Source organism: Serratia sp. CY40230, assembly GCF_052168835.1.
GTDB classification, from domain to species: domain Bacteria; phylum Pseudomonadota; class Gammaproteobacteria; order Enterobacterales; family Enterobacteriaceae; genus Serratia; species Serratia nematodiphila.
Window position 1 is genome coordinate 55,727 of the sequence record NZ_JBJNLX010000006.1, and the last position, 229,028, is coordinate 284,754.

Genomic DNA, 229,028 nt, shown 5'->3' on the forward strand with positions numbered 1-229,028 from the left:
GCGTGTTGTTCGCCACCGAGAAACTGGTGGTCGACGCGCAGTCCGACATCAGCCTGCGGATCCAGGACGCGGTCGCCCAGGCCGGCTTTACCCTGCTCGGCGCTCAGACCGCCAAAACCGCCGCGCCCAAAACCTCACGCTTCGGCGAATTCGCGCCGCTGCTGCTGTTAACCACCCTGATGGTGGTCAGTTGGGTGCTGGATCGGGTTAACCCGGAGCTGGGCCGCATCGCCTTTATCGCCACCACGCTGGTCGGGTTGGCGCCGGTCGCCGCCAAGGCGCTGCGTTTGATTCGTTCCGGCACGCCGTTTGCCATCGAAACGTTGATGAGCGTGGCGGCCATCGGCGCGCTGTTCATCGGCGCCACCGCCGAAGCGGCGATGGTGCTGCTGCTGTTTATGGTCGGTGAACTGCTGGAATCCTACGCCGCCAACCGCGCACGGCGCGGGGTGAAGGCGCTGATGGAGCTGGTGCCGGAAGATGCGCTGCTGCTGCAAGGCACGGAACGCAAACGCGTGCCGGTCGCCAGCCTGCGCCCCGGCGACGTGATTGAAATCGCGCCCGGTGGGCGCCTGCCGGCCGACGCCGAGCTGCTCAATCCGTTCGCCAGCTTCGATGAAAGCGCCCTGACCGGCGAATCGGTGCCGGTCGAGCGCCAACAGGGGGAGAAAGTGGCCGCCGGCAGCCTATCCGTCGATCAGGCGGCGCAGATGAAGGTGATCTCCGAGCCCGGCAAAAACGCCATCGACCGCATCCTGCAGCTGATTGAAGAGGCCGAAGAGCGCCGCGCGCCGATCGAACGCTTCCTCGATCGCTTCAGCCGCTATTACACCCCGGCCATTATGCTGCTGGCCGTCGCGGTGATCCTGGTGCCACCGCTGCTGTTCTCGCAGCCGTGGGATACCTGGATCTATCGCGGCCTGACGCTGCTGCTGATCGGCTGCCCATGTGCGCTGGTGATCTCAACGCCGGCGGCCATCACATCCGGACTGGCGGCCGCCACGCGGCGCGGCGCGCTGATTAAAGGCGGCGCGGCGCTGGAGCAACTGGGCCAGATTCAAACCATCGCCTTCGATAAGACCGGCACCCTGACCGAAGGCAAGCCGACGGTCACCGACGTGCTGCCTATCGGTGCGCTCACCGAACAACGGCTGTTGCAGCTTGCCGCCGCGGTGGAAGCCGGTTCACATCACCCGCTGGCGCAGGCGATCATCAACCGCGCTGCCGCAAGCGGGGCTAAGTTGCCGCTGGCGCAGGCGCGCCGCGCGCTGGCCGGCGTCGGCGTGGAAGGGATCGTGGACGGCAAGACCGTGCTGATCAGCGCGCCGGGCAAACTGGCGCCGGGCCTGCTCGGCACCCAATGGCAGAGCCAGGTAGACAAGCTGGAAAACGCCGGCAAAACGGCGGTGGTGGTGCTGGAAGACGGCGCGCCTATCGGCTTGCTGGCGCTGCGCGATACGCTGCGCGGCGACGCCAAACAGGCGATAGCCGAACTGAACGCGCTGGGCATTCGCGGCGTGATGCTGACCGGCGACAACCCGCGCGCCGCCGCGGCGATCGCCGGCGAACTGGGCCTCGACTATCGCGCCGGTCTGCTGCCGGAAGATAAGGTCAAAGCGGTCACCGAACTGAGCGAACTGCGCCCGACGGCGATGATCGGCGACGGCATCAACGACGCCCCGGCGATGAAAGCCTCCAACATCGGCATCGCCATGGGCAGCGGCACCGACGTGGCGCTGGAAACCGCCGACGCCGCCCTGACCCACAACCGGCTGCTGGGCGTCGCGGAGATGATCCGCATCTCACGCGCCACCCACGCCAATATCCGGCAAAACATCACCATCGCATTGGGGTTGAAGGGGGTCTTCCTGATCACCAGCCTGCTGGGGCTGACCGGTTTGTGGCTGGCGGTACTGGCTGACTCCGGCGCCACCGCGCTGGTCACCGCCAACGCGCTGCGGCTATTGAGAAAGCGCAGCTAAGCTCTGAAACAAACACGGGCGCGGCATACCGCGCCCGTTGTCATTTGGGGGAGGGAACTTTTAACTCGGCCGCGCCGCCGTTAGACGCCTTTACGTAACAGATAACGGTATGGCGCCTGCTCGGTCTCCTGCGCCACCAGCGTATGCTCCATAAAGCGGCAGAACCCCGGGATATCGCGGGTGGTGGCCGGATCGTCGGCGATAATCAGCAGCGTTTCGCCGTTGTCCATATGGCGCACGGTTTTGCGCACCATCATCACCGGTTCCGGACAGCGCAGCCCCAGCGCGTCGAGCGTCTGGTCTGCCTGGGCAAATAAGTCAGTCATGCAATTTTTCTCGTTCAAAAACGATCGGCGAACGCTCGCCGCATCTCATTAGCGCCTAGTTTACGCCGGTAGTTTTTCTGCGCAAGATGCGTTAACGTTTGCGTTAAATTTAACCATTGCATTGGTTGCGCAAACGCGTATCATGCCGCCGCGCAGCGTTTTTTGCTGTTTTGACAAGACACACTGGGTTCCCTCACCCCACTGCTAAAAAGGCTACAACATGTATTCGTTTACCGCACAGCAGCGCTTTACCGCGTTGGTCTGGCTTTCGCTGTTTCATATCGCCATCATTACCTCCAGCAACTACCTGGTGCAGCTGCCGATCACCGTTTTCGGCTTCCATACCACCTGGGGCGCCTTTACTTTCCCGTTTATCTTCCTGGCGACCGATCTGACCGTGCGCATCTTCGGCGCGCCGCTGGCGCGGCGCATCATCCTGGCGGTGATGGTGCCGGCGCTGTTCATCTCTTATGTGATCTCCACCGTCACCTATCAGGGAGAATGGCAGGGCTTTGCGGCGCTGAACAGTTTTAACCTGTTCGTGGCGCGCATCGCCGTCGCCAGCTTTATGGCCTATGTGCTCGGCCAGATCCTCGACGTACACGTCTTCAACCGCCTGCGTCAACGCAGCGCCTGGTGGGTGGCGCCGGCGGCGGCGATGTTCCTCGGCAACATCAGCGATACGCTGGCGTTCTTCTTCATCGCCTTTTATAAGAGCAGCGATCCCTTCATGGCCAACAACTGGGTGGAGATCGCGCTGGTGGATTACAGCTTCAAGGTGATGATCTGCCTGCTGTTCTTCCTGCCGATGTACGGCGTGTTGCTGAACATGCTGCTCAAACGCATCGCGGCGCGCAGCGGCGGCCTGCAGCCGGGCTGAGTCGTGTTATTCTGGGCGGCCCTATCCTTTGGAGGCCGCTCATGACCCCAATCGTCCGCACCGCCACGCTTGAAGACATCCACCGCCTTTATCAACGCATCCCCGAATTCGGCGGCCTGCATAGCCTGGCCGATCTGCAGCGGCGCATCGGCGCCGCCCCCGCCAGCCTGTTGATCGCCGAGATAGCCGGGCAACCGGCCGGTTTCAAACTCGGTTATCAACGGCAGGAAACGGTGTTTTACAGCTGGCTGGGCGGCGTGCTGCCGGCATTTCGTCGCCACGGTGTGGCACAAGCCTTGTTGGCTGAACAGGAACGCTGGGCGCGGGCGCAGGGCTATCGCCAACTGACGGTCAAAACCCGTAACCGGTTCCGCGCCATGCTGACGATGCTGTTCGCCCACCACTATCAGATTGTTCAGCTGGAAAAGAAAGGCGAAGTGGCTGATTATCGGCTATTACTGGAAAAAAACTTGTGACAACATCTGCCTTGCATTTCAACCTGGAATAGGTTGCGATACGACAGTGAATCCCTACCGGAAAGGAAGAAGGAAGCCCGATGCGTAAAGTAGCGAAATTGATGGGTATCAGCCTGCTGGCGCTTGGCCTCGCGGCCTGCGACGGCGAAACCAAAGACACCAAGGCGGCAACGGACGGCACGGCGGCCAGCGCGCCGGCCGGGCAGCAGGTGAGCCTGCTGGACGGTAAACTGGCGTTCACCCTGCCTGTCGGCATGGCGGATCAGAGCGGCAAGCTGGGCAACCAGGCCAACAACATGCATGTTTACGCAGACAGCACCGGCCAGCGCGCGGTGATCGTGATCCTGGGTGACAAGACCGCCGACAGCCTGGAGACCCTGGCCAAGCGCCTGGAGAATACCCAACGCGCGCGTGACGCCAACCTGCAGGTGATCACCAACAAAGCGCTCGACGTCAACGGTGTGCCGCTGCGTCAGCTGGACAGCATCATCACCAGCGGCGGCGAGAAAGCCTATTCTTCCGTCCTGATCGGCTCGCTGAACAACAACATGCTGACCATTCAGGTAACGCTGCCGGCGGACAATCAGCAGCAGGCGCAGACCGAAGCCGAAGGTATCATCTCCACCCTGAAGCTGAAGCAGTAATCCCACAAAGGGCCGGCTTGCCGGCCCTTTCGCTTTATGCCAGCGCCTGCGCCAGCAGGGTGATCGGATGTTCGCAGCGTTTGCTGGTGGACATTTCTATCTGCCATTTGCAGGTCTCGCAGTCGGTCACCACCAGATCCCCCCCGCTCTCTTCTATCTGCCGGAACAGCGGCGCGCCGATGCCCTGCGACGTGGCGTAGTTCTCCGATTTGAACCCGTAGGTGCCGGCGATGCCGCAGCACTGCGAATCCAGCACCACCAGCTCCAGCCCCGGTATCTGCCGCAGCAGCTCCAGGGTGTAGGCGATCCAGCCCATCTTCTCCATATGGCAAGGCGTGTGATAAGCCACCCGCAGCGGCGTGCGCTTGAGCGGCAGGCTGCGCCCCTGATTGATCAGACGATAGAGATAGCGCGTCGCCAGCTCCACCCGATCGCGCACCGGAGTGGTGTCTACGTCCAGCAGATGAGGGTATTCGTCACGCAGGGTGAAGGTGCAGCTCGATGAAGTGGCCACCACCGGAATGCCGCGCTCCAGCACCGTTTCATGCAGCGATTCGGCATTGACCCTGGCCTGCTTTTTGGCCTGCTCGATAAACCCGTTGGCGATCAGCGGCACGCCGCAGCATTTCTCACGTTTCAGCAGCTGCACGCCGATATCCAGCGCGTTGAACACCCGGACCAAATCCTTGCCCAGCTGCGGGTGGTTATAGTTGACGAAGCAGCCGTGGAAGAACGCCACCTGCTCGGCGTAACGCTGCTGCGCCTGCGCCTGTTGCCGGTACCAGCGGCGGAAGGTGCCGAACGAGTATTTCGGCAGTTCACGACGGTGATCGATCTTCAACGCCTTGTCCAGCAGCTTGCGCACCGGTTTCAGCCCGGTGGCGGCGTTGACGATCGGCGCGAACGGCGTCGACAGCGATCCCATGATATCGGTGTGGCTGAGGATGGCGTCACGCAGCGTCGGCTTGCTCTGGGCAAAGTCGGCGCGGGCGCGCTGAATGATGTCGCCGATTTTGACGTCGGACGGGCAGGCCACTTCACAACGCTTGCAGTTGGTGCAATATTTCAACGCCTCGTCGTACAGCGCCGGGTCTTTCAGCCGCAGCCGCTCGCCGTCCGGCCCCGCCTGTTTCGGCCCCGGGTAGAGCGGGTTCACTTTGGCGACCGGGCAGTAGGTGGTGCAGACGGTGCATTTGATGCAGCTTTCAAAGCTGTGATCCTGATGCAGACTCATGCGTTTTCCTCCGCGGCGATCTGCTGCGCAACGTGCAGCGCACCGATCAATGACACGCCGGCGCTGCAGCCCTGCTGCAGCGGATCGTAGCCGCCGGCGACCGCACCGATGGCATACAGATTGTCGAACGGCATTCCCTGCTTCATCGCCCGCAGCCTGCCGTCGGTACGCACGCCAAACTGCAGATAAGGCTGTGGGGCGAACAGCTCGCGCCGGCTCCAGTCGGCTCGAGCGGCGCGGCTGTGCACGTCCAGCCCGAAGATCGGCTCACGCACTTCATCGAAATCCGCCACCAGCCCGTTGCTGAAGAAGCTGCCGCTGGCCAGCACCACCTGCTGCGCCCGCAGCGGAATATCGCCGTGGTTGCGGGTATACAGGCCGGTGACGCGGCCGGCTTCACACTCGGCGCGCAGCACGCTGTCGCCCGGCATGAAAACGCCGCCCAGCTGCTGGAAACGCCGCCGCAGCGCCTGATGCAAGCGCATGCCGGGCACCGAAGGCGGCAGCGTCGGCAGCAGCCGGACCGGCTTGCCGACCGCATCCTGCAGCACCGCCAGCGACGCGTCGTCCTCCAGGCCCAGACAGGCCGGCAGGAAGAGCGCTTCGGCCTCACCCGCCAGCCGCCGCAGCTCTTCGGCCATCGGCGGCAGGCTTTCCATCAAATCCAGTACCCGGGCGATGTTCACCGCACGGAACTCGCTGGGGTTATTGCGCAATCTGTCCAGCGCCGGCATGTGCAGATAGGCCACATCCGCCTCTACGCCGAGCTCCCGGCTCAGAGAGTCGGCGGCCATCTGCGGTTGGAAATCGAGGAACCCTTCGATGCCGATCACCGCAATGCGCCGCCAGGGCAGTTGGCCGGTCAGCGGCAGCGTCGGGATCGCCTGCGGGCTGAGCCAGGTAGCGCGGCGCGTGCCGAGCGGCGTGATGCGCAGATGGTTGTTCACCCCCTCGCCCTGCAGATTCAGCCCGCAGCGTTCCAGCAGCCGCTGCGCGGCGGCGGACAGCGCCGCCACCCGGCCGGGGCCAATCAGAGAATACGGATGCTGCGGCGCCTGTTGCGCCAGCTGCGGCAGCGCCGCCAGCGGCATCTCGACCGGCGTGCCGTCCGGCAATCTCGCCAGCAGATCGAGCGAGCCGGAGGAGAAGTAGAGCGCGCTCTGGCCGGAACTGACCACCGCACAGCGTTTGCCCTGTTCGGCCACGGCAATGGCGCAGCTCAGGCCCGCCAGGCCGCCGCCAATCACCACTACGTCAAATCGCATCATCCGCCTCCTGCTCTTTGTCTGCCTGGGCCTCAAGCCCGCATAACCCTTGGTAAACCCAACTGGTAAATTCGCTCTCGCGCAGCGCATCGCCCCAGGCGATCGGCCGCACGCCTTTCCAGCGTTCGTTGAGGAACTGCGACAGCTGCGCGATGGATTGCTGCGGCGTGCTGACCTTGAAGCGCGTCAGCAGTCCGGCGGCGCGGCAGGCGCAGAGTTCACCCTGGCAGGTGCCCATGCCGACGCGGGTGCGGCGGCGCAGATCCACCAGGTTATTGACGGTCAGCGAATTGACCGCATAGCGCACTTCCCCGGCGGTCACCGCCTCGCACTCGCACACCAGGCTGGTGTCGAGCCGATCGGCCGCCGGCACCTGGCTGGCGCGATCGCCGTGCCGGTAAATCGCCGAGCCGCGAATGCTGGCGGGCAGAGAAACCACGCTGCGCACCGTTTCCTCCGCCGACTGACGGGATCCGGGCAACGCGTCCTGCGCGGTGGTGCACGGGCGGTTTACCCCGAGCTTTTCGCACACCTTGTCGGTGGCCCACTCCGCCATCAGACGGTAGGTCATCAGCTTGCCGCCGGTGATGGTGATAAACCCTTCCAGCCCGTCGCGGGCGGCGTGATCGAGCAGCACGATGCCGCGGCTGACATTGCGCCCGCTGGGATCGTCGTCGCTGGCCACCAGCGGCCGCACCCCGGCATAGGCGCGCAGAATGCGGGTCTGCGCCAGGGTGGGCGCCAGCAGCGCCCCCTCGCGGATCAGAATGTCCACCTCCTGCGGGGTCACCAGCATGTTGTCAATTTGGTCGTAGTCGATATGGGTCGAGGTGGTGCCGATCAGCGAGATGGTGTCGCCCGGCACCAGGATGTCGGCGTCCGCCGGTTTGCGGCAACGGTTGATCACCATGTTGTTGATGCGGTGACCGAGGATCAGCAGCGCTCCCTTGGCCGGGAACATGCGGATACGCAAATCGGCGTATTCGGCGATCTGCTGGCCCCAGATGCCGGCGGCGTTGACCACCACCGCTGCGTGCAGCTCATAGCGCCGCTGATTCTGATGGTCGTAAACGCGCACGCCCGTCACCCGGTCGCCGCTGCGCAACAATCCGACCACCTGGTGGTAAGTCAGGATCTGCGCGCCGTGTTCGCGCGCATCCAGCATGTTGGCGGCGGTCAGCCGGAAAGGATCGACGGTGCCGTCCGGCACCCGCACCGCGCCAATCAGCGCCGGATTAGCCGCCGGCTCCAGCCGCAGCGCCAGCTGCGGGTCGATCGCTTCGGCGTCGATGTCGGCCTGGCGACAGGCGGCGATAAACTGTTGCTGATACTCCAGCGAGTCCTGCGGCAGGGTGATGAACAGCCCATCGGTGCGCTCGATACAGTGATGCGCGATGCGTTTCAGGATGCGGTTCTCTTCGATGCACTCGCGCGCCGACTCCCCGTCGGTCACCGCATAGCGCGCGCCGCTATGCAGCAAGCCGTGGTTGCGGCCGGTGGCGCCGGTGGCGATGTCGTGACGCTCCAGCAAAATGCAGCGCAAGCCGCGCCGCGCACAATCGCGGGCAATGCCTGCGCCGGTGGCGCCGCCGCCGATGATGATCACATCCGTTTCGCCGCCGTCAAAATAGCTGCTCATGTCGCTCCCTCAGGATCGGTAGTTATGAGCCTATTGAGCCACGGTTATTAGGGTCTTTGTTTGATAAGGAACAAGAACGAACATGAAACGAAATAAAAATGTCCACAAAAAACCATCAATGTGATCATAATCACGATTTTTGGACGTTTTTCTATTTCATAACGTTAACGAATCGCTCAAAATCCGCCGTGGTTTCATGAAAGTGTAACAATTGCGCCATTCGTCACAGCGACACCAGGCGTATTTGTCGACAATGGCGCTCGTTATGGAACACAAAAACACCACATTCGATATCCGCTCAATCATCAAATGAACGTAAAAGGTCATATTGATGTGATAACAGATAAAGCCATCGGAGGCGCTCATGTTGAGTATTTTTAAGCCGGCCGCACACATCGCCCGTGTGCCGAGCGATAAGGTAGACCCGCTCTACCGTAAGCTGCGCTGGCAAATTTTCCTGGGGATCTTCTTCGGTTACGCCGCTTACTATCTGGTGCGTAAGAACTTCACCCTGGCCATGCCTTACCTGATCGAACAAGGCTTCAGCCGCGGCGACCTCGGCTTCGCGCTGTCGGGCATCTCCATCGCCTACGGCTTCTCCAAATTCATCATGGGTTCGGTCTCCGACCGTTCCAACCCGCGAGTGTTCCTGCCTGCCGGCCTGATCCTGGCGGCGGCGGTGATGTTGTTCATGGGCTTCGTGCCGTGGGCCACCTCCAGCATCGCCATCATGTTCGTCCTGCTGTTCCTGTGCGGCTGGTTCCAGGGCATGGGTTGGCCGCCGTGCGGCCGTACCATGGTGCACTGGTGGTCGCAGAAAGAACGCGGCGGCATCGTTTCCATCTGGAACTGCGCCCACAACGTGGGTGGCGGCCTGCCGCCGCTGCTGTTCCTGCTGGGCATGGCCTGGTTCAACGACTGGCACGCGGCGCTGTACATGCCGGCCTTCGGCGCCATCCTGGTGGCCTTGATCGCCTTCGCCCTGATGCGCGACACCCCGCAATCCTGCGGCCTGCCGCCGATTGAAGAGTACAAAAACGACTATCCGGACGACTACAGCGAAAAAGACGAAGAAGAACTGACCGCCAAGCAGATCTTCATGCAGTACATCCTGCCGAACAAGCTGCTGTGGTACATCGCGGTCGCCAACGTGTTCGTCTACCTGCTGCGTTACGGCATTCTGGACTGGTCGCCGACCTACCTGAAAGAAGTGAAGCACTTCGCGCTGGACAAGTCTTCCTGGGCCTACTTCCTGTATGAATACGCCGGTATCCCGGGCACTCTGCTGTGCGGCTGGATGTCGGACAAAGTGTTCAAAGGCAACCGCGGCGCCACCGGCGTGTTCTTCATGACGCTGGTGACCATCGCCACCGTGGTGTTCTGGATGAACCCAGCCGGCAACCCGACCGTGGACATGATCTGTATGCTGGTCATCGGCTTCCTGATCTACGGCCCGGTGATGCTGATCGGCCTGCACGCGCTGGAGCTGGCGCCGAAGAAAGCCGCCGGCACCGCCGCGGGCTTCACCGGCCTGTTCGGCTACCTGGGCGGCTCGGTCGCGGCCAGCGCCATCGTCGGCTACACCGTAGACTTCTTCGGTTGGGACGGCGGCTTCATGGTGATGATCGGCGGCGGCGTGCTGGCGGTTATCCTGCTGCTGCTGACCATGCTGAACGAGAAGAAACACCACGCGGAAATCGCAGCCGGCAAACGCGGCTAAGCGTCACACGACTTTTGCATGATTTAAAGGCCGCCCTGCGGCCTTTTTACTACCCTGCCCCCAACAACACGGAGAAAACGGAATGCGGACTCAAGTCAAAGCCCTGCTGACAGGGATCATTCTCGCCACCTCAATGGTCAGCGCCGCGCAGGCGGCGGACAAAGTGGTGATCGCCCACCGCGGCGCCAGCGGCTACCTGCCGGAACACACTCTGCCGGCGAAGGCGATGGCCTACGCGCAGGGCGCTGACTACCTCGAGCAAGATCTGGTGATGACCAAAGACAACGAGCTGGTGGTGCTGCACGACCATTACCTCGATCGCGTCACCGACGTCGCCGAACGCTTCCCGGACCGCGCGCGTAAAGACGGCCGTTATTACGCCATCGACTTTACGCTGGCGGAGATCAAATCGCTGAAGTTCACCGAAGGCTTTGAAATCGAAAACGGCAAGAAGGTGCAGGGCTACCCTGGCCGCTTCCCGATGGGCAAATCCGACTTCCGCGTGCACACCTTCCAGGAAGAGATCGAGTTCGTGCAGGGTCTGAACCATTCGACCGGCAAGAACATCGGCATCTACCCTGAAATCAAGGCGCCGTGGTTCCACAAACAGGAAGGCAAAGACATCTCCAGTAAAGTGCTGGCGGTGCTCAAGCAGTACGGCTACACCGGCAAAAACGACAACGTCTACCTGCAGTGCTTCGACGCCAACGAGCTCAAGCGCATCAAGAACGAGCTGGAGCCGAAGCTGGGCATGGATCTGAAGCTGGTGCAGCTGATCGCCTACAACGACTGGCAGGAAACCTACGAGCAGAAAGCCGACGGCAAGTGGGTGGAATACGACTACGACTGGATGTTCAAACCGGGCGCGATGAAGAAAATCGCTCAGTATGCCGACGGCATCGGGCCGGACTACCACATGCTGGTGGTGGCGGATCAATCCAAGCCGGGCCACATCGTGCTGACCGACATGGTGAAAGAAGCGCACGCCAGCAAGCTGGCGGTGCATCCGTTCACCATCCGCGCCGATGCGCTGCCGAAGTACGTGACCGACGTGAACCAGCTGTATGACGTGATTTACAACCAGGCCGGCGTCGACGGCGTGTTCACCGACTTCCCGGACAAGGGCGTGCAGTTCCTGCAGAAGCAGGGCCAGCACAAGTAATGCCAAGGGCGCCGCGAGGCGCCCTTATTATTTAATGGTTATTTCAGAGGAACATCTTGCGCAAGTAGTGCGGCACCGCGTTATCGACGTTGGAGCCGATCACTTCCAGCTCCGGCAGCATGTCCTTCAGGCGCTGATGCGCGTCGCGCATGATGCAGCCCTTGCCGGCCATCGACAACATCTCCAGATCGTTCATGCCGTCGCCGAAGGCGATGCACTCTTGCAGCGTATAGCCGATGATCTTGGCCACTTCTTCCAGCGCATGCCCTTTCGACACGCCGCCCGCCATCACTTCCAGGCAGGTCGGGAACGAGAAGCTGACGTTGACCCGATCGCCCCAGCGCGCGTTGATGGCGTCTTCCACCTGCAGCAACCGCTCGTGATCTTCACAGGTGAAGTAAACCTTGCAGACGCCGTCGGTTTCCAGCAGGCCCGGCTCAAACAGCTGATATTTGAACACCGACTCCTGGAAGAACTCTTCCTGCTCCGGGCTTTCGCGGTTGGTAAACCAATCGTCGTTACGGTAGACGTTGGTGGTGATATCCGGATCGTCGTGCAGCATGCCGTACAGATCGCGGGCGATATCCCCGTCCAGGTTGTGGCTGAAAATCAGTTCGCCGGCGGTGTTGTGCACCCGTGCGCCGTTGGAGGTGATCATAAAGGCGCTGATCTCCAGGCTGTCGCGGATCTGCGCCACGTCGATATGGTGGCGGCCGGTGGCGAACACGAAATGCACGCCGCGCTGAGTCAGCAACTTCAGCGTTTCTTTAGCGTACGGCGACAGGGTATGGTCGGGAGACAGCAGCGTGCCATCTAAATCGGAAGCGACGACGTGATACATAGCGTTATGTTCTAACCTCTGATGGAGTTGTCGGCGGCAGCGCGCCGCCTAAGTGTTGAGCAAAGAAGCGCAGAATTGCGTTCAGTGCTTCGGCGCGCAGCGCGTCCCGCTCGAACAGGATCTCATGGCGTGCGCCGTTGATAACCCACGGGAGCCCCCCTTCGCAAGGGCGCCCCGCGTATGACAGAGCCTGACAAAAAGCCTGGTGCGAACGGTTGTCGACTACCCGTTCTTCACCGGCCTGCAAAAGCAACAGCGGCGTGGTGATCTTCCCGGCCTGCGCGATAATCTGCCGGCCGGCGCGGATGCTCTCCCGCACCCAATGGTAGGTCGGCCCGCCCACCTGCAGCTCGGGGTAATCGGCATAATAACGCAGGCTGCGCCGGTAACGCTCGCGGCTATGGGTCAACACGTTGACCACATAGGGCAGCGGACGCCACTGGCCGGTGCCCACCGCGTAATAGTCGCGGATCGCCGGGCGGGTCTCCGCCCAGTCGAGAATGCGATCGGCCAGCCAACCCGGCATCGGCAACCGGATGCCGAACATCGGCGCGCAAAACGCCGCCGCGTCGAACGCCTGCGGCCGACGCTGCAGGAACTGCGCCAGGATCGCGCCGCCCATCGAATGCGCCAGCGCGAAGCGCTGCCGATAACCGTGCGATTCGACCTCGCGCAGCCACAGCTGTTCGAAATCATCCACGTAGTCGGCGAAGTTTACCACATGACCGCGGTGCGTATCCGCCAGTAAACGCCCGGAGCGCCCCTGGCCGCGATGATCGACGATCACCACGTCGTAGCCGCAGTGGAACAGATCGTAGGCCACCTCGGGGTATTTCACGTAGCTTTCGATGCGGCCGGGGCTGACCACCACCACCCGCTGATGCCGCGCAGAACTGAAGCGCACAAAGCGGATCGGCACGCCGTCCACGCCGCTGAATTCGCCTTCTTCGCGCTGCCGCCAGAAATCCAACAGCGGCCCGGTGGCGAAGGCAGCGAACTGCGTTTCACGCGTTAACCAGTCATCGGAGCTGAGAGTGAACGAGGTCATCGAGAGCGTTTTCCCTGTGGGGCCGGCGGAAAATGTGACCGCTGGCACAAGAAATCATACTAGCGTATTGTGATTCAATTCTGACAAAAACGGCGCCGCCTCGGCGCATTGTGGCACAAAACGACACTTTCAGGGAGCCGAAGCACCATGACCTTGGACTGGTGGTTAACCTATCTGCTGACCACGCTTATCCTGAGCCTTTCCCCCGGCTCAGGCGCCATCAATACCATGAGCACCGGCATCAGCCACGGCTATCGCGGCGCCGCCGCCTCGATAGCCGGGCTGCAGGTCGGGCTGAGCGCGCACATCGTGCTGGTGGGCATCGGTCTCGGCGCGCTGATATCGCAATCGCTGCTGGCGTTCGAACTGTTGAAATGGCTGGGCGCCGCCTACCTGGTGTGGCTCGGCATCCAGCAGTGGCGCGCCGCCGGCGCGCTGGATCTGCATGCGCTGGCGGGCAGCATGCCGCGCCGCCGTCTGTTCCGCCGCGCGGTGCTGGTCAACCTGACCAACCCGAAAAGCATCGTGTTTCTCGCCGCGCTGTTCCCGCAGTTCATCTTGCCTAATCAGCCGCAGGCCGAGCAGTATCTGGTGCTCGGCGTCACCACCGTGGTGGTGGATATTCTGGTGATGATCGGTTACGCCACTTTGGCGACGCGCATCGCCGGCTGGCTGAGAACGCCGCGCCAGATGCAGTTGCTCAACCGACTGTTCGGTTCGCTGTTCATTCTGGTGGCGGGGCTGCTGGCGACTGCCCGCAAAGCCTGACAAAAAAGGCCGGGCATCGCTGCTCGGCCTTGGGCATGTCACCGCCGATCAGCGGGTAAAGATCAGGTGTAACCCGAAGCCGGTGAACAGCACGCCCGCCACCCCGTCTATCCACTTGGCCAACCGCTGATAACCGCGGCGCATCGCCGGCAGCGCGAACACCACCGCCACCAGGCTGAACCAGACGAAGGTCTCGGCGACGATCAGCAAGAACAGCCCCCAGCGCGCTCCGGCGCCAACGCTGTCGCCGACGAACAGCGAGAACACGCTGCCGAAATAGATCACCGCTTTCGGGTTGGACAGATTGGTCAGGAAGCCGCGAATAAAGCTGCGCCCGGCCTTGGGCAACGCCACCTGGGCCTCCGCTGCCGGCTGGGCTTGCTGCGCCCGCGCGGAACGCAGCAGTTGCCACCCCATCCAGCACAGGTACATCCCGCCGCCGACCATGATGATCTGATGCAGCCAGGCCATCTTCTGCAGGATCAGGTGCAGCCCCATCAACGCCACGCCGGCCCACACCACGATGCCGAGCGAAATGCCGACCACGCCCATCATCGCCTCGCGGCGCGAACGGCTGGCGGCGGTTTGCGACACGAAAAAGAAGTCCGGCCCCGGGCTCATCAGCGCAATCAGATGCACCAGCGCCACGGTGAGAAACAGCATTAGCATGATTTATCGCCCTCAGTCTTCATCATTGTCGAGATGGTCGCGGATCATCGCCATAAAGGGCGCGCCGAAACGCTCCAGTTTGCGCTGGCCGACGCCGTTGACGCTCAGCAGATCGCCGGCCTTGATCGGCATCTGTTCGGCCATTTCCAGCAGTGTGGCGTCGTTGAACACCACGTAGGGAGGAATGTTTTCTTCGTCGGCGATCGATTTGCGCAGTTTGCGCAGCTTGGCAAACAGCTTGCGATCGTAATTGCCGCCGTAGGATTTCTGGTTGGCGCTGCTGCGCGACTTCAGGCTCTGAATGCGCGGCACCGCCAGCTGCAGCGCCACCTCGCCGCGCAACACCGGGCGCGCCGCCTCGGTCAATTGCAGCGCCGAGTGCATGGCGATGTTCTGGGTGATAAAACCCAGGTGGATCAGCTGACGCAGCACGCTGGTCCAGTGTTCGGTGGTCTGATCGCGGCCGATGCCGTACACCGGCAGCTTGTCGTGGCCATATTCGCGGATACGCTGGTTGTTGGCGCCGCGCAGCACTTCCACGATGTACCCGAGGCCAAAGCGCTGACCGACGCGATACACGCAGGACAGCGCCTTGCGCGCGTCCTCCAGCCCGTCGTAGCGCTTGGGCGGATCGAGGCAGATATCGCAGTTGCCGCAGTTCTCGTGCTTGCCTTCGCCGAAGTAGTTGAGCAGCACCAGACGACGACAGGTTTGCGCCTCGGCGAACGCGCCCATGGCGTTCAGCTTGTGGCGCTCGATGTCCAGCTGTTGCCCGGCGGGTTTCTCCTCCAAGCAGCGGCGCAGCCAGGCCATATCGGCCGGATCGTACAGCAGGATGGCTTCGGCCGGCAGGCCGTCGCGCCCGGCGCGGCCGGTCTCCTGATAATAGGATTCGATATTGCGCGGGATGTCGAAATGCACCACGAAACGCACGTTGGGTTTGTTGATGCCCATGCCGAAGGCGACGGTGGCCACCACCACCTGCAGATCGTCACGCTGGAACGCTTCCTGCACCTGGGCGCGGCGATCGTTGTCCAGCCCGGCGTGATAAGCGCCGACGCTCAGCCCTCGGCTTTGCAGGCGCGCGGCGGTGTCTTCCACCTTGGCGCGGCTGTTGCAATAGATAATGCCGCTCTTGCCGCGCTGATCCTGCACGAAGCGCCACAGCTGATCGAGCGGTTTGAATTTTTCCACCAGCGTGTAGCGGATGTTCGGCCGGTCGAAGCTGCTGACCTGCACCAGCGGGTCCTGCAGCGACAGCAGGCGCACGATATCGCCGCGGGTGGCCTCGTCGGCGGTGGCGGTCAGCGCGATCACCGGCATCGACGGGAAGCGCTGTTTCAGCTGACCCAGCGCGCGGTATTCCGGCCGGAAGTCGTGGCCCCACTGCGAGATGCAGTGCGCCTCATCCACCGCCAGCATCGCCGGCGGGCAGTGATCGAGCAGGTTGAGGAAGCTTTCCATCATCAGCCGCTCCGGCGCGATGTACAGCATCTTGATGGTGCCGTTGCGGCAACCGGCCATAACGTCCAGCTGCTCCTCGCGGGTTTGCGTCGAGTTGTAGCAGGCGGCGGAAACGCCGTAGGCCAACAGTTGGTCGACCTGGTCCTTCATCAGCGAGATCAACGGGGAAACGACCAGCGTCAGGCCGTCCATCACCAGCGCCGGGATTTGGTAACACAGCGACTTGCCGCCGCCGGTCGGCATCACCACCAGGCAATCCTGCCCGCCGATCGCGGCGTTGATAATCGTTTGTTGGCCCGGGCGGAATTGCTGGTAGCCAAAGGTATCGCGCAATACCTGCTCGGCCAGCAACTCTCTGTTAATCACTGCTGCGGTTGACACACACTTCCCCATTTTTTCATCGGTACACACCCACCGGGTATGATTACATAATATCGTTCAGCATGACACCAACGCCCACCCGTGTCTGCCGGAAGTTGTAGTCGATCAGCGATTCGCCGTAGCCGCTGAACACCTGGGTATAGAAACGCACGTTGCGGGTGATCGGGTAACTCCAGCCCAGTTCCGCGCCGCCGTAGCCGCTGTTCCAGTTGTAGTGGCTGTCGACGCTGAACACGCTGTCGCCCCAGGCGTAACCGACCTTCAACCGGTAGTATCCCATGTATTTGGTGATGTCCGGGTTGTCGTCGTTGCTCGAGCTCTCCGAGAAGCGGAACCAGGGCTTGAGATCCACCTGCCAGTTGCCATTTTGCGCCATCAGCCGCGCATAGCCGCGATTCCAGCTGCGCGACGTCGGATCCGAGCGGCCGTTAGACTGATGGTTAACGCCGATTTCAACATCGCGCAGCGTCCAGCCGGCAAAGCGGTAATCGGTCGCCCACCCCACGAACAGCTGCGGTTCGTAGTTGGTCTCGCGGAACGGCGAAGACTCGCCGCGGTTGGACAATTGCCACCAGGAGCGCTGAGTATAAGACGCGCCGAGCACCGAGTTGTCGCCGGCAATGCCCCGCCATAGCGGAAACGCCAGGCTAAGCTGGTATTTCACCTCGTCCTTGCGCGCCTTGTCGGCCCAGTTGTACGTCTTGATGGCTTCTTTGTTGATATCGCTGGTGTCGGTGTACAGCAGGTAATTGGGATCGTAAGGATACAGCGTGAATGGATTATCGTGCTCCTGCAGCAGGTTGGCGATAATGCTGCCGCGCACCGCCGGCTTATCGTGAATCTGCTGCTCTTTGGCTTCCTCAGCCAATGCCAGCGCCGGCATCAGCAGCGTGGCGGAAACGATCCCTGACAAAATGCGCATAACCTCTCCTTACTCCAACGAAAAAGGGCAAGCCCGGAAAAAATCAGGCCATTTTACACACAAAGGAGGATTTACCGCAGCGCGGTCCGGTTTTATTGGAATAGTCTGGAAAGCAACAAAGGTTAAGCATAAAATCAACATTCCATTAACCTGGACTGACCAGTTAGCTCCCTTAAAACGCAAAAGAAAAACGGAAACCCGCTATGTCGACCACTGCTCTGACCCTGGAAGCCGCCCGCCGCAAGATCGGCGAAATCTTTGTCTACCACATGCCGTTCAACCGCGAGCTTGGCCTGGAGCTGCGCCGCTTCGACGATGACTACGTCGAGCTGAGCTTCACCAACCAGCGCAAGCTGGTGGGCAACGCCGCGCAGGAAATTCTGCACGGCGGCGTGATCGCCGCGGTGCTCGACGTCGCCGCCGGGCTGGCTTGCGCCGGCGGCGTGCTGACGCGCATGGAACCGCTGATCGAAGAAGAGATCGCCGCCAAACTGTCGCGCATGGGCACCATCGATCTGCGCGTCGACTATCTGCGCCCCGGCCGCGGCGAACACTTCGTCGCCTCCGCCAGCGTGCTGCGCAGCGGCAACAAGGTCGCCGTCGCGCGCGTAGAACTGCATAACCACGACGGCCTGCATATCGCCACCGCTACCGCCACCTATCTGGTCGGCTGATGATTGTGTGCGGTGAGCGACTTCAGTACACTCACCGCATCTTACGTTCCCCACCAGAGTGACGTCATGGACGCAAAGCAAACGCGTCAGGGCATTTTCTTCGCCCTGGCCGCCTATTTTATGTGGGGCATCGCCCCGGCCTATTTCAAACTGATCCAGCAAGTATCCGCGGACGAGATCCTCACCCACCGGATCATCTGGTCGTTTTTCTTCATGCTGGCGCTGATCACGCTGGGCCGCAGCTGGCCGAAAGTGCGCGCCGCCTGCCAAAACCGCAAACGGCTGCTGTTGCTGGCGGTCACCGCGCTGTTGATCGGCGGCAACTGGCTGCTGTTCATCTGGGCGGTGAACAACCACCATATGCTGGAAGCCAGCCTGGGCTACTTCATCAACCCGCTGGTTAACGTGCTGTTGGGGATGCTGTTTCTCGGCGAACGTTTCCGCCGCATGCAGTGGGTGGCGGTGGCGCTGGCGTTCACCGGGGTGCTGGTGCAGCTCTGGCAGTTCGGCTCATTGCCGATCATCGGTCTGGGCCTGGCGTTCAGCTTTGCCTTCTACGGCCTGCTGCGCAAGAAAATCGCCATCGACGCGCAGACCGGCATGCTGATTGAAACGCTGTGGCTGCTGCCGGTGGCGGCGGGCTACCTGTTCCTGTTCGCCGACAGCCCCACCAGCCACCTGAGCGCCAACCCGTGGTCGCTGAACCTGCTGCTGGTCGCCGCCGGCATCGTCACCACCGTGCCGCTGCTGTGCTTCACCGCGGCGGCTACCCGGCTGCGCCTGTCGACGCTCGGTTTCTTCCAGTATCTCGGCCCGACGCTGATGTTCCTGCTGGCGGTCACCTTCTACGGCGAGACCGTCGGCCAGGACAAGCTGGTGACCTTCGGCTTTATCTGGGCGGCGCTGATCCTGTTCACCCTCGACGCGCTCTATACCCAGCGCAAGCTGCGCTGAGCCCGGCGCCGCCGGGTTACAGCCAGTTCTTGCGCTTGAAGTACAGGTAAGGGGCCAGACCCGCCAGGATCATCAAGGTGATGGCCCCCGGGTAGCCGAACGACCATTTCAGTTCCGGCATGAATTCAAAGTTCATGCCGTAGCTGGAGGCCACCAGCGTAGGCGGCAGGAACACCACCGACACCACCGAGAAGATCTTGATGATGCGGTTCTGTTCGATGTTGATGAAGCCCATCGCCGCCTGCATCAGGAAGTTCACCTTCTGGAACAGCGATTCGTTGTGCGGCAGCAGGGATTCGATGTCGCGCAGCACTTCACGCGCCTGCTCCAGCTGGCCGGTCGGCAAACGCGCCTTGCGCACCAGGAAGTTGAGCGCGCGCTGGGTATCCATCAGACACAAACGCACCTTCCAGCCGATATCTTCCAGCTCCGCCAGCGTCGACAGCGCGGCGTCGTATTCGTCGCCCTGATGCCCTTCCATGATCACCCGGCTGAGCTGTTCCAGATCGCTGTAGATGTTCTCTATCTCGTCCGCCAGCTGTTCAATCTTGGTTTCGAACAAATCCAGCAGCAGTTCGTAGGCGTTGCCTTCGAGCATGGTCTGGTTGCGGGCGCGCATGCGGTACAGGCGAAACGCCGGCAGTTCGCGCTCGCGCAGGGTATACAGGCGGCCGTCGCGGATGGTGAACGCCACCGTGGAGTTGCCGGCGTGATCTTCCGCATCTTCAAAGTAGAAGAAGGAGTGGATATGCAGCCCGTCTTCGTCTTCGAAGAAACGGGCGGAGGCTTCGATGTCGTCCAGTTCGGGACGCGTCGCCAGGCTTTGTCCCAGCTCATTCTGCACGCGCTCACGCTCGCCCTCTTCCGGCTCGACCAGATCAACCCACAGCGATGACGTGAGATCATCCGAGTCGTCCAGTTCCAGACGGGACAAGCGGCGGTTATCTAATTTAAAAGCGCTCAGCATGTGCCAAAACTCCGTGAAGGTAACGGGTGCGGACAACGCGTTGAAGCACAGAAACAGAGGGGATGCGTATCACCGATTTGTTTCAGACCATGAAGAGATCTGACTCATAGCGACGCTTTGCGGGGTCGCCGACAACCACGAAGGCTATCAGCAAAAACGGAGAGCCTTAGAAGTTATACCTGCGGCGCAGGTCAGTGAGCCAGTATCTACTGGGTGTGTCCAAGGCGTCTGTCCTCAATGATAATAGTGCGCGCATGTTACGCCGAGAAGAAAAAGCCTGTCAACACGTTAGGCGGGATAATTGCGCAACAAATCATCACGATGATCAATGGCAGAAATGGCGCTTAAACCGTACTGAAAAAGTCGCGGCGATCGCTTACCACCTCCCAGAATGTTGCTAAGATGACATCACCCTAATGGTACGACAAGCATGCGGATTTTAACGATGAAACAGATTACCGCCCATGAACTGACCGCGATGAGCGAACAGGCCGCCAGCGTGGCCCGCCTGCGCGCGCACCGCACCCTACATGAAGAGCTGAGCGACCCGGTGCAACGCCTGGCGATCGCCATGGAACCCGGCACCTATATCCGCCCGCACCGCCACCCGCAAACCTGGGAGCTGCTGACGCCGCTGCGCGGCCGTTTTGTCGTGTTACAGTTCAACGATGACGGCGTCGTGACGCAGCGCACCCTGCTCGGCGAAGAAACCAAAGTGCTGGAGATGCCGGCCTTTACCTGGCATGCGGTGCTGTCGGTCGATGCCGGCGGCGTGGTGTTCGAAGTGAAGCAGGGACCGTATCAGGCGCTGACCGAAGAAGACTGCATGCCGTGGGCGCCGCAGGAAGGCGGCGAAGGTACCGAAGCAGTGATGCGCTGGTACGCCACCGCACAGGTCGGCGACCGCTACCCTCACTGATCGTGAACGATTGCAGGGGCTTGCCCCTGCAACGCCTCTCTCGTTAGACCGTTTCCAAACGCGCGTAGGCCGCCACCAGCCATTTGATGCCTTCACCCGGGAAGGCGATCTGCAGCCGGCTGTGCTCGCCGCTGCCCTCCAGATTGACGATGGTGCCTTCGCCAAACTTGGGATGGCGCACGCGCTGGCCCAGCTTATAGCCGGTATCGTTCTCGCTGATCGGCGTGCCCATGCGGCGGTGATTGACCGGGCGCGATACGCTGGCGCGCAGGCGCACTTCTTCCACGCACTCCTCCGGCAGTTCGCCGATAAAGCGCGACGGCCGGTGATAAACCTCTTTGCCGTACAGACGGCGCGTTTCGGCATAGGTCAGCGTCAGCTTCTGCATGGCGCGCGTTACGCCCACATAGGCCAGACGGCGCTCCTCCTCCAGACGGCCGCCTTCATCCAGCGACATCTGGCTCGGGAACATGCCCTCTTCCATGCCGACGATAAACACCAGCGGGAACTCCAGCCCCTTGGCCGAGTGCAGAGTCATCAGCTGCACCGCGTCCTGATAGGCGTCGGCCTGGCCTTCGCCCGCTTCCAGCGCCGCATGCGACAGGAACGCCTGCAGCGGCATCAGATCCTGATCTTCGTCCTGATAGCTGAACTGGCGCGTCGCCGTCACCAGTTCCTCGAGGTTTTCGATACGCGCCTGCCCCTTCTCGCCCTTCTCCTGTTCATACATGATGAACAGCCCGGAGTCGCGGATCACCCGGTCGGTCTGCACATGCAGCGGCATATCGGCGGTTTCATGGGCCAACGATTCCACCAGTTCGATGAAACGCTGCAGCGCCGACGCGGCGCGGCCGGCCAACACCTTGTCCTGCATCAGCTCGCGCGTCGCCTGCCACAGCGTCAGCTGGCGATCGCGCGCCGCCTGGCGCACCACGTCGAGGGTGCGATCGCCGATGCCGCGCGTCGGGGTGTTGACCACACGCTCGAAGGCTGCGTCGTCGTTGCGGTTGGAAATGAGACGCAGGTAAGCCAGCGCATCCTTGATTTCCTGGCGTTCGAAGAAGCGCTGGCCGCCGTAGATGCGGTACGGCATCGCCGTCTGCAGCAGCGCCTCTTCCAGCACGCGCGACTGGGCGTTGCTGCGGTACAGGATAGCGCAGTCGTTCAGCGCCCCGCCGTTGTCCTGCCAGGTCTTGATGCGGTTGACCACGAAGCGCGCTTCGTCGAGTTCGTTGAAGGCACAGTAGATGGAGATCGGTTCACCTTCGCCGCCTTCGGTCCACAGGTTTTTGCCCATGCGCCCGTCGTTGTTGGCGATCAGGGTGTTGGCCGCTTTCAGGATGTTGCTGGTGGAACGGTAGTTCTGCTCCAAGCGGATGGTTTCCGCGCCGGGGAAATCTTTCAGGAAGCGCTGGATGTTTTCCACCTGCGCGCCGCGCCAGCCGTAGATCGACTGGTCATCGTCACCGACGATCATCACGCTGCTGTTGCCGCCCGCCAGCAAACGGATCCAGGCGTACTGGATGCTGTTGGTATCCTGGAATTCATCCACCAGCACGTTGGTGAAACGCTCGCGGTAGTGGTTGAGGATATGCGGCTTGTTCAGCCACAGCTCGTGCGCGCGCAGCAGCAGCTCGGCGAAATCCACCAGCCCCGCGCGATCGCAGGCTTCCTGATAGGCCTGGTAGATGCGCAGCCAGGTGGCCTCCACCGGGTTGTTGTAGGTTTCGACGTGCTGCGGGCGCAGGCCCTCATCTTTCTTGCCGTTGATGTACCACATCGCCTGACGCGGCGGCCACTGCTTCTCGTCGACGTTCAGCGCCTTGATGATGCGCTTGAGCAACCGCAGCTGGTCATCGCTGTCGAGGATCTGGAAATCCTGCGGCAGGTTGGCTTCCAGGTGGTGGGCGCGCAACAGACGATGCGCCAGGCCGTGGAAGGTGCCGATCCACATGCCGCCCTGGCTGGTGCCGATCAGATGTTCGATTCGGTGACGCATTTCCGCCGCCGCCTTGTTGGTGAAGGTCACCGCCATGATCGAATACGGCGAGCAGTTCTCCACCGACAGCAGCCAGGCGATGCGATGCACCAGCACCCGCGTCTTGCCGCTGCCCGCTCCGGCCAGAACCAACAGGTTGCTGCGCGGCGCCGCCACGGCTTCACGTTGTTTTTCATTCAGGCTGTCGAGCAGATCGGAGACGTCCATAGGCACCACTAATGGTTAAGGGAAAACCCGCCGGTGACGGGTTTTTCACTGGAAATTTATACAGAGTTCTGGCAGGGATTATAACAATGCTGTCAGCGATGCCAACTGCGAAATCTCAATATGCGGCAGCAGGCGGCTGTCGGCGGCCTGCATCAGGCAGCGTTGCCGATCGTTGATCCAACAGGCCTGCAGCCCCGCGCGCAGTGCGCCGGCGACGTCGGTAGTCAGATCGTCGCCTACGTGCAGGATCTGCCCGGGCGCCACGCCCAGCCGTTCGACGGCCAGGTGATACATGTCTTGGTACGGTTTGGCGCGCCCGTCCGGCCCGGAGCGCAATACGAACTGGAAGTAGCCGTCCAGGCCACACTGCGCCGGATCGGCGTTGCCGTTGGTGATCGCCACCAGCGGATAGCGCGCGGCCAGCGCCTTCAGCGTGGCGTGGGTCGCTTCCGGTACCTCGATGCGGCTGCGCCACAGCGCGAAGTTCTGCATCGCCGCATCGGCCCCGACCGCCGCCTCGGCATCGCGCAGCCCCTGCCGGCTCAGCGCCAGATGAATGGCGCGCCAGCGCCACTGGGTGACGTCGTGGTAGATCTCCGGATCCTGCTCGCGCAGCTCCTGGCGCAGGCGGTGGAAATCCGCCGACTGGAAGCCGTTCAGACCGGGATGGTAGCTCTGCAGGAAGGCCACCGACTGCTGCTCGGTTTGCCGGATCACCGGACGGTTGTCATACAGCGTGTCGTCCAGATCGAAAGTCAGCGCCGCCAGTGGGCGCAGCGGGCGATAAAAATGCATCAGGATTTCCCCCGTTTGGCGCGCGGATGCGCGGCATCGTACACGTTCGCCAGATGTTGAAAGTCGAGGTGGGTATAAATTTGCGTGGTGGTCAGGTTGGCGTGGCCGAGCAGCTCCTGCACCGCGCGAAGATCGCCACTCGACTCCAGCATGTGGGTAGCGAAGGAGTGACGCAGTTTGTGCGGGTGAATATGGCTGTTGACGCCCTGCTTCACGCCCCATTCGGCGAAGCGCTTTTGCACGTTGCGCGTCGAGATGCGTCGCCCCTGATTGGACAGAAACATCGCGTCATCCTGCGGTCCAAACAGATCGCGCATCGCCAGCCAGTGTTCCAGCCAGGTGACGGCGGTGCGCCCAATCGGCAGTTTGCGTTCTTTGCTGCCTTTCCCCATCACCCACACCTCGCCGGCCGCCATATCGACATGGCGGCAATCCAGCCCCACCAGCTCGGAGAGGCGCAGGCCGGCGCCATACATCACCTCCAGCATGGCGCGATCGCGCACCGCCAGCGGATCGTTGAGATCGATCTCCAGCAGCTGGTTCATTTCATCGACGTCGATATTTTTCGGCAGATGGCGACCGCTGCGCGGCGTGCGGATGCCTTTGGCGGGGTTGGCGTGCAGCACGCCCTGGCTGACCAGCCAGTCGAGGAAACTGCGCAATGAAGAGAGCCGCAGCGCCAGGCTGGCGGACTGCAGACCGGCACGTTTGCTGCGCGCCGCCAGCATGCGCACCCGGGCGGCGTCCAGCGTCGTCCAGTCGGTGACGCCGATCTCCTGCGCCAGGCGCATCAGCGCCGTCAGCTGGCGTGAATAGCTGAGCTGCGTCAGCGGGCTGAGTTGCCGTTCTACCTTGAGATAACGCAGAAAAGCGTCCACCGGCTGCTGCAGGCTGGGCGCAATCGGCGTCATGCGCGTTCGATCCAGCGTTCCAGCAGTTCCGGCAGCATGCGCGCCAGTTGATTGAGCATTACCGTGCCCATGCCCTGCTGATAGTGTTGCGTATCGCGACTGCTGAAGATCACCATGCCCAGCTCGCCATCGTCGCCCAGCATCGACAGCGCTACCGAACCAATCTGGCCGATCTGTTTGGCCTGCGGCAACAGCAGCAGCAGTTCGGGGCCGTTCAGGCCGCCGAGGTAGTGTTGTTCGCTGCCCAGCCGCTGGATGCGGAACGGCTCGAACGCCGAACGCGTCAGCGCCAGATGGGTGAAATCGGAAGGCGCGCCGATATTCCAGCGCTCGGCGAACAGGCGCACCGTGGCGCCGGCCAAACCGAAGCCGCGCGCCCAGCGCTGCAGCCGGTTGAGCATGTCCTGCAAGCTGTCGGCGGTGGCCAGATCGGCCTGCAGGTGCAGCAGCCTGGCGAACAGCCCTTCGTTGGCGCTGGCCTGCTCCATCAGCAGCGTGATCTCTTCTTCCAGCCGTTCGATATGATTGCGCTGGCGGGCCAGATGCCATTCCACCAGCGAAACGGTGCCGCGCACCGGGTGAGGCACGCGCATCTGCTCAACCTGGCGCGCGTTGCGAATAAAGAAATCCGGGTTCTGCAGCAGGTACTGCATCACGGTGTCGTCATCCAGCGCCAGGCCGGCGACGCTCTGTTCTTCTACGCTTTTCATAGATGAATAAATCCGTCATAGACATGGGTTGCCGGACCGGTCATAAACAGCGGGTTGCCCGGCCCTTTCCAGCGAATATGCAGGCTGCCGCCCGGCAGCTCTACATGCACTTCTTCTGACAGCAATTCCTGTTGGATCCCCACCGCCACCGCCGCACAGGCGCCGCTGCCGCAGGCCTGCGTTTCACCGGCGCCGCGCTCATAAACGCGCAGCTTGATATGATCGCGGCTGACCACCTGCATAAAGCCGATGTTGGCCCGTTCCGGGAAGCGTTCATGCCCTTCCAGCACCGGCCCGAGCAGCTCCACCTTGGCGGTTTTTACGTCGTCCACCTGCAAAACACAATGCGGGTTGCCCATCGACACCACGCCGCACAGCACAGTATGTTCCGCCGCGCGCATGATGTAGGTCTTTTCAGCCTTGGCGGCGCGGAACGGCACCGCCTGCGGGTCGAAATTCGGCTCACCCATGTTGACGCACACCAGATCGTCGTCGGTGACACTGAGCACCATGCGCCCGGTTTGGGTGCTGACGCGGATGTCGCGTTTGTTGGTCAGCCCTTTCAGCCGCACGAAACGCGCGAAGCAACGCGCGCCGTTGCCGCACTGCGCCACTTCGCTGCCGTCGGCGTTAAAAATTCGGTAGTGAAAATCCAGTTCGGGATCGTAAGGCGGTTCTACCACCAGCATCTGGTCAAAGCCGACGCCCAGGTGCCGATCGGCCAGCCGGCGGATCAGCTCAGGTGAAAAATAGACATTCTGTGTAACGGCATCGACCACCATAAAGTCGTTGCCCAGACCGTGCATTTTGGAGAACTGCATATCATACTCCGCTATCTGGACGCGCTATCCGTCTTGATTTTACGGCGGCGCTCGCCACCGCAAACAGGGTGTTACTGGTCAACCATCGACGGTTTTTGCTGAGAGCCAGACTGCTCCTGCTGGTTCTTTTGCACCTGATCGCCCGTTTGCACCGGCGGCTTGGCCGGTTTCTGGCTGGCGGGGTCGGCAGGTGGGAAGTAAAGCGGGCCTTTCAGACCACAGCCGGCGAGGCCGGTAACCAGAACTGCCATCAGCGCATAGCGTAGTTGTTTTTTCATTTGCATTAATGCCTGTAATTCATGCGTCCAAGGTCTCTATAATCGCAGGTGGATCATGAAAAGCAATAGGAATTGAATATGAACGACAGCGAGTTTCACCAGTTGGCCGACCAGCTGATGCTGAATATTGAAGAGACACTGGACGATTTTGACGGCGATGCGGACATCGATTACGAAACCAATGGCGGCGTGATGACGCTGAGCTTCGAAAACGGCACCAAAATCGTCATCAACCGCCAGGAACCGCTGCACCAGGTGTGGCTCGCCACCAAGGCCGGCGGCTACCACTTCAACTACCGCGACGGCGTCTGGTTATGCGATCGCAGCGGGCAGCCGTTTTATCAGCTGCTCAGCGAAGCGGCCAGCGCGCAGGCCGGTGAGGAACTGCATTTTTCCTGAGGCAATGCGGGGCTCGGCCACCGAGCCCTTGCGGCGTCAATGCAGCTGGAACTGCTGCTTCAGCGGCTGAGCGGCGCCGTCGGCCACCGTCACGCACAAGCTGGACAGCACGTTGCTGCGGAACGGGATCACCTGCGTGCGCCCGTCGAGCTGCACGATTTGATAGAACTGCGGCAGGTTGAAGTTGATGAAGCTGGAGCCGTAGGTAAAACGATCGTGCGATGAAGAGTAGAAGCGGCTGACGTCGCGCACCAGCTCCTCTTTGCTGCCCTCGCAGTGGTGATACACCTCCACCCGATTCGACTCGTCCAGAATATAGATGTTGAAACCCTTGTCATCCGAGGTGTCTTCGAAGAAGAACTGGATGATCCCCTCGCTGGCGAAGCCATCCACCACCGGCGGCAGATGCACCTGATCGGTTTCCACCTTGATAGACAGGCCGTGCAGCTTGTTGTTGGAGATGGCGCCGTAAAACTCCACCGCATTCTCCAGCTTTTGCACCGACACGCTCAGGCGCTCGAAGAACAGCCCCCAGGTCTGCCCGGCGACGCGCACCGCCTTGAAGCGGCCGGGTTCCAGCCGGGTGCTGGACAGGCGCAGCTCGATGCACTCCGACACCAGTTGCTGAATGCGGGTGCGGATCAGGCCGCGCAGGTGCTGGCTGTAGCAGAACACTTCCACCGACTCCGGCGGTGCGGCGTCCTGATGCATTTTGCCGAGAATGGTTTTCAGCGCTTCCAGCACCGACTGCTCGCCGCTGAAATGCAGGGTGCGCACCTCGTTCCAGGAGTTGCGGTACAGCAGATCGATGCTGCCCACCAGACACTGCTGCTGCTGGCCGAAGCTGAACACGTCCAGTTTGCGGAAATCGAAGTGCACCACCTGATTGCGGAAGGCGGCGGTCGGATCGTTTTCCAGATTGACGATGATCGCCAGATGGCGAATTTCGCACGGGCTGTACAGCGCTTTCGGCGTCGGTGCCGGCAGGCGCAGCGGGAAGTGATGGGAAACGTCGGCCACCAGCTCCTGCAGCTTGGCGGTGTCGCACAGGTTGCCGCTCTTGATGTGCAGGCGGGTCTGCGGCGTCAGCAGGCCGTTGAAATAGGCCCAGGCCACCAGCTTGTTCAGGTAGCGGTTATATTCCAGCGGCTGATGGCTGACGATCGAATCCATAGCCGGCGCCTGATTGTACAGGTACCAGCCGGTGCGGTTGGCGCGGCCAACCGGCACGTGAATAAAGGTTAAATCGTTTTCCGACAGGTCCGGCGAAATCTGCGGGTTCACCAGCGTCACCTTGCCGGGCAGCGCTTCGAACGCCGCATACAGTTTGCGGGTCAGCACGCCGATATCCTGCGGGCTGGCGCTGACGCTGAGGTTATTGCGGCGGGCGAAACGGATCAGGTTGCGGTAGCTCTGCATCATCGCATCGAGCAACTCGTTATGCGCTTCGCGCACCCGCTCGATCTTCCAGTTGGCGCGATTGTCCAGCATCGCCAGACGCTCGTCGCTCCAGCCCCACTCACTGACCAACTGGCTGAGGATCTCGCGCCGCCAGCCGACGCAGGCCTTGGCCAGCGACAGCTTTTCACACACTTTCAGGTAGAAACAGCGGCGGGCCAGATCGAGGCGGGTGGTGTCGTTGATGTCGGTCAGATAGCGAGTGACGCGCTCAAGCATCATGCAGTAGGCGTCGAGCCCGAAGCTGACGATCTCGCCCTGATGCAGGCGATGTTTGATGTCCGTCGCCAGCAGCTGGGTATTGGGGTATTCCCAGGAATAGGCTTCCAGCAGCAGGGTCTTCAGCACCGCCTTGTAAGGCGAATCGATGCTCTTGTACAGCTGCCACAGGCTGGCGCCGAAGTACTCTTCCGCCGACAGCGAACTCAGGCCGCCGAGATCCAGCCACTCGTTCGGCGTCAGCGCGCCCTGCGCGTACAGCGACAGCACGTATTCATCGTAGTGCGCTTCTTCTTCGCCCGGCACCATGTTCCACAGGATGCGTTTGCCGGCCAGGCGCACCGCGGTGCGGTAGAACTCGTCCAGCAACAGGATGTGCTGCGTCGAGCCGCAGTCTTCGCCGCCCAGGCTGCCGCTTTCATTATGGCGGAAACGGTTTTCGTCGATCAGGAAGAAGCTGACTTCCACCCCCATCGAGGCGGCCCACTTCTCAAGCAGGCTGCATTTTTGCTGCAGGCGGGTGCGTTCTTCGTTGTCCAGCCAAGACTGGTGGCAGACCCAGATGTCGAGATCCGAGCTGCAGCTTTGGCCGATAGACGAGGTGCTGCCCATCGAATAGACGCCGGTGATCGGCAGCTCGCCGCTGGCCGGCTTATCAAACGGGCTGCCCCATTTGTCTTCTAAATCGTTCAGGTATTCTTGTTGAGTTTCATCAGGCGTGTAGAGGCAAATGCCGTGGGGAACGTTACCGTTCAGGTAACCCGGCATCAGCGGGTGGTGGTGGTGCAGTAAGGTGGGCAGCAGACTGTATACCCGTTGAAACGCGGGCTTCATAGCCGCCAGGGCGCGATCGACGCGTAGCTGATTGATCGCATCCAGTCTCTGCTTCAATGTCTCGATGTAGAGGTACAAGACGTCTCGCCTGATTATCCCGGTGTTTAGAAAAAAACCCGTATTCCATAAGCGCCGTTAGTGTAAGAAGAATATTTGGCGACTTATTGCTGGAAACGTGATCAATTTAACACCTTGCTGATTGACCGTAAAGGAGGTAACGCTTCACAATTATTGTAGCGCTTCCCTAAACGATTTACCCGCAGTGTTAACTGCCCCAAAGCACATCACACGTCCCTTTGATTCCGTTGTCCTTTTTCCGCCTCCGGCTTCTTGCACTGACAGTATTGGCTCTCAGTGGTAGGATGGATGGCGAAATATAAAAACGGTAACAAGCATGTTAGACAAAATTATTCGAATTGCCACCCGACAAAGCCCGCTTGCACTTTGGCAAGCACATTATGTGCAGCAACGTCTGATGGCCTGCCATCCCGGCCTGCAGGTCGAGTTGGTGCCGATGGTCACTCGCGGCGACGTTATTCTGGATACGCCGTTGGCGAAAGTCGGCGGTAAAGGCCTGTTTGTTAAAGAACTCGAGCTGGCGCTGCTGGAAGGCCGCGCCGATATCGCCGTGCATTCGATGAAAGACGTGCCGGTCGATTTCCCTGCCGGGCTCGGTTTGACCACCATTTGCGAACGCGAAGATCCGCGCGACGCTTTTGTTTCCAATCGTTTCGCCTCGCTCGATCAGCTGCCGCAGGGCAGCGTGGTCGGCACCTCCAGCCTACGCCGCCAGTGCCAGCTGCGTGAACGCCGCCCAGATCTGATCGTGCGCGACCTACGCGGCAACGTCGGCACTCGCCTGGCCAAGCTGGACAACGGCGACTACGACGCGATTATCCTGGCGGTGGCCGGCCTGAAGCGTTTAGGTCTGGAGCAACGCATCCGCAGCCCGCTGAGCGCCGAAGAGTGTCTGCCGGCGGTCGGCCAGGGTGCGGTCGGCATTGAATGCCGTCTCGACGACAGCGTCACCCGCGCGCTGCTGGCGCCGCTGAACCATGTGGCCACCGAAACCCGCGTGCGCGCCGAACGGGCGATGAACACCCGCCTGGAAGGCGGCTGCCAGGTGCCGATCGGCAGCTATGCCGAACTGGATGGCGACAGCCTGTGGCTGCGCGCCCTGGTCGGCGCGCCGGACGGCAGCCAGATGGTGCGCGGCGAACGCCGCGGCCCGGCCGCCGAGGCCGAACGGATGGGCGTTGAGCTGGCGGAAGAGCTGCTGGCGCGCGGCGCGCGCGAGATCCTGCGCGAGGTTTATCAGGGAAATCCGCCGGCATGACGATCCTGGTAACCCGCCCATCGCCTTCGGGGGAGCTGTTAGTGAGCCGGCTGCGCGCACTCGGCCGGGTTGCCTATCATGCACCGCTGATCGACTTTGCGCCGGGCGGCGATCTGCCGAAGCTGCCGCAGGCGTTGCAGCAGCTTAGCGCCGGCGATCTGGTCTTCGTGCTGTCGCAACATTCGGTGAGTTATGCCGATTCAGTTATCGGCCGCGCCGGGCTGAGCTGGCCCGCTCACCTGGCTTATTACGCCATCGGCCGCACCACCGGGCTGGCGCTGCACCGCATCAGCAGTTTGCCGGTGGAATACCCGCGCGAACGCGAGATCAGCGAAACGCTGCTGCTGCTGCCGGCGCTGCAAAAATTGGCGGGCAAACGCGCGCTGATTTTACGCGGCAACGGCGGCCGCGAACTGTTGGGGTCGACGCTGAGCGAGCGCGGCGCCGAGGTCAGCTATTATGAATGTTATCAACGCAGCCCGGTGCACTACGACGGCAGCGAGCAAAGCGCCCACTGGCAGCGCGCCGGTGTGGATACGCTGGTGGTGACCAGCGGTGAAATGTTACAACAGCTCTATACTTTAGTTCCTGATTACTATCGTTCTTCATGGCTGCTGCGTTGCCGCCTGGTAGTAGTGAGCGAACGCCTGGCTACCCTCGCCCGGGAATTGGGCTGGCGTACGATTCGGGTAGCTGACAACGCCGATAATGACGCGCTGATCCGCGCGCTACAATAATCTGACTATGGGATGTGCCACTATGACGGAACAAAATACCCCATCCGCCCCGGTTGAAGAGCCAACCACCGCGGTTGAGAGCTCCCAGCAGCCAGCCGCTGCCAGCCGCAAAGGCAAGAATACCGGCCCGGTGCTCGGCGCGATCGCTATCGTGCTGGTCATCGCCCTCGGCGCGGGCGGCTATTACCACACGCACAAGCAGGCGCAACAGCTGATCGCCGCCAATCAGGCGCTGCAGCAGCAGCTCGAAGGCGTGAAGCAGAGCCAGCAGCAGGAAAGAAACGCGCTGGAAGGCCTGCTGCAGCAGCAGGGTAAAACCCTGGACGCCGCCGATCGCGAGCAGGCGAACCTGGCGCGCCAGCTGAGCGAGCTACAGGAAAAAGTGGCGACCATCTCCGGCAGCGACGCCAAAACCTGGCTGCTGGCTCAGGCCGATTTCCTGGTGAAAATGGCCGGCCGCAAGCTGTGGAGCGATCAGGACGTCACCAGCGCCGCCGCGCTGCTAAAAAGCGCCGACGCCAGCCTGGCGGACATGAACGATCCGAGCCTGCTCGACGTGCGTCGCGCCATTACCGAAGACATCAGCACGCTTTCCACGCTGACCCAGGTCGATTACGACGGCATCATCCTCAAGGTCAATCAGCTGTCCAATCAGGTGGATAACCTGCGCCTGGCGGACAACGACACCGACGAAGCGCCGATGGATCAAAACAGCAGCGAGCTCTCCGGCTCGATCGGCGAATGGCGGCAGAACCTGGCCAAGAGCTGGCGCAATTTCATGGCCGACTTCATCACCATCCGCCGCCGCGACACCAGCGCCGAACCGCTGCTGGCGCCGAACCAGGACATCTACCTGCGCGAGAACATCCGTTCGCGCCTGCTGGTGGCGGCACAGGCCATTCCGCGCCATCAGAACGAGACCTACAAGCAGTCGCTGGAAACCGTCTCCACCTGGGTGCGCGCCTATTTCGACACCACCGATCCGGCGACCAAGGCCTTCCTGGAAGAGCTGGACAGCCTGAGCCAACAGTCGATCTCGATGGATGTGCCGGATCAGCTGAAGAGCCAGCCGCTGCTGGAAAAAGTGATGCAGACCCGGGTGCGCAACCTGATGACCCAGTCCCCTGCCGCTCACCAGGAGGGTTAAGCCATGTTACGCGTGCTATTTCTGTTCCTGGTGGTGATCGCCAGCGTGGTGCTCGGGCCGATGTTGGCCGGGCATCAGGGCTATGTGCTGATCCAGACCGATAACTACAATATTGAAACCAGTGTCACCGGCCTGGTGATCATGCTGGTGCTGCTGTTCGTGGTGCTGCTGGCGATCGAGTGGATCCTGCGCCGTATCTTCCGTACCGGCGCCCGCACGCGCGGCTGGTTTATCGGCCGCAAGCGCACCCGCGCACGCCAGCAAACCAAAGCCGCGCTGATCAAACTGGCGGAAGGCGACTACAAGCAGGTTGAAAAGCTGATGACGCGCAACGCCGATCACGCCGAACAGCCGGTGGTGAACTACCTGCTGGCCGCCGAGGCCGCGCAGCAACGCGGCGATGACTTCCGTACCAATCAGTATCTGGAGCGGGCCGCCGAAGCCGCCGATACCGATCAGCTGCCGGTGGATATCACCCGGGTTCGCATCCAGCTGGCGCAGGGCGAGAACCATGCCGCGCGCCACGGCGTCGATCGCCTGCTGAACCAGGCGCCGCGCCATCCGGAAGTGTTGCGCCTGGCGGAACAAGCCTATCTGCGCACCGGCGCCTATGCGTCGCTGCTGGAAGTACTGCCGTCGATGCGTAAAATCGAACTGCACAGCGAAGAGCAGCTGCAGGCGTTGCAGCAACAGGCTTACATCGGGCTGATGAATCAGGCGATGGCGGACGAAGGCAGCGAAGGCCTGAAGCGCTGGTGGAAAGATCAGAGCCGCAAGACGCGTCACGAAGTGCCGCTGCAAATCGCGATGGTGGAGCACCTGATCGAATGCAACGACCACGAACTGGCGCAGGAGATTGTGCTCGATAGCCTGAAGCGCCAATATGACGAGCGCCTGGTGCTGTTGCTGCCGCGGCTGAAGTCCGGCAACCCCGAGCAGCTTGAGAAAGCGCTGCGTCAGCAGATGAAGCAACACGGCGCGACGCCGCTGCTGAACAGCACGCTGGGGCAACTGCTGATGAAGCACGGCGAGTGGCAGCAAGCGGCCGACGCCTTCCGCGAAGCGTTGAAACAGCGCCCGGATGCTTACGACTACGCCTGGTTGGCCGATACGCTGGAAAAACTGCATCGTTCGGATGAAGCGGCGCAGATGCGACGTGAGGGACTGATGTTGACGCTGAAACAGAACGGCGGCGAATAACGCCCTGCCCAAGTGAGAAAAGCGTGGCTCCGATGCCGCGCTTTTTTTTGCCCAGGGTTTTCTGTGGCGCAAAAAAAAACACTTGCCGTATGGCAAGTGTATAAAGAAGCAATCAGGTCTAGGACAACAGGGGCGGTGCCTCACTCAACGTTTTGCCCTGAGCGTGATGACGGGTTAGTCATCGTTCTCGTGGGCGATAGGCACCCTAAATCGGCTCTGCGTCATTCCCAGGGTTTATGAAGCCTAAGGCGAACATAAGAGGTGGAATGAGCATCTACGCTATAGATATTGCATTTGACGTGCCAACTTTCAGAACCAGGAAAGTCGCCATAAAAAATAGCATTCAATTTATTGAAAATATTGAATTTTTATTTACCCCCTAACTTTCTCTCAGCATGCCGTCCCCTGTCGTTCTTTACCCACGGCCGATCTGATGCTGTCGCCGCAAAACGACGACTTAAGCCAAAGCCACTTTTAATGTTTAAAATCAATGGATTATTTGTCTCAAACTGGCGACAACGTCGAACCACATTGTCGCTGAAAACCTACACACGTGCCGGTTGAGACAAAATGCCAATGTTCAGATACGCAAAAACCCGTGCAATACCGCACGGGTTGGTCGCTATGCGTTTCCTCGCGGCGGCAAGGACTTACCCTCATAAACGGCGGACGTAAAAAAACCGACTTACGTCGGTTTCTTTGAAACTGGTCAGCGAGAGAAAGATTACGCGCATCCTGGATACGCGCCCTGCGGGCCGTTGCTAAAGCAACGTCGTTTCGCTTCGCGAGGCTCGAACCTCCTGCGGAGGGGCTCATCCTCATAAACTGCAGGCGAAAAAAAACCTGCTTTAAAAAGCAGGTTTTTCGAATGTGGTCGGCGAGAGAGGATTCGAACCTCCGACCCACTGGTCCCAAACCAGTTGCGCTACCAAGCTGCGCTACTCGCCGATTTGTGTTGCTCATACTACTCGATTTATCAGACCGTTGTCCATATAAATCTTATATTTATCAGATATTTTGCGTGGTGCGAAGAGAGGGACTTGAACCCTCACGTCCGTAAGAACACTAACACCTGAAGCTAGCGCGTCTACCAATTCCGCCACCTTCGCACTGTCACAAAATACTGCTAAATCTTCACTTCATCAGGAAGTGGGGTGGCTAATGGGACTCGAACCCACGACAACTGGAATCACAATCCAGGGCTCTACCAACTGAGCTATAGCCACCATTACTACTTCTTCTTACTCACGCGGTAATATTACCACCGCAGCTCCTGCGCACAAACTTAATGGCGCGCCCGACAGGATTCGAACCTGAGACCTCTGCCTCCGGAGGGCAGCGCTCTATCCAGCTGAGCTACGGGCGCGTAGCGCCGTTGCGGGAGGGGATACTACGGATTTACGCCAATCCTGTCTAGTGCTTTTTCGCAGAAATGTTGCGTTTGATTACGCTTTGCTCACTCCTGCGCAGGAAAGCGCACTCCGTAGCCCCTTTTCACCGTTTATTGCCGCGTTTCTACCCGATTTTCAGCCGGATGATGTTTCTTATGCATGCCGAAAGCGAAGTAGCACAGGCTGACGCCCGCTAAGAAAATCGCCCCGACCAGCAGGGAAATCCGCGTATCCGGGTTGATTCCCATGCCGACCAGTACGCACACCAGAAAAGCGATGGTCAGATAGTTCACATACGGGAACATGATCGACTTAAAGCTGTGGTTTTTGATCGCTTCCTTATGGGCGCGGCGGAAATAGAGCTGGCTTATCAGCACCACGAACCACGGCACCATGCCCGGCAGCACGCTGGCGCTGTAGACATAGACGAACACCTGCTCCGGATTCGGGATAATGTAGTTCAGCGCAGATCCCACCAGCAGGCAGCCGATGGTGACGGCGATGCAATTCACCGGCACGCCGCTGGCGGAAAGCTTGGTCAACGCCGCCGGCAGTTGGCGATTCTTGGCCAGGGCGTACAGCATGCGGCCGCCGCTGTACATGCCGCTGTTGCAGCCGGAGAGCGCGGCGGTCAAGACCACGAAGTTGATGATGCCGGCGGCGGCAACGATGCCGATCTTGGCGAAGGTCAGCACGAACGGGCTGCCGGTAGTGCCGATGCCGTTCCAAGGGAAAATGGTGACGATGACGAAGATCGCGCCGACATAGAAGATCAGGATGCGCCACAGGATATTGTTGATCGCGCGTTTTAGCGTCACCTGCGGGTTCTTGGCTTCCCCGGCGGTGATGCCCACCAGCTCAACCCCCTGATAGGACGCCACCACGATGCACAGCGCAAACAGGAAGCCTTTCCAGCCGCCGGCAAAGAAACCGCCGTGCGCCGTCAAATTGGCGAAACCGATAGGTTCACCGCCGTTGCCGAAGCCGAAGAAGATCACCCCCAGCCCCACCAGAATCATCACGATGATGGTGGTGACCTTGATCATGGCGAACCAGAACTCCAGCTCCCCATACAGGCGCACCGCCGCCAGGTTGGCCAGCGCCACCATCGCCACGGCAATCAACGCCGGCACCCACTGCGGTATTTCCGGGAACCAGAACTGCACATACACCCCGATGGCGGTGATCTCAGAAATGCCGACGGCAATCCACATAAACCAGTAGCCCCAGGCGGTCAGATAACCGAAGTAGGGATTCATGTACTTATGCGCGTAAACGGCAAACGACCCGGCGACCGGCTCAAGGAACAGCATTTCTCCCATCGAACGCATAATGAAGAATACGAACAGCCCGGCGATGATGTAAGCCAGCAGCACCGATGGCCCGGCCCACTTCAGCGTACTGGCCGAGCCCATAAACAGGCCGACGCCGATGGTGCCCCCCAGAGCGATAAGCTCGATGTGCCGGGCCTCAAGCCCCCGGTGTAGCCCTTGCGGTTTCTCTTTGTGTGCCATAAATCCTCAATAATTTTTCTCGGGTTGTGTTTGCCTGCCGGCCGCTGCCGGTCGTTATTGTCATTATTAAAAGAATAAATCATCCCCTGCCGATCGGACTGGCATCAACGGGTAGTCGGAGCGAAGTTACCGTGAGAAGGACATCGTTCAGCGCTGTCGCATCAGGCTTCAGCGGCCAGGGATAATTTCCGGGCGGTATCGTTTCGCATTTCGCCGCTATAAGCAAACCGCAATTTAAAACTTTATGGAATAAACGCAGCGACGTTTAGGGCCGAGGGTTATAGATATGCGGGAGAAACGCGCAAAAGCAGATTATTGGTACAGCAGTCCGGAGCGGAACAGCACTTTCCACCCCGGATGAGAGGTTACATCTTGCCGCTGTAGTAGTAGCCGACAAACTTCAACAGCTTCAACTGCCGGCCGATGCGGCTGGGTTGGCTGAGCAGGCGGTAGAGCCATTCCAGACCAAGGTTCTGCCACACCTTGGGCGCACGCTTCACATGCCCGGTAAAAACGTCGTAGGTGCCGCCCACGCCCATATACAGCGCCTGCGGATGCACCTTGCGGCAGTCGCGCATCAGGATCTCCTGCTTCGGCGATCCCATCGCCACCGTCACGATAGCGGCGCCGCTGGCACGAATACGCTCGAACAGCGCCTCTCGCTGATCCGGTTTGAAATAGCCGTCCTGGCTGCCCACCAGGTTGACATTCCACTGGCTGCGCAGCTTTTGCTCGGTTTCCGCCAAGACTTCCGGCTTGCCGCCAACCAAGAAGACCGGCGTGCCTTCGCGGCCGGCGCGCTGCATCAACGCTTCCCACAGATCGGCGCCCGCGACGCGCGACACATCCGCCGCCGGGTATTTGCGGCGGATTGAGCGCACCATACTGATGCCGTCGGCGTACTTGTACTCCGCTTCATCCAGCAACGCATGCAGCGCCGGGTCCTCTTCCGCCTTCAGGATCTTTTCCGCATTCATCGCCACCAGCGTGCCCTGTTTGACCCGGCCGCCGTCGAACAGAAAGTCCATGCAGTGCGCCATATCGCGAAAGCCCCACAGGCTGAAACCGCGCAGCTCATACTGCGGCACCGAAATCTTTGTTTCCATCGTTCTCATTACCCTTACAAAAGACCGTTGGCCCGAGGCGGAGACGCCAGCGCGCGGGCACGCGTCACTCTGGCCTTGATCAGCCCGGCGGTATCGAACAGCCAATACAGCAACTTCGCCAGCACCAGACAGGCGCCGAAAATAATGCAGAAGAACACCACGCGCGACACGAATGAGTCCACCCCTTCACGCGCCAATACGATCATGTTGAACACCGCGCCGAAGCAGAACCCCTGCAGAATGGCCGCCTTATAACGGTTCGGCTCTGTTTTGCCCAGCTCATACAGCCAGTCGAACCACTTGATGATCATGCCCACCAGAATCGCGCCGAGCGGGATAAACAGCGCGCCGCCCATCACCACCAGCGAACCGATCAGCGTCGGGGATATCGCCAGCCCGGAGTGGTTGTTCAGCACTTCCCAGGTGAAATAGTTGGCCGAGTTCAGCACCACGTCCGGCCGGCCCGGCCATAGCCAGGTTGGGATAAAGACGTAGAAATCACGCAAGATCGGCGCTAGGCCCTGGAAATCGATCTTGTCGTAATTTTGCAGCAGCAGCGCCAGGTTTTCCCACGGCGAGAAGGTATCGCGGGTCAGGTAGAGGAAGGTATAAAACGCTTCCGCGCCGCTGACGTCCAGGCTATAGCGCTTCAACGCCAGCCAGAACATGCCGACCACGCCGAATATGCCCGCCGCCGCCAGCATCCACAGCGTGATCCAGCCGCGCACGATGCCGATAAACAGGAACAGCGCGAAAGCGATGATGATATTGGCACGGGTGCCGCCGACGATCACGTAGGTCAGAATACCGAACGCCACCGTCGCCACCAGGAACAAAAACCAGGCGCGCAGATCCTGCCGCAGGAAATAGACCACCAGCATCGCCGGAATGAAGAAGTAGAAGAACCGCTTGAGCGCTACGCCGGACACATCGCTGGAGAAGATCTGACTGTAGGAATTGAGCTTGAACAGCAGGAAGCCGTTCTGCATGAAGAAGATCCCAACGGTCCCGATCGCCACCAGCGCCAGCAGCACCCAGGTCATATGAGTCTCTACCCGGTTCATGGTAAACAGCGCCGCGCGCGGCTGAGTGCGGCGCTTGCGCAGCCGGGTCTTGTAGGTGACGTAATAGATGGCGTAAAACGCCGTCGCCGACAGCAGGGCGTACAGCAGAAACTCCACCGGCACCACCTCGACGTCAAACTGAAACACCAGCAGGCAGGTTAACGGGAAGCCGAAATAGAACGTCAGCAAATACAGCAGCGAGAAGAAGACGTTGAAGTTAAAGCGCACGCGCCGAAACTCCTGGTAGGTCAGCGTCAGGATAAACGTCAGGCTGACCAGATAGACGACAAACAGGCCGCCGAATTGCGCCAACGTCATGAATGTTCTCCCGCCGCCAACGCCAGGGCTTGCTGCCAGCCGTCAACATAGTTCGGATTGAAGAAGGCGATCGCCTGTTTATCCACCGCCGCCAGCTGACGCTGCGCTTCGCGCACCACCGCCTCGTCCAGCGAATCGCCGTAGAACAGCACCGGCAGGTGCTGTTCCGCCAAATCCTGCCAGAACGGGTTTTGCCGGCTGAGCACAAAAGGCACGCCGAACTGAATCAGCAGGCACAGGGTGCCAATCCCCTGCTGGCGATTGAAAATGAAATAGCCCAGATCGCAGGCGCGCAGGATGTTGAGGTAGTCCTCAAACGCTACCTGCTGCGTGAGCAGCTGCAGGTTTTTCTCGCCGAACAGCGGCAACCCGGCGGCGCGCACCTGCTCGATGTAAGCATCGTTGTTGGCCGGATAACCCATCGGCAGGATCACGCGCACGTCGGCGCCGAACTGCTGATGTATCGCCTGCAGCGCTTCGATATGCCGGTTGCTGCGATCGCCGGAGTTGCCCACCAGAATCGTCATCGGCCCGGCCAGGTTTTTCTCGACGTGAACGTCGGTCAGCGCCGGATCCATGCGGGTCGGGAAGTACAGCAGCGAGGCCGGCACCCGCGCATGGCGCTGCTGGTAGTGAATCACGTCGCCGCGAGTAGCAAACACATTCCCTACCCGCCCCTGCGCAATGCGGCGCAGCAGATAGAACAGCCGGAATTTCCAGCTGGTGGCGTCCTCATACAGATCGGCGCCCCAAATATGCCAACTGACCTGACGCGCCTTGATCTTGCCGCTCAGCAGCGCCAGCCACAGCCCCGGATTGAACTGGCCGTGCAGGAAGAAGCGCGCATCGCGATCGGCCTGGGCGCGCGCGATCACCGCCGCCGCCAGGCTTTTCTTGTCCGCGTAGGGCTCAATGTTCAGGGCGGGGAAATCTCCCAGTGCCGCCACATCCTTGGCCGCCACCATAAAATGCCGCGTCTGCTCAGCCGGCAGACGCGGCGCCAGCACGTCGTTGAAGAAGCGCAGCACCGTCTGGTTATGATGCGGGATATCGGATCCCAGAACGTGAATCAGTGTGGTCATACTCGTCTACGATAGATAAGAAACACGCAGCTACAGAGCGTGAAATACACGATGTAGGTTGCCATATAGGCCTGAGCCGCCCCCAGCGCGCCGTGCAGCGGGATCAGCCAGTGAGAGAACAGCGTCAGCAGCAGAAACTGGCTGACTTCCGTCAGGATATAAAAGCGCAGCGACGCTTTGGCGATCACCAAATAGCCGAACACATAGGCCCCGACTTTCAGCACGTCGCCCACCAACTGCCAGGCAAACAGATCGCGCATGGCGACGAATTTGTCCGAGAACAACAGCCAGATGGCGAAATCACGCAGCAGCCATACCGTAAAGCTCGCCGCCGCTACCGCCGGCAGCACGAATTTCAGCGAGCGCACGATCTCCCGCGAGATGGCGCCCTTGTCCGTCAGCCGCGACAGCGTCGGCAGCAGATAGACGGTAAACGAGGCGGTGATGAACTGCAGATAGGCATCGGAAATGCTGCTGACGCCCTGCCAAATCCCCACCTCATCCCAACCGTAATGCGCAGCCAGCAGGTTACGCATCATCACGTAAGCCACCGGCAGCGTCACTGAGGTGATCAACGCCATGAGGGTGAATTTGCCAAGGTTGCCGGCCACGAGTTTGTCCCAACGCGGCGCTAGATAGCGCAGCGGCAGCGTTTTGCGCCGCCACAGCATCAGCCCGGCCGGCAACACCACCAACGCCGGCACCAGCGCCAGCCCCGCCAGCGCGCCTTCATAGCCCCCCAGCTTGAAGCACAGGTAATAAGCCACCACGCCAATCAGGCTGCCGCCGATCACCGCCAGCGCATTGCCCATCGCGTCGCGATAGCCTTTCAGCACCGCCATGAACAGGTTGGCGTAGGCGATGCCCATCTGAATGAAAGCGACGGCGCGCACCACATCGACGTAATCGGCATGCCCGAACAACCCGATACTGATCGGTTCGGCGGCGAACAAAAACACCAGCGCCAGCAAGGTCGAAAAACCCAGCACGATGCTCGACGCAGTGCCCACCGCCAGGCGTAAACGCTGCGGATCCTGGTGGTACTCCGCCACGTATTTGGTGATACCGTTAAAAATGCCCGCGCCGGACAGCACGCCCAACACGGTGATCAACTGGCGGAAGTTACCCGCCTGCCCCACCCCGCTGGGGCCAAACGCCACCGCCAGCAGTTTCACCACCAACAGCCCCACGCCGATTTTGATCAGCGTGGAGCCGGCGGTCCATATCGATGCTTTTGCCAACGACATATCAGGCAAAGAAGCTCAGGATGGTATTGATTACCGTACGCTGATTGACATCAGACATATTGTAAAACAGCGGCAAGCGCACCAGACGCGCGCTTTCCTGCGTGGTGTAACGATCTTCGCCGGCAAAGCGGCCAAAGCGTTCACCGGCCGGGCAGTCATGCAGCGGGATATAATGGAACACCGCCATGATTTCGGCTTCCTTCAGGTAGTCGATAAAGGCCGTGCGCTCTTCAATATCACGCAGCTTGATATAGAACATGTGCGCGTTATGCACGCAGTCGGCCGGGATTACCGGCAGTTCGATGCGGCCTGACCGGGCCAACGGCAGGAAGCTGTCGTAGTACTTCTGCCACAGAGTCAAACGGCGCTGGTTGATGCGTTCCGCCACTTCCAGTTGGCCCCACAGGTAGGCGGCCTGCAGGTCAGACATCAGATAGCTGGAACCGATGTCGCGCCAGGTATATTTGTCGACCTGGCCACGGAAGAACTGACTGCGGTTAGTGCCCTTCTCGCGGATGACTTCCGCCCGATCGACCAGGGCCGGATCGTTCACCAGCGTCGCACCGCCTTCGCCGCCGGCGGTGTAGTTTTTGGTTTCATGGAAGCTGAAGCAGCCGATATGGCCGATGGTGCCCAATGCCTTGCCTTTGTAGGTCGACATCACGCCCTGCGCGGCGTCTTCCACCACGAACAGGTTATATTTCTTCGCCAGCGCCATGATGGTATCCATCTCGCAGGCAACGCCGGCATAGTGCACCGGTACAATCGCGCGGGTTTTATCGGTGATCGCCGCTTCGATTTTGGTTTCGTCGATGTTCATGGTGTCCGGACGCAGGTCGACGAACACCACTTTGGCACCGCGCAGCACAAAGGCGTTGGCGGTGGAAACGAAGGTAAAGCTCGGCATGATCACTTCGTCACCCGGCTGGATATCCAGCAGGATGGCGGCCATTTCCAACGACGCGGTGCAGGAAGGCGTCAACAACACTTTCGCGCTGCCGAAACGCTGTTCCATCCACTGCTGGCAGCGACGGGTGAAACCGCCATCGCCGCACAATTTGCCGCTGCCCATGGCAGCCTGCATATATTCCAGTTCAGTGCCAACAACCGGTGGAGCGTTAAATGGAATCATGTCTACCTCTGTATAGCCAGTACGCGGTGCTTTCAATCACGGCACCCTGTCGTTGATAGAGTCGTAATGCGGCGATATTGCCTATCTGGGTCGCGACCCGCAGGCGCTGCATCTCTTGCCGTCGACACTCGGCGATCGCCGCCGTCATCAGCCTGGCGCCCACGCCCCGGCCGGATGCGCCGGGGAAAGCCGCCAACAGGCCGATGCGCGTTTCCTGGCCGCCAATGTCACGCAGGCTGACAAATCCCTCTGGCCGCCCCTGTTCGTCCAGCGCCAACAGGCACTGATGATCGAAAGTGCCCAAAACGGCCTTTTCGATCCACAAAGCATAAAACCGGCCGCTGTCATCAGGTTGATACCAGGGCGTACGAAAGCGGCTGACGGTGAACGCCTGAGCCGCCGCGGCACGCAATGCCGGGATATCGGCCTTTGTCGCCAGGCGGGAAGTCTGGGCGACGGAACCCGGTTCAACCGCGTGATCGTGCTCAAGAGCCAGAACCAGATCGACTTCGCCCTCAACCAGGCGAAATCCCAAATCAGCCAGGCCGTCCGCCAACGCAAGGTGCTGCGCGGGGACTTTGGCCTGCACCAGGGTATAAGCCGCCAGATCGGCTTCGGCAAGCGCCGGAGCCGAGGAGGAAAAGCTGAGTTTCGCGCTGTCTAGCGCGAAAAACTCGCTTTCCCATGACAAAGGCTCAATAGTGGCGTGGACGTGCATGCAGCAGATCCAGCAAATACTTGCCGTAGCCCGTTTTGGACAATGCAGTAGCGGCGCGTTTCAGCCCCTTGTCATCCAGCCAACCGTTGCGCCAGGCAATCTCTTCCAGACAGGCGATTTTAAAGCCCTGACGCTTTTCTACCGTCTGCACAAAGCTGCTGGCTTCCAGCAGACTGTCGTGAGTCCCGGTGTCCAACCAGGCGAAACCGCGCCCTAACAGCTCGACGGTCAGTTCACCGCGCTCCAGATACATCTGGTTGATGCTGGTGATTTCCAGCTCGCCGCGCTCGGAAGGCTTCACCTGCTTGGCAAACTCCACCACCTGGTTATCGTAGAAGTACAGGCCGGTCACCGCCCAATCGGATTTCGGTTTCTTCGGTTTCTCTTCGATCGACAGCGCACGGAAATTGTCGTCAAACTCCACGACGCCAAAGCGTTCAGGATCCATGACCTGATAACCGAACACGGTGGCACCTTCAGTGCGGGCCGCGACGGTTTTTAATTTCGGGCTGAAAGATTGGCCGAAGAAGATGTTATCTCCCAACACCAGGCAGCAAGAATCGCCGTTGATAAACTCCTCGCCGATCAGGAACGCCTGCGCCAACCCTTCCGGCTTAGGCTGCACCGCATAGCTGAGATTGACGCCGAACTGCTCGCCGTTACCCAACAAGCGCTCGAAGGACGGCAGATCTTCCGGGGTCGAGATGATCAAAATGTCGCGGATCCCCGCCAGCATCAGTACCGACATCGGGTAATAGATCATCGGCTTGTCATAGATCGGCAGCATTTGCTTGGACACACCACGAGTAATCGGATGCAGACGCGTGCCGGAACCGCCGGCCAGAATAATACCTTTCATACTTACTCCAAAACCCGCCGCGCCACATCAGGGCAACGCGGCGTTAAATTAATCTGACAACCCCAAACGCTCACCGGCATAAGAACCGTCTTGCACCCGGCGCCACCAGGTTTCGTTAGCCAGATACCAGGCTACCGTCTTGCGAATGCCGCTTTCGAACGTTTCCTGCGGCCGCCAGCCCAACTCGCGATCGATCTTGCCGGCGTCGATGGCGTAACGCATATCGTGGCCCGGGCGATCCTTCACGTAAGTGATCAGATCGCGGTAGTGCGCCACGCCCTGCGGTTTGTTTGGCGCCAGTTCTTCCAGCAGATCGCAGATGGTCTGCACCACTTCGATATTCTTGCGCTCGTTATGGCCGCCGATATTGTAAGTTTCGCCCACCACGCCTTCGGTCACGACCTGATAGAGCGCGCGCGCGTGATCTTCAACATACAACCAGTCACGCACCTGCGCGCCGTTACCGTATACCGGCAGCGGTTTGCCGGCTACCGCATTCAGGATCACCAGCGGGATCAACTTCTCCGGGAAGTGATAAGGGCCGTAGTTGTTCGAACAGTTGGTCACGAGGGTCGGCAAACCGTAGGTGCGCAACCAGGCACGTACCAGATGATCGCTCGACGCCTTGGAGGCGGAATACGGACTGCTCGGCGCATATGGCGTGGTTTCGGTGAACAGATCGTCGGTGCCGTGCAGGTCGCCGTACACTTCGTCGGTGGAGATATGATGGAAGCGGAAAGCCTGCTTCTTCTCCGCCGCCAAAGGCTGCCAGTAATGGCGCGCCGCTTCCAGCATCGTGTAAGTGCCAACCACGTTGGTCTCGATAAAGGCCGCCGGGCCGTCGATAGAGCGATCGACGTGGCTTTCCGCCGCCAGGTGCATCACCACGTCCGGCTGATAGCGGGCAAATACCCGATCCAGCTCGGCACGATCGCAGATGTCGACCTGCTCGAAGGCATAACGATCGCTCTCGGCCACCACCGCCAGCGACTCGAGGTTACCGGCATAGGTCAGTTTATCCACCACCACCACGCTGTCGCCGGTGGCCTCGATGATGTGCCGCACAACTGCGGAGCCAATGAAACCGGCACCACCGGTAACTAAAATACGTTTCAACGCCATACTCCTTTGGTATCAACAACCCATGTTTGTTTTACATCTTCCGGCCGGATGGCCTTGAACTGTTGGTGATCGACCAACATCACGATCACATCTGCCTGCTGCAACGCCTCCGCGATTGGCGTCAACGTCACATGGCCCGCCAGCGACTTCGGCAACTGTTCGACGTTCGGTTCCACCGCCAGCGTTTCGCCGACGTGCCATTCGGCGATCAGGTGCGCCACTTCCACCGCCGGACTTTCACGCAAATCGTCGATATTCGGTTTGAAGGCCAGGCCGAAGCAGGCGATTTTCACCTCGGACGCGCGCTTGTCGGTGGCGGCCAGGCAATCGGCCACCGCCGCTTTCACCCGGTCGACCACCCACAGCGGTTTGCCGTCGTTCACCAGGCGTGCGGTGTGGATCAGACGCGCCTGCTGCGGGTTTTGCGCCACGATAAACCACGGATCGACGGCGATGCAGTGGCCGCCTACGCCCGGCCCCGGCTGCAGAATATTCACCCGCGGATGGCGGTTCGCCAGGCGGATCAGTTCCCAGACGTTGATCCCCTGTTCGGCGCAAATCAGCGACAGTTCGTTGGCAAAGGCGATATTCACGTCGCGGAAGCTGTTTTCCGTCAGCTTGCACATCTCGGCAGTGCGTGAGTTGGTGACTACGCATTCCCCCTCGAGGAAAATCTTGTACAGCGCGCTGGCTCGTTCCGAGCACTTCGGTGTCATGCCGCCGATCACGCGGTCGTTTTGAATCAGCTCTACCATCACCTGCCCCGGCAACACGCGCTCCGGGCAGTAGGCGATATTCACGTCCGCCGCTTCGCCCGCTTGCTGCGGGAAGCTGAGATCGCTGCGCGCCTGCGCCAACCAGTCTGCCATTTGTTCGGTGGCACCCACCGGCGAGGTGGACTCCAGGATCACCAGATCGCCTTTTTTCAGCACCGGCGCCAGCGATTTCGCCGCCGCCTCGACATAGGCCAGATCCGGCTCGTGATCGCCCTTGAACGGCGTAGGCACCGCGATCAGGAACGCATCGGCCGCCAGCGGTTTGGTCACCGCCCGCAGGAAACCGCCGTCGACGGCGTCCTTGACCACTTTGTCCAGATCCGGCTCGACGATATGGATCGCGCCGCGGTTAATGGTATCTACCGCATGTTGGTTAACATCTACGCCCACCACTTTTTTCTTGCGGGAAGCAAACGCCGCCGCCGTTGGCAAGCCGATATAACCCAGGCCGATAACCGAAATAGTGTCAAAACTCATAGTGTCACCTGATGATTCTTTAAAGCTTCGAGGATACGCTGACAGGCATGCCCGTCGCCGTATGGGTTGTGCGCCCGGCTCATCGCGTGATATTCGCTTTCGTCCGTCAACAGCCGGGTCACCGCTTCAACAATTTTGGCCACATCGGTGCCGACCAGGCGCACCGTGCCCGCATCTACCGCCTCCGGGCGCTCGGTGGTGTCGCGCATCACCAGCACCGGCTTGCCTAACGAGGGCGCCTCTTCCTGAATGCCGCCCGAGTCGGTCAGGATCATGTAAGCGTGGGTCATCAAATAGACAAACGGCAAATAATCCTGCGGCTCGATCAGCATGACGTTGTCGATGCCTTTCAAAATGCGATTCACCGGCTCGCTGACATTCGGATTGAGATGCACCGGGTACACTACCTGCACTTCCGGGTGGCTGCGGGCGATCTCCGCCAGCGCACTGCAAATCCGCTCAAAACCGCCGCCAAAACTTTCCCGGCGATGGCCGGTGACCAGAATCAGTTTTTTGTCGGCATCGAGGAACGGGTAACGCTGCGCCAGGCTGGCGCGCAGCGCAGCATCGCTCATCACGCGATCGCGCACCCAGAACAGCGCGTCGATCACCGTATTGCCGGTCACAAAAATACGGTTGTCCGGCAACAGCTCGCGCAGCAGGTTTTGGCGCGAGTTCTCGGTCGGCGCGAAGTGGTACATCGCCAGATGGCCGGTCAGTTTGCGGTTGGCCTCTTCCGGCCAGGGAGAATACAGATTGCCGGTACGCAGCCCGGCCTCGACATGCCCGACGGGGATGCGTTGATAGAACGCTGCCAGACTGGTCGCCAGCGTGGTGGTGGTATCGCCGTGCACCAGCACCACGTCCGGTTTGAAGTCTTCCAGCACCCCTTTCAGCCCTTCCAGGATGCGGCAGGTGATTTCCGTTAGCCCCTGGCCGGGTTTCATGATGTTCAGGTCGTAATCCGGCGTGATCTCGAACAGCCGCAATACCTGATCCAACATCTCACGATGCTGTGCCGTTACGCAGACTCTTGCTTCAAAGGCCTCATCCTGGGCCAGTGCATGTACCAGCGGTGCCATTTTAATGGCTTCAGGTCTGGTGCCGAAAACAGTCAACACTTTCACAGCGAATCTCTTTTGGTCGGTTAATCGCAGGCCCCGCCTGCGAATGGGGCGCTCACGCGCCCTGCATCAGATTATTATATTATTTTTTAACTACGCGGCCGACGCGCCAAGGCAACACCCGCGCCAACCAAAGCGCCCATCGCGCCCCATAGAATCAGCCAGAATACCCGGCGCGGGCTGTCGCGTTTTACCGGCTCTTCCGGCGTACGCAAATAACGATAGGTCTGGAACTTCTCATCCAACGTCGGGCCAACGTTCAGCGTCGCCAACATTGCGCGATTCTGATCGTAATCCAGGTCGTAGGTCGGGCCGGAGGCCTGCAGGCCTTCCAGACGCGCCTGCAGCATTGGCCGACCCAGCAGGAACAGATCCGAATCCGGCAACTGTTCTGCCGGGGTGTCGGTTTGCGTGCGGCTGATCCCCTGGCTTTCGGCGATTTTCAGCGCCTGCTGCGTGGTGTTCAGCTCGCGCTTGTAAACCGACTCCGCCACCGCTTCCTGACGCTTGACCTGCGCCTTCATTGAGGTGGTACGGGCGGCCCACGCTCCCTGAATCTCTTCGTTCAGGTGCAGAGCAGCGCGGTGGCTGGCGAAGGCCACGTATTGACGCAGCAGGCGATTGGCGTCCGCTGCGGTTTCCGCTGTCAGCTTCACGCCGTCGTTCGGGACTTTTTTGTCGTCGCGCGGCGTGAACAGAATGTTATTGATCAGCTCGTCGAGCAATGCCGCATCGGCGCGGGCATCCCCTTCCTGACGCTGTTTGTAGTAATCGCTCTGCAGCCAGAAATCGCGACGCGTGTCGTAAGCCGCCAGCTGCATGATGAACTCATTGTACGCTTCATCCGCGATGCTCGGCTGATCGCCGGCCGTCGCCGGCAACGTGCGCACGTCCAGATTGCGCAGGAACTGCTGCTGGGAATAGTAACCGCCCAGCGCATTCACCGTGGGTTTGTCGGTGATTGCGGTCGCGCTCCACTCTTGCTTAACCAGGTAAGAAACGATCAGCGCGACCGCCGCGAACAGCACCGCAATGCCGATAATCCACGGTTTGCCGCGCCACAGGGTGCAGCACAGGCCGCGAATATCGAGTTCGTTATCCACCGCCGGGGTATGCTTGTCAGACGTTGTTTCTGGATTCATCACAGCCAAAAAGCCTCTGGTTAAGATACTTGCTTGTTATCGCTCGAACGCCGCAGCCGGCGCTTGATACGCTTAATGTACCGCGCAACCCGCCAGGCGCGCTTGATGCAGTAACCGTACAGGAAGAAAGCAAGCAAGAATAATGCCAACATAACCCACTCAGGGATAAAAGTCAGGCGTTCGCCGATCACGCCCACCGCCGCCAGCAATGCGGCCGCCAGGGTGATCAACACGAAAGCCTGCCGCGGCGTAAAGCCGGCGCGCATGATCAGGTGGTGAATATGTTGACGATCGGGAGAGAAGGGGCTCATCCCCTTGCGTAAACGACGGTACATGATTGCTATCATGTCCATCAGCGGAATAGCGATGATCCACAGCGCGGTCACCGGGTTGATCGAGTGTGCCTTACCCTGCGAGCTTTGCAGCAGCAGCCAAATGGCGGTAAAGCCGATCAGGGTGCTGCCGGCGTCCCCCATAAACACCTTATAACGGCGGCCGAGGATGCCGAGGTTGAGCAAAATATAGGGAACGATGGTGGCGATCATCGCAAAGCACCAGAACGCCAGCTCATGATGGCCGCTCAGGTACAGCAGCAGGCCCAGCGCCCCGAAGGAAACGCACGACAGCCCACCCAGCAGGCCATCAATGCCGTCGACCATGTTGAAGGCGTTGATCGCCGCCCATACCGCGAACAGCGTCACCAGATAGCCGAACGGCCCCAGCAGCATCTCCCAGTCACCCAGCACATGGCCGAAGCTGCGCAGATACAGACCGGCGAACACCATCATGGCGATGCCGACCAGCGCCTGCACCAAGGCGCGGATTTTAACGCTGATGTCGAAACGATCGTCGAGCGCGCCCACAAACACCAGAATGCCGGCGCAGGTGAGATAAAGCTTGGCGTGCGCGATAGGTTGTTCGGAAATCCAAAACGCGAAGCACAACCCGGCATAAACGGAAATACCGCCGACCAGCGGAATCAACCCCTGATGGCGTTTGCGATAATTGGGTTTATCTACCAGACCTATACGTTTTGCCGCCTTGCGGGCAACAAAGAGAAAAGCCAAAGAAAACAGGAAAACAAATAGAATTTCAGTACTCATAGTGAGTAAGTTCACAGTTAACAGATCTCTGTAGAAGATAAGGCAGCTTACCACGGGCAATAGCTTGTGCCATCGACCCCCGCCACCTTTCGGTCATTTCCTATGACAACGGTGATTCATGCCTATTTTCTTCGCATCGGCTGACAAAACGACAGCAGCAAAGCCGACCGGCACCGGGCCGACCGACAAACAAGATGAATTCTCAATAAGTCGAGGAAACAACTTACTTTTCCATTACTGCTACTTATCGTATCCGCCAAAAGCGAAAAACGCCACGACTAGGCGTGGCGTTCAGCGAATTTTTTAACGAATTATGAGCGTTTCATCATATCGAAGAATTCATCGTTGGTTTTGGTCATCGCCAACTTATTAATGAGGAACTCCATCGCGTCAATCTCACCCATCGGGTGAATGATTTTGCGCAGGATCCACATTTTCTGCAGCTCTTCGGAAGTGGTGAGCAGCTCTTCTTTACGGGTACCGGAGCGGTTGTAATCGATCGCAGGGAATACGCGTTTCTCGGCGATTTTACGCGCCAGATGCAATTCCATGTTGCCGGTACCTTTAAATTCTTCGTAGATCACTTCATCCATCTTCGAACCGGTATCAACCAGCGCGGTCGCGATGATGGTCAGGCTGCCGCCCTCTTCCACGTTACGTGCCGCACCGAAGAAACGCTTCGGACGATGCAGGGCGTTGGCGTCCACACCACCGGTCAGCACCTTGCCAGAGGCCGGTACCACGGTGTTGTAGGCACGCGCCAGACGGGTGATGGAGTCGAGCAGAATGATCACGTCTTTCTTGTGCTCAACCAGGCGCTTGGCCTTCTCGATCACCATTTCGGCCACTTGCACGTGACGCGAAGCCGGCTCGTCGAAGGTCGATGCGATCACTTCGCCTTTCACCAGGCGCTGCATCTCGGTCACTTCTTCCGGACGTTCGTCGATCAGCAGCACCATCAGCACGCAGTCTGGGTGGTTGTAGGCGATGCTCTGCGCAATATTCTGCAGCAGCATGGTTTTACCGGCTTTCGGCGGTGCCACGATCAGGCCACGCTGGCCGCGGCCAATAGGCGCCGCCAGATCCAGTACGCGCGCCGTCAGGTCTTCGGTCGAGCCGTTGCCGCGCTCCATCCGCAGACGGGAATTGGCGTGCAGCGGCGTCAAGTTCTCGAACAGGATCTTGCTGCGGGCGTTTTCCGGCTTGTCGTAGTTGACTTCGTTGACTTTCAACAGGGCAAAATAGCGCTCGCCTTCTTTTGGCGGACGAATCTTACCGGAAATGGTGTCACCAGTGCGGAGGTTGAAGCGGCGGATTTGGCTAGGGGATACGTAGATGTCGTCGGGACCGGCGAGGTAGGAACTGTCTCCAGAGCGGAGGAAACCGAATCCATCCTGCAATATCTCGAGCACGCCGTCGCCGAAGATATCTTCTCCGCTTTTCGCATGTTGCTTCAGAATGGAGAAGATAATGTCCTGCTTGCGCATACGGGCAAGGTTTTCCAGCCCCATATTTTCGCCGAGAGTAATCAGCTCAGAAACCGGCGTATTCTTTAATTCGGTAAGATTCATAGTGGTGGGTTCTTAAACTCGGGGTATGTCTCGAACTTGTATCGTGAATGGTATGGCAGCGAAATGCGTGCCTGTTTACTGGACGTTCGATCACCGGGCGCAGAGCCGTCGCGGTAAGAAATGGCTTACATCGGGCGCACGCATTGACGGTTGAAGATCGAAGGTACCTTAAAAATGATTTTTGCAAAACCGTTTGATTGCCAAAACACGGGCTGAGTTCAGTTTACTTTCAACGCCAGTGATTCGACACAGAGTATAGCTTTAGATTCAAACTCTTTAGATTTAAAACTTCGGGCAAGTTCTATATGCAGTGTGGTTAAACTTAACACGCTTCTTGGCAGGCGTCTAGCGGTGAATTGAACATCACCGCCAGGCGCCTGATACTGGGCTTCCCGCCCGATTACAGATTCGCGTTCAGGAAATCTTTGAGCTGACCTTTGGACAACGCGCCAACCTTGGTCGCGGCCACTTCACCGTTCTTGAACAGCAACAGCGTAGGGATGCCACGGATACCGTACTTAGGCGCGGTAGCCGGGTTCTGATCGATATTCAGCTTGGTGATGGTCAGTTTGCCTTCGAACTCTTCGGCAATCTCATCCAGAATCGGAGCAATCATCTTGCACGGCCCACACCATTCAGCCCAGAAATCGACCAGGATCGGCCCTTCCGCTTTCAGCACGTCAGCTTCGAAGCTGCTGTCAGTCAGGTGAATAATTTTATCGCTCATGTTCTACTCCACAGGATTATGTCTACCTTGTTGGTGTAGCATTAACCAACTCAAGGTGATTTTATTGCACCGCGTTTATTTCAACGGATGTGCTTTCGTAAAGCAATAGTTAGCTGATATTCTACCACACTATGAGCAAAACACACTTGACCGAACAGAAGTTTTCCGACTTCGCCCTGCACCCGTTAGTCCTTGAAGCCCTTGAGAAAAAAGGGTTTCACAATTGCACGCCCATCCAGGCGTTAGCATTGCCGCTCACGCTCTCCGGGCGTGACGTTGCAGGTCAGGCGCAAACCGGTACCGGAAAGACGCTGGCGTTTTTGGCGTCTACTTTTCACTATTTGCTGACCCACCCGGCGAAACAGGATCGCCAGACCAATCAGCCGCGCGCCTTGATCATGGCGCCTACGCGTGAACTGGCGGTGCAAATCCACTCCGATGCGGAAGCGCTCTCCCAGAGCACCGGCCTGAAACTGGGCCTGGCCTACGGCGGCGACGGCTACGACAAACAGCTGAAGGTGCTGGAAAGCGGCGTGGACATTCTGATTGGCACCACCGGCCGTTTAATCGATTACACCAAACAGAACTATGTCGATCTCGGCGCGATGCAGGTCGTCGTGCTGGATGAAGCCGATCGCATGTACGATCTTGGCTTTATCAAAGACATCCGTTGGCTGTTCCGCCGCATGCCTGCGGCCGATCAACGCCTGAACATGCTGTTCTCCGCTACCCTGTCCTATCGCGTACGCGAACTGGCCTTCGAGCAGATGAACAACGCCGAATATGTTGAAGTGGAACCGGAACAGAAAACCGGCCACCGCATTAAAGAAGAGCTGTTCTACCCGTCCAACGAAGAAAAAATGCGTCTGCTGCAGACGCTGATCGAAGAAGAGTGGCCGGATCGCGCCATCATCTTTGCCAACACCAAGCACCGCTGCGAAGACATCTGGGGCCATCTGGCCGCCGACGGTCACCGCGTGGGCCTGCTGACCGGTGACGTGGCGCAGAAAAAACGCCTGCGCATCCTCGACGACTTCACCAAAGGCAATCTCGATATTCTGGTCGCCACCGACGTCGCCGCGCGCGGTCTGCACATCCCTTCCGTCACGCACGTCTTCAACTACGATCTGCCTGACGACTGCGAAGACTACGTGCACCGCATCGGCCGTACCGGCCGCGCAGGCGCCAGCGGCCACTCCATCAGCCTGGCGTGTGAAGAGTATGCGCTCAACCTGCCGGCGATCGAGACCTATATCGACCACAGCATTCCGGTGAGCAAGTACAACAGCGATGCGCTGCTGACCGATTTGCCGGCGCCGAAGCGCCTGTCGCGCCCGCGCGGCGGCAACGGCCCACGTCGCAACTCCGCGCCTCGTCGCGGCGGCGCGCCGCGCAACAACCGTAAACGTTCGAGCTGATCGCCATGCTCAGTTCCAGTACGCTTTATGCTGCCATCGATCTCGGCTCCAACAGCTTCCACATGTTGGTAGTGCGCGAGGTGGCCGGCAGCATTCAGACTCTGGCGCGGATCAAGCGCAAAGTGCGCCTGGCGGCCGGACTGGATCAGAACAATCACCTGTCGCATGAGGCCATGCAACGCGGCTGGCAGTGCCTGCGGCTGTTCTCCGAACGCCTGCAGGACATACCGCGCGAGCAGATCCGCGTCGTCGCCACCGCCACGCTGCGTCTGGCGTCCAACGCCGATGAGTTCCTGCAGGCAGCCGAGCAAATCCTCGGCTGCCCGGTACAGGTGATCAGCGGCGAAGAAGAGGCACGGCTGATCTATCACGGCGTCGCGCACACCACCGGCGGGCCGGATCGTCGGCTGGTCGTCGACATCGGCGGCGGCAGCACCGAACTGGTCACCGGCACCGGCGCACAGGCAACGCAGCTGTATAGCCTGTCGATGGGCTGCGTCACCTGGCTGGAACGCTACTTCAGCGATCGCAACCTTGGGCAAGAAAACTTCGAGCGCGCCGAACAGGCCGCGCGCGAAATGGTGCGGCCGATCGCACCGCAATTGCGCCAACAAGGTTGGCAGATCTGCGTCGGCGCTTCCGGCACCGTGCAAGCGCTGCAGGAGATCATGGTGGCGCAGGGCATGGATGAGCGCATCACCCTGCCCAAACTGCGCCAGCTGAAACAGCGCGCCATTCAGTGCGGCAAGCTGGAAGAGCTGGAGATCGAAGGGTTGACGCTGGAGCGCGCGCTGGTGTTCCCGAGCGGCCTGTCCATCCTGTTGGCCATCTTCCAGGAGCTGGGCATCGAGAGCATGATGCTGGCCGGCGGGGCGCTGCGTGAAGGTCTGGTTTACGGCATGCTGCATCTGCCGGTGGAGCAGGATATTCGCATCCGCACCATCCGCAACCTGCAGCGCCGCTACCTGATCGACACCGAGCAGGCCGAACGCGTCAGCCAGCTCGCCGCCAACTTCTCCCAGCAGGTCGCCAACGAGTGGCAGCTGGATGCGCGATGTCGCGAGCTGTTGCACAGCGCCAGCCTGATCCACGAACTCGGCCTCAGCGTCGATTTCAAGCAGGCGCCGCAACACGCCGCCTACCTGATCCGCCACCTGGACTTACCCGGCTTTACCCCGGCGCAGAAAAAACTGCTGGCCACCCTGCTGCAAAATCAGAGCAACACCCTCGACCTGTCGCTGTTGAACCAGCAAAACGCCCTGCCGCCGCGCACTGCGCAGCGCCTGTGCCGCATTTTGCGCCTGGCGATCATCTTCGCCAGCCGCCGCCGCGACGACACGCTGCCGGCGGTGCGGTTACGCGCCAATCAGGACGATGAACTGACGGTGATCTTGCCGCCGGGTTGGCTGGAACAGCATCCGCTGCGCGCCGAGGCGCTGGAGCAGGAAAGCCACTGGCAGAGCTACGTCCACTGGACGCTGCGGTTGGAAGAACAACGTTGACATGACCAGGGCGCGAATCGCGCCCTTTCTTTTTAATTCCCGCCTTTGGCCTTGGCCAGCTGGGCGCGGATATTGGCCAGATGGCTCTGCCCCTTCTGCATCCGCTCCTGCGGGCTCACCACTTTGCGTTCGGTTTCCCACGCCAAATCGTCCTGCGGCAGCTCCAGCAGGAACCGGCTCGGCTCCGGCCGCACCAGCTCGCCGTACTGGCGGCGCTCGCGGCACAGGGTGAAAATCAGCTCTTTTTGCGCGCGGGTGATCCCTACATAGGCCAGACGCCGCTCTTCATCGACATTGTCTTCGTCGATGCTGCTCTGGTGCGGCAGCAGCCCCTCTTCCATGCCCACCAGGAACACGTAAGGGAACTCCAGTCCCTTTGAGGCGTGCAGCGTCATCAGCTGCACCTGATCCAGCTCCTCTTCACTTTCGCCGCGTTCCATCATGTCACGCAGGGTGAAGCGCGTCACGACCTGGGTCAGCGTCATCGGCTCGTCCAGATCGTTGCCTTCCAGCATTTCCGTCATCCAACCGAACAGCGTGTTGACGTTTTTCATCCGCATTTCGGCGGCCTTCGGGCTGGTCGAGGTTTCAAACAGCCAGCTCTCATAATCCACGCCGCGGATCAGATCGCGCACCGCCGCCACCGGCTCACGTTCCGCCTGCTGGGCGATGCCGCCCAGCCAATGGGTGAAGCGCTGCAGCGATTCCAGCCCGCGTCCGGTCAAGTGCTGGCTCAGCCCCAGATCGAAGCTGGCATGGAACAAACTTTTGTTGCGCTGGTTGGCCCACTCGCCAAGCTTCTGCAGCGTTGCCGGGCCGATCTCGCGCTTGGGGATATTGACGATGCGCAGAAAGGCGCTGTCGTCTTCCGGGTTGGTCAGCACGCGCAGGTAAGCCAGCAGATCCTTGATCTCGGGGCGCGAGAAGAACGAGGTGCCGCCGGAAATCTTGTACGGGATACGGTTCTGCATCAGCATCTTTTCAAACACCCGCGACTGGTGGTTGCCGCGATACAGGATCGCATAGTCGCCGTAATTGGTCTTTTTCACGAAGTGGTGGGCGATAAGCTCCCCCACCACCCGCTCGGCTTCGTGATCCTCATTGTTGGCGGTCACTACCTTCAGCTCTTCGCCATACCCCAGCTCAGAAAACAGCCGCTTTTCAAACACGTGTGGGTTATTGGCGATCAGAATGTTGGCCGCCTTCAAAATGCGCTCGCTGGAACGGTAGTTTTGCTCCAGCTTGATCACCTGCAGCGCCGGGAAATCTTCCTTCAGCAGCACCAGGTTCTGCGGCCGCGCGCCGCGCCAGGAGTAGATCGACTGGTCGTCGTCGCCCACCACGGTAAAGCGCGCGCGATTGCCCACCAGCAGCTTCACCAGCTCGTATTGGCTGGTGTTGGTATCCTGATACTCATCCACCAGCAGATAGCGGATGCGCTGCTGCCAGCGTTCGCGCACCTCTTCGTTGCGTTGCAACAGCAGCGTCGGCAGCAGGATCAAGTCATCGAAGTCCAGCACATTGCACGCCCGCATATGGGCGTGGTAAAGACCGTAGCAGTGGGCGAACAGCTTGTCGCGTTCCGAGCGCGCCAACTCTGCCGCCCGCTGGGGATCGATCAGGTCGTTTTTCCAGTTGGAGATGGTCGAAATCAGCTGCGCCACCAGCGTTTTGTCGCTTTCCAGCCACTTTTCGGTCAGCTCTTTCAACAGCGCCAGCTGATCCTGATCGTCGAACAGCGAGAAGTTGGACTTCATCCCCAACGCCACGTATTCCCGCTTGATGATCTCCAGCCCCAGGGTATGGAAGGTGGAAATCATCAGCCCGCGCGCCTCTTTGCGACCCAGGGTTTGCGACACGCGCTCTTTCATCTCGCGCGCGGCCTTGTTGGTAAAGGTCACGGCGGCGATGTGCCGCGCCTGATAGCCGCAGTGGTGGATCAGGTGGGCTATCTTGTTGGTGATAACGCGCGTCTTGCCGGAACCGGCGCCGGCCAACACCAGGCAGGGCCCGGTAACGAATTCGACGGCTTGTTGTTGGCTGGGGTTTAATCGCATGGTGCTGGCTTGCTCGACTGTAAAACGTGGAAGGGAATTGTAGCAGAAAGCGCCGATGAGATTTAGCGGGTATAATCAGCGCAATTTTCGCATCGACAAAGGCAATACCATGGCAAAAACGGCGTGCGCCCTGCACATTCTGGTAGACAATGAAAAGCTGGCCAACGAGCTGCTGGCCAAGCTGAAGCGCGGCGTCAGCTTCGACACGCTGGCACGCAAATATTCGAGCTGCCCGTCAAAACGCAACGGCGGCTCGCTGGGCGAATTCAACAAGGGCGCGATGGTGCCGGCGTTCGATAAAGCGGTATTCAGCATACCGCTGCTCAAACCTTACGGCCCGGTCAAAACCCAGTTCGGTTACCACATCATCAAGGTGCTGTACCGCAACTGAGGGGGCCTGCGCCCCCTGCTGCGAATTACTGCGCGCCGGCGTCCGTCGCCGGCGCAGCCACCGCGGTGTCGGCCGGTTTGGCTTCTTCCGTCACCACCGCCGGCGCCGGCATCATGATGCCGTCATAGGTTTCCTGCAGCTGCTTCATGCTCATTTCCGGCTCGCCCTTCGGCTGCATCAGCACCAGCGTCGCCTCCTGAGACAGCTGCAGCTTCAGCGCCTGATTCAGCGTCTCCAGCGTCAGGCTGGACAAGAACTCCTGGCGCAGTTTCTGATACAGCTCCGGCGCGATATCCACCACCCCGCTCTGCTGCGAACGCAGGCGCTGGCTCATCAGCACATCGGTGTCGGTGCGGGCGTAGGTGGCGAACAGCTTGCTCAGCTGATCGTTTTTCTGCGCCAGCAGCGCATCGAATTCCTCTTTCGACAGGCCGTTGTCACGCACGTTGGCCAGCTCGCGGGCGATAAAGCCCAGGCTGCCGTTCAGATTGTTGTTCGGCGTATCCAGATGGATGGCGCACTGCCCCCGCTGGTACTGCACGCGGCAGTCAAAGCCCAGATGCAGGCTCTTCTGGTCGCTTTTTTCCAGCGTCTGCTGAAGATGCCAGAACAGCGCCTCGCGGGCGAGATCGCCACGCCAGTAACGGAGCAGGCTCTGCGAATCGCGAATCGGGTGCCACGGCGAATCCCACATGATCGACAGCGTATCCTGTTTCACCTGCTCGCTGATCAGGCTCACCGGCTGCTGCGGCAGCGGCGTCAGGGTCGGCATCGGGGCCGGGGTTTCACGTTTGCCCTGCAGCGGCGAGAACGCCTTGTTGATCTGCTCGCCCAGGCTGCGGCTGTCGACCTTGCCGACCACGAACAGCGTCATGGCGTCCGGGGTATACCACTGTTGATAGAATTTCTTCAGCTGCTCGAGGTTGACCGGCCGCTTCGCCGGCTGCGCCGGGTCGTGCGCCAGCAGCGTCGAACCTTTCAGGCGGTAACGCCACCAGGCATCTTGGGTATTGGGCGGGAAAGTGCCGACCGGATTGATGCTGGAATTCATCACCGCGTGCACCGTATGCTCGTCGATCGCCAGTTTGCCGGTGGTGTCCGCCAGCCAGGCCAGCGCTTCTTTCAGCAGGTCGGGCCGGTTGTTCGGCAGGCTGAGGTTATACATGGTGAAATCATACGAGATGATCGCCGGCGGCAGCGGCCGCTCGTTATCCACGCTCTGTTGCCACAGGGCGCGCAGCTGCGGCGCGGTAAAGCTTTCGCTGCGCGCCAACGCCAGCCGCGGTAGCAGATGGGCGAAACCGGTCTGCTGCGAAGACTCCACCAGAGAGCCGGTATTGACGATCAGCCGCAGTTCCACGCGGTCGCTTGGCCGCTGCGGCGTATCGAGAATCTGCCATGAAAACCCGTTGGCCAGCGCCCCCTGCTGCCAGGCAGGATCGGGTTGTAGTGCTTCAGCCTGCACGCTGCTACTGGCTGCCGCCAGTAGCAGCCCACCAACTATAAGATGAATTCTGGTGCCCTGCATGTGAACCCCTACTTAATGACTATCCAATTTCTTATGCAAATGCGTGTATTCCATTCAATGGAATCATAAAAATACGCCCTGAGTTTCACAGTGGGGCGGAAAGCAGAAAGTGTACCATCGTGTTAGACCGCGCGCCTTTGCGGATGTCACTCATTAGAGTGAAAAATAATAGATTGCGGGGTTTTTAATGCAAAAAATCGTTACGAGGCAGGGGAAGAAGCTCACCGGCCGCGGCTGCGGCCGGTGATTTACCGCCGAAATCAGGCGGAAGGCAGCGTTTTGTCCGCGCCGGTGTTTTTGTTGTTCAGGGTGTCTTTCAGCTGTTTCTCATCCAGCTGATTACACCATTTGGCCACGACCACGGTCGCCACGCCATTGCCCACCAGGTTGGTCAGCGCGCGGGCTTCCGACATAAAGCGGTCGATGCCGAGGATCAGCGCCAGGCCGGCCAGCGGCAGGTGGCCTACGGCGGAGATGGTGGCGGCCAACACGATAAAGCCGCTGCCGGTCACGCCCGCCGCCCCTTTGGAGGAGAGCAGCAACACCACCAGCAGGGTAATCTGATGCATGATATCCATGTGGGTGTTGGTCGCCTGAGCGATAAACACCGCAGCCATGGTCAGGTAGATAGAGGTGCCATCCAGGTTGAAGGAGTATCCGGTCGGGATCACCAGACCCACCACCGATTTCTTGCAGCCCAGCTTCTCCATTTTATCCAGCATGCGCGGCAGCGCGGATTCGGACGACGAGGTTCCCAGCACGATCAGCAGCTCTTCTTTGATGTAGTTGACGAATTTGAAGATGCTGAAGCCGTTGGCGCGGGCGATGCTGCCCAACACCACCACCACGAACAGGATGCAGGTGATATAGAAGCACACGATCAGCTGGCCGAGTTGCACCAGCGTGCCGACGCCGTATTTACCGATGGTAAACGCCATGGCGCCGAAGGCCCCCAGCGGCGCCAGGCGCATGATCATGTTGATGATGCCGAAAATCACCCGCGAGAAGCTGTCGATCACGTTGTAGATCAGCTGCCCTTTGTCGCCCAGACGATGCAGGGCGAAGCCGAACAGTACCGCGAACAGCAGCACCTGAAGAATGTTGCCGCTGGCGAATGCGCCGATCACGCTGCCGGGGATGATGTCCAGCAGGAACGGAATGATGCCCTGCTGCTGCGCCTGTTCGGCGTAGATCGCCACCGCTTTGGCGTCCAGCGTGCCGGGATCGACGTTCATGCCGGCACCCGGTTGCACCAGGTTGACGATCACCAGGCCGATAATCAGCGCAATGGTGCTGACGATTTCAAAATACAGTAGCGCGATGGCGCCGGTGCGCCCCACCGCCTTCATGCTTTCCATGCCGGCGATGCCGGTCACCACGGTGCAGAAGATCACCGGCGCGATGATCATCTTGATCAGTTTAACGAAGCCATCGCCCAGGGGTTTCATTTGGGCGCCAAGATCAGGGTAGAAGTGGCCAAGCAGGATACCCAGCGTGATCGCCGTCAGTACCTGAAAATAGAGGCTCTTAAAAATGGTTGTTTTCATATGAACATCCTATGGGGGCAAGACACGCATCAGGTGGCAACCGATCCCCCCTCTCATGCAGGAAACGGGATTCATGCACGCTTTTTTTCTGGCATGGCGCCGTTTCAGTTATTGGGGGAATGAATTACTCAATCGGTTTATTGCTGCGCGGAAAATAACACCCACTTAACAACATGGAAATAATTTGTTGCACCCACCGTGTGGGGTTGATGTGAATTTAAGAGCTGAAACGCGTCAGTCAGGGTGCAAAGCTGAAAATTGCGTAAGCCTTTGTTTGCACTAACGCAAAAGAGGTAGATAAAGAATAGCGATTTTCGGACGAGGAAAAGTACCGGAAAGGCAACGCGGCGCTCACGGCGCCGCGCGGCAAAACTCGGCTTCGAACGCTTCACGCGGCAGCGGCCGGGCGAACAGGAACCCTTGCCCACTGCGAATGCCGTGCTGCAGCAGCCAGTCGCGCTGTTCGGCGTTTTCCACGCCTTCGGCCATCACCGGCAACGCCAGCACTTCGGAGATCGAACTGACGATGCGCACCATCGCATCGTCGCCCGGCAGCCCCTGAATGAAACTGCGGTCGATCTTAATCAAATCGATCGGCAGGGATTTCAAGCGGTTGAGGTACTCCAGGCTGGAGTAGCCCATGCCGAAGTCGTCCAGCGCGATCGACAGCCCCAGGTCGTGCAGCTCGCGCAGCAGCGCCAGGGCGCGATCGAGATCGTCGATGCGTACCGTCTCGGTGATCTCCAGCAGCAGCTTGCGCGGATCGATCCGATACTGCGCCAGCAGGTTTTTCAGATGCGGGACGAACGCTTCATCCTGCATCTGAATACCGGAAACGTTAACCGCCAGCGGCAGCGCAATGCCGCGTTGCTGCCAGTCCGCCAGGATACGGCAAGACTCTTCCAGCACCCAGTTGCCGAGAGGCACGATCACGCCCAGCTCTTCCGCGAGCGGGATAACGTCGGCCGGCAGGGTATAGCTGCCGTCATACTGCTGCCAACGCAGCAGCGCTTCGGCGCCGATCACCTCGTTGGACTGCATGTCGATCTGCGGCTGCAGGAACAGCGTGAAATGCCGCTGCTCGATGCCGTGCAGGATCTCGCTCTCCTGCGTCAGCCGCTTCTGCGTGCGTTCCGTCAGGCTGGGTTCGAAGAACAGGATCTGATTTTTTCCTTCGCGGTGCGCGGACATCATTGCCGAGGTGGCGCTGCGCAGCAGCTGTTCCGCGCTCTCCCCCTGATTGAGGTAGTGCGCGATGCCGATGCTGGCGTTGGGCCGCAGCGCCAGACCTTCCAGCGTCAACGGCGCATTGATCTCCGCCATGATGCGCCGCGCCAGCTGCATGGCGTGGAACGGCCGCTCAATGCCCTTGGCCAGAATGGCGAATTCGGTATTGCTCAGCTGTGCCAGCACGCCGTTTTCGTCGATGCAGCCGCGCAGCTTCTTCGCCAGCGCCAGCAGCAGCGCTTCACGCATCGCCGGGCTCATCACGCCAGACGCTTCATGCAGCGTCTCGATGCCGATCACCAGCAGGTTAAAACGCTCAGGGCGCAGACTGGAGGCGATATGCTGTTCCAGCAACGCGTTCAGCAATGCAGGATTCGGCAGTTCGGTCACCGGGTGGCGGGTGCTCAGGCGGCTCATATCGGCATGCGCCTTGGCCAGCGTCTGTTGATTGCGGTTGTAATTGCGCACCAGCAGGCCGAGCTCGTCGTCCTGATGCAGCGCCGGCAGCATCAGCTGGTGATAGGGCGCTTCGTCCTGCGAGATGTTCTCCAGCTCTTTGGCCATCGCGCGCAGCGGATGCACCATCAGCCGGTTCATGCACCAGGTGATGGCCACCGACAGGATCAGCGCCAGCAGCAGGTAGGTCGACAGCATGGTCGACAAAATGCTGAGGATAAACTGGTACATGCGGAACGAATCGGCCTGCAGCACCAGATAGGCCAGCGGCTGCTGGTTGGCGGGCACCCGCTCCAGCGAATAGAGCGGCACGGAAATTTGGATAGGCAGTTCAAACAGCCGGGCGATCAGCGTCGGCACCGGCCGCTCCGGCGGGAAATTGGCGTGCAGCGCCTGAAACTCGTTCGGCAACACAATATCCGCCCGGCTGAGAATGCCGACCGGCAACAGCGTGTTCAGCACCCTTTTGGCTTCCGGCACGTCCATGCGCAGCACCGCTTCCGCCAGCGGCTGGCGCACGGAATGAGCGATATTCTCCAGTTGCTGGGCGTAGTCATCCCTGCGCTGCTGCACAAAGTGGAATAACTGGATCACGATAAAAATGCAGATCGTGACCAGCGCCACGCCGGACACTGTCGCCATCTGCTTAATCGTTAACGAACGCCTGACCCGCAAACCTGCTCTCCGTGAAATCGGGCTGAAACAAAAAAGGGGGCTGACTCTCACCCGCCCCCTCGAACCGGGCTGAGTATACTCGATCATCGGCTGTTTTTATCTGGCTATGCCGCAGGCAAAACCAAGAAAATCGCGGGTTTCAGTCTTTTCCTAAAGCGAACAAACGCGACCCGGACACAGGGTAACAAAACTCCCCGGCGTCCGACACTCCGAATCTTTCCCCTTCCGGCTACTTGAAGTCGGCGTAAGGCGTCAGCGGCTGCGGCGGCAAATCGAGATCCCCTTGCCAGCCGGCCAGGGAATAACGCAGATAAATCAACGCGTGGCTCGGCGTATAGTCCTTCGCCTGTTGGATATCGATGCCGGCGCCGAGCGTCCAGTGCGAACTGAGACGGCGTTCGACGATCGCCCGCAGGGTATAACCGACGCCGCTCGAAGAGCTGCCGTCTTCGACGGCGAACTTATCGGGCAACGAATCCGGGATCAGCCCCTGCAGCGGATAGCGGCGCTGGCTGTCGGTTTTCGAATGGGACAGCGAAACCGAACCGCCCAGCTCCCACGACCAGTTCTCGGTGCGCTGACGGTAGTTGACCGGTAGCGACAGCGACAGATATTGCTGCGGACTGTAATAGCCGCCCTGCCCCAGCGAATAGCCGCTCAAATCCTTCTGGTAGTGCCACAGCATGGTATTGAGCCCGACGCTCAGGCGGCGATTGTCTTCGTTGATCAGCTTGTAGTAGTAACCGGCCATCAACCGCTGCCGCTGGTTGTCCGCCACGTTCTTGCCGGTAATCTGGTGCGCGCTGAGATCGGCCCAGACGCCGTTCGCCTCGCCGCGATCGTAGCTGGCGCTCAGGCTGACGCCGGTGGCGCGCACGCCGCCCCAGGTGATGCCGGTATTCGGGTCTTTGGCGCCGCCGAACGCCAGCAGCGAGCTGGAGATCGGCCGTCGCGAGGCCGCCAGCGTCCAACCAATGTGGTTCCAGTCGCCGCTGTAGGCCAGGCCGCCGGTCCAGTCGACCACCTCAAACCCCATCGGCGTCGTGCCGATGTCGGCGGCCCAGCGATCGTTTTGCCAGCCGGCCGCCACGCTGGTGCCGGTGGTTTTCTGGTGTTCATCGCCGCGGCACCCTTGCGTGTGGCAGGTGCCGAAGGTTTCGTAGTATTTGCCGCTGCCGTCGGTCGAAAAGCGGCCGGCATCCAGCTGCACGGTGTCGGTGCGCAAGAAGGCGCGCCCGTCATGCAGCGGCATGTCCACCTGCAGCATGGTGTCGTGCGCGTTGAAGTCGGAGATGCCGCCGGTGCCGCTCGAGCGCCAGTAATCGTGATCGAGCGTGACGTTCACGTCTTGCTGTCGATATAGATCCGCGGCGTCGGAGCGGATGCCGCGTTTCAGCCAGTCGTCGCTCGGATTATTGCGCGTCAAATAGGTGTAGCTGTCATTATCCTGCGGCAGCGTCGGCGTGATGCCGCTGGCCACCATCGCCTGGCGGTAATCCTGCTGCGCCCGCTCAGGCTGTTGCTGAGCCCGCTCCAGCCGGGCGGCGTCACGGTAAACCAGCGCCTTGGTCTGTCCGACGGGCTCCGAAGCCGCCGCCGTTTTCAGTCGGTCGAAGATAGCTTCGGCCTGCTGCGGATCGCCGACCGCCCCCCAGGCGTTGGCGACTCGCCGCTGGCTGTTGAGCGAAGCGTCTTGTGGCTGCGGTTCGGTTTTAAGCCGTTGACGCGCCGCGTCCAGATCCCCCTGCGCCACATAGGCTTCGATCTCGCCCAGCTGCGCATCCGGGTTGTTCGGCTCACGCCGTTTCACCCGCTGATAGTCGTCCAGCGCCGCCGCATACTCCCCGCGCGCCAGTGCCCAGTCGGCCAGCAGCAAATCGATGCGCGTGTCCGCCGGCTGCCGGCGCAGATAGGCTTCCGCCGCCGGTTCGTCACCGGCCGCCCGCAGCCGTTCGGCATGCTCGATTACCGCCTGCATTTTCAGCCGCTGCGCCAGCTCGCGCATGTTGTCGTTCCACTGTGCCGCAGGCAGCGTATTGAGTTGTGCCAGCGCCTGCCTGTCGCGATCGCTGCCGGAAAGATAGAGCGCATAGGCGTAGGTCAGCTGCGGATTGGCATGTTGGCGCTGCGCCAGCTGCCGGAACAGAGCGTCTGCCTGCTGCGGCTGCCCGGCCTGACGCAGCGCCTGTGCATAGCGATAGGTCAGCCAGACGTCGTCGGGATCCATCGGCTGAGCGCGGCGATAGATTTCCGCCGCCTGCTGCCACTGCTGCTGTGCCGCCAGCGTCTCCGCCTGCTGTTTCAGCATATCGAGCCGCAGTCCGTCGAGGGTGCTGCGCAGCTTGGCCTGTTGGCTGCGCGGCAGGCCGTTGAGGTAGGCCAGCGCTTTTTCCGGCGACTGGCGCTGATAGATATTCACCAGGCCGCGCAGCGCGCTGCCGTTACCGGGATCGCGCCGCAGCGCCTGCCGATAAAACCCTTCCGCCGCGGCGTCATCCTTGCTCGCCACCGCCACATCGCCCAGGCCGATGAACGCGTCGCCGTCGCTGTCGTCGAGCTGACGCGCCTGCTGATATTTCTGCCGGGCCAGCGAGAGATTGCCGGCCTTGAGCGCTTTGTCGCCCTCGTCGATCGCCAGCCAGTAGCCGGTGCTTTTGATCAGGCTTTGCCACTTGCCGCTGTCGTAGCCGTTCTTGTCGGCCGCCAGCGCCTGGCGAAACAGCTTCAGCGCCTGTGGGCGATTGCCGGCGCGCGAATAGGCCTGGCCGAGCGCGCCCAGCACCTCGGCGTCGTTCGGCGTCGCCGCCAGCGCCTTTTGCAACTCAGGAATGGCTGCCCGGCTGCCGCCTTTATCCACCTGCGCCAGGCCGCGCACCCGCGCCTGATAGGCCGGATCGGCCAACAATTTCTGCTGTCTGGCCAGCTCTTCGCGGGCGCTGGTCGCCTGATCGCCAGTGTCGAACACGCCGAGGAAGCGGTTGAGCGCCGCCACGCTCTGCGCGCTGACCGGCATCGCTTTGACCTTGTCCAGCCACAGATCGGCGGCATCGCCTCGCCCGGCCGGATCGGCGGCGATCTTCTGCAGCAGTTCATAGGCCTGCGCGTCCTGGTTCTGACTGAACAGCATACGCGCCAGCGACATACGCAGCGCCACATTGCCTGAATATTGCTGATCCAGCGCCTGCAGCTGCTTTAACGCCTTCGCCTCCTGCCCCGGCAAACGCGCCACCAGCCGCCAGTATTCCACCGCCAGATCGAGCGTCGGCGGCTCGCCGTGAAACAGCGCATCGTACTGCGCCTTGGCTTCCGGCAACCGGCCGGCGGTCGCCATCAGGCGCGCCTGCTGCAGCTTTTGCCGGGTTTCCGGCTGGGTCAGCAGCATGTTCATTTGCGCCTGGCGATAGGCGCGGGACTGCGGCGCGAGGGTTTTCAGCTTGTCCAGCTGCTGCTGCGCCAGCGCCATGTTGCCCTGCCGCAGCGCCAAACGCATGCGCGCGGCGATCACGTCCGGGTTGTTCGGATCCATCAGCTCGAGCCGGTACAGCGACTGGCGCACCAGATCGTCCTTGTTGCCGGCCTCGCCAATGCGCACCTGTTCCAGCAGCCACTGTTCCGGGGCCACGGCCTCCGCAGCGCGCGCCTGCGGCAGCATCGCCAGGCTCAGCGGAATCAAATTCAGCCAGTTTATTTTGAAGTTGTGCATTGGCCGTCCCACGAGGGTTGCAATTCACCCTGACGATTAAAGCGATAACGTTGTTGATCCCACCCCTGACCGAACAGCGTCAGCGAAGCGCTGAAATAGGCGTCGTCACCCGGCGGGTGCTCGCTGATGCGCTGCCGCTGCACCGCCAGCGCTTCAGCCTGCGTCGCCAGCATCGGCAGCACAGAAGCGGAGAAACCGACCGGGCCGTCGCCGGTGGTTTTGCCGCTGGCGGTATCGGTTTTCTCCGGCGGAACGCCCTGTTTGGCAGTGAGCTGCGCCATCGGCTGGAAGCGTTCAAGCAGCGCCGCCTTGTGCTCATCGTCGTCCGCCAGCATGCCGGCCCACAGATAAACCCGAATGGCGTCGTAGCTGCCGACGTTCGGCTTGACGGTGTCCGGTTGCCAGCCGGCGCCGACCCGCCATACCACCCAATCCGGTGAGAAACCGTGCGGCGCGGTGTCCAGCCACAGCCGTTGATTGACCTCGCGCATCGCGCGCCATGGGCCGTTCAGCGCCGCAAAACGCGCCAACAGCTGCGGCGGCAGGTAGCTGGGATTCAGCCGCCAGCGATCTTCCGCCACGAACCCGACTTTGCCCGGTAGCAGCATCAGGCCCAGGCCGGGAATGTCGGCCACTTCCTCGCGGCCGATGCGTTGCAGCAGCAGCGTCCCCAGGGTTTGATAACGCCGGCTTTTCCACAGGCGGCCGGCTTCGAGCAGGTTGTAGGCGATCCACAGATCGGCGTCCGACGCCGAGTTGGCGTCCAGCACCTTCCACTGCTTATCGTCGCTCTCGCCCCACAGCCAGGCGGGCAAACGGGCGCTGAGATCGCCCGCCGCCAGATTGTTCTCCGTCCAGGTCAACAGCTGGTCGAAGGTCGGCCGGTCATTGGCCACCAGGGCGAAGAACAGGCCGTAACTCTGGCCCTCAGAGGTGGTGATTTTGTTCGGGCTGCTCGGGTCGATCACCCGCCCCTGCGGGCTGATGTAGAACTGCTTGTACTGTTGCCAGCCCGGCCACTCGCAGGCCGCCGCCGCGCTGAAAGCGCACAGCAGCAGCATGCCGAGCGACAGGCGTTGCAGCATCGCGTTCACCGCCGTCAATCCCGATCTTCAGGCGCCAGACGCCGCCGGCTGAAGGCCTTCAGGCCGCGCCACAGCATCAGCCCCAGGATCACCACCAGCACCACCGCGAGCACCGCCAGCAGAACAGGGTGGGTGGAGAGGGCATACCACAGCCGCTCCCACCACGGCAGGTGGCCGACATAGTAAACATCGCCGACGCGCAAGCTGTTGACCCCCGATTCGCGGATCACCGCCACCGAGCCGAACACCGCGGCGCGTTTGCCGCTGTCCAGCAGGGCATTGTTCAGCAACTCATAGCCGCGCGGGCTGTCCGCCAGCAGCGCCACGATGCTGCGCTGATCGTTGAACGGCGATTGCACGCCGATGATCGCCGACATTGCGCCCTCGGAGCTGACGGTGGTTTTGCTGTCCGGCTTGGCGTCCTCCGCCAGCAATTCCGCGCTCGGCAACGGCGGTTGGCGCGTCGGCTGCTTCACCCAGCTTTGAGTGGCGTCCACCAGCAGGCTGATTTTCTTGTCGTCGCGCAACGCCGGCGGAATGGTGCCGATCATCAGGATATCGTCGTCACGATCCTTGGCCTGCGACCAGTCGTCGCTCAGCGTAAAGGCCAGCGCCGGGTAGCCGGTTTGCGCGCCGATCACGCCGAGCGCGTTCAGCAGCGCGCTGACCTGCGCCGGCTGCGGTTTCTGGTTCACCAACACCAGCGTTTGCGACAGATCCGCCAGGCGGCTGAACGGGAAGCCGGCGTTGGCGAAGGCGCGCAAATCCGGCATCGCCATAAAGTGGCGATAGCCGGAGAAATCGATGGTGGACGCGCCGTCGATCACCGCGTGGTTTTGCGTGAAGGAGTAGGTTTCGCAGCGCCCTTCCGCGCCGCTGGCCAGCAGCGTGGTGTAGTCAAAGTCAAAGCGCAGCTGGTTGGTGGCGCCCAGCCGCAACGCCGGGATGCTGACGTTCCTGTCGGAGTCGAGCAGCCCCTGCGTCAGCGGCAGGCGCAGCAGCTGCGCGCCCTGCTCGTGTTCCGGCACCAGCGAGTAAGCCTGCACGAACTGGTTGTTCAGGCTGACGCTCAGCCGCGAACCGTCCTGAATGCGCGGCGCGGTATAACGGTATTTCAGGTGCATGTCGATGCCGGTGCTGCGGATCAGGAACAGATCCGGCGGCAGGTTCATGGTCAGCGAAATCGGGCCGGGTTCGATGCCGCTGGTTTGCAACTGTTCGGCATATTGCTGCAGCTCGGCGAAGGTCATCGGCCGATCGGTGCGCACCCAGTTCGGCGCGTCGTAAGGCTGGCGCGCCGCGAGCTGTTCCACCTTGTCCACCGTCACGTTCTGGCCGCGGAACAGGATGTTACCCTGCGCGATACCCTTCACCGCGGTGATCAAATCGTTGTCGTCACGCCCCTGAATCAACAGCAGTTTGACGTACGGATTGTCGGGGTGGCTGATCATCTCCACCGTCGGGCCGTTGACCGCCGGATAATCGCGCAGGAAATCCGGGCGCTGCGAGTTGGTGGCGAACACCACCGCGTGCTGCGCCGGCAGCGCATTGTACAGCGTCGGGAAGGATTGCCCGCGCCACTGCGCCTTGCTGCCGAACCAGGAGGCCAGAATGCCCGCCGCGCGCTGCTGGGCGAGATCAGGCTGGCCGGCGAATACCATCGGCAGCGTCAGCGGCCGATTGTCGCGGCTGTCGAAGAACGGCTCAGGGAAGTGCGACAGCTCGTTTTTCACCGGCAGCGTCTGGAAACGCAGCTTCAGCGCGCTGGACTTGCTGACGTCGAGCCACAGCGAAGTGCTGGCCGGGTTTTCGCAGATGTTCTGATAATGGCCGACAAACACCAGCCGGACGCGGTTAAAATCGGTGATATAGCGCGGATCGATCGCCATTTGGATGCGATTGGGCTTGCCCAACTGCTCCTTGGCGAGGGTGGTTACGCCCATCAGCTCGTCGTTCAGGTAGACTTTGACGTGCGACTCGACCGGGATCAGCGCCGGCGACGGCGTAAATTCCAGGTCGAGCATCGCCTGCGAGACCACCTCATCGCTGCGCACGCCGAATTCGATCTGCCCGTCCGGCCGGGTGCCGCGCAGAACAAAGGTGCCCGGCGGCGGCGCTATCTGCGCGAACGGCAGCGACACGTCGCGCACCGGCGCATTCGGATCCTGCGGCGCGGTCGCCGTATCGGCCGCCGCGGCGATCGGCGGCTGGGCCGCCACGGTCGGCGCGGTGGCGGTTTCGGCCTGCGACAGGGTGCTGATGCCTAAGGCCAGAGCAGTTAACCAGGTTATTTTTCGCGTCATCGTATCATCATCAATGTTGGAGCCTGTTCACCGGGCGAGTGAGCGGGCGGTTGAACTCGCAGCTAACCCACTGTTTCTTGTTGACCCAAGGTCGGATCCCTGCCGACGCCGCGCGGAATAAACGACACTACCCAGGCGGTCAGCGAAGTGACCCCGACCAGCAGGCCGCGCACCAGCGGCGGCGCGTAGTCCGCCATGCGCACATAGCCGCGGAAGCCCAACGCCAGCACGTCGCGCAGGCTTTCGATCGGCCGGTCTTCAGGGAACCCGTCCTGCCACAGCGCCCAGGTATCGGCGCGGGCGAAGGTGCACTGAATGAAATCGATGTGTTCACGGGTGGAGAGACTGACCAGACGCACCCCCACCTTGTTGCCGAAGGCGCGCGTCACCACACAGGGGAAGCTGTGCTCCTGCTGGCCACGCTTGAGCAACAGCGAGGCCTTGTCGCCGTCTTTCAACGCGTTTTCCACCCGCATCTCAATGCCCACGCCGCCGTCGGAGTAATCGCGCAGCGTGCAGGGGTAGAGGTGGCCATCGGCACGCGCGATCGCCGCCGGCATGGCGATCTCCACGCGGTGCGCCTGGCGCACCTGCTTGGCCTCCACCGCCACCGCCACCGCGCCGCCGAGAATGGTCATGTTGTACAGCACCCACACCAGGCTGATGATCACCGTCATCACCTCGTCCGTCGGGCCATAGGCCAGCCGCCAGGCGCCGAACGCCAGCCCAGCCAGGTTAAGCACCACCAGGAACATGTAAGGCCGGGTGATCACCCAGTCGACGTGCTCCTCCTCCACCAGCCCGCCCTTGGCGGTCACGTTGAATTTGCCCTTGTGCGGATTGAACAGCGCCACCGTTGTCGGCCGCGCGATATACCAGGCCAGCACCGTTTCATAGATTTCGCTCCAGAACGAATGGCGGTATTTCCCCTGGATGCGCGAGTTGGTCAGGCTGGCGTGGATCATGTGCGGCAGCACATAAAGCGCGATCGCCAGCGCCGGCGCGAAGATGATGTAGGCATGCAGCAGTAAAAACGCCAGCGGCGCGGTGAGGAAGATCAGGCGCGGAATGCCCGACAGGAAGTGCAGCATGGCGTTGGCGTAGCACAGACGCTGCGCCAGTTTCAGCCCTTTGCCCAGCAGCGGGTTGTCGAGCCGGAAGATCTGCACCATGCCGCGCGCCCAGCGAATGCGCTGGCCGATGTGCGCCGACAGGCTTTCGGTCGCCAGCCCGGCGGCCTGCGGAATGCGGATATAGGCCGAGGTGTGCCCGCGCCGGTGCAAACGCAGCGAGGTATGGGCGTCTTCGGTGACGGTTTCCACCGCAATGCCGCCGATCTCGTCCAGCGCGCTGCGGCGCAGGATGGCGCAAGAGCCGCAGAAGAAGGTGGCGTCCCACATGTCGTTGCCGTCCTGCACCAGCCCGTAGAACAAAGTGCCTTCGTTGGGCGTCTGGCGGAAGCGGCCGAGGTTGCGTTCGAACGGATCCGGCGAGAAGAAGTGGTGCGGGGTCTGCAGCATCGCCAGCTTTTTGTCTTTGAAGAACCAGCCCATGGTCAGCTGCAGGAAGGAGCGCGTCGGCACGTGGTCGCAGTCGAAAATCGCCACGAACTCGCCGGTGGCCTGCTTCAGCGCATTGTTGATGTTGCCGGCCTTGGCGTGTTCGTGGGTCGGCCTGGCGATGTATTTCACCCCCACTTCGGCGGCGAACGCCCGGAATTCGGGGCGATTGCCGTCGTCGAGGATATAGATGTTCACTTTCTCTTTCGGCCAGTCGATGCCCAACGCCGCATAGAGGGTGGGCTTCACCACCCCGAGATCTTCGTTGTAGGTCGGCACCATCAGATCGATGGTCGGCCAGGTGGCGCTGTCTTCGGGCAACGGCACCGGCTGGCGGTTAAGCGGCCAGATGGTCTGGAAATAGCCCAGCACCAGCACCACCCAGGCGTAGGTTTCCGCCACCAGCAGCAACAGGCCGCACACCAGGCTGAGCGGATCGTCCCAGTTCAGCGTGGCGGTATAACGCCACCACAGGTAACGACAGGACACGGTCAGCGACAGCACGATCAGCATCAGCGCAGGCAAACGCCCCGGCACCCGGCGCACCACCATCGCGATCCCCCACAGCAGCACGACGAACACGAACTGCGCCGACAGATCGAACGGCTGCGAAATGCACAGTATGGCGAGGATCGCCGCCAGCACGCCGACCAGAATAAACAGCGCGCGCCGCATGCCGCGGTTCATGCGGCCGAGGCGCTCTACCGAACGCTGTTCCACGCCGGCGTTTTTCAGCCGTTGCGGCAGGCTCTGCAGCCAGTCGGCATAGCGCTGCTGCAGCCGCCGCCACCCGGCGAAATAGTCGCGCGGCACCGGCGCGCGACCGCTGCGAAACAGCAGCAGCCACAGGCCCTGCAGCAGATAGCGCAGCGCATCCGCCGGGCGCGGGCGTTCGGCGGACAGATGCGGGAACCAGTAAGCGCGGCCGACGCGCACGCGCTGCCAGGCCGGTGACTCGAAGCGCAGCAGCATCCACCCCAGCGCCACCAGCAGCGTGGCGAAAAAGGCGGTCAGCGCCGACGCGCCGTTGCGGCGATAGCCGCGGTAGCGCGCCTGCACCGCCTGACGCACCGGCGGTACCAGCAGCAGGCTCAGCACCCGGCTCATGGCGCAACGCCCCGTTTGAGGTTGATCAGGCACCAGTTGGCCAACGTCAGCACTTCATCCGCCGCCAGGCTCTCGGGGCGATACTCGCCCAACGGCTGTTTGACCGCCAGCGCTTCCGCCAACGCTTCGTCGCGGTGGATCACCACCGGCAGCAGGCCGCTCAGGGTTTGCAGCCACAGCTGATGCAGATCCTGCTGCAGCTGGCTGGCGGAGGAGTAGTGATTGACCAGGAAACGGCAGTCATTCGGCAGCGTCTGTTGATGGAGCCGCACCTGACAGTTGGCATCGGGGTTCAACAGCACGAACACGCTGTCGGCAAGCTGCAGCGCCTGCTGCGCCAGCACGCCGTCCCCGACCGGGACATCCAGCAGGATCCAGCGCTGCGGATCGCCGGCGATCAGTTGGCGCAGGTTGTCGCGCCAGCGTTCCGGCTGTTGCCGACACTGGTGCTGCACTTCCAGCCGTTCCGCCCCATTCAGGCGGCCAAAAGGCAGAAAGTCGAGGTTTTCACAATAACGCAGCGCGCCTTCCTGCCAAACGCCGCCATCCCGCTCCGCGCGGGCCCAGCCGCGCGCCAGCTCGAACGGGGTGTTGAAATGCAAGCGCAGCAGATTATCCGGCGTGAAGTCGATCGCCAGCACCGACTCGCCCAGCTGCTGCAACGCCCAGGCGAGCGCCGCCGTGACCGAGGTCGTCCCCATTCCACCCCGCAACCCTTGCAGCGCGAGCACCGGCATAGATCAGTGGCTCCCCGTGGTCTGCGCCAATTCGGCCAACAGTGGCCAGCGCGTCATCATTTGCGTTAACCGCTCCTGCCGCGAAATATCGACATAGCGTAATTTCGGCAATGAAAAAGCCTGGCTGAGCGCCTGCAGGTCATCCTGGCTCTCCCCAGGCGCCGCTGCACGAAAATGGGTGGGTGCGTTATTCATTCTTCCGCCTTGGCGAAAATAGGCTATGTTAATTAACTATAGCAACGATACAAAAAGAGAGAGGCAATAAGATGATTCTCAACAAATATTGTTGAAGAGCGTCGGAGATTTGTTATTGCCAGCGTAAAAATGGCTATCTTTAAATATAAACGCCTTTAGTCGGCTTTCAACGAAAGTAGAACACATCCTATGGCGCACTCTTTTTCTCTAGGCATTCGGCAGATTTGGGAAGAGCTGTCGGTGATGCAGGCCCCCGGGCTTTATTGGATCAATATCGACAGGCAAAGCGACGCCGCGCTGCTGTGTCGCCAGGTCATCGCCGCTCAACCGGCCACCCACAAAGCCGCCCTGATCTGCAGCGGCGACAAACCCGAGCGCCTGCTGGCCGAGCTGGCTGCGCCCGCGTTGCAAAAGCTGCCGCTGTATCAATTACCGGAGAAAAAAGCCGCGCTGACACAGTTGAACGACGATCTGATGCGCGCCCTGCGGCCGCAAAATCGCTTACTTATCCTGCTGGCCCACGCCAGCCTGTGGCAAACCTTCACCACCGAAGAGCTGCGCGAGTGGACGCGCACCCTCGCCGCCTGGCTGCGGCGGCAGGGCTGTACGCTGTTGATCCTCAGCCACGGCGGCGGCATCAATAAGCTCAAAGGGCAGCTCAGCGCACAGCACCGCATCCTGAACGGCCTGTCCAGCCTGCAATGGCAGCAGGACAGCGCGCAATACCTGGTGAACTGGTGGAGCACCGAAAACGGCATCAACGCCAACCAGCTGCTGACCTTGTATGCGGCGGAAGGCGGCTGGCAGGGCGAGGATGAAAATAGCCAACCTTCCCCCACCGCCTTACGCAGCGACGAAAGCCAGTATCTGGCCGAGCGCAGCATCCTGGAAGGCGCGCCGCCGCTGTCCGCCAACTGGCAACTGCTGGAGAGCAACGACGAACTGGCGCAGCACGGCATGCTGAGACTCTCGGCGACGTTGATTTTCGCGTTGTATCAAAGCGACCAAATCGATCATCTGGCGCACCAGATCCACACCCTGCGCCGCAGCCGCGGCAACGGCCTGAAAATCGCGGTGCGCGAGATGAGCGCCAGCCTGCGCTACAGCGACGAACGGCTGCTGCTGGCCTGCGGCGCCAACCTGATCGTGCCGCACGTCGCGCCGCTGTCGCGTTTTCTGACCATGCTCGAGGGCATCCAGGGGCAGCGCTTCTCACGGCATGTGCCCGCCGACATCGATGCGCTGCTGGCCGGGCTGCGTCCGCTGCAGCTCAAAGGCTACATGCGGCCGGAAGCGTTCAGCCAAGCGGTGCTTTCGCTGATGGGCAACACGCTGCTGCCCGAGGACGGCAAAGGCGTGATGGTAGCGCTGCGCCCGGCCACCGGCCTGCGCGCCGAACAGGCGATGACCCTGTGCCACCTGCGGCGGTTCGGCGACGTGATGACCGTGGTGCAGGGGCGGCTGGTGCTGTTCCTTTCCACCTGCCGCATCAACGATCTGGATACTGCGCTGAAGTTCATCTTCCGCCTGCCGGTGGATGAAGCCTTCAGCAACCGGGTGGTGTGGCATCAGGACGTCGATATCATTTCGGAAATCAAACGCATGGCCCAGGGGCGCTGGCAGATTTCGGCCACCGGCACCGCCGGTGCCGCGCCGCGCCCCCGCGTGGCGGCGGCCGAGGTGCCCGCGGAACGGCGGCAGCCGGTCGCCTTCACGCTGCCGCTTGGCCCGCAGGAGGAACCGCATGCTGAACCTTAACGACATCGTGCAACTGATCCTGCTGTGCGCGCTGATCTTCATTCCGCTGGGCTACGCCTTTCACCGGCGTTTTCCGCATTTGCGTCAATACTGGCAAAACCTGTTGTTATCGCCGCGCTATTTGAAATCCGCCGGTTTATGGGTGCGCACAGGCTCCTCATCTCAGATTAAACGTAAGAAGCAGCCATGAATCCAAACTCGAAGACGCAATCCGATAACGCTCTGTGGCGCTACTGGCGCGGGCTGGGCGGCTGGAACCTCTACTTTCTGGCCAAATTCGCCCTGCTGTGGTTCGGCTACCTGAATTTCCACGCGCTGCCGAACCTGGTGTTCATGGCGTTTCTGCTGATGCCGATCCCTTCGCAACGCCTGCATCGCTGGCGCCATTACCTCGCTATCCCGATCGGCATCGCGCTGTTCTACCATGACACCTGGCTGCCGGGCATCAACAGCATCCTCAGCCAGGGCTCGCAGCTGGCCGGCTTCAGCGCCCAGTATCTGCTGGAGCTGATCAACCGCTTTATCAACTGGCAGATGATCGGCGCGGCCTTCGTGCTGTTTATCGCCTACCTGTTCGTCGCACAGTGGGTGCGCGTCACGGTGTTCACCGTGGCGGCGCTGGCGTGGCTCAATATCGTCAACATCGCCGGGCCGGCGGTTTCACTGCTGCCCGCCACTTCCACGGCTGCCGCCGGCGGCGCCAATACCCCGGCCACATCAGCGCCGGCGGCGGGGGGCGCTGCGCCGGCAGACAGCCTGCCGCCGACCAGCGCCAACCTGACGGCCTACCTGAACCAGTTCTACGAGAGGGAAAAAGGCCGCGCCACCGCGTTCCCGGCCACTTTGCCCGCCGACGCCCAACCGTTCGATCTGCTGGTGATCAACATCTGTTCGCTAGCCTGGGCCGATATGGAGGCGGTCAACCTGCAGAATCATCCGCTGTGGTCGAAGATGGACATCATGTTCGACAGCTTCAACTCGGCCACCGCCTACAGCGGCCCGGCCTCGATACGGTTGCTGCGCGCCAGCTGCGGCCAGCTTTCGCATCATGATTTGTACCAGCCGGTGAACCAGCAGTGTTACCTGTTCGACAACCTGGCGAAGCTCGGCTTCAAGCAACAGCTGATGCTCGATCACTCCGGAGTGTTCGGCAACTACCTGAAAGAGCTGCGTGAACAGGGCGACATGCAGGCGCCGTTAATGTCGCAGGCCGGCATCGGCAACGAGCTGACGTCGTTCGACGGTGAGCCGATTTATAACGATCTGGAATTGCTGACCCGCTGGCTGGATCAGCAGCAAAAAGCCGGAGACGCCCGCACCGCCACCTTCCTCAACGTCATCCCGCTGCACGACGGCAACCGCTTCGTCGGCTCCAACAAGAGCGCCGACTATCAGCCGCGCGCGCAGAAGCTGTTCGATCAGCTGAACACCTTCCTCGATCAGCTGGAAAAATCCGGCCGCAAAGTGGTGGTGGTGATCGTGCCGGAGCACGGCGCGGCGTTGGTGGGTGACAAGATGCAGATGTCCGGCCTGCGCGATATTCCCAGCCCGAACATCACCCATACGCCGGTCGGCATCAAACTGGTGGGCATGAAGGCGCCGCATCAGGGCAGCCCGCTGCAGATCAAAACGCCGAGCAGCTATCTGGCGCTGTCGGAGCTGGTATCACGTCTGGTGGACGGCAAGGTCTTCAGCGAATCCAGCGTCGACTGGCAGGCGCTGACCCAGGGGCTGCCGCAGACCCCGGTCATCTCCGAAAACGACAACGCCATCGTGATGCAATATCAGGGGAAACCTTACATTCGCCTGAACGGCGGCGACTGGGTGCCTTATCCGCAATAAGCGCGCCCTCATCAACCTAAAGCGCGCCACCGGCGCGTTTTTTTTTGGGCTTTTATAATAAAAATGGTGAAGCCGATAGGCCGATATAATGTTATTAACAACAACCCGTTGAATTCCATAATTCTATTATTATTTTCATGCGAAGATTCTTAGAAAAATAACTCTTATCAGAACTTAATTAGGGAGGTAATTAAAATGGCGGACTGTGGTAGTTTTCTACTTATTAACCCTTTGATTAAGTAATAAAAAACGCCGGCGTGATGCCGGCGTGAATTTAAGCGATGACGTTCGACGCTTTACGTCCCCGGATGTTCGTCCTGATCGACCGCAAAGCAGGCCACCATCTGCTCACCGTACTGTTTTAGCTGCGGCTGCAGCTGCACGCAGGTGCCGAAAGCGCGGCGGCAGCGGGCATTGAACGCACAGCCCGGCGGCGGATTCATCGGGCTGGGCAGTTCGCCGGTCAGCTTGATGCGCTCGCGGCGCATATCCGGGTTCAACCGTGGCGTCGCCGACAGCAGCGCCTGGGTGTACGGATGGCGCGGGTTGTTGAAGATCGCCTCTTTGCTGCCCTTTTCCACGCAGCGGCCGAGGTACATCACCATCACCTCGTCGGCGATGTGTTCCACCACCGACAGATCGTGCGAGATGAACACATAGGACAGCCCCAGCTCCTGCTGCAGATCCATCATCAGATTCAGCACCTGCGCGCGCACCGACACGTCCAATGCCGACACCGGTTCATCGGCGATCACCACATCCGGATTCAACATCAGCCCGCGGGCGATAGCGATACGCTGGCGCTGGCCGCCGGAGAACATGTGCGGGTAGCGGTCATAATGCTCGGTCTTCAGGCCGACCTTCGCCATCATCTCCAGCGCTTTTTCCCGCCGTTCGGCGGCGCTGAGCGACGTGTTGATCAACAGCGGCTCCTCGAGGATCTGTCCGACCTTCTTGCGCGGGTTGAGCGATCCGTAAGGATTCTGGAACACGATTTGGATCTTCTGGCGCCGCAGTTTCTCGGCCGAGACGTCCGGCTTCAGCAGATCCTGCCCCTGGTAATACAGCTCGCCGCCGGTCGGCACTTCAATCATCGTCAGCAGACGGCCGAGCGTTGATTTGCCGCAGCCCGACTCACCGACCACCGCCAGCGTTTTGCCGCGCTCCAGGGTGAAGGACACGCCGTCGAGCGCCTTGACCAGCCGCTCCGGCGCGAACAGGCCCTTTTTCACCGGGTAATGCTTCTTCAGGTCAATCGCCTGCAGTAAAGGTTGATTCTGGCTCATACGGTCGGCCTCCCCGCATCATCCAGCGGTGTGTGACATTTAACCTGACGGCCGGGAATGCTGCGCAGTTCCGGCTCCTCGTTACGGCAGCGTTCGTTGGCATACGGACAACGCGGGTTGAGCAGGCAACCGGCCGGGCGATCGTATTTGCCCGGCACCACGCCCGGCAGCGAAGCCAGCCGCGCCTTGTCGGCGGCGAACTCCGGCAGCGCGCGCAGCAGCGCCTGGGTGTACGGGTGGCGCGGCGCGCGGAAAATCTCCGCCGCCTTGCCGGATTCCACCACCTGGCCGGCGTACATCACGATGATGTGATGCGCCGCTTCCGCCACCAGCGCCAGATCGTGAGTGATCAGCAGCAGCGCCATGTTTTCGCGCTGTTGCAGGTCCAGCAACAGTTCGATGATCTGCGCCTGGATAGTCACATCGAGCGCGGTCGTCGGCTCGTCGGCGATCAGCAGCTTCGGCCGACAGGCGATGGCCATGGCGATCATCACGCGCTGGCTCATGCCGCCGGAAAGCTGGTGCGGGTATACGTCCAGCCGCGAGGCCGGATCGGGAATGCCCACCTGCGTCAGCAGGTCGATAGCGCGCTGACGGCGGGTGCGGCGGTTGCCGCCCTGATGCACCTTCAGCGCCTCCATGATCTGGTAACCGACGGTATAGCACGGGTTCAGGCTGGTCATCGGATCCTGGAAGATCATCGCCACTTCGGAGCCCACCAGCTGGCGGCGCTCTTTTTCGGAGATCTTGCGCAGATCCTGGCCGTTGAACTCCAGCTTGTCGGCCATCACCTTGCCGGGGAAATCGATCAGGCCCATGATCGCCAGCGAGCTGACGGATTTTCCGGAGCCGGATTCACCGACGATGCCGACCACCTGACCTTGCTCCACGCTGTAACTGATGCGGTCTACCGCGCGGAACGGGGTGCCTTCGTCACCGAAGTGCACCGAAAGCTTGTCTACATTCAATAACGCCATCTCTCTCGTCCTCTGTTACTGCTTGAGTTTGGGGTCGAGAGCGTCACGCAAACCGTCCCCCATCAGGTTAAATGCCAGCACCGTCAGCAGGATCGCCAGGCCGGGGAAGGTCACCACCCACCAGGCGCTTTGCGCGAACTGCAGCACGTCGGAGAGCATGGTGCCCCACTCCGGCGTCGGCGGCTGCGCACCCATGCCCAGAAAGCCGAGAGCGGCCATGTCCAGAATGGCGTTCGAGAAACCGAGAGAAGCCTGCACGATCAAAGGCGCCAGGCAGTTAGGCAGAATATTGACGAACATCTGGCGCAGCGCGCCGGCGCCCGCCACCCGCGAAGCGGTGACGTAGTCGCGGTTGACCTCCACCAGCACCGCCGCGCGCGTCAGACGTACATAGTGCGGCAGGGCGACGAAGGTCAGCGCCAGCGAGGCGTTGACGATCGACGGCCCGAATACCGCCACCAGCACCAGCGCCAGCAACAGGCTCGGCAGAGCCAGCATGATGTCGACGATGCGCATGATAATCGCGTCCACCACGCCGCCGAAGTAACCGGCCAGCAGGCCGAATATCACGCCCATGATCAGCGACAGCACCACCACCAGACAGCCGACCAACAGCGACAGCCGTGCACCGTACATCAGGCGCGACAGCACGTCGCGGCCCACGTCGTCGGTGCCGAGGATATATTGCCAACTGCCGCCTTCTTGCCACACCGGCGGCTTGAGCAGCGCGTCGCGGAACTGGTCCGCCGGCGCATGCGGCGCCAGCACGCCGGCGCCGAGCGCGATCACCAGCATCAGAACGATATACACCAGGCCGACCACGGCCCCTTTATTGCGCTTGAAATAGTGCCAAAACTCCTGAAACGGGGTCATCGGCTTCGGCGCACCTTTAACTGCAGACTCAGTGATTTGAGACATGAGAGCGCCCCTTATTTCTTGTGGCGAATACGCGGGTTGACCACGCCGTAGAGCACGTCTACCAGCAGGTTAACCAGAATGATCATACAGGCGACCAGCAATACCCCGCCCTGCACCACCGGGTAATCGCGGCGCTGCAGCGCGTCGATCAGCCAGCGGCCCAGCCCCGGCCAGGAGAAGATGGTTTCCGTCAGAATAGCGCCGGCCAGCATGGTGCCGACCTGCAGCCCGATCACCGTCACCACCGGCAGCAGCGCGTTGCGCAGCGCGTGGACGACGATCACTCGCATGCGGCTCACGCCCTTGGCGCGCGCGGTGCGGATATAGTCTTCGCCCAACACTTCCAGCATCGAGGAACGGGTCATGCGCACGATCACCGCCAGCGGGATGGTGCCCAGTACGATGGCCGGCAGGATCATGTGCATCACCGCGTCGACGAAGTCGCCAGGCTCGCCCCAGATCAGGGTGTCTATCAGCATGAAGCCGGTCAGCGGCTGGCTGTCGTCGAGGAATACCGTGTCGCTGATGCGCCCCGACACCGGCGTCAGGTTAAGCTGCACCGACACCAGCATGATCAGCATCATGCCCCACCAGAAAATCGGCATCGAATAGCCGGTCAGCGAGATGCCCACCGCGGTGTGATCGAAGACCGAACCGCGTTTGACCGCCGCCAGCACCCCGACCGGGATGCCCACCAGCACCGCGAACAGCATCGCGCAGAAACCCAGCTCCAGCGTGGCCTGGAAGCGCGGAACGAACTCGCTCCAGACGGAGATGCGGCTTTTGAGTGAGGTGCCCAGATCGCCGTGCAGCACGTTGGACACGTAGGAGAAATATTGTTGATAGAGCGGCTTGTCCAGCCCCATTTCCGCCATCAGCTGCGCGTGGCGCTCGGCGGAGATACCGCGTTCCCCGGCCATGATGGTCACCGGGTCGCCGGGGATCATATGGACGAATGCAAAAGTCAGCAACGTAATGCCGATAAACGTTGGGATAACTAACCCCAAACGTCGGAGTATGAACTGCAACATATCCCGAACTCTCTGTATCAATGCCCGGCAGCTCATCGTCCGCCAGGCTTATTAACGCTCACATGCCTTTGAACGATTCGACGGCCATACGCCGGAGACTGGTCAGCAGAGGCGCAAACCTGTTGCGCCCCTGCAAGTCCATTCGTGCGTCTCCGGTAAAGCGGTCGAAATCAGTCTACAGAGACATTCTCGAAGTGATGCTTACCGAGCGGATCCACGACGTAGCCTTTCACTTCCTTACGCACAGGCTCGTACACGGTGGAGTGTGCGACAATCAGCGCCGGAGCCTGATCGTGCATCACCACCTGCGCCTGTTTGTACAGTTCGATACGCTTGTCGTGGTTGGATTCGGCGCGCGCCGGTTGAATCAGATCTTCAAACGGCTTGTAGCACCAGCGGGAGTAGTTGGAGCCGTCTTTCGCCGCTGCGCAGCTGAACAGCGTGGCGAAGAAGTTGTCCGGATCCCCGTTGTCGCCGGTCCAGCCCATCATCACCGTCTGGTGCTCGCCCGCTTTGGCGCGCTTGAGGTATTCACCCCACTCATAGGTCACGATTTTGGCTTTCACGCCGATCTTGGCCCAGTCGGCCTGGATCATTTCCGCCATGCGGCGCGCGTTCGGGTTGTAAGGACGCTGTACCGGCATCGCCCACAGATCGATGCTGAAACCGTCGGCCATGCCCGCTTCTTTCAGCAGCTCTTTCGCCTTGGCCGGATCGTAAGCGTAATCCTGCACCGCGTCGTTATAGCCCCACATGGTCGGCGGGATCAGGTTCTTGGCCGCCTGGCCCGCGCCCTGATAAACCGCGTCGATGATCGCCTGCTTGTTGACCGCCATGGTCAACGCCTGACGCACCTTCAGGTTATCCAGCGGCTTTTTCTCGACGTTGAACGACAGGTAACCCACGTTCAGGCCCGGCTGTTCCATCAGGTTGATGGACTTGTCCTGCTTCATGCGGGCGATATCGGCCGGGTTCGGATACGGCATCACCTGGCATTCGTTTTTCTGCAGTTTGGCGTAGCGCACGGAGGCGTCAGGCGTGATGGAAAACACCAGGCGATCGATCTTCGGCTTGGTGCCCCAGAAACCGTCGAACGCCTTGTACAGGATCTTGGAGTCTTTCTGGTATTGCAGCAGCTGGAATGGGCCGGTGCCGATCGGGTTCAGATCGACTTTCTCCGGCGTGCCGGCTTTCATCATCACGTCAGCGTATTCGGCGGACAGAATGGACGCGAAGTCCATGCCCAGGTCAGCCAGGAACGGCGCCTCCGGGCGGTTCAGCACGAAGCGCACGGTGTTGTCGTCCACTTTTTCGATCTTGGCGATCAGCTTCGGCATGTCCATGCCTTCAAAGTATTCGTAACTGCCGCCGGACACTTTGTGATAGGCGTTGTTCGCATCCAACTGGCGTTCAAAGGAGAACACCACGTCGTCGGCGTTGAAATCGCGCGTCGGTTTGAAGTCCTTGCTGCTCTGCCACTTCACGCCTTTGCGCAGGTGGAAGGTGTAGGTTTTGCCGTCTTCGCTGACGTCCCACTTCTCAGCCAGGCCCGGCTGCAGCTCGGTGGTGCCGGTCTTGAATTCGACCAGCCGGTTGTAGATTGGTACCGAGCTGGCGTCATAGGTGGTGCCGGAGGTAAACAGCTGCGGGTTGAACCCTTCCGGGGAACCTTCAGAACAGTAAACCAACGTCTTGGCCTGTACGCTGGCCGCCACGGTCAGCGCGATCAGCCCAATACCGAATTTCAGAATCCCCGATTTACCCAAGGAACGTGTCATCGTTAGTGCTCCATTGTGTGATGTGATGTGTGTAATTGCCGCCAGACCTGTATTTTTTATTGCGTGGCCTGTGCGATCGGCGCCCGAAGGCAGAAGGCGTACGAGGAGAGAATGCCGGATGGAACGCATCGCGGCGGGGACGTCTGAGCGCGTGGAATTCACTCAAACAACTCTCGCTCTTACCCCTGAGGCTATCAAGTTGCCAACTGTTTGGGGTGTCGTCAATATAACCAGTGGGGATTTACGCAGACTGTGAGAAACAGCAAACAAACATAAAAAAAACCTTTTGTTAACAGTTCCAGCATGAAAATTTATGCTAAGCGGCCATTTTTAGCGCATTGGTCTGACCCTCACAAACTTACTGGTTTTTAACTCCGTTAAAAAACGCCAAAACTTTGTTGCTGAATGATGAATATCTGAACGGTTATTTTTGTGATCGCCGTTAAAGACAGGAGGAAATGCTGAAGGATTACCCAAAAGGGTGAGTCCGATGAGCGCGTTTTGCACCGGGCAGGCCCACAATCTGTGCGGCGTAAAAAAACTTTCGGCGGCGAAAAAGCCGGGGGCGAAAGGATATCCCCCGGCAACGCACTGCAACCGATTATTGAACGCCGGTGCTGTTGCCCAGGCTGGCGTTCATGCTGTTGAGAATATCGCCGTTGTCCGCGTCGATCTCCCAGGAGAACAGGCCGCCCAGCTGCTTATCCAGCACGTACTTGCCTTTGGCCTGCACCGAGCGGGCATCGTCGAAGGTGATCAGATCGCCGGTGGAAGGTTTGAACACGTATGGCGCTTCTGCCGTGGCGTCGTAGGTATACTGCCACTCGCCGCTCATGAACTGGCCGGCGATTTGGCGGTAGTCCACGATGCCGTTCTCCCAGGTGCCTTTGACCGGCCCGGTGGCGGTACCGGTGAACGGAATGTTGTTCTGGTAGCCGTTCACCCCGGTCCAGCCGCGGCCATACATGGCGGTGCCGACCACGATCTTGCCCGGCTTGACGCCCTGCGCCAGCAGCGCATTGACGCCGTTCACCGTGGTGTAAGCGGTGTCCGGCTTCCAGGCCGGCGCATTCAGCGCGGTCTGATGCCCCAGGTTCTTCAGATCGAAGGCGCCATAGAAGTCGTAGCTCATCAGGAAGATGTGATCCATCGAGTTCTGCGCAACGTTGTAAGCCACCTTGTCGATCTTGTCCTTGCCGGCGCTGATGGCGGAGGTCAGTTCATATTTGCGGCCGGTTTCCGCCGACAGCTGATCCAGCATCGCCCGCAGCTCCTTCATCAGCAGCACATAGGTTTCCCCGTCCTGCGGGCTGCCCAGGTTCGGGTTGGCGCCTTTGCCGCCCGGGAACTCCCAGTCGATATCCACGCCATCGAAGAACTTCCAGGTCTGCAGGAACTCTTTCACCGAACCGACGAAGCGATCGCGCTTCACCTTATCGCCCATGAAGAAGAACGGGTCGGACAGCGTCCAGCCGCCGATCGACGGCAGAATTTTCAGGTCAGGATGCGCCTGTTTCAGCGCCATCAGCTGGCCGAAGTTGCCCTTGTAGGGGTCATCCCAGGCGGTAACGCCCTTCTGCGCTTTTTGCAGCGCGGCGAACGGATCGTGAATCGAGACTTTGAAGTCCTCGCGGCCCTGGCAGGAGCGCTGCAGCGCCTGGAAGCTGCCTTCAATCTCTTTCAGGCTGTCGTTGATGCCGTTGCCGCCGCAGATCGGGATAAAGCCGTACAGCAGGTGGGTCAGGTTCTGCGCCGGGATCTTGTCGACGGTGAAATTGCGCCCGTAAACGCCCCACTCGACGAAATAAGAACCCACCACTTTGCCGGAGTTCTGTTTATATGGTTTATTCTTTTCCAGCAGCGGCTCTTTCAACGGCGCCAAATGGCTGCCGTCGGTGTCGGCCACCACAATTTCGGTGGCATCGCTGGCGCTACAGCCGTCGGCATTGCACAATGCCACCTGCATTTGATAACGGCCGCCTTTATTGACTTTAAAATTCGCCGTACCGGAAGATCCGGTTGACGGGCCGCTCCACGCCTCTTTGCCATTTAATAAAACTTTTGCCGTCGTACCGGTGTCGCCATTCCATAAATTCCAGGAGACCGAAACATCGGCGGCATTTTTTACCTTCACCAAATTATTATAAGCGGTAGCCGCCTGGTCAACTTCAACGATGGCGAACTTGGTATTGCCCCAGGCGATGGTCGGCTTGCCCGGCGCGGCGGCCTGCGCCGCGGAACACAGCGTGCTGCCGATCAACAGCGCCAACAGCGGTTTATTAAATTTGCGCATAACTGATTCCTTTATTCCGAGAGGATAAACATAAAAGAGTTAATCGTCGCGATGCATTGCCGATGCGAAAAAATTCCGCAATAATCCACGAAGATTAAAATCAATAAACAGCAACAACGTCTTTCCACGTGGCGGAATAATCATTCCCACCGCGTACATTCAGACTATAAATAAAAAAGGCGTGAAAACAAGAGCGCTATCAACGGGGTTTTATTCAGCAAGCGTGAATTTATTTTAATATAAATAAAAGAAAGCACGACAAATAAGGATAGTGAATTTTTTATTAAGGAAAGATAAATATTTATCAGGATTGCACCACACTCTGCAGTCAGGGTGTTGTCATTATTGACAACACCCTGACTGTGTTGGTACTGTGAACAACACTTAAGGAAAGAGCATGCCTTCGCAGCTAATCTACCAAGACAGGATACCCTTGACGCCTGCCGCATTTGCGCAGCTCGTCATTTGGCGGGTGGTGCCGCCCGTCAAGGCCAGCGGCCACAGTTATAAATACCGATTTGCTTATGTAAAAGACGGCATTTGTCGACTGCGCTATGACAATGAAGCGGGTAAAGGCGATCACAAACATATCGATGGAAAAGAGGAGCCGCTTAATTTCACGACCATTGATGCCTTGCTCGACAGTTTCTGGCGCGAGGTTATGCTGCTCACAGAGGAGTCATGATGAATACAGTCACCATTCGAGTCGCTTCCGTCGAAGAAATGAAACTCGCACTGAAGGAAGCCGCAACAGGCCATCAAAGCGCTCAAGGGCATTACATCACATTCCTGGATTGGGAGAGTCTGTGGAAAGCCTTATCACCCAAGAAAATGCATATCTTGCATACCATGACCGGCGCTGGCGAACTTTCCATTCGGGAAGTCGCGCGCCGAGTGAAACGCGATGTGAAAGCGGTGCATACCGATCTGCAGTCGCTGTTAGGTTGCGGCATCGTCGACAGAGGTGAACAAGGCGTGATTTTCCCCTATGACGAAATCCATTTTGACTTCGTAGTAGGCAAAGCCGCCTGAACGACCAGCGAAAAAAAACCTGCTTTAAAAGCAGGTTTTTCGAATGGTGGTCGGCGAGAGAGGATTACGCGCATCGTTGATGCGCGCCCTGCGGGCCGTTGCTAAAGCAACGTTGTCTCGCTTCGCGAGGCTCGAACCTCCTGCGGAGGTACTCATCCTCATAAACTGCAGACGAAAAAAAACCTGCTTTAAAAGCAGGTTTTTCAAATGGTGGTCGGCGAGAGAGGATTCGAACCTCCGACCCACTGGTCCCAAACCAGTTGCGCTACCAAGCTGCGCTACTCGCCGATGCGGGGCGCATCTTACTGCTGGCGGTTATAGGCGTCAATCACTTTTTTGCCCCTGCATTTCAAGTGGTGATAAAAGCGCCATAATACGCTGCGCCGGGGGCTGCGCAGCGTATTTTACTCAGGCGTTGGCCGGTTTCAGCGCCGGCGTCTGCGCGCGCAGGAATGGCAGCAGGAACAGCGCCGACAGGCAGGCGGCGATGGAAATCACCACGAAGAAGCCGTTCCAGTGCCAGATCTCCATCACCCGCGCGATCGGGTAGCCGGACAGCGCCGCGCCCAGGTAGGCGAACAGGCCGACGAAACCGGTCGCGGCGCCCGCCGCATCCTTGTGCGAGCACTCCGCCGCCGCCATGCCGATCAGCATCTGCGGACCGAAGATAAAGAAGCCGATGGCGAAGAAACAGCAGGCCTGCAGCAGGTAAGTCACGCCCGGCATCAGCCACAGCGCCGCCACCGACAGGAAGATACCGATAGCGAAGATCAGGTTCATCGGGCCGCGGTTGCCGCGGAACAGCTTGTCGGAACCCCAACCGGCCACCAGCGAACCGATAAAGCCACCCACTTCAAACAGCGAGATAGCCGAGTTGGCGGTCATCAGCGAATAGCCCTTTTCCTGCGTCAGGTAGAGGTTGCCCCAGTCGTTGATCGCGGTACGCACGATGTACACCAGCACATAAGAGACCGCCAGCAGCCAGATGTACTTGTTGGTCAGCACGTAGCGCTTGATGATCTCGCGGTTGCTCAGCCCCTGGCCTTCCGATTCCTGCACCAGCTCCATGGCGTCGTTGCGCCATTTGCCGACGCTCGGCAGCCCCAGGGAGGATGGCTTGTCACGCAGGCGCCAGCACATCAGCAGGCCGAGCACCACGCCGATGATGCCGGGAATGATCATGCCGTAACGCCAGCTGAAGTGCAGCGAGATAAAGCCGACCAACAGCGGGATCAGCGCGCCGCCGACGTTGTGCGAGGTGTTCCAGATCGCCCACCAGCTGCCGCGCTCGGAGCGCGAATACCAGCTGGTGAGGATTTTGGAGCACGGCGGCCAACCCCAGCCCTGGAAGAAGGCGTTGAGGATCCACAGCGTGCCCAGCATCATCAACGACGAGCTGAGACCGAAGAAGATATTCAGCACCCCGGTCATGATCAGGCCCAGCCCCATAAAGTAACGCGGGTTGGAGCGATCGCTGATCATGCCGGAAATGAATTTCGAGCAGCCGTAGGTGATGTAGAACAGCGTGCCGAGGATGCCGACGTCGGACATCGTCAGACCCAGATCGCTCAGCATCGCCGGCATGATGAAGTTGAAGCTTTTGCGCGTGAAGTAAAACGCGGCATAACCGATGTACATGGTGCACATCAGCTGAATGCGCCAGTATTTGTAGCTGGCGTCGATCTGCCGTTGATCGGTGACCTGCGGCGCATCCGGGCGGCTTTTAAGGAAAGACCACATGTGGAACCTCAGAGGATTGAATTAAAGTGCCGCTATGATGCTCCTCGCGCGCGCAGGGGGCTTACGCCGGATTCTCGAGGCGGTTAGGAGTTTTTCCTAGTTTTGCGTTTGCGCCGGTGAAACTGTGGGCAAGATCACACTCAAACAGGCGCCCCGCTCAGCGGTGAACCGCAGGCTGCCGCCGAGGGCGCTGATGCGCTCCTGCATGCCGCGCAGGCCGTACCCCGGCTGATGGTTTTCCGCATCGAAGCCCACGCCGTTGTCGCGGATGGTCAGGGCGATCTGCGGCGCGGCGCCTTTGCGCGGCTGCAGGCGCGCATCCAGCTCCAGGCGACTGGCGCCGGCGTGGCGGCACACATTGGTCACCCCTTCCTGACACACCCGGTACAGCGTGATTTTCAGCGTTTCATCCAGCAGCTCGTCGGGCACCTGCCACTGCATGCTGCTCACCAGCGACGCGTCCTGCGGCAGCGACTCCCGCAGCATCGCCGCCACCGCCGCCGACAGCGGCAGGTTGTTTAGCGCCGCCGGCCACAGCTGGGTCAGCACATCGTGCACCCCGTCGTAGACCCGCAGCGCCAACGCATCGATGGTGTCGGCGCAGCCGATCACCGCCGGTTCCGGCGCCAGACGCTTGACGATGCTGGCCTGAGTGCGGATCACGGTGATGGTCTGCCCCACTTCATCGTGCAGCTCGCGCGCCACCTCGCGCCGGGTTTGCTCCTCCGCCGTCACCAGCGCCCGCGCCAGCTGCCGATTCTCCGCCAGCCGCAGCCGCAGTTGCTGATTCAGCTCGCGCTGGCGCTGAATGCCGGCGCCCAGCAGCAGCCCGGTCAGGCTTTGGGCCAGCAGCGACAGCAGCAGATCGCGGTGCGACTCCGGCTGCGGCGGCTCGTTGACCATCAGCGCCACGCCGTTGAGCAGCGTCGCCAACAGCGCGCCCTGCCAGCCATAGCGATAAGACATGAACACGATGGGGATCGCCAGGCAGAACGGCGCGAAACGGCGCAGCTCGGCGGCGTTAACCTGCTGCTGCAGCCAGATGCTGAACGCAAACAGCAGCAGATAGCTGGCCAGGTGGCCCAGACGCAGCTCCACCGGCTTGTGGATCAGCCCCGGCTCCAGCGGCACCCAGATTTGGCGCGCCAGATAGTGCCACAACAGCAGGCAGGTTGGCGCGATGGTGAAACCACCGGTCAGGCCGAGCAGCAGCGCGCGGGCGCCTTCGCCGCTCACCAGCTGCCATACCAACGCCTGCAGCAAGGCGGCGATGGCGACCACCGCGCCCTGCAACAGCGGCCAGCGCCATTCGCTGTCGCTCTGCTGATGGCGCAACAGCCACGGCGAGGCCAGCAGGCTGAGCAGCACCGTCAACACCAGCACCGCCACCGACGCCCACAGCGCCGGGCCGTAGCCGAACTGATCCGCCAGCAACGCCATCAGCAGCAGGTCAGCCAGCAGGATCCCCGGCCAGAAACGGTACGGGCTCTGCAGCAAAATGCCCATGCGCAGGCCGAACGGAAACAGCAGCAGCGCCTGCCAGGGGGGGTCGATCAGCGCGGTGCCGATGCCCCACAGGCAAAACGCGCTGGCGGCGTAGATGAAAAACAGCGCCAGCTGGGTGATCAGGCGCTGCGTCACAGGTTCAGCATCCGTCTGGCCAGTTCGACGTTGTTGTTGATGCCCAGCTTGGCGAACAGGTTGGCGCGGTGCACATGCACCGTTTTCGGCGACAGCCCCAAGGCAGCGGCGATCTCACGCACCTCCTGGCCCTGCGCCAGCAATAGCGCGATCTCGCGCTCGCGGCGGGTCAACGGATCGACCCTCACCCGCGCCAGCTGCTGCGCGATTTCCGGCATCAGGTAGACGCCGCCGCCGGCGACGGTGCGCACCGCGGTGATCAGATCTTCCGGCTTGCAGCGCTTGGAGAGAAAGCCGCTGGCGCCGCGTTCCAGCGCCATTTCCACCAGCGCCGGGTTATCGTGCATCGACAGCATCACCACGCGGATGCCGGAGGGAATGTCCGCCAGCAGATCCAGCCCGCTGCCGTCCGGCATCGAAATGTCGCAAATGCAGATTTCCGCCTCCAGCCCCGGCAGGCCGGCGCGCGCCTGTGCCGCGCTGCTGAACTCGCCCACCACCTGAATATCGGCCTCCAGTGACAGCAGTTGCACAAAGCCCGAACGCACAATGTCATGATCGTCGATAAACGCCACGCGCAGGGTCATGGAAATCTCCGGTTAGCAGGGGAAGTGCGCAAGTATACCGTATGCGCACACCGGAATAATTGATGAAGAGAATGTATTAGGTGAAATTACCGGGTGCGCAAGGCAGGCACCCGGCGGGAGGGATCACAGGCGGGCAGGCGCCGTTTTATCCTGCGGCAGATGGCACCAGTTGTTTTTATCCACGATGCCGCCATCAGGAGAGGTGTAGCCGAGGCAGCCGAGGATGGTGTCAAACAGCTCGACGTGGCGATGCGTTTTGCCGATGCGCTGCTGCGCCTGCAGCTGCTCAAAAGCGCTGAGGTGCTGCGGGTTTTCGAGGAACTTGTCCGACGCCCACACGATCATCGGCACGCGGAACTGCTCCGGCGGCGCCATTTCGCGCGGCGTGCCGTGCAGGTGCGTATTCTCGCCGATCGATTCGCCGTGATCGGCGGCATAGAACACGATGGCCTTCTTGTCCCGCACCTGGTCGATCACATCACTGATAAAGCTGTCGGTATACAGCACCGTATTGTCGAACGCATTGATCAGCTGCGCCTTGGTGCAGGAATCGTCCACCCCCATGCACTCCGGCTGATAACGCGCATAGCTGCGCGGATAACGCTGCGAGTACAGGTAGTGCGAGCCTTTGGTATGCAGGATCACCAGGTGCTTGCCCTTCGGATAGCGCGCCAGCGACTCCTTCATTTCGTCCACCAGCAGCATATCGTCGACCGCCTTGCCGTCGTTGCGCTTCTCGGACGCGATCATCTCGCGGAACGAATAGTTGTTCACCTCGGTGTTGTTGTAGAACCACACCTCGCTCTGCATGGCGAACAGCTCGGAAGAGAAGCCCAGATCCTTCAGCACCGCGAACACGTTCTGCTCTTTCAGCGTGCGCTGCGGATTGTCTTCGGTGCCGCCTTCACGCACGAACATGCAGCGCAGCGACAGCTTGGTGGCGGTATCGCACGACTCGCCGCGGAACGCCACCAGATTCTTCTCTTTAGACAGCCGCGGCGTGGTATCGCGCTCGTAGCCCAGCATGCCCATGTGATCCCAACGCGTGGTCTCGCCGATGATGAACACCACGTAAGTGTCGTCGATGTCCGCCGGCGGTACGTAGGTGAAGTGTTTGCCCGGATCGAACATCGTGCTCTGATCCTGGCTTTCGTCATAGCGGGTGTAAGCAAACAGCCCCAGCGCCGACAGCCAGTTGGACGGCAGATACGAGTGCGCCACCACGCCGCCGTAGCTCGGCAAATCGACGTTGGAAAGCTTCTCTTGCACGCTCTGCTCGTCGTCCAGCATGCGCAGCGGCAGCCAGACCAGCGCCACCACCGCCAGCAATACCAGCAGCGGCTTGATGCGATGACCAGGGGTTTTCAGCTGCTCTATCAGGGTATAGCGCAGGTTGTTTTTCCAGATCAACAGCAGCGGCAAGGCGCTGAGCGCCACCATCCACAGCACGAAGTGCAGGCCAACCACCTCTTTCGACAGATCGATATCGGTGGTCATCACCGACACCACGATGCCGTAGCCGATCACCACATTGAAAAACGTCATGTAGTAGCTGGCGGCAACCGAAATCAACACCAGCAGCGAGGCGACGATGCGATAAAACAGCCGGCCGCCGAGCGATACCAGCCGCATAATGAAGAACGTAAACAGGACGATAGCGATGACTTCCGTCACCGCCGAAATAAGCTTAATTCCCTGAATGCCGTGCGCCAGCGAATCAAAACGGCGATAGAAAACGGACAGGTTTAGAAAGATGCCGATATAGATCGCTAACAATAACGATAAATTCTGCTGTGATAGCGATTTAACTTTGTTCATGTAACGCGGTGGCTCCGGGGACGGTGTAGCGGTTCTGACTCAGTCAGACACTGATTGCGGCTTCTGGTTCAGCCAACCGGCAATAAGCGTTATTTTGCGGGTAATAATCAAGAGAATTCTCACAAAACGGACAAAATTTACCGTTTTTTTGAGCGGTTTTCAGACAGGGCACGCAAGAAAATGGAGGGATAAACCCTCCATTTTTTCCAGATATCGGCAAAAATCTTACTTAACGTTCAGAGTTACATCGATATTTCCACGGGTGGCGTTGGAGTATGGGCACACCACATGCGCCTTTTTCACCAGATCTTCCGCCACGCTGCGCTCGATGCCCGGCAGCGAGATATCCAGCTGCACTTCGATGCCGAAGCCATTCGGGATTTCACCGATGCCGACGGTGCCGTCGATCTTGGCTTCGGCCGGAATTTTGACCTTTTCTTTCGCCGCGACAAACTTCAACGCGCCGAGGAAGCAGGCCGAGTAACCGGCGGCGAACAGCTGTTCGGGGTTGGTGACTTCGCCGCCGGCGCCGCCCATCTCTTTCGGCACGCCCAGTTTCACGTCCAACACGCCGTCGGAGGAGGTCGCACGGCCGTCGCGGCCGCCGGTTGCGGTGGCGTGAGCGCGGTAAACCACTTTCTCAATAGACATCGTTCATTCCTTCTTGCTGGTTGGCGAGATGACTACGGCTTCCACGAGGTAAAGCCGGTCACATATTTATCTTTTGCGATTAAATCGCGCACTACTTATTTTTGACACTTATTAACCAGTGTAGACCACCCCTGCCGTTCTTGCGTCCGGCGCTGGAGGATCAAATCTGATCGATCAGGCTGCCGCGCAGCTTTTCCAACTGCTGTTTGAGCGAGACGATCTCGTCCAGGCTGCAGTCGGTGGCGCACATCACCGCCTCGGGCACCGATTGCGCCCGCTCACGCAGCGCGCGGCCGGCTTCGGTGAGGGCAATGATCACCTGCCGCTCGTCGGTGGTGGCGCGATAGCGCACCAGCAAACCGGCGGTTTCCAGCCGCTTCAGCAGCGGCGTCAGCGTGGCGGAATCGAGGAACAGCCGCTCGCCGATATCCGATACCGTCACCCGATCGCGCTCCCACAGCACCATCATCACCAGGTATTGCGGGTAGGTGAGTTCGAGCTGATTCAACAGCTTGCGGTAGACTTTGTGCAGCGCCAGGTTGGCGGAGTACAGCGCGAAACAGAGCTGCTGATCGAGCTGCAGCAGGTTCTTCGCGTTGGGTTGTGCGGTATCGGTGCTTTTCATGTTTGTGAATATAGATAGTGCACGATGTAATCGCAAGCTATTTCTTGTGAGGTATGCTACCTTTTTTTCATGCAGAGGATGCTCGGAGGGAAAGGAAATGACGAATACGCTTGCAGAACGCGCGCGCCGCTACGCCACCAAGGCGCATGCGGCCATCGATCAGCGCCGCAAATACACCGACGATCCGTACATCGTCCACCCACAGGCGGTGATGGAGCTGGTGCGCAGCGTGCCGCACACCGAAGAGATGCTGGCGGCCGCCTGGCTGCATGACACGGTGGAAGATACGCCCACCACCCTCGGCGATATCGAAAGCCACTTTGGGCCAAAAGTGGCGGAACTGGTGCGGATGTTGACCAACGTCAGCCGCGCCGAGGACGGCAACCGCTTCGAGCGTAAAAACCGCGATCGGCGCCACAGCGCCGGCGCGTCGCCGCAGGCCAAAACCATCAAGCTGGCGGATCTGATCGACAACACCCGCTCGCTGCTGGACTACGACAGCCACTTCGCCCAAACCTATCTGATCGAGAAACAGCGCCTGCTGGAAGTGCTGACCGAAGGCGACCCGACGCTGTGGCGCCAGGCCAGCCATATCGTCGAACAGGGGCTGCTCAGATTGCAGCAGCCGCCGCACAACGTGCCGGCCAGCTGGTTTGAGCACGCCCGCCGGCGCTACCGCGAGAGCGACGCGGCCTGATCAGAAGGTCACCACCGTTTTCAACGCCGTCACCCAGGCGTCCTGCGTCTCGCTGACGCCCGCCGGGTGATGCCAGTATTGCAGGCCCGGCTGCAGCTGCAGCCACGGCGTGACGTTAACGCGATAATAGAGCTCCGCCGTCACCGAGTGGCCCGGCACCGGCCGATAGTTCGGATCGTGATAATCGCTGATGCCGCTCATCTGGTTGAGATAACGCTGATTGTCTTTGTAGCGGTCGCTCAGCTTCACCACCGAGACGCCGAGCCCCAGCCAGTCGTCCGGCCGCGCATCGAACAGCCCGCGATAGCGGATGCCGGTCGAGGTAGACCAATGCAGGTAGTTGCTGCGCTGATCTCCCAGCCCCAGGCTGTAAAACACGCTCAGACCGCGGTTGACGTCGTCCGCATGGCGCGTCACCTGCTGGTTGAAACCGGTATACAGGAACCAGGTGCGATCGTGGCTGCGATAGCCCTGCGGATCGCTGGCGCCCGGCCCGCCGGACACCCCTTCATAAAGATCGCTCTGGCGCGCGTTGGTGAACAGCACGCCCAGGTTATACACCCCCGGCAGCTGGTTGACGGCGTGGGTTTTCAGCTCCAGCTCCATCGGCAGCAGAAAGCCTTTGCTGCCCTTGGTGGACCAGCTCCAGGCGTGGCTGCGGCTGGGGGCGCTCGGGTTCTGTTCCATCACGCCGCCCTTGAGCGTCAGGCCGTCGGTCAGTTTGTATTGCAGCGTCGTGCCCCAGTAATGCACGTTCCAGTTGTACCAGGTCAACGAGTTGGCGGACTTGCCGCCGCACAGCGTCAGCGTCTGAAAATCGCAGGGGATGATCTGATCGAAATCCTGCACCTTGTTCATCATGCCGATGCGCCACTGCAGCCGGCGATCGAGGAAGGAGCGGCTGAAGGTCAACCAACCCAGCCGGGTAATCGACTGCCCGCCAAAGCTCTCCTGCGACAGATCGGTCAGGCCGACGCGCGGATCCTGCAGGCGATCGCGGGTCAGGTTGTTGTCATGGTTGCGGTTGACGATATTGCCTTCGATCGCCGCGTCCGGAATGCCGGTCAGCGCCTGCAAATCCTGGCTGAAGGTCAGCGAAAACTGGTCGATATACGACGCCTGTTTATCGCGGTTGTAACCGCCACCGGCGTTATACGACAGCTGGCTGAGGTAGCCGAGATTATAGTGGAAGCCGTGATCCTCCAGGATCGGCCTGATCCCCAGCATATCCCCCAACAGCCCGGGCTGCGGCGGCTCAAAGCCGAGCGCCACTCCTTCCCATTTGGCGGTGGGGGCTTCGACGTCCTTGCCGGTTTGCAGCGTTTCCGCCTGCGCCTGGCTACAAAGCAGCGCCAGCGCCGCCAGGGTCATGGAACGAGGTAATAAGCTTTTCATCATTATTATATTTCTCCGCATAACGGCTGACTGCGGGCAACAGCATTCCCTGGGAGAGAATTTCCCATCATGAACAGCAGCGAATAACGTTAGGTTAACGCCCGGCGCTTGCCGCCGGGCTGAAGGGTTAGCGTCGGTCTTTCAGGCTGGCGCCGTTGCTGTGGATCACATCGCGGTACCAGTAGAAACTCTTCTTGCGGCGGCGCTCGAGGCTACCGTTGCCGGCATCGTCCCTGTCGACGTGAATGAAGCCGTAGCGCTTCGACATTTCGGCCTTCGAAGCGCTGACCAGATCGATCGGCCCCCAGCTGGTGTAGCCCATCACCTCGACGCCGTCGTCGATCGCTTCCGCCACCTGCACCAAATGATCATTGAGGTAGTTGATGCGGTAATCGTCGTTGATGCTGCCGTCGGCCTCGACGCGGTCTTTGGCGCCCAGCCCATTTTCGACGATGAACAGCGGTTTCTGATAGCGGTCGTACAGCACGTTGAGCAGGTAGCGCAGCCCGATCGGATCGATTTGCCATCCCCACTCCGAGCTGGCCAGATGCGGGTTCGGCACCATATCGAGAATGTTGCCGCGCGCCGTCTCATACTGCTCCGGGTCGGCGGTGACGCAGCCGCTCATGTAGTAGCTGAACGAGATGAAATCGATGGTTTCACGCAGCGTTCGCCGATCCTCCTCGGTGATCGCCACCTGAATGCCGTTTTCACGGAAGAAGCGCTGCATATAGGCCGGGTAATAGCCGCGCGCCTGCACGTCGCCGAAGAACAGCCAGTCGCGGTTTTGCCGCTGGGTTTCCAGCAGATCTTCCGGCTTGCAGCTCAGCGGATACAGAATGCCGCCCAGCAGCATGTTGCCGATTTTGCCCTCCGGCACGATCTCGTGACAGGCCTTCACCGCTTTGGCGCTGGCCACCAGCTGATGGTGGATCGCCTGATAGATGGCGCTCTTGTCGCTCTCCGGCGGCAGACCGACGCCGGTGAAAGGCGCGTGCAGCGACATGTTGATCTCGTTGAAGGTCAGCCAGTGTTTGACCTTGTGCTTGTAACGTTCGAACACCGTGCGCGCGTAGCGCTCGAAGAAGTCGATGGTGCGGCGATCGCCCCAGCCGCCGTAGCGCTTCACCAGGCCGTAAGGCATTTCATAGTGCGACAGCGTGATCAGCGGCTGAATGCCGTACTTCGCCATCTCGTCGAACAGCCGATCGTAAAACGCCAGCCCGGCTTCGTTCGGCGTCTCTTCATCGCCCTGCGGGAAAATGCGCGTCCAGGCGATCGAGGTGCGCAGGCATTTGAAGCCCATCTCGGCGAACAGCGCGATATCCTGCGGGTAACGATGATAGAAATCGATCGCCACGTCCTTGATGCCGCTGTCGCCCGCCGTGCGCGGCGTGATGGCGCCGAAGATGCCCTGCGGCTGCAGATCGGAGGTCGACAGCCCCTTGCCGTCGGCCTGATACGCGCCTTCAACCTGGTTCGCCGCTACCGCGCCGCCCCACAGAAAATGTTGCGGAAACTTGCCGTTCATCGCTTGCTCCTCAATTAGCGTAATAAAGTCAGCAGCGGCGCCTGTTCCTGCACCGGAGACAGGCCGCTGGTCAACACGTCCACGTAATCATCGCTGTTGCTGATGATGATCGGCGTGGTGGTGTCATAGCCGGCGGCATGGATCGCCGCCTGGTCGAACTCGATCAGCAGATCGCCCGGGGCGACCCGCTCGCCTTCCCGCACGTGGGCGGTGAAATGCGCCCCGTCCAGCTTCACGGTATCGATGCCGACGTGAATAAGAATCTCCGCACCGTCGTCCGATGCGATGCCGATGGCGTGTTTGGTTTTGAACAGCGACGCCACGCTGCCGCTCACCGGCGCCACCACGCGCCCCTGCTGCGGCGCGATCGCCACGCCTTTCCCCAGCAGGCCGCTGGCGAAGGTCGCGTCGTTCACCTGATCCAGCGGCACGATGTCGCCGGCGATCGGGCTGAGGATCGCCTGCTTGCGGTTAAGCGGCACGGCGGCTTCAGGCTGCGCCGCGTCTTCCGCCGGCGCAACGCCGAACAGATAGCTGGCCAGCGCGGCGAACACGAACGACAGCAGGGTGCCGCCGATCGCGCCCCATACCGTGGCGTCGATGCCGCCGCCGGGGATGATCTGCGCGAAGGTGAACACGCTCACCAGGCCGAACGAGTAAACCGAAGTATGGAAGTAGCCGATCACCGCGCCGCCCAGCGCGCCGCCGATGCAGCCGAAGATGAACGGACGCTTGTTCGGCAAGGTGACGCCATACACCGCCGGCTCGGTGATGCCGAAAATTCCGGCGCCGATGGCCGAAGCGGACAGCGCCCGCAGTTTGGCGTCGCGAGTGCGCAGCATCACGCCCAGCGTGGCGCCGACCTGCCCCATCACCGCCGGCAACAGCAGCGGCACCATGGTGTCGCGCCCCAGCACGCTCAGGTTGTTGATCATCAACGGCACCAATCCCCAATGCAGGCCGAAGATCACGCACACCTGCCACATCGCCCCCATAAAGGCGCCGGCGATGATCGGGTTAAAGGCGTAAATGCTCTGATAGCCGTTGGCCAGCAGGTGGCTGAGCCAGGTTGCCGCCGGGCCGATCAGCAGGAAGGTCAACGGCACAGTGATCGCCAGGCACAGCAGCGGCGTGATGAAATTGCGCAGCGCGCTGTGGATCACCCGGTTAAACAGCGGCTCCAGGCGGCAGGACACCCAGGCCGCAAAGATGATCGGGATCACCGACGAGCTGTAGTTGATGAAGGTCAGCGGAATGCCGAAGAAATACTCGCGCACCGCGCCCGGCTGCTGCGCTGCTTCGAAGGCCGCCATCATCAGCGGGTGCGTCAGCGCGCCGCCGATCGCCATGGTGACGAACGGGTTGCCGCCAAATTTTTTCCCGGCGGTATAGCCGAGCATGATCGGGAAGAAGTAGAACAGCGCGTCGCTGGCGGCGAACAGCATTTTGAAGGTGCCGCCGCTTTCCAGCAGCCAGCCGCAGGCCAGGCTCAGCGCCAGGAAGCCTTTCAGGATCCCCGAAGCGGCCATCACCCCAAGCAGCGGGGTAAAAATGCCGGACACCAGATCGATAAAGCGGCTGAGCAGGTTGTCTTTTTTGCCGCCCGCGTCGTCGCTCGGCGCGCCTTCGGCCAATCCGCCAACGCGGTTAACCGCGTCGAACACCTCCGCCACGTGGTTGCCTACCACCACCTGGAACTGGCCGCCGCTTTCCACCACCATGATAACGCCCGGATTTTTCTTCAGCGCTACCGCGTTGGCGCGATTGTCGTCGCGCAGCTTGAAACGCAGGCGGGTAGCGCAATGCACCAGGCTTTTCACATTGTCGCGGCCACCGACGCCGGCCAAAATCTCACTGGCTAATGTGTCATATTTCATACTGTTATCCTTAGACTTCGCGTTCTGCCGCTCCCCGCCCCGCGCTGGCCTGGCGCTGAGGCGAAATTCGGCGCAAAAAAAAACCTAAACCTCGCGGCCTCTGCCCCATCGGGGAACAGAAACGCGAGGTTTAGGTTTTGCCTGCCGTAGCAGTAACAACCCTAAATCGGTTGAGTTATGACGTTAACACCGCGGATTTTGCCGGGGCAAGCCTTTGCGTCGGCAAATTGCCGAACTGTGATCGGGCGGGCAAAACCGAACTGAGGTACCAAATAAGGCCTGTCGCCCTCTATCGGCTTCAGCACAGCAGTGATATATCGCGCAGGCGGAATAGAGAGGGGGCGGAATATCGCCCGCTTCAGGAAAAAACATAAGATTAACTAACCTAATAATTCACAGTCAGGCGAAAGCAAAGCGCTCGTCCATCCACTGTTAATCCCCGCTTTTTTGGTCGCAATCGGCAATCCATAAGGCAAATAGATCGCCAAACTTGATTGCGCATCGTTAACATTCCACGATATTCACCCGCGCAAAAATCACCATGCGCAATTGATAATGGTGAAAGAAACATCAGAATGACTAATTAAAACGACTGGACAAAAGTCACGCGGGCGATTATTACTGGTCAACGCGTAATCGATTGTAAGGATGACAGCGACCATGACGTTGCGGACTGAGTTGGGACGGATTCTGATCACCGGCGCCGGCGGCCGGGTAGCCACGGCGTTTCGCCAGGCGATGGGCGATCGCTACGCGCTGCGGCTGGCGGAAAGGGATGTCAGCCTGCTGCACGATCTGCAGCCCGGCGACGAAGTCATCAGCTTCAACATCGCCGATCTCGACGCCTGCCGCGCGGCCTGCGCCAATATCGACACCGTGTTGCACCTGGCCGCCGATCCCTCCCCCGATGCCGACTTTTGCGGTTCGTTGATGGACAACAACATTCTCGGCACCTTCAATATTTTCCGCGCGGCGAAAGACGCCGGCTGCCGCCGGGTGGTGTTCGCCAGCAGCGCACAGGCGGTGGAAGGCTATCCGCTCGATTACCAAATCCGCCCGGATGACGCGCCGAAACCGAAAAACCTGTACGGCGCCAGCAAGGCGTTCGGCGAAGGCATCGCCGCCTACTTCGCCCATCAGGAAGGGCTTTCCGCCCTGTCGGTGCGCATCGCCAACTTCACCACCCTCAGCCCGGGCGATCGGCTCAGCGCCCGCGACATGAGCGCGTTTCTCAGCCATCGCGATGCCGCCGATCTGCTGGAGCGCTGCATTCGTGTCGACGGGGTGCAATATGCGGTGGTGCACGGGGTTTCCAATAACCGCTACACGCGTTTATCGCTGGAAGAGACCCGTCGCCTGCTCGGCTACGCCCCGCAGGACGATGCGTTCAGCCTGCTCGGCTTTGAGTGAGCGCGGCGGGGAACCCCGCCGCACGCTGTCGTTTTAACCGTTGGCGTAGGCCACTTTTTCGGCCTGACGGTGGGTGAACAGCACCAGCAGCAGCGCCAATCCGGCAATAATCGCCCCCATCACCGGCACGAAGCTGTATCCCAGCCCGGCGGAGACTACCGCGCCACCGGCGGCGGCGCCCAGCGCATTGCCCAGGTTAAAGGCACCGATATTGACCGAAGACGACAGCCCCGGCGCTTCACTGGCGACACGCATCACGCGCATCTGCAGCGGCGGCACCACGGCAAAGGTCGCCGCGCCCCAAATCACCATGCTGACCGCAGCGCCGATTTCACTGCGCGCCAGGAACGGGATCACCAGCATAATGACCACCAGCAGCAACAGGAAACCTTTCAGCGTCGCGCTTTCGGAGCGGTCGGCGAACTTGCCGCCGAGGTAGTTGCCGATGGAGAAACCGACGCCGATCAACACCAGCATGGACGTCACGAACAGCGGTGTCGCATCGGTGATGTGCTGCAACACCGGCGAGATATAGGTATAGAGCGTGAACATCGCGCCCGCGCCCAGCACGGTCGTCAGCAAGGCGGACAGCACCTGAGGGCGCACCAATACCGACAGCTCGCGTTTCACATCCGGACGCGCGCCGGCGCTGCCTTGCGGCAACGAGAACCACAGCCCCAGCATGGCGATCACGCCCAGCCCGGCCGTCGCCAGGAACGACATGCGCCAGCCGATGGTTTCACCCAGCCAGGTCGCGGCGGGCACCCCGCCGATATTGGCGATGGTCAGGCCCATAAACATGGTCGCCACTGCGCTGGCCTGTTTCTCCTTCGGCACCACGCTGGCGGCCACCACCGATCCGAGGCCAAAGAACGCGCCGTGGTTCAGGCTGGTGATGATGCGCGACAGCATCAGGGTGGTGTAGTCAGGCGCAACGGCCGACAGCACGTTACCCAGAGTAAAGATCGCCATCAGGAAGATCAGCGCGCTTCTGCGTGCCCGGTGAGAAAGCAGCAACGTCATCAGCGGTGCGCCGACCATCACGCCGACGGCGTAGGCGCTGATCAACATGCCGGCCATCGGGATGGAGACGTCCACCCCTTTGGCGATGGTCGGCAGCAACCCCATCGGGGAAAACTCGGTCGTGCCGATGCCGAACGCCCCCACCGCCAGGGCTAATAAGGGAAAGTTAATTTTCATTCAACAACTCCGGTTAACCGCTGCCGAAGCGCGGGAAAGTTAAGATGCCAAAAGTATGACATTGATCACACCAAAGATAAGCCGGCGGGAGGCTAAAAGACTTTTGCGATTTTGTTAAAAATCGTGGGGAAAAACAGCAGCCGACTCTATCTCAACCACGCGCCGACAGGCAATAGCCGCCGTCGCCCGAGCGCACATCGGGTTCATTCCCGCCACCTGCGGCAAGCCGGCGGCTACCGCAACTATTGAACACAGAGCAAAAGTGTTTTGTTATTGTGCGCGTTTTTAGAATTAAACGACGAAATATAATGGCCTCAGTAAAACATCAATGCCCTACGGCCCCATTCACACAGAGGGAAGCGTCATGCTTTTTGACTCGTATTCTTTAAACGGTTTATCGCTGAACAATCGCATCGTCATGCCGCCCATGACCCGCTCTCGGGCCGGCGCCGGCGACGTCGCCACCGACATGATGGCTGAATATTATGCCCAGCGCGCCAGCGCCGGGCTGATCGTCAGCGAAGGCACGCAGATTAGCCAGCAAGGCCAGGGTTATGCCTGGACGCCCGGCATTTACACCCCGGAACACATCGCCGGTTGGAAAAAAGTCACCGACGCCGTACATCAGGCCGGCGGCAAGATCTTCGCGCAGCTTTTGCACGTCGGCCGCGTGTCGCATACCATTCTACAGCCAGGCCACGCCGCGCCGGTCTCCTCCTCCGCCATCCAGGCCGATGGGGTCAAGGTATTTGTGGATGTCGAAGGCCGCGGGCCGGAACATGGCGTGGGTGAAATGGTGCAACACTCCGCACCGCGCGCCTTAACGCGGGAAGAAATTCCGGCGATCGTCAATGACTACGCTCAGGCGGCCCGCAACGCCATCGCCGCCGGTTTCGACGGCGTAGAGCTGCACGGCGCGAATGGCTATCTGATCAATCAGTTTATCGACTCGCGGGAAAACCAGCGCGACGACGAATACGGCGGTTCACTGCAAAATCGCCTGCGTTTCCTGCGGGAAGTGGCGCAGGCGGTAGCGGACGCCATCGGTAAAGAGAAACTGGGCGTGCGCCTGGCGCCGCTGACCACCCTGATGGGCTCGCAGGACGACACCCCGGAAGCCACCTATCTGGCGGCGGCCAGCGTGCTGAACGATATCGGCGCCGCTTACATTCACATCGCCGAAGCGGACTGGGATGACGCCCCGGTGATGCCGGCGGCGTTCAAAGAATCACTGCGCCTGATTTTCCGCGGCACGCTGATTTACTCGGGCAAATACACGCGTGAACGCGCTGAAGAAGCACTGGCCAAAGGCTGGGCGGATCTGATCGGCTTCGGCCGCCCGTTCATCGCCAACCCGGATCTGCCTCACCGCCTGCAACACGGGCTGGCGCTGAATGCGCCCATTAAAGAGAAATTTTTCGGCGGCAGCCGGGAAGGCTACACCGATTACCCGGCGATCGGGTAACGCTCGCCGACAACGCCGGCTCAAGCCGGCGTTATTTTTTTCTGTGCTTCGATCCACTCAAGAAATTGCATCATTCTGTCGCTAAAATCCGCGTCATTCGCCTCCCCTGCCGCGTGCGCTAACCAATAGTCCATTTCATCGCGCTGCTCTGCATAAAGCGCCAACAGCTGATCGGCATAGTCGGTTAGCGTTATCGGCCAGAACGGGCTCCCCTCGGCGCGCAACATATTGGTGGCGCGGATCAGCTTTCTGGCCGCTTCGCGCTTTAAGCGCCTCTCATCCGATACCGTCCTTGCCTGCAGCAGTTGCTCCCGATAACGCGCCAACGCGGGCCGTAAATCAGCATTGACCGCCAGCGCGATGCTCCGATCGGGACGAAACAGCGAAAAAGCGGCGGACACGTCTTCGCCCCACAGGCATCGGCAGTGATGCTTCAGCCAAAATCCCCAGGAATCGTGATGCTCCGGCGCCAACGCTTCATCAACGCTGCCGATGTCAAAGTCGACCTTGCTCACGATCCGCTGCTCCAGCTGAAAGGCTTGCCGCCACGCTTCAAGGCGCTGCAACGCCCCACTATCGGCCGGCTTGATGAGCAACAGCGTGATGTCCAGATCGGACACGCCGGGAAGGGCTTCGCCGCGCGCGACGCTGCCGTAGAGGTAAATGCTGTGGATGAGCGCCGGGAATTGGCGCGGCAGCCCCGCCGTCAGCGCCTCCAGCAGCGGGATAAAAGCCTGCTGCAGCGGAAATGTCGTCACCGTGGGAATCAACGCCACCTCATCCCCTCCCATTGCGCACTTTGCCCGCGCGCAGTTCGATGTTCCGCTGCAGTTCGCGCAGCCCGCCGGCCAGGAAGCAGGCTTCCGCCAGCACGAACAGCGGGCCGATGATAAGGCCCGTCACGTCGTCCATAAACGCCGGTTTTCGCCCCTCCCAGAAATGCCCGACAAACTGAAACAGCCAGCCGATGACGAAGCCGCCGATGCCGACGCTCAACCACGCCGCCGTCGACAGCGACGCCACCCAGGTACCGAACCCGAGGCACAGCAGCAGCAACGCCAGCATCATGATGCCAAGGCGCAGGTTCAGCCGCAGGTAATAGAGCGCCGAGACGATAACCGCCGCGCAGGCCGGCGAAAACGGCAGCCCTCCCGCGCCCCACGCCGGCCGGGAGAGCAGCGCCAGCAGGCTGATGACGATCAGGGGGATACCGATAAAATGCGTGGCGATATTGCGCGTATCGCGGTGATAGGCGGCATAAGCGGCAAGGTGATCTTCCAGACTTCGCATGTTGACCTCCGGTATGTGCGGCCTTCGTCGCCGAACGCGCGCAGCCGCATGCGGCTGCCCTTACCCATAGCTTAGCGCGGGATCACCAATACCGGTTGACCGATCTCATCCAGCAGGCCACGCGTGACGGAAGCGTTCAGCCAGCGCCCCAACGAAGACAGGTGGCGGTGCGAGATGATCAACAGATCGCAGTTGAACAGCGCCATCTGTTCCGGGATCACCTCGATGGGCGACCCCGCGGCCAGCAAGCCCTGGGCATTGAAGCCCTGCTGTTTCAGCGCCCGCGTCACCTGCCCGACCTGCTTTTCCGCCAGCGCTTCTTCCCGTTGGGCGGCGGGATACTCCTCGCGCTCATCGCTGTCGAAACGCAGGCCGCTGCGGCTGAGCGTGAAGGCATTGTCCACCACCGTCAGCACAATCACGCCGCCGATGCTGCCTTGCAGGCGCGCCATAAATTCCAGGGCGTTGCCGCTGTGTTCAAAGCAGTCCACCGCCAATAACACTCTCTCAATCATAACCATCCTCACTCGCCCGAGTTAAATCGCGCCCTTGAAATTGGCTTCGCCCTTTTTCCAATAACCTTTGGCAAACAAGGCGGCGCGGGAAATGCCCATTTCGTTGATAAAACGCGCCTTCAGATAGGCGGCGACCTGGTGCTCGCAGGCCAGCCACACCTGCCCTTCGCCGGCCGGCAGCTCGCAATGGCTGACGGCCTGCACCAGCGGACTGTTCATCACGCTGTCGAAATGTCGGGTGCGGATTTGCCAGCTGTTCACCTGCAAAAAGGAGCAATCGACGTCCTGGATCTCCTGCGCATCGCCCACCTCGGCGAACCACAGCACCGGCAACGGGGCGGAGAGCGAGGCGATAATGGTGCGCATGGCGGGCAGCGCGGTCTCATCGCCCAGCAACAGTAGCCAGCGAGTTTGCGGCAACAGCCGGAAGCCGCCGGAGCAAGGGCCGGCGAACCCCAGCTTGTCGCCCGGCATCGCGTCGCGCGCCCAGTTCGACGCCGGGCCTTCGCCGTGCAGCACCATGTCGATATCGAAGGTGCGGGCGAGTTTGTCGATGCCGCTCAGGGTGTAGGCCCGCCCGGCCAGCGTGTCGCGCCACGGGAAGAACACCTTGACCCAGCTGGCCGGCTCCTGCGCGCGCGGATCGGCGATAAACTTATCCACATCGTCGCCGCTCAACGTGATGCGCCTGATCCGAGCGGTGACTTGCCGCACGGCGCTCACCCGGGCCTCCCGTTTGCGGCGGGTGTCCCTTTCCAGCATCTCGTCGACAATCTTATTCAGCGTGTTGTGCATCAGCCTTCTCCTGTGGCGCCGCAGACGGGTAGGTGAGTTCCCAGCCGCCGCCCAGCGCTCGATAGATATTCACCACGGCGATCGCCGTCTCTTCCTCTGAAACAATTTGCGCGGACTGCAGATCCAGCAGCGCGCGCTGCGTGCTCAGCACGTGGATAAAATCGCTGGCGCCGTTCAGATAGCTGTCGCGCGCCAGCGCAAACGCGTGCCGGTTGGCGGCCAGCGCCTCGGCCAGGTGCGTCTGGCGGCGCTGTTGGGCGCGATAGCCGGAAAGCGCGTCGTCGATCTCGTGCCAGGCACGCAGCACCGTTTGCTGGTAGGCGATGGCCATTTCCTGCTGGCGATATTCGCTCAGGCGTACCCGCTGGGTGATTTTCCCTCCGTCGAACAACGGCAGATACAAAACGGGGCCGATGGCGAAGGTATGCGTGGACCAGCTGCCCATATCCGACAAGGCCAATGCCTGGTAGCCCGCGTTGCCGGTCAGCGTGATGCGCGGGTAGTAGTCGGCGGTGGCGACGCCGATCTCGGCGGTCGCCTGATGCAAACGCTCCGCCGCTTCGCGAATATCCGGCCTGCGCAGCGCCAGATCCGACGGCACCCCCATCGGCACCGCGCGCGCCAGCGTCGGCAGCGGCCCCGGCGGCGACAGCATCGCGTTCAGCGCGCCCGGCCGCTCGCCCAACAACAGGCCGATGGCGTTAATCAGCCGTTCTTGCCGGTCGGCCAACGTCGGCAGCAGGGCATCCACCTGCGCCAATTGCACCTGCGCCTGATCGATATCCAGTTCGTTGCCCGCGCCGCTTTGATAGCGGCTTTGCGTCAGCTGCAGCGTACGCAGCGCCGTAGCACGGTTTTCCTGCGCCACCGCCAGCTGCTGCTGCGTGGCGCGCAGGCGCAGATAGTCGCTCGCCACCTCCGCCGTCACCGACGTCAGCAGCGCGCGCCGATTCTCCTGCGAAGCGGCGAAGCCGGCGCGCGCGCTTTCCGAGGCGCGGCGCAGCTTGCCCCACATGTCCAGCTCCCAGGCGGCGCTGAAGCCGCCGCGCCAGAGGTTGTAATCCGCCTCTCCGCCGTTGCCGGACGGATCCATGCTGCCCACCGAGGTAGCTCGCTGGCGCTGATAGGCGCCGTCCAGGCTCAGATCCGGCATCAGCGCCGCCTCCGTCACCCCCAGCAGGGCGCGGCTCTGTTGCAGGCGCGCCGTGGCGAGCTGCAGATCCAGGTTACCGGCCGCCACGCGCTGCACCAGCTGCGACAGCGGCGCATCGTTGAATATCGACCACCAGACCACCGGCAATGCCCCGCCGCCGGCCTGCTCACCCCAGCTCTCGGGCAGCGCGCTCTGCGGCCGAGCGTAGTCCGGCCCTACCGCCCGGCAGCCGCTCAGCGCCATCAACAACAGCGGGATCACGGCTCTGTTCATTGCAGGCCTCCGTCCAGCGTATTGATGCTGACGTCCGCAGACATGCCGACGCGCAGGGCGCTCAACAAGGCGGCATGCTCTTTGTTGATATCAAATACAATTTTCACCGGGATGCGCTGCACGATCTTGGTGAAGTTGCCGGTGGCGTTCTCCGGCGCCACGGCCGCGAAGCTGACGCCGGAAGCCGGTGCGATGCTGTCCACCTGCCCTTTCAGCGTTTGGCCGGGAAAGGTATCGATATGGATGTCTACCGACTGCCCGTGCGCAATGTTTTCCAACTGGGTTTCCTGGTAGTTGGCGATGATGTACAGCTTGTCCTGCGGCACGATGGCCAGCAGCGCATCGCCCGGTTTGACGAACTCCCCGACCCGCAGACTTTTCTTGCCGATCACGCCGCCGATCGGCGCGGTGATGCGGGTGTAAGACAGGTTCAGTTCGGCCATCGCTTTCTTGGCCTGCGCCAGCATCAGCTCGGCATCGCTGTCCGCCAGCTTGGCCTGCAGCACCTGCTCCATGTTTCGCGCCGCTTTGAGCGTCGCCTCCGCCTGCGCCACATTGGCGGAAAGCGTGTGCACCCGCGTTGTCGCCTGCTGCGCCGCCTGCTGCGACCCCGCGCCGCTGCTGGCCATTCTCTGGTAGCGGTTCTGCTCCTGACGCGCAAACGCCAGCTCCGCCTGCGCCGCCTGCCGCTCCGCCAGCGCGGCGGCGATCAGCGCGCTCTGCCGGGTGAGGTTGGCCCTGGCGTCGTCCTGCCGGGCGCGGGCGGATTGCTCCTGCGCCGTCGCCTGCGCAAGGGCAACGTTGAATTCACGCGGATCGATCACCGCCAGCAACTCCCCCTGTTTAACCCACTGGTTGTCCCTGACCAATACCTGCGCAATTTCACCGGCAATCTGCGGAGAAATACGCGAGATATCGGCGCGAATATAGGCGTCGTTGGTATTCTGCTGTGTCTCTTTAATAAAAAACTTATTCATTAATAACCCCAGCGTAATGACGGTAACCGCCAATACGGCGACGGCGACTTTTTTGTTAGCCATAAAAGTGACTCCACTTAATATTTATTTCTGATGATAAAATGTCAGGCGGCGACCGAACGCGGCGGATAAATACGGGTCGGCATAACTAAAATCAGCGCGGTCAGTAATAACGCCAGGCCGGCAACCAACAGATAAAGATCGGCGCTGGCCAGCACGTGGCCCTGCCGGGCGGCAAGCTGCGCCAGCTGCTCCGCCGACCCCGATGCGCTGCTGTAGGCCGAGCCAAAACCGTCGGCGATCGTGCCGGCGTGATAGTCCCCTCGCTGTCGGCTGAGCAGCGCGATGGCGCCGCCGGCCGCGGTGGCGGCGAAGCCCTTCACCGCGTTAAACCAGGCCGCCGCAAACGGCCCGTCGGTCGGCAACAGCCCACCGGTCGCCTGCATCAGCAGGGGGATGATCGCCATCGGTTGCGCGACCGCCTGCAACAGCGCGATAACGCGAAACGTCTCGCCGTTCCATTCCGGCGTCAGCTGGGCGGCCAGCACGCAGGCGGTGGCCATCAACAGCAGGCTGATCGCCAGTACCCAGCGGCAATCCACCCGCGGCGTATTGCAAATAATGGCGACAATCGGCAGCGTAATTAATTGCGGCAACGCCACCCACAGCATTAAGTCGGAAGTTTGTTCCTGACGATAGCCCTGAATCGCGGATAAATATCCCGACGTAATATTGACCAGCGACACCATAATTAACAGCACGCCACCCAGCGTAATTAAGGAGAAAGACAAATTCCTTTTGCTTAATAGCTGCAAATTAAAAAAAGGCAGCGGGTGATACCATTCGTTAATCAGAAATAACGCCAATAATCCGCCGCCGCCCAATAATAAAACGTAGATCAGCGGCGAGTTCAGCCAGTCGAGCCGCTCCCCCTGTGAAATGCCCACCGTCAGCATGCCGAGCGCCATGCCGCCGAGCAGCAGGCCGCGCCAGTTGAACTGCCGCAGGCGCTCCAGCCGCAGAGGATCCTGCGGCAGACCGTAGCCGATACACACAGCGGCAATCGCCATCAGCGGCAGGTTCCAGTAGAAGTACCCACTCCAACCCCAGTGAAAGGCGAAAGCGGCGGCGGTGGCGCCCAGCGTAGCGCTCCAGGCCGAGACCCAGCCGTAGGCGCCCAGCCCCAACACCTTGATCAGCGGCGGCATAAAACGCAGCACCACCGTCATCAGCATCGGCGGCAACGCGCCGCCGGCGAAGCCCTGCAGGCTGCGCACCGCCAGCAACACGCCATACTGTTCTCCCAACCAGGGCGTCAGCAGCCCGCCGGCCAGGTAAATGCCGCACATCGTCAACGCCACCCGGCGCAACGAAAAGGTCGGCCAAAAACAGGGTGTGAACCCGGAACCGATCACAAAGCCGGTAACGTAACAGGTGGTCAGCCAACTGCCGGCATCGAAACTCAGCAGCATGCCGCCCTGTATATCCGCCAGCGCGAACTTGCTGGCGTTTTCCCCCACGCCGCTGGCCATCACCGCCAAAAACACGCCGAACAACCCCAGCCAGGTGCGGCCGTTGATTTCGCCGGCGCTGGCGAGCCACCGATTTTTGTGGTGCGGCGTAACAGACACCTCAACCATTCCCCACTCCTGCTGTTTCAGCCTCAATCTTTGTTGTCGTGGGCAGTATCCGGACTTATTTCGATTGTTTAAAATGAAATGATGTAATTAACTAATTGCACAAAACGCAATCCATTGAACGCACCACCACCGGAGAGGCCATGCCGCAAAAAATTGATTTCAACCTGATCTATGCGCTGAATCTGCTGCTGGAAGAAGGGAGCGTGAGCGGCGCCGCCGAGAAGATGAACCTGAGCGCGCCGGCGATGAGCCGCATTCTGGGGCGCATCCGCCGGCAGTTCGACGACCCGATCATGGTCAGGGCCGGCAAGCATCTGGTGCCGACGCCGCGCGCGCTGGAGTTGAAACGCCAGCTCGGCGATATCATCGAACAGGCCGCCGCGCTGATCGCGCCGAGTGAATCCTTCGAGCCCGGCAAGCTGACCCGAACCTTCACCATTCGCGCCAACGACATTTTTATCGGCGCGCTGGCGGGCGGCTTGCTGGAGACGCTGCGGGACATGGCGCCGTTAAGCGGCCTGAAGTTTATCGCCGAAAGCGACGGCGAAGATGACGCGCTGCGCAGCGGCAAGGTGGATCTGGTGATCGGTTCCTCACGCGACTGGCACCCGGAAATTAAGACTCAGAGCCTGTTCACCAGCACCTTTCAGGCGCTGGTGCGCCCTGGTCACCCGATCATTGGCCAGGTAACGCCCGAAACCCTGACCCATTACCCGCATATCAGCGTTTCTCGCCGCGGGCGCACGCAGGGGCCGATCGACGACGCGCTGCGCGATCTTGGCCTGCAGCGCAACGTCGCCCTGACCCTGCCGGGCTTCCATTCGGCGATGATGCTAACCATGAAATCAGACTTTATCCTGCCGCTACCGCGCCACGTGCTGCAGGGAGTAAGCAACATCCACCTGCCGTTGGCTGAGATCGAGCTGCCGCTCGAGCTGGAATCGGTGTTTATCGTGCAGGCCTGGCATCCGTGCCTCGATCGCGACCCGGCGCACCGCTGGCTGCGGCAGACCATCAAGCAGTTCTTTTTGCAGAGGGAGTGAGGGGGTTAGGGGTTGGGGAGAAGAGACGCTCGCGGCAGAACCCAAATACGCCTGCCAGATAAGCCGGTAATATGGCATTTTGCCGAAGCCCTGCGCATACTCAGACGTCTTGGGTAAACCGAGCGGCGCGGGCAATGGCATCGATGTTCCATTTCGCCAAGCACGAAACAGAAAGGAACTCATGCGCAGGGAGGCGAAAATGACCAAAGTGTATTATTGGAAAAGTCAGGCGTGGGGCGTGACTTACTTTTTTATCGCGCTTTATTACATCTATTCTTTCCAGGACATGGTGAATATCGCACTTTCGTTGATCCTCTCCATCCTGAGCTTTTTACTGTATCCCTGTGCTAAAAAAGGCACTGAAACGGCCGCCCTGCAGTTCACGAGTGAAGAATTTTGGCACCGCGGACTGTTCGCCGATACCATAGGCAAAAATGGCGTGCTGATCCTGTATTATGCATTCTGTTATGTCATGGCCCTGCCGCTGGGCGCCCTGTATCTGCTTGCCCTGTTTCTCAGAAATAAAAAGGCCGCGTAAGCGGTTTTTACGTCAACGGCTTACTGCCTCATAGTCCTTCTTCATGAACGTTTCTTCTACCCACGCAAGCTGCACTAACACAAAGCGAAAGAAGCAAACTCACTCTACCGGAGCCGACAATCACAGAGGAGGTTGGGAGATATTGATTGGCGGAAGATCACAGGAGTCGAACCTGCCCAGGACCGCTGGCGGCCCCAACCGGATTTGAAGTCCGGCCGCCCCACCGGGGACGAGGATCTTCCTTGGAGAAGATAAGAAGCAAGGCGCTGATTATAGCGCAGTTTGTTCGCTGCGCTAAGCGGGAAATGGCGGCCGCCGGCGATTCGGCGGCCGGGGGGAGCTACTTCAGGAAATCCTTCACGTCCAGCAGGATGAACTCGTTGTCATCCGCCATATTGGGCTGGCGGCTGGAGGAGAACGGGAAGTTGTTGTCGTTGCCGACGATGATGTGGTTGTCGTCCACAACGTCCACGTTCTCGATGGTGAAGAACGGGAAGGTCAGCACGCCGTCGTTCAGCGGCTTGCGCGCCAGCTTGTTTGGATCCTGAATGTTCATCAGGTCGATATAACCCAGTTTCTCGACCGGTTTGCCGACGTTGGCGTCCGAGAAAGCGATTTTATACACTCGCTTGAACTTGGCTCCTTGGCTGAAGCAGTTGTCGGTTGGCGCACCGGCGGCGCAGGCTTTGTCCGGCGTGCCTTCGCCGTTGTCGCGCTCGATCACCAGCCCGTGGGTGGCGTCGATCATGTTGAAGTCGCCGATGGCGTTTTGGTTGTCTTCCAGCACGTACTGCCAGCTGCGGCCGGTCCAGGCCTGCCGTTTGACGTCAAACTCCAGCACCCGCAGGTAGCGTTTGCCGCCGACGTTCTCGAACTGCTCGCCGTCCCACAACGCCCCTTCCAGCAGCGGGTACAGCTTGCTGCCGTCCGGAGAGGCGGCCATGCCTTCAAAGCCTTTGGAACGCGCCACCTGGAAGTTCTGTTTGCCGTCCGGCGCGCCCGGCAGGGTCAGCGTCGGGTTGTCCGGCGATTTCACCACCTTGCCGTCCACCTGAGTGTCGAACACCGCCAGCACTTTGCCGTTCAGGTCGGCCTTGATCAGGTAAGGCCCAAATTCTTCGCCGATCCACAAGGCATCGTCGGCAAACTGGAAGCTTTCCGGATCGAAATCGCTGCCGGTCAGATAGCGCTGCTCGGTGCTCTCGTTGATGATGTGGAACGGCACCTTTTTATCCGGATCGTGCAGGAACACTGTCTTCAGCGGCGCAACCGTGCCGTCTTTGAAATCGATCTTGTAGTGGTTGAGGTACAGCATGGCGTCCGGGGAGTTGGCCTTGCTGCCGAAACCGTTGTCGGTCAGCACCCAGTAGGTGCCGTCGGGCATGTGTTTGATGCCGGAGTGGCCCTGCAGCGGCTGGCCGTTGATCGGCAGGCCGATCCCGGTCAGGCGGTCGGCCGATTTGCCCGCCACGCTGCCCAGCTCGGTGACGCGTTTGCCGCTGGTGTATTTGCCGCTCTGTTGCAGATCACTCGGTGCATCTTTCGGCGTGGAAACGGCGGATTTTACCGGCAGCAGCGCATGCCCGGCCAGCGTCGCCTGCACCGGCTGCGCCTCGGCCCACAGGTTGGCGCTCAGCGCCATGCAGCCGACCAGCAGCGCCAGCCGGGTTTTGGTGTTGTGCATGTCATTGTCCCTTTTCGTTGTTATCGCCCAGAAGTAAAAGCAACGTCACTATAGGGAGCGGCAATGACAGAAATATTATTCGGCGAATGCCCGCCGGTAGCTGTGCGGGTGGAAGCGCCAGGTAATGGCGATCAGCACCACCACCAGCAGCGCATGGATTTGCCAGTCCAGCACGAAGCCGCCGCTGTAGTCACGCAGCAGGCCGGAGAGGTAGGGCGTCACGCCCGCCAGCAGAAAACCGACGCCCTGCATAAAGGCCACCAGCCGCCCGGCCGCCGCCGGCTGGTGCAGGTGATCGAGCGCCAGCACCAGGCACAGCGGGAACGCGCCGCCCAGCCCCAGCCCGGAAACCAACACCCACAGCCACGGCAGCGTCTGCGGCAGGTAAATCAGACCGATAAAGCCGATCAGTTGCATCATCAAGGCCAGCAACAGCAGCGGCCGCCGGTCATGATTGCGCGCCAGCGCCGGCAGCAGCAGCGCGCCCATCACCTGGCCGAAGGTCATCAGCGCCAGCAGCGAACCGCTGGCCTGCGGCTGCCAGCCGAGCTGCATGTAATACGGCGGCAGCCAGGCGATCAGGCTGGTATAACCGCCGTTGATCAGGCCGAAATAGGCACCGAGCAGCCAGGCGCGCCGGTTGCGCAGCAGGCTTGGGCCGCGGTGTTCTCCCGCCGCGCCCAGGCGAGACAGCCCGCTGCTGACCGGCCACCAGGCCAGCAGCGCCACCAGGGCCGGCAACGCCCACCAGGCCAGCGCGCTGTGCCAGTCGCGCCCCGTACTCATCAGCCATGGGGTGATCGCCGCCCCCAGACCGCCCCCCCCCATCAGCGCCGCCGACCACAGCCCGGCCACCAGCGCCATGCTTTTGAGGAAGTGATGCTTGATGATGCCGGGCATCACCGCCTGGATCACCCCGATGCCGAGCCCGCCCAGCACCGCGCTCATTAACAGTTGCACGCTGCCGGGGGCCAGTTCGCGCCAAAGCGCGCCCAGCCCGATCGCCAGCAGGCTCAACGTCACGGCGCTGCGTTCGCTGAACAGCCGATTGATGGCGCCGCCCGCCAGCGCCATCAGCCCCATCATCAGCACCGGCAGCGTGGTCAACAGCGCCGCGCCGCCAAAGCTCAGCCCGGTGGCCTGGCGCAGCGTCGGCAGCAACGGGCCGATCGAGGTCAACAGCGGCCGCATGTTCAGGCCGATCAACACCAGCGCCAGCAACAGGGGGTTGAACCAGCGACGTGGAGAAGGTGAATTAACAGAATGATTTAACACGATATATTCCTGGTACTGCGAAATGAAGAGTGCGGCGTCACAGCGCGATCGCCGCAGCGTTGCGTTACTGTAGGCAACGCCGCTAGTATTGGGAAATTAAATAATAAAATAGCCAACAGTGGGAAAATGAATCGCTACCCGATGTTCAATCCGCAGCTGCTGCTCAGCTTCGTCGCCGTGTGCGACAGCAACAGCTTCACCCGCGCCGCAGAGCGGGTGTTTTTGTCGCAGTCCACCGTCAGCCAGCAGGTGCGTCGGCTGGAAGAGATGTTGGGCAAACCGTTGTTTGAACGCTCCTCGCATCAGGTGCTGCTGACTGAAGAAGGCGTCAAGTTGTTGAGCTACGCGCGCCGCATCATCGCGCTGAATGAAGAAGCCCACGACGCGCTGACCGGCATCTGGCGCGACGGCGTGCTACGGATCGGCATGCCGGAAGATTTCGCCGTGCCCACCACCGAGCTGCTGGCGGAATTCAGCCGCGAGCACCCGCACCTGCGGCTGGACGTCGCCAGCGGCCTGAGCGCCGATCTGCACAGCGCCTACGCACGTGAAGAGCTGGATCTGATCCTGGTGAAGCAGCGCCGCCAGCAACCGCCGCGCGCCGCGCGGCCGGAACCGCTGCTGTGGCTGGACAGCCTGGCCTTTCCGGCTATCGAGCAATCGCCGGTGCCGCTGGCGGTATTTCCACTCAACGGCCTGTACCGCGACGAGCTGTGCCAGGCGCTCGACAACCTCGGCAAACGCTGGCGCATCGGCTACAGCAGCGCCAGCCTGGCGGCGCTGACCGCCGCTTCGGCCGCCGGGCTGGGCGTCACCCTGCTGCCGGCCGGCTGCCGTCTGCCCGCGCATCGGGTGCTGGGCGAAGCCGAAAGATTGCCGCCGATAGACAGCTTCGAACTGGCGCTCTACTACCGCGACGGCGCCCCCGCCGCCACGCTGGCGCTGGCCCAGCGGCTGACGGTGTTTTGCGGGTTGATATAAACGCCGGCGCACGCCGGTCATTACCAAATCGAATAGTCACCAGTGGCAAATGTCGCTGCCAACCGGCCGGTTCCTCTCCTAAATTGGAGGATGTTTTCACTCCCTCACCTCTGGATTAAGGAACCGAACGTGGAAAACCCTCAACAACCGGGCCGCAGAGCCTTCCTCAGCCAAACCGGCAAACTCACCACCGCCTGCGCGGTGATCGGCTTGACCGGCGGCGTGGCACAGGCCGCGTCTCTTGGCGGCGAGCAGTGTGCGCCAACGCCGATGACCCTGACCGATCGCCACTACTGCCTGAGCGAGGTGCGGCTGGAAGACGGCTTTGAATACGACGGCGACACGGTGATCGGCACCCGCACCGCGCTATACACGCTTGAGATCAAAGACGGCAAGATCGCCGCCATTCACGCCGCCAACGCCGCGTTGCCCGCCGTCGTGCCCCGCTATCAGGCGCAGGGTCGGCTGCTGCTGCCGGCGTTTCGCGATATGCACATCCACCTGGACAAAACCTTCTACAGCGGCCCGTGGCAAGCGCCGCGCCCGCGCCAGGGCAAAACCATCATGGACATGATCGCGCTGGAGCAGACGCTGATCCCGAAACTGCTGCCCACCTCGCAGCAGCGGGCGGAAAATCTGATCGCCTTGCTGCAGTCCAAAGGCAGCACCGTGGCGCGCAGCCACTGCAATATCGATCCGGTCAGCGGCCTGAAAAGCCTGGAGCACCTGCAGCGCGCGCTGGAAAACCACCGGGCGGACTTCAGCTGTGAAATCGTCGCCTTCCCGCAGCACGGCCTGCTGCACTCCAGGGTCGATGCGCTGATGCGCGAAGCGATGCAGATGGGCGTGCAGTACGTCGGCGGGCTCGATCCGACCAACGTCGACGGCGCGATGGAGAAATCGCTGGACGCCATGTTCCAGATCGCCCTCGATACCGGCAAAGGCGTGGATATCCACCTGCATGAAACCAGCCCGGCCGGGGTCGCCGCCATCAACTACATGATCGCCACCGTGGAGAAAAACCCGGCGCTGCGCGGCAAGGTCACCATCAGCCACGCTTTCGCCCTGACCACGCTGACGCCGGGCGAACTGGCGGAAACCGCCACCCGGCTGGCGGCGCAGCAGATCACCATCGCCTCCACGGTGCCGATCGGCAGCCTGATGATGCCGCTGCCGCAGCTCAGCGAGAAAGGGGTGTTCGTGATGACCGGCACCGACAGCGTGATCGACCACTGGTCGCCGTTCGGCACCGGCGACATCCTGGAAAAGGCCAACCTGTACGCCCAGCTGTACCGCGGATCCGACGAGTATCACCTGTCGCGCGCCATGGCCATCGCCACCGGCGGCGTGCTGCCGCTGGACGATAAGGGCCAGCGCGCCTGGCCGAAAGCCGGCGATGCCGCCGAGTTCGTGCTGGTCAACGCCAGCTGTTCCGCCGAGGCGGTCGCCCGCCTGCCGGCGCGCAGCGCCGCCTTCCATCAGGGGCGCCTGGTGGCTGGCCAGGTGAGCAAAGCTTAAGGTCGGTCCGCTGTTGTCATCATGATGGCCGTTTTTGGCCTTCTGCCAGAGTAAAGCGCGGCGCAAGATGGTCGCCACACACACTGGCGGAGGGCCGAAAATGTCACAGAGCGCGCTATTGATCATCGATGTCCAGCAATCATTCCAGCACCGTCCATTCTGGCAGGAGGACGATCTACCGGCGTTTCAACAGGCGCTGACCCGCCTGATCGCGGGCTGTCAGCAACGCGGCGCGGCGCTGGTCGACGTGCTGCACGTCTCGCCGCAGGGGCCGTTCTCGCTGGCTTCAGGCCACGTGCAGCGCCTGCCGTTCCTCACCCACCAGGCGGATATCACCGTGCATAAGCATGTACACAATGCGCTGACCGAATCCGGCCTCGACGCCTGGCTGCGCGAGCGGGATATCAACCACCTGATCATCTCCGGCATCCGCACCGAACAGTGCTGTGAAACCACCACCCGGGTGGCGTCCGATCTCGGTTATCGGGTGACCTTCGTCACCGAGGCGACGCTGACCTTCCCGATGCGCCATCCCGACGGTGAAGTCTTTACCCCCGCGCAGCTGAAGCGGCATACTGAAACCGTACTGGTCGATCGTTTCGCCCGCATCGCCAGCGTGGATGAGGCGCTGGCGCAACTCGCACAGGAGTAACCATGCCGCAGGCCGTCTATTTTCTGCTGTTGCCCAACGTGCTGTCGCTCGACGTCAGCGGCCCGGCGGAAACCCTGCGCCTCGCCGGGTCGTTCAGCCTGCGTTACCTCAGCCCGGCGCCGCAGGTCGTCTGCTCCATCGGCATGACGCTGAGCGGCCTGCCGCCGTTGCCCGAACGCCTGGAAGACGGCGCCATTCTGGTGTTGCCGGGCGTCGGCGATTCGCAGCGCTATTTCGCCGGTGAAGAGGCCGAGCAGGCCCGCCGCTGGCTGGCGACGCTGCGGCCCGATCTGCAGCAGCAGCGCATCACCCTGGTGTGCATCTGTTCCGGCGCGCTGCTGGCGGCGCAGGCCGGGCTGCTCGACGGCTATCAGTGCACCACCCACCACGACGTCATCGAACGCATCCGCCTGCAGGCACCGGCGGCGCAGGTGAAAGAGAACCGCATCTTCGTCGAAGACCGCGGCGTCTACACCAGCGCGGGCATCACCACCGGCATCGATTTGGCGCTGCACCTAGTTCACCGTCACTGCGGCTCCGGCCGGGCGCGCGACGTCGCACGCGACATGGTGGTTTATTTCCGCCGCGCCGGCGACGATCCGCAGCTGTCGCCCTGGCTGCGTTACCGCAACCACCTGCACCCGGCGGTGCACCGCGCGCAGGACGTGATGGCCGCCGAGCCGGAAGCCGACTGGTCGGTGCCGCAGGTGGCGGAGAAGGCGCACGTCAGCAGCCGCCATCTGGCGCGGCTGTTTCGCAGCCACGTCGGCATCAGCGTGCGGGAATATCATGAGCAGCTGCGGTTGGCGGTGGCGCAACAGCGCCTGCAGCAAGGGTATGGGTTGGAGAAGGCCGCGCTGGCGGCCGGTTTTTCTTCCGGGCGGCAGCTGCGCCGCGCCCAGCAGCGCCAGCGCTCGCCGCTATGACACCAGCCGGCGGGTATCCAGCCGCTGCAGGCCGACAGACAGCAGCAGGCTGAGCCCCAGCGCCACGCCGAACACCCAGAAGATATCCAGCAGCGGGTGGCCGGTGAAATCCAGGTGCCGGCTGCGCATCACGTTAACGATAAGGGCGTGAAAACCGTAAATCGCCAGCGAATGGCGGGAAAATACGCTCAGCCAGCCGATCGGCTGCGGCAAACAGTGTTTCACCCACACCAGCAGCGCCACCGCCGCCATAAACACCAGCGGGCCGCTGTAGATGTAGTAGGTATCGGCGAAGTTGCCGTTGATGAACAGCTGATGCTTGGTGCCGCGCGCGATCAGCGCCACGCACAGCGCAAATCCCAATGCCGCCAACCAGCCCACGGCGCGCCCGCGCGCCTCCATCATGCCAATCGCCCGCCCGGCCAACGCATACAGCAGGTAGTAGAAGGTATCGCCGTAGATATACAGGTTAACCGGCAGCAGGTGCACGTTGCCGAAGGTCAGCTTGTCGGTATTCGGGTTGGCGATCGCCGCCAACACCACCAGCGCGGCGGCCAGGTAGCGACGCGACACCGGCTTGACGCTGATCAGCGGCGACAGCAGGTAAATCACCGCGATGGCGTAGAAAAACCACAGGTGGTAAAACACCGGCTTTTGCAGGATGGCGCGCAGCGACGGCCAGAAACCGATCTTGGTAAAGGCCGCGATATAGATCAGCGCGATGGCGCTGTAGAACAGAATGCAGCAGGCGATGCGGGTGAAATGCCGCCGGCCGGCGCTCTTTTCGCCGAAGAACAGGTAGCCGGAAATCATGAAGAACAGCGGCACCGATACGCGCGACAGTGAGTTCAGCACGTTGGCGATGTCCCAGTTGTGCAACCCTATCGCCGCGCCGTTGGTGACGTAATAGGTGGTGGCGTGGATCATCACCACCATCATGCACGCCATCGCCCGCAGGTTGTCTATCCAGCCGATTTTCTCGCTCAAACGCTCGCCCGATCTTGTGTCATATTGATATGTTAATAAGAGGTTATCGGGCACGGCGTTCGGCGACAACCCAAAAGCGAAATATCAGAATGCACTTAAACAACACCTTATGATTGCGAAGGTGAACAATTGGCGGCAAAATAGCCGCCACAACTCGCTCAGTTTGCGCTTCCCGCCCTGGCAGTTCCTTTTTCTCTTTTACTATCAGTACAATAATATGAAAACAACATTACCACCTGCGGCACGTTTGGGCCGGCAGGCGCTTTTATTCCCTCTTTGTCTGGTGCTGTTCGAGTTCGCCACCTATATCGGCAACGATATGATTCAGCCGGGCATGCTGGCCGTCGTGGCGGATTTCAACGCCGGCGAAGAGTGGGTGCCCACCTCAATGACCGCCTATCTGGCCGGCGGCATTTTCCTGCAGTGGCTGCTCGGGCCGCTGTCGGATCGTCGCGGCCGTCGCCCGGTGATGCTGGCCGGGGTGGCGTTCTTCATCGTCTCCTGCCTGGCGATCCTGCTGGTCACCACCATCGAGCAGTTTATCGCCATGCGTTTCCTGCAGGGCATCGGCCTGTGCTTTATCGGCGCGGTCGGCTACGCCACCATCCAGGAGTCGTTCGAGGAGGCGGTGTGCATCAAAATCACCGCCCTGATGGCTAACGTGGCGCTGATCGCCCCGCTGCTCGGGCCGCTGGCCGGCGCGGCGCTGATCCACGTCGCACCGTGGCAGAGCATGTTTGTGCTGTTTGCGGCGCTGGCGGCCATCGCCTTCTACGGCCTGTGGAAAGCGATGCCGGAAACCGCCACGCTGCAGGGCGAGGCGTTTTCCGCCGCCAACCTGTGGCGCGACTACCGCCAGGTGCTGGGCAACCGCCGCTTCCTGTGCGGCGCCCTGGCGATCGGTTTCGCCAGCCTGCCGCTGCTGGCCTGGATCGCCCAGTCGCCGGTGATCCTGATCAGCGGCGAGTCGCTGTCGACGCTGGACTACGGCCTGCTGCAGATCCCGGTGTTCGGCGCGCTGATCCTCGGCAACCTGACGCTGGCACGCCTGACCGGCAAAAACAGCGTGGAGCGCCTGATCAAGCTGGGCGCAGGCCCGATGCTGCTGGGGCTGCTGATCGCCGCGCTGGCGACCCAGTTCTCCAGCCACGCCTACCTGTGGATGACCGCCGGCCTGAGTCTGTACGCCTTCGGCATTGGCCTGGCCAACGCCGGGCTGTACCGCCTGACGCTGTTCTCCAGCAACGTCAGCAAGGGCACGGTGTCGGCCACTATGGGCATGCTGAGCATGATGGTGTTCACCGTCGGCATCGAGCTGGCCAAGGTCGCCTACGTCTGGGGCGGCAGCGGGCTGTTCAACCTGTTCAACCTCATCAGCGGCCTGTGCTGGCTGACGCTGGTGGCGCTGTTCCTCGGCAAACGCCGCAACGGCGACCCCACACCGCAGCCGAACGGCGCGGCGTAAACGCGACGATAAAACGCCGGTCCGGTTTCCCGACCGGCGTTTTTTATGCGGCTTCAGCCGAGCAGCCCCCACAGCGCATACCCCGTTCCCACCACCGCCACCGCCAACAACAGCAACGCCGACAGGACAGAGATCGCCCGCCGCGCGCGCTGCAGCGCCGTTCCCGACAGCAGGGTGATATAGGTCAGCAAAATGGCGAAGTCCGCCAGCACCCACAGCGCGGTCAGCAGCGTCAGGCTGGCGCCGATCGAGGGGGTGACGGCGATGAACTGCGGGAAAAAGGCGACGAAGAAGATAATGTCTTTGGGGTTGGCGATGCCCACCAGAAAACCGTTCAGGATCGCCGAGCGTTTTTGCGGCGGCGCAACGGGCTGCGCATCGGGGGCTCGCGCGGATAAATCCTCATACAGCGAGACGATCGCCATACGGCCAATAAACAGGCAACCCAGCAGGCCTATCCACTGCAGCAAGCGCATATCCACGGCGAACAGCCCGGTGATAATCAGCGCGGCGACGCCGATCAGCAACAAGGAGGCTCCGTTGCTGCCCAGCGCGGTCAACAGCGCGCGCCGGGCGCCAAAGCGCGCCGCGGTGTTGGCCACCATCGCCACCACCGGCCCCGGCGTGGCGATCAGCAACAAAATGGCGGCGAAATACGCCGCCAGTAACGACAGGTTCATCTTTATTTCACTCACATTCAGTCAGTTGGCGTCGCGCCATTATCATGCCGCCGCCCCCGCCTTGAAAAAGGAGTAATCCTGTCGTTTACTGTGAATCAGACTCATTATTAGAGACGCCGCGATGGCCAGTTCCCTTCCGCCGCTTTACGCCCTGCGCGCCTTCGAAAGCGCCGCCCGCACCGGCTCGTTCACGCTGGCCGCCGAGGAGCTGCATCTCACCCCGAGCGCGGTCAGCAAGCACATCAAAACGCTGGAGCAGCACTTTGGCTGCCGGCTGTTCCAGCGCAACGGCCCGCGTATCGAGGTCACGCCGCAGGGGAAAATCTTCGCCGCCGAGCTGCAGCAAGGGTTTGGCCGCATCGAGCAAGCCTGCGAGCTGTTCAGAAGCCACCGCGATCTGCTGCGGCTGAAGGCGCCCTCCACCCTGACCCTGCGCTGGCTGCTGGACTGCCTGAGCCGGTTCCGGCAAACGGCGCAGGCGTTCGAGGTGCAGGCAGCCAGCGTCTGGATGGACATCGACAGCGTGGATTTTTTCAGCGAACCCTACGACTGCGCCATCCTGCTCGGCAACGGCCATTTTGGCGCCAATACCGCCGCCGCCAAGCTGTTCGACGAATGGCTGATCCCGATTTGCGCCCCCGCGCTGCTCGCCGACGGGCAGCGGGATCTCGTCGCCTGCCCGCTGATCCACCCGTCGCCCGATCGGCGCGACTGGCGGCGCTGGCTGCAGAAAAGCGGCATCGCGGCCCCGATCGATCTCACGCGCGGCCAGGTATTTGATTCGCTGGAACAGGGCAACGCGGCGGCCATCGCCGGGCACGGCGTCTCGATCGGCGATCTGGCGCTGAGCCTGCGGACGATTGAGGAGGGATTATTGGTGCTGCCTTGTGACGTCGCCGTGCGCACCGGCGACGGTTACTATCTGGTTTGGCCGGAAGAATCGGCAAAACGGCCGCTGATCGAACGTTTACAGGCGTTTCTCACCGCCCAAACGCCCGACGTCAGCCGGGCCGCCGTCAGGTTTATCGGGTAGGGGAATTCGGCCTATCGCTCTTCGCGAGTATGCCAAATACGCAGAACATAAATCGTTGCCGGCTGCACCTGGTAACGTATCTCATAACGGCCGACCAGAATACGCCTCACTTCCTGCGGTAAAAACTCGTCCAGTCTTTCACCCAGGCGAGGATTATCGAGCAACGCTTTAGGCGCGGCGACCAAGGCCTTCACCGAATTCGCTGCCGCAGTGCGGTTAGCCAAGGCAAGAAACTCAAACAAACGCGCCAAATCCGATAGCGCCTTACTCGTCCATTTTAACTCCATCAGCGCGGTACCGGCAGCGGCTCGTCACTGTCCAGGCTGGCCGCCCAGGCTTCTACCGACTCATGATCGATAACGTTTTGCTGTTCGACATCGGCCAGCGCCGCCAGCGTTAACCGACGGCGCTCTTCCTCTTGCTCAAGCCAGGCGGCGAGGGCTTGCTTCACTATCCATCCCCGTGAGCGTTCAAGTTTGGCGGCCATTTCATCCACCTTTTCAGCCAAAGGCAGCGGGACATGAGCGGTGATGACTTTCGTATTCATCGTCTTGCTCCTCAATACAATCAATATCAATCAAAGTGATTAAAGCTGATTATACCGCCATCAGAGAACAAAAAACACGCAATCAGTTGCCGAACAGCCCGCCGTCGCGCAGCAGATGCTCGTTGCCCTTGCGGCGGGTAAAGCCGCTGCGATCGAAGAACTCCAGCACCTGGATCGCCAGCTTGCGCCCGACGCCGAGCCGATCGCGGAAATCGGCGGCGTTGGCGCCCCCGCGCTCCGTATCCAGCTCGCGGATCAGCGCCGCGAACTGATCGATGCGTCGGCTGAGGTAGTAGCGATCCACCACCACCGCCGTCACATGGCCCAACTGGGCCGCCTTACGCAGCAGCGCGCGTACCCGGCTTTCCTCTTCGCCCAATTCGCTCGCCAGATCGCGCACCCACCAGGGTTCGTCGCCGAACAGCGGTTCGATGCGCGCCCACAGCGGCGCCTCTTCGGCGCTGAACGCCAGGCCGTGTTCCGGCAGGTGCAGCCAGCCGCGCGTATTGCGCAGCGCGCCGGCCCGCAGCAGCCGATCGATCATCATAAACACCAATGCTTCAGGCTGCTGCGGCAGCGCCATGCGCCGCAGGCGGGCGCGCCCTAAGCCCAGCTGATCGGCGTGCTGTTGGTGATACTCCGCCAGCACCTGCAGCAGGCGGCTTTCCGCCTGTTGCACCTGATCCTGCGCCAGCGCCCGGTCACCGACGATCAGCAGATCGCGGTTCGCCAGCAGCTCGTTCAGGCCATCGTCCGTCAACTGACGCGCCCAGGCGAACGCCGCGAGTGACAGCGCGCCGTGCGGCAATTCAAGCGCCAGCGCCTGCGCATCGTCTTGCGCCAGCGCCAGGGCCTGCAGCCATGCCAGATAGTCCGGCTGACGCTTGCCGCGCTTGGGCGCATTCAGCCTGAGCACCCGAGCCGCGCCCAGAGTTTGCCGCGCGCCAATATCGCGCAGCACCAGCCGATCGTTCTGCGCCAACCACAGCGGGCGATCGAGGATCAGTTCCGCCAGCCCGTCGTTCAGCAACGAAATGCGCCCGGTGATGTGGCTGGCGGCATGGTGCAGATGCAGCGGCTGCCAATGGCGGATCGGCCGATCCGTCTCCAACGCCACCAGAATGCGTTCCGCCGCTTCGGGCGGACGCTGCGCCAGCAGCCAATCGCCGCGCGCGACCCGCTCTTTATCGACATCGCCGCTGATGTTAAGCGCAATGCGCTGCCCGGCCTGCGCCTGTTCCACGGTCTGATTCTGGGCATGCAGGCCGCGCACCCGCACCGGCGCGTCGGCGCCGGTCAGCCACAGCGTATCCCCCACCTTCACCCGGCCGCCGAGCGCGGTGCCGGTCACCACCAGCCCCGCCCCTTTGACGCTGAACGCGCGGTCTACCGCCAGGCGAAAACGGCGCGTCAGCGCATGTTCAGCGGGCGACAACGCCAGCAAATGCGCGCGCAGCGCCTCGATGCCCTCGCCCGCCGCCGCCGCGGTCACGAACAGCGGCGCATCGGGCCACCCCTGGCGCGCCAGCTCGTCGCGCACCTGGCTGCGCACCTCATCGACACGCGCCGCGTCCACCCGGTCGGCCTTGGTCAGCGCCACCGTCAGCGCCGGGCGCCCGCTCAGGCGCAGGATCGCCAGATGCTCGCGGGTTTGCGCCATCACGCCGTCGTCGCAGGCCACCACCAGCAACGCATGATCGATGCCGCCGACGCCCGCCAGCATGTTGGCGAGGAATTTCTCGTGGCCGGGCACGTCGATAAAGCCCAGCACCCGGCCGTCCGGCTGCGGCCAGTAGGCGTAACCCAGATCGATGGTCATGCCGCGGCGCTTTTCTTCCGGCAGGCGATCCGCGTTGATCCCGGAGATCGCCTGCAGCAGGGTGGTTTTGCCATGATCGACATGGCCGGCGGTGGCGATGATCATGATGCGCTCAGCGCTGCGATCAGCGCCCCTTCCTGTTCCAGGCAGCGCAGATCCAGCCACAGCCTGCCGTCGCCGAGGCGGCCGATCACCGGCTGCGGCAGACGGCGCCAGCGTTCGGCCAGCGCTTCCAGCGTGGCGCCGCGGCCGTCGCGCGGCGTGAAGGTCAGGGCATAGCTGGGCAGGCGATCCACCGGCAGCGAACCGCTGCCGATCTGCGACCAGCACGGTTCGGCGCGCAGGTCGAAATCGGTGGTGAACCGCGGCGTCAGCGCCGTCAGCAGCCGCTCGGCCGCCTGTTGCATCTCCTGCTGCGGGCGAGTCAACAGCCGCAGCGTCGGCAGCTGCTCAGCCAGTTTTTCCGGCTGCAGATAGAGCCGCAGCGTGGCCTCCAGAGCCGCCAGCGTCAGCTTGCCGACGCGCAGCGCGCGTTTGAGCGGGTGCTGCTGCAAACGCGCGATCAGCGCCTTTTTGCCGACGATGATGCCAGCCTGCGGGCCGCCCAGCAGCTTATCGCCGGAGAACGTCACCAGATCGACGCCGGCGGCCAGCAGCCGCTGCGGCATCGGTTCGGCGGGCAGGCCGTACTGCGCCATATCGATCAGCGAGCCGCTGCCCAGATCGGTGGCGGTCGGCACGCCCTGTTCGGCCCCGAGCTGCGCCAGTTCGGCCTCGTCGACCGCCGCGGTAAAGCCCTGAATGCTGTAGTTGCTGGTGTGCACTTTCATTAACAAGCCAGTCTGCTCGTTGATGGCTTGGCGGTAATCCTTCAGATGGGTGCGGTTGGTGGTGCCGACCTCGACCAATTGACAGCCGGCCTGGCGCATCACGTCGGGAATGCGGAACGCGCCGCCGATTTCCACCAGCTCGCCGCGCGACACCACCACCTCTTTGCCGGGGGCGATCGCCGCCAGCATCAGCAGCACCGCCGCCGCGTTGTTATTGACGATGCAGGCGTCTTCCGCGCCGGTCAGCCGACACAGCAGACTCGCCACCGCCCGATCGCGATGGCCACGCCCGGCGCCGTCCAGATCGTACTCCAGCGTCACCGCCTCCCCCATCACCGCGTTCACCGCATCCTTCACCGGCTGCGCCAGCAGGGCGCGCCCGAGGTTGGTGTGCAGCACGGTGCCGCTGAGGTTGAACACCGGCAGCAAAGCCGGGCGTTGCTGCCGGGCCAGCTCGGCCCGCAGCGCCTGCGGCCAGTCGCCGCACCAGGCCGGCAAGCGTTGCCGTTGTTTGATCGCGTCGCGCGCCTGGGCCTGCAGCCGGCGCAGCAGTTCGCCGATCAGCGTCTGGCCATGCTGTGCCACCAGCGGTTCAATCGCGGGTTCACGCAGCAGGCGGTCGATGGCGGGCAGTTGGCTGTAAAGAAGGTGGGATTCAGTGCTCATGGTCGCTCGGTTTTCAGTTTAAACGTATCGGCATAGCAAAACCCCGCCGCAGCGGGGAGAAAAAAGCTCAAGGCGGCGCAGTGCGGGCGAAGCTTTCGCGGGCGAACAGGCGTTCGGCCAGTTTGACCAGCGTCGGGCGTTCGACGCACCAGTTGGGCAGGATGCGGCGGAAATTGAGGTAGCCCAGCGCGCAGCCGGTGGCGATATCCGCCAGCGTCAGCCGCTCAGCATTGAGCCACGTTTTTTCCCGCGCCAGCGCCTCCAGGGCGTCCAGGCCCTGCGTCAGCTTGTCACGCTGGCGCAGCATCCAGTTTTCGTCCTGTTTTTCCGGCGCGCGCCGGCTTTCACGGAACAGCGTCGCCGCCGCTTCGGTCACGCCGTCCGCCAACGCCGCCACCTGGCGAACCCGCAATGCGGCGGCGCGTTCGGCCGGCAAAAACGCCGGCTCCACCGCCAGCAGCTCGAGGTATTCGGCCACCACCGGCGAGTCGTAAAACACCTCGCCGTCATCGGCGATCAGCACCGGCACCTTGGCGAGCGGGTTCAACTCCTTCACCCGGCTGCCGGGCTCATACGGCGGATCGTTGACGAACTCGAACGCAATCCCCTTCTCCAGCAGCATCACGGAAATCTTGCGCACAAAGGGGCTGGTGTAACTGCCGATAAGCTTCATCCGGTCTCCTCCGCTTCGTCCTGGCTGCGGCGTCCTTACTTCACCGCCAGGGTATCGATAATCCGCTGCACCAGCGCCTGATGCACTTCCGGCGTTTTGGCCGGCGACAGCATTTGCAACGTCACCACCCGCTTGTTGAACACCGTCAACACCAGGGTGGAGACCACCTTTTGGCCGTTGACGGTCTGTTCGGTATCCACCCGGCGAAACTTCTGTTTGCCGACGCTGAAGTTCTCTTCTTTGGTGGTCTGGATATTCTGATAGCGTTCGGCCAGCACCGTGATGGCGCTCTGCGTCAGCTCTTTCAGCATTTTGTCGCTGGTGTTGAGCTTCATGCCGTCCGGCGGGATCACTTCGGACGAGACCGCGCTCTGGCGCGACTTGCCGTCAAGGAAGCGCTGAATGGTGGAGGTGCTGTCGTTGATGATGCCGCTGTTCAGCGTTTGATCGCTAAAGCCCGGCGGCAGCTCGAAGGTGATCTTGCCCTTCTGCAGCGACACGTTCAGCCCCGGCGGCGCGGGCGGGGTTTCTACCGGCGCAGGCGGCGGCGGTGGCGCGGGCTGCGTCACGGTCGGCTTGGTGTCCGGCGGCGGCACCGCCGGTTTGGTGTCGTCTTTGTTGTCGCAGGCCGCCAGTCCAACCGCCAACACGGCGACCGCGGTCAGTTTTGCCAGGGTGTTTAACATCGTGGTTCCTTTCGCTTGGCGCGTTATGGCCTAAACGTAGCAACTCGCCCGGGCGATTGCCAGAAGCCCGTTCTGAAATTGCTCATCCGGCCCCGCGCGAACGGGGCCGGGCGGTTACTCCGCCGGGAACAGGAACGGATTGATGCTGCTGCGGCCGAAGCCTTCTTCTTCCATACGGGCATCCAGCACCAGCGAAGCCAGATCGTCGGCCACTGCTTCGACCTGCGGGTCTTTTTCCTGATAGAGGATCTTCAGGTAAGTGCCGCAGTCGCCGCAGCTCTCCGCCTTCACCGCCGCCTGCTCGCTGTCCAGCGACCAGTAGTTGAGATCGCGGGTCTGCTCGCAGTTGCTGCACTTCACCCGCACCACGTGCCATTCGCTTTCGCACAGGTTGCAGTGCAGGTAGCGCAGGCCGTTGACGGTGCCGATGTGCACCATGCTGGAGACCGGGATGCTGCCGCACACCGGGCAGAACTGGCGCTGCTCGCCGTATTCGGCGCGCGCCTTGCCGGGGATCAGGCTGGCCATCTGCGCCCAATAGAGCGACAGCGCGGCCCAGAGAAACGGCGCCTTCTCGCTGCCTACCTTGCCGAACTCGCGGTTGAGCAAGGCGTCGGCCATCAGCTCCAGCTCGTGCGCCGAGGCCTTCTCCAGGTTGTCCAGCACCGCCAGAATGTGTTCCGGCGCCTGCGGGCGCAGCTCGGCGATCAGCGACGTCAACAGCTTGCGCCAGTGCTCGCTGCGCGGGAACACGCTCAGATCGAGCGGCGGTTTGCCGCTGGCGGCGCCCTGCGCCAACGCTTCGCTAAGATCGAGCGCCAGCGGGTTATCGTGCAGCGCATGCTGCTGCGCCTGCGCCAGCTCGGCGGCAAAGTTCAGGTAGTCACCCAGCGGGTTGTCGACAGCCAGCTGACGCAGACGTTCGGCGCGGCGGCTGTACAGGCTTTTCAGGTTGGCGAAAAGTAACGGCGGGATGTTCTCCGCCGTTGTGGACTTCTCACGCTGTGCCCCTAACTGCTCTTTAGGAACGATGCGGATACTCATCAGGGTTTATCTTCCTGTCGTTTCTCGCGGACCTCACGGTACCAGCGCGGATGATGTTTCTTGGCCCAGGCCGCCGGCACCCAGCCTTCCACCATCGCGGTAATGGTGCCTTTTACCCACAATGCGGCGTAAATGTGCACCATAATCACGATGATAAGGCCGACCGCGGCCAGCGAATGCACCAGCAGCGCGATGCGGATCAGCGGAATGGAGAACGACGGCGCAAAATACGGCCGCCAGATCACCACGCCGCTGGCCAGCAGCAGCACCAGGCTGATAATCGCCGCCCAGAATACGCACTTCTGGCCGAAATTATAGCGCCCGGTGTCACCCACTTCCTCGTTCATGGCGATTTTGTGGATGTTCTTGGCCCAGACGATATCTTCCCGGTTGATCAGGTTGTGCTTCCAGTAGCGCAGGAACATCAGCAGGAACGCGGCGAACATGATCACCCCGACAAACGGGTGCAGAATGCGCGCCAGCTGCGGCGTCCCGAAGATGTTCATCAGCCAGTTGAAGGAGGGGAAGAAGAACCCCAGCCCGCTGATGGCGGCGAACACGAAGCAGAACGCCACGATCCAGTGGTTGATGCGCTCCGGCGCGCTGTAACGCTGAATGGGCTTTTCCTTTCTCATTTGCGCGTCTCCTCGTCGTGCGACTCGTCGTGCTCGTCCTCATCTTCGACGCGGTTAGGCCCGACGCCGACATAGTGGAACACGCTGGCCGCGAAGGTGGCGGCAAAGCCGATGGCCGCCAAGGGTTTCCACACGCCCTTCCAGAAGGTCACCGCCGGGCTGATGCTCGGGTTGTCCGGCAAACCGTGGTACAGCTGCGGTTTGTCGGCGTGGTGCAACACGTACATCACGTGCGTGCCGCCCACCCCCGCCGGATCGTACAGACCGGCGTTCTGGTAACCGCGGGTGTTCAGCTCGCTGACGCGATCCGCCGCCACCTGCTTCATCGCTTCCTTGGTGCCGAAGTGAATGGCGCCGGTCGGGCAGGTTTTCACGCAGGCCGGTTCCTGGCCGACGTCCACGCGGTCGACGCACAGGGTGCACTTGTACACCCGGTTGTCGTCCTTGTTCATGCGCGGCACGTCGAACGGGCAGCCGGCGATGCAGTAGCCGCAGCCGATGCAGTGCTCGGACTGGAAGTCGACGATGCCGTTGGCGTACTGAATGATCGCGCCTTCCGACGGGCAGGCCTTGAGGCAGCCCGGATCGGCGCAGTGCATGCAGCCGTCCTTGCGGATCAGCCATTCCAGCTTGCCGTTTTCCTCCACCTCGGAGAAGCGCATCACCGTCCACGACTTGGCGGTCAGATCGGCGGGGTTATCGTACACCCCGACGTTGTGCCCCACTTCGTCGCGGATGTCGTTCCATTCGGAACAGGCCACCTGACAGGCCTTGCAGCCGATACAGGTGGTGACATCGATCAGTTTGGCCACTTCTTCCTGGTGGTCACGGGCGCGCGGCGCCGGCGTGAAACCATTGGTGGCGGATTTACGAATGATGTCTTGAGATTGCATGGCCATAATTCGTCTCCGTTACACCTTTTCCACGTTGACCAGGAACGCCTTGAACTCCGGCGTTTGCGTATTGGCGTCGCCGACGAACGGCGTCAGCGTGTTGGCGATAAAGCCTTTCTTCGCCACCCCTTCGTAACCCCAGTGAATAGGGATGCCGATGGTGTCGACTTCCTGGCCGTGCACCTGCAGCGTGCGAATACGCTTGGTCACCACCGCCTTGGCCTTGATGTAGCCACGGTTGGAGCTGACTTTCACGGTATCGCCCTGCTTGATGCCCTTCTTCTCCGCCAGCTTTTCGCCGATCTCCACAAACTGCTCCGGCTGGGCGATGGCGTTCAGCCGCGCGTGCTTGGTCCAGTAGTGGAAGTGCTCGGTCAGACGATAGGTAGTGCCGACGTACGGGAACTTGTCGGATTTGCCCATCGCCGCCAGATCGTCCTTGAACACGCGCGCCGCCGGGTTGGACACCACGTTCGGGTGCAGCGGGTTGGTGCCGAGCGGCGTTTCGAACGGCTCGTAGTGCTCAGGGAACGGCCCTTCCGCCATCTTGTCGGTGGCGAACAGGCGGCCCATGCCTTCCGGCTGCATGATGAACGGCCCGACGTCGCTGCCCGGCGCGGCGGTGCTGTAGTCCGGGATATCGGCCCCGACCCACTTGGCGCCGTCCCACTCCAGCAGCTGGCGTTTCGGATCCCACGGTTTGCCCTGCGGATCCGCCGAGGCGCGGTTGTACAGAATGCGGCGATTGAGCGGCCATGCCCAGGCCCAGCCCAGCGTATTGCCGAGGCCGGACGGATCGGCGTTGTCGCGCCGCGCCATCTGGTTGCCGGCCGGCGTCCAACTGCCGGCGAAGATCCAGCAGCCGCTGGCGGTGGTGCCGTCGTCGCGCAGCTGCGCGAACGAGCTGAGCAGCTCGCCTTTTTTCACCAGCACTTTGCCGTCGGCATCCAGCAGATCCGCCAGCGCCTTGCCGTTGTTCTCCTGCGCCACCTCTTCCGGCGCCGGGTTGTCCGGCGTCAGGTAGTCCCAGGTCATGTTCAGCACCTGCTCAGGCACCGCGCCACCGTCGCGCGCATACATCTCGCGCAGGCGGCTGAAGATGCCCGCCAGGATCTCGCCGTCGTTCAGCGCTTCGCCCGGGGCGTCCGCGCCTTTCCAGTGCCACTGCAGCCAGCGGCCGGAGTTGACGATCGAGCCGTTCTCTTCGGCGAAGCAGGTGGACGGCAGGCGGAACACTTCGGTCTGGATCTGCGACGGATCCACTTCGTTGAACTCGCCGTGGTTCTGCCAGAAGTTGGAGGTCTCGGTGTTCAACGGATCGATGGTCACCAGGAACTTCAGCTTGGACAGTGAAGCCACCACCTTGTTTTTGTTCGGGAACGACGCCACCGGGTTAAAGCCCTGGCAGAAGTAGCCGTTGACCTTGCCCTGCGCCATCATCTCGAAGTACTGCAGCACGTCGTAGCCCTTGTCCCACTTCGGCAACCAGTCAAAGCCCCAGCTGTTGTCCTTCTGCGCCTTGTCGCCGTAGAAGGTCTTCATCATGCTGACGAAGAATTTCGGGTAGTTGCCCCAGTAGTTCACCTGGCCCGGCAGCAGCGCCTTCGGCGTGTTGGCCTTCAGGTAGGTCTCGAGATCGGTCTGTTTCTCCGACGGCAGCGTCAGGTAGCCCGGCAGGCTCTGCGACAGCAGGCCGAGATCGGTCAGACCCTGGATGTTGGAGTGGCCACGCAGCGCGTTGACGCCGCCGCCCGCCATGCCCATGTTGCCGAGCAGCAGCTGGATCATCGCCATGGTGCGGATGTTCTGTGCGCCGACCGAGTGCTGAGTCCAGCCCAGGGCGTACAGGAACGAAGCGGTCTTATCCGCCACGCAGGTTTCGGCGATGTATTCGCACACCTTGAGGAAATCGTCCTTCGGCGTGCCGCAGATGTTGCTCACCACGTCAGGCGTGTAGCGGCTCACGTGCTGCTTCAGCAGGTTCCACACGCAGCGCGGATCCTGCAGCGTGACGTCGCGCTTGGCGAAGCCGTTCTCGTCGAACTGGTAGTTCCAGGTGGTTTTGTCGTACTTGCGGTTTTCCGCGTCGTAGCCGCTGAACAAGCCGTCTTCGAAGGCAAAGTCTTCCCGCACCAGCAGGCTGGCGTTGGTGTAGGCCTCGACGTATTCGCGGTTAAATTTGTTGTTGGTCATCAGATACAGCAACACGCCCGACAGGAAAGCGATGTCGGTCCCGGAGCGGATCGGCGTGTAGAAGTCCGCCACCGATGCGGTTCGGGTAAAGCGCGGATCGATCACGATCAGCTTGGCATTGTTGTGTATTTTGGCTTCCATCGCCCAGCGGAACCCCACCGGATGCGCTTCCGCCGCATTACCGCCCATGACGATAATCAAATTCGCGTTCTTGATATCAACCCAGTGGTTGGTCATCGCACCGCGACCAAATGTTGGAGCAAGACTTGCTACCGTTGGTCCGTGTCAGACACGCGCCTGGTTGTCTACGGCAAGCATGCCGAGAGCGCGACTAAATTTTTGCGACAGAAAACCGGTTTCGTTGCTGGCGGCCGAGGCGCACAGCATGCCGGTGGTCAGCCAGCGGTTGACGGTAACGCCCTGGTCGTTGGTTTTGATGAAGTTGGCGTCACGGTCTTCCTTCACCAGCTTGGCGATGCGGGTAAAGGCGTCGTCCCAGCTGATGCGCTGCCATTTGTCCGACCCTGGCGCCCGGTATTCCGGGTACTTGAGGCGGCTTTCGCTGTGGATGAAGTCAACCAGGCCGGCGCCTTTCGGGCAAAGCGCGCCGCGGTTTACCGGGTGATCCGGATCCCCTTCGATATGGAAAATGCTTTCTTTGGCGTTTTTGGCGCCATCACCAAGGCTGTACATCAACAGCCCACAGCCGACGGAACAATACGTACAGGTATTACGGGTCTCGCGGGCGCGCAGCAGTTTGTACTGCCGGGTTTCCGCCAACGCCACTTCGGGGGCAAAGCCCAGCGCGGCCACCGTCGTTCCTGCCATACCGCCAGCGCAGATCTTAAAGAACTGCCTTCTGCTGACCTGCATGGGGGTCTCCTTTACTCTCGATTGTCACATTGTTCAAATGCGCCTGCCCGCTAGCGCGGCAAACGCGAATGTCACTGTTGTTATGCTTGCTACGAACGCCGGCCATATTACCACAGCGTGCTTGTGGTTGTTACACACTCGTGCTCATTCAGTGAACGCATTGGCACATTTCGATACATTTCGGCGTTGGCGCTCCCTACAGTATAGAGAGTAACCAACGCGCCGGGGCGGCGGTTCGACGCGGCCCCCCAGCGCCCTCTTCTATCAGCATGTTAACGCAACGATTTGTTCATTAACCACACAGTTCACAGGGCATTGATAATCATTTTCAATATCATTTAATTAACTATAATGATCCGACTGCTTACGCGGTGCTCGCCCTTTGCGCCGCCCATACACCACTGGAGATGATGATTATGAGTTATTCACTGCCATCCCTGCCTTACGCTTACGACGCACTGGAACCGCATTTCGACAAGCAGACGATGGAAATCCATCACACCAAACACCACCAGACCTACGTCAACAACGCCAACACCGTGCTGGAAGCCTACCCTGAGCTGGCCAAATACAGCGTTGAAGAGCTGATCCAGGATCTGGATAAAGTGCCTGCCGACAAACGCACCTTCATGCGTAACAACGCCGGCGGCCACGCCAACCACAGCTTCTTCTGGAAAAACCTGAAAACCGGCACCACGCTGGGCGGCGATCTGAAAGCGGCCATCGAGCGCGATTTCGGCAGCGTTGAGAAATTCCAGGAAGAGTTCGAGAAAGCCGCAGCCACCCGCTTCGGTTCCGGTTGGGCCTGGCTGGTGCTGAAAGACGGCAAGCTGGCCGTAGTGTCTACCGCCAACCAGGACAGCCCGCTGATGGGCGAAGCCGTCGCCGGCGCTTCCGGTTTCCCAATCATCGGCCTGGACGTGTGGGAACACGCTTACTACCTGAAATATCAGAACAAACGTCCTGACTACATCAAGGCGTTCTGGAACGTGGTCAACTGGGATGAAGCCGCCGCGCGCTTCGCCGCGAAGAAGTAATTCGCCCCCGTTGATGAAGATGCCCGCCGCCGGCGGGTATTTTTTTGCCTGAAATCCGCTAAAGTTTGACCACTTCCTGCCGATGGTTTGTTCAATTGACGTTCGCCCGGAGAAGGAAAAACGCTATGGCGGCATTGCAAGCATTGGCAGGAAAGTTCACTCATCTCACCGTAGGTAAAAAGCTCGGCCTCGGCTTCGCGCTGTTGCTGCTGTTGGCGGTCGTCATCGCCGGCACCGGAGCGCAATATCTGCATATCATTGAATCCCGCGCCGATCGCATCGACTTCAGCAACCGGCTGAACGAGGAGATCAACCAGGCCAAATACAACCGCGCCATGTACGGCCAGACCTACCAGCCGGAGTATCTGCAGAACAACCGCGCCAATATTGAAAACGCCGTCAAACTGATAGATCAGGGGCAGGCGCTGGACTGGGACGCCCAAAGCCGCAAGGATCTGCAGCGTCTGGTGACGCTGATCGGGGAATATCAGCAGCAGCAAAAGGTCTTTGAGCAAGCGGTCTCGGCCAAAGATGCGGTGCGCCAGAGCTGGAACATGTCGGAAGTGCAGGCCAGCCTGAGCCAGGTGGAGCGCCAGCTGACCAACGGCGATCTGCAACTGGCCTTCATCCAACTGAACCAGAAGCTGACCCAGGTGCGCTACGGCGCGCGCGGCCTGCTGCTGAGCCTGAACAAGGAAACCGAAGCGCCGCTGATGGCGGCCATCGACGACGCGCGCGACGCGGCCAACGCCCTGAGCCGCCGGGTCAGCGAAGCGCAGCGCCCGCAGTTGCAACCGCTGCTGGCCGCCCTGGACGATTACAAAAACCGCATTGCGGCCTACCTGCCGGCCTATGAGCACGAGCAGCAAATCAGCCGGCAGCTCGGCGAACGCGCGCAGGCGATCGGCACGCTGGTGAACGCCTTTATGCAGGACGAGCTGGTGCAGACGCGCAACAACATCAACCTGGCGCAGCTGCAGATGGGCGTCACCACCCTGATCGCCATCATCGCCGGGGTGCTTATCGCCTGGCGCATCACGCTGCAGATCACCCGTCCGCTGCACAGCACGCTGGCGATGGCGGAACGCATCGCCAACGGCGACCTGCGTCAGGCGCAGACCAGCACCCGCCGCGACGAGCTGGGGCAGCTGCTGAACGCGGTGGCGGCCATGAGCCAAAACCTGCGCACCATGATTGAGAAGATCCAGATGGGGGTCAGCCAGGTCTCCACCGCCTCGGCGGAAATCGCCGCCGGCAACACCGATCTCTCTTCCCGCACCGAACAGCAGGCGGCGGCGGTCGAGGAAACCGCCGCCAGCATGGAGCAGCTGACCGCCACGGTGAAACAGAACGCCGACAACGCCCATCACGCCAATCAGCTGGCCACCGACGCCTCGCAGACCGCGCAGCAGGGCGGCAAGCTGGTGGAAAACGTGGTCAGCACCATGCGCGATATTTCCAGCAGTTCGCAGCGTATCGCCGAAATTACCACCCTGATCAACGGCATTGCCTTCCAGACCAACATCCTGGCGCTCAACGCCGCGGTGGAAGCGGCGCGCGCCGGCGAACAGGGCCGCGGCTTCTCGGTGGTCGCCAGCGAAGTGCGCAGCCTGGCGAGCCGCAGCGCCCAGGCGGCGAAGGAGATCGAAGGGCTGATCGCCGAATCGGTCAGCCGGGTGAAAACCGGCACCGAACTGGTGGAAAGCACCGGCAATACCATGGAGCAGATCGTCCGCTCGGTCACCCACGTGCGCGACATCATGGCCGAGATCGCCGCCGCCTCCGATGAACAGACGCGCGGCATCGCCCAGATTGGCCAGGCGATCGTCGAGATGGACCACACCACCCAGCAGAACGCTGCGTTGGTGGAAGAGTCCGCCGCCGCCGCCGATTCGCTGGAAGAGCAGGCGGAGATGCTGCTGCAGAGCGTTTCGGTGTTCCGTTTGGCGGAGCAGACCGAACCCGCCGCCGTGAAAGCCGCCGCGCCGAAAGCGCCGGCCGTAAAACCCGCGGCCGCCAACGCCGCAGCGGAAGAGAACTGGACCACCTTCTGACGCCCGCAGGCGAGGAATATCCGTTCCTCGCCCTATCTTTGTGGCAACAGGTGGGTCGCGACTCCCCAATTCAACAAATTAAAACCAGAGGCGGTCGCATCAAGCATTGCGTAGCCGCAATTGCGATGACCGTATCTGCGGAGGTCCTCCTGCGGGTCAGCCCCTTTAAGCCACCAAATCAGTGCCTGCAGAGCATGGCCGTGCGTAACAACACCAAGCGTTTGATTTTGTCCTTCGACAGCCAGATCGGACAGACAAGCCATCAGGCGCCAGGCAACCTCATAAGCATTCTCCCCTCCCGGAGCCGACGCCTCTGCCTTACCGGCAAAGAGGCACTGCGTCGCTTCAGGATAATCGCGCATGGCCTGCGCATAAGATAATCCTTCCAGTCGGCCAAAATCTTGCTCCTGCAAACGCTTATCCATTTGCACAGTGCAGCCACATCTCTCAGCCAACGTCTCCGCTGTCGTAAAAGCCCGGCCAGCCGGTGAACTGATCAACAAAGTGACCGATAACATTTGCAAGCGAGCGCCAAGCCCAGCGATTTGACGTCGCCCCTCTTCTGTCAGCGGACTGTCACTTCGCCCCTGAATAATCCCCGAGCGGTTCCATTCTGACTCCGCATGCCTCAATACAATGAAACGCATGGTTTTTTCTCGACGATAAAAGCCTAAATATAGACAGGAAAAACACATCCTTCCGTACAGGTAAACGCCGGGTAGTGTACGGGCACAACTCAGGCTATGCTGAGCCCTCGACGCGAGACACGGAGGCGCACATGCATCACCCAGACGTTTACATCGGCAGCATCCAACCCTATGAAGGCGGGCGCCCCAGCGCCATCGCCAAACGCCAAGTGGATGGCGCCATCCGGCTCACGCAGCTCGGGCTGGAAGGCGACGAACAGGCCGAAAAAAGCTACCACGGCGGGCCGGACCGCGCGCTGTGTCACTACCCGCGCGAGCATTATGCCCACTGGCGCGAGCAGTTTCCGGCGCAGGCCGAGCAATTTTGCGCCCCGGCCTTCGGCGAGAACATCTCCACCGAAGGGCTGACCGAACACAATGTGTTTATGGGCGACATCTTCCGCTGGGGCGAGGCGCTGATCCAGGTCACCCAGCCGCGCTCGCCGTGCTTCAAGCTCAATTATCACTTCGCCATCGAGGACATTTCGGTGCTGATGCAGCAAAGCGGCCGCTGCGGCTGGCTGTATCGGGTGGTGTCGCCGGGCGCGGTCAGCGGCGATCGTCCGCTGGCGCTGGCGGCGCGCAACAGCGACGTGTCGGTGGCCGAAGCCATCGCCATCGCCTGGCACATGCCTTTCGACGCGGAACAGTATCGCCGCCTGTTGGCGGTGGCCGGCCTCTCCGCCAGCTGGAGCAAGACCATGCTCACGCGGCTCGCCGAAGGGCGCCTCGAGGACTTCAATCGCCGCCTGCTCGGCCGTTGAACGCGCGGGCGGAAAAGATGAAAAACGTGCGCCGGATGCCGCGCTAAACATTTTCTTCCGCCTATACTGTAGCCGCACGTTTTTTCAGCCAGGAGCCAGGTATATGACTACCCCGACCCATTCGATTCATCACGCCGCCGCCGAAGGCTATCAGGCCAATGCCGATCGCTATGTGAAAGGCCGGCCGGATTACCCGCCGGAAATCGCCGACTGGCTGCGTGACGTCATCGGCCTGCACGCCGGCATGACGGTCATCGATCTCGGCGCCGGTACCGGCAAGTTCACCCCGCGCCTGCTGGAAACCGGCGCGCAGGTGATCGCCGTCGAACCGGTGCCGCAAATGCTGGAAAAACTGTCGGCGGCACTGCCGCAGGTGAAAACGCTGGCGGGCACCGCCGACGCGATCCCGCTACCGGACGAGTCGGTGGATGCGGTGGTGTGCGCCCAGTCCTTCCACTGGTTCGCCACGCCGCAGGCGCTGGCGGAAATCCAGCGCATTCTCAAGCCCGGCGGCAAACTCGGCCTGGTGTGGAACATGCGCGATGCGCGCGTCGGCTGGGTGCGTAAACTGAATCAGATCGTCGATAGCCACGAAGGCGATGCGCCGCGTTTCTATACCGGCGAATGGCGCAAGTTCTTCCCGTTCAAAGGCTTTGAACCGCTGCAGGAGCAGGTGTTTATGCTGGGCCACCGGGGCGCAGTGGAGGACGTGATCTACAACCGCGTGCGTTCAACCAGCTTTATCGCCGCGCTGCCGCAGCCGCAACAGGAGCAGGTTATCGATCAATTGCGCCAACTGGTGGCGGAAGAAGAGGAGCTGCAGGGCCAGGACACGGTCACCGTGCCCTATCAGACCAAGGCGTATTTCACCACCAAGGTCTGACGCCCGGGGTTCAGAACGCTTTCTTGGCGTAGCCGGTGACCGCTTTCAGGCCCATCTCGCGGCCCAGCGCGGTCATCGGGTGCACCACGATCAGCCCGCGCGCGCTTTTCTTCAGCGCGCCCATATCGGCCTGCTCTTTCTTGGTGATCTCGCGGCTGAACGGCAGCTTGCTCAGCTTCTGCGCTTCGGCGCTCAGCTTCTCGCCGCGCACGTTTTTCAGGCGCTCGATCTCCGTCGCCAGCTTCTCTTTCTCTTTGGTGTGCTGCGCGATCAACTCAGGGTTGCCCTGTTGGATCACGGTGGCGTCTTTGTGGTTCAAGGCGTCCAGCAGGTCGCTCAGGCGCTTGATCTCTGCCTTTTCTTTCTCTTTCATGGTCTCTGGCCCGTTGTGCCCAAAATGGCACGCTAATCAATGATACCGGCATTGTAGCAAAAGGCGCGCGCCGTTACCCGTCCTGCGCAATGCCGGGCGGCAGGCCGCTCATCTCGCAGGCTTTGGCGCCCAGCCGGGCCAGCGCCTGGGTGTAGCGCGCGTTGAACGGGTAGCAGCAGGAGAGCCGCAGCGCGTTGCGGTAACGCCCGCTGGGCGAATACAGGGTGCCCGGCGTCAAACAGATCTGCTCCTCCAGCAGCTGATGGAACAGCGCCACGCTGTCCACGCCGGGAGGGAATTCGACCCAGAACACGAAGCCGCCCGCCGGCTGCGTGGCCAGCGTGCCGCGCGGGAAATGCCGGGCAATCAGCGCCCGCGCCTCGTCGACCTGCGCCGCATAGCGCTTGCGCAGGTTGCGCAAATGGTGATCGTAGCCGCCGCTCTCCAGGAAGGTCGCCAGCGTTTCCGACAGCAGCTGTGACTCGGACATCGACGACACCGCCTTCAGCTTGCGCAACGCCTCATGGAAACGGCCGCCGCAGATCCAGCCGACGCGAAAATCCGGCGCCAGCGTTTTGGTAAAGCTGGAGCAAAACAGCACCCAGCCGTCGCGATCGAACGCCTTCACCGCCGGTGACAGCGCGCCGCCGAACTGGATCTCGGCATACAGCCCATCTTCAATCAACGGCACCTGATGATCGTTCATCAGCCGCGCCAGCCGTTTTTTCGCCGCCAGCGGCATGGTGCAACCCAGCGGGTTTTGCACCGTCGGCATGGCGATCACCGCATTCAGCCGCTTCTCGTTCAATAGCAGTTCCAGCGCATCCAGCGACAGCCCCAGCTGCGGATCGGTAGGGATTTCCAGCGCTTTCAGCCCCAGGCTGGCCAGCAGCGGCAGCAGGTAAAAGTAGGTCGGCGACTCCAGCCCGACGCAGTCGCCCGGTTGGGTGGTGACGCGCAGCGCCAGCTGCAGCGCTTCCATGCAGCCGTGGGTCAGCACCACGTCGCCCGGCTCCAGCAGCATGCCGAGCGTCATTGAGCGGCGGGCGATCTGCTGACGCAGCCGCAGGCTGCCGGGCGGCAACGGATACTGCCCGATCAGATCCGGCTGGCGGCGCAGCTGAGAGGACAGCATGCGCCCCAACTTGCCGCCGGGATAAAAGTCGCTGGTCTGCGGGCAAGCCAACGCAATGTTGGTGAAGGCCGGGTTTTGCTGGGCGGCAAACACGGTGTCGATCAACGCCAGCACGTCGTCCGCCGGCGGTTCGATACGGCCGCTGGGCGCCGAGGCCATCTTCAGCGCCGGCAGCGTGCTGCGGACATAAAACCCCGACTGCGGCCGCGCTTCAATCAGCCCGCGATCCTCCAGCGTGCGGTAAGCCGACACCACGGTATTGATGCTGACGCGATGGGTTTGCGCACAGCGCCGCACCGAAGGCAAGCGGTCGCCGGGCTGCAGCGTGCCGCGGCGAATGGCTTCGGCCAGCGTATCCGCCAGCTGCAGGTAACGGGTATCCGGGGTTTCATCGAGCAGGGTCACAGTTTCTCTCCAGGCAATGGGTACAGTTTACATTTTGCACAACTGTAACCATGACAATAGCCGATTTGTGATTCTGTCACCATCCCATCGCAGCGATTATGCTGATCCTCTCGTTATCACCGTCATTTTCAAGGAACCTGCCATGCTGGACTCCGCCTTTGTCAGCTACGTCACCGTCATGTCGATCACCCCCGGCCCCAACAACCTGCTGCTGGCCTCGTCGGGCGTCAACTTCGGCCTGCGCCGCACCCTGCCGATGCTGTTCGGCATCTGCGTCGGTTGTGCAGTACAGCTGGCGATCATTATCCCGCTGCTGGCGCTGGCGCTGAGCTGGGCCGGCGTCATCCGCTTCCCGCTGGCGGTGATCGGCTGCGCCTACCTGCTGTGGCTGTCATGGAAACTGTTTCAGGCGGCCTCGCCGGACGCCAAAGAGCAGGCGCAGCCGATGAGCCTGCTCAACGGCGCGCTGTTTCAGGCGGTCAACCCCAAGGCCTGGCTGATGGTGATCAACGTGGCGATCCTGTTCACCCCGCGCGAAGGCGCCACCTTTGTCCATACGCTGTCGGTCATCGCCGGTTTCGCGCTGCTGAACTTGCCTTGCGTGCTGCTGTGGGCGGTGCTGGGCGATCGGTTGCGCAACGCGCTGCGGGTCACCTGGAAGCTGCGGGTGTTCAACGGCGCGATGTCCGGACTGATGGCCGCCACCGCGCTGTGGTTGTTGTTCGACGAGTGGCGCGCGGCCTTTGCCTAGCCGCGGCCGAGAGGAGAGAGCCGGGAGGGTTGTTTGGCGCCGATGCCGGCGATCAGATCGGTAATGGACAACACCATGGTGGAGCGCACCATCTGCTGATAGCGCTGGCGCTGCATGGCGATCAGCGCTTCATCCGCCTCGCCCGGCTGCAGGAAAGTCGGCACCGGCGGCAGCGCGGCCACGCAGTGCAGCTCGCCGAACGGCCCAAGTATTTCGTCGTCGACGAAGCGGTATTCCGATCCGTCGTGGTTCAGCTCTTCGCGCATCGCCATCAGCAGTTCGGCGTCTTCATATTCGTGGCGGGAGATCACCCCCAGCCCGTACATCAGCTTGAGGCGCACCGACAGCTCCCCCAGCGGGCCGCTGCCGGACAATAGCGGTTCGACGGCATATTTCACCGCATAGTCGTCCTTGCGGAATACCTGCACCACCAGCACGTTGAGCGCTTCCGCCAGCAGCTCTACCGCCGCGATCAGGAAGCTGCGCACCGTTTTGCCCGCGTTCAGCTTTTCCAGAACCTGGTTTTCAAATGCCTGTGCTTCTTCCATCGTCGCTTTTCGAAAGGCGTGGGGAGGGCCGTCGATGCCGAACTCGGGTTCCAGGAGCGCAGCAAGCTGCGCTCGGGTGTTCATCATCACGATTCTACTTGTGCATGGCGTTATACACAGCAACGGCCTGTTCTACAACCTCGCTTTCCGCCGGCAGGCCGGAAATTTGCGCCAGCGCGGCTTTCGGCCCGAGCGTGTTCAGCAATTCCGCCAACTCCAGCGCCTGCGGATCCTGTTCGCTGCGGTAACTCATGGCGGCGGCGATGCCCTGGATCAGGTTGGCATGCGGCAGGCCGTATTCCAGCGTGCCCAGCAGCGGTTTGATCAGACGATCGCCGGCGCTCAGTTTGCGCAGCGGCTGGCGCCCCACGCGCTCGACATCATCGTGCAGATACGGGTTTTCGAAGCGGCCGAGAATTTTGTTGATGTAGGCGGCGTGCTTGTCGGCGTCGAAGCCGTAACGCTTGATCAGCACCGCGCCGCTCTCTTCCATCGCCCCTTTCACCACGCGGCGGATCGCCGGGTCGAGAATGGCGTCGCGAATGGTTTGCAGCCCGGCCCGTTGGCCGAGGTAGGCGGTGATGGCATGGCCGGTGTTGAGGGTGAACAGCTTGCGCTCGACGAAGGCCATCAGGTTATCGGTCAGCTCCATGCCGGCGATCGCCGGAGGCTGGCCTTTAAACTGCGTCTGATCGACGATCCATTCGCTGAAGGTTTCCACCGTCACTTCCAGCGGATCGCTGCTGTCCGCCGGCGGCACGATGCGGTCGACCGCCGAATCGACGAAGCCGACGTGCTGCTCAACCCATGCCTGCTCGTCCTGCGGCAGCGCGGCAAACACGTGCTGCTTCAGCTGGCTGGTGCCGCGCACCATGTTCTCACAGGCGATGATGTTCAGCGGCTGCACATTGCCCTGCTGATGGCGCAGCACCAGCCCTTTGGCGATCGTGCCGGCGATTTTGGCGAGAATTTGCGGGCCAACGGCGGTGGTCACCAGATCCGCCTCGGCGATCAGCGCCACCGCGGCTTCGCTGCCGCTGTTGACGGCGCTGACGTTGTTGACGCTCTCTACGCGCTCTTGCTCGCCCACCACATGCACCTGGTAGCTTTTACGGCTGTTCAGCAGATCCAGCACCGTTTGATTGACGTCGGCGAAGGTCAGCTCAACCCCGGCGTCCGCCAGCAGCTTGCCGATAAAACCGCGGCCGATGTTCCCTGCGCCAAAATGTAATGCTTTCATAACTCTACCTTCTTAATGTCGAAGGGTGCAGCAAGCTGCACCCTTTAAAATGATTCTGTTATCCGGCTTTTTTGCCGCCGAGCAGGTCCAGCACTTCCTGAACGCTGGTGGTATTCGCCAGCCGCTCGATCACGCTCTCGTCATCCAGCGCGTTGGTCAGGCTGGTGATCACCTGGATATGTTCGTTGTTGCGCGCGGCAATGCCGATCACCAGACGGGCCACTTCATCCTCTTCATCGCCGAAGCGCACGCCCTGCGGGTATTGGCAGAACACCACGCCGGTACGCAGCACCCGGTCTTTGGCCTCGATGGTGCCGTGCGGCACGGCGATCGATTCGCCCAGGTAGGTGGAGGTGAGCTTTTCTCGCTCCAGCATTGCCGGCACGTATTCCGGCTCAACGTAGCCGCCCTTCACCAGCTGCTCACCGGCGAAGCGGATCGCCTGCTCTTTGTCGCTGGCCTGCAGGTTGAGGAACACGTTGCTCTCGCTTAGCTTGAACAGCCCCTGTTCGCCGGCCTCTGCAGCCGCGTGCGCGCCGCTCTGCGGGGCCGCTGCGGCAGCGGTGTTCACCGCCAGCAAACGCTCGACCAGATCGCCATACAGCTTGCTGTCGAGGAAGTTAGTCAGCGAAATGTGCTGGGCCTGCGGCGCATGGCGCATCGCGCGCTCGGTCAGATCGCGGTGGGTGATCACCAGATCCACATCGTCCGGCAGGCTGTTGATGGCGCTGTTGGTCACCGAGATGTTCTTCAGCCCGGCGTCGGCCACTTTCTTGCGCAGCACCCCGGCGCCCATGGCGCTGGAGCCCATGCCCGCATCGCAGGCGACGATGATTTTGCGCACGGTGCTCAGATCGCCATCGACCGCCGCCGGCGCGGCCGCGCCGCCCTTGGACTGCGATTTCATCTCTTGCACGCGGCGGGTCGCGGCTTCCAGATCGTCATCCTCTTTCACCTTGGAGGTTTTCAGCAGGAAAGCGGACACCACGAAGGAGACGGCAAAGGCTGCGCACACCGCCGCAATGTTGGCGAAGTAGGCGCCTTTCGGGGTCATCGCCAGCACCGCCAGAATCGACCCAGGGGAGGCCGGAGACACCAGGCCACCGTTCAGCAGCGTCAGGGTGAAGACGCCGGTCATGCCGCCCAGGATCACCGCCAGCAGCAGACGCGGGTTCATCAGCACGTACGGGAAGTAGATTTCGTGGATGCCGCCCAGGAAGTGAATGATCGCCGCACCGCCGGCGGATTGCTTGGCGCTGCCGCGGCCGAAGAACATGTAGGCCATCAGCACGCCCATGCCCGGGCCTGGGTTGGCTTCAATCAGGAAGAACACCGATTTGCCGGCTTCCGTCGCCTGCTGGATGCCCAGCGGCGAGAAGATGCCGTGGTTGATGGCGTTGTTCAGGAACAGGATTTTCGCCGGTTCAACGAAGATGGACGCCAATGGCAGCAGGTTGTTCGTCACCATCACGTGCACGCCCGCCGCCAGCAGCTTGGAAAGCACCTCCACCAGCGGCCCGATGCCCAGGAAGGCCAGGATCGCCAACAGCATGCCGATGATGCCGGCGGAGAAGTTGTTCACCAGCATTTCAAAGCCGCTTTTGATCTTGCCGTCCACCCAGCGGTCGAAGTGCTTGATGGCCCAGCCGCCCAGCGGACCGGCGATCATCGCGCCGAGGAACATCGGCATGTCGGCGCCGACGATGACGCCCATGGTGGTGATGGCGCCGACCACGCCGCCGCGATCGCCGCCCACCAGCCGCCCGCCGGTATAACCGATCAGCAGCGGCAGCAGGTAGGTGATCATCGGGCCGACCAGCTTGGCTAAGGTCTCATTCGGCAGCCAGCCGGTTGGAATGAATAGCGCGGTGATAATCCCCCAGGCGATAAAGGCGCCGATGTTGGGCATCACCATGTTGCTCAGGAAGCGGCCAAAGTTTTGCACTTTAACCTTGATGTCTGGTGAAAACATAAAACACACCCCTATTGTTACGCGCTGACAATAGAGCGCGTGATTATTGTTGTGACGATCCAGCCGTGTTGCCGCTGTATGCGAAACGGACTCTATCACGCTGTTTTTGTCACGCGAACTTCACGAATTTTTTGTGATACAAGTCACACACAACACCCCAACAACCCCTCATTTATGGTGATAAAGATCACATTTATGGCGTGTAAAAAAAGCACAGTGAGAAAAAAACCGCCCAAAAACCGACAATAAAGTGATTAATGTCACATTTTTAACTTGGTTGTTTGTTTTTAAATTGTGATAAATATCACAATTTATTTTTCGCTGCAGCGCCCGAACGCGACGCTCTGTTTGATCTTCCCTGTGAGCACTCATCCCGCCGGGAACTAGCGAAGTGATGAATGAAAGAAAACTACATTGCCGAATGAATGGATTAATTGAAGTGTAGTACAGAAGCCTGCGTAATAAACCAGCAAGCTATTGGAAACGCTGAGGGGAAATAAAACAGGCCGGCAATGCCGGCCTGTAGATCGTCGTAGGCGCGTTATTGCGTCACGCTTTGAATGGCTTTCTGCGCATTCACCAGGTTCTGCTGTTTGGCCACCAGATTCGACATCATGGTGTTGTACTGCGCCACCTGCTGCGCGGTGCGGAACTGCACGCCGTTGTTGTTGAAGCTGACCTGATTGCCCTGGCTCTGCAGGAAATCGCCAACCTGCACCAGATCCTGCACAAAACTGGCGGTGGTCGGGATTGCCGGCATCAGGGCGTTGGCCGGCGCGGTGACGATTTTGTCATAGGCCTGGTTATACACCGCCTTCAGATCGTCGGGCTGTTTCAGCGCCGTGCGGGCGGTATCCGCCTGCGACTTGGCGGACTGGATCTGCTGGCCCAGCAGGTTCAACGCCCCGACCGATTGCTGCAGCGCATCGCGTTTGTTCAGATAGTCCTGTGCGGTGCGGATCTGGTTAATCTGATCCAGCGCTGGCGTCAGGCTGGCGCCGACCGACTTGGACAGCTGCTGTGAAAAGCCGACCAAAATCGCGTAATCGCCGGCATAGTTGCCGAACTTCTGCTTCTGGTCTTCGCTCAGCGTGGGGATGTTCGCCCCGCTGCGCATCACGGTATTCTGTAAGTAATCAATGAATGCTTTGCGCTGTTCCGGCTCTTTATCGCCGCAGGCGGTCAATTGCATGACCACCAACAATGCCAATACCGGTGCCAACCAACGCGCGAAACCTCTGCTCTGGATCCCTACCGCCATGTGACATAACTCCTGTTATAAACCTGCTTTTTCATTGGACTCCGCCCCTTTTTCCGCACTCCGTGCGCCTATAAGAATAGATCAACTGGCGGCGTTCCGATACGCGATTCCGTTTGCGGTGAACATTGTCTCGGCCGGAGGCGGTTGAACATCGTGCGCAAAACGCACTGAGGTTCATTGCCGTCGGCGACCGGATGCTTCAATTTCCCCAAGTCGCCCCCCAAGTCGCCCCCCAAGTCGCCCCCCAAGTCGCCCCCCAAGTCGCCAGGCGACCTTGCCTTCGCACCCAGGAAACGGAAATAAAAAAGGCGCCCGCAGGCGCCTTTTCACAGCACAGAGCCGTTTACTGCAGTACGGAGATATCCGCCACCTGCAGGAACAGTTCACGCAGTTTGCTCAGCAGCGTCAGACGATTCACGCGCACTTCCGCATCGTCCGCCATTACCATCACGTTGTCGAAGAACGCATCCACCGGCTCACGCAGCGCAGCCAGTTCCACCAGCGCTTCCTGGTAATTGCCCGCCGCGAAGTACGGCTGCAGCTTGTCGCGCAGCACCACCAGGTGGGTCGCCAACTGGATCTCCGCCGCGTCCTTCAGCACCGAGGCGCGCACGCTGTCGTTCAGCGTTTCGGTAGATTTGGCCAGGATATTGGAGACGCGTTTGTTGGCCGCAGCCAAGGCCGCCGCTTCATCCAGCGTGCGGAAGTGGGATACCGCCTTGACGCGTGCGTCAAAGTCGGCCGGCTTGGTCGGACGGCGCGCCAGCACCGCCTGAATGGTATCGACTGCGTGGCCTTCTTCCTGATACCAGGCGCGGAAGCGACCCAGCATGAATTCCACCACCTCATCGACCACTTTGGCGTTGGTCAGCTTGCTGCCGTACAGGCGCACGGCCTCTTCGGTCAGGGTCTGCAGATCCAGCGGCAGGTTTTTCTCGACGATGATGCGCAGCACGCCCAGCGCGGCGCGGCGCAGCGCGAACGGGTCTTTATCGCCTTTCGGATGCTGCCCGATGCCGAAAATGCCGGCCAGGGTGTCCATCTTGTCGGCGATCGCCAGGGAACAGGCCACCAGCGACTGCGGCAGCGCATCGCCGGCGTAGCGCGGCTGATACTGCTCGTTCAGCGCAACGGCGACGTCTTCCGCCTCACCGTCGTGGCGCGCATAGTGCATGCCCATCACGCCCTGGGTGTCGGTGAATTCGAACACCATGTTGGTCATCAGGTCGCACTTCGACAGCAGGCCCGCGCGGGTGGCGTGGTTGACGTCGGCGCCGATCTGGCCGGCAACCCAGCCCGCCAGCGCCTGAATGCGATCGGTTTTGTCGCGCAGGGTGCCCAGCTGCTGTTGGAACAGCACGGTTTCCAGGCGCGGCAGGTTGTCTTCCAGACGTTTCTTGCGATCGGTGTTGAAGAAGAACTCGGCATCGGCCAGGCGCGGACGCACCACCTTCTCGTTACCGGAAATGATCTGCTGCGGGTCTTTCGACTCGATATTGGCCACAAAGATAAAGTTCGGCAGCAATTTGCCCGCGGCGTCATACACCGGGAAATACTTCTGATCGCCCTTCATGGTGTACACCAGCGCTTCCGCCGGCACCGCCAGGAATTTCTCTTCGAATTTGGCGGTCAGCACCACCGGCCATTCCACCAGCGAGGCCACTTCTTCCAGCAGGCTGTCGCTCAGATCGGCCTTGCCGCCAATCTTCTGCGCCGCCAGTTCGGCGTCGCGTTTGATGAGGGCTTTACGCGCTTCGTAGTCGGCGACCACTTTGCCGCGCTCCAGCAGGATCTGCGGGTATTGGTCGGCGTTATCGAGGGTGAACTCGGCTTCGCCCATGAAGCGGTGGCCACGCACGGTGCGCGCGGATTCGATGCCCAGCACGGTGCCCGGGATCAGATCGGCGCCCAGCAGCATCGTAACGGTGTGCACCGGACGCACGAACTGCACGTCGGAGTCGCCCCAACGCATCAGTTTCGGGATCGGCAGTTTAGCCAGCGCGGTGCTGACCATGCCGGCCAGCAGTTGTTGCGCCGACTGGCCTTTGACGTGGGCGCGGTACATCAACCACTCGCCCTTGTCAGTCACCAGGCGTTCAGCCTGATCGACGGTGATGCCGCAGCCGCGCGCCCAGCCTTCGGCCGCTTTGCTCGGTTTGCCTTCGGCGTCGAACGCCTGGGCGATCGCCGGGCCGCGTTTTTCAATTTCGCGATCGGCCTGCGCCGCGCTCAGGTTAGCCACTTTCAGCGCCAGGCGGCGCGGTGCGGCGAACCAGCTCACTTCACCGTGTTCCAGGCCGGCGTTGTCCAGCTCGGCGGTGAAGTTGGCGGCGAATGATTCCGCCAGGGAACGAAGAGCCTTCGGCGGCAGCTCTTCCGTGCCGATTTCCACCAGGAAAGTCTGTTGAGTCATGGCTGCCTCTTAGTTCTCGTTCTTCTTGTTGCACATCGGGAAGCCCAGCGCTTCGCGGGAAGCGTAGTAGGCTTCGGCAACGGCTTTGGTCAGCGTGCGGATGCGCAGAATGTAGCGTTGGCGCTCGGTCACCGAAATCGCCTTGCGCGCGTCCAGCAGGTTGAAGGTATGGCCCGCCTTCAGGATGCGTTCGTAGGCCGGCAGCGGCAGCGGTTTTTCCAGCGCCAGCAGCGATTGGGCTTCTTTCTCGTACTGCTCGAAGCAGGAGAACAGGAAGTCGACGTCGGCGTATTCGAAGTTGTAGGTGGACTGCTCCACTTCATTCTGATGGAACACGTCGCCGTAGGTGGTGACGCCCAGCGGGCCGTTGCTCCACACCAGATCGTACACGCTGTCCACGCCCTGGATGTACATCGCCAGACGCTCCAGACCGTAGGTGATCTCGCCGGTCACCGGCTTGCACTCCAGGCCGCCGACCTGCTGGAAGTAAGTGAACTGCGTCACTTCCATGCCGTTCAGCCACACTTCCCAACCCAGGCCCCAGGCGCCGAGCGTCGGGTTTTCCCAGTTGTCTTCCACGAAGCGAATGTCGTGGATGGTCGGATCCAGACCCAGCTCTTTCAACGAGCCCAGGTAGAGTTCCTGAATGTTGTCCGGCGATGGCTTAATCACCACCTGGAACTGGTAGTAGTGCTGCAGACGGTTCGGGTTTTCGCCGTAGCGGCCGTCGGTCGGGCGGCGAGATGGCTGCACATAGGCGGCGGCCATCGGCTCCGGCCCCAGTGCGCGCAGGCACGTCATCGGGTGTGAGGTTCCCGCGCCGACTTCCATGTCCAATGGTTGAACGATGGTGCAGCCCTGGCGCGCCCAATAATCCTGCAGTGTCAGGATCAGGCCCTGGAAGGTCTTGGTATCAAACTTTTGCATGTTGAATTCGCACGCGATACAAGTGGATTTAGATGGAATGAGCCAGTATACCCGTTGACCGTAAGATATACAGCCAGAATCCGGCAACAAGTGCGAATCGGGGCGAGAAACGCTGGATTTTCGCGCGCGGCGCGCGCAGGACAGGGCGCCGGTTAGCCGGCTAATTTCACCGGCGACGAACGGGGCGAAAATACGGCCCGCCAAAAACATTAGAATAACTTAACAAAAAACGAGGCTAATCGTTGCTTAAATCGTCACTTATTCGCCCGCAGCTCCTGTTCTCACCAACCCTATTTACGCAGATTGAAATGCACACATGCTTATATTTGCCACAGGGCAAAGTTACGCCAATGTTATTTTTGTTAATTTTATCAACTAAAAAACTCGCCTCACCGGCAGATAATGTGACTAACCGCCAAATTATTTCTTATATCGTGAAAAATAAGGAGAGATCACGCGATGGGCCGCTGCAGCGACTCGAGGAGAAACAAGCGGATATGTAATACGCCAACAATGAGCCACATAAACCCATTGACAGTTAATCTTTGGTTATACAATAATAATTAAAATTTTCCCTGGTGTTGGCCAAGTGGCTACCTGATCCTTTCATAGGATCAGTTTTTTTTTGTATTTCCGTCAGCATCATGACGGCCCGCATAATTAATTCCCGTCCGCTTCCTCTTAATTAGCTTCCCTTATAAGAACGTATCGCTTACGCAATGCCATTTAGCGCGCCTTTGGCAAACGCGCTCTGCAGGCACCCCATTCAAAAACGCGCGCTGACGCCGACGTTATACATAAACTGCTCGCCGCTGCTCAGGCCGCCGGTTTGCGAGACGGTGGCGAAGGCCGACACCCTGTCCGTCAACGGCATGTTGGCCCCGAGCGTGACATCCACCCAGTTTTTGTCCTGACCCGCACTGTCACGAGTAAATGAGGTTTGCGTCGATTTCAGGCCGCCGCCGGCGCGGTAGACGTCGTCGCCGAACTGATGCTGATAACTCACTTCCGCATAAGGGTTAAACACGCCAAATTGCGTATCCAGCCGCCAACCCAACGCACCGATCTGCGAGTGGTAGGTTTGATCGTTGAAGCGCATGGCGGTGCTGTCATCGCCGTCTTCGCTGTAACCGGAAACGCGGCTGTAATCCCAGGCGAACTGCGCCACCGGCCCGGTGGTCAGGTAAGAAGCGATCGGGAAGTCATAGCCGGCGGTCACGCGCGCCCCCCACTGCCTGCCGGTGGTCGAACCGGTTTCGGTGCGCGTCAGCGGCCCCAGCCGCATGCTGCGGCGGATGTCGTCATAATCCATCGTCGCATAGTGCAGATCGGCGTTGACCCAGCCGTGCTCGAATATCGCCAGTGAACTGAAAGCCGAGAGCAGCAGCCCGCGCGCCTTGTAATCAAAGCGGCTGGAAGGATGCTGATCGTCGTTGGAACCGGCGATCAACGCACCGATCAACCAGCTGTCGGTCAGCTGATAGTCCACGCCGACGGTCAGGTTGTGGGTGGTAGCGTTGCCGTCCCCCGCCGCCCGGTTATCGGCATAGTCGTAGTGCTGGCCGGCGTAACCGCCGAACACGCCCAGCGAACCCTGCGGGTTGTCGCCGTTGCGCAGCTGCTGGAAGCGGCTGTCGAGCGTGGCGCGGCTGTCACGCGCCATCGCCGCCGTCGCCTGATTCAGCGCCACCACCTGCGCCGGGCCATCCAACACCGCCTGGATATAATCCGCAATCAGCAGGTGCGCCTGTGGGCTGGGGTGGAAATGGTCGGAGAACAGATAGGACTGGCCGGCGTCGAAGCCGGGCATGTCGGAACGGCAAACCGCCGAGGAAACGCCCGGCGGGCAAGCCATGCCGGCGGTGTTGGCGAAGCCGAACTGCGCCGGATTGGCGATCGCTTCGGCGAACAGCTTGTTGACGTCCACCCGCACGATATTGCCGCTCCCCTGCGCCAGCAAACGGTCTTCGCTTTGATTATAGAAATCGGTCAGCTGAGCGGCCTGCGCGCTCAGGCCGTCATACGCCGCGATAAGCTGCGCGGCGATCGCCTGCTGCACCTGAGGAATGGCGCTGCCCTGCTTCGCCGCAGCGGCCAACGCTGCGTGGATCGCCTGCGTGCGTGAAGCGTTGTCCGGCGTCGCCACCGAATTAAGCGTGGCATAGGCCGCCTGGATCGCCGCCCCCTGCACCGGAGACAGCGCCTGTTGAATGATCAATTCCATCAGCTGCGGCGTGGAGCCGATGTTCGGCACCGTCGGCACGATCACCGTGCCGGCGCCGGCGTTCAGCAGCGAATGCACCTGCGCGGCCGCCGCGGCGGCGCTGTTATAGGCCACGCCGGGCGCGGTAGCGGCATTCAGCGCCGCCGCCGCCAGATCGTTGCCGCCGATCCAATGAATATACAAACCGTCGCCGTCGGCCTGGCCATTGACCCGGTTCAGATAGCGCTGCACCTGCTCCTGGGTGTTGTCGGCCGGGTTCAGGCCCGGCACCGCCACGGCGCCGCCGGCGGCGTAGTTCTCACCGCCGTTGTCCGAAGCCACCAGCGCCGCCCCGATGCGTTGCGCCAATGCTTCGTCGTACAGCAGGTGCTGGCTGCCGTCATAGGTGAACCGGCCGTTGTTGCCGGTATCGCTCAGGCTGTCGCCAAAGACGTAGAGTTGATCGTACGCCTGAGCCGGAAGGGTCACACTGCAAAGTAACGCCACTGCAAGCGCCGCCGGGCGGGGCATGCACGTTATTTTTAGAGGCATGAATCGACTCCTGAGAGCCTGCAAATGAAGGCCATGTCGTTTTTATCGTTGGTCAGTTTTCCACCGGCCATGTAGTAACTATTGTCGGCTTTTTCGTCACGTCAAGCGGGCTGATGACAAAACAATCAGAGACTTGCCAAGTTCGGCGCTTCGAGCGATGATTACTGTTCATAAACACAGCATAAGGACATTCAGGATGGCAGACGAACGTTGCGGTTGGGTGACGGCCGATCCGTTGTATCTCGAGTATCACGACAAGGAATGGGGCGCGCCCACCACCGACGCGCGCGAGCTGTTTGAAATGTTGTGCCTCGAGGGGCAGCAAGCCGGCCTTTCCTGGATCACCGTCCTGAAAAAGCGCGAGAACTACCGCCGCGCTTTCCACGGTTTCGATCCGCAGCGGGTCGCCGCCATGACCGAACAAGACGTGGAAAACCTGCTGCAGGACAGCGGCATCATCCGCCATCGCGGCAAGATAGAAGCCATCATCACCAACGCCAAGGCCTATCTGGCGATGGAGGCGGCCGGGGAGAATTTCGTTACCTTCATTTGGGACTTCGTCGGCGGCCGGCCGCAGCTCAACCGCTGGCAAGCGCTGAACCAGGTGCCGGCCAAAACCGAGCAGTCCGACGCCATGTCCAAGGCGCTGAAAAAGCGCGGCTTCAAGTTTATCGGCTCCACCATCTGTTACGCCTTCATGCAGGCCAGCGGGCTGGTGAACGATCATCTCACGGGGTGCATGTGTTACCCAAAGCCACGGTGATCCGCCCCTGTGGCCCGGAGGATATCGAACGGCTGATGGCGCTGTGGCTGCCCAGCACCATCGCCGCCCATCCGTTCGTGGCGGAAAAATACTGGCGTGAGAGCGCCGCGCTGGTGCGGGAAAACTACCTGCCGCGCGCGCAAAGCTGGGCCTGCTGGCACGAAGGCGAGATCGTCGGCTTTATCAGCGTGCTGGACGAGCAGTTCATCGGCGCGCTGTTTGTCGATCGGGCGTTTCACGGCCGCGGCGTCGCCCAGGCGCTGATGACGCACGTGCAACAGCGCTACCGCCGACTCAGTCTGGAGGTGTACCAACAGAACCTGCGCGCCTGCGCGTTCTACCACAAGCACGGCTTTCAGATAACGCAGCGCCTGTTCAATGATGAAACCCAGGCCTATACGCTGATCATGAACTGGCCGGCAGTCGAAAACTCAACCGGTTACGCTTAAAAAAGGCGCATCCGCACCCCGGATGCGCACAATTAGGAATCCGCTGCATGGCGCCGCCCGGCGTTTTGCCGCATAACTCCCCCAGCACTTACCCGCGCTCATCATTTGTCACGTTTTTCTCCGGAACTGCCGGCGAAAGCGCGCGTCATAGGTAGCGCGGCGATGCGGGCTCCCTGCGTCACCCACTTTTTTGCGTCCCCGTTTTGGGCCGGCGCGTACAGATTCTGATGCCATTAAGGACAAGAACATGAAAAAACGCATTGCAATTATTGCCGGCGCCGTGAGCCTTACGCTCGCGCTGTCGGCCTGTACCACCAACCCTTACACCGGTGAATCCGAAGCCGGCAAATCCGGCATCGGCGCAGGCCTCGGCGCCGCACTGGGCGCCGGCGTCGGCGTGCTGTCCTCTTCCAAGAAAGATCGCGGCAAGGGTGCGCTGATCGGCGCAGCGGCCGGTGCAGCCCTCGGCGGCGGCGTAGGCTATTACATGGACGTGCAGGAAGCCAAACTGCGCGACAAGATGAAAGGCACCGGCGTCAGCGTCACCCGTCAGGGCGACAACATCGTGCTGAACATGCCGAACAACGTGACCTTCGACAGCAGCAGCGCCACGCTGAAACCGGCGGGCGCCAACACCCTGACCGGCGTCGCCATGGTGCTGAAAGAGTATCCGAAAACCGCGGTCAACGTGGTCGGCTACACCGACAGCACCGGTTCCCGCTCGCTCAACATGAACCTGTCGCAGCAGCGCGCCGACGGCGTAGCCAGCGCGCTGATCACCCAGGGCGTGGCGGCGAACCGTATCCGCACCACCGGCGCCGGCCCGGACAACCCGATCGCCTCCAACAGCACCGCGGAAGGCAAGGCGCAAAACCGCCGCGTCGAGATCACGCTCAGCCCGCTGCAGTAATCCCGTGCGGGGCGCCACCTGCGCCCCGCCGCCTCCCTGCGATTTTCTCCTTACCCTTCAACATTCCCGCCCGCACATCGGGTATGGTAGTCTCCTTGGCAATTAACCGCAGGAGGGATCGGCTGTGAGCACTGTCAAGGCAACGCGCGCATCGGGACGCGCCACCATCAGCGATGTGGCCAGCATCGCCAAAACCGGCAAGACCAGCGTGTCGCGCTATCTGAATGGTGAACAACACCTGCTTTCCGACGATCTCAAACAGCGCATCGAACAGGCGATCCAGCAGCTCGACTACCGGCCAAGCCAGATGGCACGCAGCCTGAAGGGCGGCCAGACCCGCCTGATCGGCCTGATCCTCGCCGATATCACCAACCCCTACTCGGTGGACGTGATGCGTGGCATCGAGGCCGCCTGCCGCCAGCACGGCTTTACCCTGCTGGTGTGTAACACCAACAACGAAGTCAATCAGGAGCAGCACTACCTGCAGCTGCTCAGCAGTTACCGGGTGGAAGGCATTGTGGTCAACGCGGTCGGCATGCGCGAGGAAGCGTTATCCACGCTGCAACAGTCGATGCTGCCGATGGTGTTGATCGACCGCAAAATCCCCGACTTCGCCTGCGACGTGGTGGGCCTGAACAACCGCGAAGCCGCCACCGTCGCCACCGAACACCTGTTGCAACAAGGTTTCGAAGCGATCCTGTTCCTCAGCGAGCCGCTCGGTACGGTCAATACCCGCCTGGAGCGCCTGCACGCCTTCAGGCATACCATGGCGCAGCACCCCGCGCTGTTGGCGGAGCAGGCCGAAACGCCGCTCAACGATCGGCAGAAACTGGAGCAGGTGCTGAGCGATTTCAGCGGCCGCCACCGCGGCATGCGCAAGGCGGTGATCTCCGCCAACGGCGCCCTGACGCTGCAGGTGGCGCGCGCCATGCGTCGGCTCGGCATCCAGTGGGGCAACGACATCGGCCTGCTGGGCTTTGACGAACTGGAGTGGGCGGAACTGGCGGGCGTCGGCATCACCACGCTGAAGCAGCCCACCTACCAAATGGGGCACGCGGCGCTGGAGCGGCTGGTGCAGCGCATTCAGGGCCTGGCCGCCCCCAGCGGCGAGCAGATGTTCTCCGGCGAGCTGATCGTCCGCGGCTCCACCACCCGCTAACCCGCCTTTTCCGGGGCGTTAACCGCCCCGCCCTCACCGGCTGTTTTTTGCTCAGCTTCGTGATTGCGATCATATTTTTACACTCTGCCGCTTTTCGCTGGAACCGGTTCCATTTAACGTACCGGTAACAGCAGCGGCGGCGACAATGCCGCCTCAGGAGTCAAAATGAAAACAGAAATCATCGTGGTCACCGGCGCCTACGGCACCGATACCGTCAAACAACACTGCGGCCAGCGCGCGCTGTTGCCCCTCATCGCCGGCGCTGGCGCCGACGGGGTGGAGATCCGCCGCGAACTGTTCGCCGCCGGCGAGCTGGACAGCCTGCCGGCGCTGGCGCAAGAGATCGATCGCCAGCAGCTGTTCTCCGTCTACTCCGCCCCTGAGGCGCTGTTCACCCCGCAACATACGCTGAACCCCAACCTGCCGGCGCTGCTGGCGGAAGCGCAGGCGCTGAACGCGCGCCAGCTGAAGCTGTCCCTCGGTCATTTCCGCCCCGGCTTCGATTTTACCGAGCTGAAAGTGGCGCTGGAGCAACACCCGGTCAAGCTGGTGGTCGAGAACGACCAAACGCCGGACTGCGGCATTTTGTCGATGCTGAACGCCTTTTTCCACGCCGCGGAAGATAGCCACCTGCCGGTCAGCATGACCTTCGATATGGCCAACTGGCTGTGGGTGGGGCAAGACGCCTTCGCCGCCGCCGAGCGCCTGGCCCGCCACGTCGGTTACGTGCACGTCAAAGCCGCCACCCAAGGCCCGCGCGGCTGGCGCGCCGTCGCGCTGGACGATACCGACGGCAGCTGGCGCGATCTGCTGGCCCGCCTGCCGCACGATGTGCCGCGCGGTATCGAATTCCCGTTGCAGGGCGATGACCTGGAGGCCGTCACCCGTCATTACGTCAATATTTTGCGTGCGGAGTAACCCCATGATGACAACGTTAACGGCAACGACGGCGCAGCAGACGCCCCTGGATGTGGTCACGCTGGGCGAAGCCATGGCGATGTTCGTGGCGGCGCAAACCGGCGACCTGGTGGAGGTGGAAACCTTCACCAAACGCATCGCCGGCGCCGAACTGAACGTGGCGATCGGCCTGGCGCGTCTGGGCATGAACGTCGGCTGGGTCAGCCGCGTCGGCAATGACTCGTTCGGCCGCTTCGCCCTGCAGCAGCTGAAAAAAGAAGGCATCAACTACCGGCAGGTGACGGTCGATGGCCACTACCCCACCGGTTTTCAGGTGAAATCCAAAACCACCGATGGTACCGATCCCAGCGTGGAATACTTCCGCAAGGGCTCGGCGGCCAGCCACCTGTCGATTGCCGATTTTAACCGCGAGTATTTCGGTTCCGCGCGTCACCTGCACCTGAGCGGCGTGGCGGCGGCGCTGTCCGGCGAATCGCTGGCGCTGTGCCACCATGCGGCGCGCGAGATGCGCGCCATGGGCAAAACCATTTCGTTCGACCCCAATCTGCGCCCGGTGCTGTGGCCCAGCCGCGAGGTGATGATCGAGCAGCTGAACCAGCTGGCGTTCGCCGCCGACTGGGTGCTGCCGGGGCTGAAAGAGGGGCAGATCCTCACCGGCCAATCGACGCCGGAAGGCATCGCCGATTTCTATCTGGAACGCGGCGTGCAGGCGGTGATCATCAAAACCGGCCCGGACGGCGCCTGGTTTAAAACCGCCGCCGGCGATAAGGCGGCGGTGGCCGCAGTCAAGGTCGACAACGTGGTGGATACCGTGGGGGCGGGTGATGGCTTTGCCGTCGGCACCCTCAGCGCCCTGCTGGAAGGCAAAACGCTGGTACAGGCGGTGCAGCGCGGCAACAAAATCGGTTCGCTGGCGATCCAGGCCATCGGCGACAGCGAAGGCCTGCCGACCCGCGCGGCGCTGGCCGAATAACAATAAAAAAACGACTTCTCCGCATGACGTCAGCCTCTGGCCCTACACCGGGACGCGTCGGGAGAGCATCTGCCCCTTCTTCTGGCATCCGGGCGAAGGGGATGCAACACCACTGAAGGATACTGAACATGAACAAAGCGACTGTCGCGGCCAAACGCTGGTGGTACATCATGCCCATCGTGTTTATCACCTACAGCCTGGCCTATCTCGATCGCGCCAACTTCAGCTTCGCCTCCGCCGCCGGCATCAATGAAGATCTCGGCATCACCAAGGGCATGGCCTCGCTGCTGGGCGCGCTGTTTTTCCTCGGTTATTTCTTCTTCCAAATTCCCGGCGCCATCTACGCCGAACGCCGCAGCGTCAAAAAATTGATCTTCTGGTGCCTGATCCTGTGGGGCGGTTGCGCCTCGCTGACCGGCGTGGTGAGCAATATCCCGATGTTGGCCGCCATCCGCTTTATCCTCGGCGTAGTGGAAGCGGCGGTGATGCCGGCGATGCTGATCTACATCAGCAACTGGTTCACCAAATCGGAGCGGTCACGCGCCAATACCTTCCTGATCCTCGGCAACCCGGTGACGGTGCTGTGGATGTCGGTGGTGTCAGGCTACCTGATCCACGCCTTCGGCTGGCGCGAAATGTTCATCATCGAGGGCATTCCGGCGGTTATCTGGGCGTTCTGCTGGTGGGTGCTGGCGAAAGACAAACCGGCGCAGGCCGGCTGGTTGAGCGCCGATGAGAAACAGGCGCTGCAACAGCAGCTGGACGAAGAACAGAAAGGCATCAAGGCCGTGCGCAACTACGGCGAAGCCTTCCGCTCACGCAACGTGATCCTGTTGTGCGTGCAGTACTTCGCCTGGAGCATCGGCGTATACGGCTTCGTGCTGTGGCTGCCTTCCATCCTGCGCAGCGGCATGCAGATGGGCATGGTGGAAGCCGGCTGGCTGTCGGCGGTGCCTTACCTGGCGGCAACCATCGCCATGATCGTCGTCTCCTGGGCGTCGGACAAAATGCAAAACCGCAAGCTGTTCGTCTGGCCGCTGCTGCTGATCGGCGCGCTGGCGTTCTTCGGCTCTTACGCCGTCGGCACCAACCACTTCTGGATCTCCTACGGCCTGCTGGTGGTCGCCGGCGCCGCGATGTACGCCCCTTATGGGCCGTTCTTCGCCATCATTCCGGAAATGCTGCCGAAAAACGTCGCCGGGGGCGCCATGGCGCTGATCAACAGCATGGGCGCGCTGGGTTCGTTCTTCGGTTCGTGGTTCGTCGGTTACCTGAATGGCGCCACCGGCAGCCCGGCGGCCTCTTACATGTTTATGGCCATCGCACTGGTGGTGGCGGTGGTGCTGACGCTGATCGTCAAGCCCGCCCGCAACGAGATCCAGCCACAATTGGCTTGATCCGGTTATACTTTTTCTCTGTTAACCCAACCGGGGGGCGCCATGCCCCCTTTGGCCCAGCTGGAGTTCGTGATGAAGCCTTCTATCGTATTGTACAAAAGCCTGCCCGCCGATCTGCGTGAACGTCTGGAACAGCACTTCACCGTGCACGCCTTCAACGGCCTGCAGCCGGAGAACCGCGACGAACTGCGCCAGGCGCTGCAGCAGGCCGAAGGGATCATCGGTTCCGGCGGTAAAATTGACGAAGCTTTCCTGCAGCAGGCGCCCAAACTGCGCGCGGCCTCGACCGTTTCCGTCGGCTACGACAACTTCGACGTCGAGGCGCTCAACGCCCATAACGTGCTGCTGATGCATACCCCGACGGTGCTGACCGAAACCGTCGCCGACACCATCATGAGCCTGGTGCTGGCGACGGCGCGCCGGGTGGTGGAAGTGGCGGAACGGGTCAAGGCCGGCGAATGGCGCGGCAGCATCGGGCCGGACTGGTTCGGCGTCGACGTGCACCACAAAACCATCGGCATCCTCGGCATGGGCCGCATCGGCCTGGCGCTGGCGCAGCGCGCGCACTTCGGCTTCGGCATGCCGGTGCTGTACAACGCCCGCCGCACGCACGAAGAGGCGGAGCAACGCTTCAACGCCCGTCGCTGCGATCTGGATACCCTGCTGGCCGAATCGGATTTCGTTTGCATCACGCTGCCGCTGACCGAACAAACTTTCCATCTGATCGGCCGCGATCAGCTGGCGAAAATGAAGAAAAGCGGCATTTTGATCAACGCCGGCCGCGGGCCGGTGGTGGATGAGCAGGCGTTGATCGAAGCGCTGCAAAACGGCGTGATCCACGCCGCCGGGTTGGATGTGTTCGAGAAGGAACCGCTGCCGGCCGACTCGCCGCTGCTCAGCATGCCGAACGTGGTGGCGTTGCCGCACATCGGCTCCGCCACCCATGAAACCCGCTACGGCATGGCCGCCTGCGCGGTGGATAACTTGATCGCCGCGCTGACCGGCACGGTGAAAGAAAACTGCGTCAATCCGCAGCTGTTGCGGAAATAACTCAGCGCGGCCGGTGGTCTGCGGATAACCGGCCGTGTTGCTCTTCCTGCTGCGGCGCGAAAAGCGCCTGCAGCTGATGTTCTTCGGCGAAGTGCTGCAATTCGGCATCCTGAATTGCCTGAACGATCTCTTCTCGCCAGTTTTTGTCCGTCATAGCTAACCTCCTTTGATGTTCATCGTTTAATCTGCCGCAGCGCACGCGCAAAGCCAAGCCGAATCAATCCGAAAACGCTCCGCCCTCCCTCTCCTCCCCGAAAAAAAACCGCAGGGAGGAGGCCGTTTTTTCACCGTTTGCCACACTGGGCGCTACCCAGCGGAAAAAACGCTTCCTGCCACGCGTAAGGAGAGCCATGAAACTGTTACCCCTGCCCTTGTTGATACTGCTGTCGCCTTCAGCGCTGGCCGGCTGGACGCTGCCGGGTTTCCCGGCCTTCGACGAAACTGCCGCCGGGCTGTTCGCCAGCCAGGCCGCGCTGCCCAAAGGCCAGCTGCCGCTGCGGCTGTATCAGGATAACCACTGCTGGCAGCCCGCCGAGGCGGTGAAGCTTAACCAAACGCTGTCGCTGCAGCCCTGCGGCGCCCATCCGCCGGCCAGCTGGCGGCAGTTCCGCGCCGGCGATTATCAGGTGCGCATCGACACCCGCAGCGGCACGCCGACGCTGCAGCTCAGCCTGAGCAGCGCGCCGGAAAGCGCCGCCGTTGCCGTGCGCAGCTGCCCGCGCTGGGACGGCAAGCCGGTCACGGTCGACGTCGCCTCCACCTTCGCCGAAGGCGAAACGCTGCGCGATTTCTATTCCGGCCAAACGGCGCAGGTGAGCCAGGGGAAAATCACACTGCAGCCCGCCGCCGCCAGCGGCGGCCTGTTGCTGCTGGAATCCGCCGCCACGGCGAAACCGGCGGCGTTCAGTTGGCATAACGCCACGGTCTACTTCGTGCTGACCGATCGCTTTGAGAACGGCAATCCGGCCAATGACCACAGCTACGGGCGCCGCAGCGACGGCCTGCAGGAAATAGGCACCTTTCACGGCGGCGATCTGGCCGGCCTGACGCAGAAGCTGGATTATCTGCAGCAGCTCGGCGTCAACGCCTTGTGGATCAGCTCACCGCTGGAGCAGATCCACGGCTGGGTCGGCGGCGGCACCCAAGGCGATTTCCCGCATTACGCCTATCACGGCTATTACGCGCTGGACTGGACGCGCCTCGACGCCAACATGGGCACCGAACAGGAGCTGCGCACGCTGGTCGAGCAGGCCCATCAGCGCGGCATTCGCATTCTGTTCGACGTGGTGGTGAACCATGTCGGCTACGCCACGCTGGCGGATATGCAAACGTTCCACTTCGGCTCGCTGTATCTGCAGGGTGCAGAGGTGGAGAAAACCCTGGGGAAAAGCTGGAACGACTGGCGCCCCGGGCAAGGGCAAAACTGGCACAGCTTCAACGACTACATCAATTTCAGCGACAAGGCGGGCTGGCGCCCATGGTGGGGGAAAAACTGGATCCGCACCGACATCGGCGACTATGACGCGCCGGGCTATGACGACCTGACGATGTCGCTGGCCTTCCTGCCGGACATCAAAACCGAAGCGCCCGGCGCCAGCGGCCTGCCGCTGTTTTATCGCCACAAACCCGACACCGCCGCTCGCGACATGCCCGGTGCAACCACCCGCGATTACCTGACCGTCTGGCTCAGCCAGTGGGTACGCGATTACGGCATCGACGGTTTTCGCGTCGACACCGCCAAACACGTGGAAAAACCGACGCTGGCGCTGTTGAAGCGGCGCGCCACGGCGGCATTGGCGGCGTGGAAAGCGGAGCATCCGCAGCAGGCGCTGGATGACGCGCCGTTTTGGATGACCGGCGAGGCCTGGGGCCACGGGGTGATGAAAAGCGACTATTACCAAAACGGCTTCGACGCGATGATCAACTTCGATTTCCAGGACCAGGCGTCGCAGGCGCTGGGCTGCTTTGCCGACATCGATGCCACCTACCGGCAGATGGCCGAGCGGCTGCAGGATTTCAACGTGCTGAGCTACCTCTCTTCACATGACACCCGGCTGTTCTTCGCCAGCGACGCCAAAGGCTCGCAGGTGCGCCAACAGCGGGCGGCGAACCTGCTGTTGCTGGCGCCGGGGGCGGTGCAGATTTACTACGGCGATGAAAGCGGCCGCCCGCTCGGCCCAACCGGTTCCGATCCGCTGCAAGGCACCCGCTCCGACATGAACTGGCCTGAGTTGCAGGGGGAAAAAGCCTCGCTGCTGGCCCACTGGCAACGGTTGGGGCAGTTCCGCGCTCGCCACCCGGCGATCGGTGGCGGCGTGCAAACCCCGCAGCCGCGCGCCGCCTACTATGCCTTCAGCCGTCGACTCGGCGACGATAAGGTGATGGTGGTATGGGCCGGCGAACGGTCACAATAATCCAGCGTAATATGCTGACAATCGGCTAATGAGTGAAGCTTTTGCCCATTGGTCGATTTGTCGGCCGCATTGCAGAGGAATTTGTCTGGCGGTATGGTGGGGGATTACCTGCTAAAAAACAGTACTGCTGCACCTATGACTTTCTCACTTTTCGGCGAAAAATTTACCCGTTATGCGGGCATTACCCGTTTGATGGACGACCTGAACGAAGGCCTGCGCACCCCCGGTGCCATCATGCTCGGCGGCGGCAACCCGGCGCAGATCCCAGAGATGGAAGCCTACTTCAAACAGCTGTGCCAGGAGATGCTCGACCAGGGCAAACTGACCGAAGCGTTGTGCAACTACGACGGCCCGCAAGGCAAGGACGCGCTGCTGAAAGCGCTGGCCAATCTGCTGCGCGACGAGCTCGGCTGGGAGATTTCACCACAGAATATTGCACTGACGAACGGCAGCCAAAGCGCGTTTTTCTACTTGTTCAACCTGTTCGCCGGCCGCTACGCCGACGGTTCGCGCCGCCGCGTGCTGTTCCCATTGGCGCCGGAATATATCGGCTATGCCGATGCCGGGCTGGACGAAGGGCTGTTCGTTTCCGCCAAACCGAACATCGAGCTGCTGCCGGACGGCCAGTTCAAATATCACGTTGATTTCGAACACCTCACCATCGGCGACGACATCGGCATGATCTGCGTTTCACGGCCGACCAACCCGACCGGCAACGTGATCACCGACGAAGAGCTGATGAAGCTCGACCTGCTGGCGCAGCAGCGCGATATTCCGCTGGTGATCGACAACGCCTACGGCGTGCCGTTCCCCGGCATTATCTTCAGCGACGCCACGCCGCTGTGGAACCCGAACACCATCCTGTGCATGAGCCTGTCCAAACTCGGCCTGCCGGGCTCGCGCTGCGGCATCGTGATCGCCGACGAGAAGGTGATCACCGCGCTGACCAACATGAACGGCATCATCAGCCTGTCGCCGGGCAGCATGGGGCCGGCGATGGCAACAGAAATGATCGCGCGCGGCGATCTGCTGCGCCTGTCAAACGAGGTGATTCGCCCGTTTTACAAACAGCGCGTCGAACATACCATCGAGATTATCCGCCGCTACCTGTCGCCGGAGCGCTGCCTGATCCACAAACCGGAAGGGGCCATCTTCCTCTGGCTGTGGTTCAAGGATCTGCCGATCACTACCGAGGTGCTGTATCAGCGCCTGAAAAAGCGCGGCGTGCTGATGGTGCCGGGCCACTACTTCTTCCCGGGGCTGGAGCACGACTGGCCGCACACTCACCAGTGCATGCGCATGAACTACGTGCCCGACCCGGAGAAAATCGAGCGCGGCGTGGCGATCCTGGCAGAAGAGATCGAACGCGCGCATCAGGAAGGCTAATGCCAGCTGATTGAAAATCGACCGATAAAGATATACGATACATATATCGTATATCTTTTTTTGGAGGGCTAGCGATGACTCGCATCGTGATCGATTTACCTGAAGAAGACCTGCGGCAGCTCGACAATCTGAAAAATATCCGCCACGTTCCCCGGGCCGAAATCATCCGTCAGGCCGTCTCCCGCTATCTGACGGAGAACCACGTTGAAGATCCCAGCAATGCTTTCGGGCTCTGGTCCGGGGCGATGGGAGATGGCGTGGACTACGAAAATCGTCAGCGCGAGGAGTGGGAATAATGGTGGCTCAACGGGCGTTATTCGACACCAATATTCTGATCGATTATCTCAACGGCATTCCTCAAGCCAAAGACGTTTTGACCGAATACCACACCAATCCGGCTATTAGCGCCATCACCTGGATGGAAGTGATGGTGGGTGCCAAAAAGCAGGGGCCGGCGCTGGAGCTGAAAACGCGCCAGTTTTTAGGGCAATTCCTGCTGCTGCCTATTACCGATGAAGTTGCCGAACGCGCCGTAGAACTGCGCCACTCACAGCATGTGAAGCTGCCGGACGCCATTATCTGGGCCACCGCGCAGGTGGGGTTCCGGACGCTCATCTCCCGCAACCCCAAAGATTTTGGCACTGACAACGGCGTGTTAATGCCTTACCGGCTGTAGACGGGCAGCGCTATAGCGTCCAGAACAGCACCGCCAGCAGCTGCGGCGACATGATGCGCAGGAACATCGCCAGCGGATAAACGGTGGCGTAAGACAGCGCCGCGGCGCCGCTGGTGGGATGCAGACCGTTGGCGAACGCCAGCGCCGGCGGATCGGTCATCGATCCCGCCAACATGCCGGACAGCGTCAGGTAATTCATTTTACCCACCGTGCGCGCCAGAATACCGACGCTCAGCAGCGGAATCGCGGTGATCAAGGCGCCGTACCCGACCCACGTCAGCCCCTCGCCGTGCAACAACGTATCGATGAAGTTGCCGCCCGATTTCAAACCGACCACCGCCAGAAACAGCACGATGCCCAGTTCGCGCAGCGCCAGGTTGGCGCTCGGCGGCATAAACCAGTACAGCTTGCCGATGCTGCCGATGCGCCCCAGGATCAGCGCCGCCACCAGCGGCCCGCCGGCCAGCCCCAGCCGCAATGCCGCCGGGAAGCCGGGCACGAACAGCGGAATAGAACCGAGCAATACCCCGAGGCCGATACCGATAAACACCGGCAGCATCTGCACCTGCTGCAGTTTTTGTTGGGCGTTGCCGACAATCGCCGTCACCGCGTCGATGGCCTCCGGCCGACCGACTAGGTTGAGAATGTCGCCAAACTGCAGCGTGACGTTGCTGCCGGCCACCAGCTCCACGCCGGCGCGGTTGAGGCGTGAAATCACCACGTCATATTTCTGCTTCAGGTTCAGATCGCGGATTTTTTTCCCCAGCACCTGCTCGTTGGTCACCACCGCCCTCACCACCTGCAGCGCAGTGCCGCGCGTCGACAGCGAGGCATCCACCTCTTCGCCGATCACCAACCGGGCGTTCTCCAGATCTTCGCGTTTGCCCACCAGGTGCAGGTAGTCGCCAAGCTCCAGCCGCTCGTGCGGCGCCGGCACCATCAACAGCTCCCCGCGCTTGAGGCGCGAACAGACGATCGCTTCACCGTTGAGCAGCGGCACGCTTTTGATCGCCATGCCCTGCAGATTGGGGTTGCGCACCGCCACGTTGATGGCGTGCAGCAACTCGCGCTGATTGCCCAGGCTGCTTTCAAACGCCTGAGCCTCACGCTCGATGTTGATGCGGAAAATCAGCCGGATCAGCCACATCACCAGCAGGATGCCGCATATGCCGAACGGATAGGCCATGGCGTAACCCATCCCCATGCCGTCCACCAGCGCCGGATCGGAACCGAGATCGGTCAGGATTTGTTGACCGGCGCCCAGCGCCGGGGTGTTGGTGACCGCACCGGAGAACACGCCGAGGATGATCGGCAGCGGCACGTCGAACAGCTTGTGTACCGCCGCCGCCACGACGCCGCCGGTCAGCACCAGCAGCACCGCGAAGGCGTTGAGCCGCAGACCGGAGACGCGCAGCGAAGAGAAGAAACCGGGGCCGACCTGGATGCCGATGGTGTAGACGAACAGGATCAGGCCAAACTCCTGGATAAAGTGCAGCATGTCCCCATTCAGGCTGATTTGCCCGCTCTGGGCAAAGTGGCCGACCAGGATACCGCCGAACAGCACGCCGCCAATGCCCAACCCGACGCCATACAGCTTCCAGTTCCCCATCCACAGCCCAATGACGGCCGCCAACGCCAACATGCTGACGGTCAGGGCGATATCGCTCATAGGTCACATCCTTGCCAAAGTTGAACATGGGATTTGCGGCCAAAGACACACAATTAACAAGGATTATGGCATCGGGCAGACGGGGGGACTGTGGCGTGCGCCACATAACGCAACGGGGGAGATCCGTTTGGATCTCCCCCGCATGATGATGACCGTTTTTCAGCCGGTTATTTCGCTTCCAGCTCCGGCGTCGCGCCGATGGCGATGCGCTGAGGCTGCAAGGCTTCCGGCACCTGACGCACCAGATCGATGTGCAACAGGCCATTTTCAAATTTGGCCTCGGACACCTGCAGGTGTTCCGCCAGGGTGAAGGTCAACTGGAACTCTTTGCACACCAGCCCCTGATGCAGGTACTCGACCTGTTTTTCCGGCGGCGTGGGTTTACCGCTGACGGTCAGCCGCGGCCCTTCCACTTCAATATTCAGTTCGCTCTGCCGGAAACCGGCCAGCGCCAAAGAAATGCGGTAGTGATTGTCGTCACTTTTCTCGATGTTATACGGCGGGAACCCCTGGGGTTCCTGGCCGCCCATTGAACTGGCCAATTTATCAAAACCAATCCACTGACGCAGAAGCGGGGATAAATCGTAATTACGCATAGGAACAACTCCTTTCATTAAGCGAGATGTGTTTATTCAGCCCCCTGACGGCAGGCTAATCATGACTTCATATTTACCGGCAGCGTACCTGCCGGCGAAACGGAAATTTATTTAATTTCGATGCGGCGCGGTTTTAATGTTTCCGGCACGATGCGTTGCATGTCGATATACAACAGGCCATTCTCCAGTTTGGCGCCTTTAATTTGAATATGTTCGGCCAGCTGGAATTTACGCTCGAAATTACGCTCGGCGATGCCCTGGTATAAATAGGTTTTTTCTGCCGGTTCATTGTTGTGCGCCCCGCGCACGATCAGCAGATTGTCCTGCGTGGTGATCTCCAGCTCCTGCTCGGCAAACCCGGCTACCGCGATGGCGATCCGATAATGATTTTCATCCACCAGCTCGACATTATAAGGGGGATAACCGCCGTTGCCCTGACTCTGGCCAGCCTCCAGCGCGTTGAACAGGCGATCGAAACCAATGGCGGAACGGTATAGCGGGGAAAGATCAAAATTACGCATAAAACAGCCTCCTAAGGCACTTCAGCGAGGTTGAAATAAATACGCCTTCCACTCTGGACAGGCTAATTAAGCCAGAATTCCCTTACGGCGAATTCTCAATTCGGCTCTGATGATAAAATGGGGGTTGCTTTCATCAATTCAACAGGCGAGGATCAAAAAAATTTGCACCAATAAGGTAAAAGTTTTTTTTACCACTTACACTAAAGTGAGAGAGCCGCCACAGAGCGGGATTTTGCTTCTTTTAAAGCAGCAACAGGATGTTATAAATCAGCTTAATTTAGGGGAACAGCAACCCTGCAGGATGGATTAATGACGATGATGAAAGCGATAGCGACGGGCTGCATGTTGTTGGCGACCAGCGGTTGCTCCAGCGTGATGAGCCATACCGGCCCGAATCAGGGTTACTATCCCGGCACCCGCGCCAGCGTGGACATGCTGAAGGACGACAACACCAGCTGGGCGATGATGCCGCTGGTGGCGCTGGATCTGCCGTTCTCCGCGGTGATGGATACCGTGCTGCTGCCTTACGACTATCTGCGATCCGGCAACGACGCCACCGCAGACTCGCCAAAAGCGCGTATCCTGCGCAGCGAGCAGCAGAATTTGGCGGCGACCGGCAATCCCGGCCAGGGCGACGACAGCACCGCCACGCACTAATCGCGCACGCAGCGGGTCATCAGGCCCGCCTTACGCCTCAACCACGAAGATCTGGTTGAACCCCGCTATCTCGCGCATAAACGCCACTTTCTTGCCATCCGGCGAGAACACCACGGCATCCCCCGACGGCGGCTGCACGCTGCGCTGCGTCAAACGCTGCAGGCGACCGCTGGCCACCTCGCACAGCATCACGCTGTTGTCGCACACCAGGGCTATCGTCCCGCCCTGCGGGTGCCAGCTGAACGCCGACTGGATGTCATGCTCGCTGCGGCTCACCTGGCGCGGCTCGCCACCGTTAGGCGACACCGTCCACAGCTGCACCACGCCGCCGTCGTCCTTCATCAGAAAAGCTATCTGGCTGCCGTCCGGCGAACTGCGCAACCAGTGGCGCGGCGCACCAGCCACGCCAGGAAAACGGCGATCCCCGGTAAAGGTTACCCGCCGCTGCCTGACGCCAAGCGGCGGCGCCGGCAGCTCGCTTTCCGTCCCCTGCAGCGGCAGAGCGCCCGCCCGGGCGTAGTCGACGTCGTTCTCCGGCAGATCGACGATAAACACCTCAGACAGCTTCTCTCCGGCGGCGGACAACGTATCGCCGATAAATGCCAGCGCCCAGCGCTGCCGGCTGCCGTCGGCCTTACGGTAGCCTTCGCGGCCGATCCAGCCTTCTTCGTAAGCGCGATTGATCTGATCGCTGCCCGGCTGCGGCTGCGGCACCGTCTCGCTGACCAACACGCAATAGTGGCTGCCGTCGTACTCGCGCGGGTGCTGTTTTGGCGGATTAACCCCGTGCAGCGGCACGGCCACGCCGACGTTGCGCAGATCGCGCGCCGGATCGCGTTCATGCATCACATGATCGTTATAGGTAAAGCTGAGGCGGCTGCCGTCCGGACTGAAAACGTGCACGTGGCTGCCGCCGCGCAGCGCGCCGGGGGTATAGGGCGCGGTGATATCCAGCGCGTCGAGGGTAATGGCCAACTCGCGATCCGGTTCGCTGACGATCACCCCGCGGCGGTGGTGAAAATCATACTGCCAGGCGCTGTCCGGGTGCTCAGGTCCGTGAATAAAGGCATAGCGCGCCGGCGCATCGGGGCTGACCGTGACCACGCCGACGTGGGCGCCGTGCTGGGCGCGATAAACCACCTCCACTGCACCGCTGGCGACGTTGACACGCTCGATACTGAGGCCGGTGAAAGAGGAGCCGCGCGGGCGCACGTCATAAGCCAGCCATTGACTGTCCGGCGTCCAGACGTTGATATTGGTTAACTGATGCCCACGAGGGTCGAAAGTCAGTTGTTTTTCCCGATGGCTCATGGCGGCTCTCCTGCACATGCTGGCACTGAGCCGTCATCTTACCGGATCGCCCGCAGCGTTTCATATGGCCTGTGAGGGTGAGGCGGGAGGATTTTTCGATTCGAAATCACGCAATTATTTTCCAGCGTCTTATCATTTAAGCCGATCGACGGCGTCGGCAGAAAATAAGCGGCCGACCAGGCGATCGAATTCCTGCCGGCGAGACTCAACGGCGCCAATGTAATAGAGGTGGGTGATGCAAACGCTATTTTTTCATTCTCACTTCCCTTATAAGAATAAGGCAGCGGCAGCGCCTTACTTAACGCAAATAAATAAAAAATCGTGCCGCTAAACGACAGGTTTATGATTATTTTCACCGAAAACGGCAATGCTCTCGCCGACCGTTGCCGTTTTCTGATCGGTGTGCCCGAAGGTCGGGCCGCGGGGTTTACAATCAATACAAAAAAGTACAAACTGGATTTTTAAGTCCAAATAAATCTTCTGGAGCCGGTATGAACCCCCTCTTCGATGCCATTGTTTCCGCTCATCAGCAACTGCGCCCTCAGGTGCGGGTCACGCCGCTGGAGCGCAGCGTGCTGCTTTCTCAGCAATTGGGCTGCGAGCTGTATCTGAAATGCGACCACCTGCAGCACACCGGTTCCTTTAAATTTCGCGGCGCCAGCAACAAGCTGCGGCTGTTGGATAACGCACAACGCCGGCGCGGCGTGATCGCCGCCTCAACCGGCAACCACGGCCAGGCTGTCGCCCTGGCGGGGCAACGGATGGGCGTTGGCGTCACGGTTTATGCGCCGGAGACGGCGGCGAGCATCAAGCTCGACACCATTCGCGCGTTGGGCGGCACCGTGGAATTGGTGCCGGGCGACGCGCTGAACGCCGAACTGGCAGGGGAACAAGCCGCACGCGAACAGGGGAAAACCTACATCTCGCCGTATAACGACGAGCAGGTCATTGCCGGCCAGGGCACCTGCGGCATGGAGCTGGTTGAACAACTCGCCGATCTTGACGCGGTGTTCGTGGCGGTCGGCGGCGGTGGCTATATCGCCGGCATCGGCACCGTTCTGCGGCAACTGTCGCCAAACACGCAGCTTATCGCCTGCTGGCCGGAAAACGCCACCAGCCTGTACAGCGCGTTGGAAGCCGGCCATATCTTCCCGGTGGAAGAACAAGAAACCCTGTCCGACGGCACCGCCGGCGGCGTCGAGCCAGGCGCCGTGACCTTCCCGCTGTGCCAGCAGCTGATTGACCGCAAAGTGCTGGTCAGCGAGGCGGAGATTAAACACGCGATGCGCCGGATCGCCGCCAGCGATCGCTGGATTATCGAAGGCGCAGCAGGCGTAGCGCTGGCGGCGGCGATCAAACTGGCGCCGGAATACCGAGGTAAAAAGGTGGCGGTGGTGCTGTGCGGTAAAAACATCGTGCTGGAGAAATACCTCAAGGCCATCGCCGATGCGCATCCTTAATCGGCAGCAAATTCTCGCCGCGTTCGACGCCGAGGCCATAACGCCGCTGCTGAAGCAGGGTTTTATCGCCTACTCGCAACAGCGGGTGCAACAGCCGCCGGCGCAGCATTTCCTGTTCGAGCAGACCGCCGGCGACTGCTGTATCAAATCCGCCTGGTTGGAAGGCGACGAACTGTTCGTGGTCAAGATCTCTACCGGTTTCTATCGCAATGCCGAACACGGCCTGCCGAGCAATCAGGGGCTGATGATGGCGTTCTCCGCCCAGACCGGCGAGCCGCAGGCGCTGCTGCAAGATGAAGGTTGGCTGACCGCGCTGCGCACCGCCCTGGCCGGCCGCATCGTCGCCGAGCTGTGCGCGCCGCCGCATATTCAGGCGATCGGCATGGTCGGCACCGGCCTGCAGGCGCGGCTGCAACTGCAATGTCTGAAACCGGTGACCGATTGCCGCGAGGTATGGGTGTGGGGCCGCAACGAACAGGCGCTGGCGGCGTATCGCCGCGATGTCGAGGCCGAGGGGTTTCGGGTGCGGGTTACGCAGGATGCGGCGGAGCTGGCGGCACACTGTCAGCTGATCGTCACCACCACGCCCAGCCGCGAACCGATTTTGCAGGCGGCGGATATTCGGCCCGGCACGCACATTACCGCGGTGGGTGCCGACGCGCCCGGTAAGCAGGAGCTGGCGACCGAGCTGGTGGCCCGCGCGGACGCGCTGTTGGTCGATGCGCTGGCTCAGTGCACAGACTATGGCGAGATCGCGACGGCTTATCGGCAGAACAAACTGACTTCAACGCCGATCGTCGAAATGGGCGCCGCATTGGCGCAGGGAGGGCGGGTACGACGCGAGCCGCAGCACATCACCATCGCCGATCTCACCGGCTTGGCGATTCAGGATCTGCAGATCGCCAAAGGGGTGTTGGCGAAAGTATAAAGGGGCGCCGCAGCGCCCCGTTTTCTCAGGCGTTGAGCACGAACTTCTCGATAGCGCGCGCCACGCCGTCTTCGGTATTGGCGCTGGTGACAAACTGCGCCACCGCTTTCAGCTCGGGAATGGCGTTGCCCATCGCCACGCCGACGCCGGCATATTCGATCATCGCCGTATCGTTAGCCTGATCCCCCAGCGTCATGATGTTTTCCCGCGCCACGCCGAGGTGCTCGGCCAGCATTTTCACCCCGGCGCCCTTATCGACGTTCTTGTGCAAGATCTCAAGGTAGTAAGGCGCACTTTTCAAGATAGTGTAACGCGCGCGCGTTTCTTCCGGGATGCGCGCGATAGCGCGGTCCAGCAGCTCCGGCTCGTCGATCATCATCACTTTAGGGAAACGCATCTGGCGATCCATCTCTTCCACGCTGCGGTATTTCAGCGGAATGCCGGTCATTTCCGCCTCGTGTATGGTGTACTTGCCGATGTCCTTGTTCGGGGTATACAGGGTATCGAAATCAAACGCCTGGAAGTGAACGCCGAACTCGCGCGCCATCTGCTCGAAATGCAGATAATCCTCAAAGCCCAGCGTTTCTTGCAGAATGCAGGCGCCGTCGACCGCACGCAGCACCAGCGCGCCGTTATAGGTGATACAGAAATCGCCGGGGCCCTGAATGTCCAACTGGCGCAGATAGTCCTGCACGCCGACATAAGGCCGCCCGGTGGCCAGCACCACGTGCACCCCTTTGCGCCGCGCCGCCGCGATAGCCTGCTTTACCGCCGGCGTGATTTGATGCTGCGGATCCAGCAACGTGCCGTCCATGTCGATCGCAATCAGTTCAATAGCCATTCAACGCTTCTCCCAGTGGTTTTTATTCATGCTAACGCGTTTCAGCCTCGGCTGTCAGCGCCAAAAAAGGCGTAAAAAAATCCGCGCGGGTCGCCCGGCGCGGATTTTTACAGCCATTAACGCATCAGATATCGATGTTCGCCGCTTTCAGGGCGTTTTCTTCGATAAAGGCGCGGCGCGGCTCAACCGCATCGCCCATCAGCGTGGTGAACAGCTGATCGGCAGCGATGGCGTCCTTGACGGTCACGCGCAGCATGCGGCGGCTTTCCGGATCCATGGTGGTTTCCCACAGCTGCTCCGGGTTCATCTCGCCCAGACCTTTATAACGCTGCACCGACAGGCCGCGGCGCGACTCTTTCACCAGCCACTCCAGCGCCTGCTCGAAGCTGTCTACCGGCTGACGGCGTTCGCCGCGCTCGATGAACGCGCCCTCTTCGATCAGCCCGCGCAGCTGCTCGCCCAGCTGGCAGATCTTGCGGTATTCACCGCCGTGGATGAAGTCGAAGTCCAGCTTGTAGTCGGTATCCACGCCGTGGGTGCGGATGCGCAGCGCCGGCTCGAACATCTGGCGTTCGCGGTTCTCGAAGATCACGAAGTCATAGCTGCTGCCGTGCTGCTCTTTGTCGTTCAGCGCCTGCACCAGCGACGCGATCCAGGTCTTCACCTTGGCTTCATCGCTGAGATCGCCTTCGTTCAGCGTCGGCTGATAGATCAGGCTGTTCAGCAGCGCGCGCGGGTAGCGGCGCTCCATGCGGCCGATCAGCTTCTGCACACCGTAGTGCTCGGCCACCAGTTTTTCCAACTGCTCGCCGCCGAGCGCCGGTGCGCTGGCGTTGGTGTGCAGCGTAGCGCCGTCCATCGCGATGGCGATCTGGTACTGATCCATCGCCTCGTCATCTTTGATGTACTGTTCCTGCTTGCCTTTCTTCACCTTGTACAGCGGCGGCTGTGCGATGAACACGTGGCCACGCTCGATGATTTCCGGCATCTGGCGGTAGAAGAAGGTCAACAGCAGCGTACGGATGTGCGAACCGTCGACGTCGGCATCGGTCATGATGATGATGCTGTGATAACGCAGCTTGTCCGGGCTGTACTCGTCGCGGCCGATGCCGCAACCCAGCGCGGTGATCAGCGTCGCCACTTCCTGCGAAGAGAGCATTTTGTCGAAACGCGCTTTCTCGACGTTGAGGATTTTCCCCTTCAGCGGCAAGATAGCCTGATTCTTGCGGTTGCGCCCCTGCTTGGCAGAGCCGCCCGCGGAGTCCCCTTCCACCAGGTACAGTTCGGACAGCGCCGGATCGCGTTCCTGGCAGTCCGCCAGCTTGCCCGGCAGGCCGGCCAGATCCAGCGCGCCTTTGCGGCGGGTCATCTCACGCGCTTTACGCGCCGCTTCGCGCGCGCGCGCCGCGTCGATGATTTTGCCGACCACGATTTTCGCGTCGCCCGGATTCTCCATCAGGTAATCCACCAGCTTCTCGTTCATCAGCGTTTCAACCGCGGTTTTCACCTCGGAAGAGACCAGCTTGTCCTTGGTCTGAGAGGAGAACTTCGGATCCGGCACCTTCACCGACACCACGGCGATCAGGCCTTCACGCGCATCATCGCCGGTGGCGCTGACCTTGGCCTTCTTGCTGTAGCCTTCCTTCTCCATGTAGCTGTTCAGCGTACGGGTCATCGCGGTACGGAAACCGACCAGGTGCGTGCCGCCGTCGCGCTGCGGAATGTTGTTGGTGAAGCAGTAGATGTTTTCCTGGAAACCGTCGTTCCACTGCAGCGCCACTTCCACGCCGATATCGTCTTTCACGGTCGAGAAGTAGAACACGTTCGGGTGGATCGGGGTTTTGTTCTTGTTCAGGTACTCGACAAACGCCTTGATGCCGCCTTCGTAATGGAAGTGGTCTTCACGGTCGGTGCGCTTGTCCTTCAGGCGGATGGACACGCCGGAGTTGAGGAAGGACAGCTCGCGCAGACGCTTGGCCAGAATGTCGTACTCGAATTCGGTCACATTGGTGAAGGTCTGGTGGCTCGGCCAGAAACGCACCATGGTGCCGGTCTGCTCGGTTTCGCCCACCACGTTCAGCGGCGCCTGCGGCTCGCCGTGGCTGTAAGTTTGTTCGTGCACTTTGCCTTCGCGGCGGATCACCAGCTCCAGTTTCTCCGACAGGGCGTTAACCACCGAGACGCCCACGCCGTGCAGGCCGCCGGAAACTTTATAGGAGTTGTCGTCGAATTTACCGCCGGCGTGCAGCACGGTCATGATGACCTCTGCGGCTGAAACCCCTTCTTCCGGGTGAATGCCGGTCGGAATGCCGCGGCCGTCATCCTGTACCGATACCGAGTTGTCGGCATGGATGGTGACCTGAATGTCACTACAGTGGCCCGCGAGCGCTTCGTCGATAGCGTTGTCCACAACCTCGAATACCATGTGGTGCAGACCGGTGCCGTCATCGGTATCGCCGATATACATGCCCGGGCGCTTGCGCACCGCATCCAGCCCTTTTAATACCTTGATACTTGAGGAGTCATAAGAATTCGACATCAACGTTTCTCGCTCATTTTAGTCCTGTGGTTGAACCTCTATTTTACCCTGTTCCACGCGGAACATCTTGCCCTTTTCACCGGCCATGTCGGTCACTTGTTCAGCGCTGACCGCGCTGACAAAAACCTGGGCCTGGGTGGCTTTCAGGCGATCGGCCAGCAACCGGCGACGGCCGGTGTCCAGCTCGGAGGCAAAATCATCAATCAGATACAGGCAACGCCGCCCGCTCTGCCGGGTGAGAAACTCACCCTGCGCCAAGCGCAACGCGCACATCAGCAGCTTGAGCTGACCGCGCGATAACAAATCCTCTACCGGCGTGCCGTCGGCACGAATGCGAAAGTCCGCTTTATGCGGCCCCACCGCGGTATAGGTCAACGCCCTGTCGCGCTCAAACTGGCGCTCCAGCAGCTCGCCGTAGTCGCTCTCTTTGTCCCAGCCGCGCTGGAAGGAGAAGCTCAGGGCAAACTCAGGCAGAAACTGCGCGCAGGTCGCGGTGATATCCGCGGCGATCGCGTCGCTGTATTCCGCCCGCCATTCGCTGATGCGCTCCGCGAGCGGGATCAGTTCCTGATCCCAGGCGCGGATCTGCGCATAGCGACTCACCTGGCGCAGCGCGGCATTGCGCTGCTTCAGTAACCGTTTCAGGTTGCTCCAGGCGGTGAAAAAACCGGGTTCGTTATGAAAACAGCCCCAGTCCAGGAAGGCGCGCCGGAATTTCGGCCCGCCGTTCAGCAGGGTAAAACCTTCGGGGGTGATCAGCTGCATGGGCAGCAGCTGCGCCAGCTCGGCCACCTTGTGGCCGTCGCTGCCATCGATGCGTACTTTGCTGTCACCCTGACGGCTCTTGCTCAATCCTACCGACAGCTCGCGCTCCGCGCCTTCGATGCGGCCGTGCAGCACGAACTCCGGTTGGTCGTGGCGAATGACCCGACCAGCCTGCAGGCTGCGAAAGGCGCGGCCATGGCCGAGCGTATACACCGCCTCCAGCACGCTGGTCTTGCCGCTGCCGTTGGCGCCGACCAGGAAGTTGAATCCCGGCGCCAGCGCCAAATCCGCCGCCTCGATATTGCGGAAATCTTTAATCAATAAACGCGTCAGAGCCATGCAATCTCTTTACCGATGACGGTGCTGTAATTCAAGGTAACGAGACTACAACCGCATTGGCATGACAACGTAGGCCGCCGCCTGGCTGGCGCCGTCTTCGATCTGCACGCTGGAGACCGAGTCGGTCAACAGCAGGCGCACGTCTTCACACTTGAGCGCGTTCAACACGTCCAGCACGTAGCTGACGTTGAAACCGATCTCCATCTCCGCGCCGTCGTAGCTGACGTCGAGGATCTCTTCCGCCTCTTCCTGCTCCGGGTTGTTGGCGGTGATCTTCAGCTGGTTCTGGCTGACGTACAGCCGCACGCCGCGGAATTTCTCGTTCGAGAGAATGGCCGCGCGGGCAAACGCCTGCTTGAGCAGATCGCAGCCGGCTTCCAGCGTTTTGTCCGGATTCTTCGGCAAGACGCGGCGATAGTCCGGGAAACGGCCGTCAACCAGCTTGGACGTGAAGATGAAATCGCCAACGTGGGCGCGGATGTTGTTGCTGCCGATCTGCAGCTGCAGCAGCGAATCGCCGCCGTCCAGCAGACGCACCAGTTCCATCACCCCTTTACGCGGCACGATCACCGAATGCGACGGCAGCTGCTGGCCGATCGGCATCGAGCACACCGCCAGGCGGTGGCCGTCGGTCGCGACGGTGCGCAGCTCTTCGCCTTCGGTTTCAAACAGCATGCCGTTCAGGTAGTAACGCACGTCCTGATGGGCCATCGAGAACTGGGTGGCTTCGATCAGGCGCTTCAGCGTCGCCTGCGGCAAGGTGAACTCCACCTCGCTCTGCCAGTCGTCCAGGTTCGGGAAGTCCGCCGCGGGCAGCGTGGACAGCGAGAAGCGGCTGCGGCCGGACCGCACCAACATGCGCTCGCTCTCCAGCGTGACGGCAATCTCCGCCCCTTCCGGCAGGCCACGGCAGATATCAAAGAATTTGCGCGCGGGCACAGTCGTCGCGCCCGGCTCGTGCGGCTGGGACAGGGCGACGCGCGCCACCATCTCCATCTCCAGATCGGTGCCGGTCAGCAGCAGGGAGCCTTCCGTCACCTGCAGCAGCAGGTTGCCCAGGATCGGCAAGGTCGGGCGGCCGCCCAGCGGGCTGCTCACCTGTTGCAGCGGTTTTAGCAGATGCTCACGTTCAACGATAAATTTCATAGCGCTATGAAGATAATGTTCTGATTAAATTGGAGAAATCTTCTTTGATGTCGTGACTTTCCTCACGCAACTGCTCGATCTTCCGGCAGGCGTGCAACACCGTGGTATGGTCGCGGCCACCAAACGCATCGCCGATTTCCGGCAGGCTGTGGTTGGTGAGTTCCTTCGCCAGCGCCATCGCCATCTGGCGCGGGCGGGCAACGGATCGCGAACGCCGCTTGGACAGCAAATCCGCGACTTTAATCTTGTAATACTCCGCCACCGTCTTTTGGATATTGTCGATGGTGACCAGCTTTTCCTGCAGCGCCAGCAGATCGCGCAGCGCTTCGCGCACGAAATCGATGGTGATGGCCCGGCCGGTAAAGTTGGCATTGGCGATCACGCGGTTCAGCGCCCCTTCGAGCTCACGCACGTTGGAACGCAGGCGCTTGGCGATGAAGAACGCCACTTCGCCCGGCAGGCGAATGTCGTTTTCGTCGGCCTTTTTCATCAGGATCGCCACGCGGGTTTCCAGCTCCGGCGGCTCGATCGCCACCGTCAGCCCCCAGCCGAAGCGGGACTTCAGACGATCTTCCACCCCGTTGATCTCTTTAGGGTAGCGATCCGAAGTCAGGATGATCTGCTGATTGCCTTCCAACAGGGCGTTAAAGGTATGGAAGAACTCTTCCTGCGAACGCTCCTTGTTGGCAAAGAATTGGATGTCATCGATCAGCAACGCGTCGACCGAACGGTAGTAGCGCTTAAACTCTTCGATGGCATTGTTCTGCAACGCTTTGACCATGTCCTGCACAAAGCGTTCCGAGTGCATGTAGACCACTTTGGCGTTGGCCTTGCGCGCCATGATGCCGTTGCCGACCGCGTGCAGCAGGTGAGTTTTACCCAGGCCGGTGCCGCCATACAGGAACAAAGGGTTGTAGGCGCCGCCCGGATTGTCCGCCACCTGGCGAGCCGCCGCGCGCGCCAGCTGGTTGGACTTACCCTCGACGAAGTTGTCGAAGGTGTGTTTAGGGTTGACGTTGGAGCGGTAAGAGAGCTCGGGCTGCGCCGCCGCGTTGTCCCAGCTCGGGCGCGAAGGCGCGGCCGTGCGCGCCGCCGGAGCCGCAGGGGCGCTGCTGACGCTGGCGGTCACGGTCTGGCTGATCACCTGCGTGATCGGCTTGCTGCCGACTTCAAAACGCAGCAAAGGCGCATCCGTGCCGCAGAAATCATTCAGCAGACCATTGATGTTGTTTAAGTACTTATCGCGAACCCAATCCAGCACAAAACGGTTAGGCGCGTACAGCGCCAGGGTGTTGTCACTCAGTTCCGCCTGCAATGGGCGAATCCACATACTAAATTCTGTGGCAGGTAACTCATCCTGCAATCGGGCAAGACACTGCTGCCAAAGCGAAAGTGACACGGCGGACTCCACTCGAACAAGATCAATAAAGAAAAGAAACGGGCAACTTTTTTATAACTCATGATTTTTGACACATACCCGGCATCGGCTGTTTGCCTGTGGGGGATGCGAACCGCCTTTCACGGTTTGTGTCCCTCACGATCCCGGCATGAGGGATCGCGATCGGAATGACGGATCATAGCGCAATCCGAGCAAGAGATCCTCCCCTTCCTCACAGATTAGATCCATTTTATCCACAGGCCGCGGCCGGCGGCGATCTTTTCGCCGCCAGCGCCGAATGACCGCGCAGATCCCGGCCGCTGCGCCGCGTTTTTTACATTGTCAACCGGTTATACCCTGTTATCCACGTCGGATCCTGGGATCGCGCGCAAAGGATCTCAAGGGGATCCTTGCGATTTCACCCCGAGTCCGTATAATCTTCGCCCTACGTGTGATACCTGGTTCCTTATGGTGCGTCATTAGCCAGACAGGATTCTGCGGTGACCACGGGCCAAGAGCGGATTTTGTTCCGTTATTGGCAGACAACCAGGTAGGCTGGCGCGATGCGAATTGACTCAGGACTGTACAATTATTACAATCCCGCTTCTTTATGTATTGCGATTGAGGCGTCGGTCATCTTCACGCCGAGTAGCCAAACGCGTTTACTGATCAGTAATTATTTTAAGTTTAGGTAGAAATCGCTATGAAACGCACTTTCCAACCGTCCGTATTGAAGCGCAACCGTAGCCACGGTTTCCGTGCTCGTATGGCCACCAAAAATGGTCGTCAAGTTCTGGCCCGCCGTCGTGCGAAAGGCCGTGCTCGTCTGACTGTTTCTAAGTAATAAAGCTAACCCGCTGAGTGGTTAAGCTCGCTTTTCCCAGGGAGTTACGTTTGTTAACTCCCACTCATTTCACTTTCGTCTTCCAGCAGCCACAACGGGCTGGCACGCCGCAAATCACCATCCTCGGCCGCCTGAACCAGCTGGGGCATCCCCGCATCGGTCTTACCGTCGCCAAAAAACACGTCAAACGCGCGCACGAGCGTAATCGGATCAAACGCCTAACCCGCGAAAGCTTCCGCCTGCGCCAGCACGAATTACCGGCGATGGATTTTGTCGTGGTGGCCAAAAAGGGGATAGCGGATTTGGATAACCGCGCGCTGACGGAAGCTTTGGATAAATTATGGCGTCGCCACTGTCGCCAGGCTCCCGCATCCTGATCGGGCTGGTGCGGGCCTATCAGCTCGTCATCAGCCCGCTGCTAGGGCCTCGTTGTCGCTTCCAGCCGACATGCTCTCATTACGCAATTGAGGCATTAAGCAGGTTTGGCATGATAAAAGGCAGTTGGTTAGCATTGAAACGCGTATTAAAATGCCACCCTTTGAACCCAGGTGGCGATGATCCGGTGCCGCCAAAAACCGACGATAACAGAGAACACTAACGATGGATTCGCAACGCAATCTTCTTCTCATCGCTCTGCTGTTCGTGTCTTTCATGATCTGGCAGGCATGGCAAACGGACAACGCTCCGCAGCCGGCCGCACAGACCACGCAACAGACTTCGAACGCAGTAGCCGGTGATGCCGCCAGCCAGGCCGTGCCAGCCAGTGGTCAGGGTAAGCTGATTACCGTGAACACCGACGTGCTGTCACTGACCATCAACACCCGTGGTGGCGATATCGAGCAGGCTAAACTGTTGGCCTACCCGGATACTCTGGGTTCATCGACTCCGTTCCAACTGCTGGAAACCACCCCGTCGTTCGTCTATCAGGCGCAAAGCGGCCTGACCGGTAAAAACGGCCCGGACAACCCGGCCAACGGCGAACGCCCGCTGTATCAGGCGGCGCAAGACAGCTACACCCTGCCGGAAGGCCAGGACGAGCTGCGCATCCCGCTGACCTACACCGGTAAAGACGGCGCGATCTACACCAAGACCTTCGTGCTCAAACGCAACCACTATGCGGTCGGCGTGGATTACAGCATCGACAACAAAGGCGCGACGCCGCTGGAGCTGACCCTGTTCGGCCAGCTGAAGCAGACCACCGAATTGCCTAAGCACCGTGACACCGGCAGCAGCAACTTCGCGCTGCACACCTTCCGCGGCGCGGCGTACTCGTCCAGCGAGGACAAGTACCAGAAATACGCGTTCGACAAAGACGAAAACCTGAGCGTCACCACCAAAGACGGTTGGGTTGCGATGCTGCAGCAGTACTTCGCCACCGCGTGGGTGCCAGCGACCAAGGGTGACAACACCTTCTACACCGCCAAACCGGGTGACAACCTGTCCACCATCGGCTTCAAATCTACACCGGTCGTGGTGCAGCCGGGCGCTCAGCAACAGCTGAACGCGACCCTGTGGGTCGGCCCGGAGCTGCAGGACCAGATGGCTCAGCTAGCGCCACACCTGGATCTGACCGTGGATTACGGTTGGCTGTGGTTCATCTCCCAGCCGCTGTTCAAACTGCTGAAGTTCATCCACGGCTTTATCGGTAACTGGGGCTTCTCCATCATCATCATCACCTTCATCGTGCGCGGCATCATGTACCCGCTGACCAAGGCGCAGTACACCTCGATGGCGAAAATGCGCATGCTGCAGCCGAAGCTGCAGGCGATGCGCGAACGCATCGGCGATGACAAACAGCGCATGAGCCAAGAGATGATGGCGCTGTACAAGGCGGAGAAAGTGAACCCGCTCGGCGGCTGTCTGCCGCTGATCATTCAGATGCCGATCTTCCTGGCGCTGTACTACATGCTGATGGGTTCGGTCGAACTGCGCCACGCGCCGTTCGCCCTGTGGATCCATGACCTGTCGGCGCAGGACCCGTACTACATCCTGCCAATCCTGATGGGCGTGACGATGTTCTTCATTCAGAAGATGTCGCCGACCACCGTAACTGACCCGATGCAGCAGAAAATCATGACCTTCATGCCGGTGATCTTCACAGTGTTCTTCCTGTGGTTCCCGTCCGGTCTGGTGCTGTACTACATCGTCAGCAACCTGGTGACCATCCTGCAGCAGCAGCTGATTTACCGTGGTCTGGAAAAACGCGGTCTGCACAGCCGCGACAAGAAAAAAAGCTAAGCGTAGTGTAGGGGTTCGGCGCGCCGACCCTTGCAGTCACACCAAAGGCGGTCATTAGACCGCCTTTTTGCATCTTAATCGTCAGAGAGAACCGTTATGAGCACCACCGATACCATCGTAGCCCAAGCCACCCCGCCGGGACGCGGCGGCGTCGGCATTCTGCGCATTTCCGGAAGCAAGGCCAAAGACGTCGCCCAGGCGTTGCTCGGCAAGCTGCCGAAGCCGCGCTACGCTGACTATCTGCCGTTCCGCGACGCCGCCGGTGCCACCCTCGATCAGGGCATCGCGCTGTGGTTTCCGGGGCCGAACTCCTTTACCGGCGAAGACGTGCTGGAACTGCAGGGCCACGGCGGGCCGGTGATCCTCGATCTGCTGCTCAAGCGCGTGCTGGCGCAGCCCGACGTGCGCATCGCGCGGCCGGGCGAGTTCTCCGAGCGCGCGTTTCTCAACGACAAACTCGATCTGGCGCAGGCCGAAGCGATCGCCGATCTGATCGACGCCAGCTCCGAGCAGGCGGCGCGTTCGGCGATGAACTCGCTGCAGGGCGCATTTTCCACCCGCATCCACCAGCTCGTGGAAGCGCTCACTCACCTGCGAATCTACGTGGAGGCGGCGATCGACTTCCCGGACGAGGAAATCGACTTCCTGTCCGACGGTAAAATCGAGGCGCAGCTCAACGACGTCATGGCGGATCTGGACAGCGTGCGCGGCGAAGCGCGCCAGGGCAGCCTGCTGCGCGAAGGGATGAAGGTGGTGATCGCCGGGCGCCCCAACGCCGGTAAATCCAGCCTGCTCAATGCGTTGGCCGGGCGCGAGGCGGCGATCGTCACCGATATCGCCGGCACCACCCGCGACGTCTTGCGCGAACATATCCATATCGACGGCATGCCGCTACACATCATCGACACCGCCGGCCTGCGCGACGCCAGCGACGAAGTGGAGCGTATCGGCATCGAACGTGCCTGGAACGAGATCGAACAAGCTGACAGGGTGCTGTTTATGGTGGACGGCACCACCACCGCCGCCACCGAGCCGGCGGAGATCTGGCCGGAGTTTATGGCGCGCCTGCCGGGCACGCTGCCGATCACCGTGGTGCGCAACAAAGCCGACATCACCGGTGAAACGCTGGGCCTGACGGAAGTGAATAACCACTCACTTATTCGCCTGTCGGCCCGCACCGGCGAAGGCGTCGATGTGCTGCGCGATCATCTGAAACAGAGCATGGGCTTCACCAGCAACATGGAAGGCGGCTTCCTGGCGCGCCGTCGCCACCTGCAGGCGCTGGAACTGGCGGCGCAGCATCTGGTGCAGGGCAAAGAACAGTTAGTGAGCGCTTACGCGGGCGAGCTGCTGGCCGAGGAACTGCGTCAGGCGCAGCTGGCCCTGAGCGAAATCACCGGCGAATTCACCTCCGACGACCTGCTGGGCCGCATTTTCTCCAGCTTCTGTATCGGTAAATAACGCGCTGCCAGAGGCCTTCACGGCCGGGATAAGCCCTTGTTCCGGCCGTTTTTCTTTCCCGCTCTCGCTCTGCGCGCTGGCTCACAGCGCCGCCGCAACTGCCCGCGATATACTGGACGGTCAGGTGTCTTTCTCAGGAACGAGTCAACATGGCGTTAACCCTCAAGGTATTGCTGGAAAACCGCCGCGCCGCCGGCGCCAACCCGCTATTGCAGGCCAAGGCCGGGTTAAGCCTGCTGATTGAAGACGAGACGACCTCCATACTGTTCGACACCGGCCCCGACGACAGCTTCCTGCGCAATGCGGCGCTGATGGGCGTCGATCTCTCCCGCATCACCGCGACGGTGCTCTCCCACGGCCACTATGACCACTGCGGCGGCGTCGCCTGGCTGCCGGACAACAGCCGCATCATCTGCCATCCCCAAATCGGTGATGAACGCTATGCGGCGCTGAAGGTGCTGGGCCACACCCACAAAATCAAAAAGCTCTCTTTGGACATCGACTACTCGCGCCATAACATGAACTACAGCCGCGAGCCGCTGGCGATCGGCGATCGCTTTATGTGGTCAGGTGAAATCGCCGTGCCCGCACCGCGCGCCTACGGGGTGATTACCGGGGAAAACGCGGCGGTGGATTACGTTATCGACGAAGGGGTGCTGATTTACAAATCGAATCGCGGTCTGGTGATCGTGACCGGCTGCGGGCATCGCGGGATCGTGAATATTGTGCGCCACTGCCAGAAAATCACCGGTATCGATCGGATCCACGCCTTGATTGGCGGTTTTCATCTGCGTTGCGCTTCTCCGCGTACCCTCTGGCGCGTCCGCCGTTTTTTGCGCCAGCATCAGCCGGAAAAGATTATGGGCTGCCACTGTACCGGCGCCTGGGGCCGGCTATGGCTGCCGGAAGGGATCGCGCCGGCCACCGGCGATACGCTGATTCTGGCTTAGACGTACCGCTTTACACGAATAGCGTCGCTATCACCGCGATGCCGCAGCACAGCACCGCTATTCCCACCATCTTTTGCCGGCCGTCGCCCCGCTGTAAAAAATACAGTGATGGGATGAAAAAGACGGTCATCACGATAACGGGTATCGACCAGCTTGAGATGATCTTGATGATGCTCGGATTAATCGTGCCGATAAGCGTACAGACAACAATGTTCCCCGCGATGATGCCTTTTTTTCCCGCCATGCCGAAGGACGTAATACCGTCGATGACCCCGGTCAAGGTGCCGATATAAGCGCCGCCGGTGAGCAAGCACAGCAGCAGGGCTGCGCCTAACCACGCCATCGAGTTACCGGTCAAACCTGCGGTATAAAACAGCGAATCCACATTGCGGCCGTTAATGATCGAGATATCATCCAACGTCAGCAAGCGACTGATAGCGATAACGATCATGGCGATAAACGCCAGGATCAGTATCTTGCCGAACAGAATACTGCGCGCCTGCGGCCGCACGGCACTTTGCGCAAACCGCTGGATACACGGGGTAAAGTTAAACGTAAAAAGAAAAATAGGCAGCAGCACCAACGTTTGCAATGAAATGTTCGGCGGCGCAGGCGCCCGCTGAGCCCCTGCAGGTTGTAACAGGAAAAACAGCGTAAGGATCGCCACCAGCACGATAGAAACCAGTGCCATTCTGGAGATCAAGTGCTCGATTCGCTGGCTAAATGCCAGCCATGCGGCCGACAGCGCCGCACTCAGCAACAGCGAAACACCGCCCCGAACCCAAAATCCATCGTGGAGAAAAGACGCGACCACGTTAACCAGGGTGATGAAATTTATCAGCACGATAATGATCATCGACAGAATAAACAGCACACAGACGATTGCCGCCGCCCGCTCACCGATAAACGTCGACGATGCCGCCAGGAAATCTTTCTGCGGGTGCGAGATGATGAATTTGAAAAAAAGATAGTGCGCCATCATCGATACCGACATGGCGATGACGATAAACAGCATGAACGCCTTCATCCCCAGCACGCCCGGCCCCACCGCCTGAGGCAAAAAGAAAATCCCGGCGCCGAATGCCGTGGAGAAGAAAGTGACTGGCCAATACAGGTGTGAAATTTTCATGATAATGCTCGACCATCATGGCTATGCAGCGACACATAGCCAGCTGGCACAAAAAATGTCATTCAAAACAGGATTTGCCGAAGAAAACCAGTAAGGAAGGCAAGGAAAAGTTATCGTAAAAAGTCGCGGCCGCGCGATAGCCGTTAAGTACGTTAACGCGTGAACACAGCGGAAAAACGCCAATATGCGACGTGTAATTATCGAAGACTTTATTAGAGGAAATACGATACCGAATAGCCCTGAACGTCGCGGCATTGCCCGCCGCACAGGTCGGTTTATTTTCCTTGATGATATCGAACTCGTGCTCTCCCACCGTCATCTTCACATTACCGTCTTGGCGCTGAAAATACGCCTCTTTATCCATACGGTTTTTAATGTGGCGTTTAAAGCGATCCGCCATGTTTTTCTCACTGACATAAAATGCATTGATATCAATGTTATGACGTTGATTCGACGCCAGAATGTAGTCGTTTATTTTTTCTGGAATAATATACGGCGATGTCGCCATCCTCCTGAATTCGTTAGCGCCGTCTATCTCGCTGCCATCGTTTTTTTCCATATAGAAATCATTTATTTCCATCAAGAAGTCAGGCTGAACGTTGAGCTGTCGGATGGATTCGGCTATGTAGTCAATGCAGAATCGCGCGGACTTTTCCACTTCACTGCTGACAGAAAAACGATCGTCCAAATTAACCACGGTATGCCCGCCGGAAATCACCACCTTATCCGTCAAAAAAGACGATGCCAGCGCGATGAGCTCTTCGAGGTTATTATTTGAAACCTCATTGTTGACGACCTCAATGATTCCATTCTGATCGGCCTTGTAGACGATAAAGCGATCTTCGCCCTTCCAACCTTTTTTGCAGTTGCATTTATATTCTTTAAAAACAACACGTTCAGCTGTCTTATAAAATTCGGCGCTTTGCAGCGGCATTAACTCGAGATCTGGCATGCCCTTCTTCCCTATTCGTAGCCAATGACGCCAACTTTTTATAACAATAGCTAATGTAAATTTAGTGATCTGACTCCGATAATTAACAAACACACAGATAAAATAGGGCTTTTGTGGCTTTAGTCACATTTCCAAGTTTAGGTTATTTTAACCATTTTTATTTTGTGGTTTTATGTTTCCAACAAACGAATGCGGAGAGGTGGGCGAGTGGTTTAAGCCAGATTTAAGAAACTAACCGTTTCTTAAATCCACACGAGTTATCGTGTCGTAGGTTCGAATCCTGCTCTCTCCGCCAACTCTTTCTTGTCTGATAGCTACTTTTATAGGCTCATTGGACGCCGTCGATTCGGATGTGGTTGGTTTCGGAACTGATTAATTTTGTGCACGCACCTATTCAGGTCCGTACGATCTTCTCCCCCCGCCTATACAGCGCAAAGCCAACAAATCGGATAAAACGCATAGTGTTTTTTGATGATAAATCCTCAACTTAGTCTTAATCTAACACCCCTGCGTTCTTAGCGACCCTCTGTCATGGAGCGAACAATGGCGTGTCATTTTGCCCGATGGACCCCGGCCTCCGCCGTCCTGGATACCCAGAGACTCTCCGACGAAGTGATTGCCGCCACCCGCACCTTTTCCGTTAAGCGCCGCACGCGCTACCTGCAAGGGCGCATTCTGCTCGCCGAAATGATGTTCTACCTGTACGGCCTACCGACGCTTCCCCCTATAGCTACCACGCCGACCGGCCGCCCCTGCTTCGCCGATCATCAGCTGCCCGATTTTAGCCTCGCCTACGCCAGCAACACCGTGGGCGTGCTGCTCAGCGACGAAGGCAAAGTCGGACTGGATATCGAAGTAATGCGGGCGCGCGGCAGCCGGCAAAGCGCGCTGCAGAACGCGCACCAGACGCCGGCGGAAAGCGCCTGGATCGGCGCGCAGGACGATCGGCTGGAGGCGGAGACTCAGCTGTGGAGCATTCGGCAAAGCGTGCTGAAAATTTCCGGCCTCGGCAACAGCGGCCAGTCTACGCTGCGTCTGCATCCCTTCTCCGGTCACCTGCGCTCCAGCGCCACGCCGGACGTTCAGGTGATGAGCGACGCCGACGAATATCTGAGCTGGGCCTGCGCCGGCAGCCCCGTGCTGGATCGCCTGCTGTGCTGGCGCTACGAAGAGCGCGGCGGCCTGCACAAAGAGGGGGAAATCTCGCCGCGCAGCCCGGCGGCATCCTCACGCTTCGTTAAACTGACGGGCCTGAAGACGCCAGGTTGACGCGGCGCAAAGCGGATAACGCGGTCTTTACCGCACGAGTTACTGGATTAAATTGTAAAGACAGCTAAATGTTGAGCAATCGCCTATTCTCGACCCGCGCTTTAGCCTACTATTCGCCCATGTTGTACGCTGAATCTGCTCATTCGAAAGGGAGAATCACCATGTCAGACCAAGCCTTAAAAATCGTCACTCTACTCGGCAGCCTGCGCAAAGGCTCCTACAACGCCATGGTGGCCCGCGCCCTGCCTGGCCTGGCCCCGCAGGGCGTCACCATTGAAGCGCTGCCCTCCATCCGCGATATCCCGCTGTACGACGCCGACATGCAACAGAGTGAAGGCTTCCCTGCCGCGGTCGAGGCGATCGCCGAGCAGATCCGCCAGGCCGACGGCGTGATCATCGTCACCCCCGAATATAACTATTCCGTACCCGGCGGGTTGAAGAACGCCATCGACTGGCTGTCTCGCGTACCGAATCAGCCGCTGGCCGGCAAGCCGGTCGCCATTCAAACCAGCTCAATGGGGCCGATCGGCGGCGCGCGCTGCCAATACCATCTGCGCCAGATCCTGGTGTTCCTCGATGCGATGGTAATGAACAAGCCTGAGTTTATGGGCGGCGTGATCCAGAGCAAGGTCGATGAACAGGCCGGTGAACTGAGCGATCAGGGAACGCTGGATTTCCTGACCGGCCAGCTGTCCGCGTTCAGCGATTTTATTCGCCGCGTGGAGTGAAGGTCTCGCGGCGCCCGCTGGGCGCCGCAACAGGACATGACGTCCGTCAATTTATTGAAATTAAAGCCATAGCATCATGTATTTTTTCATTTTAGCGTTATTTTTCGTTTCCATCACCAGTCCCGCTTTCGCCGCAGACATGCGTTATCCCGCCGGTGAAGAGCCGCTGGAGCTGCCAGCGCACAGCGCGCTCAACGCCCAACTGTCGCGTTCCGCGCAAACCCAGGAAGACAAAAAGCTCGGCGCCATGTCGCTGTACCTGACGCTGATGCGCGAAGACGGCCGCAACGTCTGGGCGCCCTACCAACTGGCGGTGTCGTCGGCGGAGAAAGGGCAAACCGAACTGGCGGAGCGTTACCTGCAGCTGAGCGCCGACCGCGGCCTGTGGTACTACTACAACCTGCTGGAGGACGACGCCTTCAACAGCATCCAACACTCCGCCACTTACCAATCCATTTTGGCCGCCACCAAAGCGCGCTATCTGCAGCACGCCCGTCAGTATGAAGGCAAAGCCAGCTACGCGGTGCCGGACGGCGAAGCGCCGCCCGCAGGCTGGCCAACGGTGATCTTCCTGCATACCTACGGCAAAGCCGCCGCCATCAGCCCCGAGGAGCGGCTGCTGTTCGGCGAAATGGGCGTGGCCTACATCGAGATCAACGGCACGCAGATGCTGTCGGAAAACAGCTTCCGCTGGTCAAATTACAGCGACGAGAGCACCCAAACCGCCCTGCAGCGCACGGTGCAACAGCTGGCTCCGCAGCTAAAGCTGGATCCCCGGCGGATTTACCTCAGCGCCCGCGGCCAGGGCGCGCTGCATGCCGCTAACCTGCTCGCGAAGTACCCGCAGTTTTACGCCGGCGCGCTCCTGATCGCCCCCCACGGCGAAATCAAGCCGGCCCAGCAGTCGCTGGCGGCGAAAAAGAAAATCGTGATGGCGTATTACGATCGGCAGACCTTCAGCGAGCAGGCGCTGGCGTTGCACTTCGCCAATCTGTTCGGGGAGGATAATCAGGTGCAGACGCTGCACTTTGCCCAGGGAGAGGATGCCGCCGGCAGCTGGCAGGCGCGCTTCAGACGGCCGTTGCAGTGGGTGTTGGATCAGGCGCCGGATGCGACGCCGGGCGTCTAGGGATTCAGGGCCGACCGCCGTCGGCCCTTTGGCTGTCAATGGCCGTCGACGAAGACGATCTTCAGCACGAACAGCAGCGCCACCACCACCACGCACGGGCTGATTTCACGCCAGCGGCCGGTACCCAGCTTCATCACGCAGTAGGAGATAAAGCCGAGCGCAATGCCTTCGGTGATCGAGAAGCTGAACGGCATCATCACCGCAGTGACAAACGCCGGTACCGCTTCGGTCAGATCGTCCCATTTCACCCGCGCCAGGCTGGAGGTCATCAGCACGCCGACGTAGATCAGCGCGCCGGCGGCGGCATACGCCGGCACCATGCCCGCCAGCGGCGACAGGAAGATCACCAGCAGGAACAGCAGGCCGGTGACCACCGCCGTCAAACCGGTGCGGCCGCCGACGGCGACGCCGGACGAGCTTTCGATATAAGCGGTTACGGAAGAGGTGCCCGCCAGCGAACCGGCCACTGAGCTGATGCTGTCAACGTACAGCGCCTGCTTCATGCGTGGGAACTTGCCCTGGTTGTCGGTCAGACCGGCTTTATCGGTGACGCCGATCAGGGTGCCGGAGGAGTCGAACAGGTTCACCAGCATAAACGAGAAGATGACCCCGGCCAGCCCGATGTTCAGCGCGCCGGCCACGTCGACCTGGCCCACGACCGAGGTAATGCTCGGCGGCAGCGAGAACAGGCCGCCGTATTTCACGTCGCCCAGCATCCAGCCGATCAGGGTGGTGACCACGATCGACACCAGCACCGCCGCGTGGAAGTTACGCGAAGAGAGCACGGCGATGATGAAGAAGCCGAGCGCCCCCAGCAGCACGTTGTGCGAGGTCAGGCTGCCGATGGTCACCAGGGTGTCCGGGTTGGCCACCACGATGCCGGCGTTTTTCAGCCCCATCATGCCGATGAACAGGCCGATGCCGCTGGTGATGCCGACCCGCAGGCTGACCGGAATGTTGGCGATCATCCAGTAGCGAATGCGGAAAATGGTCAGCAGCAGCAGGCCGACCGCGCCCCAGAAGATGGCGCCCATGCCCACCTGCCAGGAGATGCCCATCGCCCCGACCACCACGAAGGCGAAGAAAGCGTTCAGCCCCATCGCCGGCGCCAACGCCACCGGCAGGTTCGCCAGCAGGCCCATAAAGATGCTGCCGAAGGCGGCGATCAAACAGGTGGTGACAAATACCGCCTGGGTATCCATGCCCGCCGCGCCTAAAATTTGCGGGTTAACGAACACGATATACACCATGGTGAGGAAGGTGGTGATACCGGCAATCGTTTCCGTACGCGCCGTCGTGCCATGTTGCTTGAGTTTAAACACGCGCCCAAGCAAGCCTTGCTCAGCGTCAAGGCCAGATACTGGTTTGGTCATTATCAGAATTCCGAAAATGGGAATGGACAGTCGCCGGCTATCCTATAACAAAAAGTGAGGCTTTTGACGTCGGTCACAGGTTTTTTTCGCCGTCTTTACGGCTAAACGTGTCAACGGCTTGTATTTACAGACATTCATCCCCCGACCATCCGCTGCGTTGCCGTTTGTCGGCACGGCCGATAAAATGGCCTATCGTCCCATCTTTCCCTATCCGTTAACAAACAGGAATCCGCATGTCTTCGACCTTTATCGATAAGCTGGCGTTGATCGCGCTGAAAGATGACAAAGTGGCGCTGGTGCGCTCACACAACAAGACGCTGTTTTATATGCCAGGCGGAAAGCGCGAAGCGGGTGAAACCGACGAACAGGCGCTGTGCCGCGAAATCGACGAAGAGCTGACCGTCGCGCTGCAGCCGAACTCCATCGCGTTTTACGGCGAGTTCTCCGGCCCGGCAGACGGCAAGCAGGACGGCACCCAGGTGCGCATTCGCTGCTACCAGGCCGGCTTTACCGGGCAGTTGCAGCCGGCCGCCGAAATCGCCGAGCTGAAGTGGTGCGACAGCCGCGATCTGCCGCAGTGCTCACACGTCGCCGCGCTGATTTTGCACGATCTCAAGGCGCGTAACCTGATCAAGTGATCGCTGAGTCGCCTCAGCGGCGTTAACCCAAGGAACCTGTCCCGCATGAATCAGATTGACTGCATTTTGTTCGACTGCGACGGCACGCTGGTGGACAGCGAAGTGCTGTGCAGCAAAGCCTATGTGCACATGTTCGCCCGCTACGGCATTCATCTGTCGCTGGAAGAGGTGTTCAAGAAATACAAAGGGGTGAAGCTGTACGAGATCATCGATCGGGTCAACGCCGAGCAGGGCACTGACCTGGCAAAAGAGACGCTGGAGCCGCTGTATCGGCAGGAAGTGGCGCGGCTGTTCGACAGCGAGCTGCAGCAGATTGCCGGCGCCCGCGAGCTGCTGGCGCAGGTGACGGTGCCAGTTTGCACCGTCTCCAACGGGCCGGTCAGCAAGATGCAGCACTCGCTCGGCCTGACCGGCATGCTGCCTTATTTTGATGACCGGTTGTTCAGCGGCTATGACATTCAGCGCTGGAAGCCGGATCCGGCGATCGTGTTTCACGCCGCCGAACAGATGCGGGTGCCGGTGACGCGCTGCATCCTGGTGGACGATTCACCCGCCGGCGCGCAGGCCGGCATCAATGCCGGCATCCCGGTCTTTTACTTCTGCGCCGATCCGCATAACCCGCCGATCGATCACCCGCTGGTGACAACGTTTGACGACCTGGCTCAATTGCCCGCGCTGTGGCGCGAACGCGGCTGGCGGCTGACGGCCGATTAACTGGCCGGCAACGGCGGCTTGTTGCGCCACCAGCGCCAGGACCGCTTCAGCGCGCGGGTTTGCGCGCCGAAGCGGCGGTTGACCGCATTGGCCAGCAGATCGAGCGCCAGGCAAAACACGAAATAGACCAGCGCCACGAACAGGAACACTTCCATCGGGTAGACCATGCTGCGGTTGTTGACCTGGGTCGCCAGGAAGGTCAGTTCGCCAACGCCGACGATATAAGCCAGCGAAGTGTCTTTGATCAGGGAGATCCACTGGTTGATGAACGACGGCACCATCATGCGCAGCGCCTGCGGCAGCACGATCATGCGCAGCGTCTGCCAGCGGGTCAGCCCCAGAGAGAGCCCGGCCTGCCACTGGCCGGGGCCGATGGCGGCGATGCCGGCTTTCACCGCATGGGCCAGATAGGCCGAGGCGATCAGCGCCAGCGCGCACACGACGGTGGTGATTTCCGGGATCTCGACGCCAAACACCATCGGCAGCAGGAAATAGGTCCAGAAGATCAGCATGATGACCGGAATGGCGCGGAAAAAGCCCAACACCGCCGCCAGCAGTCCGGCGGCGACGCCGCGCGACATCGCCAGCGCCACGCCGAGTAAAGTGCCGAGCACCGCCGAGGCCACGCCTGCCATCAGGCTGATCGCCAACGTCAGCGCCGCGCCACCCAGCGGCCCGTCCGGCCAGGTGCCCCACAGCAGGTAACCCAGGTTGTCGTGAATCACGCTGAAATCCATCTCAATGCCCTCCCAGCGGTTTACGCTGTTGTCGCCACATGCCCCAGCCTTCCAGCAGCGCGATGATGGCGATATACAGTACCGTCGCCACGCCGAACGCCTGGAAGGTGCGCAGGGTTTCGGTTTCGACCTGACGCGAGGCGTAAGAGAGTTCGGCTACGCCGATCGCCATGGTCAGCGACGAGTTCTTGATCACGTTCATGTATTGCCCCAGCAGCGGCGGCAGCGCGATTTTCAGCGCCTGCGGCAACACCACGTAGCGCATCGCCTGCCAGCCGGTCAGCCCCAGCGCCTGAGCGGCATATTTCTGCCCGCCGGCGACGCCGCGAATGCCGGAACGGATCTCTTCGGCGATAAAGGCGGTGGAGTAGAGCGTCAGGCCGAAGAAACCGGCGAGAAACTCGAACGACGGCCACTCAAGCGGGCCGATCTGATGGGTGCTGTTCAGCCACTGCATGGCGGCGGACGGCAAGATCTGCCCGGCGGCGAAGTACCAGAAGAACAGCTGCACCAGCAGCGGCGTATTGCGAAACAGCGAACTGTACCCCATCGCCAGCCAGCGCAACGGCCGCAGGCTGCTGTCGCGCATCGCCGCCAGCACAAAGCCCAGCAGCGTAGCCGCCAGCCCCGCGCAGGCGGAAAGCCACAGCGTCAGCAGAAAGCCGTGCCACAGCCAGCTCAGGTATTGCGGCGCCAGCAGCCAGTCCAGGTTCATGTTCAATCCTTGTCTTGCAGAATGCATCAGGGGCGCAGCAAGCTGCGCCCCTCCGTACCGATCTCACCGCGCGCGGTTAAATCAGGCTTTCGGTTGCTGATCCAAAGGCGCGATTTTGAAATCGCCGCGCGGCTGGGCGGATTGGGTTTCCGGCCCGAACCAGCGATCGTAAATCTTAACCGCTTCGCCGTCTTTTTCCAGCTTGATCAGCGTCTCGTTCACCGCGGCGGTCAGGCGATCTTCACCCTTGGGAATGCCCACGCCCTGATACTCTTTGGTCAGGCTGAACGGCGAAATTTCAAACTCCGCCTTTTGCGCCGCCGGCAGGTTGCCGAGCAGGCCGACCAGCTTGGCGTCGTCCTGAGTGATCGCCTGCACGTTGCCGTTACGCAGCGCCACGAACGCCAGCGGGGTATCATCGTAGGAGATCACTTTCGCCGTCGGGAAACGCTCGCGCAGGGTGATTTCCTGCACCGTGCCCTTGTCCGCGCCGATGCGCAGCTTCTTGATGTCTTCCGGCGTTTTCAACACGCCTTTGCGGGCGATGAATTTCTGGCCGGTGGCGAAATACGGCACGCTGAAGTTAACTTCCTTGGCGCGCTCGTCGGTAATGGTGAAGTTGGCGGCAATCAGGTCAACCTTCTTCGACACCAGCAGCGGAATGCGGTTGGCCGGGTTGGTGGCGCGTAGCTCCACTTTCACCCCCAGCGCTTTGCCGATCGCGTCGGCGACATCCACATCGTAGCCCACCAGCTTCTTGCTCTGCGGATCGATGTAACCGAACGGCGGATTGCTGTCGAACACCGCGATGCGCACCACGCCGGCTTGCTTGATATCGTCAAGTTTGTCCGCGTGCGCGGCGCCGGCGGCGAGGCCGGTCAGACTGGCTAACAACGTTAAGGCCAAAGCGCGATGTTTCATAGAGAGCTCCTAAGTGGTTGATGTCCTGCTGGCGGATAAGCTAGCAAGCGCCACATAGGTCAGGAAATAATATAAAAAGCTATATTTATAACCTTTTTATCTTTACGCGCTTAAGATGGAATAAAGGCGCGAGAAACCGCGCCTTGGAAGGATATTACCCGGAAAGGGTTAGTCGTCTTTTTCGTCTTTACCGCCCGGAGAGAGCAGCTTTTCCAGGGCGTCGCCGCCCAAATGACGGAAATCCTGTCCTTTGACGAAATAGAAGATAAATTCGCAGATATTCTGGCAGCGATCGCCGATACGCTCGATAGAGCGGGCGCAGAACAGCGCGGTCAGCACGCTCGGAATGGTGCGCGAATCTTCCATCATGTAGGTCATCAGCTGACGCACGATGCCTTCATATTCCTGATCGACCTTTTTATCTTCCCGGTAAATACGGATCGCTTCATCCAGATCCATGCGCGCGAACGCGTCCAGCACGTCGTGCAGCATCTGCACGGTGTGGCGCCCCAGCGACTCCAGGCTGACCAGCAGCGGCTGGTGCTGGTGCGAGAACTTCTCCAGCGCGGTGCGGCAGATCTTGTCCGCCACGTCGCCGATACGTTCCAGTTCGGAAATGGTTTTGATGATCGCCATCACCAGACGCAGATCGCTGGCGGTCGGCTGGCGCTTGGCGATAATGCGCACGCAGGCTTCGTCGATCGCCACTTCCATCATGTTGACCTTGGCGTCGCCTTCGATCACGCGCTTGGCCAGCTCGCCATCCTGATTGTGCATCGCGGTGATGGCGTCGGTCAGCTGCTGCTCCACCAGCCCGCCCATGGTCAGCACCTGGGTGCGGATATGCTCGAGCTCTGCGTTGAACTGGCCGGAAATGTGTTTGTTTAAATTCAGGTTATCCATGATGCTTCCTATCAACCATAACGGCCAGTGATGTAGTCTTCAGTCTGCTTTTTCTGCGGCGCAGTGAACAGGTTATCAGTATCACTGAACTCGATCAGCTCGCCCAGATACATAAATGCGGTAGAGTCGGAGCAGCGCGCCGCCTGCTGCATGTTGTGCGTCACAATCACCACGGTGTAATCGGCCTTCAGCTCGCTGATCAGCTCTTCAATCTTGCCGGTGGAGATCGGATCCAGCGCCGAGCAAGGCTCATCCAGCAGCAGCACTTCCGGACGAATGGCGATGCCGCGGGCGATACACAGACGCTGCTGCTGGCCTCCGGAGAGGCTGTAGCCGCTCTGGTGCAGCTTGTCCTTGGTTTCGTTCCACAGCGCCGCCTTGGTCAGCGCCCACTGCACGCGCTCGTCCATATCGGCGCGCGACAGCTTTTCAAACAGGCGAACGCCGAAGGCGATGTTGTCGTAAATCGACATCGGGAACGGCGTCGGCTTTTGGAACACCATGCCGACCTTGGCGCGCAGCAGCGCGATATCCGAGTTGTCGGTCAGGATGTTCTGGCCGTCCAGCAGGATGCCGCCTTCCGCACGCTGTTCCGGGTACAGCTGGTACATCTTGTTGAAGGTGCGCAGCAGGGTGGATTTGCCGCAGCCGGACGGGCCGATAAACGCGGTGACCTTGTTCTTGGCGATATCCAGCGTGATGTTCTTCAGCGCATGGAATTTGCCGTAGTAGAAGTTCAGATCGCGTACCTGAATTTTGCTGCTGGAAGCGTCAGTAACCATACTCATCAAGACTTCTCTCTTTTCATCAGCGCCGCCAAAGCGGCGCTCAAAATTTTATGAATGCTTTTTCTTGGCGAAAATTACGCGCGCCAGGATATTCAGTAACAGTACGCACAGGGTGATCAACAGCACCCCGGCCCAGGCCAGCTGCTGCCATTCGGCGAACGGGCTCATGGCGAATTTGAAGATGGTCACCGGCAGGTTGGCGATCGGCTGCATCAGGTCGGTGCTCCAGAACTGGTTCGACAGCGAGGTGAACAGCAGCGGCGCCGTTTCCCCCGCGATGCGCGCAATCGCCAGCAGCACGCCGGTGATGATGCCGGACACCGATGCCTTCAGCGTGATAGCGGAAATCATGCGCCATTTCGGCGTGCCCAGGGCATAGGCGGCCTCGCGCAGCGTATCCGGCACCAGCTTCAGCATGTTCTCGGTGGTGCGAATGACGATCGGCACCTGCAGCAGCGCCAGCGCCACGATGCCGGCCCAACCGGAGAAGTGTTCCATCTTCGCCACCACGATGGTGTAAACGAACAGGCCCACCACGATCGACGGTGCGGAGAGCAGAATGTCGTTGATAAAGCGGATCACTTCCGCCAGCCAGGATTTACGGCCGTATTCCGCCAGGTAGATGCCAGCCATGATGCCCAGCGGCGTACCGAAGAGGGTCGCCCACAGGATCAACAGCCCGCTGCCGGCGATGGCGTTGGCCAGGCCGCCGCCCGCGGTGTTCGGCGGCGGAGTCATTTCGGTGAACAACGCCAGCGACATGCCGTCGAAGCCTTTGGTGACGGTGGCGATCAGGATCCAGATCAGCCAGAACAACCCGAACGCCATGGTCGCCATCGACAGGAACAGCGCGAGGCGGTTTTTCTTCCGGCGCCAGGCCTGCATTTTGCGGCGGCTTTCCGCCAGAACGACTGCGTTTTGCATATCCATCGTCGCCATGTTAACGCCCCTCATTCTTGGCCAGACGCATGATCATCAGTTTCGACAGCGCCAGCACGATAAAGGTGATAACAAACAGAATCAGGCCCAGCTCCATCAACGCGGCGGTGTGCACGCCGGACTCGGCTTCGGCGAATTCGTTGGCCAGCGCCGAGGTGATGCTGTTGCCCGGCATGTACAGCGAAGCGCTGTCGAGCTGGTAGGTGTTGCCGATGATAAAGGTCACCGCCATGGTTTCCCCCAGCGCGCGGCCCAGGCCCAACATCACGCCGCCGATGACGCCGTTTTTGGTGAACGGCAGCACGATGCGCCAGATGACTTCCCAGGTGGTGCAGCCGATACCGTAGGCCGACTCTTTCATCATTACCGGGGTCTGTTCGAACACGTCGCGCATCACCGCAGCAATGTAAGGAATGATCATGATCGCCAGGATCACCCCGGCGGCCAGGATGCCGATGCCGAAGGCCGGGCCGGAGAACAGCTCGCCGACGATTGGAATGCCCGACAGTACTTCGCCCACCGGCGTCTGGAAGTATTCGGCGAACAGCGGGGCGAACACGAACAGGCCCCACATGCCGTAGACGATGCTCGGAATGGCCGCCAGCAGCTCAATGGCGATGCCCAGCGGCCGCTTCAACCAGTTCGGCGCCAGTTCGGTCAGGAACAGCGCGATGCCGAAACTCACCGGCACGGCGATAATCAGCGCGATGAGCGAGGTGACCACGGTGCCGTAGATCGGCACCAGCGCGCCGAACTGCTCCGCCGGCGCGTCCCACTCTTTGGTCCACAGGAACGCAAAGCCGAATTTCTGCATGCTTGGCCAGGAGGCGAAGATCAGCGAAACGATGATGCCACCCAGCAACAATAGGGTAATCAGCGCAGCCAGTCTCACCAGCGCGCTGAAAATGATGTCACCGTTTTTGCCCGGTGCTTTGATGGTCGGCTTGTACTCAGCCATAGATTACTCTCTGTTTGAACCCTGGCAGCCCCAACCGGGATCGGAGCCTGAAGAACTGTGTGGGGCGCGGCGAACCCGCGCCCCTGCGTTGTTAGTACAGCGCTTTACCTGAACTGTCTTTTACGTTGGTTTTCCAGGCCGCACGCACCTGCTCAACCACTTCTGCCGGCAGGGTGGCGTAATCCAGCTCGTTAGCTTGTTTTGCACCGGTTTTGTAGGCCCAGTCGAAGAACTTCAGCACTTCGGCGCCCTGAGCAGGGTTTTTCTGCTCTTTGTGCACCAGGATGAAGGTGGTGGAAGTGATTGGCCACACGTTGTCGCCTTTCTGGTCAGTCAGATCCTGAGCGAAGGTTTTGCTCCAATCCGCACCCTTGGCGGCGTTACTGAAGCTCTCTTCGGTCGGGCTGACCGGTTTGCCGTCGGCGGACACCAGTTTGGTGTAAGCCAGGTTGTTCTGCTTGGCGTAAGCGTATTCTACGTAGCCGATAGAGCCTGGCAGACGCTGAACGAAGGCGGCGATGCCGTCGTTGCCTTTACCGCCCAGACCGGTCGGCCAGTTAACGGTAGAACCGGCGCCAATCTTCTCTTTCCACTGCGCGTTGGCCTTGGACAGGTAGCTGGTGAACACGAACGAGGTGCCGGAACCGTCGGCGCGGCGCACCACGGCGATGTTCTGGTCAGGCAGTTTCACGCCAGGGTTCAGCTTGGTGATAGCCGGATCGTTCCATTTTTTGACGTTGCCCAGGTAGATATCACCCAGGGTTTTACCGTCCAGCGTCAGTTCGCCGGATTTGATGCCCGGGATATTCACGGCCAGCACCACGCCGCCGATCACGGTCGGGAACTGGAACAGGCCATCGGCCGCCAGCTTGTCGTCAGACAGCGGGGCGTCGGAGGCGCCAAAGTCAACGGTGTTGGCCACGATTTGCTTCACGCCGCCAGAGGAGCCGATGCCCTGATAGTTAACTTTATTGCCGGTTTCTTTCTGATAAGAATCTGCCCACTTGGCGTAAACCGGAGCGGGGAATGTCGCACCTGCACCGGTCAGGCTGGCAGCAGCGAACGCGGACACGGCGGTCAGGGAGAAGGTCGCTGCCACAATACTGGCGACGGTGGTACGCATCAGTTTCATAATCCCTCCTAATGGGATACTTAAAATCGACTTCGAGTCGTTTTAATCAGAGTAAGTATTGCTGCAGGAGGGAAAATAGGACAGTTTGGTGACAGAAAAATGTACGCAATATGACAGTTATATTACAGCGTATTTGATAGGTGTTTGTTTGTATGTAAATCAGAAGGTTAGCCGTGAAACAGCACATTTCCCAAGCAATAAAAAACCGGCTTGGCGCGGCCTATCCGCTTGAATATGACAACGTTTATCACCGAAACGGCAGCGCTGTCATCTTTAAGGTCACTCATGAAAAAAGCCGGCGCTAAGGCCGGCTTTTGCAGTTTACCTGTGACAAATTACTCTACGGTGACAGACTTCGCCAGGTTGCGCGGCTGGTCAACGTCGGTGCCCTTGATCAGCGCCACGTGGTAAGACAGCAGCTGCAACGGCACGGTGTAGAAGATCGGCGCAACGATTTCCTCGACGTGCGGCAGAGGAATGAGGGTCATGCCTTCGCTGCTGACGAAGCCGGCGTCCTGATCGGCGAACACGTACAGCTGGCCGCCGCGCGCGCGCACTTCTTCAATGTTGGACTTCAGCTTTTCCAGCAATTCGTTGTTGGGCGCCACCACAATCACCGGCATGTCGGCGTCGATCAGCGCCAGCGGGCCGTGTTTCAACTCGCCCGCCGCATAAGCTTCAGCGTGAATATAGGAGATCTCTTTCAGCTTCAGCGCCCCTTCCATGGCGATCGGATACTGATCGCCGCGGCCGAGGAACAGCGCATGGTGCTTGTCGGAGAAGCCTTCCGCCAGCGCTTCGATCTCTTTATCCATCGACAGCATCTGCTCGATACGCGCCGGCAGCGCCTGCAGACCATGCACGATCTCGTGCTCCACGCTTTCCGCCATGCCTTTCAGACGGCCCAGGCGCGCCACCAGCATCAACAGCACGGTGAGCTGCGTGGTGAAGGCTTTGGTCGAGGCTACGCCGATTTCCGTACCGGCTTTGGTCATCAGCGCCAGATCGGATTCGCGCACCAGCGAAGAGCCGGCAACGTTACAAACGGCCAGCGAACCGAGATAACCCAGCTCTTTGGACAGGCGCAGCGCCGCCAGGGTGTCGGCGGTTTCGCCGGACTGCGACAGAGTGATGATCAGGCTGCCCGGACGCACCGCCGATTTGCGGTAACGGAATTCGGACGCGATCTCGACATCGCATGGCACGCCGGCCAGCGCTTCGAACCAGTAACGCGCCACCATACCGGAGTGGTAAGACGTCCCACAGGCGATAATCTGCACGTGCTGCACCTTGGCGAGCAGCTCGTCGGCGTGCGGCCCCAGCTCACTCAGGTTGATTTGGCCATGACTGAAACGCCCTTCCAGGGTGTTTTTCAGCGCCAGCGGCTGTTCGTAAATCTCTTTTTGCATGTAGTGGCGATAAGCGCCCTTGTCGCCGGCGTCATACTGCACCTGGGATTCGATCTCAGGACGCTCGATGGCGTTGCCCTGTTTGTCGAAGATGTTGACGGTGCGGCGAGTCACTTCCACCACGTCGCCCTCTTCCAGGAAGATGAAGCGGCGGGTGACCGGCAGCAGCGCCAGCTGATCGGAAGCGATGAAGTTTTCCCCGACGCCGCGGCCGATAACCAGCGGGCTGCCGGAACGCGCCGCGACCAGCACGCTCGGATCGCGGCTGTCCATCACCACGGTGCCATAAGCGCCGCGCAGCTGCGGGATCACGCGCTGAACCACTTCCAGCAGCGTACCGCCTTGCAGTTGTTCCCAGTGCACCAGGTGCGCAATCACTTCGGTGTCGGTTTCAGAGCTGAAACGGTAACCGCGTTCAATCAGCAGTTCGCGTAGCGGCTCGTGGTTTTCGATGATGCCGTTATGCACCACGGTAATGTAGTCGGAAACATGCGGGTGCGCGTTCGCTTCGGTCGGTTCACCGTGCGTAGCCCAACGGGTGTGAGCGATGCCGGTACCGCCGTGCAGATCGGTTTGTTCCGCCGCTTCGGCCAGCTTTTGTACCTTGCCAACGCGACGCAGGCGACTGACGTTGCCTTTTTCATCGACCACCGCCAGACCAGCGGAGTCATAACCGCGGTACTCGAGACGACGTAAACCTTCCAACAGGATTTCTGCGATATCACGTTGCGCTACTGCGCCTACAATTCCACACATCAGTTATATTCCTAATGAACGCCCTTCATGGACGCTTTCGATGCCTTGACCTGATTTTTGCCGGTTTTTACCGTGCGTCCCCCGAGCCTGTAGATGGTGGGGGTTATTATGTTTTGTATTGGGCTCTGAACGGAGCCCAACGCAAAACACACTATGACTTCTTCTTCACCGGACGTTGCCAACCCTGAATGTGCACCTGCTTGACGCGGCTCAGCACCAGTTCGTTCTCGGCGATATCGCGCGTTACCGTGGTGCCGGCGGCGATGGTGGATCCTTTGCCGACCGACACCGGCGCCACCAGCTGAGTATCGGAACCGACGAATACGCCGTCGGCGATCAGCGTTTTGTGCTTGTTGGCGCCATCGTAGTTACAGGTGATGGTGCCGGCGCCGATATTCACGTCATCACCGATTTCGGCATCGCCCAGGTAGCTGAGGTGGCCGGCCTTGGAGCCTTTGCCCAGACGCGCCTTTTTCATTTCCACGAAGTTGCCGACGTGAGCCCCTTCCGCCAGCTCCGCGCCTGGGCGCAAGCGGGCGAACGGCCCCACCGTGCAGTCAGCTTCCAGCACGCTGTCTTCCAGCACGCTGTAAGGGCTGATCTCGCAGTTATCGCCAATCACGCAGTTTTTCAGCACACAGCCGGCGCCGATTTTCACCCGGTCGCCCAGCTTGACGTGACCTTCGATAATCACATTCGCATCAATAGTGATGTCACGGCCGTGAACAAGTTCCCCACGCAGATCGAAACGCGCCGGATCCAACAACATCACGCCGGCCAACAGCAGCTTTTCAGACTGTTCCGACTGGAATACGCGCTCCAGAGTCGCCAGCTGCAGACGGTTGTTTACACCTTCCACTTCACTTAAACGCGACGGGTGCACGGCTTCGATTTTCTTGCCGTCGGCATGGGCCAACGCAATGATATCGGTGATGTAAAACTCGCCCTGTGCGTTGTCGTTATTCAACATTCCCAGCCAGCGCTTCAGATCGCGCCCGTTCGCCACCAGGATGCCGGTATTGATCTCGTTGATCTGGCGCTGTGCCTCGCTGGCGTCCTTGTGTTCGACGATGCCCACCACGTTGCCCTGCTCACGCACGATGCGGCCGTAACCGCTCGGATCGTCCAGCTTGACCGTCAGCAGGCCGATGCCGCCCTGCGGCTTGGCCGCCAGCAGGCGTTGTAGCGTATCCACGGAGATTAACGGCACATCGCCGTACAGCATCAGCACGTCTTCATCGTCGGCAAAGTGCGGCGCGGCCTGCTGCATCGCATGGCCGGTACCCAGTTGCTCGGCCTGCAGCACCCAGTTCAGCGCGCCTTCGGTCAACGTGCTTTTCAACAGATCGCCGCCGTGGCCGTATACCAGATGAACCTGTTGCGCGCCCAGTTTCATCGCGGCATCAATGACGTGTTGCACCATCGGCTTGCCGGCCAACGGATGTAAGACCTTGGGAAGATCGGAATACATGCGTGTTCCCTTGCCCGCGGCGAGGATGACCACGCTCATTGCACTGTTCGACATAAGCAACCTGATAACTCCATTTTGATAGACGAAAGTAAAACCGTTTAGCGACGATATTACTACATATTTCTCTGCACGAACCCGGCGCAGGCCGCGTGGGCCTTGGTCTGCCGCTATCACGGCCAATTCGCCGTCGGAGCGAAAAAACTGTCGGCGATCGGCGACGTTTATTTCCCGATATCAGCGGTTATACACCACACCGCCCGCCGGGCTGAAATGCTTATTTTAAAGTAAAAAAAAAGCGACCCTATAGGCCGCTTTCTTAAAGTTGGGTGCCGGGCACCCAAACATTACATCGCTTTTCTGGTGAGCTCGATAACGCGCAGTTTTGCGATCGCTTTCGCCAGTTCAGCGGATGCCTGAGCATAGTCGACATCGCCATGAGAGCTGCGAATGTGTTCTTCAGCTTTACGCTTAGCTTCCAACGCTCTCGCTTCGTCGAGGTCAGTACCACGGATAGCAGTGTCCGCCAGCACGGTAACCACGCTCGGCTGCACCTCGAGGATGCCGCCGGACAGGTAGATGAACTCTTCTTCACCGTGCTGCTTAACAATACGCACCATGCCAGGCTTGATGGCAGTCAGCAGCGGCGCATGGCCAGGGAAGATCCCCAGTTCACCTTCGCTGCCTGTCACCTGGATCTTCTGCACCAGGCCGGAAAACATCTGTTTTTCCGCGCTGACTACATCCAGATGGTAAGTCATAGCCATATCACCCTCCTCTCAAGGCGTTACAGTTTCTTGGCTTTTTCCACTGCTTCTTCAATGGTGCCAACCATGTAGAACGCCTGCTCCGGCAGGTGGTCATAGTCGCCGTCCATAATGCCTTTGAAACCACGGATGGTGTCTTTCAGCGATACGAACTTGCCCGGAGAACCGGTGAAGACTTCTGCCACGAAGAACGGCTGAGACAGGAAACGTTGGATCTTACGCGCACGGGATACGACCAGTTTGTCTTCTTCAGACAGCTCGTCCATACCCAGGATCGCGATGATATCTTTCAGTTCCTGGTAGCGTTGCAGAATGGACTGCACGCCACGCGCTACGTCGTAGTGCTCCTGGCCAACAACCAGCGGATCCAGCTGACGGCTGGTGGAATCCAGCGGGTCAACGGCCGGGTAGATACCCAGAGAAGCGATGTTACGGCTCAGTACCACGGTTGCGTCCAAGTGCGCAAAGGTGGTGGCTGGTGACGGGTCAGTCAAGTCATCCGCAGGAACGTAAACGGCCTGTACGGAAGTGATGGAACCGGTCTTGGTCGAGGTGATACGTTCTTGCAGAACGCCCATCTCTTCCGCCAGCGTTGGCTGATAACCTACCGCGGATGGCATACGGCCCAGAAGTGCGGACACTTCGGTACCGGCCAGGGTGTAACGGTAGATGTTGTCAACGAACAGCAGTACGTCACGGCCTTCGTCACGGAATTTCTCCGCCATGGTCAGACCGGTCAGCGCAACGCGCAGACGGTTACCTGGTGGCTCGTTCATCTGGCCGTAAACCAGGGATACTTTGTCCAGAACGTTGGAGTCGGTCATTTCGTGGTAGAAGTCGTTACCCTCACGAGTACGCTCGCCCACGCCCGCAAACACGGAATAACCGGAGTGCTCGATCGCGATGTTACGGATCAGCTCCATCATGTTTACGGTTTTACCTACGCCCGCACCGCCGAACAGACCGACTTTACCGCCCTTGGCGAATGGACAAATCAGGTCCATTACCTTGATACCGGTTTCCAGCAATTCCTGGGAGCTGGACAGCTCTTCGTAGCTTGGCGCCGCGCGGTGAATCGCCCAGCGCTCTTCTTCGCCGATGTCGCCTTTCATGTCGATCGGTTGACCCAATACGTTCATGATACGGCCCAGGGTAGCTTTACCCACCGGCACTTCAATCGGGTGGTCCAGGTTGTTCACTTTCAGACCGCGACGCAGACCGTCGGAGGTCCCCATTGCGATACAGCGAACCACGCCACCGCCCAGCTGTTGCTGAACTTCCAACACCAGTTTTTCGGTGCCGTTTTCTACCTCAAGGGCGTCGTACACTTTCGGTACGGCATCCTGAGGGAACTCGACGTCCACCACGGCGCCGATTACCTGGATAATCTTTCCAGTAGCCATCTTGAATCCTCTACGTAATTCGTAAACCTAGCTTAAACCGCGGAGGCTCCCGAAACGATCTCGGTGAGTTCCTGAGTGATGCTGGCCTGACGCGCCTTGTTGTATACCAACTGCAGCTCTTTGATCAGGCTACCGCCGTTATCGGTTGCGGCTTTCATCGCGACCATTCGTGCGGCCTGCTCGCTGGCCAGGTTTTCCACGACGCCCTGATAAACCTGCGACTCCACATAGCGGCGCAGCAAGGTATCAAGCAGCACTTTTGGATCGGGTTCATACAGGTAATCCCAAGGCGTTTTCTTCAGCTCTTCGTCATCGGCTGGCGGTAACGGCAGCAGCTGAAGCACCTGCGGCTCTTGGGACATCGTATTAACAAATTTGTTGCTGACAATGTACAGCTTGTCCAAACGACCTTCGTCGTAGGCCTGCAGCATCACTTTCACCGGCCCGATCAGATCCGACAGGGAAGGTTTGTCCCCCATGCCGGTCACCTGGGCAACCACGTTGCCGCCCACGGAACCAAAGAAAGAGGCCGCTTTAGAGCCAATCAGCGCCAAATCGGTTTCGACGCCTTTTTCGGACCAGGCTTTCATCTCCGCCAGCAGCTTTTTGAACAGGTTGATGTTCAAGCCGCCGCAGAGACCACGGTCAGTAGACACCACCAGATACCCGACGCGCTTAACGTCACGCTCATCCAGGTACGGGTGCTTGTACTCCAGATTCCCTAACGCAAGGTGACCAATCACTTTGCGCATGGTCTCTGCATAAGGACGGCTGGCCGCCATGCGATCCTGCGATTTACGCATTTTGGAGGCGGCGACCATTTCCATCGCTTTAGTGATCTTTTGCGTGTTTTGCACGCTAGCGATCTTACTACGTATCTCTTTTGCGCCGGCCATCTCTGCTTCTCCTCAGTGCCAGACGGCCTGCTGTCTTTCAACAGCAGGACCGTTCGGCGTTACCAGGACTGGGTTTTCTTGAAGGTCTCGAGGATGTCTTTCAACTTGCCCTCGATCTCATCATTGAAGTTGCCAGTTTGGTTGATGTGGTTCAGCAGTTCGGCGTGCTCGCGGTCCGCATAGGCGACCAGCGCGGCTTCGAAGCTCACCACTTTGGCGACTTCGACGTCGTTCAGGTAACCGCGTTCTGCGGCAAACAGCACCAGAGACTGTTGTGCAACCGACATCGGCGCATACTGTTTCTGTTTCAGCAGCTCGGTCACTTTCTGACCGTGGCTCAGCTGTTTGCGGGTCGCGTCGTCCAGATCGGAGGCGAACTGGGAGAACGCAGCCAGTTCACGATACTGCGCCAGCGCGGTACGGATACCACCGGACAGTTTCTTCATGATCTTGGTCTGCGCGGCGCCACCAACACGGGATACGGAGATACCCGGGTTAACTGCCGGACGAATACCGGAGTTGAACAGGTTGGATTCCAGGAAGATCTGACCATCGGTAATCGAGATTACGTTGGTCGGAACGAACGCGGAAACGTCACCCGCCTGGGTTTCAATGATCGGCAGAGCGGTCAGTGAACCGGTTTGGCCTTTAACTTCACCTTTGGTGAAGGCTTCAACGTATTCGGCGTTGACGCGCGCTGCGCGCTCCAGCAAGCGGGAGTGCAGGTAGAATACGTCGCCTGGGTAAGCTTCACGACCTGGCGGACGACGAAGCAGCAGGGAAATCTGGCGGTAAGCAACGGCCTGTTTGGACAGGTCATCGTACACGATCAGCGCGTCTTCACCGCGGTCACGGAAGTATTCGCCCATTGCGCAACCGGCGTATGGCGCCAGGTATTGCAGTGCAGCGGATTCGGAAGCGGTCGCCACCACTACGATGGTGTTGGCCAGTGCGCCGTGCTCTTCCAGTTTGCGCACCACGTTAGCGATGGTAGACGCTTTCTGGCCGATAGCCACGTAAACACATTTGATGCCGGAGTCGCGTTGGTTGATGATCGCATCGATCGCCAGCGCGGTTTTACCGGTCTGACGGTCACCGATCACCAGCTCACGCTGGCCACGGCCGATTGGAATCATGGCGTCAACGGATTTGTAGCCAGTCTGAACCGGCTGATCAACGGACTGACGCTCGATAACGCCTGGCGCGATAGCTTCTACCGGAGAGAAGCCGTCGTTCTCAATCGGGCCTTTGCCGTCGATTGGTGCGCCCAGGGTGTTAACGACGCGGCCCAGCAGACCACGACCGACAGGAACTTCCAGGATACGGCCGGTGCATTTCACCTTCATGCCTTCGGCCAGATCCGCGTACGGACCCATGACCACGGCACCAACGGAGTCGCGCTCCAGGTTCAATGCGATTGCGTAACGGTTGCCAGGCAGCGCGATCATTTCGCCCTGCATAACTTCGGCCAGGCCGTGTACGCGGATGATCCCGTCACTGACGGAAACGATAGTACCTTCATTGTGAGCTTCGCTCACTACATTGAACTGAGCAATGCGCTGCTTGATCAGTTCGCTGATTTCGGTGGAATTCAGTTGCATGCTCCAGTCCCCTTAAGACTGCAAGACGTCTGTCAGGCGTTCAAGACGACCGCGAACGCTGCCATCAATCACCATATCGCCGGCGCGAACAACGATGCCGGCCAGTACAGACTTGTCAATTTTGCAATTCAGCTTAACTTTGCGTGACAGACGTTTTTCCATCGCAGCGGCGATTTTCGCCTGCTGTTCGTCGTTCAGCGCGCTCGCAGAGAGCACTTCGACTTCGACGGTGGATTCCAGCGAGGCGCGCAGTTCGATGAACTGCTGCAGCACGGCAGGAAGAACCAGTAAACGTCCATTTTCGGCCATTACACGGATAAAGTTCTGGCCATGTTCGTCGAGCCGATCGCCACAAACCGCGATGAACGTCTTGGACAGCGTTTCTGGCGCAACCGCGCCAGACAGCAGTTCAGAAATCTGTTCATTGCGAGTGACTTCAGCCGCAAACGCCAGCATTTCCTGCCAGCGCTCTACGCTTTGGTGCTCAACGGCAAAGTCAAAAGCTGCTTTGGCGTAGGGGCGAGCTACAGTTACAAATTCAGACATCAGCCCCTCCCTCCTTACAGTTCAGCGACCAGTTTATCAACGATGTCGCTGTTAGCAGCTTCATCCACGGAACGTTCGATGATCTTCTCGGCGCCGGCAATTGCCAGCATCGCGACTTGCTTACGCAACTCTTCACGAGCGCGCTTACGTTCGGCTTCGATCTCAGCCTGAGCCTGCGCCACGATTTTGTTACGTTCCTGCTCGGCTTCGGCTTTCGCTTCATCCATGATCTGAGCTTTGCGTTTGTTCGCTTGCTCGATGATCACCTGAGCTTCTGCTTTGGCAGTTTTCAGCTGGTCGGTCGCATTGGCTTGCGCTAAGTCCAGATCTTTTTTGGCACGCTCTGCAGAAGCGAGGCCGTCAGCGATTTCTTTCTGACGCTTCTCGATGGCAGCCATGATCGGCGGCCATACGTACTTCATGCAGAACCAGACAAACAGAACGAACGCGATGGCCTGGCCGAGGATTGTTGCGTTAAGATTCACAGCACAATGCCTCTTTAAAAGTTAATAGTTTGGTTACGTCGTAGAGGGTTGCTCTACTTACGCGACGGCGAACATCACGTACAGACCCAGACCTACAGCGATCATCGGGATGGCGTCGACCAGACCCATAACGATAAAGAACTGTGTACGCAGCAGAGGAATCAGGTCAGGCTGACGAGCAGCGCCTTCCAAGAATTTACCACCCAGGATGCCGATACCGATCGCAGCACCGATTGCCGCTAAACCCATCATCACAGCGGCAGCCATGTACAGCAGATCCATACTCAGGTTTTCCATGACAGTCTCCAGTTTGTTTCAGTTTAAAAGTGCAAGTGTTTTAAGAAAATCAGTGCTCTTCAGACGCCATCGACAGATAGACGATCGTCAGAACCATGAAAATAAAGGCTTGAAGCGTAATGATCAGGATGTGGAAGATAGCCCAAGGCAAGCTCAGGACCCACTGTGACCACCACGGCAACAGGCCGGCAATCAGGATGAAGATCAACTCACCCGCATACATGTTGCCGAACAGTCGCAGACCCAGTGAAACAGGTTTGGACAGCAGGCTGACACCTTCAAGAATCAGGTTGATAGGAATGAATACAGGGTGGTTGAACGGCTGCATGGTCAACTCTTTAACAAACCCGCCAACGCCTTTCATTTTGATGCTATAGAACAGAATCAGGATAAACACGCCCAGCGCCATCGACAGCGTGACGTTCACATCGGCGGTAGGCACCACGCGCAGCGCAGGCAGGCCGAGGATGTGTTCGCCAACATAAGGCAGGAAGTCGATGGGCAGCAGGTCCATCAAGTTCATCAGGAACACCCAGACGAACACGGTCAGCGCCAGCGGCGCAATCACCTTGCTCTTGCCGTGGTACATGTCGCGCACGCTGCTGTCGACGAAACCGACCACCAGCTCCACGGCGGTTTGCAGTTTACCCGGCACGCCGCTGGTGGCGTTTTTGGCCACTTTGCGGAAGATCACCAGGAAAAGCGCCCCGAGGACGACGGAGAAAAACATCGAGTCGATGTTGATCGACCAGAACCCAGTCCCGACCTGAAGCTGCGTCAGGTGGTGACCGATATACTCCTGTGGAGTCAAGACTTCTCCTGCAGACATGATGCCTCTTACCCTTATTTAGTTAAGTTCGGTAACTGTTAATCACGGCCGGTGCCACTATCTGCACCACTAACACCGCTAAATAGGTCAGGCCAAGCGGTATAAACTCCGCCTTGAACACCCCCAGCGCCACGATCAGCAAAACGATGGTGATCACGACCTTTAGCCCCTCGCCGATGGCGAACGACCAGGCAACCCTACCGGGCGCCGGCGTTTGCGCCTGATGGCGCAAGGCAAACAGCATAAACATTGCACTCGGCAACCAGGCGGCGAGACCGCCTGCCAACGCCGAAGCGCTCCATTCCGGGCTTTTCAGCCAGAAAGCAACGCTGATCAGAACAAAAGTCATTAACTGCAAAAACAGCAGTTTGCGTGCGACTTTCCCGCTGTAAAGGGACACAGACATGACGTTTGTTCTCTCCGTACCCCAGAGGGGGTATGCTGAGTGACGTATACAACTGTTTTTGCTGTCCTGAGTCAAGCAGCAAAAAACGAGCAAATTATACGGGGCATACCAACGAATTCAATCGATAAGTAGCGAAAAGGTGAACAATTATTTAAATTTCCCTATTCCAGCCTATTTTCACAAGAAAACGGTCGGAATAATAGGGCGCATTTAATTGTCTGATTATTCCAGCGTTGCGTTTAGAAACGCGAAGCCGATCACAGTAATGTCCCTTCCTGATTTATAGCCGATGGTCAACCAAACCGTCTTTAGCAATTTGAGCGATCAAAAAATTATATAAATCAAAACATTACTAGTTAACTGTTCAAAAACAATCCGTATACCCGATGAAAACCTTTTATTGACAAGCAGCGGGGCAATATTCCAACAGCCAATTAACATTAGCAGCAAACGCCAATCTTTCGCACATGATTGCTAACGTGACTATTTCTAAATGCAATTACTCTATTGTCGCTAATTAGCCGCGTTTTTTGTGTTAATAGAAAGTAAATTAACTAAAAAAAGCGACCAACTAATTAGCCTGCTTACCTTTCTACTGGGTACGACCTTTAATTCACGCTTGTTTGATCAAAAGCAAACTCAGTTTGCCTTAAGAATCACCAGATGACGTTCGCCTTCCAGTTCAGGCACCTGCAGCCGCACGATAGACTCCAGGCTAACGCCAGCCGGCAGCTGCGTCAGTTCTTCATCCGGGCGCACGCCTTTCAACGCGTAAAAACGCCCCTGCCCTTTCGCCGGCAGATGATGGCACCAGGACAGCATATCCTGCAGCGAAGCGAATGCCCGGCTGATCACGCCATCGAACGGTGGCTCGGCCGGAAACGCTTCGACGCGGCTCTGCACCGGCTCGATATTGTTCAGGCCCAGCTCATGCTGCACCTGGCGCAGGAAACGCACGCGCTTGCCCAGGCTGTCGAGCAGCGTGAAATACGCGTCCGGGCGCACAATCGCCAGCGGAATGCCCGGCAAGCCGGGGCCGGTGCCGACATCGATAAAACGCGAGCCCTGCAGATGCGGATTGACCACAATACTGTCGAGGATGTGGCGCACCAGCATTTGCTGCGGATCGCGCACCGACGTGAGGTTATAAGCCTTGTTCCACTTATCCAGCATGCCGACATAGCCCAGCAGCTGCTGTTTCTGCTGATCGGGCAGCTCAATGCCTGCTGCCGCGAGCAGCGAGTCTAATTTTTTTTGCACAACGGATCCTCTGGCAGGCGCTGAACGACCAGCGGATGGTTAGCTGGCGCAATGAGGCGACTATGATAATTCAGGGCGCAAGTGATGTCAGCGGCCGTTTGGCTACGGGTTGAGCAAACGGCCGCCTGGATGCGGGATTTATGCGCTGCGGCGCAGCAGTCCCTGCTTTTTCAGCCAGATCAGCAAAATCGAGATCGCCGCCGGTGTAATGCCGGAGATGCGCGAAGCCTGGCCGATGGAGTTCGGTTTGTGATCGTTCAGCTTGGCGATCACTTCGTTCGACAGTCCCGAAACCTGACGGTAGTCAAGATCCAGCGGCAGCACGGTATTCTCGTTGCGCTGTTGTTTTTCGATCTCTTCCTGCTGGCGAGCGATGTAGCCTTCGTATTTGACCTGGATCTCGACCTGCTCGGCGGCTTGTACGTCGTCCAACGGCGGCGCGAAGGCGTCGATGCCGGTCAACTGCGCGTAATCCATCTCAGGACGGCGCAGCAACTCTTCGCCGTTCGCTTCACGCGACAGCGGCGCTTTCAGCAACGCATTGACCTGTTCGACGTTCTCGGCGTGCGGATGCATCCAGATGTCGCGCAGGCGTTGACGTTCACGTTCGATTCGCTCCAGCTTCTCGCTGTAACGCGCCCAGCGCACGTCGTCCACCAGACCGAGTTCACGGCCTTTTTCCGTCAGGCGGAGATCGGCGTTGTCTTCGCGCAGCATCAGACGATACTCGGCGCGTGAGGTAAACATGCGGTACGGTTCTTTGGTGCCGAGGGTGCTGAGATCGTCCACCAGCACGCCGAGGTAGGCCTGATCGCGACGTGGCGCCCAGCCCTCTTGTTCATCGGCGAAGCGCCCGGCGTTCAGACCGGCCAGTAACCCCTGTGCGGCGGCTTCTTCATAGCCGGTGGTGCCGTTGATCTGGCCGGCGAAGAACAGGCCCTGAATAAATTTGCTTTCCAGCGTCGGTTTCAGATCGCGTGGATCGAAGAAATCGTACTCGATGGCATAACCAGGGCGAATAATACGCGCGTTCTGCATCCCTTCCATTGAACGGACGATCTGCATCTGCACGTCGAACGGCAAGCTGGTGGAGATCCCGTTAGGGTAAATCTCGTTGCTGGTCAGGCCTTCCGGCTCAAGGAAGATCTGGTGCGCGTTGCGATCGGCAAAACGCATGACCTTGTCTTCGATCGACGGACAGTAACGTGGGCCGATCCCTTCGATGATCCCGGCATACATCGGGCTGCGATCGAGGTTATTGCGGATCACGTCATGGGTTTTTTCATTGGTGTGGGTGATGTAGCACGCCATTTGTTCCGGGTGCTGGCTGGCATCGCCCAGGAACGAGAATACCGGCACCGGCGTATCGCCGTGTTGAGGTGCCAATACGCTGAAATCGATAGTGCGGGCGTCGATACGCGGCGGCGTACCGGTTTTCAAGCGGTTAACGCGCAGCGGCAGTTCACGCAAACGCTGCGACAGCGAGATCGAAGGAGGATCCCCGGCGCGGCCGCCGCTGTAATTTTCCAGGCCGATATGGATCTTGCCGTCCAGGAAGGTGCCTACGGTCAATACCACCGCCTTGGCGCGGAATTTCAGGCCCATTTGGGTGACGGCGCCCACGACGCGATCGTTTTCGACGATCAGATCCTCAACCGGCTGTTGGAAGATCATCAGATTGGGCTGATTCTCCAGCGCGGTACGGATCGCCTGGCGATACAGTACGCGATCCGCCTGAGCGCGAGTGGCGCGAACAGCAGGGCCTTTGCTGGCGTTTAGTATCCTAAACTGTATGCCGGCGTGGTCGATCGCTGTCGCCATCAGGCCGCCGAGTGCATCAATTTCCTTAACCAGATGCCCTTTACCAATACCGCCAATCGCCGGGTTACAGGACATCTGTCCCAGCGTGTCGATATTGTGTGTCAATAATAAAGTCTGACGTCCCATGCGCGCCGCGGCCATGGCGGCCTCGGTACCTGCATGGCCACCACCGATGATGATGACGTCAAATTGATCTGGATAAAACATGGAACTGCACCTCGCCGTATTGCGAACGATCGTATTTGCCCTGGGGTCGGGGATTCTACTCAAGTTTAGACGATCGACCAAGTGGTCAGGATCGTCGGTAATTAAAAGAAGATCTTTTTTATTTAAAGATCTCTTTATTAGATCTCTTATTAGGATCGCGATCCTCTGTGGATAAGTGACTATTCACGATGAAGATCAGCAGATTAAGGAGGATCGTTTGCTGTGAATGATCGGTGATCCCGACGCAGATAAGCTGGGATCTAAAAGGCTTGTTATACACAGGACAAAAAGCGCTCTACGGTTGTTATTGGGATAACTACGGCTTTTACCCTGCTTTTAAGCTTAGTTATCCACAATCGTTCGCGCGATCTTTAGACGAATTAGAGTAAATTAATCCAGTTTTTTACCCATTCCTCGGCCGGATCCTCGGGAATTTCATGCTCGGTTACGTCGATCTCGAGACGATCGCCGATCCTTTTAGCGCCTCTGGCGATCAACAGATCGTCGATCTGTTTGATCGCGCCGCAGAAGGTGTCGTATTCCGAACTGCCCAAACCGACGGCGCCGAACTGCACCTCGGAAAGATCCGGCTGCTGCTCAGCGATCTGTTCCAGCAGCGGTTGAAGGTTATCTGGTAGTTCGCCGGCGCCGTGCGTGGAAGAGACCACCAGCCAGCGGCCGGTCAACGGCAGTTCATCCAGTTCAGGGCCGTGCAGCATCTCGGTAGAGAAACCCGCGTCTTCCAGCTTTTCAGCCAAATGTTCAGCCACGTATTCGGCGCTGCCAAGCGTACTGCCACTGATCAGAGTAATGTCTGCCATGAACCAACGATCCCAACCTTCTCACTCAAAGTGGCTGCATTGTACGCTGTGAATCGGCTGGGATCTACCTGTGGATAATGTGGGTATGCAATTTGGCGGGTTACGGCACGATGGTGCGCATAATGGGGTTCTGCAGCGAGATCAGCGTTTCGGTGGACTGGATCTCGTCGATGGTCTGGATCTTGTTGATAAGTACCTGTTGCAACGCGTCGATCGATCGGCACATTACCTTAATAAAGACGCTGTAGTGGCCGGTGGTGTAATAGGCTTCCACCACTTCTTCCAGGCTTTCCAGCTTCTTCAGCGCCGAAGGGTAATCCTTGGCGCTCTTTAATATGATGCCGATAAAGCAGCACACGTCGTAGCCCAGCTGTTTGGGGCTGACGTCGATGCGCGCGCCGGTGATGATCCCGGCCTGCTTCATCTTCTCCACCCGCACGTGAATGGTGCCGGGGCTGACGGCGAAGTTTTTCGCCAGTTCGGCGTACGGTGTGCGCGCATTGTCCATCAGGGCGTTGAGGATGCCGCGATCGAGATTATCGATCTGATAAATTTCCGCCATTTAATCCCCCATTAATTAACGATTGTTGAATTCTGTCCGGGTAAAAATGAACGATTAAAAGTGAAAAGGCAATATTGATTAACGGATATTGAATTGGAGTATCGTTTTGTTGCTTAATCGATGGCAACAGAGACAGGTTTACAAGAGATACGGCAATGAAAAAACAGTTTATCCAAAAACAACAACAAATCAGCCAGGTCAAATCCTTCTTCTCCCGCCAGCTGGAGCAACAGCTCGGTCTGATCGAAGTGCAAGCCCCGATCCTTAGCCGCCTGGGCGACGGCACGCAGGATAACCTTTCCGGCAGCGAGAAAGCGGTGCAGGTCAAAGTCAAAACCTTGCCGGACGCCACCTTCGAAGTGGTGCATTCGCTGGCGAAATGGAAACGCAAAACCCTGGGCAGCTACGATTTCGGTGCCGGCGAAGGCCTGTATACCCATATGAAGGCGCTGCGCCCGGATGAAGACCGCCTGACGCCTATCCACTCGGTGTACGTCGATCAGTGGGACTGGGAGCGGGTGATGGGCGACGGTGAGCGCGGTCTGGACTATCTGAAAAGTACCGTGCGCAGCATTTACGCTGCGATCAAGGCGACGGAGGCGGAAGTCAGCCGCGAGCATGGCCTGACCCCGTTCCTGCCGGAACAGATCCACTTCGTGCACAGCGAAACCCTGCTGCAGCGCTACCCTGATCTGGACGCCAAGGGGCGTGAGCGGGCGATCGCCAAAGAATTGGGCGCAGTGTTCCTGATTGGCATCGGCGGCAAGCTGTCACACGGTAAATCGCACGATGTGCGGGCGCCGGATTATGATGACTGGACCACGCCGACGGCGGATGGCCTGGCGGGCCTGAACGGCGATATCGTGGTGTGGAACCCGGTGCTGCAGGACGCTTTCGAGCTGTCCTCCATGGGGATCCGCGTTGACGCCGCCGCGCTGAAACACCAGCTGGCGCTGACCGGCGATGAAGAGCGCATGAAGCTGGAATGGCACCAGTCGTTGCTGCGCGGCGATATGCCGCAGACCATCGGCGGCGGCATCGGTCAGTCGCGTCTGGTGATGTTGTTGCTGCAACTGTCGCATATCGGCCAGGTGCAATGCGGCGTGTGGTCGCCGGAAGTGCGCGGCGCGGTCGAAGGCCTGCTCTGATTCCGCCTAGCGCCGCCAGCGGCGCATCAAACGGCTTTTCAGCCCGGTATCAAAGCGCCAGATATGATCGAAGATGCGCATGATGCCGGGTTTGCCGTAAGCGGACATCGCCACCGCGTGGAAACGCTGCTGGTGGCTTTGCTGCTGCTGTTTCACCTTCTTTATTACCTCCTCCGGCAACCGCTGGGCAATAAAATCGGAAATGATCACCGCATCGGCGTCGAACCAGCCGCTCTCCGCCATTTTGGTGACGGTGGCGTTCAGGCAGGCCGCCAGATCGGTGCCGCCACGAAACTGCTGGCCGAGAAAGCGCACTGCCTGCTCGATGCCGCTGGCGGCGGTGAGTTCGTAATGCACGATCTGGTTGGCGAACAGCATGATATAGCAGCGGCGGTTGTCCGCCAGCGCAATGCGCAGCAGCGCCAGACAGAACGCCTTGGCGCACTGTTCGTTGAAACCGCCCATCGATCCGGAGGTGTCCACGCAGACGATAAACGGCCCGCGCGGCTGTTGATCCTGCTGCTGGTGAGTGACCTGGCGGATCAGGATCTGTTCCTGCCAGACGTCGCCCTGCAGACGGTAGCTCAGCAGCCGCTTTTCCAACAGGCGGCGATAAAACTCGAATTCCAGCTCTTCAATCCCCAGCGTCGCCAGCTCCGGCGGCAGCAGGCGCAGAATGTCGTCGCTTTGATGAATGCCGCTCACTTCTTCCGGCAGCGTGGCCGGCACCTGCACCATGACCCTGAACGGCTCCGGCTGCGCGTCCTGTTGCTGCACCGCCTTGGCCTGATAGCTGCGGCCCAGCTGTTGCGCCAGTTTTTTCAGCTCCGGCTGCTGCTGCAAAAAGTTGCCGTACTCCACCAGCCGCTGATAATCGCCACGCTGCAGCTGGCCTTTGCTCATGTCCCACAGCCTGCCGGCGGCGGTGTCGTTTTCCGACAGCAGCGGTTCCAGCGCGCCGCTCAGCGCCAACCGCTCCTGCAGTTCCGCCATCAGCTGCTCGCGCTCTTGTTCCAGCAGTTGGTGGTGCAGCATGGTGGCCTGCAGCGTCAGGCTGATGCGCCAGCGCTGCAGAAACAGCGTTTGAAAGCTGTCGTCCAGCGGATGATTGGGCAGATCGGCGGCGTCCACCAGCGCGCGCGCCTGTTCATAAAACGGTGAGACCAGCTGGCGCAGCAGCTCCATGGTGTCGTTGAGGTTGTGATAAAACTGGGTGTTGTTCTCCAGCTGGCACTGCTGGTAGCGATAGAATTCCTGCGCCAGCGCCGGCGGCACCATCGCCTCCTGCAGACGCTCCTTGAGCTGCAGCTTCCAACGCGGCAGATCGCGATCCAGCGCCCGGCGAAGGGCCGGAAACTTTTTAAAGAATACCGACAGCTGCGGCGCCGCCAGCATGCCGACGATCATCTCCTCGATCATCTCGCCTTCGGTGATCGCCAGCAGCAGATCGAGCGTCTCCAGACTGAGCATGGTTACTGGCCGCGCATTTGCTGCAGTTGCTGTTTAACCTGTTCCGCGACCTGCAGCAGACTGGCTTCGATCTTGGCCAGGCCGGCGGCGGGGGTGAACAGACAGGGCTGATGTTGGCTGAAGGCGCGGCGTTGCTCCGCCAGGCGCTGGGCCAATGCGTCCATTTCATCCAGCAGCGCCTGCGGCGTGGCGGTGGCCTGTTTGCCCGGCAGCGCCAGTAATGACGGCTGGCGGCTGACGTCCAACACCGTGAGGTGCAGTTGGTCATCCACTTCCAGGTCGATCGGCTGCGCAAAGCCGATGCCGTTCAGCTTGGCGCGCACGTCGCCGCCTTTTTGCAGCCAGTTGTCCAGCGCGCTGCTTTCGATGCTCAGATGGTTGACCTGAATGTCATGCAACTGCAGCGGCTTTTGCAACAGCAGAGTGAGGGTGCCGCCGGCGAACGGCGTGGCCGGCGCGTATTGCGGTTTGCGGCTGAACATGCCGCCTTTTTTCACCAGGCTGATGGCCTGCCGGTCGCTTTGTTGCTGCTGGTCCTGCAGCCAGCGGGTGTGGATCTGTTGCAACTGGATCAGCATCGACTGCTGCTGATAGGCCGACTCGGTCAGCAGCTGATCTATCTGCTGTTGCAGCAGTTTCAGCGAGGTGAGATCGTGCCACAGGCAGTCTTTCAACAACATCAGATCGAGCGGGGCGATGGCGTCGCGCCCGCTGAAGAAGGCGCAGGCTTGCAGCAGGCGCAGGGCTTTTTTCCAGCGCCGATCGGAGACGTATGGCGCCTGCTCCAGCGCGTCCAGCCGCTGGCGCAGCTGGAAAATCAGCTCAAAACAGGTTTCCGGCAGCGCGACTTTGTCGATCTGCGGTTGCCACTGCAGAAACTCTTCGTCGCTGATGCTCAGCGACGCCGGCACCGGGTTTTGGCTTTCGCTCTGGCGGTTGACCAGCAGCGAGCGGAAATTCTGTTTATCCTGCACCTTGTCCAGCCACAGGCGGATCAGCATGCGGTCATATAAGGCTTCGAGGCTGTTGTCCGCTTCGGGCAGTTCGTTGGAGGCGGTGACCAGCAGGCGCAGCGGGATCGGTTCTTCGCTGTTGCCGTTGCGAAAGCGGCGTTCGTTGATCGCCGTCAGCAGGGTGTTGAGGATCGCCGGGCCGGCCTTCCAGATCTCGTCCAGAAACACGATCTCCGCTTCCGGCAGATAGCCGGCGGTCAGACGCTGATAGCGCCCCTCATCTTTCAGCGCCTGGATAGAGAGCGGGCCGAAGACCTCTTCCGGCGTGGAAAAACGCGTCATCAGGTATTCAAAGGAGCGGGCGTTGCGGAAGGCAAACTTCAGCCGGCGCGCGATCAGGCTCTTGGCGATGCCGGGCGGGCCGAGCAGGAATACGCTTTCGCCGCTCAGCGCCGCCAGCAGGCACAGACGGATTGCCTCTTGCCGCTCATAAAGACCGCTCTCCAGCGCGCTGCTGAGGCGGGAAATTCGTTCTGCCAGAAGGGATGATGGCGTCATATAATTGTCGCATTGTCCGAGAGTTAGCCAATCTTGGTCGATAATCCGATGATAAACCACCATTATTTTTAGTGGTATAGCCCGTTGATTAGTAATATTTTTCTACGTTAAGCCAGATATTCGGTTCACATTTTGTTTATTTTTCGGCTCTGATATAAGGGTAGGCAAGCGGTATAAATGGTGCATACTGTGCGGCTTTCTGGTGGGCGTGACGGATCTTTGAGCCCGTATTTTGCCTGATGCGGATGCATCGCTAACGGATGTTCTGATAAAGAAACGAATTATGAGCGCAGAGCATAAGCAGTCCCTATCGGCGGTAACCCTGGCTGCCATCGGCGTGGTCTACGGTGATATCGGCACCAGCCCTCTCTATACGCTGAGAGAGTGTTTCTCCGGCCATTACGGCTTCGACGTGCGTCCAGACGTGGTTTTCGGCTTCCTGTCGCTGATTTTCTGGATGCTGATCGTGATCGTTTCCCTCAAATATCTCACCTACGTGATGCGCGCGGACAACGCCGGCGAGGGCGGTATTCTGACGCTGATGTCGCTGGCCGGGCGCAATACCTCGGCGCGCACCACGGCGGTGCTGGTGATACTGGGCCTGATCGGCGGCAGCTTCTTCTATGGCGAGGTGGTGATCACCCCGGCGATATCGGTGATGTCGGCGATAGAAGGGTTGGAAATCGCCGCCCCTGCGCTCGATGCCTATATCGTGCCGCTCTCCATTCTGGTGTTGACGCTGCTGTTCGTCATTCAAAAGCACGGCACCGGCAGCGTCGGCAAGCTGTTCGCCCCGGTGATGCTGCTGTGGTTTATCGTGTTGGCGGTACTGGGCGCGCGCAGCATCATTTCAAACCCGGAAGTGCTGCAGGCGCTGAACCCCAAATGGGCGCTCAACTTCTTTATGGAATATAAGAAGGTATCGTTCTTTGCGTTAGGTGCGGTGGTGCTGTCGATCACCGGCGTCGAGGCGCTGTATGCCGATATGGGGCACTTCGGCAAGTTCCCGATCCGTCTGGCCTGGTTCACCGTGGTGCTGCCTTCGCTGGTGCTCAACTACTTCGGCCAGGGGGCGCTGCTGCTGAAAAATCCGGAGGCGATCAAAAACCCGTTCTTCCTGCTGGCGCCTGACTGGGCGCTGATCCCGCTGCTGATTCTGGCAACCCTGGCGACGGTGATCGCTTCGCAGGCGGTGATTTCCGGCGTCTTCTCGCTGACTCGCCAGGCGGTGCGCCTGGGCTATCTGTCGCCGATGCGCATCATTCACACCTCGGAAATGGAATCCGGCCAGATCTACATTCCGGTGATCAACTGGACGCTGTACATCTCGGTGGTGCTGGTGATCATCGGCTTCGAGCACTCTAGCAACCTGGCGGCGGCGTACGGCATCGCCGTCACCGGCACCATGGTGCTGACCAGCATTCTGGTCACTTCGGTGGCGATTAATAACTGGCACTGGAACCGCTTCCTGGCGATCGGCATCGTAACCATCTTGCTGATCATCGACGTGCCGATGTTCTCCGCCAACGCCCTGAAGCTGTTCTCCGGCGGCTGGTTACCGCTGACCCTGGCGCTGGTGATGTTCATCATTATGACTACCTGGAAGAGCGAGCGCTTCCGCCTGCTGCGCCGCCTGCATGAACACGGCAACTCGCTGGAGGCGATGATTGCCTCGCTGGAGAAATCGCCGCCGGTACGGGTGCCGGGCACCGCGGTCTTCTTGTCGCGCGCCACCAACGTCATTCCTTTTGCGCTGTTGCACAACCTGAAGCACAACAAGGTGCTGCACGAGCGCGTGGTGCTGCTGACGCTGCGCACCGAGGATGCGCCTTACGTGCACAACGTGCGCCGGGTGACCATCGAGCAGCTGTCGCCGACCTTCTGGCGGGTGGTGGCCAGCTACGGCTGGCGCGAAACGCCGAACGTCGAGGAGGTGTTCCACCGCTGCGGGCTGGAAGGGTTGCCGTGCCGCATGTCGGAGACGTCGTTCTTCATGTCCCATGAATCGCTGATCCTCACCAAGCGGCCGTGGTACCTCTACCTGCGCGGCAAACTGTTCGTCGCCCTGAGCCGCAATGCCCTGCGCGCGCCGGATCAGTTCGAAATCCCGCCGAACCGGGTCATCGAACTCGGTACGCAGGTCGAGATCTAATCCGCCTGACAGGGGCTCAGCATGGCTGAGCCCCTTTTGTTTGCGCTTTCTCCGTGCGCGAACGAAACGTTTCGATAGCGATCACACTTCTGCATTGTCCCGGTTGCCTTCCCCTGCCGTTTTTTTAAACTCCCGCAAAGAGCGAAACGTTTCGCTGGTGGAGTGAGAAGATGAAAAAAGGCGTATTACTGAATTCCGAAGTGTCTGCCGTGATTGCCCGGCTGGGGCATACCGACCAGCTCACCCTGTGCGATGCGGGCCTACCGATACCGGCGGCGACGCAGCGCATCGATCTGGCGCTGACGCAGGGCGTGCCGACTTTCATGCAGGTGTTCGCGGCGGTCACGCAAGAGATGCAGGTAGAAAGCGCCATCCTGGCGGAAGAGATCGTGAAACAGAATCCGTCGCTCCACGAGGCATTGTTGGCTGAACTGACCGCACTGGGCCAACGCCAGGGCAATACCATCGGCGTGCGTTATATCAGCCATCAGGCGTTTAAAGCGCAAACCGAGCACAGCCGGGCGGTGATCCGCAGCGGGGAGTGTTCGCCTTACGCGAACGTGATCCTGTGCGCCGGCGTAACTTTCTGAGGCGTTTATGCAACCTTTACTGCAACTGAAAGGGATTGATAAAGCCTTTCCCGGCGTGAAGGCGCTTTCCGGCGCCGCCCTCAGCGTTTATCCCGGCAAGGTGATGGCGCTGGTGGGGGAAAACGGCGCCGGGAAGTCCACCATGATGAAAGTGCTGACCGGCATCTACCAGAAAGACGCCGGTAGCCAGTATTTTCTCGGTAAAGAGGTGGCGTTCAACGGGCCCAAGGATTCGCAGGAAGCGGGCATCGGCATTATCCATCAGGAGCTGAACCTGATCCCGCAGCTGACGATTGCGGAAAACATCTTCCTCGGCCGCGAGTTCGTCAACCGTTTCGGCCGCATTGACTGGAAGCGCATGTACGCCGAGGCCGATCGCTTGTTGGCGCGGCTCAATCTCCGCTACAGCAGCTACCGGCTGGTGGGCGAGCTGTCGATCGGCGATCAGCAGATGGTGGAGATCGCCAAGGTGCTGAGCTTCGAATCGAAAGTGATCATCATGGACGAACCGACCGATGCGCTGACCGACACCGAAACCGCCTCGCTGTTCAAGGTGATCAATGAGCTGAAGGCCGAAGGGCGCGGCATCGTCTATATCTCGCACCGTCTGAAAGAGATCTTTGAAATCTGCGACGACGTGACCGTGTTCCGCGACGGGCAGTTTATCGCCGAGCGGCCGGTGAGCGAGCTGCAGGAAGATTCGCTGATTGAGATGATGGTCGGCCGCAAGCTGGAAGAACAATATCCGCGCCTGGATTTGCCGCGTGGTGAAAAGCGGCTGGAAGTCAGTCATCTTTCCGGCCCCGGCGTTGAAGACGTCAGCTTTACGCTGTACCGCGGCGAGATCCTCGGCGTGGCCGGGCTGATGGGCGCCGGGCGCACCGAATTGATGAAGATCCTGTACGGCGCCGCGCCGCGCAAGGCCGGCACCGTCAACCTGGACGGCCGCGAGGTGGTCACTCATTCGCCGCAGGACGGGTTGGCGAACGGCATCGTCTATATCTCGGAAGACCGTAAGCGCGACGGCCTGGTGCTGGGCATGTCGGTAAAGGAAAACATGTCTCTGACCGCGCTGCGCTACTTCAGCCGCGCCGACGGCAGCCTGAAACAGGCCGACGAGCGGCAGGCGGTGGGGGATTTCATCCGGCTGTTCAATATCAAAACGCCGTCGATGGAGCAGCCGATAGGTCTGCTTTCCGGCGGTAATCAGCAAAAAGTGGCGATCGCCCGCGGCCTGATGACCCGGCCGAAGGTGCTGATCCTCGATGAGCCGACGCGCGGCGTCGATGTCGGCGCCAAAAAAGAGATCTATCAGTTAATCAACCAGTTCAAGCAGGAAGGGCTGAGCATCATTCTGGTGTCTTCGGAAATGCCGGAGGTGATGGGCATGAGCGATCGCATTCTGGTGATGCACGAAGGGCATCTCAGCGGCGAGTTCCCGATTGAACAGGCCACCCAGGAAGCGTTGATGGCGGCAGCCGTCGGCAAGCAATACGGCGTAAAGCAGGAGTAATCAGATATGAGTTCCCAGACTATCGCAGCTAAGCGCTGGTTCAGTAAAGAATGGCTGTTAGAGCAGAAGTCGTTGATTGCGCTGCTGGTGCTGATCGCCGTGGTCTCTTCCATGAGCCCGAACTTCTTCACCCTGAACAACCTGTTCAATATTCTGCAGCAGACCTCGGTCAACGCCATCATGGCGGTGGGGATGACGCTGGTGATCCTCACGTCCGGCATCGATCTGTCGGTGGGCTCGCTGCTGGCCCTGACCGGCGCGGTGGCGGCGTCGATCGTCGGCTTTGAGGTCAACGCGCTGGTGGCGGTGGCGGCGGCCTTGGCGCTGGGCGCCGCGATTGGCGCCTGCACCGGGGTGATCGTCGCCAAAGGCAAGGTGCAAGCCTTTATCGCTACGCTGGTGATGATGCTGCTGCTGCGCGGCGTCACCATGGTGTACACCAACGGCAGCCCGATCAATACCGGTTTCACCGACGTGGCCGACACCTTTGGTTGGTTCGGCATCGGCCGTCCGCTGGGTGTGCCTACGCCGATCTGGATCATGGCGATCGTGTTCATCGCCGCCTGGTATATGCTGCACCATACGCGCCTGGGCCGCTATATTTATGCCCTGGGCGGCAATGAAGCGGCGACACGTCTGTCCGGCATCAGCGTCGATAAAGTGAAGATTATCGTCTACTCGCTGTGCGGCCTGCTGGCGGCGCTGGCGGGGGTGATCGAAGTGGCGCGCCTGTCGTCGGCACAGCCGACCGCCGGCACCGGCTATGAACTGGACGCCATCGCCGCCGTGGTGCTGGGCGGCACCAGCCTGGCCGGCGGCAAGGGGCGCATCGTCGGCACGCTGATCGGGGCGCTGATCCTCGGTTTTCTGAACAACGGCCTGAATTTACTGGGTGTTTCTTCCTACTACCAAATGATCGTGAAGGCAGTGGTGATACTGCTGGCGGTTCTGGTAGATAACAAAAGCAACAAGTAACCTCCCCCTACAGGAATCACGATGATGAAAATGAAAAAACTGGCAACCTTAGCCTCCGCCATCGCGCTGAGCGCCACCCTGAGCGCCAATGCCATGGCCAAAGAGACCATCGCGCTGGTGGTGTCCACTCTCAACAACCCGTTCTTCGTCTCGATGAAGGATGGGGCGCAGCAAGAGGCCAATAAGCTGGGCTACAATCTGGTGGTGCTGGACTCCCAGAACAACCCGGCGAAAGAGCTGGCCAACGTGCAGGATCTGATGGTGCGGGCGCCTAAGCTGCTGCTGATCAACCCGACCGACTCCGATGCGGTGGGCAACGCCATCAAGATGGCCAACCAGGCTAAGATCCCGGTCATCACGCTGGACCGCGTGGCGAGCAAGGGCGACGTGGTGAGCCACATTGCCTCGGACAACCGCGTGGGCGGTAAAATGGCCGGTGACTTCATCGCCAAAAAAGCAGGTGCCGATGCCAAAGTGATTCAGCTGGAAGGCATCGCCGGCACTTCCGCCGCGCGTGAACGCGGCGAAGGCTTCAAACAGTCGCTGGATCAGAATAAATTCAAACTGCTGGCCAGCCAGCCGGCCGATTTCGATCGCACCAAGGGCCTGAACGTGATGCAGAACCTGCTGACTGCGCATCCGGATGTGCAGGCGGTGTTCGCCCAAAACGATGAAATGGCGTTGGGCGCGCTGCGCGCGTTGCAAACCGCCGGTAAAACCGACGTGATCGTGGTAGGCTTCGACGGCACCGCCGACGGCGTGAAAGCGGTCGAAGGCGGCAAGCTGGCGGCGACCGTGGCGCAGCGTCCCGATCAGATCGGCGTGATCGGCGTGGAAACCGCCGATAAGGTGCTAAAAGGCGAAAAAGTGCCGGCGACCATCCCGGTGGATTTGAAACTGGTCACTCAGTAAGTCATACCAGCGCCATCGGGACAGGGCGTTTTCGATGGCGCGCAATTCTTCAGGAATCAATGCGATGGAAACAGGTAAGCTGGTGGTTCTGGGCAGCATCAATGCCGATCATATCCTCAATATTGAACAGTTCCCCCACCCGGGCGAAACGGTGATCGGGAAGCAGTATAAGGTGGCGTTTGGCGGCAAGGGCGCGAATCAGGCGGTGGCGGCCGGGCGCAGCGGGGCGGAGATCGCCTTTATCGCCTGCGTAGGTGCCGACGATATCGGCGAGCGTATCCGCCGGCAGCTGGCGAGCGATCGCATTGATACTCAACCGATTGAAGCCATCGCCGACAGCACCACCGGCGTGGCGCTGATCTTCGTCAACGCCGAGGGCGAGAACGTGATCGGCATCGATGCCGGCGCCAACGCCGCGGTGACGCCGGATTACCTGGCGCGCTACCGGCAAAAAGTGATCGACGCCGACGCTCTGCTGATGCAGCTGGAGTCGCCGCTGGAGACGGTGATCGCCGCCGCCCGCCTGGCGAAGCAACATCAAACGCAGGTGATCCTCAACCCGGCCCCGGCGCGCGAGCTGCCGGACGAGCTGCTGGGCATGATCGATATGATCACCCCGAATGAAACCGAAGCGCAGCGCCTGACCGGCATCGCTGTGGACAACGACGCCGATGCGGCGCGCGCGGCGCAGGCGCTGCACGACAAGGGCATCGCGACGGTGATCATCACCCTCGGCAGCCGCGGCGTGTGGCTGAGCGAAAACGGCAACGGCAAACGGGTGCCCGGCTTCAAAGTGCAAGCGGTGGATACCATCGCCGCCGGCGATACCTTTAACGGTGCGCTGGTGACCGCCCTGTTGGAAGGCAACAGCATGGCCGACGCGGTGCGTTTCGCCCATGCGGCGGCGGCGATCGCCGTAACCCGCCCCGGCGCGCAGCCTTCGGTGCCGTGGCGCGAAGAGATCGACGCCTTCTTGCAGCAGCAGGGGTGATCCTTTGGCCACCATGAAAGATGTCGCCCGCCTGGCGGGCGTTTCAACCTCTACCGTTTCGCATGTGGTCAACAACAATCGCTTTGTCAGCGACAGCGTGCGCGACAAGGTCATGGCGGCCGTGGAACAGTTGAACTATGCGCCTTCTGCGCTGGCGCGCAGCCTGAAGCTTAATCAAACCCGCACCATCGGCATGCTGGTGACCGCCAGCAACAACCCGTTTTATGCCGAAGTGGTGCGCGGCGTGGAGCGCAGCTGCTATGAACGTGGCTACAGCCTGATCCTGTGCAATACCGAAGAAGATGCCGCGCGCATGAACCGCAGCATGGAGACGCTGCTGCAAAAGCGCGTCGACGGTTTGCTGTTGATGTGCACCGAAAATCACCGGCCATCTCAGGATGCCCTGAGTCGCTACCCGTCATTGCCGATCGTGATGATGGACTGGGCGCCGTTCGAGGGCGCGAACGATATTATTCAGGATAACTCGCTGCTGGGCGGCGAGATGGCGACCGATCATCTGATCGCCCGCGGCTACCGCAAGATCGCCTGCATCGCCGGCCCGCAGGATAAAACCACCGCCCGTCACCGGCTGGAAGGCTATCGCAACGCGATGCGGCGCGCCGGATTACTGGTTCCGACAGGGTATGAAGTGCATTGCGACTTTGAGTTTGAGGGCGGCGTGAACGCCATGCGCCAACTGCTGGCGCTGGAAGAGCCGCCGCATGCGGTGTTCGCCGGCAACGACGCGGTGGCGGTAGGCGTTTATCAGGCGCTGTATCAGGCTGGGCTTTCCGTGCCGCAGGATATGGCGGTGATGGGGTACGATGATATTGAGCTGGCGCGTTATCTGGCGCCGCCGTTGAGCACCATTCATCAACCGAAGGATTCGCTGGGCGAATTGGCGATCGATGCGCTGATCAACCGCCTGCAGAACCCGGAGCGCGCGCCCCAGGTGCTGGTGCTGACGCCCGAGCTGGTGGAGCGCGCCTCGGTGGGCCGCCGTTAACTCGTCGCCTTCGCTTCTTTCTTGCTTTCCTGGCCGCTGATCAAATTGCGGCCATCTTTCCTTCTCAGCAACATAAACACCAGCGCCGACGCCACGGTGACTATCCCCATGGTGATAAAGGTGTAATGGAAGTGGTCGATCATGGTGCCTAACGACAGGGATTCGTAAAAACGCAGCACCGCCGCGCTGATCGCCACGCCGAAGCTGATGGACAGTTGTTGGGTGACCGCCAGGACGCTGTTGCCGGCGCTGGCGTTGGCGTCGTTCAAATCCGCCAGGCTGATGGTGTTCATGGCGGTGAACTGGGTGGACATCGCCATGCCCAGCACGAACAGCGGCAGGATCATCAGCCACAGCGGCATGCCCGGGCTTTGCAGGGCAAACTGGGCGATCAGCACCCCGATGATAACGGTGATGCCGACCAGCGTTTTGCGGTAGCCAAACCAGCGCAGCACCTGAGTGACGGTGGATTTCGCCATCAGCGAGCCGATGGCGGTCGGCGCCATCATGCAACCGGCGACGATCGCCGTGTAGCCGAAGCCCACCTGCAGCATGAGCGGCATTAAAAACGGCACGCAGCCGGTGCCCAACCTGGAGGCGACGTTACCGGCGATGCCAACCGAGAAGGTGCGGGTTTTGAACAGGTCGAGACCGATCAGCGGCTGAGGATGACGGCGGGCGTGCGCGATGTAGCCGAACAGCATGACGAAGCCGCTGAGCAGAATGCCCAGTGAAACGTAGCTGGCCAGCACCCGCTCGCCAAACAGCTCCAGCCCGGTAGAGATCAGCACCAGACTCAGGCCGAACAGCATAAAGCCAAGGAAATCGAAGCGGCGTTTGGGCGTGGTGAAGTCCGGCATGTATTTGCGTGCATAGAAGATGCCGAGCAGACCGATAGGGATATTGATCAGGAAAATCCAGTGCCAGGTGGCGTAGGTTACCAGCCAGCCGCCCAGCAGCGGCCCGAGAATCGGCCCGACCAGGCCGGGCATGGTGACGAAGTTCAGCACCGGCAACAGTTCGCTGCGCGGGTAGGCGCGCAGCAGCGCCAGCCGCGCGACCGGCATCATCATCGCGCCGCCGATGCCCTGCAGCACGCGAGAGGCGACCAGCACGCTCAACGTAGGAGACAAGGCGCACAGCAGCGAACCGAGGGTGAATAACGTGACGGCGAAGATAAATATCCGTCGAGTGCCGAAGCGATCCGCCAGCCAGCCGCTGACCGGGATCAGCATCGCCACCGTCAGCGTGTAGCTGATGACGGCCGATTGCATCGCCAGCGGCGAACGCCCCAGGCTTTGGGCGATCGCCGGCAGCGCGGTGTTGAGGATAGTGGCGTCCAGCGCCTGCATAAAGAACGCCATTGCGGCGATCCACGGTAGTCCTGCCATACTGCGCGCGGATTGGGTCATGGTCGGTCCTGGTTAAATGGTCGTCTGTCCCTCGTCTCTTTCTTCTATATATAAGCGGGGAG

At 60.5% G+C, this 229,028-nt stretch carries 202 protein-coding genes, 6 tRNA genes, 2 other RNA genes and 1 pseudogene (1 of these 211 cut by a window edge); 74 read left to right on the plus strand and 137 right to left on the minus strand.

Annotation, left to right across the window (positions count from 1 at the left end; genetic code table 11):
* Positions 1 to 1,982: the 3' portion of a zinc/cadmium/mercury/lead-transporting ATPase gene (locus ACJ8IJ_RS20490; RefSeq protein WP_442518890.1), read on the plus strand. The gene continues 337 nt to the left of window position 1, outside the view; the window shows 1,982 of its 2,319 coding nt (coding positions 338-2,319); its start codon lies beyond the left edge, outside the window; the stop codon is at positions 1,980 to 1,982.
* Between the two features lie 80 nt (positions 1,983 to 2,062).
* Here the strand turns inward: ACJ8IJ_RS20490 and tusA are convergent, their stop codons facing one another.
* Positions 2,063 to 2,308 (minus strand): sulfurtransferase TusA, encoded by a 246-nt coding sequence (tusA, locus tag ACJ8IJ_RS20495; protein ID WP_025304890.1) that lies wholly within the window; start codon positions 2,306 to 2,308, stop codon positions 2,063 to 2,065.
* A 220-nt stretch (positions 2,309 to 2,528) separates the two neighbouring features.
* Here tusA and ACJ8IJ_RS20500 point away from each other — a divergent pair, with 220 nt between their 5' ends.
* The 3 genes from ACJ8IJ_RS20500 (at position 2,529) to ACJ8IJ_RS20510 (ending at position 4,308) form a co-directional block, all read left to right on the plus strand.
* Positions 2,529 to 3,188 carry a 7-cyano-7-deazaguanine/7-aminomethyl-7-deazaguanine transporter gene (locus tag ACJ8IJ_RS20500; protein ID WP_004934310.1) on the plus strand — a complete coding sequence of 220 codons (660 nt, stop codon included), beginning with the start codon at positions 2,529 to 2,531 and terminating at the stop codon, positions 3,186 to 3,188.
* Between the two features lie 41 nt (positions 3,189 to 3,229).
* Positions 3,230 to 3,664: a GNAT family N-acetyltransferase gene (locus ACJ8IJ_RS20505; RefSeq protein WP_197753752.1), complete on the plus strand. Its 435-nt coding sequence runs from the start codon at positions 3,230 to 3,232 to the stop codon at positions 3,662 to 3,664.
* A gap of 80 nt (positions 3,665 to 3,744) precedes the next feature.
* Entirely contained in the window at positions 3,745 to 4,308 is a 564-nt protein-coding gene (locus tag ACJ8IJ_RS20510; RefSeq protein ID WP_004934304.1) for a DcrB family lipoprotein, read from the plus strand.
* Between the two features lie 34 nt (positions 4,309 to 4,342).
* On the opposite strand, the gene glpC is transcribed toward ACJ8IJ_RS20510, so the two are convergent.
* Genes glpC through glpA form a run of 3 tightly spaced genes read right to left on the minus strand, consistent with a single transcriptional unit; the run spans position 4,343 to position 8,446 of the window.
* Positions 4,343 to 5,542 (minus strand): anaerobic glycerol-3-phosphate dehydrogenase subunit GlpC, encoded by a 1,200-nt coding sequence (glpC, locus tag ACJ8IJ_RS20515; RefSeq protein ID WP_442518889.1) that lies wholly within the window; start codon positions 5,540 to 5,542, stop codon positions 4,343 to 4,345.
* Positions 5,539 to 6,807, minus strand: a complete 1,269-nt coding sequence (glpB, locus tag ACJ8IJ_RS20520) for a glycerol-3-phosphate dehydrogenase subunit GlpB (protein WP_442518898.1) — start codon at positions 6,805 to 6,807, stop codon at positions 5,539 to 5,541. The genes glpC and glpB overlap by 4 nt, the downstream gene beginning before the upstream one ends.
* The gene (glpA, locus tag ACJ8IJ_RS20525) at positions 6,797 to 8,446 is read right to left on the minus strand and encodes an anaerobic glycerol-3-phosphate dehydrogenase subunit A (RefSeq protein ID WP_015376274.1); all 1,650 of its coding nucleotides are present in this window, start codon (positions 8,444 to 8,446) and stop codon (positions 6,797 to 6,799) included. The genes glpB and glpA overlap by 11 nt, the downstream gene beginning before the upstream one ends.
* Before the next feature lie 364 nt (positions 8,447 to 8,810).
* Here glpA and glpT point away from each other — a divergent pair, with 364 nt between their 5' ends.
* Both glpT and glpQ read left to right on the plus strand, forming a co-directional pair.
* Positions 8,811 to 10,166 carry a glycerol-3-phosphate transporter gene (gene glpT, locus ACJ8IJ_RS20530; protein ID WP_004934295.1) on the plus strand — a complete coding sequence of 452 codons (1,356 nt, stop codon included), beginning with the start codon at positions 8,811 to 8,813 and terminating at the stop codon, positions 10,164 to 10,166.
* 82 nt (positions 10,167 to 10,248) lie between these two features.
* Positions 10,249 to 11,328, plus strand: coding sequence for a glycerophosphodiester phosphodiesterase (gene glpQ / locus ACJ8IJ_RS20535; protein WP_015376272.1), 1,080 nt, complete (start codon positions 10,249 to 10,251; stop codon positions 11,326 to 11,328).
* A gap of 43 nt (positions 11,329 to 11,371) precedes the next feature.
* Here glpQ and yigL read toward each other — a convergent pair whose 3' ends face one another.
* Together yigL and pldB are read right to left on the minus strand one after the other, a co-directional pair.
* Positions 11,372 to 12,169 (minus strand): sugar/pyridoxal phosphate phosphatase YigL, encoded by a 798-nt coding sequence (gene yigL / locus ACJ8IJ_RS20540; protein WP_004934290.1) that lies wholly within the window; start codon positions 12,167 to 12,169, stop codon positions 11,372 to 11,374.
* Positions 12,170 to 12,173: 4 nt separating this feature from the next.
* Positions 12,174 to 13,217 carry a lysophospholipase L2 gene (pldB, locus tag ACJ8IJ_RS20545; RefSeq protein ID WP_442518888.1) on the minus strand — a complete coding sequence of 348 codons (1,044 nt, stop codon included), beginning with the start codon at positions 13,215 to 13,217 and terminating at the stop codon, positions 12,174 to 12,176.
* Positions 13,218 to 13,364: 147 nt separating this feature from the next.
* Between pldB and rhtB the strand changes: the two genes are divergently transcribed.
* Positions 13,365 to 13,985 (plus strand): homoserine/homoserine lactone efflux protein, encoded by a 621-nt coding sequence (gene rhtB / locus ACJ8IJ_RS20550; RefSeq protein WP_004934282.1) that lies wholly within the window; start codon positions 13,365 to 13,367, stop codon positions 13,983 to 13,985.
* Positions 13,986 to 14,033: 48 nt separating this feature from the next.
* Here the strand turns inward: rhtB and rhtC are convergent, their stop codons facing one another.
* The 3 genes from rhtC to pldA are packed head-to-tail and all read right to left on the minus strand — an operon-like array spanning position 14,034 to position 17,421.
* Positions 14,034 to 14,654 carry a threonine export protein RhtC gene (rhtC, locus tag ACJ8IJ_RS20555; RefSeq protein ID WP_004934276.1) on the minus strand — a complete coding sequence of 207 codons (621 nt, stop codon included), beginning with the start codon at positions 14,652 to 14,654 and terminating at the stop codon, positions 14,034 to 14,036.
* 12 nt (positions 14,655 to 14,666) lie between these two features.
* Positions 14,667 to 16,499 (minus strand): ATP-dependent DNA helicase RecQ, encoded by a 1,833-nt coding sequence (gene recQ, locus ACJ8IJ_RS20560; RefSeq protein ID WP_004934274.1) that lies wholly within the window; start codon positions 16,497 to 16,499, stop codon positions 14,667 to 14,669.
* A 43-nt stretch (positions 16,500 to 16,542) separates the two neighbouring features.
* The gene (gene pldA / locus ACJ8IJ_RS20565) at positions 16,543 to 17,421 is read right to left on the minus strand and encodes a phospholipase A (protein WP_004934270.1); all 879 of its coding nucleotides are present in this window, start codon (positions 17,419 to 17,421) and stop codon (positions 16,543 to 16,545) included.
* Between the two features lie 203 nt (positions 17,422 to 17,624).
* On the opposite strand from pldA, the gene ACJ8IJ_RS20570 reads away from it, so the two are divergent.
* A complete protein-coding gene (locus ACJ8IJ_RS20570) occupies positions 17,625 to 18,095 on the plus strand; it encodes a thioesterase family protein (protein ID WP_004934267.1) in 471 nt (156 codons plus the stop codon).
* Positions 18,096 to 18,161: 66 nt separating this feature from the next.
* Entirely contained in the window at positions 18,162 to 19,049 is an 888-nt protein-coding gene (rarD, locus tag ACJ8IJ_RS20575) for an EamA family transporter RarD (protein WP_049186144.1), read from the plus strand.
* Positions 19,050 to 19,065: 16 nt separating this feature from the next.
* Here the strand turns inward: rarD and corA are convergent, their stop codons facing one another.
* Complete coding sequence (gene corA, locus ACJ8IJ_RS20580; protein ID WP_004934262.1) at positions 19,066 to 20,016, minus strand: magnesium/cobalt transporter CorA; 951 nt, start codon at positions 20,014 to 20,016, stop codon at positions 19,066 to 19,068.
* 445 nt (positions 20,017 to 20,461) lie between these two features.
* On the opposite strand from corA, the gene ACJ8IJ_RS20585 reads away from it, so the two are divergent.
* Entirely contained in the window at positions 20,462 to 20,935 is a 474-nt protein-coding gene (locus ACJ8IJ_RS20585; protein WP_004934257.1) for a WbuC family cupin fold metalloprotein, read from the plus strand.
* Positions 20,936 to 20,978: 43 nt separating this feature from the next.
* Here ACJ8IJ_RS20585 and uvrD read toward each other — a convergent pair whose 3' ends face one another.
* The 6 genes from uvrD to lptM all read right to left on the minus strand — a co-directional run bounded on the left by uvrD (position 20,979) and on the right by lptM (position 26,656).
* Positions 20,979 to 23,141 carry a DNA helicase II gene (uvrD, locus tag ACJ8IJ_RS20590; protein WP_160125821.1) on the minus strand — a complete coding sequence of 721 codons (2,163 nt, stop codon included), beginning with the start codon at positions 23,139 to 23,141 and terminating at the stop codon, positions 20,979 to 20,981.
* Positions 23,142 to 23,219: 78 nt separating this feature from the next.
* Positions 23,220 to 23,936, minus strand: coding sequence for a 5-amino-6-(5-phospho-D-ribitylamino)uracil phosphatase YigB (gene yigB, locus ACJ8IJ_RS20595; RefSeq protein WP_154871898.1), 717 nt, complete (start codon positions 23,934 to 23,936; stop codon positions 23,220 to 23,222).
* Positions 23,936 to 24,847 (minus strand): tyrosine recombinase XerC, encoded by a 912-nt coding sequence (gene xerC, locus ACJ8IJ_RS20600; RefSeq protein WP_033645020.1) that lies wholly within the window; start codon positions 24,845 to 24,847, stop codon positions 23,936 to 23,938. Before xerC ends, yigB begins: the two co-directional genes overlap by 1 nt.
* On the minus strand, positions 24,844 to 25,557 hold the full coding sequence (locus tag ACJ8IJ_RS20605; protein ID WP_004934247.1) for a DUF484 domain-containing protein: 714 nt from the start codon (positions 25,555 to 25,557) through the stop codon (positions 24,844 to 24,846). Before ACJ8IJ_RS20605 ends, xerC begins: the two co-directional genes overlap by 4 nt.
* The gene (dapF, locus tag ACJ8IJ_RS20610; protein ID WP_004934244.1) at positions 25,554 to 26,378 is read right to left on the minus strand and encodes a diaminopimelate epimerase; all 825 of its coding nucleotides are present in this window, start codon (positions 26,376 to 26,378) and stop codon (positions 25,554 to 25,556) included. The genes ACJ8IJ_RS20605 and dapF overlap by 4 nt, the downstream gene beginning before the upstream one ends.
* Positions 26,379 to 26,449: 71 nt before the next feature.
* Positions 26,450 to 26,656 carry an LPS translocon maturation chaperone LptM gene (gene lptM / locus ACJ8IJ_RS20615; protein WP_004934241.1) on the minus strand — a complete coding sequence of 69 codons (207 nt, stop codon included), beginning with the start codon at positions 26,654 to 26,656 and terminating at the stop codon, positions 26,450 to 26,452.
* A 78-nt stretch (positions 26,657 to 26,734) separates the two neighbouring features.
* Here lptM and cyaY point away from each other — a divergent pair, with 78 nt between their 5' ends.
* Positions 26,735 to 27,055 carry an iron donor protein CyaY gene (cyaY, locus tag ACJ8IJ_RS20620; protein WP_004934237.1) on the plus strand — a complete coding sequence of 107 codons (321 nt, stop codon included), beginning with the start codon at positions 26,735 to 26,737 and terminating at the stop codon, positions 27,053 to 27,055.
* A 36-nt stretch (positions 27,056 to 27,091) separates the two neighbouring features.
* Here the strand turns inward: cyaY and ACJ8IJ_RS20625 are convergent, their stop codons facing one another.
* Positions 27,092 to 29,644: a class I adenylate cyclase gene (locus ACJ8IJ_RS20625; protein ID WP_033631486.1), complete on the minus strand. Its 2,553-nt coding sequence runs from the start codon at positions 29,642 to 29,644 to the stop codon at positions 27,092 to 27,094.
* A gap of 316 nt (positions 29,645 to 29,960) precedes the next feature.
* On the opposite strand from ACJ8IJ_RS20625, the gene hemC reads away from it, so the two are divergent.
* From hemC to hemY, 4 genes are read left to right on the plus strand one after another with little or no spacing between them, the layout of a single operon-like run.
* Entirely contained in the window at positions 29,961 to 30,902 is a 942-nt protein-coding gene (gene hemC, locus ACJ8IJ_RS20630; protein WP_442518887.1) for a hydroxymethylbilane synthase, read from the plus strand.
* Complete coding sequence (gene hemD / locus ACJ8IJ_RS20635; protein ID WP_004934231.1) at positions 30,899 to 31,639, plus strand: uroporphyrinogen-III synthase; 741 nt, start codon at positions 30,899 to 30,901, stop codon at positions 31,637 to 31,639. Before hemC ends, hemD begins: the two co-directional genes overlap by 4 nt.
* Positions 31,640 to 31,661: 22 nt before the next feature.
* Complete coding sequence (gene hemX, locus ACJ8IJ_RS20640) at positions 31,662 to 32,786, plus strand: uroporphyrinogen-III C-methyltransferase (RefSeq protein ID WP_004934230.1); 1,125 nt, start codon at positions 31,662 to 31,664, stop codon at positions 32,784 to 32,786.
* 3 nt (positions 32,787 to 32,789) lie between these two features.
* Entirely contained in the window at positions 32,790 to 33,986 is a 1,197-nt protein-coding gene (gene hemY / locus ACJ8IJ_RS20645; protein WP_004934228.1) for a protoheme IX biogenesis protein HemY, read from the plus strand.
* A 707-nt stretch (positions 33,987 to 34,693) separates the two neighbouring features.
* Here hemY and ACJ8IJ_RS20650 read toward each other — a convergent pair.
* From ACJ8IJ_RS20650 to trxA, 20 genes are all read right to left on the minus strand, one after another.
* A non-coding RNA gene (locus tag ACJ8IJ_RS20650) (RtT sRNA) lies at positions 34,694 to 34,820 on the minus strand.
* 37 nt (positions 34,821 to 34,857) lie between these two features.
* A tRNA-Pro gene (locus tag ACJ8IJ_RS20655) sits at positions 34,858 to 34,934 on the minus strand.
* A 74-nt stretch (positions 34,935 to 35,008) separates the two neighbouring features.
* A tRNA-Leu gene (locus ACJ8IJ_RS20660) sits at positions 35,009 to 35,095 on the minus strand.
* Between the two features lie 41 nt (positions 35,096 to 35,136).
* Positions 35,137 to 35,212: transfer RNA gene (locus tag ACJ8IJ_RS20665), tRNA-His, on the minus strand.
* 63 nt (positions 35,213 to 35,275) lie between these two features.
* Positions 35,276 to 35,352: transfer RNA gene (locus ACJ8IJ_RS20670), tRNA-Arg, on the minus strand.
* 135 nt (positions 35,353 to 35,487) lie between these two features.
* On the minus strand, positions 35,488 to 36,891 hold the full coding sequence (thrP, locus tag ACJ8IJ_RS20675) for a bifunctional threonine/serine APC transporter ThrP (RefSeq protein ID WP_004934226.1): 1,404 nt from the start codon (positions 36,889 to 36,891) through the stop codon (positions 35,488 to 35,490).
* Between the two features lie 365 nt (positions 36,892 to 37,256).
* Positions 37,257 to 37,997 carry a lipopolysaccharide N-acetylmannosaminouronosyltransferase gene (gene wecG / locus ACJ8IJ_RS20680; RefSeq protein ID WP_004934224.1) on the minus strand — a complete coding sequence of 247 codons (741 nt, stop codon included), beginning with the start codon at positions 37,995 to 37,997 and terminating at the stop codon, positions 37,257 to 37,259.
* A 14-nt stretch (positions 37,998 to 38,011) separates the two neighbouring features.
* Positions 38,012 to 39,379, minus strand: coding sequence for an ECA oligosaccharide polymerase (gene wzyE, locus ACJ8IJ_RS20685; RefSeq protein ID WP_004934221.1), 1,368 nt, complete (start codon positions 39,377 to 39,379; stop codon positions 38,012 to 38,014).
* Positions 39,376 to 40,461 carry a TDP-N-acetylfucosamine:lipid II N-acetylfucosaminyltransferase gene (locus ACJ8IJ_RS20690; protein WP_033649866.1) on the minus strand — a complete coding sequence of 362 codons (1,086 nt, stop codon included), beginning with the start codon at positions 40,459 to 40,461 and terminating at the stop codon, positions 39,376 to 39,378. The genes wzyE and ACJ8IJ_RS20690 overlap by 4 nt, the downstream gene beginning before the upstream one ends.
* Positions 40,458 to 41,708: a lipid III flippase WzxE gene (wzxE, locus tag ACJ8IJ_RS20695; RefSeq protein WP_154871899.1), complete on the minus strand. Its 1,251-nt coding sequence runs from the start codon at positions 41,706 to 41,708 to the stop codon at positions 40,458 to 40,460. Before wzxE ends, ACJ8IJ_RS20690 begins: the two co-directional genes overlap by 4 nt.
* A 1-nt stretch (position 41,709) precedes the next feature.
* Positions 41,710 to 42,840: a dTDP-4-amino-4,6-dideoxygalactose transaminase gene (rffA, locus tag ACJ8IJ_RS20700; RefSeq protein WP_131165295.1), complete on the minus strand. Its 1,131-nt coding sequence runs from the start codon at positions 42,838 to 42,840 to the stop codon at positions 41,710 to 41,712.
* Complete coding sequence (rffC, locus tag ACJ8IJ_RS20705) at positions 42,827 to 43,558, minus strand: dTDP-4-amino-4,6-dideoxy-D-galactose acyltransferase (protein WP_442518886.1); 732 nt, start codon at positions 43,556 to 43,558, stop codon at positions 42,827 to 42,829. Before rffC ends, rffA begins: the two co-directional genes overlap by 14 nt.
* Positions 43,536 to 44,417, minus strand: a complete 882-nt coding sequence (rfbA, locus tag ACJ8IJ_RS20710) for a glucose-1-phosphate thymidylyltransferase RfbA (protein WP_004934207.1) — start codon at positions 44,415 to 44,417, stop codon at positions 43,536 to 43,538. The genes rffC and rfbA overlap by 23 nt, the downstream gene beginning before the upstream one ends.
* 48 nt (positions 44,418 to 44,465) lie before the next feature.
* Positions 44,466 to 45,539 (minus strand): dTDP-glucose 4,6-dehydratase, encoded by a 1,074-nt coding sequence (rffG, locus tag ACJ8IJ_RS20715; RefSeq protein WP_187212375.1) that lies wholly within the window; start codon positions 45,537 to 45,539, stop codon positions 44,466 to 44,468.
* On the minus strand, positions 45,530 to 46,792 hold the full coding sequence (gene wecC, locus ACJ8IJ_RS20720) for a UDP-N-acetyl-D-mannosamine dehydrogenase (protein WP_004934201.1): 1,263 nt from the start codon (positions 46,790 to 46,792) through the stop codon (positions 45,530 to 45,532). Before wecC ends, rffG begins: the two co-directional genes overlap by 10 nt.
* On the minus strand, positions 46,789 to 47,919 hold the full coding sequence (wecB, locus tag ACJ8IJ_RS20725; RefSeq protein ID WP_004934198.1) for a non-hydrolyzing UDP-N-acetylglucosamine 2-epimerase: 1,131 nt from the start codon (positions 47,917 to 47,919) through the stop codon (positions 46,789 to 46,791). The genes wecC and wecB overlap by 4 nt, the downstream gene beginning before the upstream one ends.
* A gap of 86 nt (positions 47,920 to 48,005) precedes the next feature.
* Positions 48,006 to 49,058, minus strand: coding sequence for an ECA polysaccharide chain length modulation protein (wzzE, locus tag ACJ8IJ_RS20730; protein WP_033631474.1), 1,053 nt, complete (start codon positions 49,056 to 49,058; stop codon positions 48,006 to 48,008).
* 20 nt (positions 49,059 to 49,078) lie between these two features.
* Positions 49,079 to 50,176, minus strand: a complete 1,098-nt coding sequence (gene wecA, locus ACJ8IJ_RS20735; protein ID WP_004934192.1) for a UDP-N-acetylglucosamine--undecaprenyl-phosphate N-acetylglucosaminephosphotransferase — start codon at positions 50,174 to 50,176, stop codon at positions 49,079 to 49,081.
* A gap of 296 nt (positions 50,177 to 50,472) precedes the next feature.
* On the minus strand, positions 50,473 to 51,732 hold the full coding sequence (rho, locus tag ACJ8IJ_RS20740; RefSeq protein WP_004934188.1) for a transcription termination factor Rho: 1,260 nt from the start codon (positions 51,730 to 51,732) through the stop codon (positions 50,473 to 50,475).
* A 400-nt stretch (positions 51,733 to 52,132) separates the two neighbouring features.
* Positions 52,133 to 52,459 carry a thioredoxin TrxA gene (gene trxA / locus ACJ8IJ_RS20745; RefSeq protein ID WP_004934187.1) on the minus strand — a complete coding sequence of 109 codons (327 nt, stop codon included), beginning with the start codon at positions 52,457 to 52,459 and terminating at the stop codon, positions 52,133 to 52,135.
* Positions 52,460 to 52,590: 131 nt separating this feature from the next.
* Between trxA and rhlB the strand changes: the two genes are divergently transcribed.
* Positions 52,591 to 53,877, plus strand: coding sequence for an ATP-dependent RNA helicase RhlB (gene rhlB, locus ACJ8IJ_RS20750; protein WP_015376249.1), 1,287 nt, complete (start codon positions 52,591 to 52,593; stop codon positions 53,875 to 53,877).
* 5 nt (positions 53,878 to 53,882) lie between these two features.
* Positions 53,883 to 55,379, plus strand: a complete 1,497-nt coding sequence (gene ppx / locus ACJ8IJ_RS20755) for an exopolyphosphatase (RefSeq protein WP_004934179.1) — start codon at positions 53,883 to 53,885, stop codon at positions 55,377 to 55,379.
* 32 nt (positions 55,380 to 55,411) lie between these two features.
* On the opposite strand, the gene rep is transcribed toward ppx, so the two are convergent.
* Entirely contained in the window at positions 55,412 to 57,436 is a 2,025-nt protein-coding gene (gene rep, locus ACJ8IJ_RS20760) for a DNA helicase Rep (protein ID WP_442518885.1), read from the minus strand.
* 109 nt (positions 57,437 to 57,545) lie between these two features.
* On the opposite strand from rep, the gene ppiC reads away from it, so the two are divergent.
* Positions 57,546 to 57,827 (plus strand): peptidylprolyl isomerase PpiC, encoded by a 282-nt coding sequence (ppiC, locus tag ACJ8IJ_RS20765; RefSeq protein WP_004934175.1) that lies wholly within the window; start codon positions 57,546 to 57,548, stop codon positions 57,825 to 57,827.
* 25 nt (positions 57,828 to 57,852) lie between these two features.
* Here the strand turns inward: ppiC and ACJ8IJ_RS20770 are convergent, their stop codons facing one another.
* The 9 genes from ACJ8IJ_RS20770 to bcsR form a co-directional block, all read right to left on the minus strand.
* Positions 57,853 to 59,355 (minus strand): M16 family metallopeptidase, encoded by a 1,503-nt coding sequence (locus ACJ8IJ_RS20770; protein WP_033645700.1) that lies wholly within the window; start codon positions 59,353 to 59,355, stop codon positions 57,853 to 57,855.
* Positions 59,356 to 59,615: 260 nt separating this feature from the next.
* Positions 59,616 to 60,902 carry a dicarboxylate/amino acid:cation symporter gene (locus tag ACJ8IJ_RS20775; protein ID WP_004934168.1) on the minus strand — a complete coding sequence of 429 codons (1,287 nt, stop codon included), beginning with the start codon at positions 60,900 to 60,902 and terminating at the stop codon, positions 59,616 to 59,618.
* Positions 60,903 to 61,253: 351 nt separating this feature from the next.
* Complete coding sequence (gene hmsP / locus ACJ8IJ_RS20780) at positions 61,254 to 63,260, minus strand: biofilm formation regulator HmsP (protein WP_208020762.1); 2,007 nt, start codon at positions 63,258 to 63,260, stop codon at positions 61,254 to 61,256.
* Positions 63,261 to 63,489: 229 nt separating this feature from the next.
* Entirely contained in the window at positions 63,490 to 66,963 is a 3,474-nt protein-coding gene (gene bcsC / locus ACJ8IJ_RS20785) for a cellulose synthase complex outer membrane protein BcsC (RefSeq protein WP_442518884.1), read from the minus strand.
* Complete coding sequence (bcsZ, locus tag ACJ8IJ_RS20790; RefSeq protein WP_085337623.1) at positions 66,945 to 68,057, minus strand: cellulose synthase complex periplasmic endoglucanase BcsZ; 1,113 nt, start codon at positions 68,055 to 68,057, stop codon at positions 66,945 to 66,947. Before bcsZ ends, bcsC begins: the two co-directional genes overlap by 19 nt.
* A gap of 5 nt (positions 68,058 to 68,062) precedes the next feature.
* On the minus strand, positions 68,063 to 70,351 hold the full coding sequence (bcsB, locus tag ACJ8IJ_RS20795; RefSeq protein WP_171402755.1) for a cellulose biosynthesis cyclic di-GMP-binding regulatory protein BcsB: 2,289 nt from the start codon (positions 70,349 to 70,351) through the stop codon (positions 68,063 to 68,065).
* Between the two features lie 62 nt (positions 70,352 to 70,413).
* Positions 70,414 to 73,017: a UDP-forming cellulose synthase catalytic subunit gene (gene bcsA, locus ACJ8IJ_RS20800; RefSeq protein ID WP_442518883.1), complete on the minus strand. Its 2,604-nt coding sequence runs from the start codon at positions 73,015 to 73,017 to the stop codon at positions 70,414 to 70,416.
* Entirely contained in the window at positions 73,014 to 73,754 is a 741-nt protein-coding gene (bcsQ, locus tag ACJ8IJ_RS20805) for a cellulose biosynthesis protein BcsQ (RefSeq protein ID WP_015376240.1), read from the minus strand. The genes bcsA and bcsQ overlap by 4 nt, the downstream gene beginning before the upstream one ends.
* A 3-nt stretch (positions 73,755 to 73,757) precedes the next feature.
* Complete coding sequence (bcsR, locus tag ACJ8IJ_RS20810) at positions 73,758 to 73,949, minus strand: cellulose biosynthesis protein BcsR (protein ID WP_004934148.1); 192 nt, start codon at positions 73,947 to 73,949, stop codon at positions 73,758 to 73,760.
* A 189-nt stretch (positions 73,950 to 74,138) separates the two neighbouring features.
* Between bcsR and bcsE the strand changes: the two genes are divergently transcribed.
* Genes bcsE through bcsG form a run of 3 tightly spaced genes read left to right on the plus strand, consistent with a single transcriptional unit; the run spans position 74,139 to position 77,549 of the window.
* On the plus strand, positions 74,139 to 75,707 hold the full coding sequence (gene bcsE / locus ACJ8IJ_RS20815) for a cellulose biosynthesis protein BcsE (RefSeq protein WP_049187646.1): 1,569 nt from the start codon (positions 74,139 to 74,141) through the stop codon (positions 75,705 to 75,707).
* Positions 75,694 to 75,897: a cellulose biosynthesis protein BcsF gene (gene bcsF, locus ACJ8IJ_RS20820; protein ID WP_004934139.1), complete on the plus strand. Its 204-nt coding sequence runs from the start codon at positions 75,694 to 75,696 to the stop codon at positions 75,895 to 75,897. Before bcsE ends, bcsF begins: the two co-directional genes overlap by 14 nt.
* Positions 75,894 to 77,549: a cellulose biosynthesis protein BcsG gene (gene bcsG / locus ACJ8IJ_RS20825; protein WP_197753738.1), complete on the plus strand. Its 1,656-nt coding sequence runs from the start codon at positions 75,894 to 75,896 to the stop codon at positions 77,547 to 77,549. Before bcsF ends, bcsG begins: the two co-directional genes overlap by 4 nt.
* Before the next feature lie 296 nt (positions 77,550 to 77,845).
* Here the strand turns inward: bcsG and dppF are convergent, their stop codons facing one another.
* The 6 genes from dppF to ACJ8IJ_RS20855 all read right to left on the minus strand — a co-directional run bounded on the left by dppF (position 77,846) and on the right by ACJ8IJ_RS20855 (position 85,832).
* A complete protein-coding gene (dppF, locus tag ACJ8IJ_RS20830; protein ID WP_004934133.1) occupies positions 77,846 to 78,835 on the minus strand; it encodes a dipeptide ABC transporter ATP-binding subunit DppF in 990 nt (329 codons plus the stop codon).
* A complete protein-coding gene (gene dppD, locus ACJ8IJ_RS20835; RefSeq protein WP_275095317.1) occupies positions 78,832 to 79,812 on the minus strand; it encodes a dipeptide ABC transporter ATP-binding protein in 981 nt (326 codons plus the stop codon). The genes dppF and dppD overlap by 4 nt, the downstream gene beginning before the upstream one ends.
* A 15-nt stretch (positions 79,813 to 79,827) precedes the next feature.
* Positions 79,828 to 80,730 (minus strand): dipeptide ABC transporter permease DppC, encoded by a 903-nt coding sequence (gene dppC, locus ACJ8IJ_RS20840; protein WP_004934130.1) that lies wholly within the window; start codon positions 80,728 to 80,730, stop codon positions 79,828 to 79,830.
* Between the two features lie 11 nt (positions 80,731 to 80,741).
* A complete protein-coding gene (dppB, locus tag ACJ8IJ_RS20845) occupies positions 80,742 to 81,761 on the minus strand; it encodes a dipeptide ABC transporter permease DppB (RefSeq protein WP_004934128.1) in 1,020 nt (339 codons plus the stop codon).
* A gap of 170 nt (positions 81,762 to 81,931) precedes the next feature.
* On the minus strand, positions 81,932 to 83,539 hold the full coding sequence (dppA, locus tag ACJ8IJ_RS20850) for a dipeptide ABC transporter periplasmic-binding protein DppA (RefSeq protein ID WP_004934126.1): 1,608 nt from the start codon (positions 83,537 to 83,539) through the stop codon (positions 81,932 to 81,934).
* 601 nt (positions 83,540 to 84,140) lie between these two features.
* Positions 84,141 to 85,832: a glycosyl hydrolase family 18 protein gene (locus ACJ8IJ_RS20855; protein WP_442518882.1), complete on the minus strand. Its 1,692-nt coding sequence runs from the start codon at positions 85,830 to 85,832 to the stop codon at positions 84,141 to 84,143.
* 397 nt (positions 85,833 to 86,229) lie between these two features.
* On the opposite strand from ACJ8IJ_RS20855, the gene ACJ8IJ_RS20860 reads away from it, so the two are divergent.
* Both ACJ8IJ_RS20860 and ACJ8IJ_RS20865 read left to right on the plus strand, forming a co-directional pair.
* Positions 86,230 to 86,517, plus strand: a complete 288-nt coding sequence (locus tag ACJ8IJ_RS20860) for a toxin-antitoxin system TumE family protein (protein WP_015376234.1) — start codon at positions 86,230 to 86,232, stop codon at positions 86,515 to 86,517.
* Positions 86,517 to 86,864, plus strand: a complete 348-nt coding sequence (locus ACJ8IJ_RS20865; protein ID WP_048326526.1) for an HVO_A0114 family putative DNA-binding protein — start codon at positions 86,517 to 86,519, stop codon at positions 86,862 to 86,864. Before ACJ8IJ_RS20860 ends, ACJ8IJ_RS20865 begins: the two co-directional genes overlap by 1 nt.
* Positions 86,865 to 86,911: 47 nt before the next feature.
* On the opposite strand, the gene ACJ8IJ_RS20870 is transcribed toward ACJ8IJ_RS20865, so the two are convergent.
* From ACJ8IJ_RS20870 to ACJ8IJ_RS20905, 8 genes are all read right to left on the minus strand, one after another.
* Positions 86,912 to 87,040: non-coding RNA, RtT sRNA (locus ACJ8IJ_RS20870), on the minus strand.
* A 35-nt stretch (positions 87,041 to 87,075) separates the two neighbouring features.
* Positions 87,076 to 87,152, minus strand: a tRNA-Pro gene (locus ACJ8IJ_RS20875).
* Positions 87,153 to 87,272: 120 nt separating this feature from the next.
* On the minus strand, positions 87,273 to 88,604 hold the full coding sequence (locus ACJ8IJ_RS20880) for an MFS transporter (RefSeq protein ID WP_048326523.1): 1,332 nt from the start codon (positions 88,602 to 88,604) through the stop codon (positions 87,273 to 87,275).
* Positions 88,605 to 88,700: 96 nt separating this feature from the next.
* Positions 88,701 to 90,245, minus strand: coding sequence for a signal transduction histidine-protein kinase/phosphatase UhpB (uhpB, locus tag ACJ8IJ_RS20885; RefSeq protein WP_004934119.1), 1,545 nt, complete (start codon positions 90,243 to 90,245; stop codon positions 88,701 to 88,703).
* Positions 90,242 to 90,832 (minus strand): transcriptional regulator UhpA, encoded by a 591-nt coding sequence (gene uhpA, locus ACJ8IJ_RS20890; protein WP_004934117.1) that lies wholly within the window; start codon positions 90,830 to 90,832, stop codon positions 90,242 to 90,244. Before uhpA ends, uhpB begins: the two co-directional genes overlap by 4 nt.
* A 123-nt stretch (positions 90,833 to 90,955) precedes the next feature.
* Positions 90,956 to 92,650: a kdo(2)-lipid A phosphoethanolamine 7''-transferase gene (eptB, locus tag ACJ8IJ_RS20895; RefSeq protein ID WP_442518881.1), complete on the minus strand. Its 1,695-nt coding sequence runs from the start codon at positions 92,648 to 92,650 to the stop codon at positions 90,956 to 90,958.
* Positions 92,651 to 92,875: 225 nt separating this feature from the next.
* Positions 92,876 to 93,301: an organic hydroperoxide resistance protein gene (locus ACJ8IJ_RS20900; RefSeq protein ID WP_004934114.1), complete on the minus strand. Its 426-nt coding sequence runs from the start codon at positions 93,299 to 93,301 to the stop codon at positions 92,876 to 92,878.
* 160 nt (positions 93,302 to 93,461) lie between these two features.
* A complete protein-coding gene (locus ACJ8IJ_RS20905) occupies positions 93,462 to 93,926 on the minus strand; it encodes a MarR family winged helix-turn-helix transcriptional regulator (RefSeq protein WP_004934111.1) in 465 nt (154 codons plus the stop codon).
* 97 nt (positions 93,927 to 94,023) lie between these two features.
* Between ACJ8IJ_RS20905 and ACJ8IJ_RS20910 the strand changes: the two genes are divergently transcribed.
* On the plus strand, positions 94,024 to 94,623 hold the full coding sequence (locus ACJ8IJ_RS20910) for an HD domain-containing protein (RefSeq protein WP_015376230.1): 600 nt from the start codon (positions 94,024 to 94,026) through the stop codon (positions 94,621 to 94,623).
* On the opposite strand, the gene ACJ8IJ_RS20915 is transcribed toward ACJ8IJ_RS20910, so the two are convergent.
* The 3 genes from ACJ8IJ_RS20915 to bglF all read right to left on the minus strand — a co-directional run bounded on the left by ACJ8IJ_RS20915 (position 94,624) and on the right by bglF (position 99,426).
* Positions 94,624 to 95,994: a carbohydrate porin gene (locus ACJ8IJ_RS20915; RefSeq protein ID WP_422067169.1), complete on the minus strand. Its 1,371-nt coding sequence runs from the start codon at positions 95,992 to 95,994 to the stop codon at positions 94,624 to 94,626.
* A 151-nt stretch (positions 95,995 to 96,145) separates the two neighbouring features.
* Entirely contained in the window at positions 96,146 to 97,549 is a 1,404-nt protein-coding gene (locus ACJ8IJ_RS20920) for a glycoside hydrolase family 1 protein (RefSeq protein ID WP_275095314.1), read from the minus strand.
* 14 nt (positions 97,550 to 97,563) lie between these two features.
* Positions 97,564 to 99,426 carry a PTS beta-glucoside transporter subunit IIABC gene (gene bglF / locus ACJ8IJ_RS20925; RefSeq protein ID WP_442518880.1) on the minus strand — a complete coding sequence of 621 codons (1,863 nt, stop codon included), beginning with the start codon at positions 99,424 to 99,426 and terminating at the stop codon, positions 97,564 to 97,566.
* 660 nt (positions 99,427 to 100,086) lie between these two features.
* On the opposite strand from bglF, the gene ACJ8IJ_RS20930 reads away from it, so the two are divergent.
* Positions 100,087 to 100,836, plus strand: coding sequence for an NAD-dependent epimerase/dehydratase family protein (locus ACJ8IJ_RS20930; protein ID WP_015376227.1), 750 nt, complete (start codon positions 100,087 to 100,089; stop codon positions 100,834 to 100,836).
* 33 nt (positions 100,837 to 100,869) lie between these two features.
* Here ACJ8IJ_RS20930 and ACJ8IJ_RS20935 read toward each other — a convergent pair whose 3' ends face one another.
* Positions 100,870 to 102,036: an MFS transporter gene (locus ACJ8IJ_RS20935; RefSeq protein ID WP_004934092.1), complete on the minus strand. Its 1,167-nt coding sequence runs from the start codon at positions 102,034 to 102,036 to the stop codon at positions 100,870 to 100,872.
* A 364-nt stretch (positions 102,037 to 102,400) separates the two neighbouring features.
* Between ACJ8IJ_RS20935 and ACJ8IJ_RS20940 the strand changes: the two genes are divergently transcribed.
* Positions 102,401 to 103,501, plus strand: coding sequence for an alkene reductase (locus ACJ8IJ_RS20940; RefSeq protein WP_442518879.1), 1,101 nt, complete (start codon positions 102,401 to 102,403; stop codon positions 103,499 to 103,501).
* 20 nt (positions 103,502 to 103,521) lie between these two features.
* On the opposite strand, the gene ACJ8IJ_RS20945 is transcribed toward ACJ8IJ_RS20940, so the two are convergent.
* The 7 genes from ACJ8IJ_RS20945 to ACJ8IJ_RS20975 all read right to left on the minus strand — a co-directional run bounded on the left by ACJ8IJ_RS20945 (position 103,522) and on the right by ACJ8IJ_RS20975 (position 110,144).
* Entirely contained in the window at positions 103,522 to 104,277 is a 756-nt protein-coding gene (locus ACJ8IJ_RS20945; RefSeq protein WP_239664281.1) for a nucleotidyltransferase domain-containing protein, read from the minus strand.
* A gap of 1 nt (position 104,278) precedes the next feature.
* Positions 104,279 to 104,791, minus strand: coding sequence for an Mpo1 family 2-hydroxy fatty acid dioxygenase (locus tag ACJ8IJ_RS20950; RefSeq protein ID WP_049187099.1), 513 nt, complete (start codon positions 104,789 to 104,791; stop codon positions 104,279 to 104,281).
* 71 nt (positions 104,792 to 104,862) lie between these two features.
* Positions 104,863 to 105,306 carry a universal stress protein gene (locus ACJ8IJ_RS20955; RefSeq protein ID WP_015376224.1) on the minus strand — a complete coding sequence of 148 codons (444 nt, stop codon included), beginning with the start codon at positions 105,304 to 105,306 and terminating at the stop codon, positions 104,863 to 104,865.
* A gap of 21 nt (positions 105,307 to 105,327) precedes the next feature.
* On the minus strand, positions 105,328 to 106,101 hold the full coding sequence (locus tag ACJ8IJ_RS20960) for a siderophore-interacting protein (RefSeq protein ID WP_015376223.1): 774 nt from the start codon (positions 106,099 to 106,101) through the stop codon (positions 105,328 to 105,330).
* A complete protein-coding gene (locus ACJ8IJ_RS20965) occupies positions 106,082 to 107,527 on the minus strand; it encodes an efflux transporter outer membrane subunit (protein ID WP_442518878.1) in 1,446 nt (481 codons plus the stop codon). Before ACJ8IJ_RS20965 ends, ACJ8IJ_RS20960 begins: the two co-directional genes overlap by 20 nt.
* The gene (locus tag ACJ8IJ_RS20970; RefSeq protein WP_004934076.1) at positions 107,524 to 108,567 is read right to left on the minus strand and encodes an HlyD family secretion protein; all 1,044 of its coding nucleotides are present in this window, start codon (positions 108,565 to 108,567) and stop codon (positions 107,524 to 107,526) included. The genes ACJ8IJ_RS20965 and ACJ8IJ_RS20970 overlap by 4 nt, the downstream gene beginning before the upstream one ends.
* A gap of 41 nt (positions 108,568 to 108,608) precedes the next feature.
* Positions 108,609 to 110,144 (minus strand): MFS transporter, encoded by a 1,536-nt coding sequence (locus tag ACJ8IJ_RS20975; RefSeq protein WP_004934074.1) that lies wholly within the window; start codon positions 110,142 to 110,144, stop codon positions 108,609 to 108,611.
* 140 nt (positions 110,145 to 110,284) lie between these two features.
* Here ACJ8IJ_RS20975 and ACJ8IJ_RS20980 point away from each other — a divergent pair, with 140 nt between their 5' ends.
* Both ACJ8IJ_RS20980 and ACJ8IJ_RS20985 read left to right on the plus strand, forming a co-directional pair.
* Entirely contained in the window at positions 110,285 to 111,187 is a 903-nt protein-coding gene (locus tag ACJ8IJ_RS20980; protein WP_442518877.1) for a LysR family transcriptional regulator, read from the plus strand.
* A gap of 199 nt (positions 111,188 to 111,386) precedes the next feature.
* Positions 111,387 to 111,725, plus strand: coding sequence for a colicin E1 family microcin immunity protein (locus ACJ8IJ_RS20985; RefSeq protein ID WP_004934067.1), 339 nt, complete (start codon positions 111,387 to 111,389; stop codon positions 111,723 to 111,725).
* Positions 111,726 to 111,872: 147 nt separating this feature from the next.
* On the opposite strand, the gene ACJ8IJ_RS20990 is transcribed toward ACJ8IJ_RS20985, so the two are convergent.
* The 3 genes from ACJ8IJ_RS20990 to ACJ8IJ_RS21000 form a co-directional block, all read right to left on the minus strand.
* Positions 111,873 to 111,967, minus strand: a tRNA-Sec gene (locus tag ACJ8IJ_RS20990).
* Positions 111,968 to 112,065: 98 nt separating this feature from the next.
* Complete coding sequence (locus ACJ8IJ_RS20995) at positions 112,066 to 113,409, minus strand: esterase-like activity of phytase family protein (protein WP_442518876.1); 1,344 nt, start codon at positions 113,407 to 113,409, stop codon at positions 112,066 to 112,068.
* A 75-nt stretch (positions 113,410 to 113,484) separates the two neighbouring features.
* Entirely contained in the window at positions 113,485 to 114,684 is a 1,200-nt protein-coding gene (locus tag ACJ8IJ_RS21000) for a cyanate transporter (protein ID WP_075201108.1), read from the minus strand.
* Positions 114,685 to 114,810: 126 nt separating this feature from the next.
* On the opposite strand from ACJ8IJ_RS21000, the gene ACJ8IJ_RS21005 reads away from it, so the two are divergent.
* The 4 genes from ACJ8IJ_RS21005 (at position 114,811) to ACJ8IJ_RS21020 (ending at position 118,761) form a co-directional block, all read left to right on the plus strand.
* Positions 114,811 to 115,665: a LysR family transcriptional regulator gene (locus tag ACJ8IJ_RS21005; RefSeq protein WP_049187094.1), complete on the plus strand. Its 855-nt coding sequence runs from the start codon at positions 114,811 to 114,813 to the stop codon at positions 115,663 to 115,665.
* 129 nt (positions 115,666 to 115,794) lie between these two features.
* A complete protein-coding gene (locus ACJ8IJ_RS21010; RefSeq protein WP_442518875.1) occupies positions 115,795 to 117,183 on the plus strand; it encodes an amidohydrolase family protein in 1,389 nt (462 codons plus the stop codon).
* Between the two features lie 100 nt (positions 117,184 to 117,283).
* A complete protein-coding gene (locus ACJ8IJ_RS21015) occupies positions 117,284 to 117,835 on the plus strand; it encodes an isochorismatase family protein (protein ID WP_004934049.1) in 552 nt (183 codons plus the stop codon).
* A 2-nt stretch (positions 117,836 to 117,837) separates the two neighbouring features.
* Positions 117,838 to 118,761 (plus strand): GlxA family transcriptional regulator, encoded by a 924-nt coding sequence (locus tag ACJ8IJ_RS21020; protein ID WP_154871858.1) that lies wholly within the window; start codon positions 117,838 to 117,840, stop codon positions 118,759 to 118,761.
* Here the strand turns inward: ACJ8IJ_RS21020 and ACJ8IJ_RS21025 are convergent.
* Positions 118,756 to 119,748 carry an acyltransferase gene (locus tag ACJ8IJ_RS21025; protein WP_442518874.1) on the minus strand — a complete coding sequence of 331 codons (993 nt, stop codon included), beginning with the start codon at positions 119,746 to 119,748 and terminating at the stop codon, positions 118,756 to 118,758. The genes ACJ8IJ_RS21020 and ACJ8IJ_RS21025 overlap by 6 nt on opposite strands.
* 217 nt (positions 119,749 to 119,965) lie before the next feature.
* Here ACJ8IJ_RS21025 and ACJ8IJ_RS21030 point away from each other — a divergent pair, with 217 nt between their 5' ends.
* Positions 119,966 to 121,213: an MFS transporter gene (locus ACJ8IJ_RS21030; protein WP_004934040.1), complete on the plus strand. Its 1,248-nt coding sequence runs from the start codon at positions 119,966 to 119,968 to the stop codon at positions 121,211 to 121,213.
* Between the two features lie 53 nt (positions 121,214 to 121,266).
* On the opposite strand, the gene ACJ8IJ_RS21035 is transcribed toward ACJ8IJ_RS21030, so the two are convergent.
* The gene (locus ACJ8IJ_RS21035) at positions 121,267 to 121,893 is read right to left on the minus strand and encodes a LysE family translocator (RefSeq protein WP_342579139.1); all 627 of its coding nucleotides are present in this window, start codon (positions 121,891 to 121,893) and stop codon (positions 121,267 to 121,269) included.
* 121 nt (positions 121,894 to 122,014) lie between these two features.
* Between ACJ8IJ_RS21035 and ACJ8IJ_RS21040 the strand changes: the two genes are divergently transcribed.
* Positions 122,015 to 122,926 (plus strand): LysR family transcriptional regulator, encoded by a 912-nt coding sequence (locus ACJ8IJ_RS21040; protein ID WP_442518873.1) that lies wholly within the window; start codon positions 122,015 to 122,017, stop codon positions 122,924 to 122,926.
* Positions 122,927 to 122,937: 11 nt separating this feature from the next.
* Here ACJ8IJ_RS21040 and ACJ8IJ_RS21045 read toward each other — a convergent pair whose 3' ends face one another.
* The 10 genes from ACJ8IJ_RS21045 to fdnG form a co-directional block, all read right to left on the minus strand.
* The gene (locus ACJ8IJ_RS21045) at positions 122,938 to 123,213 is read right to left on the minus strand and encodes a type II toxin-antitoxin system RelE/ParE family toxin (protein WP_033636570.1); all 276 of its coding nucleotides are present in this window, start codon (positions 123,211 to 123,213) and stop codon (positions 122,938 to 122,940) included.
* Positions 123,213 to 123,473, minus strand: coding sequence for a CopG family ribbon-helix-helix protein (locus ACJ8IJ_RS21050; protein ID WP_033639076.1), 261 nt, complete (start codon positions 123,471 to 123,473; stop codon positions 123,213 to 123,215). The genes ACJ8IJ_RS21045 and ACJ8IJ_RS21050 overlap by 1 nt, the downstream gene beginning before the upstream one ends.
* A gap of 82 nt (positions 123,474 to 123,555) precedes the next feature.
* On the minus strand, positions 123,556 to 125,397 hold the full coding sequence (gene selB, locus ACJ8IJ_RS21055) for a selenocysteine-specific translation elongation factor (protein WP_342579137.1): 1,842 nt from the start codon (positions 125,395 to 125,397) through the stop codon (positions 123,556 to 123,558).
* Positions 125,394 to 126,788 (minus strand): L-seryl-tRNA(Sec) selenium transferase, encoded by a 1,395-nt coding sequence (selA, locus tag ACJ8IJ_RS21060; RefSeq protein WP_088381115.1) that lies wholly within the window; start codon positions 126,786 to 126,788, stop codon positions 125,394 to 125,396. Before selA ends, selB begins: the two co-directional genes overlap by 4 nt.
* A gap of 67 nt (positions 126,789 to 126,855) precedes the next feature.
* Positions 126,856 to 127,461, minus strand: a complete 606-nt coding sequence (locus ACJ8IJ_RS21065; protein WP_004934025.1) for a glutathione S-transferase — start codon at positions 127,459 to 127,461, stop codon at positions 126,856 to 126,858.
* A 35-nt stretch (positions 127,462 to 127,496) separates the two neighbouring features.
* Positions 127,497 to 128,147, minus strand: a complete 651-nt coding sequence (locus tag ACJ8IJ_RS21070; protein ID WP_004934023.1) for a DcrB-related protein — start codon at positions 128,145 to 128,147, stop codon at positions 127,497 to 127,499.
* Positions 128,148 to 128,261: 114 nt separating this feature from the next.
* The gene (fdhE, locus tag ACJ8IJ_RS21075; protein ID WP_004934019.1) at positions 128,262 to 129,191 is read right to left on the minus strand and encodes a formate dehydrogenase accessory protein FdhE; all 930 of its coding nucleotides are present in this window, start codon (positions 129,189 to 129,191) and stop codon (positions 128,262 to 128,264) included.
* Positions 129,191 to 129,826, minus strand: a complete 636-nt coding sequence (gene fdoI, locus ACJ8IJ_RS21080) for a formate dehydrogenase cytochrome b556 subunit (RefSeq protein WP_004934017.1) — start codon at positions 129,824 to 129,826, stop codon at positions 129,191 to 129,193. Before fdoI ends, fdhE begins: the two co-directional genes overlap by 1 nt.
* Positions 129,823 to 130,725 (minus strand): formate dehydrogenase subunit beta, encoded by a 903-nt coding sequence (gene fdxH / locus ACJ8IJ_RS21085; protein WP_004934014.1) that lies wholly within the window; start codon positions 130,723 to 130,725, stop codon positions 129,823 to 129,825. The genes fdoI and fdxH overlap by 4 nt, the downstream gene beginning before the upstream one ends.
* A gap of 12 nt (positions 130,726 to 130,737) precedes the next feature.
* Positions 130,738 to 133,785 (minus strand): formate dehydrogenase-N subunit alpha, encoded by a 3,048-nt coding sequence (fdnG, locus tag ACJ8IJ_RS21090; RefSeq protein ID WP_103086119.1) that lies wholly within the window; start codon positions 133,783 to 133,785, stop codon positions 130,738 to 130,740.
* A gap of 416 nt (positions 133,786 to 134,201) precedes the next feature.
* Here fdnG and sodA point away from each other — a divergent pair, with 416 nt between their 5' ends.
* Together sodA and ACJ8IJ_RS21100 are read left to right on the plus strand one after the other, a co-directional pair.
* On the plus strand, positions 134,202 to 134,822 hold the full coding sequence (sodA, locus tag ACJ8IJ_RS21095) for a superoxide dismutase [Mn] (protein ID WP_004934003.1): 621 nt from the start codon (positions 134,202 to 134,204) through the stop codon (positions 134,820 to 134,822).
* Positions 134,823 to 134,947: 125 nt separating this feature from the next.
* Positions 134,948 to 136,876 carry a methyl-accepting chemotaxis protein gene (locus tag ACJ8IJ_RS21100; RefSeq protein WP_004933999.1) on the plus strand — a complete coding sequence of 643 codons (1,929 nt, stop codon included), beginning with the start codon at positions 134,948 to 134,950 and terminating at the stop codon, positions 136,874 to 136,876.
* 32 nt (positions 136,877 to 136,908) lie between these two features.
* On the opposite strand, the gene ACJ8IJ_RS21105 is transcribed toward ACJ8IJ_RS21100, so the two are convergent.
* Positions 136,909 to 137,523 (minus strand): histidine phosphatase family protein, encoded by a 615-nt coding sequence (locus ACJ8IJ_RS21105; protein WP_049240365.1) that lies wholly within the window; start codon positions 137,521 to 137,523, stop codon positions 136,909 to 136,911.
* A 131-nt stretch (positions 137,524 to 137,654) separates the two neighbouring features.
* On the opposite strand from ACJ8IJ_RS21105, the gene yiiM reads away from it, so the two are divergent.
* Together yiiM and ACJ8IJ_RS21115 are read left to right on the plus strand one after the other, a co-directional pair.
* On the plus strand, positions 137,655 to 138,326 hold the full coding sequence (gene yiiM / locus ACJ8IJ_RS21110) for a 6-hydroxyaminopurine reductase (RefSeq protein ID WP_049187082.1): 672 nt from the start codon (positions 137,655 to 137,657) through the stop codon (positions 138,324 to 138,326).
* A 103-nt stretch (positions 138,327 to 138,429) separates the two neighbouring features.
* A complete protein-coding gene (locus tag ACJ8IJ_RS21115; RefSeq protein ID WP_154871866.1) occupies positions 138,430 to 139,209 on the plus strand; it encodes a class I SAM-dependent methyltransferase in 780 nt (259 codons plus the stop codon).
* 10 nt (positions 139,210 to 139,219) lie between these two features.
* Here ACJ8IJ_RS21115 and ACJ8IJ_RS21120 read toward each other — a convergent pair whose 3' ends face one another.
* Positions 139,220 to 139,582, minus strand: coding sequence for a YibL family ribosome-associated protein (locus ACJ8IJ_RS21120; protein ID WP_004933989.1), 363 nt, complete (start codon positions 139,580 to 139,582; stop codon positions 139,220 to 139,222).
* Positions 139,583 to 139,655: 73 nt separating this feature from the next.
* Positions 139,656 to 141,122 carry an aminotransferase-like domain-containing protein gene (locus ACJ8IJ_RS21125; RefSeq protein WP_338910787.1) on the minus strand — a complete coding sequence of 489 codons (1,467 nt, stop codon included), beginning with the start codon at positions 141,120 to 141,122 and terminating at the stop codon, positions 139,656 to 139,658.
* A 142-nt stretch (positions 141,123 to 141,264) separates the two neighbouring features.
* Between ACJ8IJ_RS21125 and ACJ8IJ_RS21130 the strand changes: the two genes are divergently transcribed.
* Positions 141,265 to 141,873: a LysE family translocator gene (locus ACJ8IJ_RS21130; protein WP_004933983.1), complete on the plus strand. Its 609-nt coding sequence runs from the start codon at positions 141,265 to 141,267 to the stop codon at positions 141,871 to 141,873.
* Here the strand turns inward: ACJ8IJ_RS21130 and ACJ8IJ_RS21135 are convergent.
* From ACJ8IJ_RS21135 to ACJ8IJ_RS21165, 7 genes are all read right to left on the minus strand, one after another.
* Positions 141,870 to 142,421 carry an MltR family transcriptional regulator gene (locus ACJ8IJ_RS21135; RefSeq protein ID WP_016929575.1) on the minus strand — a complete coding sequence of 184 codons (552 nt, stop codon included), beginning with the start codon at positions 142,419 to 142,421 and terminating at the stop codon, positions 141,870 to 141,872. The genes ACJ8IJ_RS21130 and ACJ8IJ_RS21135 overlap by 4 nt on opposite strands.
* Before the next feature lie 94 nt (positions 142,422 to 142,515).
* The gene (locus ACJ8IJ_RS21140) at positions 142,516 to 143,661 is read right to left on the minus strand and encodes a mannitol-1-phosphate 5-dehydrogenase (RefSeq protein WP_280631080.1); all 1,146 of its coding nucleotides are present in this window, start codon (positions 143,659 to 143,661) and stop codon (positions 142,516 to 142,518) included.
* Between the two features lie 58 nt (positions 143,662 to 143,719).
* Positions 143,720 to 145,633, minus strand: coding sequence for a PTS mannitol transporter subunit IICBA (locus tag ACJ8IJ_RS21145; RefSeq protein WP_286093690.1), 1,914 nt, complete (start codon positions 145,631 to 145,633; stop codon positions 143,720 to 143,722).
* 541 nt (positions 145,634 to 146,174) lie between these two features.
* Positions 146,175 to 146,894 carry a DUF3053 domain-containing protein gene (locus ACJ8IJ_RS21150; protein WP_015376162.1) on the minus strand — a complete coding sequence of 240 codons (720 nt, stop codon included), beginning with the start codon at positions 146,892 to 146,894 and terminating at the stop codon, positions 146,175 to 146,177.
* 343 nt (positions 146,895 to 147,237) lie between these two features.
* Positions 147,238 to 149,307, minus strand: a complete 2,070-nt coding sequence (gene glyS, locus ACJ8IJ_RS21155; protein ID WP_004933969.1) for a glycine--tRNA ligase subunit beta — start codon at positions 149,305 to 149,307, stop codon at positions 147,238 to 147,240.
* Positions 149,308 to 149,316: 9 nt separating this feature from the next.
* The gene (gene glyQ, locus ACJ8IJ_RS21160) at positions 149,317 to 150,234 is read right to left on the minus strand and encodes a glycine--tRNA ligase subunit alpha (RefSeq protein WP_004933966.1); all 918 of its coding nucleotides are present in this window, start codon (positions 150,232 to 150,234) and stop codon (positions 149,317 to 149,319) included.
* 766 nt (positions 150,235 to 151,000) lie between these two features.
* Entirely contained in the window at positions 151,001 to 152,989 is a 1,989-nt protein-coding gene (locus tag ACJ8IJ_RS21165) for an autotransporter outer membrane beta-barrel domain-containing protein (protein ID WP_015376161.1), read from the minus strand.
* 196 nt (positions 152,990 to 153,185) lie between these two features.
* Here ACJ8IJ_RS21165 and ACJ8IJ_RS21170 point away from each other — a divergent pair, with 196 nt between their 5' ends.
* The 8 genes from ACJ8IJ_RS21170 (at position 153,186) to ghrB (ending at position 160,608) form a co-directional block, all read left to right on the plus strand.
* Positions 153,186 to 153,752, plus strand: coding sequence for a DNA-3-methyladenine glycosylase I (locus tag ACJ8IJ_RS21170; RefSeq protein WP_004933960.1), 567 nt, complete (start codon positions 153,186 to 153,188; stop codon positions 153,750 to 153,752).
* A complete protein-coding gene (locus ACJ8IJ_RS21175) occupies positions 153,749 to 154,201 on the plus strand; it encodes an N-acetyltransferase (protein ID WP_015376160.1) in 453 nt (150 codons plus the stop codon). The genes ACJ8IJ_RS21170 and ACJ8IJ_RS21175 overlap by 4 nt, the downstream gene beginning before the upstream one ends.
* A gap of 247 nt (positions 154,202 to 154,448) precedes the next feature.
* Positions 154,449 to 155,111, plus strand: a complete 663-nt coding sequence (locus ACJ8IJ_RS21180; protein ID WP_004933954.1) for an OmpA family lipoprotein — start codon at positions 154,449 to 154,451, stop codon at positions 155,109 to 155,111.
* Positions 155,112 to 155,235: 124 nt separating this feature from the next.
* A complete protein-coding gene (locus ACJ8IJ_RS21185; protein WP_004933951.1) occupies positions 155,236 to 156,270 on the plus strand; it encodes a LacI family DNA-binding transcriptional regulator in 1,035 nt (344 codons plus the stop codon).
* A gap of 165 nt (positions 156,271 to 156,435) precedes the next feature.
* Complete coding sequence (locus tag ACJ8IJ_RS21190; RefSeq protein ID WP_442518872.1) at positions 156,436 to 157,188, plus strand: sugar phosphate isomerase/epimerase family protein; 753 nt, start codon at positions 156,436 to 156,438, stop codon at positions 157,186 to 157,188.
* A gap of 7 nt (positions 157,189 to 157,195) precedes the next feature.
* Positions 157,196 to 158,161: a PfkB family carbohydrate kinase gene (locus ACJ8IJ_RS21195; RefSeq protein WP_197753767.1), complete on the plus strand. Its 966-nt coding sequence runs from the start codon at positions 157,196 to 157,198 to the stop codon at positions 158,159 to 158,161.
* Positions 158,162 to 158,289: 128 nt separating this feature from the next.
* The gene (locus ACJ8IJ_RS21200) at positions 158,290 to 159,558 is read left to right on the plus strand and encodes an MFS transporter (protein ID WP_004933942.1); all 1,269 of its coding nucleotides are present in this window, start codon (positions 158,290 to 158,292) and stop codon (positions 159,556 to 159,558) included.
* A 72-nt stretch (positions 159,559 to 159,630) separates the two neighbouring features.
* Positions 159,631 to 160,608 (plus strand): glyoxylate/hydroxypyruvate reductase GhrB, encoded by a 978-nt coding sequence (ghrB, locus tag ACJ8IJ_RS21205; protein WP_103086124.1) that lies wholly within the window; start codon positions 159,631 to 159,633, stop codon positions 160,606 to 160,608.
* 1 nt (position 160,609) lies between these two features.
* Here the strand turns inward: ghrB and ACJ8IJ_RS21210 are convergent, their stop codons facing one another.
* A complete protein-coding gene (locus ACJ8IJ_RS21210) occupies positions 160,610 to 160,762 on the minus strand; it encodes a hypothetical protein (RefSeq protein WP_019455508.1) in 153 nt (50 codons plus the stop codon).
* Between the two features lie 196 nt (positions 160,763 to 160,958).
* Between ACJ8IJ_RS21210 and ACJ8IJ_RS21215 the strand changes: the two genes are divergently transcribed.
* The 4 genes from ACJ8IJ_RS21215 (at position 160,959) to ACJ8IJ_RS21230 (ending at position 165,084) form a co-directional block, all read left to right on the plus strand.
* Complete coding sequence (locus ACJ8IJ_RS21215) at positions 160,959 to 163,022, plus strand: alpha-amylase (RefSeq protein ID WP_442518871.1); 2,064 nt, start codon at positions 160,959 to 160,961, stop codon at positions 163,020 to 163,022.
* Between the two features lie 135 nt (positions 163,023 to 163,157).
* On the plus strand, positions 163,158 to 164,408 hold the full coding sequence (locus tag ACJ8IJ_RS21220; protein ID WP_004933935.1) for a valine--pyruvate transaminase: 1,251 nt from the start codon (positions 163,158 to 163,160) through the stop codon (positions 164,406 to 164,408).
* 74 nt (positions 164,409 to 164,482) lie between these two features.
* Positions 164,483 to 164,704 (plus strand): ribbon-helix-helix domain-containing protein, encoded by a 222-nt coding sequence (locus tag ACJ8IJ_RS21225; RefSeq protein ID WP_004933932.1) that lies wholly within the window; start codon positions 164,483 to 164,485, stop codon positions 164,702 to 164,704.
* A complete protein-coding gene (locus tag ACJ8IJ_RS21230) occupies positions 164,704 to 165,084 on the plus strand; it encodes a type II toxin-antitoxin system VapC family toxin (RefSeq protein ID WP_004933929.1) in 381 nt (126 codons plus the stop codon). The genes ACJ8IJ_RS21225 and ACJ8IJ_RS21230 overlap by 1 nt, the downstream gene beginning before the upstream one ends.
* A 10-nt stretch (positions 165,085 to 165,094) precedes the next feature.
* On the opposite strand, the gene ACJ8IJ_RS21235 is transcribed toward ACJ8IJ_RS21230, so the two are convergent.
* From ACJ8IJ_RS21235 to ibpA, 3 genes are all read right to left on the minus strand, one after another.
* Entirely contained in the window at positions 165,095 to 166,753 is a 1,659-nt protein-coding gene (locus ACJ8IJ_RS21235; protein WP_004933926.1) for a putative transporter, read from the minus strand.
* 167 nt (positions 166,754 to 166,920) lie between these two features.
* A complete protein-coding gene (gene ibpB, locus ACJ8IJ_RS21240; RefSeq protein ID WP_004933922.1) occupies positions 166,921 to 167,349 on the minus strand; it encodes a small heat shock chaperone IbpB in 429 nt (142 codons plus the stop codon).
* Positions 167,350 to 167,456: 107 nt separating this feature from the next.
* Positions 167,457 to 167,870 carry a small heat shock chaperone IbpA gene (gene ibpA, locus ACJ8IJ_RS21245; RefSeq protein ID WP_004933919.1) on the minus strand — a complete coding sequence of 138 codons (414 nt, stop codon included), beginning with the start codon at positions 167,868 to 167,870 and terminating at the stop codon, positions 167,457 to 167,459.
* A 309-nt stretch (positions 167,871 to 168,179) separates the two neighbouring features.
* On the opposite strand from ibpA, the gene ACJ8IJ_RS21250 reads away from it, so the two are divergent.
* On the plus strand, positions 168,180 to 168,527 hold the full coding sequence (locus ACJ8IJ_RS21250) for a YceK/YidQ family lipoprotein (protein WP_004933911.1): 348 nt from the start codon (positions 168,180 to 168,182) through the stop codon (positions 168,525 to 168,527).
* Positions 168,528 to 168,557: 30 nt separating this feature from the next.
* On the opposite strand, the gene ACJ8IJ_RS21255 is transcribed toward ACJ8IJ_RS21250, so the two are convergent.
* Both ACJ8IJ_RS21255 and ACJ8IJ_RS21260 read right to left on the minus strand, forming a co-directional pair.
* Positions 168,558 to 169,838 carry a DUF3748 domain-containing protein gene (locus ACJ8IJ_RS21255; RefSeq protein WP_442518870.1) on the minus strand — a complete coding sequence of 427 codons (1,281 nt, stop codon included), beginning with the start codon at positions 169,836 to 169,838 and terminating at the stop codon, positions 168,558 to 168,560.
* Between the two features lie 38 nt (positions 169,839 to 169,876).
* On the minus strand, positions 169,877 to 170,206 hold the full coding sequence (locus ACJ8IJ_RS21260) for a hypothetical protein (protein WP_442518869.1): 330 nt from the start codon (positions 170,204 to 170,206) through the stop codon (positions 169,877 to 169,879).
* A gap of 123 nt (positions 170,207 to 170,329) precedes the next feature.
* Here ACJ8IJ_RS21260 and ACJ8IJ_RS21265 point away from each other — a divergent pair, with 123 nt between their 5' ends.
* Together ACJ8IJ_RS21265 and ACJ8IJ_RS21270 are read left to right on the plus strand one after the other, a co-directional pair.
* Positions 170,330 to 171,298 carry a threonine/serine dehydratase gene (locus tag ACJ8IJ_RS21265; RefSeq protein WP_442518868.1) on the plus strand — a complete coding sequence of 323 codons (969 nt, stop codon included), beginning with the start codon at positions 170,330 to 170,332 and terminating at the stop codon, positions 171,296 to 171,298.
* Positions 171,285 to 172,226, plus strand: a complete 942-nt coding sequence (locus tag ACJ8IJ_RS21270; RefSeq protein WP_442518867.1) for an ornithine cyclodeaminase family protein — start codon at positions 171,285 to 171,287, stop codon at positions 172,224 to 172,226. Before ACJ8IJ_RS21265 ends, ACJ8IJ_RS21270 begins: the two co-directional genes overlap by 14 nt.
* 25 nt (positions 172,227 to 172,251) lie before the next feature.
* Here ACJ8IJ_RS21270 and yidA read toward each other — a convergent pair whose 3' ends face one another.
* The 5 genes from yidA to dnaA all read right to left on the minus strand — a co-directional run bounded on the left by yidA (position 172,252) and on the right by dnaA (position 179,255).
* Complete coding sequence (gene yidA / locus ACJ8IJ_RS21275; RefSeq protein ID WP_049187064.1) at positions 172,252 to 173,067, minus strand: sugar-phosphatase; 816 nt, start codon at positions 173,065 to 173,067, stop codon at positions 172,252 to 172,254.
* Positions 173,068 to 173,191: 124 nt separating this feature from the next.
* Complete coding sequence (gene gyrB, locus ACJ8IJ_RS21280) at positions 173,192 to 175,606, minus strand: DNA topoisomerase (ATP-hydrolyzing) subunit B (RefSeq protein WP_004933898.1); 2,415 nt, start codon at positions 175,604 to 175,606, stop codon at positions 173,192 to 173,194.
* Positions 175,607 to 175,624: 18 nt separating this feature from the next.
* A complete protein-coding gene (gene recF / locus ACJ8IJ_RS21285; RefSeq protein WP_004933895.1) occupies positions 175,625 to 176,710 on the minus strand; it encodes a DNA replication/repair protein RecF in 1,086 nt (361 codons plus the stop codon).
* A gap of 45 nt (positions 176,711 to 176,755) precedes the next feature.
* Complete coding sequence (dnaN, locus tag ACJ8IJ_RS21290) at positions 176,756 to 177,856, minus strand: DNA polymerase III subunit beta (protein WP_004933892.1); 1,101 nt, start codon at positions 177,854 to 177,856, stop codon at positions 176,756 to 176,758.
* Between the two features lie 4 nt (positions 177,857 to 177,860).
* Entirely contained in the window at positions 177,861 to 179,255 is a 1,395-nt protein-coding gene (gene dnaA / locus ACJ8IJ_RS21295) for a chromosomal replication initiator protein DnaA (protein ID WP_004933889.1), read from the minus strand.
* Positions 179,256 to 179,937: 682 nt separating this feature from the next.
* Here dnaA and rpmH point away from each other — a divergent pair.
* The 6 genes from rpmH (at position 179,938) to ACJ8IJ_RS21325 (ending at position 184,727) form a co-directional block, all read left to right on the plus strand.
* Positions 179,938 to 180,078 carry a 50S ribosomal protein L34 gene (rpmH, locus tag ACJ8IJ_RS21300; protein WP_000831330.1) on the plus strand — a complete coding sequence of 47 codons (141 nt, stop codon included), beginning with the start codon at positions 179,938 to 179,940 and terminating at the stop codon, positions 180,076 to 180,078.
* Positions 180,079 to 180,095: 17 nt separating this feature from the next.
* Positions 180,096 to 180,455 carry a ribonuclease P protein component gene (gene rnpA / locus ACJ8IJ_RS21305; protein ID WP_004933883.1) on the plus strand — a complete coding sequence of 120 codons (360 nt, stop codon included), beginning with the start codon at positions 180,096 to 180,098 and terminating at the stop codon, positions 180,453 to 180,455.
* Positions 180,419 to 180,676 (plus strand): membrane protein insertion efficiency factor YidD, encoded by a 258-nt coding sequence (yidD, locus tag ACJ8IJ_RS21310; protein WP_004933881.1) that lies wholly within the window; start codon positions 180,419 to 180,421, stop codon positions 180,674 to 180,676. The genes rnpA and yidD overlap by 37 nt, the downstream gene beginning before the upstream one ends.
* A gap of 2 nt (positions 180,677 to 180,678) precedes the next feature.
* Positions 180,679 to 182,316 (plus strand): membrane protein insertase YidC, encoded by a 1,638-nt coding sequence (yidC, locus tag ACJ8IJ_RS21315; RefSeq protein ID WP_004933876.1) that lies wholly within the window; start codon positions 180,679 to 180,681, stop codon positions 182,314 to 182,316.
* 96 nt (positions 182,317 to 182,412) lie between these two features.
* Positions 182,413 to 183,777 (plus strand): tRNA uridine-5-carboxymethylaminomethyl(34) synthesis GTPase MnmE, encoded by a 1,365-nt coding sequence (gene mnmE / locus ACJ8IJ_RS21320; protein WP_442518866.1) that lies wholly within the window; start codon positions 182,413 to 182,415, stop codon positions 183,775 to 183,777.
* Between the two features lie 149 nt (positions 183,778 to 183,926).
* A complete protein-coding gene (locus ACJ8IJ_RS21325) occupies positions 183,927 to 184,727 on the plus strand; it encodes an MBL fold metallo-hydrolase (protein ID WP_442518865.1) in 801 nt (266 codons plus the stop codon).
* Positions 184,728 to 184,737: 10 nt separating this feature from the next.
* Here ACJ8IJ_RS21325 and ACJ8IJ_RS21330 read toward each other — a convergent pair whose 3' ends face one another.
* Together ACJ8IJ_RS21330 and ACJ8IJ_RS21335 are read right to left on the minus strand one after the other, a co-directional pair.
* On the minus strand, positions 184,738 to 185,856 hold the full coding sequence (locus ACJ8IJ_RS21330; RefSeq protein ID WP_286093680.1) for a threonine/serine transporter: 1,119 nt from the start codon (positions 185,854 to 185,856) through the stop codon (positions 184,738 to 184,740).
* 58 nt (positions 185,857 to 185,914) lie between these two features.
* The gene (locus ACJ8IJ_RS21335; RefSeq protein ID WP_351108115.1) at positions 185,915 to 186,808 is read right to left on the minus strand and encodes a hypothetical protein; all 894 of its coding nucleotides are present in this window, start codon (positions 186,806 to 186,808) and stop codon (positions 185,915 to 185,917) included.
* Between the two features lie 193 nt (positions 186,809 to 187,001).
* Here ACJ8IJ_RS21335 and ACJ8IJ_RS21340 point away from each other — a divergent pair.
* The 4 genes and pseudogenes from ACJ8IJ_RS21340 to ACJ8IJ_RS21355 all read left to right on the plus strand — a co-directional run bounded on the left by ACJ8IJ_RS21340 (position 187,002) and on the right by ACJ8IJ_RS21355 (position 189,934).
* A pseudogene (locus ACJ8IJ_RS21340) lies at positions 187,002 to 187,103 on the plus strand.
* Positions 187,104 to 187,351: 248 nt separating this feature from the next.
* On the plus strand, positions 187,352 to 188,077 hold the full coding sequence (locus ACJ8IJ_RS21345; protein WP_442518864.1) for a 4'-phosphopantetheinyl transferase family protein: 726 nt from the start codon (positions 187,352 to 187,354) through the stop codon (positions 188,075 to 188,077).
* A gap of 161 nt (positions 188,078 to 188,238) precedes the next feature.
* A complete protein-coding gene (locus ACJ8IJ_RS21350) occupies positions 188,239 to 188,805 on the plus strand; it encodes an NADPH-dependent FMN reductase (RefSeq protein WP_131165260.1) in 567 nt (188 codons plus the stop codon).
* 76 nt (positions 188,806 to 188,881) lie between these two features.
* Positions 188,882 to 189,934 (plus strand): hypothetical protein, encoded by a 1,053-nt coding sequence (locus ACJ8IJ_RS21355; protein WP_273890256.1) that lies wholly within the window; start codon positions 188,882 to 188,884, stop codon positions 189,932 to 189,934.
* 35 nt (positions 189,935 to 189,969) lie between these two features.
* Here ACJ8IJ_RS21355 and ACJ8IJ_RS21360 read toward each other — a convergent pair whose 3' ends face one another.
* The gene (locus ACJ8IJ_RS21360; protein WP_004933851.1) at positions 189,970 to 191,307 is read right to left on the minus strand and encodes an NCS2 family permease; all 1,338 of its coding nucleotides are present in this window, start codon (positions 191,305 to 191,307) and stop codon (positions 189,970 to 189,972) included.
* Positions 191,308 to 191,540: 233 nt separating this feature from the next.
* On the opposite strand from ACJ8IJ_RS21360, the gene ACJ8IJ_RS21365 reads away from it, so the two are divergent.
* Both ACJ8IJ_RS21365 and yieH read left to right on the plus strand, forming a co-directional pair.
* Complete coding sequence (locus ACJ8IJ_RS21365) at positions 191,541 to 191,945, plus strand: NUDIX hydrolase (RefSeq protein ID WP_015376140.1); 405 nt, start codon at positions 191,541 to 191,543, stop codon at positions 191,943 to 191,945.
* Positions 191,946 to 191,990: 45 nt separating this feature from the next.
* Positions 191,991 to 192,659, plus strand: a complete 669-nt coding sequence (gene yieH / locus ACJ8IJ_RS21370; RefSeq protein WP_044030161.1) for a 6-phosphogluconate phosphatase — start codon at positions 191,991 to 191,993, stop codon at positions 192,657 to 192,659.
* Here the strand turns inward: yieH and ACJ8IJ_RS21375 are convergent.
* From ACJ8IJ_RS21375 to asnC, 23 genes are all read right to left on the minus strand, one after another.
* Positions 192,656 to 193,396 carry an amino acid ABC transporter permease gene (locus tag ACJ8IJ_RS21375; RefSeq protein WP_004933841.1) on the minus strand — a complete coding sequence of 247 codons (741 nt, stop codon included), beginning with the start codon at positions 193,394 to 193,396 and terminating at the stop codon, positions 192,656 to 192,658. The two genes, yieH and ACJ8IJ_RS21375, sit on opposite strands and share 4 nt — an antisense overlap.
* 1 nt (position 193,397) lies before the next feature.
* Entirely contained in the window at positions 193,398 to 194,111 is a 714-nt protein-coding gene (locus ACJ8IJ_RS21380; RefSeq protein ID WP_004933838.1) for an amino acid ABC transporter permease, read from the minus strand.
* A gap of 81 nt (positions 194,112 to 194,192) precedes the next feature.
* The gene (locus tag ACJ8IJ_RS21385) at positions 194,193 to 195,032 is read right to left on the minus strand and encodes an ABC transporter substrate-binding protein (protein WP_019455482.1); all 840 of its coding nucleotides are present in this window, start codon (positions 195,030 to 195,032) and stop codon (positions 194,193 to 194,195) included.
* Positions 195,033 to 195,200: 168 nt separating this feature from the next.
* A complete protein-coding gene (phoU, locus tag ACJ8IJ_RS21390) occupies positions 195,201 to 195,935 on the minus strand; it encodes a phosphate signaling complex protein PhoU (protein WP_004933833.1) in 735 nt (244 codons plus the stop codon).
* 11 nt (positions 195,936 to 195,946) lie between these two features.
* A complete protein-coding gene (pstB, locus tag ACJ8IJ_RS21395) occupies positions 195,947 to 196,717 on the minus strand; it encodes a phosphate ABC transporter ATP-binding protein PstB (protein ID WP_016929614.1) in 771 nt (256 codons plus the stop codon).
* 54 nt (positions 196,718 to 196,771) lie between these two features.
* On the minus strand, positions 196,772 to 197,662 hold the full coding sequence (gene pstA, locus ACJ8IJ_RS21400; RefSeq protein WP_442518863.1) for a phosphate ABC transporter permease PstA: 891 nt from the start codon (positions 197,660 to 197,662) through the stop codon (positions 196,772 to 196,774).
* 1 nt (position 197,663) lies between these two features.
* Positions 197,664 to 198,620, minus strand: a complete 957-nt coding sequence (gene pstC, locus ACJ8IJ_RS21405; protein WP_004933822.1) for a phosphate ABC transporter permease PstC — start codon at positions 198,618 to 198,620, stop codon at positions 197,664 to 197,666.
* A gap of 91 nt (positions 198,621 to 198,711) precedes the next feature.
* Positions 198,712 to 199,752, minus strand: coding sequence for a phosphate ABC transporter substrate-binding protein PstS (gene pstS, locus ACJ8IJ_RS21410; protein ID WP_004933819.1), 1,041 nt, complete (start codon positions 199,750 to 199,752; stop codon positions 198,712 to 198,714).
* Between the two features lie 335 nt (positions 199,753 to 200,087).
* Complete coding sequence (glmS, locus tag ACJ8IJ_RS21415; RefSeq protein ID WP_004933817.1) at positions 200,088 to 201,917, minus strand: glutamine--fructose-6-phosphate transaminase (isomerizing); 1,830 nt, start codon at positions 201,915 to 201,917, stop codon at positions 200,088 to 200,090.
* Between the two features lie 151 nt (positions 201,918 to 202,068).
* Positions 202,069 to 203,442, minus strand: coding sequence for a bifunctional UDP-N-acetylglucosamine diphosphorylase/glucosamine-1-phosphate N-acetyltransferase GlmU (glmU, locus tag ACJ8IJ_RS21420; protein ID WP_442518862.1), 1,374 nt, complete (start codon positions 203,440 to 203,442; stop codon positions 202,069 to 202,071).
* 290 nt (positions 203,443 to 203,732) lie between these two features.
* A complete protein-coding gene (locus ACJ8IJ_RS21425; protein WP_004933814.1) occupies positions 203,733 to 204,152 on the minus strand; it encodes a F0F1 ATP synthase subunit epsilon in 420 nt (139 codons plus the stop codon).
* Between the two features lie 20 nt (positions 204,153 to 204,172).
* Entirely contained in the window at positions 204,173 to 205,555 is a 1,383-nt protein-coding gene (gene atpD, locus ACJ8IJ_RS21430; RefSeq protein WP_004933813.1) for a F0F1 ATP synthase subunit beta, read from the minus strand.
* A gap of 32 nt (positions 205,556 to 205,587) precedes the next feature.
* Positions 205,588 to 206,451 (minus strand): F0F1 ATP synthase subunit gamma, encoded by an 864-nt coding sequence (atpG, locus tag ACJ8IJ_RS21435; RefSeq protein WP_004933811.1) that lies wholly within the window; start codon positions 206,449 to 206,451, stop codon positions 205,588 to 205,590.
* 59 nt (positions 206,452 to 206,510) lie between these two features.
* Positions 206,511 to 208,052, minus strand: a complete 1,542-nt coding sequence (gene atpA / locus ACJ8IJ_RS21440; protein WP_004933808.1) for a F0F1 ATP synthase subunit alpha — start codon at positions 208,050 to 208,052, stop codon at positions 206,511 to 206,513.
* Positions 208,053 to 208,064: 12 nt separating this feature from the next.
* Positions 208,065 to 208,598: a F0F1 ATP synthase subunit delta gene (atpH, locus tag ACJ8IJ_RS21445; protein ID WP_004933806.1), complete on the minus strand. Its 534-nt coding sequence runs from the start codon at positions 208,596 to 208,598 to the stop codon at positions 208,065 to 208,067.
* 14 nt (positions 208,599 to 208,612) lie between these two features.
* Positions 208,613 to 209,083: a F0F1 ATP synthase subunit B gene (gene atpF, locus ACJ8IJ_RS21450; RefSeq protein ID WP_004933804.1), complete on the minus strand. Its 471-nt coding sequence runs from the start codon at positions 209,081 to 209,083 to the stop codon at positions 208,613 to 208,615.
* 57 nt (positions 209,084 to 209,140) lie between these two features.
* A complete protein-coding gene (gene atpE / locus ACJ8IJ_RS21455) occupies positions 209,141 to 209,380 on the minus strand; it encodes a F0F1 ATP synthase subunit C (protein WP_004093904.1) in 240 nt (79 codons plus the stop codon).
* A gap of 49 nt (positions 209,381 to 209,429) precedes the next feature.
* Positions 209,430 to 210,209 carry a F0F1 ATP synthase subunit A gene (gene atpB / locus ACJ8IJ_RS21460; protein ID WP_015376132.1) on the minus strand — a complete coding sequence of 260 codons (780 nt, stop codon included), beginning with the start codon at positions 210,207 to 210,209 and terminating at the stop codon, positions 209,430 to 209,432.
* A gap of 22 nt (positions 210,210 to 210,231) precedes the next feature.
* On the minus strand, positions 210,232 to 210,615 hold the full coding sequence (gene atpI / locus ACJ8IJ_RS21465; RefSeq protein WP_004933796.1) for a F0F1 ATP synthase subunit I: 384 nt from the start codon (positions 210,613 to 210,615) through the stop codon (positions 210,232 to 210,234).
* Positions 210,616 to 211,254: 639 nt separating this feature from the next.
* Positions 211,255 to 211,875, minus strand: a complete 621-nt coding sequence (gene rsmG, locus ACJ8IJ_RS21470; RefSeq protein WP_442518861.1) for a 16S rRNA (guanine(527)-N(7))-methyltransferase RsmG — start codon at positions 211,873 to 211,875, stop codon at positions 211,255 to 211,257.
* 138 nt (positions 211,876 to 212,013) lie between these two features.
* Positions 212,014 to 213,903 (minus strand): tRNA uridine-5-carboxymethylaminomethyl(34) synthesis enzyme MnmG, encoded by a 1,890-nt coding sequence (gene mnmG, locus ACJ8IJ_RS21475; protein WP_044030154.1) that lies wholly within the window; start codon positions 213,901 to 213,903, stop codon positions 212,014 to 212,016.
* Positions 213,904 to 214,283: 380 nt separating this feature from the next.
* Positions 214,284 to 214,724 (minus strand): FMN-binding protein MioC, encoded by a 441-nt coding sequence (gene mioC, locus ACJ8IJ_RS21480; protein ID WP_016929621.1) that lies wholly within the window; start codon positions 214,722 to 214,724, stop codon positions 214,284 to 214,286.
* A 100-nt stretch (positions 214,725 to 214,824) separates the two neighbouring features.
* On the minus strand, positions 214,825 to 215,286 hold the full coding sequence (gene asnC / locus ACJ8IJ_RS21485; RefSeq protein WP_004933786.1) for a transcriptional regulator AsnC: 462 nt from the start codon (positions 215,284 to 215,286) through the stop codon (positions 214,825 to 214,827).
* Between the two features lie 155 nt (positions 215,287 to 215,441).
* Here asnC and asnA point away from each other — a divergent pair, with 155 nt between their 5' ends.
* A complete protein-coding gene (asnA, locus tag ACJ8IJ_RS21490) occupies positions 215,442 to 216,434 on the plus strand; it encodes an aspartate--ammonia ligase (protein ID WP_049207099.1) in 993 nt (330 codons plus the stop codon).
* 6 nt (positions 216,435 to 216,440) lie between these two features.
* Here asnA and viaA read toward each other — a convergent pair whose 3' ends face one another.
* Positions 216,441 to 217,904: an ATPase RavA stimulator ViaA gene (viaA, locus tag ACJ8IJ_RS21495; RefSeq protein ID WP_004933781.1), complete on the minus strand. Its 1,464-nt coding sequence runs from the start codon at positions 217,902 to 217,904 to the stop codon at positions 216,441 to 216,443.
* 2 nt (positions 217,905 to 217,906) lie between these two features.
* Positions 217,907 to 219,415: an ATPase RavA gene (ravA, locus tag ACJ8IJ_RS21500; protein ID WP_442518860.1), complete on the minus strand. Its 1,509-nt coding sequence runs from the start codon at positions 219,413 to 219,415 to the stop codon at positions 217,907 to 217,909.
* Positions 219,416 to 219,698: 283 nt separating this feature from the next.
* Here ravA and kup point away from each other — a divergent pair, with 283 nt between their 5' ends.
* From kup to rbsR, 7 genes are all read left to right on the plus strand, one after another.
* On the plus strand, positions 219,699 to 221,567 hold the full coding sequence (gene kup, locus ACJ8IJ_RS21505) for a low affinity potassium transporter Kup (RefSeq protein WP_015379467.1): 1,869 nt from the start codon (positions 219,699 to 219,701) through the stop codon (positions 221,565 to 221,567).
* A gap of 170 nt (positions 221,568 to 221,737) precedes the next feature.
* Complete coding sequence (rbsD, locus tag ACJ8IJ_RS21510; protein ID WP_442518859.1) at positions 221,738 to 222,157, plus strand: D-ribose pyranase; 420 nt, start codon at positions 221,738 to 221,740, stop codon at positions 222,155 to 222,157.
* 7 nt (positions 222,158 to 222,164) lie between these two features.
* On the plus strand, positions 222,165 to 223,670 hold the full coding sequence (rbsA, locus tag ACJ8IJ_RS21515) for a ribose ABC transporter ATP-binding protein RbsA (protein WP_442518858.1): 1,506 nt from the start codon (positions 222,165 to 222,167) through the stop codon (positions 223,668 to 223,670).
* A gap of 6 nt (positions 223,671 to 223,676) precedes the next feature.
* A complete protein-coding gene (gene rbsC / locus ACJ8IJ_RS21520) occupies positions 223,677 to 224,645 on the plus strand; it encodes a ribose ABC transporter permease (protein ID WP_033652333.1) in 969 nt (322 codons plus the stop codon).
* Positions 224,646 to 224,669: 24 nt separating this feature from the next.
* Positions 224,670 to 225,557 carry a ribose ABC transporter substrate-binding protein RbsB gene (rbsB, locus tag ACJ8IJ_RS21525; RefSeq protein ID WP_004933760.1) on the plus strand — a complete coding sequence of 296 codons (888 nt, stop codon included), beginning with the start codon at positions 224,670 to 224,672 and terminating at the stop codon, positions 225,555 to 225,557.
* A 64-nt stretch (positions 225,558 to 225,621) separates the two neighbouring features.
* The gene (rbsK, locus tag ACJ8IJ_RS21530) at positions 225,622 to 226,548 is read left to right on the plus strand and encodes a ribokinase (RefSeq protein ID WP_004933758.1); all 927 of its coding nucleotides are present in this window, start codon (positions 225,622 to 225,624) and stop codon (positions 226,546 to 226,548) included.
* Between the two features lie 4 nt (positions 226,549 to 226,552).
* Positions 226,553 to 227,554 carry a ribose operon transcriptional repressor RbsR gene (gene rbsR / locus ACJ8IJ_RS21535; RefSeq protein WP_442518857.1) on the plus strand — a complete coding sequence of 334 codons (1,002 nt, stop codon included), beginning with the start codon at positions 226,553 to 226,555 and terminating at the stop codon, positions 227,552 to 227,554.
* Here rbsR and mdtD read toward each other — a convergent pair.
* Positions 227,551 to 228,966 (minus strand): multidrug transporter subunit MdtD, encoded by a 1,416-nt coding sequence (mdtD, locus tag ACJ8IJ_RS21540; protein WP_004933752.1) that lies wholly within the window; start codon positions 228,964 to 228,966, stop codon positions 227,551 to 227,553. The genes rbsR and mdtD overlap by 4 nt on opposite strands.
* Positions 228,967 to 229,028: the final 62 nt, after the last annotated feature.

Bases quoted from the DNA above. Each gene is read 5' to 3' on its own strand.
- tusA (WP_025304890.1), bottom strand. From the start codon at position 2,308: ATGACTGACTTATTTGCCCAGGCAGACCAGACGCTCGACGCGCTGGGG.
- ACJ8IJ_RS20500 (WP_004934310.1), top strand. From the start codon at position 2,529: ATGTATTCGTTTACCGCACAGCAGCGCTTTACCGCGTTGGTCTGGCTT.
- ACJ8IJ_RS20505 (WP_197753752.1), top strand. From the start codon at position 3,230: ATGACCCCAATCGTCCGCACCGCCACGCTTGAAGACATCCACCGCCTT.
- ACJ8IJ_RS20510 (WP_004934304.1), top strand. From the start codon at position 3,745: ATGCGTAAAGTAGCGAAATTGATGGGTATCAGCCTGCTGGCGCTTGGC.
- glpC (WP_442518889.1), bottom strand. From the start codon at position 5,542: ATGAGTCTGCATCAGGATCACAGCTTTGAAAGCTGCATCAAATGCACC.
- glpB (WP_442518898.1), bottom strand. From the start codon at position 6,807: ATGCGATTTGACGTAGTGGTGATTGGCGGCGGCCTGGCGGGCCTGAGC.
- glpA (WP_015376274.1), bottom strand. From the start codon at position 8,446: ATGAGCAGCTATTTTGACGGCGGCGAAACGGATGTGATCATCATCGGC.
- glpT (WP_004934295.1), top strand. From the start codon at position 8,811: ATGTTGAGTATTTTTAAGCCGGCCGCACACATCGCCCGTGTGCCGAGC.
- glpQ (WP_015376272.1), top strand. From the start codon at position 10,249: ATGCGGACTCAAGTCAAAGCCCTGCTGACAGGGATCATTCTCGCCACC.
- yigL (WP_004934290.1), bottom strand. From the start codon at position 12,169: ATGTATCACGTCGTCGCTTCCGATTTAGATGGCACGCTGCTGTCTCCC.
- pldB (WP_442518888.1), bottom strand. From the start codon at position 13,217: ATGACCTCGTTCACTCTCAGCTCCGATGACTGGTTAACGCGTGAAACG.
- rhtB (WP_004934282.1), top strand. From the start codon at position 13,365: ATGACCTTGGACTGGTGGTTAACCTATCTGCTGACCACGCTTATCCTG.
- rhtC (WP_004934276.1), bottom strand. From the start codon at position 14,654: ATGCTAATGCTGTTTCTCACCGTGGCGCTGGTGCATCTGATTGCGCTG.
- pldA (WP_004934270.1), bottom strand. From the start codon at position 17,421: ATGCGCATTTTGTCAGGGATCGTTTCCGCCACGCTGCTGATGCCGGCG.
- ACJ8IJ_RS20570 (WP_004934267.1), top strand. From the start codon at position 17,625: ATGTCGACCACTGCTCTGACCCTGGAAGCCGCCCGCCGCAAGATCGGC.
- rarD (WP_049186144.1), top strand. From the start codon at position 18,162: ATGGACGCAAAGCAAACGCGTCAGGGCATTTTCTTCGCCCTGGCCGCC.
- corA (WP_004934262.1), bottom strand. From the start codon at position 20,016: ATGCTGAGCGCTTTTAAATTAGATAACCGCCGCTTGTCCCGTCTGGAA.
- ACJ8IJ_RS20585 (WP_004934257.1), top strand. From the start codon at position 20,462: ATGAAACAGATTACCGCCCATGAACTGACCGCGATGAGCGAACAGGCC.
- uvrD (WP_160125821.1), bottom strand. From the start codon at position 23,141: ATGGACGTCTCCGATCTGCTCGACAGCCTGAATGAAAAACAACGTGAA.
- yigB (WP_154871898.1), bottom strand. From the start codon at position 23,936: ATGCATTTTTATCGCCCGCTGCGCCCACTGGCGGCGCTGACTTTCGAT.
- xerC (WP_033645020.1), bottom strand. From the start codon at position 24,847: ATGACGCCGATTGCGCCCAGCCTGCAGCAGCCGGTGGACGCTTTTCTG.
- ACJ8IJ_RS20605 (WP_004934247.1), bottom strand. From the start codon at position 25,557: ATGAAAAGCGTAGAAGAACAGAGCGTCGCCGGCCTGGCGCTGGATGAC.
- dapF (WP_004934244.1), bottom strand. From the start codon at position 26,378: ATGCAGTTCTCCAAAATGCACGGTCTGGGCAACGACTTTATGGTGGTC.
- lptM (WP_004934241.1), bottom strand. From the start codon at position 26,656: ATGAAAAAACAACTACGCTATGCGCTGATGGCAGTTCTGGTTACCGGC.
- cyaY (WP_004934237.1), top strand. From the start codon at position 26,735: ATGAACGACAGCGAGTTTCACCAGTTGGCCGACCAGCTGATGCTGAAT.
- hemC (WP_442518887.1), top strand. From the start codon at position 29,961: ATGTTAGACAAAATTATTCGAATTGCCACCCGACAAAGCCCGCTTGCA.
- hemD (WP_004934231.1), top strand. From the start codon at position 30,899: ATGACGATCCTGGTAACCCGCCCATCGCCTTCGGGGGAGCTGTTAGTG.
- hemX (WP_004934230.1), top strand. From the start codon at position 31,662: ATGACGGAACAAAATACCCCATCCGCCCCGGTTGAAGAGCCAACCACC.
- hemY (WP_004934228.1), top strand. From the start codon at position 32,790: ATGTTACGCGTGCTATTTCTGTTCCTGGTGGTGATCGCCAGCGTGGTG.
- thrP (WP_004934226.1), bottom strand. From the start codon at position 36,891: ATGGCACACAAAGAGAAACCGCAAGGGCTACACCGGGGGCTTGAGGCC.
- wecG (WP_004934224.1), bottom strand. From the start codon at position 37,997: ATGGAAACAAAGATTTCGGTGCCGCAGTATGAGCTGCGCGGTTTCAGC.
- wzyE (WP_004934221.1), bottom strand. From the start codon at position 39,379: ATGACGTTGGCGCAATTCGGCGGCCTGTTTGTCGTCTATCTGGTCAGC.
- ACJ8IJ_RS20690 (WP_033649866.1), bottom strand. From the start codon at position 40,461: ATGACCACACTGATTCACGTTCTGGGATCCGATATCCCGCATCATAAC.
- wzxE (WP_154871899.1), bottom strand. From the start codon at position 41,708: ATGTCGTTGGCAAAAGCATCGATATGGACCGCCGGCTCCACGCTGATC.
- rffA (WP_131165295.1), bottom strand. From the start codon at position 42,840: ATGATTCCATTTAACGCTCCACCGGTTGTTGGCACTGAACTGGAATAT.
- rffC (WP_442518886.1), bottom strand. From the start codon at position 43,558: ATGCACGTCCACGCCACTATTGAGCCTTTGTCATGGGAAAGCGAGTTT.
- rfbA (WP_004934207.1), bottom strand. From the start codon at position 44,417: ATGAAAGGTATTATTCTGGCCGGCGGTTCCGGCACGCGTCTGCATCCG.
- rffG (WP_187212375.1), bottom strand. From the start codon at position 45,539: ATGGCGTTGAAACGTATTTTAGTTACCGGTGGTGCCGGTTTCATTGGC.
- wecC (WP_004934201.1), bottom strand. From the start codon at position 46,792: ATGAGTTTTGACACTATTTCGGTTATCGGCCTGGGTTATATCGGCTTG.
- wzzE (WP_033631474.1), bottom strand. From the start codon at position 49,058: ATGAATCCAGAAACAACGTCTGACAAGCATACCCCGGCGGTGGATAAC.
- rho (WP_004934188.1), bottom strand. From the start codon at position 51,732: ATGAATCTTACCGAATTAAAGAATACGCCGGTTTCTGAGCTGATTACT.
- trxA (WP_004934187.1), bottom strand. From the start codon at position 52,459: ATGAGCGATAAAATTATTCACCTGACTGACAGCAGCTTCGAAGCTGAC.
- rhlB (WP_015376249.1), top strand. From the start codon at position 52,591: ATGAGCAAAACACACTTGACCGAACAGAAGTTTTCCGACTTCGCCCTG.
- ppx (WP_004934179.1), top strand. From the start codon at position 53,883: ATGCTCAGTTCCAGTACGCTTTATGCTGCCATCGATCTCGGCTCCAAC.
- rep (WP_442518885.1), bottom strand. From the start codon at position 57,436: ATGCGATTAAACCCCAGCCAACAACAAGCCGTCGAATTCGTTACCGGG.
- ppiC (WP_004934175.1), top strand. From the start codon at position 57,546: ATGGCAAAAACGGCGTGCGCCCTGCACATTCTGGTAGACAATGAAAAG.
- ACJ8IJ_RS20770 (WP_033645700.1), bottom strand. From the start codon at position 59,355: ATGCAGGGCACCAGAATTCATCTTATAGTTGGTGGGCTGCTACTGGCG.
- ACJ8IJ_RS20775 (WP_004934168.1), bottom strand. From the start codon at position 60,902: ATGAAAACAACCATTTTTAAGAGCCTCTATTTTCAGGTACTGACGGCG.
- bcsC (WP_442518884.1), bottom strand. From the start codon at position 66,963: ATGCACAACTTCAAAATAAACTGGCTGAATTTGATTCCGCTGAGCCTG.
- bcsB (WP_171402755.1), bottom strand. From the start codon at position 70,351: ATGACGCGAAAAATAACCTGGTTAACTGCTCTGGCCTTAGGCATCAGC.
- bcsA (WP_442518883.1), bottom strand. From the start codon at position 73,017: ATGAGCCGGGTGCTGAGCCTGCTGCTGGTACCGCCGGTGCGTCAGGCG.
- bcsQ (WP_015376240.1), bottom strand. From the start codon at position 73,754: ATGCCGGTGCTCGCGCTGCAAGGGTTGCGGGGTGGAATGGGGACGACC.
- bcsR (WP_004934148.1), bottom strand. From the start codon at position 73,949: ATGAATAACGCACCCACCCATTTTCGTGCAGCGGCGCCTGGGGAGAGC.
- bcsE (WP_049187646.1), top strand. From the start codon at position 74,139: ATGGCGCACTCTTTTTCTCTAGGCATTCGGCAGATTTGGGAAGAGCTG.
- bcsF (WP_004934139.1), top strand. From the start codon at position 75,694: ATGCTGAACCTTAACGACATCGTGCAACTGATCCTGCTGTGCGCGCTG.
- bcsG (WP_197753738.1), top strand. From the start codon at position 75,894: ATGAATCCAAACTCGAAGACGCAATCCGATAACGCTCTGTGGCGCTAC.
- dppF (WP_004934133.1), bottom strand. From the start codon at position 78,835: ATGAGCCAGAATCAACCTTTACTGCAGGCGATTGACCTGAAGAAGCAT.
- dppD (WP_275095317.1), bottom strand. From the start codon at position 79,812: ATGGCGTTATTGAATGTAGACAAGCTTTCGGTGCACTTCGGTGACGAA.
- dppC (WP_004934130.1), bottom strand. From the start codon at position 80,730: ATGTCTCAAATCACTGAGTCTGCAGTTAAAGGTGCGCCGAAGCCGATG.
- dppB (WP_004934128.1), bottom strand. From the start codon at position 81,761: ATGTTGCAGTTCATACTCCGACGTTTGGGGTTAGTTATCCCAACGTTT.
- dppA (WP_004934126.1), bottom strand. From the start codon at position 83,539: ATGACACGTTCCTTGGGTAAATCGGGGATTCTGAAATTCGGTATTGGG.
- ACJ8IJ_RS20855 (WP_442518882.1), bottom strand. From the start codon at position 85,832: ATGCGCAAATTTAATAAACCGCTGTTGGCGCTGTTGATCGGCAGCACG.
- ACJ8IJ_RS20860 (WP_015376234.1), top strand. From the start codon at position 86,230: ATGCCTTCGCAGCTAATCTACCAAGACAGGATACCCTTGACGCCTGCC.
- ACJ8IJ_RS20865 (WP_048326526.1), top strand. From the start codon at position 86,517: ATGAATACAGTCACCATTCGAGTCGCTTCCGTCGAAGAAATGAAACTC.
- ACJ8IJ_RS20880 (WP_048326523.1), bottom strand. From the start codon at position 88,604: ATGTGGTCTTTCCTTAAAAGCCGCCCGGATGCGCCGCAGGTCACCGAT.
- uhpA (WP_004934117.1), bottom strand. From the start codon at position 90,832: ATGACCCTGCGCGTGGCGTTTATCGACGATCATGACATTGTGCGTTCG.
- eptB (WP_442518881.1), bottom strand. From the start codon at position 92,650: ATGAACAAAGTTAAATCGCTATCACAGCAGAATTTATCGTTATTGTTA.
- ACJ8IJ_RS20900 (WP_004934114.1), bottom strand. From the start codon at position 93,301: ATGTCTATTGAGAAAGTGGTTTACCGCGCTCACGCCACCGCAACCGGC.
- ACJ8IJ_RS20905 (WP_004934111.1), bottom strand. From the start codon at position 93,926: ATGAAAAGCACCGATACCGCACAACCCAACGCGAAGAACCTGCTGCAG.
- ACJ8IJ_RS20910 (WP_015376230.1), top strand. From the start codon at position 94,024: ATGACGAATACGCTTGCAGAACGCGCGCGCCGCTACGCCACCAAGGCG.
- ACJ8IJ_RS20915 (WP_422067169.1), bottom strand. From the start codon at position 95,994: ATGACCCTGGCGGCGCTGGCGCTGCTTTGTAGCCAGGCGCAGGCGGAA.
- ACJ8IJ_RS20920 (WP_275095314.1), bottom strand. From the start codon at position 97,549: ATGAACGGCAAGTTTCCGCAACATTTTCTGTGGGGCGGCGCGGTAGCG.
- bglF (WP_442518880.1), bottom strand. From the start codon at position 99,426: ATGAAATATGACACATTAGCCAGTGAGATTTTGGCCGGCGTCGGTGGC.
- ACJ8IJ_RS20930 (WP_015376227.1), top strand. From the start codon at position 100,087: ATGACGTTGCGGACTGAGTTGGGACGGATTCTGATCACCGGCGCCGGC.
- ACJ8IJ_RS20935 (WP_004934092.1), bottom strand. From the start codon at position 102,036: ATGAAAATTAACTTTCCCTTATTAGCCCTGGCGGTGGGGGCGTTCGGC.
- ACJ8IJ_RS20940 (WP_442518879.1), top strand. From the start codon at position 102,401: ATGCTTTTTGACTCGTATTCTTTAAACGGTTTATCGCTGAACAATCGC.
- ACJ8IJ_RS20950 (WP_049187099.1), bottom strand. From the start codon at position 104,791: ATGCGAAGTCTGGAAGATCACCTTGCCGCTTATGCCGCCTATCACCGC.
- ACJ8IJ_RS20955 (WP_015376224.1), bottom strand. From the start codon at position 105,306: ATGATTGAGAGAGTGTTATTGGCGGTGGACTGCTTTGAACACAGCGGC.
- ACJ8IJ_RS20960 (WP_015376223.1), bottom strand. From the start codon at position 106,101: ATGCACAACACGCTGAATAAGATTGTCGACGAGATGCTGGAAAGGGAC.
- ACJ8IJ_RS20965 (WP_442518878.1), bottom strand. From the start codon at position 107,527: ATGAACAGAGCCGTGATCCCGCTGTTGTTGATGGCGCTGAGCGGCTGC.
- ACJ8IJ_RS20970 (WP_004934076.1), bottom strand. From the start codon at position 108,567: ATGGCTAACAAAAAAGTCGCCGTCGCCGTATTGGCGGTTACCGTCATT.
- ACJ8IJ_RS20975 (WP_004934074.1), bottom strand. From the start codon at position 110,144: ATGGTTGAGGTGTCTGTTACGCCGCACCACAAAAATCGGTGGCTCGCC.
- ACJ8IJ_RS20980 (WP_442518877.1), top strand. From the start codon at position 110,285: ATGCCGCAAAAAATTGATTTCAACCTGATCTATGCGCTGAATCTGCTG.
- ACJ8IJ_RS20985 (WP_004934067.1), top strand. From the start codon at position 111,387: ATGACCAAAGTGTATTATTGGAAAAGTCAGGCGTGGGGCGTGACTTAC.
- ACJ8IJ_RS20995 (WP_442518876.1), bottom strand. From the start codon at position 113,409: ATGCACAACACCAAAACCCGGCTGGCGCTGCTGGTCGGCTGCATGGCG.
- ACJ8IJ_RS21005 (WP_049187094.1), top strand. From the start codon at position 114,811: ATGAATCGCTACCCGATGTTCAATCCGCAGCTGCTGCTCAGCTTCGTC.
- ACJ8IJ_RS21015 (WP_004934049.1), top strand. From the start codon at position 117,284: ATGTCACAGAGCGCGCTATTGATCATCGATGTCCAGCAATCATTCCAG.
- ACJ8IJ_RS21020 (WP_154871858.1), top strand. From the start codon at position 117,838: ATGCCGCAGGCCGTCTATTTTCTGCTGTTGCCCAACGTGCTGTCGCTC.
- ACJ8IJ_RS21030 (WP_004934040.1), top strand. From the start codon at position 119,966: ATGAAAACAACATTACCACCTGCGGCACGTTTGGGCCGGCAGGCGCTT.
- ACJ8IJ_RS21035 (WP_342579139.1), bottom strand. From the start codon at position 121,893: ATGAACCTGTCGTTACTGGCGGCGTATTTCGCCGCCATTTTGTTGCTG.
- ACJ8IJ_RS21040 (WP_442518873.1), top strand. From the start codon at position 122,015: ATGGCCAGTTCCCTTCCGCCGCTTTACGCCCTGCGCGCCTTCGAAAGC.
- ACJ8IJ_RS21045 (WP_033636570.1), bottom strand. From the start codon at position 123,213: ATGGAGTTAAAATGGACGAGTAAGGCGCTATCGGATTTGGCGCGTTTG.
- ACJ8IJ_RS21050 (WP_033639076.1), bottom strand. From the start codon at position 123,473: ATGAATACGAAAGTCATCACCGCTCATGTCCCGCTGCCTTTGGCTGAA.
- selB (WP_342579137.1), bottom strand. From the start codon at position 125,397: ATGATCATCGCCACCGCCGGCCATGTCGATCATGGCAAAACCACCCTG.
- selA (WP_088381115.1), bottom strand. From the start codon at position 126,788: ATGAGCACTGAATCCCACCTTCTTTACAGCCAACTGCCCGCCATCGAC.
- ACJ8IJ_RS21065 (WP_004934025.1), bottom strand. From the start codon at position 127,461: ATGAAGCTTATCGGCAGTTACACCAGCCCCTTTGTGCGCAAGATTTCC.
- ACJ8IJ_RS21070 (WP_004934023.1), bottom strand. From the start codon at position 128,147: ATGTTAAACACCCTGGCAAAACTGACCGCGGTCGCCGTGTTGGCGGTT.
- fdhE (WP_004934019.1), bottom strand. From the start codon at position 129,191: ATGAGTATCCGCATCGTTCCTAAAGAGCAGTTAGGGGCACAGCGTGAG.
- fdoI (WP_004934017.1), bottom strand. From the start codon at position 129,826: ATGAGAAAGGAAAAGCCCATTCAGCGTTACAGCGCGCCGGAGCGCATC.
- fdxH (WP_004934014.1), bottom strand. From the start codon at position 130,725: ATGGCCATGCAATCTCAAGACATCATTCGTAAATCCGCCACCAATGGT.
- sodA (WP_004934003.1), top strand. From the start codon at position 134,202: ATGAGTTATTCACTGCCATCCCTGCCTTACGCTTACGACGCACTGGAA.
- ACJ8IJ_RS21100 (WP_004933999.1), top strand. From the start codon at position 134,948: ATGGCGGCATTGCAAGCATTGGCAGGAAAGTTCACTCATCTCACCGTA.
- ACJ8IJ_RS21105 (WP_049240365.1), bottom strand. From the start codon at position 137,523: ATGCGTTTCATTGTATTGAGGCATGCGGAGTCAGAATGGAACCGCTCG.
- yiiM (WP_049187082.1), top strand. From the start codon at position 137,655: ATGCATCACCCAGACGTTTACATCGGCAGCATCCAACCCTATGAAGGC.
- ACJ8IJ_RS21115 (WP_154871866.1), top strand. From the start codon at position 138,430: ATGACTACCCCGACCCATTCGATTCATCACGCCGCCGCCGAAGGCTAT.
- ACJ8IJ_RS21120 (WP_004933989.1), bottom strand. From the start codon at position 139,582: ATGAAAGAGAAAGAAAAGGCAGAGATCAAGCGCCTGAGCGACCTGCTG.
- ACJ8IJ_RS21130 (WP_004933983.1), top strand. From the start codon at position 141,265: ATGCTGGACTCCGCCTTTGTCAGCTACGTCACCGTCATGTCGATCACC.
- ACJ8IJ_RS21135 (WP_016929575.1), bottom strand. From the start codon at position 142,421: ATGGAAGAAGCACAGGCATTTGAAAACCAGGTTCTGGAAAAGCTGAAC.
- ACJ8IJ_RS21140 (WP_280631080.1), bottom strand. From the start codon at position 143,661: ATGAAAGCATTACATTTTGGCGCAGGGAACATCGGCCGCGGTTTTATC.
- ACJ8IJ_RS21145 (WP_286093690.1), bottom strand. From the start codon at position 145,633: ATGTTTTCACCAGACATCAAGGTTAAAGTGCAAAACTTTGGCCGCTTC.
- ACJ8IJ_RS21150 (WP_015376162.1), bottom strand. From the start codon at position 146,894: ATGGCGGTAGGGATCCAGAGCAGAGGTTTCGCGCGTTGGTTGGCACCG.
- glyS (WP_004933969.1), bottom strand. From the start codon at position 149,307: ATGACTCAACAGACTTTCCTGGTGGAAATCGGCACGGAAGAGCTGCCG.
- glyQ (WP_004933966.1), bottom strand. From the start codon at position 150,234: ATGCAAAAGTTTGATACCAAGACCTTCCAGGGCCTGATCCTGACACTG.
- ACJ8IJ_RS21165 (WP_015376161.1), bottom strand. From the start codon at position 152,989: ATGCCTCTAAAAATAACGTGCATGCCCCGCCCGGCGGCGCTTGCAGTG.
- ACJ8IJ_RS21170 (WP_004933960.1), top strand. From the start codon at position 153,186: ATGGCAGACGAACGTTGCGGTTGGGTGACGGCCGATCCGTTGTATCTC.
- ACJ8IJ_RS21180 (WP_004933954.1), top strand. From the start codon at position 154,449: ATGAAAAAACGCATTGCAATTATTGCCGGCGCCGTGAGCCTTACGCTC.
- ACJ8IJ_RS21190 (WP_442518872.1), top strand. From the start codon at position 156,436: ATGAAAACAGAAATCATCGTGGTCACCGGCGCCTACGGCACCGATACC.
- ACJ8IJ_RS21195 (WP_197753767.1), top strand. From the start codon at position 157,196: ATGACAACGTTAACGGCAACGACGGCGCAGCAGACGCCCCTGGATGTG.
- ACJ8IJ_RS21200 (WP_004933942.1), top strand. From the start codon at position 158,290: ATGAACAAAGCGACTGTCGCGGCCAAACGCTGGTGGTACATCATGCCC.
- ghrB (WP_103086124.1), top strand. From the start codon at position 159,631: ATGAAGCCTTCTATCGTATTGTACAAAAGCCTGCCCGCCGATCTGCGT.
- ACJ8IJ_RS21210 (WP_019455508.1), bottom strand. From the start codon at position 160,762: ATGACGGACAAAAACTGGCGAGAAGAGATCGTTCAGGCAATTCAGGAT.
- ACJ8IJ_RS21215 (WP_442518871.1), top strand. From the start codon at position 160,959: ATGAAACTGTTACCCCTGCCCTTGTTGATACTGCTGTCGCCTTCAGCG.
- ACJ8IJ_RS21220 (WP_004933935.1), top strand. From the start codon at position 163,158: ATGACTTTCTCACTTTTCGGCGAAAAATTTACCCGTTATGCGGGCATT.
- ACJ8IJ_RS21225 (WP_004933932.1), top strand. From the start codon at position 164,483: ATGACTCGCATCGTGATCGATTTACCTGAAGAAGACCTGCGGCAGCTC.
- ACJ8IJ_RS21230 (WP_004933929.1), top strand. From the start codon at position 164,704: ATGGTGGCTCAACGGGCGTTATTCGACACCAATATTCTGATCGATTAT.
- ACJ8IJ_RS21235 (WP_004933926.1), bottom strand. From the start codon at position 166,753: ATGAGCGATATCGCCCTGACCGTCAGCATGTTGGCGTTGGCGGCCGTC.
- ibpB (WP_004933922.1), bottom strand. From the start codon at position 167,349: ATGCGTAATTACGATTTATCCCCGCTTCTGCGTCAGTGGATTGGTTTT.
- ibpA (WP_004933919.1), bottom strand. From the start codon at position 167,870: ATGCGTAATTTTGATCTTTCCCCGCTATACCGTTCCGCCATTGGTTTC.
- ACJ8IJ_RS21250 (WP_004933911.1), top strand. From the start codon at position 168,180: ATGACGATGATGAAAGCGATAGCGACGGGCTGCATGTTGTTGGCGACC.
- ACJ8IJ_RS21255 (WP_442518870.1), bottom strand. From the start codon at position 169,838: ATGAGCCATCGGGAAAAACAACTGACTTTCGACCCTCGTGGGCATCAG.
- ACJ8IJ_RS21265 (WP_442518868.1), top strand. From the start codon at position 170,330: ATGAACCCCCTCTTCGATGCCATTGTTTCCGCTCATCAGCAACTGCGC.
- ACJ8IJ_RS21270 (WP_442518867.1), top strand. From the start codon at position 171,285: ATGCGCATCCTTAATCGGCAGCAAATTCTCGCCGCGTTCGACGCCGAG.
- yidA (WP_049187064.1), bottom strand. From the start codon at position 173,067: ATGGCTATTGAACTGATTGCGATCGACATGGACGGCACGTTGCTGGAT.
- gyrB (WP_004933898.1), bottom strand. From the start codon at position 175,606: ATGTCGAATTCTTATGACTCCTCAAGTATCAAGGTATTAAAAGGGCTG.
- recF (WP_004933895.1), bottom strand. From the start codon at position 176,710: ATGGCTCTGACGCGTTTATTGATTAAAGATTTCCGCAATATCGAGGCG.
- dnaN (WP_004933892.1), bottom strand. From the start codon at position 177,856: ATGAAATTTATCGTTGAACGTGAGCATCTGCTAAAACCGCTGCAACAG.
- rpmH (WP_000831330.1), top strand. From the start codon at position 179,938: ATGAAACGCACTTTCCAACCGTCCGTATTGAAGCGCAACCGTAGCCAC.
- yidD (WP_004933881.1), top strand. From the start codon at position 180,419: ATGGCGTCGCCACTGTCGCCAGGCTCCCGCATCCTGATCGGGCTGGTG.
- yidC (WP_004933876.1), top strand. From the start codon at position 180,679: ATGGATTCGCAACGCAATCTTCTTCTCATCGCTCTGCTGTTCGTGTCT.
- mnmE (WP_442518866.1), top strand. From the start codon at position 182,413: ATGAGCACCACCGATACCATCGTAGCCCAAGCCACCCCGCCGGGACGC.
- ACJ8IJ_RS21325 (WP_442518865.1), top strand. From the start codon at position 183,927: ATGGCGTTAACCCTCAAGGTATTGCTGGAAAACCGCCGCGCCGCCGGC.
- ACJ8IJ_RS21330 (WP_286093680.1), bottom strand. From the start codon at position 185,856: ATGAAAATTTCACACCTGTATTGGCCAGTCACTTTCTTCTCCACGGCA.
- ACJ8IJ_RS21335 (WP_351108115.1), bottom strand. From the start codon at position 186,808: ATGCCAGATCTCGAGTTAATGCCGCTGCAAAGCGCCGAATTTTATAAG.
- ACJ8IJ_RS21345 (WP_442518864.1), top strand. From the start codon at position 187,352: ATGGCGTGTCATTTTGCCCGATGGACCCCGGCCTCCGCCGTCCTGGAT.
- ACJ8IJ_RS21350 (WP_131165260.1), top strand. From the start codon at position 188,239: ATGTCAGACCAAGCCTTAAAAATCGTCACTCTACTCGGCAGCCTGCGC.
- ACJ8IJ_RS21355 (WP_273890256.1), top strand. From the start codon at position 188,882: ATGTATTTTTTCATTTTAGCGTTATTTTTCGTTTCCATCACCAGTCCC.
- ACJ8IJ_RS21360 (WP_004933851.1), bottom strand. From the start codon at position 191,307: ATGACCAAACCAGTATCTGGCCTTGACGCTGAGCAAGGCTTGCTTGGG.
- ACJ8IJ_RS21365 (WP_015376140.1), top strand. From the start codon at position 191,541: ATGTCTTCGACCTTTATCGATAAGCTGGCGTTGATCGCGCTGAAAGAT.
- yieH (WP_044030161.1), top strand. From the start codon at position 191,991: ATGAATCAGATTGACTGCATTTTGTTCGACTGCGACGGCACGCTGGTG.
- ACJ8IJ_RS21375 (WP_004933841.1), bottom strand. From the start codon at position 193,396: ATGGATTTCAGCGTGATTCACGACAACCTGGGTTACCTGCTGTGGGGC.
- ACJ8IJ_RS21380 (WP_004933838.1), bottom strand. From the start codon at position 194,111: ATGAACCTGGACTGGCTGCTGGCGCCGCAATACCTGAGCTGGCTGTGG.
- ACJ8IJ_RS21385 (WP_019455482.1), bottom strand. From the start codon at position 195,032: ATGAAACATCGCGCTTTGGCCTTAACGTTGTTAGCCAGTCTGACCGGC.
- phoU (WP_004933833.1), bottom strand. From the start codon at position 195,935: ATGGATAACCTGAATTTAAACAAACACATTTCCGGCCAGTTCAACGCA.
- pstB (WP_016929614.1), bottom strand. From the start codon at position 196,717: ATGGTTACTGACGCTTCCAGCAGCAAAATTCAGGTACGCGATCTGAAC.
- pstA (WP_442518863.1), bottom strand. From the start codon at position 197,662: ATGGCGACGATGGATATGCAAAACGCAGTCGTTCTGGCGGAAAGCCGC.
- pstC (WP_004933822.1), bottom strand. From the start codon at position 198,620: ATGGCTGAGTACAAGCCGACCATCAAAGCACCGGGCAAAAACGGTGAC.
- pstS (WP_004933819.1), bottom strand. From the start codon at position 199,752: ATGAAACTGATGCGTACCACCGTCGCCAGTATTGTGGCAGCGACCTTC.
- glmS (WP_004933817.1), bottom strand. From the start codon at position 201,917: ATGTGTGGAATTGTAGGCGCAGTAGCGCAACGTGATATCGCAGAAATC.
- glmU (WP_442518862.1), bottom strand. From the start codon at position 203,442: ATGTCGAACAGTGCAATGAGCGTGGTCATCCTCGCCGCGGGCAAGGGA.
- ACJ8IJ_RS21425 (WP_004933814.1), bottom strand. From the start codon at position 204,152: ATGGCTATGACTTACCATCTGGATGTAGTCAGCGCGGAAAAACAGATG.
- atpD (WP_004933813.1), bottom strand. From the start codon at position 205,555: ATGGCTACTGGAAAGATTATCCAGGTAATCGGCGCCGTGGTGGACGTC.
- atpG (WP_004933811.1), bottom strand. From the start codon at position 206,451: ATGGCCGGCGCAAAAGAGATACGTAGTAAGATCGCTAGCGTGCAAAAC.
- atpA (WP_004933808.1), bottom strand. From the start codon at position 208,052: ATGCAACTGAATTCCACCGAAATCAGCGAACTGATCAAGCAGCGCATT.
- atpH (WP_004933806.1), bottom strand. From the start codon at position 208,598: ATGTCTGAATTTGTAACTGTAGCTCGCCCCTACGCCAAAGCAGCTTTT.
- atpE (WP_004093904.1), bottom strand. From the start codon at position 209,380: ATGGAAAACCTGAGTATGGATCTGCTGTACATGGCTGCCGCTGTGATG.
- atpB (WP_015376132.1), bottom strand. From the start codon at position 210,209: ATGTCTGCAGGAGAAGTCTTGACTCCACAGGAGTATATCGGTCACCAC.
- atpI (WP_004933796.1), bottom strand. From the start codon at position 210,615: ATGTCTGTGTCCCTTTACAGCGGGAAAGTCGCACGCAAACTGCTGTTT.
- mnmG (WP_044030154.1), bottom strand. From the start codon at position 213,903: ATGTTTTATCCAGATCAATTTGACGTCATCATCATCGGTGGTGGCCAT.
- mioC (WP_016929621.1), bottom strand. From the start codon at position 214,724: ATGGCAGACATTACTCTGATCAGTGGCAGTACGCTTGGCAGCGCCGAA.
- asnC (WP_004933786.1), bottom strand. From the start codon at position 215,286: ATGGCGGAAATTTATCAGATCGATAATCTCGATCGCGGCATCCTCAAC.
- asnA (WP_049207099.1), top strand. From the start codon at position 215,442: ATGAAAAAACAGTTTATCCAAAAACAACAACAAATCAGCCAGGTCAAA.
- viaA (WP_004933781.1), bottom strand. From the start codon at position 217,904: ATGCTCAGTCTGGAGACGCTCGATCTGCTGCTGGCGATCACCGAAGGC.
- ravA (WP_442518860.1), bottom strand. From the start codon at position 219,415: ATGACGCCATCATCCCTTCTGGCAGAACGAATTTCCCGCCTCAGCAGC.
- kup (WP_015379467.1), top strand. From the start codon at position 219,699: ATGAGCGCAGAGCATAAGCAGTCCCTATCGGCGGTAACCCTGGCTGCC.
- rbsD (WP_442518859.1), top strand. From the start codon at position 221,738: ATGAAAAAAGGCGTATTACTGAATTCCGAAGTGTCTGCCGTGATTGCC.
- rbsA (WP_442518858.1), top strand. From the start codon at position 222,165: ATGCAACCTTTACTGCAACTGAAAGGGATTGATAAAGCCTTTCCCGGC.
- rbsC (WP_033652333.1), top strand. From the start codon at position 223,677: ATGAGTTCCCAGACTATCGCAGCTAAGCGCTGGTTCAGTAAAGAATGG.
- rbsB (WP_004933760.1), top strand. From the start codon at position 224,670: ATGAAAATGAAAAAACTGGCAACCTTAGCCTCCGCCATCGCGCTGAGC.
- rbsK (WP_004933758.1), top strand. From the start codon at position 225,622: ATGGAAACAGGTAAGCTGGTGGTTCTGGGCAGCATCAATGCCGATCAT.
- mdtD (WP_004933752.1), bottom strand. From the start codon at position 228,966: ATGACCCAATCCGCGCGCAGTATGGCAGGACTACCGTGGATCGCCGCA.